Below are 230,686 nucleotides of genomic sequence, written 5' to 3'. Positions count from 1 at the left end.
CGGCGACGACCCGACCGCACTGGTCGGCCTGCCGCTGATCCGTCTCAGCGCCTTGCTGCGTGACATCGGTTACCCGCTGCCATGAGCGCAAAGACCCCGTCGGGCACGCTCTACATGCTGCCCAGCCCGCTCGACGTCGGCGCCGAATGCGCGCTCGACACGCCAGCCGCGGTACGCGACTGCGCGCACCGCCTCGACTACTTCCTGGTGGAGAGCGCCAAGTCGGCCCGCGCCACGCTGAAGCGTCTGGAGCACCCGACGCCGCTGCGCGAGCTCGAAATCATCGAGTTGCCACCAGAAAAGGACGGCCGTCTGCTGCGCGACCTGCTGGCGCCCGTGCTCGCCGGCCGCAGTGCTGGCGTGATTTCCGACGCCGGCTGCCCGGGCGTCGCCGATCCGGGCGCACTGGCCGCGCGCACCGCACACACCATGGAAATTCCCGTCATGCCCCTGGTCGGCCCATCCTCCATCCTGCTCGGCCTGATGGCCTCGGGCCTGAACGGGCAATCATTCGCTTTCCACGGCTATCTGCCGGTCGAGGACGCCGCGCGGGCAAAGACACTGGCAGAGCTGGAGAAGCAGTCGGCGCGACTGCGCCAGACCCAGCTCTTCATCGAAACGCCCTACCGCAACCTGAAAATGTTCGACGCCATTCGCGCTCATTGCCGCGGCAGCACCTTGCTGTGCGTGGCGGCGGCGCTGACGGCGCCGGATCAGTTCGTGCGGACGAAGCCGGTGTCGAAGTGGGCTGCGGAGGAAATCGGACGCATCGACCGCCGTCCGACACTTTTCCTCCTGCTCGCCGATTGAGGCGTCGCGCGACGCCTCAGCGCATCCCGACGCGGTTCAGCACGCCAGTCACGCTCTCACCCAGATCGGCACCCAGCTGCTTGGCAAAACGCTCGGCGATGTTCTGACGCTGTGTGAAATCGACGATGTCGGCCGCCTTGACGACATCACGCGCGACATACTCGACACTACCCAGATCGTCGGCCAACCCGAGTTCGATGCTGCGCGAACCACTCCACATCAGACCGGAGAACATCTCCGGCGATTCCTTCAGGCGCTCGCCGCGGCCCTTGCGCACCACTTCAATGAACTGCTGGTGTACGTCGCCGAGCAGCTGGCGCGCGTGCGCCTTGTGCCGTTCGTCCTGCGGCGAGAACGGGTCGAGGAAACCCTTGTTCTCACCCGCCGTCAGCAGCCGGCGCTCGACACCCACCTTGTCCATCAGCCCGGTAAAGCCGAAACCATCCATCAGCACACCGATCGAGCCGACGATGCTGGCCTTGTCTACATATATGCGATCGGCCGCAACCGCGACGTAATAGCCACCTGAAGCACAGATGTCCTCGACCACGGCGTAAAGCGGCGTATCCGGATAGAGCGTGCGAAGCCGCCCGATCTCGTCGTTGATGATGCCGCTCTGCACCGGACTGCCGCCAGGGCTGTTGATCTTCAGGATGACACCCTGGGTGTTCTTGTCGTCGAAGGCCGACTGCAGCGACGACACGATGCGCTCCGCGCTCGCCTCGCCGTTCGGCGCGATGACACCGCTCAACTCGACCAGCGCCGTGTGCTTGCGATGCTCGGCCTGACTGAACAGCGAACTCCAGTCGATCAGCGCAAAGGTGAGCACCCCCAGGTAGGCGAAGCCGATCATGCGGAAAAAGATGCTCCAGCGCCGGCGGCGACGCTGTTCGGTGACCGATTCGAGCGCAAGACGCTCGATCAGCTTGCGCTCCCACGTTGATTCGGGACGTTTGTCGGACGGCGTATCAGGTTCTGACATGGTTAACTTGCTTACTCGCTGCATGCTTCGGACAGCCACACCTGTCCGTCGGATTCTTCCAGCCTCACCGGTTCAAGTCGAGCGCCTCGGCATGGCCCGCCGACGCACAACCCGGTATCCGGTGCATAAAGGGCGCCGTGAGTGGAGCAGATCAAGTATAGCTTTGAAGTATCGAAGAACTCCCCGTGATTCCAGTCGAGTTCAATCGGTACGTGGCGGCAGCTATTCACATAGCCATGCACCCGACCACGGAAACGCACGGCAAAAGCCTGTCGCGGCTTGCTGCCCCCTCCGATCTCGAAACGCACCCCTGCCCCGCCTTCCTCCAGCGCGTCCGACGCGCAGACGCTCAGGCGTGACATCGGAGCCATTCCGTCAGTTCGGCCACGCTGGCGGCGTGGCCGCGTGGCGCCACATCGAGCAGTTCGTGCAGAGGGTGCGCCCCGTAACTCACGGCCACCGCCTCGCAACCGGCGTGACGCGCCATAAGCAGGTCGTGCGTCGTATCGCCGATGACCAGTGTGCGCTCAGGCGAGTGCGACAGTTCGTCCATCAGTTCCAGCACCATGTCGGGTGCCGGTTTCGACACCGACTCGTCGGCGCAGCGGGTAGAGGCGAACATCGGGCCAAGGCCAGTGTGGCCGAGCGCGCGATTCAGGCCGACGCGGCTCTTGCCGGTGGCCACCGCGAGCGTGTGACCGCGCCCACGCAACTCATCGAGCAGTTCGCGCACGCCGTCGAACAGCGCCAGCTCGTGGTCGCGCGCCAGGTAGTGATAGCGGTAGCGTCCGGCCAGCTCCTGGTGGCGGGACGCAGGCAGTTCGGGCACGGCACGCGCCAGCGCGTCGATCAGCCCGAGGCCAATCACCGAACGCGCGGTCGCGTCGTCCGGCGGCGCAACGCCCAGATCGTCGCAGGCTTGCTGGATGGCATGAACGATGGCCGCCGCCGAATCGAGCAGCGTGCCGTCCCAGTCGAAAACGATGAGGTCAAACTGTGCGGGCATGGTCTTGGTCAGTGTTTCGGGCTGCGCGATCAAAGTCGCGCGGGTGCTGTGCGTCGAGCCGACGTACGAAGCCGGCCAGGTCGTCGGGCAGCGGCGCTTCGATCTGCAGGCGCTCGCCGGTGAGCGGGTGGTTCAGCGTCAGACTGTGCGCGTGCAGGAACATGCGCGGCAGCCCCTCCTTGCGCAAAGCCTTGTTCAGCGGGAAGTCGCCATACTTCTCGTCGCCAGCGATCGGAAAACCGCTGGCCGACAGATGCACGCGGATCTGGTGAGTACGGCCGGTCTTGATGCGCACACCGAGCAGGCTGTAGCCAGGCCAGCGCGCTTCCAGCTCGACGATGGAATGCGCCGCCTTGCCCTCAGGGTCGACCGATACGCGGCGCTCACCGGATTCGGTCAGATACTTGGTCAGCGCCAGTTTGATGTGCTGCAGCGGATTGAGCCAGCGGCCCTTCACCAGCGCGTAGTAGCGCTTGTCCATGCCGCCGTCGCGGAAGGCGTCGTGCAGCGCGGTCAGCGCCGATCGCTTCTTCGCCACCAGCAGGATGCCCGAGGTTTCGCGGTCCAGCCGGTGCGCCAGTTCGAGCAGCTTCGCCTGCGGGCGCGCCCTCCGCAGGCTTTCGATCACGCCGAAACTGACGCCGGAGCCACCGTGCACGGCGATGCCTGCCGGCTTGTTGATGGCCAGAAAGGCCTCGTCCTCATAAAGGATGTCGAATTCCAGCGCCGGAATGGCAACCGGCGTACCCGGATCGGCCATGCGGACAGGCGGAATGCGCACCTCGTCGCGCTCGGCCAGCCGGTAGGTCTGGTCGACCCGCTTGCTGTTAACACGCACTTCGCCGGAGCGCAGGATGCGATAGACGTGACTCTTCGGCACGCCCTTGCACACCCGCAGCAGGAAGTTGTCAATGCGCTGCCCAGCCTCCTCCGCATCCACGACATGCCGCACAACTTTCGGAGCTTTACCCAACTCCTTCATTTCAAATATACTGCGACGGGTTTTCGGTCTGATTTCGAAGCAGACGCAGTGCGGAGCACATCCAGCTCGAAGTGGCGGACGCCGGGTGACAGATTGACGGTGAAGTGCTTCCTCATGCAGTCCTTCTTGGCAGACGAAAACCGGATCACGGGTTAATCCCGCTCACCCAAAGTAGCGAGTGTACTGAGTAGCGCGAGTACCGTACAGGCAGAATCCCCCAGGCAGTCGCGAAAGCGCGGCTGCATTGAGAGTTGGCAGACCCCTCCACGTCCCCCAGTCCGTTCCCATCGAAAAAACCCGATTGCAGCCGACACGATAGACGTTATTTACTGACGAGCGGTTTGTCCTGCCCGTGTGCGGTGCGCGCGGGAGAAGTTGATGAAACGAATGCTCTTCAACGCGACGCAGGCCGAAGAGCTGCGCGTCGCGATTGTCGATGGCCAGAAGCTTGTTGACCTCGACATTGAGTCATCCAGCAAGGAACAGCGCAAAAGCAATATCTACAAGGCAGTCATCACCCGCATCGAGCCCAGCCTCGAAGCATGCTTTGTCGATTACGGCGCAGACCGCCACGGCTTCCTGCCGTTCAAGGAAGTTTCCAAGTCCTATTTCAAGCCCGATCTCGAACCCGGCCGCGCCCGCATCCAGGACGCGCTGTCGGTGGGTCAGGAACTGATCGTCCAGATCGACAAGGACGAACGCGGCAACAAGGGCGCCGCCCTCACCACCTTCATTTCGCTGGCCGGCCGCTATCTGGTGCTGATGCCGAACAACCCGCGCGGCGGTGGTGTTTCGCGTCGCGTCGAAGGTGACGACCGCGCCGAACTGCGCGAGACCATGGATCAGCTCGAAGTGCCTGGCGGCATGAGCCTGATCGCCCGCACTGCCGGCATCGGCCGCAACGCCGAAGAACTGCAGTGGGACCTGAACTACCTGCTGCAACTGTGGACCGCCATCGAAGGCGCCGCCCAGTCGCAGTCGGGTGCCTTCCTGATCTACCAGGAAGGCAGTCTGGTGATCCGCGCGATCCGCGACTACTTCCAGCCCGACATCGGCGAAATCCTGATCGACACCGACGAGGTGTACGACCAGGCCTACACCTTCATGGAACACGTGATGCCCGGCAACGTGGCGCGCGTGAAGCGCTACCGCGACGACGTGCCGCTGTTCTCGCGCTTCCAGATCGAACACCAGATCGAGTCCGCCTATTCCCGTCAGGTGAACCTGCCTTCGGGCGGCGCCATCGTGATCGACCACACTGAAGCACTGGTGGCCGTGGACGTGAACTCCGGCCGCTCGACCAAAGGCAGCGACATCGAGGAAACCGCGCTGCGCACCAACTGCGAAGCGGCCGACGAAATCGCCCGCCAGCTGCGTCTGCGCGACCTCGGCGGCCTGATCGTCATCGACTTCATCGACATGGAGAACCCGCGCGCCCAGCGCGAGGTGGAAACCCGCCTGCGCGACGCGCTGCATCACGACCGTGCGCGCGTGCAGATGGGCAAGATCAGCCGCTTCGGCCTGCTCGAACTGTCGCGCCAGCGGCTCCGTCCGGCGCTGGCCGAAACCAGCTACATCCCCTGCCCGCGCTGCAGCGGCACCGGTCACATCCGCTCGACCGAGTCCGCCGCGCTGCATATCCTGCGCATCCTCGAAGAGGAAGCGATGAAGGAGAACACGGGTGCCGTGCACACCCAGGTGCCGGTCGACGTCGCCACCTTCCTGCTGAACGAGAAGCGGGCCGACATCAACGCGATCGAACTGCGCCACAAGGTCAACATCGTCCTGATCCCGAACAAGTATCTGGAAACGCCGGCGCACGAGATCACCCGTCTGCGCCACGACCAGCTGAACCTCGAAGGCGTGGCCCAGCCGTCCTACCAGATGGCGGTGAATCCGTCGGCCGAGAGCTATCAGCCGCCGTCCGCCATCCCGGCCGACGAGCGCCCGAAGCGTCAGGAAGCGGCGATCAAGCACATCACGCCGGACCAGCCGGCACCGGTCGTGGCCGATGCCGCACCGACCGCACCGGTCGCTGCAGCCCCGGCGGCTGCACCCGCTGCCAAGGGTGGCTTCTTCGGCTGGATCGCCGGGCTGTTCGGCGGTGGCGCAGCCGCGCCTGCCCCGGCGCCCGCTCCGGCCCCGGAAGCGAAGCCCGCGCAGACGCGTGAACGCGGTCCGCGTGGCGAGGGCGAACGCGGCCGCAACCGCAACCGTCGCGACAACCGCGAAGGACGTGAAGGTCGCGAGGGTCGTGAAGGCCGCGAACAACGCGAGCCGCGTGAGCCGCGCGAAGCGCAGAACAAGGGCGAAGGCCGCGAGGGTCAGCGCAAGCAGCGCGAACCGCGTGAGCCGCGCGAGCCGCGCACCGAGCAGGAAGCCGCCGCACCGCGCGAACCGCGTCCGCCGCGCGAGCCGCGCCCGCCGCGCGAACCGCGCGAGCGTGCCGCCAATGACGCACGCGAACAGCAGCAGGCACAGACCGATCTGCCGCTGGCCGCTGCAACCGGCATTCAACCCGAGAATGTCGCGCCGGTCGAGGGTGGCGAAGGCGCTGCACCGCGCAGCCGTCGCCGCCGTGGTGGCCGCCGCGAACGTGGCGAGCGCCGTCCGGACGGCGTGGAGGGCGCAGTTGCCGATGTCGCCGCAGTCGAGGGCGATCTGACGGTGACCGACTCCGCCGCCAATGAAGTGCCGGCCGCCGCCGCCGAAGCCCAGGCCGCGTTGCCGCTGGACATTCCCGCAGCGGCACCGATCGCCGCCGAGCAGGCCCCGTTGGCCGACGCCGCACCGGCAACCGAAATCGCCGCGGTGGTCGAAGCGCCGGTGGAGCCTGTCGTGCCGGCACCGGTGGTGTCCGCACCGGCAGTCCCGGAGCCGGCTGTGGTCGAATCCGTCGCAGTCGCCACACCGGTGACCGAACCGGTCGTGGCCGAGGTGGCTGCGCCGGCGGTCGTCGAAGCCGCTGCCGAACCGGTGGCCGCGCCCGTTGCCGAACAACCCGTTCAGGCCGCGGCCCCGCTGAACGACGCCAGCGAATCGACGCTGGTGCGCGCGATGGAAAGCTTCGGCTCGGCTCCGCAGCCGGCCGCACCGGCACCGACGCCCGCGGTCGCACCGGCGGCTGACCTGCAGAGCACGCTGGCCGACAGCGGCCTGGTCATGGTGGAAACCTCGGCCGAGCGCGCTGCCGGTATCGAACCCGTCATCGTCGAGCAGCCGCAACTTGGCCGTCGCCGTCGTGCGGCACCGGTGATCGCCAACGAACCGATGCAGCAGGTGGAAACGCGCAACGAGTGAGGCGCAGACACCACCAGAAGGGCCCGGCATTGTCCGGGCCCTTTTCGTATGTCCGTCAGCAAGCCCGCCCGGCGCCGGGTGATTTTCCCGTGCCGCCAGCGCCCGTTTTCACCGACACTGCGCACGCTTTTTTTAATCACAACAAACGAGGAGAACACCCCATGCGTCTTTTTGCAGCCCTGCTCGCCATCGTCGCCAGCACCACCGTCTTCGCGCACGGCCCGTCGCGCCTGAAGGCGAACGAAACGATCACGCTGAAGACCAGCCCGGACGCCGTGTGGGCCAAGATTAAGGACTTCACGCAACTGCAATCCTGGCACCCGGCCGTCGAAAGCAGCACCGCCACCGCCGGCAGCGATGTCGGCTCGGTCCGCACGCTGAAGATCAAGGGCGGCGGCGAAGTGGTCGAGAAGCTGGAAGCGATCTCGGACGCTGATCGCAGCCTCACCTACACCGCCCAGGACGGCGGCGCGTTGCCGGTCAGCAAGTACAAGTCGACGATTACCGTGAAGCCGGCCGACGGTGGCGGTTCGACGGTGGAGTGGAAAGGCGTGTTCTTCCGCGCCGACGCCAGCGAGCACCCCGCCGCAGGCAAGGACGACGAGGCGGCCACCGGCACCATCAAGGCGGTCTATACCGACGGCCTGAGCAATCTGAAGAAGCTGCTGGACAAGTAACAAGTCGCTCCCGGGTCGCACGGCCCGCATGGCGCCTGTGCGACAATCGTGACCATGTCGTCGATTCGTCATTCCCGCTGGATGTGGCGCGCAGTGCTGCTTGCGCTGTGCGCGGTGCTGCTGCATGCCGGCGCCGGCAGCACGTCCGCTTTTCACAAGGCCCGACTGCTTGCGCTGGGGCTGAATGACCTCGCTTCGGTCTGTCTTAGCAGCGGTGGCGAAGGCCCGCTGCAGAGCTCTTCAGCGGAGAGCCACTGCGCGCTGTGCCTGCTGTCCGGCGCATCGCCGCTTCCAGTCGCACTGCTCGCGCACGTTACGGGCGGTCTTCCTCACATCGCTGCAACGATGGCGCCCTCGCCAGCGCCATCGCTTGCCGAACTTCACCGCGCGGATCTCGCGCGCGCTCCGCCCGCCCGCTCCTGATCACACGACGCCGGCCGCCCGAACGCGGCCCATATGCCCCGCACCGGGGCCGTTCCGTATCAGGAGAAATAGATGTACCCCGCACACTCCGGCCACCCGGCCGCGTTCGCACGCGGAGGCCGCTCATGAGCCGTGCCACCGCTTCGCTTCGTTCCCTGTCAACCGGACAACGTCTGCTGCAGTGCGCACACAGCGCCGAGATATGGCTGGACACCGAAATGCAGGACATGCTCTGCGTAAAGAAGGGCGCAGTACGCGTGGATTGCGCCGGCGCTGGCGGCGACCGCCACGTCGTCACGCTGGTGCTGGAAGGAGAGATGATCGGCCCCTGGCTGAAGCCGGAAGGCGCCGCCTGCTACGTGATGACCGCACTGAACACGACGGTACTGGAATGGCGGACGCTCGACGACGAACCGACTGACGTGTTCGCGCACAGCCTGTCAGCCATGGCACGCCGTGCAGCCCGTCTGTCCGCCCTGGTGCGCGGGACGGCTGCCGACCGCGTGATGGGCCTGCTGACACTGCTGGCAGGCGATCGCAGGGACGCCACGCCGATCGACCTGCCGACACGCAAAAACATCGCCGATATCACGGCACTGACCATCGAGACCGTGTCGCGCACAATCACCCGTTTCCGCAAGGACGGCCTGCTGCGTCCGCGCCGCAGCCGCTCCGCACGCGTGAATGGTGCCTTCACACTGCACCGGCCGCAGCCGACCGCGGACGAGCATCTGGGCATGGCCGCCTGAAACGGACGGGGCGAAGGGCCGGTGAGCGCGATCACTCACTGGCTCTTTCCCGACCTCGGGTCAGGTGGCGCTTCGCAGCCTGGTCGCCAGTTCCTTGACCAGCCCATCCGCGGCGTCCTCGATCAGATCGAGGACGCGCTCGAAACCGGCCGGTCCGCCGTAGTACGGGTCCGGCACCTCGTCCTCGTCGAAGCGTTCGGCGTGCTGCAGGAAGAGGGCGAGCTTGTGACGCAGCGACTCCGGGCAGTTGCGTTCGAGATTGCGCAGGTTGTCGCGGTCCATCGCATAGATCAGGTCGAACTGCGCAAAATCGGTGTCATCGACACGACGCGCCCGGATGCGCGTCAGATCGACGCCGCGCGATGCAGCGGCCGCAGTCGCACGCGGGTCAGGCTTGCTTCCGACGTGATGGGCGTGGGTGCCGGCCGACGCGACCTCGACGCGTTCGTGCAGACCCGCGGCTTCCAGCCGGGCACGCACCACGCCCTCGGCGGTCGGCGACCTGCAGATGTTGCCCATGCAGCAGAAAAGTATCTTCATGTCGGGTTCCGGTGCTGTACGCAGCGGGCGGCGCATCCAGCGCTCAAGCACAGCCACCGCCCGCGGCGACGTCGAGGCGGACCGGGATGCCGCCCATTGCATCTTCATCGCCCCACGAGCGCACCGGCAGCTCGGGCGGATCGAAGGCGGTATCGCCCTCCTCCACCACGCTGCCCGGCTTCAGGCCGGCGAAATCGAACAGCTTCTGGTCGGCCAGGTGCGAGGGCACGACATTGCGCATCGCCGTGGCCATCGATTCGATCCGCCCCGGATACAGCCGCGCCCACTCCTGCAGCATCGCCTTCACCTGCTTGCGCTGCGCGTTTTCCTGCGAGCCGCACAAATTGCACGGAATGATGGGGTAGTCCATCACTCGGGCGAAGCGCTCGATGTCGCGTTCGGTACAGTAGGCCAGCGGACGGATGACGATGTGGCGGCCGTCATCGCTGACCAGCTTGGGCGGCATGGACTTGATCTTGCCGCCGAAGAACATGTTCAGGAACAGCGTTTCCAGCAGGTCGTCGCGGTGGTGGCCGAGCGCGATCTTGGTCGCACCCAGCTCCGACGCCACGCGGTAGATAATGCCGCGGCGCAGGCGCGAGCACAGGCCACAGGTGGTCTTGCCCTCGGGAATCTTGTCCTTGACGATGGAGTAGGTGTCTTCGGTCTCGATGCGGTACTCGACGCCGATGCGCTTGAAGTAGTCCGGCAGGATGTGGTCGGGGAAACCGGGCTGCTTCTGGTCGAGATTGAAGGCGATCAGCCGGAAGCGCACAGGCGCCCGCTCCTGCAGGCCGCGCAGCAATTCGAGCATCGTGTACGAATCCTTGCCGCCGGACATGCACACCATGATGACGTCGCCGTCCTCGATCATCGAGTAGTCGCCGATGGCCTGCCCCGCTGCGCGTTCGAGGCGCTTGCGGAACTTGAGGAAGGTGTTGGACAGCGTCGCCGATTCCGGTGACACCAATGAAAGGTCGGACATGAACACTCCACGCGTCCGCACTGAAGTTTCGGACTGAGGCGCCGATTATATCCGTGACCGTCATGGCAGGCGGCCCAGCCACCCTGCAGCATGCCGCCAGTCCTGCGCACCCTCGCACGGATGCCTACAATCGAATTGCTTCATTCATGACACCGCGTGATGAACCCGTTGTTCCGCATCGCCTGCACCGGCCTGCTTCTGATATCGCCCGCACTGGCTGCGCCCGTCAGCGCGCCCGCGTTCAGCGGGTTGCCGCAGGATGCCCGCGTTGCATTGATGCCGCTCAATGTCGAACTGTTCATGATCAGCGCGGGCGGTCTGCCTGAACCTGTGGCCGAGTGGAGTGCGCAGGCACGCGAGAACATGTCTGTCTCCATTCGCAACCGCGAGGCGGCGGTCGGTCGCACGCTCGTTACCGACATCGATGCCGACGATCCGCAGGTGGTCGACCTGATCCGCCTTCATGGCACCGTCGCCAGCGCAATTGCGCTGCATCACTACATGGACCGGTATGAGTTGCCGACCAAGGGCAAACAACTGGACTGGCGTCTGACCGGAGACACCGCCCGTCTGGCTGAGCGGACCGGCGCCGATTACGGTCTGTTCATCTTCCTGCGCGACAGCTATGCAACGATGGAGCGCAAGGCAACGATGGTCGTCGCGGCGCTGTTCAAGGTGAATCTCGGTGGCGGCGCCCAGGTCGGCTATGCCTCGCTGGTCGACCTGCGCAGTGGCCGCGTCGTGTGGTTCAACCGCCTGTCGCGGCAATGGGGCGACCTGCGAGACCGCGCGTCGGCAGAAGGCACGATGGACGTCCTGCTGGAGGATTTCCCGCAATGAAAGCGGTGCGAAACGTGTGGCGTAGCGCACTCTGTGCGCTGGCTCTGGGCGCCATCTGCGGCGGGGCACGCGCCGACTTTGCGGTACCGGCGCCTTTCGAGCGCCCCGATGCGATTTCGAACGAGGGCGGACTCTGGGCACTGATGGACCGCGAGGAGAGCCGTTTGCGCCACTCGCCCTTCGTGCTGCGCGACCAGGCCCTCAACGATTATGTGCGCGGCATCGTTTGCCGACTGGCAGGAGACCGCTGCGGTGAAATCCGGGTCTATCTCGTCCGCACGCCCTATTTCAACGCGAGCATGGCGCCCAACGGCACGCTGCAGATCTGGACAGGCCTGCTGCTTCGCGCCGCCAACGAGGCACAGCTTGCGGCAGTGATCGGTCACGAGATCGGCCACTTCAAGCAACACCACACGATCGAGCGCCTGGCCGATGCACGCTCCACATCGGCGATGGCTCAGTTCGTCGACATTGCGCTAGGCGCAATCGGCATCGGCAAACTTGGGCGCATCACCCAGTTGGGCGTCCTCGCCAGTCACTTTGCCTTTTCCCGCGACAACGAGTCGGAAGCCGATACGATCGGCCTGGAACTGATGCACGCGGCCGGCTACGACCCGATGGAAGCTGCCCGGGTCTGGGAGCAACTGATCGAGGAGGGCGAAGACGATTACGGCGGCGGCCTCGCGCTGTTCGCCACCCATCCCACACCATCTTCCCGCCACGAGCGGCTGGCCGTGCAGGCCCGACGCCTGCGCACCGACGCAGCAAGCGGCGAAATCCACGCACAGCGCTACCAAGAAGCCATCGCATCACTCCGGCCGCAGATGGTGCAGGACGAACTGCGTCGTCGCGTTCCCGACAGTTCCCTGCGTCTCTTCGAACGCCTGATCCGCTATCAGGGCGAGGACGGGCTACTGCTCTACGCACGAGCCGCAGCGCTGTCGGCCCGCGACGGCGAGGGCGACGCGGAGCGGGCGCTGGCGGTACTCGACGCCTCATCCGGCCGCACCGACCGGCCCGCCGAAGCCGACCGCCTGCGCGCCCACCTGTTGCGACGCAAGGGCGATACCGGGCCGGCCCGCGAGGCTTTCACCCGCTATCTCGAGCGGGCCCCGGATGCGCCAGACGCGCCGATGATCAGGCACTACGTCAACACACTGTGATCCGGAGCGTCGCGGTCCTGCTGCTGTCCGCATCGCTTGCCGCCTGCGGGACCGTGTTCCAGCGCGCTTCGGACACCCTCACGGTCGGCGGCCTGCTGCGGGTGAACACCGCGGGCAGCGAGCCATGGAACCGCTTCACGCCAGACGGGAGCAAGCACCGGGAAATCTGGACGCGCCACGGCCTGCCGCTCGACACACTGACCTTTTTCGTCGCCGTCAAGGACGGCGAGCCGCTTGATGACCTCGCCGAGAAGAGCGACAAAGCGCCGCGTTTCAGAGCGCGCATGAGCGCCGAGGACGTGGTCGCGCTGACCGAAACCATGCTGGTCGGCCGAGGTGGTCATTTCGAACTCGCAAAACTCGAACCTGCGCCTTTTGCAGGGCATGACGGATTCCGCTTCACCTTCGATTACGTCACCCGCGCGGAAGAGGTACCGCGCCGCGGACTCGGCAGCGGCGCGATCATCGACCGCCGGCTATACCTGATTCTCTTCCTCGCACCGTCCGGGCTGTACTTCGACGAAGGGGCGCGCAACGCGGGCATCCTGATCGAAGGCATAAACATCCCGACTCCCCCACGGTAGGGCGTGAGCCACTTCCCTTCGTCCGACGAAGGAAAGACGTCCGACACCTCAAACACATCCTGGAACACGCCAGGTCACAAACGGTGTGCGCATTGCTGCACTCGTTCCGAGGACCAACGAGGCTCGATTGCTGTGACTCAGGCTGACCACCCAAGACCCGAGGCACAAAAGTTCACGTTTTTCACCATCGCTGCGAAAGTGCGCGATAAGGCGGACGCCGGGCGGCGCGGCGCTTAACGCATCGCTCAATCGCCGTTTTCTGGGATCCACGACCGAGACGGATGTCATCGTCGTGTGCTCAAATCCCGAACCTGTTCAGCATACGACCAACACCCGCTCCCCGTCTCCGATGATGGTCCCTCCAATACGCATGCCCGGTGCCCGCATATATTTCTGGCTACGTTGCATAGCCCTCCTGATGTCGGTCACCACCGCAGCACTGGCGGAGACCTCCGCGCGCATGGCGAGCTATGGGTTATCAACCCTGAGTGTCGACAGTCAGGGTTCGATACGCGCATGGACCCCTGACTTCAATTGCTTTTCGGGGGACTTGCCGTCGTGCATGCGCAAGTTTTCGTTCGTGCGAACGATCGCTGCACAGCAGGTCGTCAGCCGAGGCGAAAAATATGGCTTCGCCATCGGCACCAATGGAAAGCTCTATGGCTTCGGGCAGAACTGGTACGGCGAACTCGGCCTGGGCCACACTGGCTACGTTGACAGCTACGTCGAAGTGCCTGTACCCGGAGCGGGCAGCATCACATCGGTCGCGGTCGGTAACAGCCACACGACGGTACTCGACGCAGATGGGCGCATCTTTGGCTGGCGCAGAGAAGTATGGGACGAGTCTCCGGCGACGCCGCAGGAAATCGAACTCCCGGACGGAGAGCGAGCAACTGCCCTGGCGGCGGACGACGATTTCACGCTGGCATTGGGCCGCAACGGAAAGGTCTATGCCTGGGGCCGCAGCGACTACGGCGTGCTGACCTATGGAACCGATCAAATCGCCACTCCGACGGTCATCGACCTGCCGCCATCGCTGAAGGTGACATCGATCCACGCCATCGGCGGTCAAGGGCTGGCGATTGACGATCAGGGACGCGTGTACGCCTGGGGCTGTGGCTCATCTCTCTCTTCCCTCGACTACGCGTCCGCACGTGCATGCTCCACGCCTGAACCGCTGCCGCTTCCCGATGACGCGACGGCCGATCAAATCTCCATTTCATATTCTCACGTACTTCTGCTGACGAGGGACGGAACCCTCTATGCCCGAGGTAACAATGAGTATGGGCAGTTGGGCAATGGCAGCTGGGACACGATCAGCGAGAGCTTCGTCAAGGTCGCCCTGCCGACCGGCGTCAGAGCAAGGGATATTCACGCCGGAGCAACCACCAGCAGCATCTGGTCAACCCGCGATGAGCTGTACTCATGGGGTGGTGCCAAACATGTCACAGCAGCAAGAACACCTGCACTGACTCGATTTCCCCGTGGCAACGATGATTTCGCCGATCGGGAAATTATCCGATCGTCGCAGGGGGAGCGCAGCTTCTTCTATTCGGGCGCAATCAACGAGGTTGGCGATCCGTTGAACGCGCTCGATAGCCCGGGTGGCACGCTCTGGTGGTCGTTCACCGCGGATCGCAACGCGGACCTCGTCGTACGGATTTCCAGCGAGAGCCGCTCACGTGTCGCGGTGTTTGAGGGTGACTCCTTGGCACAACTTACGCCGATATCGATCAGCGAACCCGCCAGCGGAGGCCAGGCCACCGTACGCGTCAGGATCCATTCCGGAAAGGATTACCAGATCGGGCTCAATATCCCGTTGTGGGCCGCCGAGCACATGTCAATGAGCTGGGCCATGGACGAACGCAAGTATGCGCCCATCGTTCTGTCTTCACCGCCTGTGCTGACCATAGGCCGGCCGGCCATCCGCGTACTTGCCACCCACGCCTCAGGATTGCCGGTCCGCGTGAGCACGCGCGACCCATCAGTCTGCCCGATGGACGACGACGGTCTGATATGGGGCCGCCTTACTGGAGCCTGCCGGGTGCGTCTCAGCGTCGAAGGCGACGCAACATGGGCGCCGGTCGAGGTCGATCATCTGCTGCATGTCTCCGCCGATTTCGCTTTGAGCGCGCAGAAAAACGGCGCCGAAATAGACAAGACCGGAGCAGTACACGCGTTCTATCGGGCAGACAACGTGACGAAGGTACGGGTTATCAATCTGCCCGCCTCGGCTCTGAAGGTGAGTGACAGCCTGAGTCACGGCCTGATACTCGACGAACATGGCTGGATCCACGCTTGGGGAAATAACGCTGACGGCGCCCTCGGCGACGGAACACGTACCAGCCGCGATCATGCAGCACCGGTACACCTGCCCGACAATGAGCGCGCCACGGACATTTTCGCCAGAAGCTTGCCAAACCTATGGCCACCAGCCTATTTCAGCTTTGCGATTGGCGAAAGTGGGCGGCTTTTTGCGTGGGGGTCAAACGAGACAGGGCTGCTTGGTCGCGCATCCAAGGACGCGCTTGATACTCCCATGGTAGTCGACATCCCGGGAGCAGCCCGCATCGTTGCCCTATCGGTCGGTTCCCGACACGCACTCGCACTGGACGAAAACGGAAGCGTATTTCGATGGGGCGCCGACAGCGCCTACTCCACTTCTTCGGAACTTCCCAGACGCCTGAAAATCCCGCTGCTCGATCGAATTGTCGGCATCGTTGCGGGGACGTCCTATGACTACGCCGTGACAGCTGAGCGACGCCTTTACTACTGGCCCACCTATCACGCGCCAAGCGAACCGCTCCCGATCCAGGAGCAAGCGCTGAGCCCGCAGTTGATCGGCAAGATCATCCTCCTGGAAACAAACGGTGAGCGGGCCGGCTGCGTCCTTACTGAGGACGCTTCAGTGCATTGCATGAGCAATTTCTCGCAGCCCCCCGCACCGATCGCGTCGCTGGTAGGCAGCGTCGGCGCGCTTTCCGGCGGCACAGTTCGAATGCTTGACGGAGAGCTGAAGTCACTCTCCGGAACGTCACTCAACCTTCCGCCCATCAACGACAACTTCGCTGACAGCTACGAGCTAGCGGGCTTGTCGGGAACAACCTCCAGCCATAACCGCGGCACAACGTCGGAGGCCGGAGAACCGCTCCTTGCGGGCGCTCACAGCGGCCACAGCGCGTGGTGGCGTTGGCATGCCCCCGCGGACGGCAAGTTGACCATCGATCTGACCGGCAGCGATTTCGACACGATGCTTACCGTCTATCGCGGAAACTCGCTGGAAACGCTTGAGTTTGTTGCCTGGAACAACGACTTCGGTGCGAGCCGCTCGAGCAAAGTCACGTTCGAAACGGAAGCCGGCGTCGAGTACCAGATATCGGTCGACGAGTACGCCGCGACGCTGTCGCCGCCGGTCGGGGAACCCGCCGGGAACACTTCAGGTGACATCCGTATCGCCTGGTCTTTCGACACCCGTAACATCCAGCGCCTGCGGGGCACTGCGCTGCCGATCTCACTAAGCCCCTCGGCTCATGCGAGCACTTATCCGCTTCAACCGACCTTGTCGTCCGGCCTGCCGGTCGAAGTCACCGCGCTGACCGACACAGTATGCTCATGGGCCGACGGGCTGCTCACGATGCGAAACCACGGCGACTGTGTTCTGCGCCTCGTACAGCACGGTGACGCCGTGTGGTCGCCGTTCGAGCAGCACATCCAAACGCGCATCGGCGAGGTCTTCGCGGCCGGTCATCTATCGAGTTACCGCGTCAACGATGACAATTACCTGGAAAGCTGGGGATTCAACGCGCGCGGAAATCTGGCCGACGGCTCGACTCAGGCTCGCAACATCCCTGCGCCGGCTCGCGGTATCGACCGACCGGTCGTCGCTGTTGCTGCAGGGCTTTACCACGTTCTAGCGATTGATGATGAAGGACGCATCCACGCGTGGGGATCAAACGAATATCGGCAGTTAGGTTCGGACGATCCGACCGCGATGTACGCCCAGCCTGTCCTGCCCAACGGTGCTCGCGCGCTGCAGATTGCGGCGGGGAGCGACTACAGTCTTGCGCTGGGCGATGACGGCTGGGTTTACGCCTGGGGCAGTAACGACAACGGACAACTTGGCCTCGGCACCTACTCCCATACGGATCGCGAGAAGCCTCGGCGCGTAGCGCTCGATCCGGATGCTCGCCCCATCAGCATCTCGGCCGGCGTGTCCCACGCGCTTGCACTGGATCGCGATGGCAGCGTCCACGCATGGGGCAGCGGAACGAGCGGTGCAGCGGCAAGTACCCGGAACACCTCGATTCCTCAAACCGTGACGGTGCCGGGCGTCCACTTCACGCAGGTGTCTGCCGGCGGGTCACACTCACTTGCCCTCTCTTCGAGTGGCAGCCTTTACGGATGGGGCAGCAGTCACTTCGGCGCCCTCGGCCCGGCGGACATCCGGCAGCACCAGCCCTTCCGCATCGACCACGGCATCACCAAGCCGGTGGCCTCCGTATACGCGGGGCTTTACTATTCCCTGGTTCGTTTCTCAGATGGATCCGTCTGGCAAAGCGGACCTGCCGGCGTGACGCAACTCGACAATCTCGCTGGCTACGCGTCGTTCCGCCAGGTAAACCTCCCCTCCGGTGTGAATGCCATACAGTTCTCCGAAGGCGGTGCCGACCATGTGCTCATGCGGGGATCAGACGGGATGCTCTATGCCTGGGGCGCCAACTCGGAAGGGCAACTCGGTCTGGGTGACCATGCCCTGCGCAGAACCCCTCAGCGAGTATCAAAGCCGCCTATCAATGACCTGCGGTCGTTCGCCATCGAGCTGATCGACGACACAGGACTCATCCAGGGAAGCACGTTCAATTCCGGAACCGAGGTCGACGAGCCCGATCATGGCACTGGCAGCTTGCAAACCAGTGTTTGGTGGACATTCTCGGGCCGGGCCGACACGGATCTTCGAATCTCGCTCTCCGGTCTGGTTGCAGGCCATCGAGTGCTCGTCTATCGCGTGGCCGCAAACGGGCACCTCAGTCTGTTTCGCTCGTCGGCGCTCACGCCGTCGGGCGGGGAAATGCTCGTTCCGTGTCCGGCGGGAGAGCAATGTCTGATCGCGGTGTCGTCGTCTGCCGGCGACGCGAACAACTTTGCGATCACTTGGAGAACAACTCCTGTCGCCCTCGAGAACATCACGATTAGCAATGTGAGGGTTCATCCGATTCCTGGCGAACAGTTCCGGATCGATGCGAGAGCTGAGTCGGGGTCTGCTGTCACTCTCGAGCACCTTTCTGCCGAGACCTGCACCGTTGAGGGTGATCTGGTGACAGCGCATCGCAGCGGTATCTGCTCGGTACTCGTGATCGTTCGTAGCAGCGATGGCACGGTGCGTGGATCTCAGGAAACACGGCTTCGAATCGGTGCGGGCACTGCGCACGGATATGCGCATCACCTGAACCTCAGACAGGGCGCGCTGCGTTCCTGGGGAAACAACTATTACGGGCAGTTGGGCGACGGGAGCCGCACGGACCGCGCCGTCGCAGTGCCCCGCGCACCGAATGCGCGTCTGTTCGGCGCCCTCTCCGCGAACGGCGGACGCAGTGCTGCGATCGACGCGTCTGGCCGATTGCTGGTCTGGGGTCGCAACTGGACGACGACGCAACATGTCGAGACGGACGAGTCAGCCAACGTTCTTCAGCGTCTTACCCGACAACTGGTCCAGCGCGTCAGGACGGAGCAAACGGCGGCAATCACGAGCACGCCGACACCCGTGACGATCCAGGCGTCCGCGCCGGCACGTGATGTCTCGCTCGGGTTAAGTCACGGCCTCGTCAGGCTCGAGGATGGTCAGATCTTCGCCTGGGGCGAAAACCGCTCACTGCAACTCGGGCGAAGCGAAGCCGGCAGCGCTTCACTGACGCCCGTTGTCGTGCCGCTGCCCGAGGCGGCGCAACACAGCGCTGCGGGAGGCCTTCACAGCGTTGCGGTTCTGAGTTCGGGCCGCGTGTATGCCTGGGGTGACAATCGGAGCCGTCAATCGAGCTCCGTAGAACTTTCGAGCACGCATCCTCTGGAGGTGGCGCTCCCCGACGACGCCCGCTACACCCTCGTTGCCGCCGGGCTCGAACACAGTCTTGCCCTCAGAAGCGATGGCATCGTGTTTGCGTGGGGGTCTAACCAATTCGGTCAGCTGGGGTCAGGGAATCAGGTCGCGATTGCCGACCCTGATGAGGTACTCATTCCGTCGACATCGAAGGTCATCGACATCGCCAGCGGGGACTTTCACTCCGCTGCGATGACCGCGGACGGCAATGTGTTCGTCTGGGGAGCACTCCTCGACGAAAACGGCGTCGTTCGTCAGTGGCCCTCGCCGGTCGTCATCGAACTTCCTGGCGGCGTCCGGGCTCGCTCTATTTCCGCACAGCACGGACATCTTGGCATAGCGGACGTGAATGGCACCCTGCATGTCCTCTCGGCCATGCCCGGAGCGCACCCGAGCGACGTGACCAGGCTCGGTCTACCCGATCAGGATTGAGGTGCCAAAAAAGGTCCCGACGACGAGACGCGACGGCTTGCCCCTTCCGCCATCCGCCGCGTCCCGCCATCGGGATCGGTGTGCTGCGACGCCCTAGCGTCGTCGCAGCGCCGGCGCTGAGCCGGTGCGATGGGTGCGCGCCGCGACCCAGGCGGCGTACATGATTCTTTCGAGCCGGACGGCGTCGGCCGCCAGCGTGCGGAACACGATGCCGGTGGCGTTCGGCAGCTGACTGGCACCGGCCAGCGCGCCGTCCAGTTCGGGCAACGCTCGCAAGGTCTGCAACAATTCGGCATCGGCTGATCCGCCCAGCAGCCACAGCGATCCGTGTATGCGCAGTCCGGCATTCGCGCCGGCGTTGCCGGACAGCCAGTTCTCCCCGTCGATACACATCCGTTCCCGCGCCAGCAGCTGTCCGTTTCCGTCGCGCACCGTCATCGCCGATTCGAGCCGGGCGAACGATCGTTGCCCGCCAGCGGGGTCGTGCGGCAGAAAGCTGTCGGCGACGACGACCAGCGCGCCCTCCGCCAGCGTCACGTCGACGTCGCTCACCATGTGACTGCCCGGAAACAGGATGAGCGGAGCCGGCATGTACTCCAGCAATGCGCCCGGTTGCACGACGAGACGTGTGCGCTGCACGGTCGACCCGCCCTGCATCGCATGCACGATGGTCGATGCCGGCGTCGCGATATGGGCGCGTGCTCCCTTCCCCACCTCGATGCGACTGGCCAGCCGCTCGTGCTCGAACAGGCCGCCGGACACCGACTGCAGATACACGACGCACAGATCGGGCGCCGATCCATCGACATGCAGCGCGCGGCCGACGTGCACCGGGTAGCCGACGTACTGGCGCCCGAGATAGCTGCGGCCGGTCGCGTCGCGCGCGAAGGCGAGATCGACGCAGGGCGGCACCTCGACCAGCGGCACGCGTTCGTGCGCATCCGGGCGCAGCGCCTCGACAAGTGCCGGCTCAACGGTCAAACAGCACCTCCTGCGCGATGCGCTCGACCACCGCGTCAACACCGTCGCCACGCGAACAGTTGGTGAGCAGCGTGGCGCGGCCGGCGCGCACCTCTTCCGCCTCGGCCACCATGCGATCGAGGTTCACGTTCACATGCGGCGCCAGGTCGACCTTGTTGATCACCAGCAGATCGCACTGCAGTACCCCCAGCCCGCGCTTGCGCGGAATGTCGTCGCCGCCGGCCACGTCGATCACGAACAGCCAGTAGTCGACCAGATCGAGCGAGAAGGACGACGCCAGGTTGTCGCCGCCGCTCTCGATCAGGATCAGTTCCAGGCCCGGGTAGGCGCGGTCCAGCTCGTCGGCCGCGGCGAGGTTGAGCGTGGGGTCCTCGCGGATCGCGGTGTGCGGGCAGGCGCCGGTTTCGACCGCCAGCACGCGCTCCGGCGCGATCAGGCCGCTGCGGCGCACGCGCTCGGCGTCCTCGGCGGTCACCAGATCGTTGGTGATGACCGCGATGTCGGTGCCGCGTTTGATGAAGCGCGGAATGAGCTGTTCCAGCAGAGCGGTCTTGCCGGAACCGACCGGGCCGCCGATGCCGACCCGGGCGGCGCCGCGCGGTCGCGAATGGGTGTTCAGTTGTGCGGACATGACATCACCTCAGCATGTAAAGACGGTTCAATGGCACGCGGTCGACCGGCGGGCAGCTGATGACGCGCCCGTCGACACTCACTTCGAAGGTCTGCGGATTGACCGTGATGTTGGGGCAGGCAGCGTTGCGCACCATGTCGGCCTTCTGCAGCGTGCGCGTGCCCTTGCAGGGCAGCAGTGCCTTGCGGATGTCGAGCCGGCCATTGAGGTCGCTGTCGAGCGAGGCGGCGCAGACGAAGTTGGCCGACAGGCCCTGCGGTGCGCGACCGAAGGCGCCCCACTGCGGGCGCATGATGAGCGGCTCACAGGTCATCAGTGACGCCGCGGAATCACCCATCGCGCCGTAGGCGATGAAGCCGCCCTTGACCACGATTTCCGGCTTGATGCCGAAGAAGGCCGGACGCCACAGCACGATGTCGGCGAGCTTGCCCGGCTCCAGCGAGCCGACGTGGTGATCGACGCCGAACGAGCGCGCAGCGTTGATCGTGTACTTGGCGATGTAACGCAGGATGCGTTCGTTGTCGGCGCTGCGCGTGGTCTCTTCCGGCAGGCGGCCGAACTGGTCCTTCATCTTGCTGGCCAGCTGCCAGGTGCGGCAGATCACTTCGTTGATGCGCCCCATGCCCTGGCTGTCCGAGCCCAGCATCGAGATCGCGCCCATGTCGTGCAGCACGTCTTCGGCGGCGATGGTCTGCGCGCGGATGCGGCTTTCGGCGAAGGCCACGTCCTCCGGCACCGCAGGATTCAGGTGGTGGCACACCATGATCATGTCCAGGTGCTCGTCGAAAGTGTTCACCGTGTAGGGGTTGGTCGGGTTGGTCGACGACGGCAGGCAGTGCTGCAGACCGGCCACACAGATCACGTCCGGCGCATGGCCGCCGCCCGCGCCCTCGGTGTGATACATGTGGATGGTGCGACCCTTCGTCGCGGCCAGCGTGTCTTCGAGAAAGCCGGATTCGTTCAGCGTGTCGGTGTGCAGTTGTACCTGGAAATCCATCTCGTCGGCCACCGACAGGCAGGTGTCTATCGTGGCCGGCGTGGCGCCCCAGTCCTCGTGGATCTTCAGGCCGATGCAACCCGCCTTCATCTGCTCCACCAGCGATTCCGGGCGCGACGAATTGCCGCGGCCGAGGAAGCCGAAATTCATCGGCCACTGTTCGGACGCCTGCAGCATGCGGCCGACATTCCACGCGCCGCCGCAGTCGATGCCCACGGTGATCGGTCCGAGCGAGCCGCCGAACATCGTCGTGATGCCGGAGGCCAGTGCGTGCTCGACCAGTTGCGCCGAATCGAAATGCACGTGCACATCCAGCCCGCCGGCGGTGGCGATCAGCCCTTCGCCGTCGCGCACGGTGGTGGCGTTGCCGACCAGCAGCTGCGGATGCACGCCATCCATCACGTGCGGATTGCCGGCCTTGCCGATGGCGACGATGCGCCCGTCCTTGATGCCGATGTCGCCCTTGACGATGCCGGCCACCGCGTCGATCACGACAACGTTGCTGATCAGCATGTCGAGCGCACCCTGTTCGGACGTGAGCCCGCCCATCATGCCAAGGCCGTCGCGCAGCGTCTTGCCGCCGCCGTGCAGGCACTCGTCACCGGGCGTCGAGAAGTCGTGCTCGATTTCCGCCAGCAGCGAGGTGTCGCCCAGGCGCACCATGTCGCCCTTGGTCGGTCCGTACATCGCCGCGTAGTCGCGGCGGGTGAGCGATGTCATGTGGTGTTCTCCGTGATCTGTCGGTCAGGCGCCGCGGAATCCGGCGGCGCGGGCGCGGGTCAGCGCGTCGGGCAGGCCGGCGCCGTCGGCGGTCGATCCTTCGGCCAGCCGGTTCAGGCCGAACACCTCGCCGCTGCCGCCGAAGGCCACCAGCGTCACCTCCTTGTCCTCGCCCGGCTCGAAGCGCACCGCGGTGCCGGCGGCGATGTCCAGGTGCATGCCCCAGGCCTGGGCGCGGTCGAATTCGAGCGCGCGGTTCACCTCGAAGAAATGGAAGTGGCTGCCAACCTGTATCGGCCGGTCGCCGGTGTTCAACGCACGCAGCGTGGCGCGGCGGCGACCGGGATTCAGTTCGATGCGGCCGTCTGCCGGGATGATTTCGCCCGGTATGCGGTCGGGCACCGGCGCGTTCGCGGCATCGGGTCCGGGCCGTATCGGGTCATGCACGGTCACCAGCTTGGTGCCGTCCGGAAAGCTCGCTTCGACCTGGATCATCGGCATCAGCGCGGCGACGCCAGGCAACACGTCGTCGCTGTTCAGGATCTGCGAGCCGTAGCCAATCAGTTCGGCCACCGTACGACCGTCGCGTGCGCCTTCGAGGATGTCGTCGACGATGATCGCGATCGCCTCGGGGCAATTAAGCTTGAGGCCGCGCGCGCGGCGCCGGCGCGCCAGTTCGGCGGCGTTGAATATCGTCAGTCTTTCGAGTTCGGTCGGTGTGAGCAGCATGTGTGCGCTTTCCAGTCAGTTGGCGAACAGCCGGGCGCTGCGCGGTTCGTGGCGCATGGCCGCGATGTCGAGCGCCGGCGCGCCGTTCCACAATTCGTCGGTCGATGGCGGGGGCGTGTCGATGACGCGCGCAATCAGCGGCCGCGTGCGCGCCAGCAGACGCTGGCCTTCGGTGTGACCGATCAGGCCCATGCGCAGCGCGGCACCGACCACCGTGGTGCACAGGCCGCTCGCAGCCATCGCGTCGCAGCCGGAGGCCGACAGTCCGTAGGCGCCCCACACCAGGCCTTGCACCACCGGCAGATGTCCGGGCAGACCGGCGGCGCGCACCTGGTCCAGATAGACCTGAGCGATGCCCAGGCCGAGATCGGCGTGCACGCGCAGCTGCGTGAAGCCAAGGCGGCGGCTTGCATCGCGCCAGCCGCGCACGAGGTTCATCGCCTCGCACAGGCGGTCCAGTCCGGTCACGTCGGCCAGTGCAGCGGCGCCGCGCTGCGTCCACGCGGTGCGTGACGCCTGCATCAGCGGCCGGTCGAAGCCGGCCCAGCGCTGTTCGATGTGGCTGCACAGCAGCTCGAACACCTGTTCTGCGCCGCCGACCTTGCCGTCGAGCTTCAGCGATTCCAGGCCCCACGAGAACGAGGTGGCGCCGCTGGGAAAGAAGCTGTCGGCGAACTGCAGCATGCCGAGCATGCCGATCGCGTCGCCTCGGCCCTCGTCGTCGGGCGGCGGAAGATGAAAGGGAGCGTATGGTGCGTTCATGTCAGTGCGCATGCGGAACGGTGAGGTAGCGTGTGCCGCCCTGCGCCGGCGCATCGAGCACGTTCGCGTCGCCGCGCGCCAGCAGGTGGGTCATGCGCTTCAGATAACCCTCGCGCGGGCCTTCGAGCGCGATCCACAGGCAGTCGCCGTCGAAGCGCACCTTCCAGTGCATGTTGCCGGCGAAGTAGCCGATCTCCAGCGCGCCGGCCGCGTGGGCGGCGCGCAGCACCAGCCACTGTGGTTCGTCGAGCATCACCAGCACGGCGCGCCCCGGTTCGAGCAGCAGCACCGAGCCGTTCTCGAGCTGCGCACCGCGGTCCAGCATCAGCGCCAGTTCGGTGCCGCGGTCGGTCACCAGACGCTGCCGACGGCGCGCCAGGTCGTTGCGCGACAGGCGCACGCGCTCGACGCCGCCGTCGTGTTCGATGTGATGCAGCCGATCGGCGATGTCCGGGTCGGACGCATTGCCGACGATGTCTGTCAGTCTGAGCATTGTTCGGTCTCTTCCTTGCGGTCGGGTCCGGGCTGTCCCGCAAATGCCGCGGGACAGCCACCATCAGCGCAGCCGCCCGCGGGCGGCGTGCGGCTTACAGCGTCGGATAAGGATTGGGTTCGATCAGCGGCGATTCGTAGATCAGCTTGACCTGACCGTCGGCGGTGAAGGAGCCGATGCGCGCCTGCTTCCACAGGTGGTGGTTGGTCGCGTGGAACTTCACCTTGCCTTCCGGCCCTTCGAACTCGAGGTTGGCCGAGGCGGCGACCACCTTGTCGACGTCGAAGCTCTTGGCCTTCTCGACCGCCATCTTCCACAGATAGACCGCGGTATAGGCGCTGGCCAGCGTGTCGCCGGTGACGCGCTTGTCGCCGTACTTGGCCTTGAAGGCGGCAACGAATTTCTTGTTCGCGGGGTTATCGAGGCTCTGCAGATAGCTCATGCAGGTGAGCACGTCCTGCACGTTCTCCTTGCCGATGCCCGACACTTCCTCTTCCGACACCGCGAGCGCCATCACCGTGGTCTTGTTGAAGTTCACGCCGGCCGCCTTGAGCTGCTTGTAGAAGGCCACGTTGGAACCGCCGACCACGGTACTCAGGATGATGTCCGGCTTGGTGGCCTTGATCTTGTTGATGGTCGAACCGAAGTTGGTGCTGCCCAGCGGCAGGTATTCCTCGCCCAGCACCTTGCCGCCGCCCTTGACGATGGTCGGGCGTGCGATCTTGTTGGTGACGCGCGGCCAGATGTAGTCGGAGCCGATCAGGTACACCGTCTTGCCGCGGTTGGCCAGCAGCCAGTTGCAGGCCTGAATGCACTGCTGCGTCGCCTCGTGTGCGGTGTAGAGAATGTTCGGCGACTGTTCCTGGCCTTCGTAGTAGGTCGGGTAGTACAACAGGCCCTTCATCTGTTCGAATACCGGCAGCACCGCCTTGCGCGAAGCCGAGGTGTAGCAGCCGAACACGGCCGCGACCTTGTCGCGGTCAAGCAGCTTGCGCGCCTTCTCGGCGAAGGTGGGCCAGTCGCTGGCGCCGTCCTCGACCACCGGAACGATCTTCTTGCCGAGCACGCCACCGGCGGCGTTGATCTCGTCGATGGCGAGCTTTTCAGCATCGACCACCGACGCTTCGGCCAGCGCGATGGTGCCGGTCAGTGAATGCAGGATGCCCACCTTCACGGTGTCGTCGGCCATGGCGTTGCGCACCATCCACGGACCGGCGACGGATGCGAGCGCAAGGCCTTTGATAATGTCGCGCCTGATTTGATTCTTCATGGTGAACCTCGATGGAAGTGATGAAAGAAAGTGGCTTTCGATCGCACCGTCGTCGTTGCCGGGGCGGACTTACGTGTCGTGAAGGCGAAAAAAAAGGGCCTGCCCGGATCCGGAGATCCAGGGCAGGCCCTTTTGCCTTGTTCAGCGCCGGCAATGCTGGCGGCGCTGAAAGTTGAATCGATGATAGGAAGGCTGTTGCGGTGCGTCAAGCATCGGCAACGGCTTTTTTTCAAATTCTTTTCGATGATCCGGGAGCGCGGATGCACGCGCTTCCGGATCATCAAGACATCGGCATTCTCGTGCGCGCGCGGGACGGCCGCGACGCGGCTTCGACGAGCTGCAAGCTCCGATCAAGGCTGCAATCGCGAGCAAGCTCGCTCCCACAACACCTCGGCTCCCGCCGTGGGTCACGCATGCCTTGTGGGAGCGGCCTTGGCCGCGACGTGGCCGGTGCAGACTGTGGGCTTCGGTACAGGCCGCTGTCGGGGTCAGAAGACCCTCCCCACAGAACCCCTACTCAGGCTAGGGTCGCGGATCTGGCGCACGTCCACTGTGGGAGCGGCCTTGGCCGCGACGCGGCCGCTGCAGTCCGCCGGCTTCGATCTATGCCGCTGTCGGGGTCAGACGACCCCTCCCACAAAACCCCGACCCCGGCTCGGGTCGCTATCCATCTACAATTTTCGATCGTCGGTACATGAACACGCAGCGGCCGCCGGGTGCACTCGACGCACGCGCAGGATGCAGCCGGTAGCGGCCGGTCATGAAGTCGACCACGGTGCGCGCAGCATTCACCGACAGTGCAGGCTTCCACAGCCAGATGTCGCGCTCCGGGTCGACGCCGCACAGGCCGAACAGCGCGTGTTCCGGGTCGTCCGCCATGCCGATGGACCACTCGTCCATGCGCGCGCCGAACTCCTTGATATAGGAGAGGCATTCGAACTTGATCTGCTGCACGCTGTAGCTCATTGCATCACCCCGGAACCGGAATCAGTCGCGCCGGCGACGACACCGCCGCGGTGCGGCTGCGCCACTGGTCAAAAAGCGCAGCCCCCTTCTGTTTCTCTTCGGCCGACATCTGGCCGATCATCCCTTCGAGCGCATTGAGCGCGCTGCCCACGCCGTGCTGCGCGGCCAGCGACAGCCAGGCGAAGGCCTGCGCCCGGTCCTTGTCCACGCCCAGCCCGTTGGCGTACATGAAACCCAGCCGCGCCTGAGAGGGGAAGTGCCCCTGCCCCGCCGCCTGCCGATACCAGCGGGCCGCCTGCGCCTCGTCCTGCGCCGTGCCCTGCCCTTTAAAGTACAGCGTCGCCAGATTGCTCTGCGCCATCGCGTCGCCGGCTTCGGCTGCCGTACGCAGCCAGTGCAACCCGCGTTCGGGGTCGGCGGGCGTGCCGTTGCCCATGATGAGCATGGCGCCGACATTGGTCTGCGCCGGCACGTGGCCGCCCTCTGCGGCGCGCAGATACCAGCGGAAGGCCGTCGTCAGATCGGCCGTTACGCCTTCGCCGTTCGCGTGCAGCGCGCCGATCCAGGCCTGCGCTTCGACGTCGCCCTCTTCCGCCAGGGTCTCGAACAGCTGCGCCGCGGTCGCCAGATCGCCGTCGCGGTAAGCGGCCACCGCATCGTCGAGCCCCGCAGTCATTTCCATCTGTGCTTGCATATAGATATCTCCCGGTCTGCCCGATCTGCATTCAGCGCGCAGCGATGCGCGCCATCACCTGTGTCTCGATCCATCGTCCGCCGGCATTCAGCTGGCCGGCCGGATCACAACCGCGACCGCCGATACCGCCGCCTTCGATCGCCGACTGCGCCTGCGCGGCGGCGGCAAGCCGGGTGTGCAGCAGCGTCTCCCACGAGAGCGAGCTGTCGTCTGGCCCGAAGTGCGCGACCCGGCACAGCGTGCGGGTGAGCGATACCGGCTGCAGCACGACGGCACAGCAGCCTGCAGCGGATGACAGCAGCACGAGATTGGGAAACAGCAGCGCCGCCTGGTCTTCGGCGTCGGCACGGCACAGCGCGACGTCGCCGGACGCACACGTGGCGGAGGCCCCCAGCAAGTGCTGGGCGACCAGCTTCCAGTTGGCGTCGCAGGCTATCCAGCGGGCACGGTGGCGGTCCGCGGGTTCGCCGCGCCACGCCGGCAGTGCCGACGTCAGCGCGCGGGCGGTCGGATCGAACGACGGCCCGTGCGGATCGAGGCTGACATACAGCAACGGCCCCCAGATCGCAGTGCGCACCGGCAGCAGACGCTCCGGCCGCAGCCCTAGGTACTGGTACATCTCGGGCGTGCCTTCGCCCAGTTCGCCAGCGGCGATCGGCGGACGGTCGAGACTGTGGCCGCAGGATGTGAACGAGCACGGCGTCTTCGCGCCCTGCTGACACTGCAGCGGCACCACACGGCAGCCGCCGTGCTGCGCCTTGTTGAAGCGGCCGGCGAAACCGCCGTCAGGCAGACGCTGCACGTGGATGGCGTGGTCGCCGACGGTGAAGGGCAGCAGGTCGCCGGCAGCCGGTATGTCGAGCGTGCTGCCCACGCACACCCATTCGCGCGTCCAGATCGCGTCGTCCTCGGCGCGGGCGAAATCGAGCCCGCGAAACGCGGCGACGTCGAATGCGCCACCGGGTTTCGCCGGCCCGCGGTGCAGATGCACCGGATGTTCGGTCATGCATTCCATCGACGAGTCCTCAGTCTGATTCCGTCTGCGCAGGGTTCGCCCGCACCGCGAGCGAACCCTGCGTGCACCTCACATCAGTTCTTCGACGCCAGCGCCGGCGACTCATAGTCCGCGCGACCGCGGTGCTTGTACGCTTCCTTCGGCGCGGCCGGCAGCGGGCCGTCCTGCATGAAGCGGTCGAGCACGTTCTTGGTCAGACGCGAAATGTTGTTGTCGCAGTTGTTCCACGGCAGCGAACCGCAGTAGGCGATGGAGCTGAATGCGAAGCAGCCGCCGCCGTTGGGCGTTTCGTGGAAGGTGATGTCGGCGCGCACGCGCGGATGCACGGTGCCGTCCAGACCCTGCTGGTTGAAACCGAAATCCTCCATCACCAGCAGGTAGGCCTCGGTGTGACGGCCAGCCGAGGTGGCGACGGTGAGGATGTGCGGCGGCGAACCCAGCATGGTGTCGACGATGTCCAGTTCCAGACCGGCCGCTCCGCCACCGACCAGACCGAAGTTGCCGAGGTTCTCCTCGTAGCTGATGCCGTCGAAGGCCCAGCTGACGCGCGGATCCAGACTTTCCGGCGTGCGCGAGAAGTAGGACGAGATGTCGAAACCCTCCGACGACATGCCGGTGCCGGCCACCGAGTGCAGGTAGCGGCCGCGATAGCGCCACATGCCGCCCAGCTCGCCGGTGCCCTGGTGGTAGTACTCGCCCGGATCGGCGCGCCAGGTGCGGATGCCGGATTCGCAGCGGCGCATTTCGGTGACGATGCCGCGGCCCAGTCCGTCGTAGGCCGGGTGGAAGGAATGCACCCAGTACCAGGCGTCGGCGCCCATATACATCAGCCGGCCGCCGCGCTGCGTGTAGTTGTGCAGCGCGTCGAGCTGGGTGCCCGAATTGTGCTCGGGGTGCGAGCCGGTGATGATGACGTTGTAGTTCTCCAGCCGGGCCAGACCGTCGTAGGTCACGTCCTCGTCGGTGAACACGTCGTACTCGTAGCCCATCTGTTCCAGCCAGCAGATCAGGTGCAGGTCGGCCGGGTACTGCCAGGGCGCCTGCGCGAGGAAGTGGTCGTACTTCGGGCGGATGCTCAGGATGGGACGCAGTCGCGACGACAGGCAGATGCCGCTGCCGTCGGTGTGGGTGTCGTAGATCGAGCCGCCGTACTCGCGGTGCTCCGCGAGGAACATGTTCTGCTGCTGCATGATGGGTACGCGATAGACGAACAGTTCAGCGCCGCCCGCGTTGCACGCGACGTGTTCGTTCGCGTAGGCCATGTAGCTGATGGTGGGCACCATGACCGCGATCTTCGACTGCTCCTGGCCGATCTTCGGCACGATCCAGAACGGAATGTAGTCCTCGTCCCCTTCCGGCGTCGTCAGCTTGGCGGCGTAGAAGCGGCTCTTGATGTCGGCCGGCACCGTCCACTCAAAGCTCACTTCCCAGCGCGCATTGTCGAGATCGTCGTCGTGGAAGTGGATGGCGCCGTATTCCTTCGGCGCCACCTTCCAGTCGAAGGTCTGGCCGGCCCAGTTATAGCCGGTCAGTGCGCGCGTCGGACAGTTAACGAGCGTGGCGTCGAAGCGGTAGGGGCCGGCGTCCTTCGCCACCAGCGTGTCGATGCCGTCGGAAAAATCCCAGGCGGCGACGATGGCTTCCGACAGCACGCCGGTCGGGCCGGCGTTGCGCCGCTCGGTCAGGCCGGGCTGCGCGCCGCCCTTCATCATTTCTATCTCGAAGCGCGACAACGCGCGGCTGCACAGGCGCGGGCTGTCGATCTTGCCGTTGTAGTGGCCACCGACGATGACGCCCTGCGGCAGCGAGGACAGGCCCAGCGGCCCCGGTTCGACATGGTCGACGTAACCGGCGATCACCAGCGGCAAGTCAGTATGTTCGACCTTGCCCTTGAAGCTCGCCTTGACCGGCGGGATCTCGGGGTCCAGCGCATAAACCACCTGCGGCTCGTGATACAGCACCACCTCGCCGGTCTTCGCGTCGAAGCTGGCCGCGATGAAGTGCCAGGCGTGGTCGCGCAGCGGCGCGCCGGTCGAGTAAGTTTCACCGTTGATGCGCAGCTCGACGCAACCGTCGGTATTGATGAACAGGCCGTAGCCCTTGCCGCCGGACCACTTGGTCACCAGCCCCTGGGCGCCGTGCTTCCAGTAGCGCTTGTCGGTCTTCGGCGTGGTCGGCCAGATCCAGCATTGCAGCGTGAAACTGTCCGGCTTCAGCTGCGGCGCGTCGGCGACGAAACCGTAGGAGCCACCATAGACGACCTGTGTTATGCCGTCGTAGACGCCCTCGCAGTCGGCCTTCACAGCCTTCTCGATGAAGCCGGGACCACGCGGATTGGTGTCGCCGTTGATCATCTGCACGATGGACGCGCTGTACTTCTTCGGTCCGTCGCAATTGACGTAGAACTTGATGGTGTCGCCCGGATGGACACTGAACTTGTCGGCGTATCCGGTCAGTCGCATTGCACACATGGTCATTTCTCCAGGCCGAGCGCCGCCCTCCGGGGGCTCGGATACTTTTGCAGTAGTAGGGTGAAGACGGGTGCGGCCGCAGCCGCGCGTCAGCGCCGGGCGGTGATCAGGTCACCGGCCAGTTGTCGTCGCGCCGCTTATAGCCTTCGTGGTAGTGCTCAGGCATGCCGTCGGTTTCTTCCATCTCGTCGAGACGCATCAGGAAGATGGCGTGCTGGATGTCCTGCTCGCTGGTGTAGACGGTGTCGTCGACGAACACCGGCGGCACGCCGCGAATGCCGGACAGACGCCCGATGCGCCACTCCGCGTCGATCTTCGTGCAGATGACGATGAGCTTGCCTTTGGGCGAGGCGCCGCGCATGCGCAGCAGCACGCGCTTGAGCAAGGGGTCTTCGTGCACGCCGCCGCTGATATGGGTGGTGTCACCCGGCGTCGCGCACTTGAGCACCGAGAAGCCGGCCACGCCGGCCATGGACTTCACGCACTCGAGGTGTTCCTGGATCAGCCGGTCGCGTTCCGGCGTGCCTTTCCTGGGTATCGGAATCACTGCACTCTCCTTCAAGGGTTGAACATCTGGAAGCTCCTGTCGCGACCGGCCGGCACTGGCCAATGCGAAAAATCGCGAAAAATCGCAAAAACTCGAAAGCGAAAAACCAAAACAAAAAGGCCTGCCGGATCCGGAGATCCGTGCAGGCCTTTTTGCCCGTCTTCGCGCCCGGCAGTGTTGGCGGGGCGAAGCGTTGAGTGAATCTTAGTGAGCCTCTTTCGCGCGGTCAAGCTCTGTTAGTATCGATCACGTTTTTTGTCACCCGGCCGCAAACCCGTGTCCACAAACGATCCCATCAAGGTCGGTGTTCTGTTCTCGCGCGAGGGAGTGACATCGCGCATCGAAAACACGATGCTCGCCGGAACGCTTTTCGCGATCCGCGAGATCAACGATGCCGGCGGCATCCACGGCCGGGAGCTGGTTCCGGTCTACTACGATCCGCAGTCGAATCCGCAACAATTCCGCTCGCTCGCGACCCGTCTGGTACAGGACGACAAGGTCAATGTCATTTTCGGCTGCTATATGTCGAGCACGCGCAAGGCGGTGCTGCCGGTGGTCGAAAGATGGAACCGCCTGCTGTTCTGCCCGACCATGTACGAGGGCTTCGAGTTCTCGAACAACATCATCTATACCGGCGGTGCGCCGAACCAGAACAGCGCCCTGCTCGCCGACTACATGTCGTCCCGTTTCGGCGCGCGGGTGTACCTGATCGGCAGCGACTACATCTTTCCCTACGAGTCGAACCGCATCATGAGCGACTTCGTGCACCACCGTCAGGGTGGCGCCAAGGTGGGCGAGCGCTATGTGCATCTCGACGCGAAGGAAAGCGCCTTCACGCCGATCATGAAGGACATCAAGTCCAAGCAGCCGGACTTCATCTTCTCGACCATGGTCGGCAAGACCACCCGCATGCTCTACCAGGCCTACGCGGACGCCGGTTTCGATCCGAAGAAGATGCCGATCGCCAGCCTGTGCACCAGCGAGGAGGAAGTATCGGAAATGGGTATCCGGCTGGCCGAAGGTCACTACACGGCCGGCACCTATTTCCAGTCGATCGACACCCCACGCAACCGCGACTGCGTGGCGCTGTTCCGCAAGCTGTTCGGCAACGAGGTGCAGCCCAATATGAGCTGGGAGTCGTCCTACTACCAGGTGCATGTATTCGCCGACGCCTTCCGCGAAGCGGGCAGCGACGAACATGACATCCTGCTGCCGCACGTTCTCGGGCGCGAGTTCGACGCGCCGCAGGGCCGCATCCGCATCCTGCCGCACAACCACCACGCCCGCCTCTACCCGCGCATCGGCCGGGTGAACAGCGAAGGCCAGTTCACGATACTGGCCGAGACACCGGGCGGCGTCGATGCCGACCCCTATCTGGTCAGCCATTCCTTCGACGACTGGAGCACGCGGCTGCGCGTCAATGCGAGCGAAGAGGAATCGACGTGAGCAGTCCGCCGCGCGCAGGCGTACGCAGCAAGCGGATCACGCCGGAATTCCTGACCCAGCTGCGCAATCTGCGCATCGTCGTGTTGCATCCGCGCGACGCCGACGGCGAGGTGCTGATCCAGCAACTGAAGCGCATAGGCTGCCAGGTGCAGACCTTCTGGCCGCCGGTGCAGGACATCCCGGACAACGTCGATGTCGTGTACTACGCGATCCAGTCCAACGAGATGCACGCGCCGCTGAACTTCAGCAACTTCGAACAGCCGCCGGCGGTGATCGCCGTCGTCGGCTACGAGAACCCGACCATCTTCGAAGTGATGCTGCGCCTGGGTGCGACCGGCGTACTCAGCGCCCCGCTGCGTTCGACCGGCGTGCTCGCCTCACTGGTGCTCACGGTCGGCCTGACGCAGGAAATGCGCGGCTACAAGAAAAGGGTGCAGCGACTTGAGCAGAAGCTGCTCAGCGTGAACCAGATCAACGACGCCAAGGCCATCCTGATGCGCACCCGCGGCGTCAGCGACGCCGAGGCCTACAAGATCATCCGCGAACAGGCGATGAGCAAGCGCATCCCGACCGAGGAGATCGCGCGGGCGATCATCCATGCGGACGAAATCCTGTCCGGACGATGACGGAAGCATCAAAATGAAAAAGGCCGCCCGAGGGCGGCCTTTTTCATTGCTGCGGAAGGACGATCAGAACAATCCCGACACCTTGCCGTGCTCATCGATGTCGATCTTCTCCGACGCCGGCACCTTGGGCAGGCCCGGCATGGTCATCATGTCGCCGCAGATGGCGACGACGAAACCGGCGCCGTTGGCCAGGCGCACTTCGCGCACGTTGAGCGTGTGGCCGCTCGGTGCGCCGCGGGCAGCAGGGTCGGCGGAGAAGGACATCTGGGTCTTCGCCATGCAGACCGGGAAACGGCCGTAGTCGGCGTTCCAGCTTTCGAGCTGCTTGCGGGCGGCGTCGGAGAAGGTCACCGCGCCGGCGCCGTAGATCTTGGTGGCGATGGTGGTGATCTTGTCCTGCAGCGTTGCGTTCTCGTCGTAGACGAAAGTGTGCTTGCCCGGTGCGTTGTCGCAGATGTCGGCAACCATGCGCGCCAGTTCCTCGGCGCCAGCACCGCCGCTCGCCCAGTGACGGGCGATCACGAACTTGCCGCCGAGCGCTTCGATGCGGCTCTTCAGCAGCGCGATTTCGGCGTCGGTGTCGAAGGTGAAGTGGTTCACCGACACGACGCAGGGCAGGCCGTAGTGCTCGGTGATGTTCTTCAGGTGGCGCTCGATGTTGACGATGCCCTTTTCCAGCGCGGCCAGGTTTTCCTGGTTCAGGTCTTCCTTCTTCACGCCGCCGTGGAACTTCAGCGCGCGGATGGTGGCGACCAGCACGACGGCCGACGGGTTCAGCCCGGCCATGCGGCACTTGATGTCGATGAACTTCTCGGCGCCGAGGTCGGCACCGAACCCGGCTTCGGTCACGACGTAGTCGGCCATCTTCAGGCCGGCCTTGGTCGCGGTGACCGAGTTGCAGCCGTGCGCGATGTTGGCGAAGGGGCCGCCGTGGATGATGGCCGGGTTGTTCTCCAGCGTCTGCACGATGTTCGGCTTGATCGCGTCCTTCAGCAGCGTGGCCATGGCGCCCTGCGCCTTCAGGTCGCTCGCGTACACCGGCTTCTTGTCGCCCAGCGTGTAGCCGATGATGATGCGGCCGAGACGCTCCTTCAGGTCCATCAGCGAATTCGCCAGACACAGTATCGCCATGACTTCGGACGCGACCACGATGTCGTAGCCGTCCTCCCGCACGAAGCCGTTGGCGGTGCCGCCGAGGCCGATGGTGATCTTGCGCAGCGCGCGGTCGTTCATATCGACCACACGCTTCCACTGAATCAGGCGCGGGTCGATACGCAGTTCGTTGCCGTGGTTGATGTGGTTGTCGATCAGTGCCGACAGCAGGTTGTGCGCTGCACCGATGGCGTGGAAGTCACCGGTGAAGTGCAGGTTGATGTCTTCCATCGGCACGATCTGCGCGTAGCCGCCACCCGCCGCACCGCCCTTGACACCGAATACCGGGCCCAGCGAGGGCTCGCGCAGGCAGATCATGGTCTTCTTGCCGATACGGTTCAGCGCGTCGCCCAGACCGACGGTGGTCGTGGTCTTGCCTTCGCCTGCCGGCGTCGGGCTGATCGCGGTGACCAGGATGAGCTTGCCGTCCGGACGGTCCTTCAGGCTGTTCAGGTAGTCGAGCGACACTTTGGCCTTGTAGTGGCCGTAGGGCTCGATCGCGTCTTCCGGGATGCCCAGCTTGGACACCACCTGGCTGATGCGCTGCATTTTCGCCTGCTGGGCGATTTCGATATCGGATGCCATATTGGTTTTTTCCGTGTAGTCGTCAATCGGGGTGGAAAGCGGCGGGCCTCACTACCCGCCGTTACTGCGTCTGCTTTTATCTGTCTGCTTTTATATATTGATCACGCGGCCGGGCCCTCCCCGGCCGCGCTGCCGCACGCTCAGCGTGCCGCGGCGATCGTGTCCGCCTTGGCGATCAGCGCTTCGGCCATGCGGATGCTGGCGATGTCGATCAGGCGACCGTCGAGCGACACCGCACCGCGACCTTCCTTCGCCGCCTGCGCCATCGCTTCGAGAATGCGGCGTGCCTTGGTCACTTCGGCTTCCGACGGCGTGTAGACCTTGTTCGCCAGTTCGATCTGCGACGGGTGAATCGCCCACTTGCCTTCGTAACCGAGCACGGCAGCGCGGTTCGCCGCGGAAATATAGCCGTCCGGATCGTTGAAGTCACCAAACGGGCCGTCGATCGGACGCAGGCCGTAGGCGCGGCAGGCGACCATCATGCGGGTCTGCGCGGCGTGCCACGGATCGGTCCAGAAGGACTGGCGGTTGCCCTGCTCGTCCTTGTCGGTCAGCACCACGCTGTCCTTGTTCACGCCACCGATCACGGTGGTGCGGGCGCGGGTCGAGGCGGCGTAGTCGGCCACGCCGAAGCTCATCGCCTCCAGGCGCTTCGACGACTGCGCGATCGCTTCGACGTTGGCCATGCCGAGCGCGGTCTCGATCAGCACTTCGAAGCCGATGCGCTTGGTGCGCTTCTTGGCCGCTTCGATCTGGGTGACCATCATGTCGACCGCGTACACGTCGGCGGCGGTGCCGGCCTTCGGGATCAGGATCATGTCCAGGCGCGGGCAGGCTTCGACGATGTCCACCACGTCGCGGTACATGTAGTGGGTGTCCAGACCATTGATGCGCACCATCATGGTCTTGTTGCCCCAGTCGATGTCGTTCAGACCCTCGATGATGTTCTTGCGCGCCTGCTCCTTGTCGTCCGGCGCGACCGCGTCCTCGCAGTCGAGGAAGATGATGTCGGCAGCCGACTTGGCGGCCTTCTCGAACATGCCCGGGTTGGAACCCGGAACGGCCAGTTCGGAACGGTGCAGGCGGGGCGTGGCTTGTTCGATGATCGTGAAGCTCATGGATGTCTCCTCCGGTGGATGGTGCGAAGTCGGTTCAGAAGTCGGGTCGGACGATCAGCCGGTGGCGCCGAAGCCGGCGGACACGCAGTTGATCGACAGCAGCAGGGCCTTGCGGAACTCCTCTTTCCGCGCGGCGTCGTCGGTCATGCGGAAAGCGCGCAGCAGCGAAATCTGCTGGCGGCTCACCTGGTTGACCACCGGCAGCCGGTGGTCGAGTTTCTGGCGGTAGTCGGGGAAGCGCTCGGCCAGGCCGCGGGTGCCCGACAGGCGCAGGATCTGCGTGCGCGTGATGTCGTATTCGCGGGCGATCATGCCGAACACCTCTTCGCGCACGCCGGCGTCGGCCACCAGCTGGCTGTATTCGCGGGCGATGTCGAGATCGACCACGGCCAGCGTCTTTTCCACTTCATCGACGATCAGGCGGAACAGCGGCGACTCGTTGAACATGCGCGCCAGCAGCGCTTCGCCACTGGCACCGCGCACGCCGATGAAATTGGCGAGGCTGGAGCCGACGCCGTACCAGCCGGTGACGATGTGGCGGTTCTGCGACCAGGCAAACACCCACGGGATCGCGCGCAGTTCGGCCAGCGACTTGGCGCCGAAGCGGCGCGCCGGGCGCGAGCCGATATTGAGCAGCGAAATCTCTTCCAGCGGGCTGGCTTCCTGGAAGTAGGCGACCAGAGCCGGGTTCGAAATCAGGTTCTGGTAGGCTGCGTGCGCGGCACCGGACAGCGCTTCGAGCGCGTCGTCGAACTCCGGCACCGCATGCGGGCCGTCGGCGCGGCCGGATTTCAGCGCGTGGTCGAACACGCTGGCGGCCAGCAGTTCGAGGTTGAAGGCGGCCGTCCCCTTGTTGGCGTACTTGCTCGAAATCACCTCGCCCTGCTCGGTCAGCCGGAACAGGCCCTGGATCGAACCGGCCGGCTGCGCGGCGATCGCGCGCCCGGCAGGCACGCCGCCGCGGCTGACCGAACCGCCGCGACCGTGGAAGAAGGCGATCTTCACGCCCGCTTCGCCGCCGACCGCGGTCAGTTTCTGCTGCGCCTTGAACAACTCCCAGTTCGACGACAGGAAGCCGCCGTCCTTGTTCGAATCGGAGTAGCCGATCATCACTTCCTGCACACCGCCGAGCGCGCGCACCGAGCGCTTGATCAGCGGCATGGCCAGCAGCTCGCGCATGATGGCCGGCGCGCGGCGCAGGTCGTCGATGGTTTCGAACAGCGGCATGATGGGCAGCGAACAGCGCTCGACGCCGGCCGGGTCGGCGTACAGGCCGGCTTCCTTCGCCAGCAGATAGACGCCGAGCACGTCCGACACATTGCGCGTCATGCTCAGGATGAAGCTGCCGAAGGCTTCGCGGCCGACGCGCGGACGCATGTCGGCGATCAGCCGGAACAGGCCCAGCGTTTCGGCCGCCACCGCCGGCAGGCCGCTGGTGTCGCGTACGCCGGCGCGCGGCGCGGCCAGTTCGGCCAAGAGCCACTCGCGCCACTCGGCGCTGTCCTGCGCCGGTGCCGGCACATCGTCAGGCTCGCCGCGGCTGGCGCGCCACAGCGCCTCCAGCGTCTGCGTGACGCGGGTCGAGTTCTCGCGCACATCGAGGCGCACGGTGCTGAAGCGGAACATCTCGATCTGGCGGCGCAGCGGCACCACTTCGGTGTCGGCGATGCGGCCGAGCTTCGCGTCGCGCAGGCCGGCTTCCAGCGTGCGCAGGTCGGCGATCAGGCGGTCGGCCGATTCATAGCCACGACGACAGGCCGCGCCCTCTTCCGCCTGGGTGCAGGTGATGGTGTCGTCCAACTTGCCCAGCACGCACACCAGGAACTGGCGGAAGGGTTCGCCCGGATTGCGCGCGGCGATCGCATTGCCCTCGCCGCTCTCTTCGAGCGCCAGCATCAGCGCGTCGCGGAACTCACCGGACAGCATGAGCGACGCTTCGGTCACCGACAGGCCGCGCAGCAGTTCGAGCACCGACTGGCGGTGACGACGCAGGCTGGCCTGCCGGCATTCGATCAGTGCACCGCGCGTGATCGCGTTGGTGACGAAGGGGTTGCCGTCGCGGTCGCCACCGATCCAGGAACCGAATTCGAGGAAGCCCGGCAGATCCGCTTCGCCGAAATGCTGCGCCATCGCCTCGTCGGCGCGCGCCAACACGTCGGGGCCGACCTCGAACAGGGTTTCGTTGAAGAAGTGCAGGCCCCAGGCGATTTCCTGCGACACATTCGGCTTTTCCAGACGCAGTTCGCCGGTCAGCCACAGCAGTTCGATTTCGTTGCGCAGCGCGTCTTCGAGGTCATGGCGCTCGCGCGGCGTCCAGCGCGGCGACTCGAGCTCGATCAGCATGCGGTAGATGCGGCGATGGCGCTCGAGCACGGTCACGCGCTTGGCTTCGGTCGGGTGCGCGGTCAGCACCGGCCGCACCTTGAGGCCGGCAAAGGCTTCGCGCACGCGCTCCGTCGACAGGCCGGCCTTCTTCGCCGAGGCCAGCACGCTGGCAAAGGTGCCGGGCAGGCTTTCGCGGCCCTGGTGGCGCTCGATTTCGCGCCGCTTGCGCATGGCGCCGTTCTGTTCGGCGATGGACAGCAGCTGGAACAGGATGCCCTGGGCCTGGATGGCACGGCCCAGCATCTGCGGGGAAAGGCTGTTGCCCGACTCGCCGGCAAGCACCGGCAGCAGTTCGGGATGGTGACGTTCGACCACTTCGCGCAGCAGCGAAAACAGCAGGTCGATCGCCTTTTCCGAGAAAGCCGCCCCGGAGGCGTCGGCAGACGCGGGAACGGAAATGGGATCACTCACCACGGTGGGAGTCTCGCAGGCTGGTGGCGGGCGTCCGCCCCACCGGGGCGGACGGAAAGCAGGGCGCGCTCCGCACGCCCCGTGCTGCTCTGCTCTTACAGCTTGGCCAGGACGGAGGCCACGGTGCTGCCCAGCTCGCCGGCGCTCGGCGCGACGGTCAGGCCGAAGGACCGCATGATTTCCGACTTCTCGGCAGCCGAATCACCGGCCGCCGAAATGATGGCGCCGGCGTGGCCCATGCGGCGGCCCTTCGGTGCGGTCAGGCCGGCAACGTAGCCGATCACCGGCTTCTTCATGTTTTCCTTCACCCAGGCCGAGGCTTCGGCTTCCTGCGGGCCGCCGATCTCGCCGATCATCACCACGGCGTGGGTGTCCGGGTCTTCCTGGAACTTCATCAGGTGGTCAAGAAAGGACGAGCCGTTGATCGGGTCGCCGCCGATGCCGACCGAGGTCGACACGCCAATGCCCAGCTGCTTCATCTGCGCAGCCGCTTCGTAGCCCAGCGTGCCCGAACGCGACACAATGCCGATGTTGCCCTGCTTGTAGATGTGGCCCGGCATGATGCCCAGCATGGCCTTGCCCGGGCTGATGATGCCGGCGCAGTTCGGGCCGACCATCAGCGTGCGACGCTCCTTCGGGTAGCGCATGAAGTAGCGCTTGACGCGCATCATGTCCTGCGCCGGGATGCCGTCGGTGATCGAGCACACCAGTTGGATGCCGGCGTCGGCCGCTTCCATGATGGCGTCGGCGCAGAAGGCCGGCGCGACGAAGGTGATCGACGCTTCGGCACCGGTCGCGGCGACCGCGTCGGCCACCGTGTTGAACACCGGCTTGCCGAGGTGAGTGGTGCCGCCCTTGCCCGGGGTCACGCCGCCGACGACGTTGGTGCCGTACTCGATCATCTCCTTGGCGTGGAAGGTACCTTTGTCGCCGGTGAAGCCCTGGACGATGATCTTGGTCTTTTCGTTGATCAGAATGCTCATAACTAAATCCTCTTGTGCATCGGTTATTCGCCGCGCGCCGCCCGCCGGGCCGCCCCTAGGGCGAGCGCAGCCCCCTCGGGGGGCAGCGAACGGAGTGAGCGTGGGGGTCTCTTCACTCAGCTGGCGGCGTGGGCGCGGGCGGCATCGACCGCCTTCTGGGCCGCTTCGGTCAGCGAATCGGCGCTGATGATGGGCAGACCGCTCTCGCGGATGATGCGGCGGCCTTCTTCCTCGTTCGTACCGGCCAGGCGGACGATCAGCGGCACCGTGATGTCGATGTCGTTGCAGGCCTGAACAACGCCCTGGGCCACCCAGTCGCAGCGGTTGATACCGGCGAAGATATTCACCAGGATGGCCTTCACGTTCTTGTCCGACAGCACCAGACGGAAGGAATTGGCCACGCGCTCGGGCGAGGCGCCGCCGCCAACGTCGAGGAAGTTGGCCGGTGCGCCGCCGGCGTACTTGATGGTGTCCATCGTCGCCATGGCCAGACCGGCACCATTGATGATGCAGCCGATGTCGCCGTCGAGGCCGACGTAGTTCAGGTTGTGCTCGGCGGCCTGCACTTCGCGCGGATCCTCCTGCGACGGATCACGCATGTCGGCCACGGCACGCTGGCGGAACATCGCGTTGTCGTCGAAGGACATCTTGGCGTCGAGCGCCAGCACGCGGTCGTCCTTGGTCACGACCAGCGGGTTGATTTCGACCATGGTGGCGTCGAGATCGCGGAAGGCGCGGTAGGCACCCATGATCGCGGTCACCGCACGCGACACCTGCTTGATCGACAGGCCCAGACCGAAGGCGATCTGGCGGGCCTGGAAAGCCTGCAGGCCGACCGCCGGTTCGACCACGACCTGCATGATCTTTTCCGGAGCACTGTGTGCCAATTCTTCAATTTCCATCCCACCTTCGGCAGAGGCGATGACGCGAACGCGCTCGGCTTTGCGGTCCAGCACGATGCCCAGATAGAGTTCGCGCTCGAACGGCTCGGCCACTTCCACGTAGACGCGCTGAACGGGTTTGCCTTCCGGACCGGTCTGGATGGTCACCAGACGCTTGCCCAGCAGTTCGCGGGCGGCGGCATCGACCTCATGGTAGGTCTTGCACAGCTTGATGCCGCCGGCCTTGCCGCGGGCTCCGGAGTGCACCTGGGCCTTCACCGCCCAGTGCCAGCCGCCCAGTTCCGTCGCCGTATAGACGGCCTGGTCGGGGCTGTAGGCCACGCTGCCGCGCGGCACCGGCACGCCGAAGCCCGCCAAAAGCTCTTTCGCTTGGTACTCGTGAATGTCCATGCTTCACCTTCTGTCGTGTGGAAGAGAGTGGTGGTTCATCGCTGAACCGCGAGGTGCCCGCACAGGGTCGAACACCGGATTCGTTGTAAAGAATTATGGATGAGGTCTTTTCAATTAAGCTTCACTTATACTTATCACGGCAATAAGAAAGTCCGATACGAGGCCCTTGATCCATCAGATATAGTCTGCTTGCCTTGTATTACTTCATAAGGCCTGCAGAGGACGCGGGCCGAAAGCTCACTCAGAAAGGTAATCCGAATGTTTGACCCGAAACAGACCATCGCCCATTCCGACCCCGAACTGTGGGCCGCCATGGAAGCGGAGTACGCCCGTCAGGAACACCACATCGAGCTGATCGCGTCGGAAAACTACGCCAGCCCGGCGGTCATGGAAGCCCAGGGCTCCGTACTGACGAACAAGTACGCCGAAGGTTATCCGGGCAAGCGTTACTACGGTGGCTGTGAGCATGTCGACGTCGCGGAACAGCTGGCGATCGATCGCCTCAAGGCACTGTTCGGCGCCGAATACGCCAACGTGCAGCCGCATTCGGGTTCGCAGGCCAACGCCGGTGTCTATATGGCGATGCTGCAGCCGGGCGACACCATCCTCGGCATGTCGCTGGCCCACGGCGGTCACCTGACGCACGGTTCGTCGGTGAACTTCTCCGGCAAGATCTACAAGGGCGTGGCCTACGGTCTCGATCCCGAAACCGAAGCGATCGACTACGCACAGGTCGAAGCGCTGGCCAAGGAACACAAGCCGAAGATGATCGTGGCCGGTGCGTCCGCCTACGCCCTGCACATCGATTTCAAGCGCTTCCGCGAGATCGCTGATTCGGTCGGCGCCTACCTGCTGGTCGACATGGCCCACTACTCCGGCCTGGTCGCTGCCGGCCTGTACCCGAGCCCGATCGGCATCGCCGACTTCGTCACCTCGACCACGCACAAGACGCTGCGCGGCCCGCGCGGTGGCGTGATCATGGCCAAGGCCGAGTTCGAGAAGCCGCTGAACTCGATGATTTTCCCGGGTATCCAGGGCGGCCCGCTGATGCACGTCATCGCCGCCAAGGCCGTCGCCTTCAAGGAAGCCGCGACCCCGGAATTCAAGACTTACCAGCAACAGGTGCTGAAGAACGCCCAGGTGATGGCCGAAACGCTCGTCGAGCGTGGCGTGCGCATCGTTTCGGGCCGTACCCAGTCCCACCTGTTCCTCGTCGATCTGCGTGCCAAAAACATCACTGGCAAGGACGCAGAAGCAGCGCTGGGCCGTGCACACATCACGGTCAATAAGAACGCCATCCCGAACGACCCGCAAAAGCCGTTCGTGACCAGTGGCATTCGAATCGGCAGCCCTGCCATGACGACCCGCGGCTTTAAGGAAGCCGAGGCGAAGCAAGTTGCAAACCTGATCGTGGACGTGCTGGACGCACCGAACGACGACGCCGTGATCGCACGCGTGGTCGCCGACGTCACCAAGCTGTGCGACGCGTTCCCGGTCTACGGCCGCAACAAATAAAACAAGCGGTCAGCCACCCCGACACCTTTCAAAGCAATTACAGGAGTTTCGCCATGTCTCGAATCGCCGGTCGTAACCATCTTTACGTGCCTGGTCCCACCAACACGCCGGAGCGCATCCTGCGCGCCATGGTCGTGCCGCAGGAAGACCACCGCTCGCCCAAGTTCCCGGAACTGGCGCTGTCGGTGCTGGCCGACCTGAAGAAGGTGTTCAAGACCACCGAAGGCACCATCTTCACCTTCCCGGCATCCGGTACCGGCATGTGGGAAGCGGCGCTGACCAACACGCTGTCGCCGGGCGACAAGGTGCTGTGCTCGCGCTTCGGCCAGTTCAGCCACCTGTGGGCCGACATGGCGCAGCGTCTGGGGTTCGAAGTCCAGGTGCTCGACGTCGAGTGGGGCACCGGCGTGCCTTACGACCAGTACGAAGAAATCCTGCGCGCCGACAAGGAGCACAAGATCAAGGCCGTGCTGGCCTGCCAGAACGAGACCGCCACCGGCGTGTCGAGCGACATCGCGAAGGTGCGCAAGGCGATGAACAACGCCAACCACCCGGCGCTGCTGATGGTCGATACCGTGTCGTCGCTGGTGTCGATCGACTTCCGCATGGACGAGTGGGGCGTCGATTGCACGGTGTCCGGTTCGCAGAAGGGCTTCATGCTGCCGGCCGGCATGGGCATCCTGGGCATGAGCCCGAAGGCGCTGAAGGCGATGGAAACCGCGACCTCGCGTCGCTGCTACTTCGACATCGGCGACATGCAGAAGAACAACGCCACCGGCTACTTCCCCTACACGCCGTCGATCCCGATGCTGTACGGCATGCGTGAAGCGCTGAACACCATTTTCGAGGAAGGCTTGGAGAACATCTTCGCCCGCCACGAATACCTGGCCAACGGCGTCCGCGCCGCCGTCCAGGAAGGCTGGAAGCTGAACCTGTGCGCCAAGGCACCGGAGTGGTACTCGAACACCGTCAGCGCCATTCTGGTGCCGGAAGGTTTCGACGCCGCCAAGGTGATCAGCAACGCCTACAACAAGTACAACCTGTCGCTGGGCGCCGGCCTGTCGAAGGTTGCCGGCAAGGTGTTCCGCATCGGTCACCTCGGCGACCTGAACGCGCTGTCGCTGATGAGCGCGATCGCCGGTGCCGAAATGTCGATGCTGGACAACGGCATCAACGTCACCCCGGGTTCGGGCGTGGCGGCTGCCTCGACCTACTGGCGCACGAACGCTCCGCAGGCGAAGTAATATTGCGGCGGCCCGCTCCGGCGGGCCTGCGTGTCTGCTGCTCGGCCGGGTTCGCCCGGCCTTTTACATCCATAGAACAGAAGGAAGAGACATGTCGCACCACGTTGTGTTTCTCGACCGCTCCACGCTGAAGGCCAATGTCCGTCGTCCGTCCTTCGACCACACCTGGGCCGAGTACGACACCACCGCCCCGGACCAGATCGTCGAACGTCTGAAGGACGCCACCGTCGCCATCACCAACAAGGTGCCGCTGCGCGGCGACGTGCTGGCCCAGCTGCCGAACCTGAAGATGATCGGCGTGGCCGCCACCGGCTACGACGTGATCGACGTGCCGGCCTGCCGCGAGCGCGGCATCGTCGTGTCGAACATCCGCAACTACGCGGTGCACACCGTGCCGGAACACGCGTTCGCGCTGATCCTGGCCCTGCGCCGCAGCATCATCGCGTACCGCCAGGACGTCGAGCGCGGCCGCTGGCAGGAAGTGGACCAGTTCTGCTTCTTCGACCACCCGATCTACGACCTCTTCGACAGCACCATCGGCATCTTCGGTGAAGGCGTGCTCGGTCAGGGTACGGCCAAGATCGCCCGCGGCTTCGGCATGAAGGTGCTGTTCGCCGACCACCCGGGCCCGAAGGCGCCGGGCGTGGAATTCACGCCGGTCGAGGACGTGCTGGCCCAGTCCGACATCATCTCCCTGCACTGCCCGCTGACGCCGGAAAGCCGGAACATGTTCAGCATGGAGCAGTTCAAGAAGATGAAGCGCAGCGCCATCCTGATCAACACCGCCCGCGGCGGCCTGGTGCACGAGGAAGACCTGGTGACCGCGCTGAAGGAAGGCATCATCGGCGGCGCCGGTTTCGACGTACTGACCAAGGAACCGCCGAAGGAAGGCAACCCGCTGCTCGACCTGCGCCTGCCCAACTTCATCCTGACCCCGCACGTGGCCTGGGCCTCGGACGGCGCGATGCAGTTCCTGGCTGACCAGCTGATCGACAATGTCGAAGCCTACGTCAAGGGCAGCCCGGTCAACACCGTGACCTGAAATGAAACAGCCCCCTTACTCGCTACGCTCGTTTCCCCCCGAGGGGGACGTCAGTTCCTTCGGAACGGCCGTGCGGGACTGACATGAATCCGCCGGCTGTGCGGCCGGCGGTCTACCCTCTTTCAGACCTCCGAGACATCACAATGAAAAAACTGCTTTACCAATTCGATACCGATGAACATCCGTCGGTGTTCGACAGCGTCGTGTGCCACGACGGCGGCGCGGACCACGTGATCGGTTACGGCGGCGTGCATCCGCACAACGTCGGCGCCATGGTCGACGGCGCGATCTTCACCCGCGCACCGAAGGACAAGAAGAACACCGCCATCTTCATCGGCGGCAGCAACATGGCCGAAGGCGAGACGCTGTTCAAGGCGGTCAAGAAGAAGTTCTTCTCGAACTTCCGCGTGTCGGTGATGCTGGACTCGAACGGCTCCAATACCACCGCGGCAGCCTGCGTTGCCTGGCTGGCGCACAGCGGTTCGCTGAAGGGCAAGAAGGCAGTGATCCTCGGCGGCACCGGCCCGGTGGGCACGCGCGCTGCCGTGATGCTGGCCAGCGAGGGCGCCTCGGTGACGCTGGTGTCGCGCAAGATCGCCACCGCCGAAGAAGCGGCCAAGCAGCTCAAGGCCAACTTCAACCTCGACGTCGGCGTCGCCGAAGCGGCTGACAACGACGCCCGCGGCCGTGCCATCGAAGGCGCGAACGTGGTGATCGCCACCGGCGCCGGCGGCATCCAGCTGCTGGAAGAGCGTCACTGGAAGGACAACCCGACGCTTGAAATGATTGCCGACGCCAACGCGACGCCGCCGCTGGGCATCGAAGGCGTGGACATGATGGACAAGGGCGTGGTCAAGCACGGCAAGATCGTGTTCGGCGCCATTGGCTTCGGCGCGCTGAAGATCGCGCTGCAGCGCGCCTGCGTCGGCAAGCTGTTCGAAAGCAACGACATTTCGCTCGACGCGTCGGAAATCTACGCGATGGCGAAGACCATGGTGGGCTGAGCCATGACGATGATCAAGGACAAGCCGGTCACCACCTTCCTCGACGAGCTCGCCTCCAGCGCGCCGACCCCGGGCGGCGGCAGTGCCGCGGCCATCATGGGCGGCATGGGTGCGGCGCTGGTCAGCATGGTGTGCAACCTGACCATCGGCAAGAAAGCCTACGTCGAAGTCGAAGGCGAAATGAAGGATCTGCTGGCCAAGGCAGAAGCACTGCGCGCCCAGCTGACCGACTTCATCCGCGCCGACGTCGAAGCCTTCGACGGCCTGATGGCCGCCTACGGTCTGCCGAAGGACACCGACGAGCAGAAGGCCGCCCGTTCGGCCGCGATCCAGGACGGTCTGAAGAAGGCCACCGACGCACCGCTGGCCTGCGCCCGCGCCTGCGCCGACGTGATCGCGCTGTCGCTGGTCGCCGCCGAGAAGGGCAACAAGAACGTCGTGTCGGACGCCGGTGTGGCCGCCCTGGCCGCCGTCGCCGCGCTGCGCTCGGCAGCACTGAACGTCGACATCAACGTGCCCAGCATCAAGGACGCCGATTTCGCCGCTTCGCGCCGTGCCGAAACCGACGCCCTGCTGGCCAAGTGGGTGGCCGAGGCTGACCGTGTCGTCGAGGTCGTGAAGAGCAAGCTCTGATCCGCCTGCTCCGCATCTCAAGGGCGCCTGCGGGCGCCCTTTTTTCTTTCCCGTCTCAGTGCCGCCCCGGACGCACCGCTCACTTCGCCGGCACCATCGCACTCTGCCCCGCCCGCTCCTTCGCCACCCGGCCGCGCCGCTTGTACCACCACACGTACACGCCCGTCACCGACAGCCCTGCCACCACCAGTCCGAGCGCGGAAATCGCGATGCGACCGGGCAGCCCCAGGATGCGGCCGGAATGCAACGGGAACTGCGCGTGCACGAAAAGATCGGCTGCGGTGCCTGTCCAGGGAACCATGTGACCCAGCGCCTCGCCGGTCAGACCATCGACCCAGACGCGCGGATGCCCTGCGCCGCCCGCACCGTGTCCGTCTTCCGGCTGGAAGAAAGACACGGTGTAGATGCCGTACATGCGGTTGTACGACACGCTTCCCGGCGCATGCGGCCAGCCGGCCGCCACCGCTTCGGTGCGCCCGGCAGCGATCGCCTGCGCGAATCCGATTGCGGGCACGACCGGTTCCAGCAGCGGCGCCGGCGTGCGTTGCTGGAACGGTGTGGGCGTCACGTCGGACACGCGGGACATGACCGGCAGGAACACCTCGCGGTACAGGTTCAGCGAAAATGCCGTGAAGGCCACGATGAACAGCAGTCCCCAGGTCCACAGGCTGCCCGCACGATGCAGGTCGAAATTCAGACGGTAGCTACCGCCGCCCGGACGCACCGTCCATGCCGGCCGCCAGCGCTGCCAGAAGCTGCGCCGCGTGCTCCCGGCCACCGCTGCCGTTGCGCGCTGACGCGCCGGCAGCGTGAGGTAGGCCCCGGTAAAACAGTCCAGCGTCCAGATGAGTGCGATGACGCCCATGAGCCAGATGCCCCACCGGTTGCTGCCCCACATCGCCGGCACGTGCAGGCTGTAGTGCAGCTTGTAGAGGAAGGACACCACGTTCTCGCGCGACAGTGGCCATACGGCGCCCCACTCGCGCCGCCCCAGCTCCTCGCCGGACGAAGGATGGACGAACACCTGGTTGAAGCCCGGTTCGTGCAACCGGCCGTGTGCCCGATCGACGCGCGGCGCCACACCGAAGCCCCAGCTATGGCCGGCTTCCGACACCAGCGGGACATAGGTCACCTGCACTGTCGGATGACGGGCTTCGATGTCCGCGGCGAGTTGCAGGGGATCGCGTACGGCCCCCGCCCCCTGCGCTTCGAGCAGATGCGGGTTCAGCCATTCGTCCAGTTCGTGATCCCAGGAAATGATGGCGCCGGTCAGGCCGGCCACCACCAGGAAGCCGGCCATGAGCAGGCCGGCCCAGCGATGCAGCAACACCCACCACCGGCGGTTCATCGCGCTCACCAGCGGTAGGCCGCGGTCACGGTGGCGCGCCGTTCCTGCCCGTAGAAGCAGGCATAGGTGCACACCGCGTAGCGCTTGTCGAACAGGTTCTCGACATTCATCGCGAGCTGCCAGTGACGGTCGAGCCGGTAGTCGATCCGCGCGTCGGTCACCGTATAGGAGGGCACCACATAGGTATTGGCGTTGTTCTCCGTATCTCCGAAATAGCGCATGCCCGCGCCCACACCCAGTCCCGGCATGCGCTCGCCGAAGCGGTAGTCGGCCCACAGCGAGGCCATGTGGCGCGGCACGCCGCCCGGCCGTTCGCCCTCGTTGCCGGTGTTGCTGCGCGTGATTTCCGCGTCCGTGTAGGTGTAGGCAGCGATGACGCTCAACTGCCGGTTCAGGTGGGCGCGCGCCTCCAGTTCCAGACCGCGCGAACGCACCTCGCCCTGCTGGATGCTGAAGCCGGGATTCGCCAGGTCGGTGGTGGTGACATTTCGCCGTGTCAGGTCATAGACGGCCGCGGTGAAGCTGGTGCGTGTGCCGGGCGGCGCCACCTTCACGCCGATCTCGTACTGTTCGCCCGTGGTCGGCTCGAACGAGCGCCCGCTCACGTCCTGGCCATTGGTCGGCTCGAACGATTCCGAATAGCTCAGGTACGGCGCCACGCCGTTGTCGAACAGATAGACCAGACCAGCGCGTCCGGTCAGCGCACTGTCGTCGTAACTATCGGTGCGCACGCTGTTGAGGTGATTGCGCAGATAGCCGTCGACGCGGTCGTAACGGCCCCCCAGCAGCAGCACCCAGCGCTGGTCGAACTTGATGTGGTCCTGCAGGTAGAAGCCGGTCTGGCGCGTGTGCTCTTCGTTGTCGATCGCGGCATTCGTCGACATTGTGACCGGAGCGCCGTACACCGGCGCATACAGGTCGAGCGCCGCCACCGTGCCGTTGTACTGCAGACGTTCGAAGCGTGCCTTCGTGTAATCGACGCCGGCCACCACCGTGTGTTCAGTGTTACCGATACGGCCCTTGATCTGTACCTGGTTGTCCAGACTCCAGCTGCGGTTCTGGTCGGTCCGGTGATAGGCGCCCCGGCTCACTGTGCGCTGAGCCACGTCGAGCGCACCGATCCAGATGTCGCCGTAGCGGCTCTCGGAATCGAAGTAGATGAAGTTCTGGCGCAGTTCGATCTGTTCGTTGATGCGATGGCTCAGCAGATAGCCCAGCATGTGGTTGCGGCTGTCGAACCCGTTAAAGCCCGGTTCGCCGACGAAGCGGCTGCGTGAAATGCGTCCGCTCGCCGTCTTCGTGAGCACGCCTTCGCGCGGCAGACCATAGACATAGGTGGTGTCGTTGTGCTGCCAGTTCGCGAGTAGGGTGAGCGAAGTATCCGTATCAGGCCGCCAGGTCAGGGCCCCGGACAGGAAATCGCGATCGTCATCGACGTGATCGATCATGGTGTCGCTGCGCCGGCTCAGGCCGGTCAGCCGGTAGGTCCATTCGCTGCCCTCGTCGATGGTTCCCCCGAGGTCGGCGGCCACCTGGGCCCGCCCGTAGGTATCCGTGCGCAGCTGGATCTCCCGCACCATGTCAGCCGCCGGCAGCTTGCTCACCATGTTCACCACACCGCCCGGCGCGGTCGAGCCATACAGCACGGATGCCGGTCCGCGCAGCACTTCGATGCGTTCCAGCCCGTAGGGCTCGGCCACCCCGGCGAACACATTGCGCGACAGCTTGGCGCCATTCAGGTACATGGGCGCCGAACCGGTCACGTTGAATCCGCGCATCTGCATGCCGTCGCTGGTCGTGCTGTTGGCGTCGCCCGTCAGGCCGTGCACGCCAGGCGTGTATTGCAGGGCCTGCACCAAGGTCTGTGCGTTCTGCGTTTCCATCTGCTCGCGCGTCACCACCGACACCGACTGCGGCACCTCCTGCAGCGGAACATCGGTCTTGGTCGCAGTCAGGCTGCGCCGCGCCACATAGCCATCGACCGGCCCCAGCGCAGTCTCCCCCACGGACGCAGCATTGACCGCCACGCTGGGCAAGGTCGGCACAGCTGATTCGTCGGTCCGCGCCGGCTGCACAACGACGGCGCGACCGCGCACCACGGCCGCCAGGCCACTGCCGGCAAGAATCCGGTCCAGCGCCTGCTGCGGGGTGAGTCGTCCGCTCACCGCCGGCGCACGCTTTCCGCTCACCAGGCTGGAGTCGACCATCAACTGCAGATCGGCCTGTGCAGCCAGCGCATTCAGCGCCGGGCCGAGCGCCTGCGCCGGAATGTGGAAATCGAGGGCGGCCGGCGCTTCGGCAGCAGCCAGGGACGGGACAGCAGCGGACAGGGCCAGCGCGAAGGACAGGATGGCCGGGGCCGGATACAGCAACGACATGATGTGGATGCTCCGTGTGTTCGATAGATGAAAGAAGGTCTCTATCGAAGAAGACGGATCAGTCGCTCACATCCACACCTCAATAAGAAAAATTCTTGTTCGCAATTGGAGTCGCTATGGCGACATCGCGGCCGAAACACGGATGCAGGTGCGGTGTCCGGCATCTCAGCGATCGCGCGCTCCGTCCGCCACCAGCACCTGGGTCGAGCCACGCGTCACCACCTTGAGCGGCAGCGCCTCCACCAGCGCACGCCGGAAATCGGCCAGACGCTGCACGCGGAAGCTGCCGTCGATGCGCAGTGCCGCCACGTCCGCATCCTCCACCACCAGCCCGGTGGGTCCGTAGCGTTCGAATTCAGCGAGCGCCGCGGCAATCGGTGTGGCGACGAAATTGAGGCGCCCCTCCCGCCAGGCCGCATCCGCCGATACGAGCCGATCGACGGCGTCGGGCCAGCGACCCCGCTCGATCAGCACGGTGTCGCCTGCAGCCAGCCGCAAGGGCGCGGTCACGGGCATGGTCGTCCGCTCGACGAGCACGCTGCCGTGCTCGACCATGATCCGCGTGGCGCCGGCATCAAGGCCAGTGCGGGTGTGGCGCACCGAAAAACGCGTGCCGGTCACCGTCACTTGCACGTCCCCCGCAATCACGCGCAACGGCCGTGCAGCATCCTGTTGCACGTCGAGGCGGAGCTGCCCTTCGTCCAGCCGGACCTCGCGTCCGGCATTGTCAAAGCGGACCTGCACGCCGGTGGCTGTATCGAGATCAAGCACGCTGCCATCGGGCAGCGCCACCGACGTAACCAGGCCACGCGTGGTCGCGAAACGCTGTTCGAACACCGAGGGCGCCGACCATGGCAACAGCAGTTTCAGCCCGGCCACCAACATGAGTACCGCGCACAATCCGGCCAGCAGCGGCCCGTATGCGACAAGGCGACGCCGCACAGGCGCGGGCGTCGCTGCCGACGGCGGACGCCGGAACGCACGCACCACCTCGTCCGGCAAGGCGAGCAGATCGGCGTGCGTCGCCTCGATCTGCCGCCAAGCGGCGCGATGATCCGGGTGTTCGGCAAGCCAGGCGCGATGGGCGGCGTCGACTGCCGGCCCGTGTTCGCGCCGGCGCACCACCCAGCGTGCCGCCTCAAGGGCGGCCGCATCCGTACAGCTATCCCCCGCGGTCCGGGACCGCTCCCGGGGCATGTCATGATCGGCGCTCATTCCCTGTCCTGCCCGTCTGGATGACCGGTGCCGTCGTGCAGTGCGCTGCGGCAGGCACGGCAGGCCATCAGTCCGCGCACGATGTGCTTCTCGACCATGCTGCGTGAAATGCCCATGCGACGTGCGATCTCGGATTGAGGGAGGCCGTCGTAAAGATGCATGACGAAAGCCTCGCGCGTGCGCGGCGACAGCGACTCGATGGTGCGCACATAGGCACGGGCGGCCTGGGTGGCCGCGCACAGCTGTTCCGGTTCGTCCTGCTGCGGTGCCGGTGGCAGGTCGGCTTCGGCCAGCGCGTCGAGTGCATCGTGATCGCGCACGCGAACGGCGCGGTGCCGGTCGACCAGCAGATTGCGTGCAATACGGTAGAGCAGCGCGCGCGGGTCGGCGATGGCCTTGCCACCGCGCGCCATGGTGAGCACCCGCACATAGCTCTCCTGAGCCAGATCCGCGGCGTCTTCTCGGCTGGCAACCTTCTGCGCCAGAAACTTCAGCAGTTCTCTGTAATGGGATTCGAACACGGGCGGTACGGAACGATGCAGCTTCCGCACGCCGACCCGTGGCCTGGCGTTGGCTGGGGCGTGTCAGCGCATGAGAAATAGTGGAATGTTTCTCATTCTCTCACACTCGATCACCCGTCCGCGCCCTTACTGCTGCGCCTGGATCTGCGCCTGCACCCGGTTCAGCCATTCGCGCATCGTTGCCAGCAGTTCGCCCTGGCTGAACGAACAGCTTTCTCCCGAAAACAGCCGCGCCGATTCGAGCCGCATCAGCAGGCCGTCGAGTACTTCGCGCCACTTGGCCGGTAGCGTCGCATCGTCCACACCATGGCGACGCCAGGTGGCGATCAGCGCATCCATGTCGATGCGCCCTGCTTCGAAATCGGCCAGTGAACGGCCCAGTGCTTCGTTCATCGCTATCCTTTCCCATGTCGGAACACGCGTTCCCGCGGCCTGCCGCTTGCGCCGGTACCAAGGCATGCGCGTACAATCGCGACCCTGGTTGCATTGCACAATAATTCGCCCGACCGACGGTCGCGGCAGCCGGGAGTCCGCATGAGTCTGTACGCCCTCGACGGCAAGACACCTGTCGTCCATTCCAGCACCTGGATCGCACCCAGCGCGAGCATCATCGGCGACGCCGAACTGAAGGCGGACACCAGCGTGTGGTTCGGTGCGGTCATCCGCGCCGACAACGACCACATTTCGATCGGCGAGCGCTCGAATGTACAGGATGGCGCGGTGCTGCACATCGACGACGGCGTGCCACTGACCATAGGCAGCGACGTCACCATCGGCCACCACGCGATGCTGCACGGCTGCACCGTCGGCGACGGCTCGCTGGTCGGCATCCACGCCGTCATCCTCAACCGCGTGGTGATCGGCCGCAACTGCCTGATCGGCGCCAATGCGCTGATTCCGGAGGGCCGCGTCATCCCTGACCGTTCCCTGGTCCTCGGTTCGCCCGGCCGCGTGGTGCGCCAGCTCACCGACGAAGAGGTCGAAGGGCTGATGCGCAGCGCCGCCGGCTACGTCGAGAAATCGCGCCTGTACCGTGACAGTCTGCAGGCCGTCCCCCGGGTCTGATGACCTTGGGGACTGACGTACCCTTCAGCCCGGCGCGCAGGCGGTCGTTATCCCGGTGAACCACCGACATCGGGAGACCGCAATGACCCAGCGCACCCACTTCTTCTTCACCGGCGCCCACGTGCTGCCGGCCGTCATGCTGGCCGCCAACGGCGAAACCACCGTGATGGCGGTGCTCACCTATCTGGCGCTGCTCGGCGTCGCACTGCTGTCGGCGATGGGCGAGGAGCACGCCCGCGTGCCGGTGCGCATCAAGGCCGACGAAGAGCGGGACATCCACCGTCGCCGCTGAAATCCCCGGCCGCTATACTCCCGTCGTCATGACGATTGCGGGAGTACAAATGAAATACCCCCTCTGGCTGCTGCTTGCAGCCTGCGTGTCCGGCGCGAATGCGGCCGAACCGTCTGCCGCGCGGCGCGAAGGCATCGTGGTCGACCTGAACGCCGAAGCGTCCCGTCTCGCCCAGAACGACCTCGCGCGCGCCCAGGCCTACATCGAACTGGGCGACACCACACCCGGCCCGCTGGCGAAGAAGGTGAACGCGGCGATGCAGGCCGCACTCGCCACGACCAAGCCCTATTCCAGCGTGAAGGTGCGTAGCGGCAACACCTCGACCTATCCGGTCTACAGCAAGAACGGCCGCACCATCGAAAGCTGGCGCATGCGCTCGGAACTGCTGCTGGAATCGAAGGACCAGGCGGCGCTGTCCGAACTGCTGGGCAAGCTGCAGACGCAGCTGGCGGTCGGCCAGCTGACGCTGGAACCGAGCGAGGACACCGCGCGCGAAGCCGAGAACGCCGCCATCGGCGATGCCATCGCCGCCTTCAACGCACGCGCGAAGATCGTCGCCGCCTCGCTCGGCGGCAACTGGCGCGTGCTGCACATGAATGTGAACAACACCTCCGGCATGCCGCCGCCGCGCCCGCTGATGCGCAGCAAGGTGGCGATGGCCGAAGCGGCGATGGCCGACATGCCGGTCGAGGCCGGCGAGTCGCGCGTCAGCGTGAACATCAGCGGACAGATCGAGATTGACCGCAAGTAAGCGCGCCTTCGCCTTTACTGCCGCGCTGCTGCTGGCGGGCTGCGGCACGCTGCCGCCACCGGCAGCGGAGGCACCGGCCGCACCGCAGCCGCCGGCTCCGCAAGCGCCGGCGCCCGCACCGACCACGGCGCTGCAACTGGCCGACGACTCCCACGCGCAGGACGCGGTCATCTACGCGCTCGGGCTGATCGGCAACCAGTATCGCTTCGGCGGTCGCAACCCGGACAGCGGGCTGGACTGCAGCGGCATGGTGAGCTGGATATTCGAGCAGGTGGCCGGGATCCGCCTGCCGCACAACGCGGCGCAGATCGCCCGCCTGGCGCGCCCGGTCGATCGCGCGTCGCTGCAGCCGGGTGATCTGGTGTTCTTCAACACCAGCGGCAAGCCGCATTCGCACATGGGTATCTACGCCGGCGAAGGGCGCTTCATCCACGCGCCGAGCACACGTGGCAAGTACGTACGCACCGACGCGCTGGACAGCGGCTGGTTCGCAGCGCGCATCAGCGGGCTGCGCACGCTGCGCCGCGACGTCTGAACGAAATCCGGAGAGACTGCCTGACGGACGTCAGGGCTTGTTGCTGCGTGGCACCTGCACGAACACCTCGCCCGGCTTGACCAGGCCCAGTTCGATCCGTGCGCGCTCCTCGACCGCATCGAAGCCGGTCTTCAGGTCTTTCACATCCGCTTCGAGCGCGACGTTGCGCGCTTCGAGCCGGGTGTTGAGCTCGCGCTGCGCTTCCAGCGCACGCTCGGCTTCCCATGCCTGCAGCCACCCGCCCTTGCCGAGCCAGAGCGGGTACTGCAGCGCGGCGATTAGCGCCACCAGCAACAAGGACGGCCAGTGGCGGACCATGATCGCCGACCTGCCCGCTTACTTGCGCAGGTTGTAGAACGCCGAAGCGCCCGGGTACCACGCGGTATCGCCGAGGTCTTCTTCGATGCGCAGCAGCTGGTTGTACTTGGCGATACGGTCGGAGCGGCTCAGCGAACCGGTCTTGATCTGCATCGCGTTCAGGCCGACCGCGATGTCAGCGATGGTGCTGTCCTCGGTTTCGCCCGAGCGGTGCGAAATGACGGCGGTGTAGCTCGCGCGCTTGGCCATCTCGACGGCGGCGAAGGTTTCGGTCAGCGTGCCGATCTGGTTGATCTTGATCAGGATGGAGTTGGCGATGCCGCGGGCGATGCCTTCTTTCAGGATCTTGGTGTTGGTGACGAACAGGTCGTCACCGACGATCTGCACGCGGCTGCCCAGGCGCTCGGTCAGCAGCTTCCAGCCGTCCCAGTCGTTCTCCGCCATGCCGTCTTCGATGCTGACGATGGGGAACTTGTCGGCCAGCGTGGCGAGGTAGTCGACCAGCTGGGCCGATTCCATCGTCAGGCCAGCGCCTTCGAGGTGGTACTTGCCGTCCTTGTAGAACTCGGAGGCGGCGCAGTCCAGCGCCAGCACGAGGTCGCGGCCCGGCTCGTAGCCGGCGGCCGAGGCGGCGTCGAGAATCATGTTCAGCGCTTCTTCGGCGCTGCCGACATTGGGCGCGAAACCGCCTTCGTCACCGACCGTGGTCGGGTAACCCTTCTTGTCGGTGAGCTTCTTCAGCGCGTGGAACACTTCTGCGCCCATGCGCAGCGCTTCGCGGAAGCTGGTCACGCCGACCGGCATGATCATGCATTCCTGGAAATCCAGGCTGTTGTTGGCGTGCGCGCCGCCGTTGATCACGTTCATCATCGGCACCGGCATGGCCATGCCACCCGAGCCGCCGAAGTAGCGGTACAGCGGCAGGCCGGCTTCTTCGGCCGCCGCCTTGGCCACCGCCATCGACACCGCCAGCGTGGCGTTGGCGCCGAGACGCGACTTGTTTTCGGTGCCGTCGAGCTCGATCAGGGTCTTGTCGATGAAGGCCTGCTCTTCGGCGTCGAGGCCGATGATGGCTTCCGAAATTTCGGTATTGACGTTCTCGACCGCGGCCAGAACGCCCTTGCCGAGATAGCGGTCCTTGTCGCCGTCGCGCAGCTCGATGGCTTCACGCGAACCGGTCGAGGCGCCGGACGGCACGGCGGCGCGGCCCATGATGCCCGACTCGAGCAGCACGTCCGCTTCAACGGTGGGATTGCCGCGCGAATCCAGTATCTCGCGCGCGACGACATCGACGATTGCACTCATGGTCGCTCCAGGTCCTCAGTAAATTTATTGAATTCGAATTTTGATCGTGTCCCGCACCATCAGGCGAAGGCGGATTCGAGGAATCCGTGCTTCTTCGTGACGGCGTCGAGGTCGCGCAGCTGGGTCAGCAGCGCTTCCATCATCGGCAGCGGCCAGGCATTGGGGCCGTCCGACATCGCCTTCTCGGGATTCGGGTGGCTTTCCATGAACAGGCCGGCGATACCCACGGCTACGGCGGCGCGCGCCAGCACCGGCACGAACTCGCGCTGCCCCCCCGAAGTGCTGCCCTGCCCGCCTGGCAGCTGTACCGAATGCGTCGCGTCGAACACGACCGGGCAATCGGTGTTGCGCATGATGGCCAGCGAACGCATGTCGGACACGAGGTTGTTGTAGCCGAAGGAGGCGCCGCGCTCGCACACCATGATGGTGTCAGCGCCGCCGTTCGCTTCCTTCGCCTTGTCGACCACGTTCTTCATGTCGCCCGGCGCCATGAACTGGCCCTTCTTGATGTTCACCGGCTTGCCGGTCGCGGCGCAGGCGTGAATGAAGTCGGTCTGGCGGCACAGGAAGGCCGGCGTCTGCAGCACATCGACGTACTGCGCAACGATGGGCGCCTCTTCGGCGGTGTGCACGTCGGTCAGCACCGGCACGTTCAGCTCGCGCTTCACGTCGGCCAGGATTTCCAGGCCCTTTTCCATGCCGGGACCGCGATAGCTCTTGCCCGAGCTGCGGTTGGCCTTGTCGAACGACGACTTGTAGATGAAAGGAATGCCCAGACGGGTGGTGATTTCCTTCAGCTTGCCGGCGGTATCGAAAGCCATTTCGCGCGACTCGATCACGCAAGGGCCGGCGATCAGGAAGAAGGGTTTGTCGAGGCCGACGTCGAATCCGCACAGTTTCATGGCGATCTCCTTAGCCCGTCACCTTGCGCACGGACCGCTTGACCGCGCCGCGCGCGTCCTGGCGGGCGATTGCCGCGCGGGCGAAGGCGGAGAACAGCGGGTGGCCGGCGCGCGGCGTCGAGGTGAATTCGGGGTGGAACTGGCAGGCGACGAACCACGGGTGGTCCGGCAGTTCGATCATTTCGCACAGCGGGTCGGTCGCGTCCTGCGAACGGCCGGACACGCGCAGGCCCACCTTTTCGAGCTGGGCCAGATACTGGTTGTTCACCTCGTAACGGTGACGATGGCGCTCGACGATGGTCGCGGCGCCGTAGATGTCGCGCGCCAGGCTGCCTTCGGTCAGATTGCAGTTCTGGCCGCCCAGACGCATGGTGCCGCCGATGTCCGACGACTCGTCGCGACGCTCGAGCTTGCCCTCGGCGCTCATCCACTCGGTGATCAGGCCGATCACCGGGTGCGGCGCGTCGCGCTCGAATTCGGTGCTGTGCGCACCGGTCAGGCCGGCCACGTTGCGGGCGTATTCGACCACGGCCAGCTGCATGCCCAGACAGATGCCCAGATAGGGCACGCCGTTCTCGCGGGCGTAGCGGATGGCGGCGATCTTGCCCTCGACACCGCGACGACCGAAGCCACCAGGCACCAGGATGGCGTCCATCGGGTCGAGCAGCGCACGACCGCCGTCGCTGGCGCGCTCGATCGCCTCCGAATCGATGTAATGGATGTTGATGCGCGAACGGGTGTGGATGCCGGCGTGCACCAGCGCTTCCGACAGCGACTTGTAGGACTCGGTCAGGTCGACGTACTTGCCGACGAAGGCGATGTCCACGTCGCGCTCCGGATGCTCCAGCGCGTCAATCAGTCGCGTCCACGCGCTCAGGTCCGCAGCGCGGGCCAGGATGTTCAGCTTGTGACAGACGATCTCGTCCAGCATCTGGTTGTGCAGCATGGCCGGGATCTTGTAGATGCTGTCGGCGTCGGTGACCGAAATGACGGCTTCCGGCAACACGTTGGTGAACAGCGCGATCTTGCGGCGTTCGTCGTCCGGCACCACGCGGTCGGAGCGGCACAGCAGGATGTCCGGCTGGATACCGATCTCGCGCAGTTCCTTGACCGAGTGCTGGGTCGGCTTGGTCTTCAGTTCGCCGGCGGTGGCGATGTAAGGCACCAGCGTCAGGTGCATGAAGCAGGTGTTGCCGCGGCCCTCTTCGATACCCATCTGGCGGATCGCTTCGAGGAAGGGCAGCGACTCGATGTCGCCCACCGTGCCGCCGACCTCGACGATGGCCACGTCGGCACCTTCGGCGCCGCGCTTCACATAGGCCTTGATCTCGTCGGTGATGTGCGGGATGACCTGCACCGTCTTGCCCAGATACTCGCCGCGGCGCTCCTTCTTGATCACCGACTCGTAGATCTGGCCGGTCGTGAAGTTGTTGCGCTTGCCCATCTTGGCGCTGGTGAAGCGCTCGTAATGGCCGAGATCGAGATCGGTTTCCGCCCCGTCTTCGGTGACGAAGACCTCACCGTGCTGAAACGGGCTCATCGTGCCCGGATCGACGTTGATGTAGGGGTCGAGCTTGAGGTGGGTGACACGGATGGAGCGCGACTCGAGAATCGCGCCCAGCGAGGCGGCTGCAATGCCCTTGCCGAGCGAGGACACCACGCCACCGGTGACGAATACGTACTTGGTCATGTATTGCGCTGCAGCGGGAAATGCGCAGTTTACCGGAAAAGCGGCGGCCCTTGAACACCGCGGCGCGCTGACCAGGGCAGTTGCCGGCGACGCGGCGCCCTCTTTTCCGCCCTTCCCGCTCCCCTTGCAACGCTCAGCGATGCATCAATCCGCTTCGTCTATCCAGGCGAGCTGTATGGCTTCCAGAATCTTTTCGCCGCAGCGGCTCTGCTCGTCGTCGAAACCGGGCAGCGCCATCACCCACTCCATCAGGTCGGTGAAGCGCACGTACTGCGGATCGACGTCGGGCCGCGCCTCGGTCAGCGCAATCGCGATCTCGCGTGAATCGGTCCATTTCATCGCTGTTACCTCTTTCCTTCGCTGACCATGTTGATGGTGTATTTCGGAATCTCGACCACCAGCGGCGTGCCGGCCACCGCGGCCTGACAGGACAGGCGCGAGTTCGGCTCCAGGCCCCAGGCCTTGTCGAGCAGATCCTCCTCCAGTTCCTCTGCGGCTTCGAGGCTGTTGAAGCCCTCGCGCACGACGACGTGGCAGGTGGTGCAGGCGCAGGACTTCTCGCAGGCGTGCTCGATCTCGACGCCGTTGGCGAGCAGCGCGTCGCAGATGGTGGTGCCGGGGGCGGCTTCGATCACTGCGCCGTCGGGGCACAGTTCGACATGGGGCAGAACAACGATCTGGGTCATGCGGGTCTCGGAATTCGGTTGCTTACAGTGATTCGACGCTGCGGCCGGCCAGCGCACGCTGGATGCTGCGGTTCATGCGACGCGCGGCGAACTCGTCGGTACCGCGGCCCAAGGCGTCGATCGCCTTCTTGATGGCGGAGGTGTCCTCGCCAGCGGCGGCGTTCGCCAGGTCGACCAATACCGCGTCGATCGCGGCGCGTTCGGCCGGATCGAGCAGATCGCCGTCGGCGGCCAGCGCAGCGCGCGTCGCCTCGCCGAGGCGCTGCGCCTCGACGCGCTGTTCGGCCAACGCACGCGCACTCATGTCTTCCTGCGCGTGCTCGAAGCCCTCGCGCAGCATGCGGGTGACTTCGTCGTCGCCCAGACCATAGCTGGGCTTGACCTCGATGCGCGCCTCAATGCCGGTGCCCATCTCGCGCGCAGACACGCTGAGCAGCCCGTCGGCATCGACCTGGAAGCTCACGCGTATGCGCGCCGCACCGGCCACCATGGGCGGAATGCCGCGCAGTTCGAAGCGGGCCAGCGAACGGCAGTCGGACACGCGCTCGCGTTCGCCCTGCACGACGTGGATGGCCATCGCCGTCTGGCCGTCCTTGAAGGTGGTGAATTCCTGCGCGCGCGCGGTCGGAATCGTCGAATTGCGCGGAATGATCTTCTCGACCAGCCCGCCCATCGTCTCCAGCCCGAGCGACAGCGGGATCACGTCGAGCAGCAGCCAGTCCTCGTCGGCGCTGCGGTTGCCCGCGAGCACATTGGCCTGGATGGCAGCGCCGATGGCGACCACCTTGTCCGGGTCGAGATTGGTCAGCGGCTCCTGACCGAAGAACTCGCCCACCGCACGCTGCACGTGCGGCATGCGGGTGGCGCCGCCAACCATCACGACGCCCTTGACCTCTTCCGGCGACAGGCCGGCGTCGCGCAAGGCCTTGCGGGTCGGCGCCAAGGTCTTCTCGACCAGCTTCTTCGTCATGTCGGCGAAGGCGTCGCGCGTCAGCGTGACGTCGATCTCATCGCCTCCCGACAGTTTGAGACCGATATGCACGGAGTCCTGCGCGCTGAGCACTTCCTTGGCACGACGCGCTTCCATGTACAGCGTGCGCATGTCCTCCAGCCCCGGCGGGCCGATGCGCGAAGCTTCGATCAGCCAGCAATAAACGCGATGGTCGAAATCGTCACCGCCAAGTGCTGCGTCACCACTGGTCGCCAGCACTTCGAACACACCGCGCGACAGCTTGAGGATCGAAATGTCGAAGGTACCGCCGCCGAGGTCATAAACCGCGTAGATGCCCTCGGAAGCGTTATCGAGCCCGTAGGCGATGGCGGCGGCGGTCGGCTCGTTCAGCAGGCGCAGCACTTCGAGGCCGGCCACGCGGGCCGCATCCTTGGTCGCCTGGCGCTGGGCGTCGTCGAAATAGGCGGGCACGGTGATGACGGCGCCCGTCAGCGGACCGCCCAGACTGGCTTCGGCACGCTCGCGCAGCGTACGCAGGATGTCGGCCGATACCTCGACCGGGCTTTTCGCGCCCTGCGCGGTACGCAGGCGCACCATGCCCGGCGCGTCCTCGAACACATAGGGCATGGATTCGACGTGCGCGACGTCGGCCAGACCGCGCCCCATGAAGCGCTTGACCGAGGCGATGGTGTTGCGCGGGTCCTGCGCCTGCGCCGCCTGCGCGGCATGACCGACGACGGTGCGACCGTCGGCAAAATAGCGCACGACCGACGGCAGCAGCGCGCGGCCCTTGTCGTCGTTCAGCACCACCGGCACGCTGTTACGCACGGTGGCGACCAGTGAATTCGTGGTGCCCAGATCTATGCCCACAGCCAGCCGGTGCTGGTGCGGCGCGGTGGATTCGCCGGGTTCGGCGATCTGCAGCAGGGCCATCAGTTTTCCAGTGTTTCGTGTGCCTCGGCGATGTCCTCGCCGAGCTTCGCGATGAACATCATGCGACGCACGGTGGCGGCCGCCGCAGCCTTGTCGTGGTCGACATCTAGCTGGCGGGCCAGCAGCGTTTCGGCATCGCGGCGCGCCTGACGGAGGTTGCGCGCCAGTGCGTCCAGCGCATCGACGTCGCGCGCGTCGCGCGCCTCGTCCAGCGCCTCGCGCCATTCCATCTGCTGCATCAGGAAGTCGGCCGGCATGGCCGTATTGTTCTCGGCACCGACGTCGATGCCTTCCAGCTCGAGCAGGTAGCGCGCCCGCGACAGCGACGATCGCAGCAGCCGGTAACCTTCGTTAATGCGCGTGGCCCACTGCATCGACAGCCGGCGCTCCTGTTCCGCACGGTGCGCGTGGCGGTCAGGGTGCGCCGCCGACTGCAGCTCGTGGTAACGCGACTCGAGCGCGCGTTCGTCGATCTCGAAGCGGCGCGGCAGACCGAACAGCGCGAAGTGGTCGCGGCTGAACAGGTCGGCTTCGGGCAGCAGGCCGGCGGACTCAGACATTGAAGCTTTCGCCGCAGCCGCACTCGTCCTTGACGTTGGGGTTGTTGAACTTGAACCCCTCGTTCAGGCCTTCGCGCACGAAGTCCAGTTCGGTCCCTTCGAGGTAGGGCAGGCTTTTCGGGTCGATCAGCACCTTGACGCCATGGCTCTCGAACACCAGATCGTCCGCCGCGAGATCGTCCGCGAATTCAAGCTTGTAAGCCATACCGGAACACCCGCTGGTGCGCACGCCCAGGCGCAGGCCGACGCCGCGACCGCGCTTGGCGATGTAGTTGGCGACGTGTTTCGCCGCCTTTTCGCTCAGTGTGACACCCATGTCGTGCTCCTTCAGGCTGCGTCGGACTCCGGCGCCACTGCGCCGTGCTTCTTGCGGTAATCCTCGACCGCCGCCTTGATCGCGTCTTCGGCGAGGATGGAGCAGTGGATCTTCACCGGCGGCAGCGCCAGTTCCTCGGCGATGGCGGTGTTCTTGATCTCCATCGCCTGGTCGAGTGTCTTGCCCTTGACCCATTCGGTCACCAGCGAACTCGACGCGATGGCCGAGCCGCAGCCGTAGGTCTTGAACTTGGCGTCCTCGATGATGCCGTCCGCACCGACCTTGATCTGCAGCTTCATCACGTCGCCGCAGGCCGGCGCACCGACCATGCCGGTGCCGACGTCGTCGTCTTCCTTGCCGAAGGAGCCGACGTTGCGGGGGTTCTCGTAGTGGTCGAGCAGTTTGTCGCTATAGGCCATGTCTTTCTCCTTGTCTTCCTGTCTGTCCCTGATGCGCCCGATGGCGCATCGTCAGTGGTCTGTGCTCAGTGATGAGCCCACTGCACGGTATTCAGATCCACGCCGTCCTGCACCATTTCCCACAGCGGCGACAGCTCGCGCAGCTTGCCGATCTTGCGGTGGAGCAGATCGATGGTGAAGTCGACTTCCTCTTCGGTGGTGAAGCGGCCGATCGAGAAGCGGATCGAGCTGTGCGCCAGTTCGTCTTCGCGACCGAGGGCGCGCAGCACATAGGACGGCTCCAGGCTGGCAGAGGTACAGGCCGAGCCGGAGGACACCGCCACTTCCTTGATCGCCATGATCAGCGACTCGCCCTCGACGTAGGCGAAGCTGATGTTCAGGTTGTGCGGCACGCGCGCTTCAAGGTCGCCGTTCACATAGGTCGCCTCGATGTCCTGCAGGCCCTTGAGCAGACGGTCGCGCAGCATGCGCACGCGCTCGTTCTCGGCGCCCATTTCCTCGCGCGCGATGCGGAAGGCCTCGCCCATGCCGACGATCTGGTGCGTCGCCAGCGTGCCCGAACGCAGGCCGCGTTCGTGACCACCGCCATGCATCTGCGCTTCCAGGCGGATGCGCGGCTTGCGGCGGACGTACAGCGCGCCGATGCCCTTCGGGCCGTAGGTCTTGTGCGCCGAGAAGCTCATCAGGTCGACCTTGAGCTTGTCGAGGTCGATCGCCACCTTGCCGGTCGCTTGTGCGGCGTCGACGTGGAAGATGATGCCCTTCTCGCGGCAGATCTCGCCGATCTCGGCGATCGGCTGGATGACGCCAATCTCGTTGTTCACGAACATGATGGACACCAGCACCGTGTCCGGACGCAGCGCTGCGCGGAACACGTCGAGATCGACCAGACCGTTGTCCTGCGGATCGAGATAGGTCGCCTCGAAGCCTTCGCGCTCCAGTTCGCGGAAGGTGTCGAGCACCGCCTTGTGTTCGGTGCGCATCGTGATGATGTGCTTGCCCTTGCCCGAGTAGAAATGTGCCGCGCCCTTGATGGCGAGGTTGTTCGATTCGGTCGCGCCCGAGGTCCAGACGATTTCCTTCGGGTCGGCATTGACCAGCTTGGCCACCTGCTCGCGCGCTTCCTCGACCGCGGCTTCCGCTTCCCAGCCGTAGGCATGGCTGCGCGAAGCCGGGTTGCCGAAGTGTTCGGTCAGCCAGGGAATCATCTTGGCCGCCACGCGCGGATCCACCGGCGTGGTCGCCGAGTAGTCGAGGTAGATCGGGAATTTCAGCATGTCATCGGCTCCATCAGGTCCTTGTTTACTTCATCACGCCGCAGCCATCGCCCGCAGACCACGGAGCTCGTCCGCGACCCGCGTCAGCGCGCTGCAAAAATCATCTACTTCCTGCATCGTCGTCGCCGCACCGACGCTCACCCGCACCGCGCCACGTGCAAGGTCCGCCTCGACGCCCATCGCCGTCAGCGTGCGCGACGGCTCGGGCGACGCGCTGGAACAGGCAGCCCCGCTGGCCACCGCAAAACCGGCACGGTCGAGCTTGCCGACCAGGGTTTCGCCGTCGATGCCGGCGAGCGCGAAATAGCAGGTGTTGGGCAGGCGATCGGCCTGCGCGCCGAACACGACGCCACCGAGTGCTGCCACGCAGCCTTCGATGCGCGCACGCTGCGCCTGCATCACGTCGCGGCGGTCGCCGAGCGCGGCAACCGCCTGTTCGCAGGCCACACCGAAACCGACGATGGCCGCAATGTTCTCGGTGCCCGAGCGCAGACCGCGCTCATGGCCACCTCCGGCAATCAGCGGTTCGATATCGACCCGCTTGTCCAGCACCAGCGCACCAGCACCCTGCGGGCCACCAATCTTGTGCGCCGACAGCGTCATCGCCGCCACGCCAAGTGCGCGGAAATCCAGTTCCACCTTGCCCAGCGCCTGTACGGCGTCGCTGTGCAGCCAGGCACCACTGCGCTTGGCCGCCGCTGCGAAGGCCGGAATGTCCTGCAGCACGCCGGTTTCGTTGTTGGCCGCCATGACCGACACCAGCGCCGCACGCGGGTCGAGCGTATCGACCAGTACCCTGCCCTGCGTGTCGGCCGCGATGCCGGCCAGCTCCCAGCCACCGCGCACGAGCTGGCGCGCCGGTTCGCGCACGCACGGGTGCTCGATCGCCGACACTGCGATCACGCCTGGCTTCATCCGGGCGGCCGCGCCCTTGATGAACAGGTTGTTCGCTTCCGAACCACCGCTGGTGAATACCACCTCGGTCGGATGCGCCTTCACGGCGGCCGCCACCTGCGCCCGTGCGTCGTCAATCGCACGGCGGGCTGCGCGGCCGTACTCGTGGCGGCTCGACGCATTGCCGAAGCGCACGCCCAGCCAGGGCAGCATCGCCTCGCGCACCGCGTCGAGCAGCGGCGTGCTGGCGTTGTGGTCGAGGTAGACCGGCGCAAACATGATCAGGCCTGCACGCTCGCCGGCTCGGTCGAACAGGTGCGCGGCGCGTGGTCGTGCAGCACCACCTTGTGACTGTTGCGCTCGCGCTGCTGCACCATCAGATCGTGCAGATTGATCGAGTCGAGATAATCGAACATGTGACGACTGAGGTTGGACCACAGGTCGTGCGTCATGCAGCGGTGCTCGTCCAGACAGTTTTCCTTGCCGCCGCACTGGGTCGCGTCGAGCGGTTCATCCACCGCGATGATGATCTGCGCCACCGAAATCGTGCGCGCGTCACGCGCCAGACAGTAGCCACCGCCCGGGCCGCGCACGCTGGCCACCAGTTCCTGGCGGCGCAGCTTGCCAAACAGCTGTTCGAGGTAGGACAGGCTGATGCGCTGGCGCTCGGCCACGCCGGACAGCGTGACCGGACCGTTTTCCTGCCGCAGGGCGAGGTCAAGCATCGCAGTGACTGCGAAGCGTCCTTTGGTGGTCAGTCTCATCGCGTGGGCTCCTGAAATCAGCCGGGACATCGGCAAACCGGAAGACTCCGGTTCTATTCCCGATCATTTCAGTCGACTTTATAATTCCCGACAAGTTCAGTCAACAATTCGTACGGATCTTGTCCAGATCGACGTGCGAGTGGTCGGCCATTTCCTCCTTGGCCTCGTCGTCGAGCTGGATGCCCGCGCGCTCCAGCTTCTGCAGCAGGCACTCGATGCGGCGATCGCTTTCCAGCGCGTGGTCGACCAGCGCAGTGAGCGCCTTGGCCATCGGATCTTCCATGTCGCGGGTGACGCCGTAGGCAGTGAAGCCGGCCTGTTCGGCTCGCCGCTTCTTCTCGTCCTCGACCCCGGGTGCGGTCGCCTCGATGATGCGCGCCGGGTTGCCGACCGCGGTGGCGCCGGCCGGCACCGGTTTTACCACCACTGCGCAGGAACCGATCTTGGCGCCGTCGCCAACGTCGAAACCGCCCAGCACCTGCGCACCAGCACCGATGACAACCCCCCGGCCCAGGGTCGGATGGCGCTTGGCGCCGCGGTAAAGCGAGGTTCCGCCAAGCGTAACGCCCTGATAGATCGTGCATTCGTCGCCCACCACGGCGGTTTCACCGATCACCACGCCCATGCCGTGATCGATGAATACGCGACGCCCCATGGTCGCACCCGGGTGGATCTCGATGCCGGTCAGCACGCGGCCGATGTGCGACAGGAAGCGGCCGAGCCACAGAAAACCGCGGCGCCAGCAGGCGTTGGCCATGCGATGGATGAACAGCGCGTGGATGCCCGGATAGCAGGTCAGCACTTCGAAGGCGGAGCGGGCGGCCGGGTCACGGTCGAGCACGCTGGCAACGTCTTCGCGCAGGCGTTGGAACATCGTCTTTCCTTGTGGGAAGCGCCGGCAGCGCTGCCGGACAGTTGAAACCCGAGAATTTTAGTCGGTTTTTGTGCACCTGCGAAGTTCGCTACCGCTCGGGCGCACGCGGTTTCTTGCCGCCGATGGCCTTGAGGGCGCCCATCAGCAGATGCAGTTCCTCCGCCTCGACCTGAGCCCGGCCAAACAGGCGACGCAGGCGTGGCAGGGCACGGCCCGGGTTCACCCGGTCGAGGAAACCGGATTCCAGCATCAGCTGCTCGAACAGCGCGAACAGGCTTTCCAGCCCCTCATGTGGCGCAAGCTCCGGCGGCACTTCGGCCGGCAGCACGGCGCCACCGACCGCCATGCGCAGTTCGTGGCACATGATCTGGGCGGCGGCCGCGACATTCAGCGAACGGTAGGTTTCGCTGGTCGAAATGGTGACCGGCAGCGAACACATCGCGACTTCCTCGTTGGTGAGGCCCGAACTTTCGGTGCCGAACACCAGCGCCACCTCGGCATCACTGCCGGCCAGCAGCGTGGCCAGTTCGGTGGCAGCCGAACGCACGTCGCGCACCGGAAGTGCCATTTCGCGCCGGCGCGCGGTCAGCGCCGCCTGCGCGACGGTGCCAGCCAGCGCCGCCTCGATGCTGTCGACGACCACGGCGTTATCGAGCACGTCGGTCGCGCCCGAACTCATCGCCACCGCGTCCTCGTGCGGGAAGTGTTTCGGATTGACCAGATAGAGGCGAGACAGCCCCATCACCTTCATCGCCCGCGCACAGGCGCCGATATTGCCCGGATGGGTGGTGTGCGACATGACCACGCGCACGCGGTCGAGAGAAGCGAACGGGTTCATATTAGAATGCAGGGTTTTCCTGCCGAGATGCGGGCCACAAGGTCCGCGTACAGAGACATTCATGCATCCGACGCTCACCACCGCCGTCAAGGCCGCCCGCCGCGCGGGTCAGATCATCACCCGGGCCAGCCAGGATGTGGACCTGCTGAAGGTCAGCAGCAAACGCCAGAACGATTTCGTGACCGAGGTCGACCGTGCCGCTGAAGACGCCATCGTCGGCATCCTGCGCGAAGCCTATCCGGACCACGCCATTCTAGCCGAGGAGAGCGGCGAGTCCGGCCCCGAGTCGGAATACCGCTGGATCATCGATCCGCTGGACGGCACCACCAACTTCATCCACGGCATGCCGCAGTACGCGGTGTCGATCGCGCTCGAACACCGCGGCCAGATGCAGTCGGCGGTCGTATTCGATCCGGTGCGCAACGAAATGTTCACCGCCAGCCGCGGCCGTGGCGCCTTCCTGAACGACCGCCGCATCCGCGTGTCGCGCCGCGCCAAGCTGGGCGAGGCGCTGCTCGGCACCGGTTTCCCCTATCGCGTGTGGGACCACGTCGATGCCTATCTGGGCATGTTCAAGTCACTGATGGAAAAGACCGCCGGCCTGCGCCGCCCGGGCGCTGCAGCGCTCGATCTGGCCTATGTCGCCTGCGGCCGCTTCGACGGCTTCTTCGAAATCGGCCTGTCGCCGTGGGACATCGCCGGCGGCAGCCTGCTGGTGAGCGAAGCTGGCGGCCTGGTCGGCAATCTGCAGGGCGAAACCGGCTATATGGAAAGCGGCAATCTGGTCGCCGCGACGCCGCGCATCTACCCGGCCATCCTGCAGGCCATCGAGCCGCACCTGACCGAAGCCCTGCGCGGCTGAAAGACGGCCGGCCCGTCGGGCCGGCCGCTGAACTCCGTCAGCAGCGGAAGCGGGACACGACGCTGTTGAGATCACCCGCCACCCGGGTCAGTTCTTCGGTCGCCGTGGCGGTGGCGTGCATGCCCTGGCTGGTCGCCTCGACCATCTGCGCCACCTGCTCGATCTGGCCCGCCAGGCTGTTGCTGGCGATGCCCTGTTCGCGCGTCGAGTTGGCGACCTCGGCCACCAGCTCGCGGGCGCGGGTCGCGCCCTCGGCGATCCGGCGCAGCATGTCGGCCGACTGTTCGGCCGAGCTCACGCTGTTGCGCGCCCGCTCGGACGCGGCGTCCATCGCGCTGACCGCCGCCTCACTTTCCCCACGGATCGCACTGACCGTCTGACCGATCTGCAGCGTCGCCTGCGTCGTGCGTTCGGCCAGCTTGCGCACTTCGTCGGCCACCACCGCGAAGCCCCTGCCCTGTTCGCCGGCACGCGCCGCCTCGATGGCAGCGTTCAGCGCCAGCAGATTGGTCTGCGCGGCGATGTCGTTGATCGCGGTAGCGATGCCGCCTACCTCGTTGGCGCGGGCACTCAGCGACGCGATACGCTCGCTCGCCTGCACCACCGCGTCGGCCAGCGAGCGCATTTCCTCGGCCGCTTCGTGTACTTGCCGTTCGCCGGCCACCGCCATTTCCGACGACTCGACCGACTGCTTTTCGGTTTCACCTGCATTCTCGGAAATGTGCGTGATGCTCACCGTCAGCTCTTCCATCGCGGCCGCCATGGTCTGGGTGGAGTCGGTCTGCTGCTGCGCCGATCCGGCGACCTGGCGCGAGGTGGCGCTGATGTCGGCGGTGGCAGCGCCCACCTTCTGCGCGCCAGCGCTGATTTCGGACACCGTGTTGCGCAGCCGGGAGATCAGCGTGTCCAGCTCGGCCAGCATGCTGCCGGCCGGCGCATTGCCAATCCCCGCGCGCAGATCGCCCTCGGCCACCTTCTTCATCGCCTGGACGGCCACCGTCGGCTCGCCGCCGACCTGCCGCATGACCGAACGGCCGATCGCGATCACCAGTGTCAGCACGACGCCCGCGAGCGCGACGACGATGCCCAGATTGATCGCCAGATCCTCGCGGAAAGCGGCTTCCACGTCATCGACGTACAGCCCGGTGCCGACCACCCACTGCCAGTCCGGCACCGGCGCCACGTAGGCGACCTTGCGCACGGCCTCGGTCTCGTTCGGACGCGGGAAGTGGTAATCGACGAAGCCGCCACCAGCCTGGCCGGCCTTCACGATTTCGGCGACGAAAGGCTTGCCGAGCTTGTCCTGCTCGGCGATGAAGGGCTTGCCCTCGCGCTGCGGCTGCGTCGGATGCAGCACGTTCACGCCGTCCGTGCTGTAGATGTAGAAGTACTCGCGTTGCTGGAAGCGCACGTTGCGCAGCGCCTCGCGCGCCTGCGCCTGTGCCTGCTCGCGCGTCAGCGTGCCGTCCTTGGCCAGCTGCTCGTAATAGCCGATCTGTGTGCGCGTCGATTCGACCAGGGCGCGCAGCAGCTGCATGCGCTGCTCGTGCGCGGCGCTGCGCATCTCGAATGCGCCGATGATGCCTATCAGCAGCATGCCCACCAGCGCCGCCACGGCCACCGCCAGCATCTTGCTTCGCAAAGTCCAGTTGCCGAACATGACGACTCCGTAAGTAATTGAAATCAGTCATCTATATCGGCGGGAAACTTTCCCAACTTTAATTCCGCGCCGCAACATTCCTGTCGTCATCGCGCCGGATCGCAGCGAGCCGATACAATCACCGGTCCGTTCCGCAGCCCCCTCCCCTCTCCGGACCCGCCCGCAACCTCGTTCTACATGGATAACAAAGACCTGTCGGGCCACACGCCGATGATGCAGCAGTACCTGGGGTTCAAAAGACAGCACCCCGACCTGCTGGTGTTCTATCGCATGGGCGATTTCTACGAGCTGTTCTTCGAGGACGCGATCCGCGTCGCGCGGCTGCTCGACATCACGCAGACCCACCGCGGCCAGTCCGCCGGCCAGCCGATTCCGATGGCCGGCGTGCCCTTCCACGCGGTCGAGCAATACCTCGCGCGACTGGTGAAGATGGGCGAGTCGGTGGTCATCGTCGAACAGATCGGTGACCCCGCTACTTCCAAGGGCCCGGTAGAGCGCGCCATTTCGCGCATCGTCACGCCGGGTACGCTGACCGACGCCAGCCTGCTCGACGAACGTTCCGATTCGCTGCTGATGGCGCTGCACCTTGAACGCGCGCGGGCTGGCGTCGCCTGGCTCAACCTCGCCAGCGGCGAACTGAAGTTGACCGAAGTGGCGGCCAACGTGCTGCCGTCGCTGCTCGACCGCCTGCGGCCGGCAGAGCTGCTGGTCGCCGATGCCGCCACTGCGCCCGAAGGCCCGTGGGCGGTCACGCCGCGCAGTGCCTGGCAGTTCGACGTGACCGAAGCGACCCGGCTGCTGTGCGAGCACTTCGGCAGCCGCGACCTCGCCGCCTTCGATGTCGCCGAGGTGCCGATCGCACTGGCCGCCTGTGGCGCGCTGTTCAGCTACGCGCAGGCCACGCAGCAGCGGGCGCTGGCGCATGTCACGACGCTGGCGGTCGAGCACGATTCGAACTGGCTGCGCATGGACGCCGCCACCCGGCGCAATCTCGAACTGACCGAAACCCTGCGCGGCGAGGCGTCACCGACTCTGCTGTCGCTGCTCGACACCTGCGCCACCTCGATGGGTTCGCGCTGGCTGCGCCGCGCGCTGCACCACCCGCTGCGCGAACGCGCGCGAGCCGACGCGCGTCAGGAAGCGGTGGCGGCACTGCGCGACACCGACCGCGCCGACCGCGTGCACGACGCGCTGCGCGGCATCGCCGACATCGAGCGCATCGCGGCGCGGGTCGCGCTGCGCACCGCACGGCCGCGCGACCTGTCCAGCCTGCGCGACTCGCTGGCGAAGCTGCCGGCCATCGCAGAGGCGATCCCGCTCGATCGCGGTCTGCTCGATCAGGCGCGCGCCACGCTGGCGCAGCCGCTGGCGGCCAGCGACCTGCTCGCCCGCGCCATCATGGACGAGCCGGCCGCGCAGCTGCGTGACGGTCGCGTCATGCGCGCCGGGTTCGACGCCGAGCTGGACGAACTGCGCGGCCTGCAGGACAACTGCGGCGAGTTCCTGCTGGCGCTCGAAGCGCGCGAGCGTGAGCGCACCGGCATCGCCAACCTGAAGGTCGAGTACAACCGCGTGCACGGCTTCTACATCGAAGTCACCCACGCCAATGTCGAGCGCATTCCGGACGACTACCGCCGCCGGCAAACGCTGAAGAACGCCGAGCGCTACATCACGCCCGAACTGAAAGCCTTCGAGGACCGCGCGCTGTCGGCTGCCGACCGCGCCACCTCGCGCGAGAAGTTCCTTTACGAGCAGCTGCTCGACGCGCTGGCGCCGGAACTGCCGCTGCTCGGCGACATCGCCCGTGCGCTGTCCGAACTGGACGGCCTGATCGCCTTCGCCCGCGCCGCCCAGCGCCACGACTACTGCCGGCCGCAGTTCGTCGATGAACCGGAAATCACGATAGAGCGCGGGCGTCATCCGGTGGTCGAGCGGCAGGTCGAAAACTTCATCGCCAACGACACCGCGATGCATGACGCGCGTCGCATGCTGCTGATCACCGGCCCCAACATGGGCGGCAAGTCGACCTATATGCGGCAGGTGGCGCTGATCGCGCTGCTGGCGCACTGCGGCTGCCCGGTGCCGGCGCGCGCGGTGCGGCTCGGGCCGCTCGACGCCATCCACACCCGCATCGGCGCCTCAGACGACCTCGCCTCCGGCCGCTCGACCTTCATGGTCGAAATGACCGAAGCAGCCGGCATCCTGCACGGCGCGACCGAGCGCAGCCTGGTGCTGATGGACGAGATCGGCCGCGGCACCTCGACCTTCGACGGTGTGGCCCTGGCGCAGTCGATCGCCCGCCACCTGCTGACGCGCAACCGCAGCTGGACGCTGTTCGCCACCCACTACTTCGAACTGACCCAGCTCGCGCAGACGCACCCGAGTTGCGCCAACATGCACCTGGACGCGGTCGAGCACGGCAGCCGCATCGTGTTCCTGCACGCGATAGAAGAAGGCCCGGCCTCGCAGTCCTACGGTATCGAGGTCGCCGCGCTGGCTGGCGTGCCGGGCACGGTGATCCGCGACGCACGACGCGCGCTGCAGCAGCTCGAAGCAAGCCGCATCAACGCCGGTCCGCAGGCCGATCTGTTCGCGCCTGCGCCACCGCCGCCCGAACCGCCGTCGCACGCCGCGGTCGATGCACTGACCGCGCTCGACCCGGACAGCCTCAGCCCGCGCGAGGCGCTGGACGCGCTGTACGCACTGAAAAAACTGCTCTAAGGAAAACGCTATGGCTCACGCCGTGATCTGGATCTTCGTCGCACTGGTCGTCGGCATCTGGACGCTGATGGCCTGGACCGCCGACTCGGTACTGAACTGGCCCGGCTGGAGCGCCAACGCGCTGGCCGAATGGCCGTTGTGGCTGGACGGCCTGCGGCCGCCGGTCTGGTTGGCCCCCTGGCTGCCGCAGGAATGGCTGGATCAGAGTCGCGCCTGGCTGCTCGACGCCGGCCCGGAAATCCAGGCCTGGCTGCAGCAGACACCCGACCTGCGCGGTCTGCTCGGCTTCATCGTATGGACGGTGTGGCTGATCGGCGCCGGCATGATGCTGCTGATGGGCATCGCCGGCAGCGCGCTGGTAAAGCTGTTTCAGCCGAAGAAGGCGGCCGCGGCGCCGGCGCATCCACAGCCCTGACCGCGCCCGCAACGCCGGAGCGCAAGCCGGCCCGTGCTACGCGTCAGGCCGGCATCAGCTTCCGGTTGCCCGCGCCCGGCAGCACCTTCAGCGCCGGCCCCTGCTGCAGCACATAGCTGCGGCTCTTCACCGTGCTGACGTAGCGCCATTCGCAGCGGCAAGCATCCTGCGTCGCGGTGACGATCATGAAGCCGCGGCGCGCGGTGTCGGCGTACTGCAGCGGACCGATGATCTGCGTCAGCCCGGCGGCGACGGCCAGCGGATTCTCGCTCGGGAAGTACTCCTCGAAACCGGGTGAGGTCACGCCGGGTGTGGCGAACTCGACGCCCACGGCGCGGCCGGCGAAATCCGCCAGGTCGCTGGCCCAGGCGTTGTGCGTGTCGCCCGACAGCACGACCAGATTCCTGTCGAGCGCACGCGCGGTGCCGAGCACCGTTTCGCGCGCGACCGCGTAGCCGTCCCAGGCGTCGAGGTTGTACGGAATCGCCGGCTGCGCGAGCACGGCCTGCTCCTGCGGCGTCAGCGTGGCCGGTGCGGTCTGCGCCTTCACGACCAGCGCGCTGTAGGCGGAGAAGCTGATCTGGCCGAGCACCAGCGGCGCCGGAATGTTCATGCGGCCCATCAGCACCTGCTGACCGAGCACGTCCCAGGTGGTGTCGGACTTCGCCAGTTGCAGGCCCAGCCAGTCGTTCTGCTCGGCGCCCAACAGCGTGCGGTTCGGGTCGGCCAGATCGGCGGCGAAGCGCGCGCCGTCGAAACCGGTAGCACCGAAGTAGTCAGCGTAATCCATCTGCCGGTCGCGGCCGATGACGCGCGTGTCCAGCATGTGCAGTGACAGCAGATTGCCGAAGCGGAAGCTGCGGTAGATGCGCTCCGGTTGCGCCGGATCGGCAACGCGGGTCGGCATCCACTCGTGATAGGCCTTGATCGCGGCCGCACGCCGCTCGGCGAACACGCCTTCCAGCCCTTCGCTGTGGTTCTCGGCGCCGTCTCGCCAGGTGTCGTTGGCGATTTCGTGGTCGTCCCACACGGCGATCACCGGCAGCGCCGCGTGCAGCGCCTGCAGGTCCGGATCGGTGCGGTACTGCGCGTGACGGATGCGGTAGTCGTCCAGCGTCAGTATTTCGCCGGCCGGCTCGGACACGCGACCCAGCGCCGCTGCGTCGCCCGAGGCGTAGCCGCCGCGCGGGTATTCGTAAATGTAGTCGCCCAGATGGATTGCCGCGTGCAGGTCGTCCAGCCTCGCCGCCTCGGCATAGACGTGGAAGTAGCCGGCCGGGTAGTTGGAACAGGAAAACACCGCCAGCTTCACCTGCTCGACCGCACCGGCCGGCAGCGTGCGCGTGCGGCCAACCGGCGACAGCTGGCCGTCGGCACGGAAGCGGTAGTAAAGCCGCGCAGCCGCCGGCAGGCCGAGCACGTCGGCCTTCACCGTGTAGTCGATGTCCTCGCCGGTGAGCACGCGACCGCGCCGGATGATGCGGCTGAAGCGCGCGTCCAGCGCCACTTCCCACAGCACGGCCACGGTGCCCGGCCGGGTCGGCGACACGCGGGTCCAGATGATGACGCGGTCGGACAGCGGGTCGCCGCTGGCCACGCCGTGCTGGAACAGGCTGTCGGTCGCGGCCAGCGCCGTGGCCGAGCGGACGACGGCGGAACCGGCCAGCGCGCCGGCGCCGATGCCGCGCATGAAGTCGCGGCGGGAAAAGACATTGCGTGACATCGGGAAAGCTCCGGGCGGAAGAAGTTGCCGCGGAGTGTGGTGAGCGCCGGTGACAGGTCGATGACGGATTGTTGAACGCGTGATCAAGGCGGCGACATGCGCCTGTCACATGCACTGCCTATCGTGCGTCGCAACAACCGCATTCCAGGAGTCGCCCGATGAAGAACACCCTGCTCGCGCTGGCCGTCGCCGCCGGTCTGTCGCTACCCGCTCACGCCGTCATGCTCGAGAGCGCCACGCTGAACGGCAACCTGCTCGACACCAGCTTCAGCACGCCGTCGCTGATCGCGCTCGACGTATCGCTGCTGAACAACGCTGCGCTGAGCTTCAGCTTCGTGCTTGATGCTGCGGATGTCGCCGCTGGCGGTGCCGACTTCAACGCCATCCTGCGCGATGTCAGCGGCTTCGGCATCGGTTCGCTGAACGTGACGACGGGCGGTGCGCCCGTGTCATGGACGGCCGGTTCGGTGCGCGCGGCAACGGTGAATGGCGATCTGCTCGACACCGACTTCTTCGCTGGCGCTACCGTTACCGAGTTCTACTTCGGCAACCCCTTCTACGAAGAAGGCCTCAGCGACTGGCGCATCGGCTTCGCCGGCCTGAGTGCGGGCGATCGCTTCACGCTGGACATCGCGACCACGCCGGCCGTGCCCGAACCGCGCGAGTGGATGATGATGCTGGGCGGTCTGGGCATGATCGTGCTGAGCGCGGCGCGCAAGCTCGGGCGCTGACGACTCACCGCAGTCGACCGAGGGATCTGCCGCCGATCACCGGCGGCATCGCGAACAAGCTATCCCCACAGCAATCTTGGCCGCGCAGACCCCGGCCCAAGCACCGGCGGCGGACCGAGCGCGATCCCCGCGGGAGCGGCCTTGGCCGCGACAGGGCCGTTGCAGTCCTCAGGCTTCGATGCAGGCTGCTGTCGGGGTCAAGACCCCTCCCACAGAATCCCGGCTCAGGCCACACGTCGGGCGCGATCCCCGTGGGAGCGGCCTTGGCCGCGATACGGCGGTCGAGCACCGATGACCCAGGCAGAGCGCACGCGCGTGCACGGCCAGACCTCAGCCTCGACCCAGCCACTGTTTGAGCAACTCCTTCGCCGCCGCACTGGCGCGCGCGGCGGGGCCGATCTTCGCCTGATCGGCGGGCGGCGCGTCGAGTCGGACGCGGAACTTCATCAGTTCGTCGCGGCGGAAGGCGTGGATCTTCACCTCGTCGCCGGCGTTGCGGCGCTTGAGCAGCGTATCGAGCGAACTGGCGGTGATGCGCAGATTGTCCAGCGCGACCAGCACGTCGCCGGCCGACAGCCCGGCGCGCTGGGCGGCGCCGTGGTCCAGCACCTGGGTGAGCTTCACGTTGTCGCCGTCGTTAGCGGTTTTGACGCCGAGCACCGGTGTGCTGCCGGCCGCTTCGAACGAGAGGTCGAGACCGACCGCGTGCAGCAGCCTGTCCAGCGGCAGATCATCCGTGCCTTCGGTCGCCTCGTCGAAGAAACGCTTGAGCTTCATGCCGCTGACCGCTTCGGCAGCGCGACGGATGCCGTCCTCCGGCACGCCCTGCCCGCTCTGTCCGTGGTCGGCCCACAGCTTGCGCATCACGTCGTCCAGCGACACCGCGCCGCGGCTCTTGCTGCGCAGTGTGAGGTCGAGCGCCAGCGCCACCAGCGCGCCCTTGGCGTAGTAACTGACGATGGCGTTCGGCGCATTCTCGTCCTGGCGGTAATACTTGATCCAGGCATCGAAGGATGAATCGGCCACGCTCTGCTTGAGCCGGCCGCTGCCGCGCATCACCTGGGTCACGGTCTTGCCGAGCAGCTTCAGGTAGTCGTCCTGCGTGATGACGCCGGAGCGCACCAGCGCGAGATCGTCGTAATAGGAAGTGAAACCTTCGAAGGCCCACAGCAGCCGCGTGTAGTTCTCGACCCTGAGGTCGTAGGGCACGAAGGCCGCCGGCTTGATGCGCTTCACGTTCCAGGAGTGGAAATACTCGTGGCTGCACAGTCCGAGGAAGCCGCGGTAGGCATCGCTCATCGCGCTGGCGCCGGGCGCTGGCAGGTCGTTGCGCGAGCACAGCAGCGCGGTGCTGGAGCGGTGTTCGAGCCCGCCATAGCCGTCGCCGACCGCCATCACCAGGAAGAGATAGCGCTCGAACGGCGCCGGCTCGCCGAACAGCCGGATCTGCCATTCGCAGACACGCTTCAGGTCGGCGCACAACCGGGCGGCGTCGATGTCGTGCCGACCCGTCACCACCACCTCGTGCGGCACGCCGCATGCCTTGAATTCGTACAGCGCGAACTCACCCATCTCGACCGGGTGGTCGATCAGTTCGTCGTAGCTGGTCGCCCGGTACGCACCGAAGCCGTGACGCTTGGCGCCGCTGCGGCCGCCTGCCTCGGGCAGCGTCGTCGCGACGCGCCATTCCTTGTAGGCGCGACCGGCCGGCGGACGGATGTCGATTTCGCAGGGCTGCTGTTCGCAGCCATGCACCATCAGGAACACGCTGCTGCCGTTGAAGAAGCCGTGCGTGGTGTCGAGGTGAGCGGCGCGCACCGACAGGTCCCACGCATACACCTCGTAGCGCACGCGCAGCGCGCCGTCGCACGGTGCGGCGCGCCAGGTGTGCTTGTCCAGCTTGGTCAGCGGCACCGCGCGCACGCCGTCGCGCGCGTCGATGCGCACGATGTGGCGGGCGAACTCGCGGATCATGTAGCTGCCGGGTATCCAGGCAGGCAGGGACAGCAGCTGGCCGTCGGCCGCCGGCTTGTCGATGTCGAGTTCGACCTCGAACAGGTGGGCTTCGGGATGGATGGGCGTGATGCGGTAGCGGACGGCGCTCATGTCGGCGTTCTGGCGTGGAGACAGCCGCGATTTGACCACAGCACCGGCTGCCTGCGTCATCGCAGGCGGTCCGCATCGTCCTACAACACCCGACCACGTCGCCGACAGGCCGGCGTGCCGCGAGCAACTAGAGTTTCGTCATGGCTGAACGCCATCCTCTTCATCGCAACAGGAGAACTGCCATGCAGATTACCGCCACCCGTTCCACGCTGCTGAAGCCTGCCGTCCGCCTGGCCACCGCCACCGCGCTGGCGCTCACACTGGCCGCCTGCGGCGAATCCACCGACAACGCAACCGTCGGCCAGAAACTCGATTCCGCCATTTCGCAGACCGAGAAGAAGGCGGACGAACTGGGCGCCAAGGCCGAAAGTTCGCTCGACAGCGCGCAGGCGAAGGCTGAGGTCGCCGCGGCCGACGCCAAGGCCTCAGTCGAATCCGCCGCCGAACGCATGGGTGAGAAGATCGACGACGCCACCATCACCGCCAACGTCGCCGCGCGTCTTGCCGGTGACCCCGATCTGAGCGCGCTGAAGATCGACGTCGATACCGCCGACGGCAAGGTCACGCTGAGTGGCCCGGCACCGACCGAAGCAGCGCGCGCCCGCGCCGCCGAGCTGGCGGCTTCGGTCAAGGGCGTGACCGGCATCGACAACCGGCTCGTTGTTACCGCCGGCTGATCCCGCCGCGCAGCACAGTGATCCGCCGTGATCCGTCGCGGCGGCCGGTGGCGCCTCGCAAGGGCGGGAAAGATATAATCCCGCCTGATGCGAGGACACCATGACACTGAAAAAAACTGATCAACTATTCGAAGCAAACCGCCGCTGGGCCGAACGCATGCGTGCCGACGACCCGCAGTTCTTCGAGCGGCTGGCCACGCTGCAGGCGCCTGAATATCTGTGGATAGGCTGTTCCGACAGCCGGGTGCCGGCCAACCAGATCGTCGGTCTGATTCCGGGCGAGGTGTTCGTGCACCGCAACGTCGCCAACGTCGTCGTGCAGACCGACCTGAACTGCCTGTCGGTCATGCAGTACGCGGTCGATGTGCTCAAGGTGAAGCACATCCTGGTGGTCGGTCATTACGGCTGCGGCGGCGTGCGCGCCGCGCTGCACGACATGCGTTTCGGTCTGATCGACAACTGGCTGCGCAACGTGCAGGACGTGCGCAACAAGCACCGTGGTCTGCTCGAAGCGGTTGGCGCCGGCGAACTCCAGGAAGACCGGCTGTGCGAACTGAACGTGATCGAGCAGGCAATGAACGTCTGCGAAACCACGGTCGTCCGTGAAGCCTGGGCGCGCGGCCAGGACGTGCGCGTGCACGGCTGGATCTACGGCCTGAAGGACGGCCTGGTGCGCAATCTGCGCATGGAAGCCGGCAGCGAAGCAGAGTTGCAGGGCGCCTACGACAGCGCCCTCTCGTCGCTGACCTGAACCAACGGGCGCTTCCGCCGCCCTGCAGACCATGACACCCCGACAGTAGCGGATAGTCCAAACGGACTATCCGCTACTGTCGCCGCTTCTTATCCCTGTCAGAAACGCATCGCAGACTCCGCGCGTCAGATCGGCGCGCAGCCCCTTTGCCGCCGACGTCCCGACAACGTCCCTCGCAAGGAGCTTCCATGTCTTCGATGCAACATCCCGACAACGACCTGACCATCAATCCGTCGGGCAACGAATCCATCCGCGACGTGATGGACCGCTTCACCGGCCGTCGCAACTTCATCAAGGGTTCGCTGGCCACCGCGACCTTTGCCTCGCTCGGCGGCTTCAGCCTCGAATCGCTGGCCAACGGCGCCTACACCGGCAGCCCGTCGCCGGCCGGCGGCATCGGCTTCACCGGCGTGCCGGCCAACATTGCGCCGATGACCGACGGCATCACGGTGCCGTCCGGCTACACCGCGCGCGTGCTGATCGCCTGGGGCGACGCCATCGGCAAGACCGGTCCGGATGCGAACACGCACTGGAACCCGGCCACCGCGATGACGACCGCTCGCCAGCTCACGACCTGGGGCGCGCACAACGACGGCATGCACCTGTTCCCCTTCCCGGGCACCGGCGCGGCCGGCATCGCCAATGACCGCGGCCTGCTCGTGTCCAACCACGAGTACGTCGATCCGGGTCTGGTCGCCCACACCACCACCTACGGGACCGACGTCATCACCAAGGCCATGGTCGACGCGCAGATCGCCGGCCACGGCGTCAGCGTGATCGAGGTGCGCAAGGTCGGTGGCGAAATGAAGGTGCAGCGTCCGTCCGCCTTCGCCCGTCGCATCACTGGCGCCACCCCGTGCAAGGTGTCCGGCCCGGCCGCCGGTCACGCCCTGCTGAAGACCGCCGCCGACCCGTCGGGCACCACCGTGCTCGGCACGCTGAACAACTGCGCCAACGGCTACACGCCCTGGGGCACCTACCTTACCTGTGAGGAGAACTTCAACGGCTACTTCGGTACTACTGCCGCCAAGCTGGCCGCCCAGCCGCTGACGGCGCTTGAGAACCGCTACGGCATGGCCGCCGCCGGCTTCGGCTACCGCTGGCATGAAGCCGATCCGCGTTTCGACTTCCGCGACACGCCGAACGAGCCGAACCGCTTCGGCTGGGTGGTCGAGATCGACCCGTGGAACCCGACCGCGGTGCCGGTCAAGCGCACGGCGCTGGGCCGCTTCAAGCACGAAGGCGCATGGACCTCGGTCGGCGCCGACAACAAGGTCGCCGTCTACATGGGCGACGACGAGCGCAACGACTACATGTACAAGTTTGTCTGCGCGAAGAAGATGGACACGAAGAACCGCGCCGCCAACCGCGACCTGCTCGACAGCGGCACGCTGTACGTCGCCCGCTTCAATGCAGACGGCAGCGGCCAGTGGCTGCCGCTGGTGTGGGGCCAGAACGGCCTGACCGCCGAGAACGGCTTCGCCGACCAGGGCGAGGTGGTGATCAAGGCCCGCCAGGCCGCCGACCGCCTTGGCGCCACCATGATGGACCGCCCCGAATGGGTTGCAGTGCATCCGGTGACGCGCGAGGTCTATCTGACGCTGACCAACAACAACCGCCGCGGCACGACGCCGGCCTCGTCGAACAAGATCGACGGCACCACGGTCGCCGCTTCGGCCCGCCCGCCGGTCGATGCGACCAACCCGCGCCGCGACAACCGCTACGGCCACATCCTGCGCTGGACGGAAACCGGCGGCGATGTCGCCGCCACCACCTTCCAGTGGGACATCTTCGTCGAGTGCGGTGACAAGCTGAACGCCAACGCCCACCTGCAAGGCAACATTATCGGTGACGACCTCGGTGCGCCGGACGGCCTGTGGTTCGACAAGGACGGCCGCCTGTGGATCCAGACCGACCAGGTCGGCAACGCCACCGGCGACTTCGTGAACATCGGCGGCAACGCGATGTTCTGCGCCGACCCGGCCACCCGCCAGATCACCCGCTTCCTGACCAGCCCGCGCAACTGCGAAGTGACCGGCGTGACCTCGACGCCGGACGGCAAGGTCATGTTCGTGAACATCCAGCATCCGGGCGAAGACTGGAGCGGCAGCTTCACCTCGAACAGCACCTGGCCGGACAGCGGCTTCAACGGCCCGACCACGCAGAGCGGCAATGCGGTCGCCAAGCCGCGCTCGGCCACGGTTGTCATCACCAAGGACGACGGCGGCGTGATCGGCACCTGATCCGTCGATCTTCACATCGACGTCATGGAGGCGGCGTAGCGTCGCCTCCATCAACGAAACCTCCGTAAAGGATTCATCATGAAACTGAAACTCGCCGCCCTCGCGCTGGCCTTCGCCGCCGCACTGCCGGCCCACGCCGCGCTGACCAATAACGCTGCCGACATCGGCAACCCGCTGCTGGTGGACTTCGAAGCCTACGAAGGCTTCTTCACGACCGGCCCGGAAGAGGTCGCCCCCGGCGTCATCTTCACCGGCGACGCCGATTCGCAGCTCGGTGGCTTCATTGCCAATCTGGGCAACAATGGCACTTGGGGTCTCGGAAACCACTTCGCTGCCACCGGTAACATCGGCGAACTGCGCTTCACTTTCGCCGAGCTGACCACCGGTGCCGGCGCGCTGGTGAACCATTTCGCCATGAACGACTTCCCGTTCTCGGTCGTGGTGTCCGCCTACGGCGACAACAACCAGATCATCGAAACCTACACGCTGGCGATCGACACCGCCGAAGACGACTACAACGAGGGCCTGTTCCTCGGCATCACGCGCGACGTGGCCGACATCCGCTCCATCTCCTTCAAGGGCAATGGCGTGGTGCTGGACAACCTGGCGGTCGCCGCCCCGGTGCCGGAACCCGAAACCTACGCGATGCTGCTGGCCGGTCTCGGTCTGATCGGCATGGCCGCACGCCGCCGTACCTGATTACTGCACGACCCTGTCACACGCATGTCCTTGATGCCCGACCGCTGGTCGGGCATTTTTTTCGTCCGGCGAATGCCCGTCATCACACCGCCTTGCGCGCGTACGCCAGCCAGCGGGCGGCGAGCAGCGGCAGCAGCGTTGCCAGTCCGAGCGCGCAGGCCGCGAGCCACTGAGCCGGGGCGACCGCGGCAAACGAGAACTGTGCCGCCAGCCAGGGCACCGTGGTGACCAGCAGCAGCGCGAACAGCGTGCCGCCGATCACCCAGCGCGCGACCGCGGTGCCGTGCCCGAGCCCGCTCGGGTCCGCAGCCGACGCGCGTGCGGTAAAGATGAGCGCGATGCCGCTCGCCACCAGCGCGACGAACACCAGTGTGCGGACCTCGTCGGCGGCGAAGCCGGCATCGAGCGCCCATACATCGAATGCCACCAGCGCGGCCGACACGATGGCGCCGTAGAGCAGGCTCGTCGCGATGCGCAAGGGCGGCAGCAACACGGCGCCGCGCGGCCGCGGCGGCTCGCGCATCAGTTCGTCGCCCGCCTCGTCCGCTTCGAACACGATGGAACAGGTCGGGTCGATCACCAGTTCGAGGAAGGCGATGTGCACCGGCGCCAGCAGCACCGGCCAGCCGAACAGCACCGGCGCGGCCACCAGCGCGATGATGGGCACGTGCACCGCCAGCGTGTAGGTCATCGCGTGGCGCAGGTTGCGGAAGATGCGGCGGCCCAGCCGTATCGCGTCGACGATGGCGGCGAAGTCGTCCTCGACCAGCACCAGGTCCGCCGCCTCGCGCGCGACATCGGTGCCGCGCTTGCCCATGGCGATGCCGATATGTGCGGACTTCAACGCCGGTGCGTCATTCACGCCGTCACCGGTCATCGCGACGATGTCGCCGCGTGCCTTCAGCGCATCGACGATGGCCAGCTTCTGCTGCGGACTGACGCGGGCGAACACGCAGCAGCCGGCAACCGCGTCGGCGAAGGTCGCGGCGTCCATCGCAGCCAGATCCGGGCCGGTCAGCACGCGGGTGCCGTCGATGCCGGCCTGCGCCGCGATCGCACGCGCGGTGCGCGGGTGGTCGCCGGTGATCATGAGCACACGCACACCGGCCGCGCGACATTCCGCCACCGCCGCCGGCACCTCGGCGCGCAGCGGGTCGGCCAGCCCGATCAGGCCGATGAAGCGGAACTCGAAATCGTGCTGGATGGCCGGCATGCCAGCACCCTGCGGGTGTGCCGCATGCGCCACCGCCAGCACGCGCAGGCCGCGGTCGGCAAGTTCGCCAGCGCGCGCCATCACGTGCGTGGCCGCGTCCGGCGCCAGATGGCAGAGGTCGATGATGGCCTCGGGCGCGCCCTTGGCCGCCACCTCGCTGTCGCGCCGGTCCGGTGCCTGCCACAGGTGCGACATCGCCAGCAGGTCGGGCGACAGTTCGTACTCGCGCGCCAGCTGCCAGTCCGGATGCATGTGTTCGGTATTGGCCAGATAGTCGCCAGCCAGCCGCAGGAAGGCCTGTTCCATCGGGTCGTGCGGATCGGTTTCGCTCGCCAGCACCGCATATTCGAGCAGGCGGTGATAGGTTTCCGGCAGTTCCTCCAGCCGCACGCCGCCGTCGAGCGCCAGCAGCTCGCCATCGACCGCGAGCGCGGCGACTTCCATCCGGTTGCGGGTGAGCGTGCCGGTCTTGTCGGTGCACAGCACGGTGGTCTGGCCCAGCGTTTCGATCGCCGACAGCCGGCGCGTCAGCACGCGGCGGGCGGCGATGCGGCGCGCTCCGAAGGCGAGGAACACGATCAGGATGACCGGAAATTCCTGCGGCAGGATGCTCATCGCCAGCGTGATGCCGTACAGCACGCCGTCGAGCCAGCCGCCGCGCAGCGTCGCGTACGACACGGCGAGCAGCACGCACAGCGCGATGCCGATCACCGCCAGCCGACGTGCCAGCAGCCCCAGTTCGCGCTGCAGTGGCGAGGCACCGCTGGCGGTCTCGGCCAGCGACTTGCCGATGCGCCCCAGCTCGGTAGCCTCGCCGATTGCCGTCACCTCGACCGTGCCGCGACCGCGCACGACCAGCGTGCCGGAGAACACGCGCAGCGTCTCGCCACCGTCGACCGGCAGCTTGCCGACCGGCACCGACTCGCCGGTCAGCATCGATTCATCCACCGCCAGGTCGTTGGCGCTCAGCAGCATGCCGTCGGCCGGCACGCGGTCGCCCTCGGTCAGCAGCAGCAGGTCGCCGCGCACCACTTCGCGACCGGCAATGCGCTTGACCGCACCATCGCGCATCACCAGCGCACGCGGGCTGGACAGATCGCGCAGCGCGGCCAGCGCGTGTTCGGTGCGCCGCTCCTGGAAGACCGTGACGGCGATGATGAGCACGACGAAGCCGAGCAGCACCAGCGCTTCGTGCGCGTCGCCCATCAGCAGATAGATGGCGCCGGCGCCCAGCAGCAGCAGGAACATCGGCTCCCGCACCACCTCGAAGACCGTGGCAAGCAGCGTGTGCGGCTTCTCGGCGGCGATCTCGTTCCAGCCGTCCTGCGCGCGACGCGCAGCCACCTCCGCCGCGTTCAGCCCGGCCTGCTCCTGCGACCCGTTCATCCGCTGCATCCGTCGTTCAGTTCTCGCCGAAGTCTGGCACGAAAGCTGCGATGAGCCTTGCCGTGACTGCCGCAAGGCGGTCCGGACGGCAACAAAGGATTGTTCAAGGCAGAAGTTGCCGGCAGCGCGCGGCAAACATTAACCGACCACACGAGAGGAAGAACCATGTCACGGATGGAACCCGAAGCCCACCTCGGCACCCCGGCCGCGCCCGGCGCCAGCCTGCCGATGAGCGATGCCGACGACGAGCCCAGCCATCTCGGACAGTTCATTCCCCTGCACTACCACCACAACATGCTGCTCGACACCAACCGCATGAGCAATTTCAAGGCGGCCATCGATGCAGTCGTGTTCAAGGGCGCGCGCGTGCTCGAACTGGGTGGCGGCACCGGCGTGCTGTCCTGCTTCGCCGCGGCACACGCGAGCAAGGTGTACTGCGTCGAATTCAACCCGGACATGGTGGCCGAATCGCGCCGCCTGCTGGCGATGAACGCGCACGGACACAAGGTCGAAGTGGTGCACGCCGACGCTTTCGAATACCTGCCGCCGGAACCGGTGGACGTGGTCATCTGCGAAATGATCCACGTCGGCATGCTGCGCGAAAAACAGGTCGACGTGATCGAAGCCTTCAAGGCGCGCTACCGCGCCCGCTTCGGCGACCGCCTGCCGATCTTCCTGCCAACCGCTGCGCTGATGGCGGTGCAGCCGCTGCACCAGGTGTTCGATTTCTACGGCTTCAACGCTCCCATCATCCAGTTCCAGCGCGTCGGCGCCGAACACCCGGGCGCGACCGAACTGGGCGCACCGGTGGTCTATGGCGTGATGGATTTCGATCAGACCTGCAGCCGCGACATCGCCTGGAAGGGCGACATCGCCATCACTGCCGACGGCACGGTCAATGCGCTGCGCTTCATCACCAAGAACATCCTGGCGCTGCTCGGCACGCAGGGGCGGACGCAGGACTGGCTGAACGATTACATGGTGCTGCCGCTGACGACGCCGGTCGAGGCGCGGGCCGGCGATACGCTGCACGTGAGCTTCAACTACCGCGCCGGCGGATCGCTGCAGTCGCTGGCGCGCACGATGCGCGCCACGGTACGGGAGAGAGTCTGCGCGACGGGCGCCTGATCAGCCGCCGAGCATCCACTTGATCACACCCTTGGCGACGAAACCCATCATGCCGAGGCCGAGGCCGATCAGGATGACGAAGGTGCCGAAGCGACCGGCCTTGGACTCGCGCGCGAGCTGCAGCAGGATGAACAGCATGTAGAGCATGAAGGCGGCGACGCCGAAGGTGAGCCCGAATTCGGCGAATTGCTCTTCAGTGATGCCGCCCATGTGTGAAACCTGCTCCAGCGATATTCAATAGGTTGATCGGTGCGCGCTCAGGCGGCGCGCACCAGATCGCGATAGGCGTGCCAGCTGGCGTGACCCAGCAGCGGCACCACCACCAGCATGCCGACCAGCCCGGTCGCCATGCCGAACAGCGTGAATCCGGCAATCGCCACACCCCATAGCGCCAGCGGCGCCGGGTTCTCCATCACCACGCGCCAGCTGGTGAGCACCGCGCCAAGCACGCCGATGTCGCGGTCGAGCAGCAGCGGAATCGCCACCACGCTGGACGCGAACACCGGTGCGGCAAGCAGGCCGCCCAGCGCCAGCCAGGCCTCGAACAGCCAGCCCTGTTCCGCCAGCACGACCAGGCGCAGGAAATCTTCCGGCGTCGCCACCGGCGCCGGCGCACAGGCCCAGATCAGCGCGGCCGAGGTCATCACCCAGCCGGTGCCGGCCAGCGCCAGCAGTAATCCGAACACCACCATGCGGCTGTCGCGCGGCTTCCACGCATGCACCGCGGTCATCAGCCCGGCCGGCTGACCACGCTCCAGCGCGCGGCTGATCGCGTACAGGCCGGTCGCCACCACCGGTGCGACCAGCATGAACCCGGTGAAGGCGCCGTTGAGCAGCCAGAACTGGTCCGGTATCTGCCAGCACAGCAGCGCACCGAACACCGCGACGGCGGCGCCATGCAGCAATCCGGGCCCCGGGCAGCGCAGGAAATCGCGACAGCCGGCGACCAGCCAGTCCAGCGGTCGGCTCAGCGGTACGGCACGGGTCGTGTAGCGGCGGGATTCGATGATGGCGTGGCTGTCGTTCATGTCGGTCGGTCTGTCCGGATCGATCACCGACGCGCGCGGCAAGGCCACTGCAGCCCTGCCCGATGCGTCACGGAGTATGCCGGCCGCCGCACTCCTGCAACTTGACGCAGCTCATGCGCGCCCGGCCGACGCACAAGTATCGGGCAAAGCGTGTCGCAACGGCAGCAAAGCGTCGCATCCGCACCGTCGCGGGGCGTATTCCGCCCTCGGTTTGTGCGGCGCAAAAAGGTTCTGGCGCCGATGGGCAACCCGGCAGGACCGCGCCGGCTAATCCGGGCTCAAGCCCGGTGGCCGCTGGTGCAGCGGCATCACGTGGACCAGCGCGGGGTCGAGCCGCAAGGCCAGCCGGTCACCGTTGCCGATGCGCCGGCGCTGCGGTCCGGCCAGCGTGATGCGCAGGCTGATCTGCGGATTGCGCTCCAGCGTCAGCGACGCCAGCGTGATCTCACCGAGGTGGCGGGCCTCGCTCACCGTCGCTTCCAGTTCCTGCCCGCTGCCGTCCGCGCCGAGCAGGATGCCGTCGCCCGGCACCACCCAGTTCACCGGTTGGCCTGGCTTGATCTTTCCCTTGTCGCGCACTTCGAGCAGCATGTCCGCGCTGTCGCCGCCGGTCGCCGACACCCATTTCAGAAGACCCCAGCCCGCCCTGCCCGACGGCCCCACCCAGACACCCTGGAAACGGTTGTGCATGCCCACCAGATCGGCCACGCGCGCATTACGCGGTGCGCGATGGATGTGCTCGGGCGGCCCCTCCTGCAGCACCGCACCGGCGTCCATCACCACCAGCCGGTCAGCCAGCAGACGCGCTTCATTGAGGTCGTGCGTCACCAGCAGGATGGGAATATCGAGGTCGCTGCGCAGATCGGCCAGCAAGCGGTAGAGCCCCTGCCGGCTCATCTGGTCGACTGCGGAGAACGGCTCGTCGAGCAGCAGCAGCTTCGGTTCGCGAGCGAGCGCACGCGCCACCGCCACGCGCTGCTGCTGGCCGCCGGACAGGGCGGCGGGTCGCCGCTGCTGCTGTTCGTGCGACAGATGGACGTGATCGAGCCAGCGCCGGGCTTGGGCTGCGCGATCGCCGGCCGGCAGATGCAGCAAGGCCAGTGCGACGTTATCGACCGCACTGAGGTGCGGCATCAGCGCGTAGTTCTGGAACACCAGCCCGACGTGGCGACGCTGTGGCGGCAGGAATACGCCCTGTTCGCTGTCGCACCACAGCTGCGTGCCGACCTCGATACGGCCACGCTGCGGCCGCATCAGCCCGGCCAGCACGCGCAGCATCGAGGTCTTGCCGGCACCCGACGGGCCGACCAGCGCGAGCAGTTCGCCGGCGGCGCAGTCGAAACGACCGTGCAACGGCATCGGCTCGGTCTGGGCGATATCGACCCGCAGTGCGCGGGCAGCGCGGTGATCGCCGTTCATCGGCGGGCCGCCAGTCTGGCCGAGGCGAAGAAGGACGCCGCCACGGCACCGAGCGACAGCGCCAGCAACAGCAGCGCCATGCGGTCGGCGCCGGCGAGGTCGAAGGACTGTACGCGGTCATAGATCGCGATCGCCACCGTCTTGGTCTCGCCGGGAATACTGCCGCCCATCATCAGCACGACGCCGAATTCGCCCAGCGTGTGCACGAAGGTGAGCACCATGGCGGACAGGATGCCCGGCCAGGCCAGCGGCAGCTCGACCCGCCAGAAGGTCTGCCAGCCGCTCAGCCCGCAGACCGCGGCGGCCTCGGCGAGGTTGTCGGGTATCGCTTCGAAGGCGCGCTGCACCGGCTGCACGATGAAGGGGATGTTGAACACCAGCGAGGCGATCAGCAGACCGGCGAAATTGAAGGTCATCCGGATGTCGAAGCTGTCGAGCATCCAGGCGCCGAACGGCGAGCCGGCACCGAGCGACACCAGCAGGTAGTAGCCCAGCACCGTGGGCGGCAGCACCAGCGGCAGCACGACGAAAGCTTCGATCCAGGCCTTGCCGGAAAAGCGCGTGCGCGCCAGCCAGCGCGCGGCAAGCACGCCGGGCGGCAACAGCACCAGCAGCGTCACCGCCGCCAGTTCGATCGACAGCGAGAAAGCCTGCCAGTCCATGGATATCCCTCGTTCGGTGCGTCGGCGCCGATCACGCGCCGGGCATCGCGAAGCCGTGACGGCGCATGATGTCCTGCGCCGCCGGCGTGGCGAGATAGTCGTAGAAGGCGCGCGCTGCGGGCGGCGCGCCACGCAGCAGCACCATGCGTTGCGCCAGCTTGCGATGCCAGCTTTCCGGGATCAGCGCGAATTCACCGAGTGCACTCACCTGCGGCACCTTCGCCAGCGACAGCGCGATGATGCCGCCCTGAGTCGCGCCCGAAGTCGCGAACTGCGCCGCCTGCGAAATGTTCTCGCCGAGCACCAGCCGCGGTTCGATGTCGGCCCACACGCCGGCGTGCTGCAACGCCTCCTTTGCCCGGGCGCCGTAGGGCGCGTGTTCCGGGTTGGCGATGGCGAACTTCTTCAGGCGCCCGTCGCGCAGCGCCTGCGCGAGATCCCGCAGTTCGCCGTCCGCCTTCAGCAACGACCCGCGCGGCACCATCAGACCGATGCGGCCGTAGGCATAGAGCCGGCCGCGGTCCTGAGTCAGCCCCTGATCGGCCAGCCGGAACACGAAATCCTCGTCGGCCGACATGAACAGATGGAAGGGCGCACCCTGCCGGATCTGCGAGAAGAAATTGCCGGACGAACCGAAAACCAGACGCATCCGCTGGCCGGTTTCGCGTTCGAAGCGGGCCGCCACCTCCTCGATCGCGAACTTCAGGTCGGACGCCGCGGCGACGGTCGGCGGCTCGGCGCCGCGCGCCGGCGCCGGCGCCGTCAGCGAAAACGCGAGCACACACAGCAGCACGATGCGTTGGATCAGGCAGACAGCTCTCATGAACGGCGCGCCTCCGGGCGACTCGATATGTATCCGTATGGATATCGCCAGATGAGTATAACGAGTATCGTGCTCGATGCATTTCCCTTCGTCCTCGATCCGCGATGAACACCAAGGCAGCGCCCGCCACCCTCGAACACAGCACCCGGTTTCGCGTGCAGATCAAGCACGCGGTGGCGATCGGTCCGGGCAAGGCCGACGTGCTCGAGGGCATCGCGGCGACCGGCTCGCTCGCCGAAACCGGCCGCCGGCTGGGCATGAGCTATCAGCGCATCTGGTCGCTGGTCGACGCGATGAACAAGGACTTCGTCGAACCGCTGGTGACCAAGCAGCGCGGCGGCTCCGCTGGCGGCGGCGCCCGACTGACCGCCATCGGAGAGCAGGTGCTGGCGCTCTACCGCGCGATCGAGGAAGACGCCCGCCTCGCCGCCTCGCGCCGCCTGCCCGAACTGTTGGCACTGATCCGGCCCGATGCTGGGCCGGGTTCCGTATGAGAGGTCTTCTGACCCGGACAGCAGCCTGAAGCGAAGCAAGCGGGACGCAGACGCCCTGTCGCGGCCAAGGCCGCACCGTCGAATGAGGACCCGTTGCCGGGACTACCGGGCGGTATCCGCGAGCCCGTCGAGTATCGGACAGTCAGGTCGGCCGTCGCCGTGGCAGCAGCGGGCGAGCTGCGCCAGCGTGCGCTTCATCGCCGTCATTTCGGCGATGCGCCGGTCGAGGTCGGCGATATGCGCTTCGGCGATGCGTTTCACGTCGCCACTGGCGCGGTCCGGTTTCTGCCACAAGGCCAGCAGATCGGTAATTTCCGCCATCGAGAAGCCGAGGTCGCGCGCGCGGCGGATGAAGCGCAGCGTATGCACCTCGCGCTCGCCGTACTGCCGGTAGCCGGCGTCGGTGCGCGCCACAGCCGGCAGCAGACCGAGCGATTCGTAATGCCGCACCATCTTGGCCGACACGCCGGAACGTGCAGCCGCCTCACCGATGTTCATCGCGCACCTCTTCGGGTTTCCAGCGCCGCAGCAGCAGCGCGTTGCTGACCACGCTGAAGCTGGAGAAAGCCATCGCCGCGCCGGCGATCACCGGATTCAGCATGCCGGCCGCGGCCAGCGGAATGCCGACCACGTTATAGGCGAAGGCCCAGAACAGGTTCTGCCGGATCTTCGCCCAGGTGCGCCGCGAAATGTCGAGCGCGTCGGCCACGCGCGCCGGGTCGCCCTGCATCAGCGTGATGCCGGCGGCGTGCATCGCCACGTCGGTGCCGGTGGACATGGCGATACCGACGTCGGCCGCGGCCAGCGCCGGCGCGTCGTTGATGCCGTCGCCGACCATGGCGACTACCGCCCCACCCTGCTTCAGTTCGGCGACCACCTCGGCCTTGTGCTCCGGCAGCACTTCGGCACGCACGTCGGCCATGCCCAGTTGTGCAGCCACCGCGGCGGCCGCCCCGCGGTTGTCGCCGCTGACCAGCACGGTACGCACGCCGCCTGCCTGAAGGCGGCTCACCGCTCGCGCCGCCGATGCCTTCAGCGTATCGCCGAAGGCGAGCAGTCCGATCAGGCGCGGCGCCTCCGTCAGATCGGCCAGCCAGGACACGGTGCGCCCCTCTGCCTGCAGTTGCGCGGCGCGGGCGGCGAGCGGCAACAGATCGACGCCCAGTTCTTCCATGAAACGCGAACTGCCCAGCTTCAACGCGCAGCCGTCGACAGTCGCCTCGATGCCGCGCCCAGCCACCGCCGCCAGCGCAGTCGCCGGCAATACCGTCACGCCTTCGCGCACCGCGGCCGTGCTCACGGCGCGCGCCAGCGGGTGCTCGCTGCCGGCCTGCAGCGCAGCGGCCAGTGCGAGCAGTTCGCCGGGTGCCCCGACCGCCGGCTCGAACGCCACCAGTTCCGGTCGGCCCTCGGTCAGCGTGCCGGTCTTGTCGAAGGCGACCACCGACACGCGGTGCGCGATTTCCAGCGCCTCCGCGTCCTTGATCAGGATGCCGTGCCGCGCCGCCGCGCCGGTGCCCACCATGATGGCGGTCGGCGTGGCCAGCCCGAGCGCGCACGGGCAGGCGATCACCATGACCGCGACCGCGTTCAGCAGCGCCGTTTCGACACCGGCGCCGGCCACCATCCAGCCGCCGAAGGTGAGTGCGGCAAGCGCGATCACCACCGGCACGAACACCGCGCTCACCTGATCGACCAGGCGCTGTATCGGAGCCTTTTTCGCCTGCGCGCTCTCGACCAGCCGCACGATGCGCGCCAGCACGGTTTCGGCGCCGACGGCGCGGGTGCGCACGAGCAGCCGCCCCTCGCCATTGACTGCGCCACCGGTCACGCGGTCGCCCGTCTGTTTGGCGACCGGCAGACTTTCGCCGGTGATCAGCGATTCGTCGACCTGGCTGGCGCCATCGACGATGTCGCCGTCGACCGGCACCCGTTCGCCCGGGCGGATGACCACCTCGTCGCCGAGCGCGACCTGCGCCAGCGGCAGTTCGACCTCGACGCCGTTGCGACGCACCCGCGCGGTATCCGGACGCAGCGCGTTGAGCGCGCGGATCGCGTCGGTGGTCTGCCGCTTGGCGCGTGTTTCCAGCCATTTGCCGAGCAGCACCAGCGTGATCACCACCGCCGACGCTTCGAAATACAGGTGCGGCATCGTGCCCGGCGCAGCGGTGAGCCACAGCCATACGCTCAGGCCCCAGGCGGCGGAGGTGCCGAGCGCGACCAGCAGGTCCATGTTGCCGCTGCCGGCGCGCAGCGCCTTCCAGCCAGCGACGTAGAAGCGCGCGCCGAGCCAGAACTGCACCGGTGTCGCGAGCAGGAACTGCAGCCCGCCGGGCAGCATCCAGTGCGCGCCCCACAGCATGCCCACCATGGGCAGCGCAAGCGGCAACGACAGCGCGATCGCCAGCGCCACCGGCCACCATTCGGGCAGTACGCCGCGCGGTGCGGCCTCGGGCGTCACCGCCGGCAGCGTTGCGCGATAGCCCGCGCGCTCGACCGCCGCCTGCAGCGCGCCGAGATTGTCGGCCGCGCTGACGATGTCGGCGGTCTCAGTCGCCAGATTGACGCTGACCGACAGCACGCCCGGCACCTTGTTCAGCGCCTTCTCGACGCGCGCCGAGCAGGACGCGCAGGTCATGCCTTCGATGTGCAGGCGCAGCGCCTGCGGCTTCAGTACGTAACCGGCCTTGTCGACCGCCGCCCGCAGCGCGGCCGCATCGACCGAGGTGTCTGCCTCGACTGCGGCGCGCTCGGTCGCCAGGTTCACGCTGGCCGACGCGACGCCGGGCAGACGCGCTAGCGCCTTCTCGACGCGGGTCGAGCAGGAGGCGCAGGTCATGCCTTCGACGCCGAATTCCCAGCGGGTGAGCGTGCCCGCAGCGGCGGGCAGATCGGAGGTGTTCATCGGACAATCCTGTAGCGGGAGAACGCACCCAGTGTCGACCTTCCCATGATGGCAAGGTCAAGCGGAAAATTCAGCCGCCGACGCCGGGTATCGCGAAACGAAATGAAAGCGACCGGACGCTTGACCTTCCCATCGTGGCAAGGTCCATCATCCTTCCATCCCAACCCGACAGCGGAGCCCCGCCATGAGCACGACCATCGAATTCACCGTCCCCGACATGACCTGCGGTCACTGCGCCGGCCGCATCAGGGCGCTGGTCGCCAGCATCGACGACAGCGCGAAGGTCGACATCGACCTGCCGACCCACCGCGTGCGCATCGACTCGACCGTCGATGCGGAAACCTATCGCAGCGCGCTGGCCGAGGCGGACTACCCGCCGGCCTGAGGCGGCTTCGCTGCGAGCTGCAATCGCGAGCAAGCTCGCTCCCGCAAGAACCCGGCGCCGGCGGCGGATCGGGAGCACTCATTTGTGGGAGCGACCTCTGGTCGCGATGCGACGTTTGCAGGCCTCGGACTCCGTTTCCGCCCGTCATCGCGAGCAAGCTCGCTCCCACCAAAACCCGGCCAGGCTGAGTCAGCGGTAGCTGCGATACACGCTGGCGCCGCCATCCGTCTGCACCAGCAGTACGTCGTACGGATCCTTGCGGCCCTTGTACTCGGGGCCGTCCATGCCGGGCGAGCCGACCGGCATCGCCGGTACCGCAAGGCCGAGCGCCTTCGGTCTTTCCTTCAGCATCTTGTGCACCTCGCTCGCCGGCACGTGGCCTTCGAGCAGATAGCCGTCGACCCGCGCGGTATGGCAGGAGGCGAACTTCGCCGGCATGCCCAGCCGGGCGCGCGCTTCGTTGTTGCCGGTCTCATACACCTTGACCGCGAAGCCGTTCGCTTCGAGATGGGCCACCCAGTCCTTGCAGCAGCCGCAGGTCGGGCTTTTCCATACCTCGACCAGCGGCTTCGGCGCCGCCATCAGCGTGGCGGCGCGCGGCAGCAGGGCCGCGGTGGCAAGCGCGCCGATCAGCGCGCGACGTGTCGTGTTCATGGTCCGTCCTTTCACTGGTGGTCGTGCGCGCCGGCGGCCGGCTTGCGCACCTGTACTTCGATATCCTGCGGCTGCGTCAGCGGCATGCTGGAGGCGCCGTGGTCATGGCCGGCCGGCGGCTGCGCGACCGGCTGCGCGTCGCCCACCGCGCGTGCCACCGTGCCCGGCGGATGGCGGAACCAGCCCGGGTCGGTGTAGTCGCCGGGCTTCTGTTCGCGCCTCACCTTGAACACCGAGAACATGCCGCCCATCTCGACCGAACCGAAGGGGCCGTCGCCGGTCATCATCGGCGCGGTGTTCTCCGGCAGCGGCATCTTCATGTCGGCCATGTCGCCCATGCCGCGTTCGCCCATCGCCATATAGCCGGGCACCAGATTCGATATGCGTTCGGCCAACCCGCCATGATCGACACCGATCAGGTTGGGCACGTCGTGGCTCATCGCGTTCATCGTGTGGTGACTCTTGTGGCAATGGAAGGCCCAGTCGCCCTCCTCGTCGGCGATGAACTCGATCTGCCGCATCTGGCCGACCGCGATGTCGGTGGTCACCTCGGGCCAGCGCGCCGACTTCGGTACCGGCCCGCCGTCGGTGCCGGTGACCTCGAATTCGTGGCCGTGGATGTGGATGGGGTGATTGGTCATCGTCAGGTTGCCGATGCGGATGCGCACGCGGTCGTTCTTCCGCGCGACCAGCGGTGCGATGCCGGGGAAGATGCGGCTGTTCCATGACCACAGGTTGAAGTCCAGCATGGTCATGGTCTTCGGCGTGTAGCTGCCGGGGTCGATGTCGTAGGCGTTGAGCAGGAACACGTAGTCGCGGTCCACAGTCGCGATCAGCGGGTGACGGCCCTTCGGGTGGGTGACCCAGAAGCCCATCATGCCCATCGCCATCTGCGTCATTTCGTCGGCGTGCGGGTGATACATGAAGGTGCCTGGGCGGCGGGCGACGAATTCATAAACGAAGGTCTTGCCCGGCGGTATCGCCGGCTGGGTCAGACCGCTCACGCCGTCCATGCCGTTGGGCAGGCGCTGGCCGTGCCAGTGCACGCTGGTGCGCTCGGGCAGCCTGTTGGTGACGTAGATGCGCACGCGGTCGCCCTCGACCACTTCGATGGTGGGCCCCGGTGACTGGCCGTTATAGCCCCACAGGTGGGCCTTGAAGCCGGGCGCCATTTCGCGCACCACCGGCTCGGCCACCAGATGGAACTCCTTGACGCCGTCCTTCATGCGCCAGGGCAGCGTCCAGCCATTCAGCGTCACCACCGGGTTGTAGGGGCGCCCGGACGCCGGGATCAGCGGGCCGCGCGTGTCGGCCGTGGTTTCGATCACCGGTTCGGGGATGGCCGCCATGGCGACGCGGCTCACCGTGGTGGCGGCGACGGCCGCACCGGCGATGCCGGCGTTGCGGAAGAAATCTCTGCGGGAAGTCATGTGCGGAATCCTGTTCAGTGGGCCGCGTCGGCTGCGGTGACAACGGTTGCGCCGGGCGGCGGAGCGAGATCGGGGCGGCCGACCAGCGCCATGTCGAGATCGGCCTGGGCGATCCAGAAGTCGCGCAGTGCTTCGATGTAGCCATTCACACCGGCCACCTGCGCGCGGGCGTCGGCCAGCAGTTCGAATACGCCGATCAGCATGCCGTTGTAGCGCAGCAGGTTCTCGTCGGAAATGCGCTTCCTGAGCGGCACCACCTCGTCGCGGTAATGACGGGCAATGTCGAAGGCGGTGCGATAGCCGGCGTAGGCCTCACGCACTTCGGAGCGGGCGTTCACCGCTGCTTCGGCGGCGCGTTCGACCGACTGCATGTAGATGGCTTCGGCGCGCGCGACGCGCGAGCCGCCCCAGTCGAACAGCGGCAGTTCGAAACTGATTTCGTAGCCCTTCTTGTAGGACTCGCTGCGCCGCCCTTCGAGCACGCGCGCCGGGCCGACTTCGAGCACGTCGATGAAACGCGTCGTCTTCGTCAGCCCGAGGTTGCGCGCGGTCGCTTCGGCGTCGAGCTTCGCGATCTGCAGATCGATGCGCGAGCTCATCGCCTGGCGCTCGATGTCGGGCGCGTCGAGCGGTGCGAACGGCAGGTCGGGCAGGCGATCGGGCAAGCGGAAAGCGGTCTGCTCGCCCCACAGGCCCATGAGCCGGGTCAGCCGTTCACGCGCCGCGGTGTGCGCCTGCTGCGCGCGCGCCAGATTCAGCGCTGCGTCGGCGTGGAAACCCTGCTCGCGCGCCTGTGCCAGCGCGCTGTAGTTGCCGGCGGCGCGCATGCGCCGGGCCAGTTCGGAACCGGCGTCGGCGGCCTCCATCACCTGTTCCATGTAGCGCAGCGTTTCGCCGGCGGCCACCGCCTGCACCCAGGCGCGGCGCACGTCGGCCGCCAGCCGCAGTACCTGCAGCGATACCGCACGCTGCGACTGTTCGAAGACGCGGCGATTCACCTCGATCGCCTGCGGCATGGTCAACAGCGAAAAGATGTTGAAGGTGAGCGCCTGCTCGATCTTGTAGTCGCGCACACCGTTCTCGCGCTTGCTGGCGTGAAACATCGAGAAGGTCGGATTGGGCAAGCGGCCTGCGCGTACCACTTCGGCCTCGCGGATGCCCAGTTCATGGAAGCCCGCCTGCAGACCGCGATTGTTCAGCAGCGCGATCTGCACCGCGTCGTCCGCCGACAGCGGCTGCGCCAGCAGCTCGGCAACTCGCTCGGCAACCGCCTTGCGGTCCTCGTCGCTGCGCGCCCAGCTGACATCCTTGCCCAGCTTTTCGCGCGCGGTCTGCTCTACCGAGCCGAAACCGCCGTCCGGGCTGAAGCTGGCGCACCCGGCCAGCAGCGCGACTGCCGCCGCCAGCGGCACGAGCCTGAACCGGCCCCTATCAGTGCTTGTGCGCATCGCCGCCCTCCTTGCTGCCGTGATGGCAGCGGTGTCCGTGGTCCGGCTTCATCGCGCCGGAACTGCCACCCTGCTTGTGGCCGTGCATCGATTCATGGAGTGCGGCGTGGTGCGGGCAGTGATGCGGCTTCGCGTCGCCGCCGGCAGCGCCGTGATCGTGCTTCGCGGCTCCACCTGCAGGCGCGCCGGCACCGTGGCCGGTGTGCGCGTCGGCGGCAGACGGTGCGCCATGATCGTGGCCGGCATGGCGGTCTGGCGGCGCGGCCGCCGTGCCGCCGTGGTCGTGCGCGTGGCCGCCGGCCTGACGACCGACCACGTCGTTGGCTTCACGCCAGTTGCCGACAGCGCTCGTACTACCGGCGCGATAGGTCTCGAACACCGAGCGGTGATCGAGCGGCCGCGTGGGTGCGGCCGGATCCGCCGGATCGGCCGCCCAGGCGGACGTGGTGACGGACGCTGCGACCAGCAGCACCCGGATGGGAAGGTGGAACATGAAGACCTCGCGAAAGACAGGTGTATCGATTTCCGCCCACCGTGGGCGGATTTCGGGTGTCAGGCGAGGTCGTGTCTGGGCGGGCGTTCGGTGCCTTCAGTGATGAAGGCAGGAGGGGTCACGCGCACTGGCAGCGGGCGCAGGTGCGTCGAAAAATCGCCGGGCAGCCGCAGCGCCGACGGCATCAAGGCGCCGCCGATGCAGCAGGCGGCACAGGCGCTGCAGGCGTGCTTGCCATGGGACGGTGTTGCGGCCGGGTCATGATCGCCGCCGTGGTGATGCGCGTGCGCGGCGACGTCGTCATGCATGGCGCCAGTCGTCGGCAGTCCGTGATGCGACGGCGCGCAACTGACCATTGCCGCTGCGGCAAAACCCTGCAGGGGCAATGCCAGCAGCAGCATGAAGGTGAGCAGGACGCGGGTCGCGGAGCGCATGGCAGCGAGAATATCAGCGGGGAGACGAAGTTCGCATGACAGCCGTCAAGTCGAGCTCGGATCCACCGTCCAGCGCCGGGCGACCGAGCCCTGGCCGTTCACGCTTTCCAGATGCACCGGGAAGCCCCAAAGCCGGGCGACGTGCTTGAGCACTTCGTAGGCGCCGTCGTGCAGCGGCCGGTTGTTGTGCTGCGTGTGCCGCAGCATCAGCGAACGGTCGCCGCGCAGATTCACGCTCCACACCTGGATATTCGGTTCGCGCGAGCCGAGATCGTACTGACGCGACATCGCTTCGCGCAGGTTGCGGTAGCCCGACTCGTCATGAATGGCCGATACCTCCAGCGTCGGCTCGGTGTCGTCGTCGGTGATGGCGAACAGGCGGAAAGCGCGCATCACGCGCGGCGACAGGTATTGGCCGATGAAGCTTTCGTCCTTGAAGTTGCGCATCGCGTGGTCCAGCGTTTCCAGCCAGCTGCTGCCCGCCATGTCCGGGAACCATGCGCGGTCCTCGTCGGTGGGCGCCTCGCAGATGCGCTTGATGTCGGTGTACATCGCAAAACCCAGCGCGTACGGGTTCATGCCGCTGTAGGCGGGGTGGCCGACCGGCGGCTGGTAGACGACGTTGGTGTGCGACTTCAGGCACTCGATCATGATGCCGTCGTCGAGGAAGCCGTCGTCGTACATCGTGTTCAGCAGGTGGTGGTGCCAGAAGGTGGCCCAGCCCTCGTTCATGACCTGGGTCTGGCGCTGCGGATAGAAGTACTGCGCCACCTTGCGCACGATGCGCACGATTTCGCGCTGCCACGGTTCGAGCAGCGGCGCGTTCTTCTCGATGAAATACAGCAGGTTCTCCTGCGGCTCGGCCGGGAAGCGCGGTGCTTCCTTCTCCGCCTCGTCGCGGCCCAGCTTCGGCGGCAGCGTGCGCCAGATCTCGTTCACCTGCTGCTGCGCGTAGGCCTCGCGGTCCTTCGCGCGCGCCAGTTCCTGCGTCAGGCTGAGCTTGCTCGGCCGACGGTAGCGGTCGACGCCGTAATTCATCAGCGCGTGGCAGCTGTCGAGCAGCAGTTCGACCGCGTCGATGCCGTGCCGCTCCTCGCAGGCGGCGACGTAGTTCTTCGCGTAAACGAGGTAGTCGATGATGGACGACGCGTCGGTCCACATCCGGAACAGGTAATTGCCCTTGAAGAAGCTGTTGTGGCCGTAGGCGGCGTGCGCAATCACCAGCGCCTGCATGGCCATCGTGTTCTCCTCCATCAGGTAGCTGATGCAGGGGTTGCTGTTGATCACGATTTCGTAGGCCAGACCCATCTGGCCGCGCCGGTAGTTCTTCTCGGTGCTGATGAATTCCTTGCCGTAGCTCCAGTGCCGGTAGTTCACCGGCATGCCCACGCTGGCGTAGGCGTCCATCATCTGTTCGGCGGTAATGATCTCCAGCTGGTTCGGATAGGTGTCGAGCCCGAAGCGCTGCGCGGTGGCGCGGATCACGTCGTGGTACTGCTCGATCAGTTCGAAGGTCCAGTCGCTGGGTGCCGGCAACCGGGAGGTCGGACGTTCCTTCAACGGCAGCGGTGCGCTCAGCGGCGCCGGATGACGACGTCCGCCGTATTCGCCCGGCGAGGCCGCGCGACCGTTGTTGCGGCGGTCGTAGGTATCGCTCATTTCGCGGCTCCTTCCTTCTTGAACAGGTCGCGGAACACCGGATAGATCTGATCGACCTCGGCCGCCTTGCGGATGGCGAAGTTCTCGCTCTCCATCGCGAGATCCGAGTACTCGTGCCACAGGTTCTGTTCCTGCTCGACCACCTGGATGTAGGCGAAGTAGCGCACCAGCGGCAGGATCTTCTGTTCGAGGATTTCGCGGCAGCGCGGACTGTCGTCGTGCCAGTTGTCGCCATCGCTGGCCTGTGCACCGTAGATGTTCCACTCGCCCCGCGGGTAGCGCGCCTGGATGATGTCCTCCATCAGCACCAGCGCGCTCGACACCACGGTGCCGCCGGTTTCGGTGGCGTGGAAGAAGTCGTGCTCGCTCACCTCCTGCGCCTGCGTGTGGTGGCGGATGAACACGATTTCGATCTTTTCGTAGTGCCGCGTCAGGAAAAGGTAGAGCAGGATGAAGAAGCGCTTGGCCAGATCCTTGCGCGCCTCGTCCATCGAACCCGACACGTCCATCAGGCAGAACATGACCGCTTTCGCGGTCGGCACCGGCGTGCGCACACGGCTGCGGTAGCGCAGGTCTATCGGGTCGAGGTAGGGAATGCGGTCGATGCGCGAACGCAGCGCGGCAATGTCGGCTTCGATCTGTTCGATCTCGTGCAGCCGCGCCGGCGTACCCGGCTGTGCGCGCAGGTCTTCGAGCAAGGCTTCGAGCCGGTGCAGTTCGCGCCGGGACTCGCTGCCGAGCGCAATGCGCCGGCCGATGGCGCCGCGCATCGAACGCACGACGTGCAGATTGTTCGGCGTGCCGTCACTGGAGAAACCGGCGCGGTGCGTCTTGTACTCCGGCGTCTCGGCCAGCGTGGTGCGGATCAGGTTGGGCAGGGCCAGGTCGTCGAAGAAGACCTGCATGAACTCTTCCTTGGTGAGGTGGAAGACGAAATCGTCCTCACCCTCGCCGGAATCGCTGGCGTTGCCCGAACCGGCGCCGCCCCCCCCACCGCCCTTGGGCCGCTCGATGCGGTCGCCGCGGACGAAGTCCTTGTTGCCCGGGTGCACCATTTCACGGGAGCCGCCCTGACCGTGGCCGAACACCGGTTCGCTGATGTCGCGCTTCGGGATGTGGATGTCCTCACCCTGCGCGATGTCGCGGATGCCGCGCCCCTCGACCGCCCGCCGCACCGCCTCGCGGATCTGCTCCTTGTGGCGGCGCAGGAAGCGCTCGCGGTTACCGATGGACTTGTTCTTGCCGGCCAGTCTGCGATCGATGATCTGCTGCAAGATGTGTCCCCTTCCCGCCGGGGCAGCGTCGCCCCGGTCTTGTCTATCGATGCACCACCACCGTCACGAACTCTTGCGCACGCGCAGGTACCACTCGCACAGCAGGCGCACCTGCTTCGGCGTGTAGCCCTTGCCGACCATGCGATTGACGAAGTCCTCGTGCTTCTTGGCGTCGTCGGCGCTGGCCTTGGCGTTGAAGCTGATGACCGGCAGCAGTTCTTCGGTGTTGGAGAACATCTTCTTCTCGATCACCGTGCGCAGCTTTTCGTAACTGGTCCACACCGGGTTCTTGCCGGCATTGTTGGCCCGCGCCCGCAGTACGAAGTTCACGATCTCGTTGCGGAAATCCTTCGGGTTCGAAATGCCCGCCGGCTTCTCGATCTTTTCCAGTTCGGCATTCAGCGAGGCGCGGTCGAACACCTCGCCGGTGTCGGTGTCGCGGTACTCCTGGTCCTGTATCCAGTAATCGGCGTAGGTGACGTAGCGGTCGAAGATGTTCTGGCCGTACTCGCTGTAGCTTTCCAGATAGGCGGTCTGGATTTCCTTGCCGATGAATTCGGCGTAGCGCGGCGACAGGTGTTCCTTGATGCAGGCGATGTACTTCTGCTCGACGTCCTGCGGGAACTGTTCGCGCTCGATCTGCTGTTCGAGCACGTACATCAGGTGCACCGGGTTGGCCGCCACTTCGGTCGAATCGAAGTTGAACACCTTGGACAGGATCTTGAACGCGAAGCGGGTCGAGATGCCGCTCATGCCTTCGTCGACGCCGGCGTAGTCGCGGTACTCCTGGTAGCTCTTGGCGCGCGGATCGGTGTCCTTCAGGTTCTCGCCGTCATACACCTGCATCTTCGAATAGAGGCTGGAGTTCTCCGGCTCCTTGAGCCGGGTCAGCACGGCGAACTGGGCCATCATCTTCAGCGTGCCCGGGGCGCACACCGCCTCGGCCAGCGACGAGCCGCGCAGCAGCTTTTCGTAGATCTTCACTTCCTCGGACACGCGCAGGCAGTACGGCACCTTGACGATGTAGATGCGGTCGAGGAAGGCTTCGTTGTTCTTGTTGTTGCGGAAGGCCTTCCACTCGCTCTCGTTCGAGTGCGCCAGCACGACGCCGTCGAACGGGATCGCGCCGAAACCTTCGGTGCCCTTGAAGTTGCCTTCCTGGGTCGCGGTCAGCAGCGGATGCAGCACCTTGATCGGCGCCTTGAACATTTCGACGAATTCAAGGAGGCCCTGGTTGGCCAGGCACAGGCCGCCGGAGAAGCTGTAGGCGTCCGGGTCGTCCTGCGCATAGGTTTCGAGCTTGCGGATGTCGACCTTGCCGACCAGCGACGAAATGTCCTGGTTGTTCTCGTCACCCGGTTCGGTCTTGGCGATGCCCACCTGCTTCAGCACGCTGGGGTAGCGCTTGACCACGCGGAACTTGCGGATGTCGCCGCCGAATTCCTCCAGCCGCTTGACCGCCCACGGACTCAGGATGCGATTGAGGTAACGACTCGGGATGCCGTATTCCTTCTCCAGGATGGCGCCGTCTTCGGTCGGGTCGAACAGGCCCAGCGGCGATTCATTCACCGGCGAACCCTTGATCGCGTAGAAGGGCACTTCCTGCATCAGTGCCTTCAGCCGCTCGGCGATCGACGACTTGCCGCCGCCGACCGGACCCAGCAGATAGAGGATCTGCTTCTTCTCTTCCAGACCCTGTGCAGCGTGACGGAAGTAGCTCACCACCTGCTCGATCGCGTCCTCCATGCCGTAGAACTCGGCGAAGGCCGGATAGATCTTGATCACCTTGTTGGCGAAGATGCGCGACAGCCGCGGGTCGTTGCGGGTGTCCACCGTCTGCGGCTCACCTATCGCCCTCAACATGCGTTCGGCGGCGCTGGCATACGCCAGCGGGTCACGTTTGCACTCCGCCAGATACTCTTCCAGCGATAGCTCTTCCTCGCGGGTGCGTTCGAAACGCGCGGCGAAATGACTGACGATGTCCATGCTGATCTCCAAGTCTCCGTTGACCTTCAAAACAGTTGGTCCGGAAGCCCGCGGCCTGCGCGCACCTTCCGCACCACCACATGTTCAGCTTGGTTCACTCGCGGCTTCGATGAAAGCCCGATAAGCACCGCGATCACCATCCTGCTCCGAAGCATGCGCCTCCAATCGATAGATGGAGCACGATATGCGCGCATGCAACACTTGTTGTCGAGTCGATACCCCCTGCAACGCGAAGTTCCCGTTTGCTCACGCTTGTTCACGTGTGTGCCCGGCAGTCCGTTGACCTGTGCTCAGCAAGTTGTGGTCCATGTGCATCGGGCGCGTTCGACACGCTGCCCGTTGTCATCGACGTCCTCCGCTCAGGGGCCCGGCTGGCGCGGCCGCCGAGAACGCGGTCGACAGACGACCGCGTAGTCAGGCGCACCACGCCGGTGCACGATCACCCTGTCGCACCGCTGGCGCGCCCGGATGTCGACAGCCTCTGAGTACTGTATGAAAATACAGTACACCATGTCTCCACCCTACGCCGAACTTCACTGCCTGAGCCACTTCAGTTTCCAGCGCGGCGCCTCGTCGCCGGAGGAACTGGCCGAGCGCGCCGCCGCGCTCGGCTACACGGCACTGGCCATCACCGACGAATGCTCGCTGGCCGGCGTCGTGCGCGCGCACGTGGCGCTGCGCGCGCTGCCCGACCCGAAACCGGCGCTCATCATCGGCAGCGAAATCCGCCTGGCCGACGGGCCCAAGCTGGTGCTGCTCGCCCAGAACCGCGAGGGCTACGGCAATCTGGCGGAACTGATCACGCGCGGCCGCATGGCGGCGGACAAGGGTCACTACCACCTGACGCTGGCCGACCTCGACGCCGGCCTGCCCGACTGCATCGCGCTGCTGGCGCCGACCGACGACGACATCGCCGATGCCGCCACGCTGGCTGCGCACGGCTGCTGGCTCAGATCGCGTTTCGGCGAGCGCGCCTGGCTGGCGGTGGAACTGCACCTGGGTACCGACGACTGCGCCAAGCTGGCAGCCCTGGAGGCGGCGGCCGACGCCAGCGGCCTGCCGTTGTGTGCCGCCGGCGACGTGCACATGCACGTGCGCAAGCGGCGCCGGCTGCAGGACACGCTGACCGCCATCCGCCTGCACCGCACGCTGCCCGAATGCGGCGAGCTGCTGTTTCCGAACGGCGAGCGCCACCTGCGCCTGCCGCACCGGCTGGCGCAGATCCATACCGCCGAACAACTGGCCGCGAGCGTGCACATCGCCGCGCAGTGCAGCTTCTCGCTCGACGAACTGCGCTACGAGTATCCGGAAGAGATCGTGCCGACCGGCCACACACCGGCGTCCTGGCTGCGCCAGCTGGCAGAGCGCGGCTATGTCGAGCGCTGTGCGCAGATCCGGCGCGTGGTCAGGCTGGACGAAGCCACCTTCCAGCTGAAGGCAGACAAGCTGCGCCGGCAGATCGAGGACGAACTGGCGCTGATCGCCGAGCTCGAGTACGAGCCCTATTTCCTGACCGTGCACGACATCGTGGCCTGGGCACGCAGCCGCGGCATCCTCTGTCAGGGTCGAGGCTCGGCCGCCAATTCGGCGGTGTGCTACTGCATCGGCGTGACCGAGGTCGACCCGTGGCGGGCCAACATGCTGTTCGGCCGCTTCATTTCGCGCGAGCGCAACGAGGCGCCGGACATCGACGTCGATTTCGAGCACGAGCGGCGCGAGGAAGTGATCCAGTACATCTACGGCAAGTACGGCCGCGACCGCGCCGCGCTGGCCGCCAGCCTCACCTGCTACCGGCCGCGCTCGGCGCTGCGCGACGTCGGCCGCGCGCTCGGCTTCAGCGACGACGCGCTCGACCGCCTGACGCGCGGCCACATGTGGTGGGACGGCAAGCAGGTGCGCGAGGACCGCATGGCCGAAGCCGGCTTCAGCCCCGCCTCGCCGCACGTACGCCGGCTGATGGAACTGGCGAACGAACTGATCGGCGCGCCGCGTCACCTGTCGCAGCACGTCGGCGGCTTCGTCATCGCGCGCGGCCGGCTGTCGCGCCTGGTGCCGATAGAGAACGCACGGATGCCGGACCGCTGCGTCATCCAGTGGGACAAGGACGACCTCGAAGCGGTCGGTCTGATGAAAGTCGATGTGCTGGCGCTCGGCATGCTGACCGCGATACGCAAGACGCTGCAGTCGCTGGCGGCCTACGCCGATGCGCATCCGGCGTCACCGGCGGCAGTGCCGGGACGGATACCCCGCAGCGTCGCCGACATTCCGCCCGAAGACCCGGCGACCTACGACATGCTGTGCCGCGGCGAATCGACCGGCGTGTTCCAGGTCGAATCGCGGGCACAGATGAACATGCTGCCGCGGCTGCGGCCGCGCCGTTACTACGACCTGGTCATCCAGGTCGCCATCGTGCGGCCGGGGCCGATACAGGGCGGCATGGTCCATCCCTACCTCGCCCGCCGTCACCTGCCGGCGCAGCGGATCGACTACCCGTCGGACGAGCTGCGCCCGGTACTCGAACGCACGCTGGGCGTGCCCATCTTCCAGGAACAGGTGATGCAGCTGGCCGTCGTCGCGGCCGACTTCACGCCAGGTGAAGCCGATCAGATGCGCCGCTCGATGGCCGCCTGGCGGCAGCGCGGCACGATGGAAAAATTCCAGCACAAGCTGACTGAAGGCCTGCTGAAAAAGGGCTACACACCGGAATTCGCCGAACAGATCTACCGCCAGATCGAGGGCTTTTCCGGCTACGGTTTTCCGGAGTCGCACGCCGCCAGCTTCGCGCTGCTGGTCTACACCTCGTCCTGGCTCAAGTGCCACCATCCGGCTGCCTTCCTGTGCGGCCTGCTGAACAGCCAGCCCATGGGCTTCTACGCGCCGGCCCAGCTGATCGCCGACGCGCGCACGCACGGCGTCGAGGTACATCCGGCCGACGTGACGGTGAGCGGCTGGGACTGCGTGCTCGAACGCCCGACTTCGTCGTCTGCATCCGGCCCCGCGGTGCGGCTGGGCCTGCGCATGATCAAGGGCGTGTCGCAGGACGCCATGCAAAGCCTGATCGCCGCCCGCGCAAAGGCGCCGTTCGCGAATGTCGACGACCTCGCCCGCCGCGCCCGGCTGGACCGGCAGCAGTTGCGCTGCCTCGCTGCCGGCGGCGCGCTGAAGCAGCTCGCCGGCAACCGTCACCAGGCACACTGGCAGGCGGCAGTGCGGCGACCGGACGCACTGCTCGGCGACGCGCCGGTGAACGAAACGCCGCTCGCGCTGGCCGCACCGCACGAGGGCGAGGACATCGTCGCCGATTACGCCAGTCTCGGCTTCACGCTGGGCCGCCATCCGCTGGCGCTGCTGCGCGGCGAACTGGCCGCGCAGCGCTTCATCACCGCCGCCGAACTGCGCCGCCTGCCCGACCGCGCGCTGGCCCGTGCCGCCGGCATCGTCACCTGTCGCCAGCGCCCGGGCACGGCCAGCGGCGTCATGTTCGTCACGGTGGAAGACGAAACCGGGCTGGCCAACGTGATCGTGCACAAGGACGTGCAGGAGAAACAGCGGCACGAAGTGCTGGGCGCTACCCTGCTCGGCATCTACGGTCAGGTATCGCGAGAAGGCGAGGTGATCCACCTGATCGCCCGCCGCCTGGTCGACCGCTCGGCGCTGCTCGGGGCGCTGACGCCGCGCAGTCGGGATTTCCACTAGAAAGCGACTACAGTCCCCTCTTCCACGACCGTTCCCGCACACCATGACGCCCGGCCAGCCCGCTCCCGACTTCGACGCCTTCGACCAGCACGGCAACCGCCACCGTCTCGCCGATTACCGTGGCCGCTGGCTGGCGCTGTATTTCTATCCGCGCGACGACACGCCGGGTTGTACGAAACAGGCCTGCTCCATCCGCGACGGTCGCGCCGACCTCGCCGCTCACGGACTCACCGTACTCGGCGTGTCGGCCCAGGGCAGCGCGGCGCACCGCGCCTTCGCCGACAAGTTCGCCCTCGATTTCCCGCTGCTGGTCGACGACGGCCAGCGCATCGCCCGCCGCTACGGTGCGCTCGGCAGCGGTCCGGCCGGGCTGCTGCGCCGCTGGCTGGGTGCCTACCGGCGCATCAGCGTGCTGATCGACCCCGAAGGTCGCATCGCACACGTGATCGAGCGACCCGACGTGAGCCGCCACGCCGACGAACTGCTCGGACTGCTGCCGCCCGCTTGAGCGTCCGCGCCACGGACGATAGTCATACGCCGTCCGGCATGTGGACGCTGCGCCCACCAGACGCCCTCGCACAAGACACTGATATTCCAGTCTTTCCGCTCACCGCCTTCATGGCACGTCATCTGCTCTCCGCTGCACGGCGCGTCGTGCGCCGGACCGACGGGGAGGATGCATGCTGGCCTGGCTGCTCAGACGACATTTCTGGTTCGAACTGCAACGCTTCGCCGAATGCGAATCGCGCGACGAAGACTACTGCCCCTCACCGCGCGGCAGTGCCAGCGAGCGGCAACTGCTGGGCACGCTGTCACGCGTGTTCTCCGGCCTGCGCAACCGGGCACGCAGCGCCGAAACGCGCGCGCACGAGCTGGAACAGATGCTGGACGTGGCCGCCGACAACGCGCAGTCGCTGCGTCAGGAGCTGGGCGAAGCGAGCGCGCGCAGCAGTCTGATCGCCGCCGTGGTCGACGCCGGACTGTGGGAAGTCCGGCTGGGCGACGCCCGCACACCGGACCTGAAACATCCGGTCTGGTGGTCGGACCGGCTGCGCAGCATGCTGGGCTACGACGAGAACGATTTTCCGGACCGCCTCGACAGCTGGGCCTCGCGCCTGCATCCGGAGGACCGCCGGCAGGCGCTCGACGCGCTGGCGCGCCAATGGACCGACCGGCGCGACGGCGACTGGCCGGACACGCGCTACCGGATGGCACACAAGGACGGCAGCTACCGCTGGCTGCTGTGCCGCAGCCGCACCGTGCGCGACGAACAGGGCATCGTGCGCATCGCCGGCTCACTGACCGACATCAGCCGCAGCCGCGAAGACGAGGCGAAGCTCGACGCCGCGCTCACCCGTTTTGAACTGGCCAGCGACATGCTGTCGGATGGCATCTGGGACCTCGACGTGGTGGCCGGCGACCCGGTCAATCCGTCCAACACCTTCTGGTGGTCGACGCAGTTCCGCCGCCTGCTCGGCTTCGAAACCGAAGAGGAATTCCCGAACGTGCTCGACAGCTGGGCCTCGCGCCTGCACCCGGACGACAAGCCGGGCGTGCTCGAAGCCTTCACCCGCCACCTGACGGACCGCAGCGGCAACACGCCCTACTCGATCGACTACCGGCTGCGCTGCAAGGACGGCGTCTATCGCTGGTTCCGCGCCCGCGGCCGAACCCGGCGCGACGACCGCGGCACACCGCTGCGCGTGGTTGGCGCGCTCACCTGCATCGAGGCCGAGCACAACGAACACCATCTGCAGGAGGTCGAGGCGCGGCAGCGCGAGCAGCTCAGCGACAACGTGCAGAAGATCCGCGCCATCGTCACCGCCATCCGCGCGATCGCCGACCAGACCAACCGGCTGGCGCTGAATGCGGCGATCGAGGCGGCACGCGCCGGCGACGCCGGGCGTGGCTTTTCGGTGGTGGCCGACGAGGTGCGCACGCTGTCCGAACGCACGCGCGAGGCGACCGAACAGATCGCCCGCATCATCCCCGACGGAGACTGAGGGCGCGCGGCGCCCGCCGTCGTCTTACTTGATCGAGAAGTCGGCGCGGTTCGGCGCCGACTTCGCGTCCTTGCCCTCGGCCGGCTTGTCGCCACCGGCGGCCGGCTCGCCTGCCTTGGGTGCCAGCACGAACAGGCGCGCGTCCTCGACCTTGGCGTTGCGCGTCAGGTAGTCCTTCACCACCTGCGCCCGCGCCAGACCAAGCAAGCGCAGATCCTCGTCGCTGACTTCGGTATTGGTCAGGATGAGCTTCTCCATTTCCGGAACTGGCAGGTCCTTGGCCAGGCCGACCAGATTGCGCGGCTTCGGGAAATCCGCCGCCTTGTAGACCGCCTTCAGCAGATCCGGATATTCCTCCGGCGACACCGTCGTCGTTTCGGCCGACGCCTTGGTTTTCGCCGCCTTGACCGCACGCACCTTCTGGTCGAGCAGCGCGCGCCGGTAGCCTTCGATATCGGTCGCACGGTCGGTGCGGCCGGTCACCTCCAGCTTCAGCGCCGGGCGGTCGGTCAGCGCCTTGCCCAGCGTGTCCAGCTTGCTGCGCGCAGTGTCGCTCAGCGTCGCCCGACCGGGCTCGAACACGACGTGGTCGAGATCGGCGTCGGAGCCGAACAGCGAACCGAGCAGCGCGAACGGCGAGGTGACCGCCTTGACGATCAGGTTCACGATCACCTTGACGACGATGCCGCCGATCGAGAACTGCGGGTCGGACAGCGAACCGCTGATCGGCAGATTGATGTCGATCACGCCGTTGCGGTCCTGCAGCAGCGACACCGCCAGCAGCACCGGCGCCTTGATCGCGTCCGGGCTGTCGACCTTGCTGCCGAAGGTGAGCTGGTCGAGGATGACGTTGTTCTGGGCAGTGAGCTGGTCGTTCTCGATCTTGTAGGCGATGTTGACGCTGAGCTTGCCCTTCTCGATGCCATAGCCGACATACTTGCCCGAATAGGGCGACAGCGGCGCCAGCTCGATGCCACGCGCGCTGGCCTTGATGTCGAGAAAGAGCGCTTCGGCCAGCGGATTGATGCGGCCGGTGATGTCTATCGGCGCCGAACCCTCGACCAGGCCGCGCAGTTCGACTTCGCCTGCGGTACCGGACGCCGAACTGAGGCCGGATACGCGGCCGCCCAGTTCGGACAGCTGGGCGCGGTAGTTCGGCTTGATGAAGAAGTCGCTGAAATCGACACGGCCGCCCTGCATCACGATGGTCTTCACGTCGATCGGCGGGCGCGCGGCATTGATCATCTGCGCCAGCGCCGCGCTCTGACTGCCGGCAGCCGGCGGCGTCGCCGGGCGGGCCGCCGGGGCCGCAGTCGGCTTGGCGGCCGGGGCGGCAGCCACCGGTGCGGTCGCTGCCGCCCCGTCCTTGCGCACCACGTCCTGCAGGTTCAACCGGCCCTGCGGCGACACGATGATGCGGGCGAAATAGTCGGACAGCGCGACTTCGTTGATCGACAGTCCGGCCAGCAGATCGGGCTTGCGGCTGTCCAGCTTCAGCGCGACGCCACCTGCAAACAGCGAGCGCCACTTCAACAGGTCGGAGGCGTTCACCTTTTCGGTCAGGTGCACGTTCTCGACATTGGTTTCGCCCTTCCACGCCAGTGTCCAGTCACCGCCCGGCAGCGTCTGCAGCGCGAGGTCGCCACGCAGGCTCAGCACGCCGGCCAGCAGTTCGGCATTCAGCTTCTGCGCCATCCAGGGCTGGCCGACCAGCAGGTCGAGGCGGCGTGCATCGATCTTCAGATCGGCCTGCGCCGGTGACAGCGAAAAGCCGCCGCGTACGCCGAACAGACCGCCCTTGGCGTCACGGAAGCCGAGGTCCAGCTTTGATTTCTGCTTCAGGTCGGTGCCGACGTTTTCCAGCTTGAGCGACAGCCGGTCGAGCTCGACGACGGCCGGTGTCGTCAGCGTGCGGTCCTCGAAGCGGACCGCGCCGTCCTTGATGTTCAGCGCCGACAGCTGCGCGGTCCATGCCGGAGCGGACGCCGCCGGCGCGGCGGGCCCCGCCGCCGCTGACGAGGGGCGCACCAGACCGGCGAGATCGATGTCGCCGTCGGCCTGGCGCGCCGCGCGCAGACGCGGCTTGAGCAGATCCAGTGCGCCGACCGCGACCTTGCGCGTCGACAGGTCGATGCGCGCCTGGCTCAGCACGATGTCGTCGGCCTGGGCGAAGGCGTTCTTCTCGCCGCGACGCGTCAGCTTGAGCCGGGCAACGCCCGCCTCGGTCACCAGCACCTCGCCCTGCGGCGCACCGTCGGCCAGTCGCAGACCGAAGCGCGTGCCGATGCGCACGTCAGCCTGATCCACCGAGAAGTTGATCAGGTCGGCAAAGTAGGGGCTGAAGCGCGGCACCTCGACACCGCTCACCGTCAGCTCACCCTCGATGTCGGGTGCGCTCGCGCGCAGCTTCGCGTCGACCGCCAGCCGCGTATTGCCCTCGGCCTGCGCGACGATCACCAGCGTCGCCGGGGCGTCGCCCTGCAGCGAGAAATCGCGCAGCACGACGTCCATCGGCTCGATCACGTAGCTGAAGGGCTTGGCCGGCATTTCGTCGCTGAAGGCGATGCGCGCCTGCAGCACTTCGAGCAGGCCGACCTTCACTTCGGGTGCCTTGGCCGGCGCGGCCTCGGCGCTCTCCGGTGCAGCCGCCGCAGGACGCGGGCGCGGCAGCAGGGCAAGCAGGTTCAGCTTGCCGTCCTTGGCGCGGGCGACCTCGAAATCCGGCTGATCGATGCGGATGCTGGCGATGTCCACCTTGCCGGCCAGCGGCTGTATCTCGTTGAGCACCATGTCCAGCGCCGGCAGCTTGAACAGCGGCTTGCCGTCGCGGCTGTCCAGTTCGAGATCGCGCAGTTCCAGCGTGCCCTGCAGCGAAATGCGCGGCTCGCCCTCCTTGGGCTGGCGGAAGCCCAGTTCGATGTCGGTGTCGAGCAGGCCGGAACTGATGCGGAAGCCCAGCGGCACCGGCGAGTACTCGTCGAAGCGCGCCAGGTTGAGCGCGTTGAACTCGACCTTCATCGTCGCTTCGCGCTCGTCGATGAAGGGACGTACCCTGCCCTTCATCGAGAACGGCGCGTCGTTGATGCGGGCGGCGATCGACGGCTCGACGAACAGTTCGACGTCGGACGGCAGATTGGACACGAAGGGCAGGCCGATCTGGATGTCGCTGATCGCATGCTTGCGCGCGAAGGGCTGGTCGTCGATATCGACGCGGCCGTCGCGCAGCACAATGTTGTTGATCGAGAAGCGCGCCGGTTCCTCGCTCGGCGGCTGATCGAGAATCTTCTGCAGCACGTCGCTGAAATTGAAGCGGCCTTCCTCGTCCAGCCGCACGATGCGCAGCCAGGGTCGCTCCACCTGCACCGCCCGCACCACCGGTGCGCCCTTGAACAGCGACGCCCACTCGACGTCGACGGTCAGGCTGTCCAGCGTCACCGCCTCGTCCTTGCCGTTGGCCTCCAGCATCTTCAACCCGGACACCGTCAGTTCCAGCGTATAGGGGTTGATGGAGACGTCCTGCAGCGTCAGCGTGCGGCCAAGAAACTCCGAACCGTGCTTCTCGGCCAGCGAACGCACCAGATGCGGCGCCGCGAACGCACCGAGCAGGCCGAACAGCACGATTGCGACGACGATGCCGATGAAGGTCTTGCGCACGGCGGGACGGGAAAAGAGGGCGTTGAGCGACATGGGCAAGCGGATCCAGGCGGATGAACGGGGCGATTATGACGCGGCGCCGGCTGCAAGGTGTCGTGCGGCAGCATCCAGCGCCTCGTCGAGCACGACGACGTATGCACGCAACGCGTCGGGCAGCTGTTCCGGCGACAGGCTGGCGTCGCGCAGCGCGCGTTCGAGCTGCGCCGCCTCGACGCCGGCGCGGGCAAAACCGAGGTTCAGACAGACGCCCTTGAGCGCATGTATCTGGCGGATGATGTCGGCCCCCGGTTCGTCGACGCGTGCAGCCAATGCGTCGCGCAGCGCCCTGACCTCGCCCAGCGTGGTGGCGAGGATTTCGCCGTAGAGCGCGAGATCGCCATCGAACTGCTGGCGCACGGCGGCGAGGTCGAGCGCCGGTCGCGCCCCATCGGTGTCCGGTTCCGCGATCGGCTCGACGGTTGCCGGCGTCATGGTCTGCAGCACGTCGCCGCGGCCGGCGGCGGTGGTCGCCAGTACGCCGAGCAAGGCGTGCGCGTCGACCGGTTTGGTCAGGTAGGCACGCATGCCCAGCGCCAGGCATTCGTCGCGCTCCTCGGTCACCGCGTGCGCGGTCAGGCCGACGATGGGCGGCGCGGCAGCGCCCAGGCGGGCAACGATCTCGCGCGTCGCGGTCTTGCCGTCCATCACCGGCATCTGGATGTCCATCAGCACCAGGTCGATGCCGCCGGCGCAGACGCGTTCCAGCGCCTGCTGTCCGTCGACGGCCTGTTCGGCGTGCGCGCCCGCGCGTTCGACCAGATGAACCGCCACCGTCCGGTTGACCGCGATGTCATCGACGACGAGCACGCGCAGATCGGCCAGCGACACCGCGGACATCTGCTCGGCAGCCGTCGCCAGCGCACCGTCCTCCACCTGATCGAGCCAGACCTCGGCCCAGAAGGTGGCGCCCTCGCCCGGCACGCCGCTGCCGCCGACACGGCCGCCCATCGCCTCGGCCAGCCGCTTGCAGATGGTCAGGCCGAGGCCGGTACCGCCGTGGCTGCGCACGACCGACGCGTCGGCCTGCACGAAAGGCTCGAACAGCGCGTCGATTTCGTCAGGCGACACACCGCGACCGGTATCGCGCACCGTCACGCGCAGGCGCACCCGCGGCCCGGCGCGTTCGCACAGCGCGACCTCGACGTCGACGCGCCCGTGGGCGGTGAACTTCAGCGCGTTAGACACGTAGTTGTTCAGTATCTGCGCCAGCCGCGTCGGATCGCCGCACAGCGCTGGCGGCACCTCCGGCGCCAGCTTGAATGTCAGGGCGAGCGCCTTGTCCTGTGCCTGCGCGACAAACGAGGCGTGGCAGGTTTCCAGCAGGTCGCCGATGGCGAAGGGAATGTGTTCCAGATCGAGTTTGCCGGCCTCGATCTTGGAGAAGTCGAGAATGTCATTGACGATCATGCGCAGCTGACTGGCGGCGATGCGCAATTGCCGGCCATGCTCACGCGCCAGTTGCGGGTTGTCGTTGTCGGCCAGGATGGCCGCGAGCCCGACCACGCCATTCAGCGGGGTGCGGATTTCGTGGCTCATCGCCGCAAGGAAGGCGCTCTTGGCGCGGCTGGCTTCGCGCGCATCGGCTACCGCCTGTTCGGCGCGCTGCAGCAGCGCCTCGCGCTCATCCTCGCGCTGTTGCAGCGACACGGCCATGCCGTTGAACGACTGCGCGAGCACCTGCAGTTCCTGCTCGCCACTTTCGTCCACCCGCGCGTCAAGCTGGCCTGAAGCGATGCGCTGCGCGCCGTCGGACAGTCGCCGGATACCGTGCGCGAGCCAGCCGCTGAGCAGCCACGAGAACAGCGCCGCGAGCCCCATGCCGAAGACCGCGACGACGGCCGCGAGCCGCTTCGCCTGCGCCAGTTCGCTGCGCGCCTGACGGTTGTCGATACCCAGCTGCACTTCGCCGATGCGCGCGCTGCCGGCCATGATGGGGGCGCTGACAGCAAAGCTGTCGGAGCCTTCCGCCAGCGGATCGCTGTCGGCGCTGAAGGTCCGCGCCAGCGCCGCAGCGTCGCCCTTCGCCGCCACCTCGCGGCCGTCCTGGTCGAGCACCCGAACAAACACGGCCTCGCGCCGCGACACCAGATCCGAGGACACCGCCTCGATCTTGGCCAGATCGCTCGAAATCAACGCGTCGGACACGGCGGCCGAAAACAGCGACATCGCCATCTGCGCGCTGCGCTGGATCAGATCGGCCTGCGAACTGGCCATCTGGCCCAGCGCACCGAATATGGTCACCGAAAGCGTCAGCGCCTCGATCAGGGCGATGCCAAGAATGGCCTTCCAGCGGAAGGACATGCGGCTGAAGGCGCGCATCTTCATCAACAGGGATCAGCGCACCGGTTCGGCCAGCAAGGCGTCGAGCACCCGGATGTCGAGCGCACGTATCGGCTCCCAGTCCCGGTCCTGCGCGCTCACGACGCCTTTGAAGCCGATCTGTTTCAACAGATCAGCGCCCGGCGCCGAGCTGGCGACCTTCTGCATCGCGTCGACGAAATCCCTGCCGATCGACTCCGGCACGCCCGGCAGACGGGCGAAGGCGTGCGGCGGGTATTCAGCCGAACGCCAGATGACGCGCATGCGATCGCGCACGCTGGCGTCGATGGCCTCCAGCGTGCGCTCGATGCCGCCGCCGGCGACGACCAGTCCGCGCGCGACATTCAGGTAGACGGAATCGTGCGAGGCAACGAAACGCGGCTTCACCGAAATGCCGCCGCGCTTCAGTTCAGCCAGCGGAATGACGGTGGCGGCGAAGGCCGCTGGCGACGGAAAGGCCACCTCCTTGCCGTCGAGTTCCTGCACCGACGCGATCGCACTGTCGTTGCGAACGACGACCAGCCCGCGCAGCTTGCGGTCCTTCTCGCGGGCAAACGCCAGGTAGCCGGCCGCCTGATGGAACACCACATAGTGATAGGGGTTCATGTAGGCAATCGCGTACTCGCCGCGGGCCAGTCGCTTCTCGAACTCGGTGATGGTCGGCGCCGTCGCGAAACGGAACTCGCAGCCGCTGACGGCCGACACCTCGCGCAACAGCGGAATCCAGCCTTGCGCCAGATCGCTCGCCGCCTGCTGCGGCACGACACCGACGGTGATGACGCCGTCGAGCGCGCAGGCCGCGTACAGCGCCGGCGCACCCGACAGACACAGCAGCATCGCCAGTGCGGCGGCGGCGCGACGGATGGAGAGGACGATCATCAACGGGCCCTGTGCTTACCGCTCGGCGGTGAATCCGCGGGGATGCGCAAGCGCACGCCCTCGGCTGTTTGTGGCCGATTCTAGCGCTCAAGTCGCCCCGTCGCGCTGCCGATACTCCACACGAACCCCGCAAAAAGAACAGTCCGCACACCGCCATGTCTGACCTCATAGGATCGGTCGCCAACCTGACCGGTTACCGCGATCGCGACCTCATCGACAGTACCTTCGTCTCGGTACTGGGCGACTGGCTCGACCCGATCGAACTGAATCTGTATCGCTGCGTCGGCGACGTATCCCATCTGCGGCTGCTGCTGCAGGCAGGCATGATCAAAGGGAGCGGCATGCGTGCAGGCGATCCGAGCTGGACGCCGCTCGACGCGCTGCCCGCCCTGTCCGCCCGTCCGCAGTTCGATCAGGCCTTCGGCTGCGACGAACCGCTACTCGACCTGCCGATGAATGGCAATGACGGTCCCTGGCTCAACCTCTTCCCGGTGTGGGCGGGCGCCCGGCGCTTCGGCATCATCGAACTGATCAGCGAACAGCCGCTGTTGCCGGTGCAACTGCGCCTCGTTGAGGGCCTGCTGAAGATCTATCGCAACCAGATCAGCCTGCTCGACTACAGCGAACGTGACAGTCTGACGGGCCTGCTGAACCGCAAGACCTTCGACGAACAGTTCCTGAAATGTCTGGACACGATGACCGGCAACGGGCACGCCGCTGAGGGCTCACCGACCTGGTGGCTGGGCGTCATCGACGTCGATCACTTCAAGCGGGTGAACGACACTTTCGGTCACCTGATCGGCGACGAGGTGCTGCTGCTGGTCGCACGCATCCTGCGCACCGCCTTCCACCACAGCGAATACCTGTACCGCTTCGGCGGCGAGGAATTCATCGTGCTGCTGCGTGCCGAGCACGACGACGAAGCCCATCTGGCCTTCGATTTCTTCCGCCAGCAGCTGTCGGCCTTCGCCTTCCCGCAGGTCGGCCATGTCACCGCCAGCGTCGGCTTCACCCGTCTGCGCTTGATGGACAACGCCAGCGGCTCGGTGGACCGCGCCGACCGCGCGGTCTATCACGCCAAGCACAACGGCCGTAACCAGGTGCATTCGTACGAGGCGCTGGTGAAGGTGGGGGTTCTCGAAGAGGTCAACAACAGCGGCGAGATCGAGCTGTTCTAAACCGAGGCGTTTAGGCTCAAAGCGATCCCGTTGCGGAATCGCAGAAAACAAAAAAGGCCGCTTTCGCGGCCTTCTTCGTCGGCGCCCTGCAGAAGCTGCAGGACACATTGTGTTGGCGGAGTGGACGGGACTCGAACCCGCGACCCCCGGCGTGACAGGCCGGTATTCTAACCAACTGAACTACCACTCCAGTGTTGGTGCCGGCACTTCTTCTTCCGGACTTGCACTGCCAGCAAAAAACGCTGGCGTCCCCACGGGGATTCGAACCCCGGTACCTACCGTGAAAGGGTAGTGTCCTAGGCCTCTAGACGATGGGGACCTAGTTTTACCGCTTGCTGCTTTTTTCACTGCTTACTGCTTTGTACTGCCTTCTCTCTCGCTTGGTGGAGGTAAGCGGGATCGAACCGCTGACCTCTTGCATGCCATGCAAGCGCTCTCCCAGCTGAGCTATACCCCCGTCGAAAGAGGAGCGCATTATAAACACTGTTCCGGGTTTGTAAAGCATCTCGCGCAATTATTTTTGTCGGACATCGATCGACATTTCTTCTTCGTGACATCCGCATATCACATCGACATCGGCCCGCTACATCGAGATGCGTTGAGCTTCGCTCACTGACCGGCGTCGGGCAGCACCTTGCCCGGATTCATCAAGCCGTACGGATCGAATGCGCGCTTCACCGCCCTCATCATGTCCAGCTCGACCGGACTCTTGCATGTCGCGAGCAGATCGCGCTTGAGCTGGCCGATGCCGTGCTCGGCCGAGATCGATCCACCGAGTGCGATCACCGTTTCATGTACCTGCTCGCTCGCCACCTTCGCGTCGGCGATCAGCCGCGCGTTGTCGGAGGCATCGGTGAAGGACAGGTTGTAGTGCAGATTGCCGTCGCCGGCGTGGCCGAACACCACCACGCGCACACCCGGCAACACGGCGGCGAGCTTGTCGCCGGCCGCCTCGATGAAATGCGGAATGCTGCCGACCGGCACGCTGATGTCGTGCTTCACGCTGAAGCCCTCGATGCGCTGCGCCTCCGATATGTTCTCGCGCAGTGCCCACAGTGCCTTCGCCTGTGCGCCGTCCTGCGCGATCACCGCGTCGCGCACCATGCCGCGCTCGAGCAGCGCTTCCAGCATGTCGCCAAGCTTCGTTTCGAGCGTCGGGTCGTTGCCGGCGAGTTCAATCAGCGCGTACCAGGGCGCGGCGTCGGCAAGCGGGTCACGCGCTCCGGAAATGTGCTTGAGCACCATGCCCAGGGCCTCGCGACCGACCAGTTCGAATGCGTTCAGCAGGTCGCCTGCCTGCGCCTGCAGCGCATGCAGCAGATCGATGCCGCGCTGCGGGCCGTCGAGTGCCACCCAGGCGAGCGCGGTGTTCGCCGGCAAGGGCGCGAGCTTCAGCACGGCTGCGGTGATGAAGCCCAGCGTGCCTTCGGCGCCGATGAACAGGTGCTTGAGGTCGTAGCCGGTATTGTCCTTGCGCAGCGCACGCAGGCCGTTCCACAGCCGGCCGTCGGGCAGCACGACTTCGAGACCGAGTACCTGATCACGCGCGTTGCCGTGGCGCAGCACATGCACGCCACCGGCATTGGTCGACAGGTTGCCGCCGATCTCGCACGAGCCCTCTGACGCCAGACTGAGCGGGAACAGCAGGCCGGCGTCACGCGCAGCGGCCTGTACCGCAGCCAGCGTGCAGCCGGCTTCGACGGTGATCGACGCATTGTCGCGATCAAGCACGCGGATGCGATTCAGGCGCGACAGACTGACCAGCACTTCGTAGCGCCCCGCATGCGGCGTGGCGCCCCCGCACAGGCCGGTATTGCCGCCCTGCGGCACCATGGGCAGTTGTGCCTCGTGACAGACGTGCACCACCTGCATCAGTTCATCGACCGTTGCCGGTCGCACGACGCACAGCGCTTCGCCGCGATAGCGGCCGCGCCAGTCGGTACAGAACGGCGCGAGGTCAGCAGCAGCGGTCAGCAGCTGGCTGTCGCCGACCACGGTCCGCAGCCGCGCCAGTGCCGACACGATGCGTCCGTCCTCCATATCAGCTCCGGATCCCGTTCACGCTGCGCCGACGCACGGGTGGCTCATCGTCACTCTTCAGTGACGACTTCGGCGTAGAGGTCGTGCACGTCGCAGTCGGTGATGCGCACGCGCACGAAGTCGCCGACTTCGAGGTCCTGACCGTCGAGGATGTGCACCAGGCCGTCGATGTCGGGCGCATCGCCTTCGGAGCGGGCGACCGCGCCGTCCTCGTCGACCTCATCGACCAGCACGATCATTTCGCGGTCGATCTTCTCTTCCAGCCGCTGGGTCGAAATGTCTTCCTGGAATTCCATCAGGCGCTGACGGCGCTCCTCGCGCACCTCTTCCGGCAGCGCGCCCGGCAGGTCGTTGGCGCTGGCGCCGTCGACCGGCGAATAGGCGAAACAGCCGACGCGGTCCAGCCGGGCTTCGCCGAGGAAGTCGAGCAGCTCCTCGAACTCCTGTTCGGTCTCGCCCGGAAAGCCGGCGATGAAGGTGCTGCGTATCGTGATGTCCGGGCAGATCGAACGCCAGGCGCGGATGCGTTCGAGATTGTTCTCGGCATTGGCCGGCCGCTTCATCGCCTTCAGCACGCGCGGGCTGGCGTGCTGGAAGGGCACGTCGAGGTAGGGCAGGATCTTGCCCTCGGCCATCAGCGGGATGATGTCGTCGACGTGCGGATACGGATAGACGTAATGCATGCGCACCCACATATCCAGCTCGCCCAAAGCGCTCGCCAGGTCGTACAGCTTGGTGCGCAGCGGCTTGCCGCCCCAGAAGCCGGTGCGGTACTTCACGTCCACGCCGTAGGCACTGGTGTCCTGCGACACGATGAGCAGTTCGCGCACACCGGCGTCGCGCAGCGCCTCGGCTTCACGCATCACCTCGCCGATCGGCCGGCTTACCAGATCGCCACGCATCGACGGGATGATGCAGAAGCTGCAGCGGTGATTGCAGCCTTCGGAAATCTTCAGGTAGGCGTAGTGCGACGGTGTGAGCCGTATGCCCTGCGGCGGCACCAGGTCGGAGAAGGGATCATGCGGCTTGGGCAGGTGGCGATGGACCGCGTCCATCACCTCTTCGGTCGCGTGCGGACCGGTCACCGCCAGCACTTGCGGATGGGCGGACAGCACCTGCTGGCGCTTGGGCCCTTCCGCTCCCATACAGCCGGTCACGATCACCTTGCCGTTCTCGGCCAGCGCCTCGCCGATCGCGTCGAGCGATTCCTCGACCGCGGCATCGATGAAGCCACAGGTGTTGACGACCACGACATCGGCATCGTCGTAGGTCGGCACGATGTCGTAGCCTTCGGAGCGCAGGCGGGTCAGGATGGACTCGGAATCCGAAGTCGCCTTCGGACAGCCGAGAGAAACGAAGCCGACCTTGGGGGTCGGCTTCGTGGTGTTGCCAGATTCAGAAGTACGGGTCACGCCGCGTCTCCGCCGCAAAACCCGGCAGTTTACTTGTTTTGCGGGCCTTTATCGCCCCCCGGTCCGAAGCCGGGAAACTTGAAACCGGACATCATCGAGCGGGTCTGCTGCTCGATCTGCTCCTGCATCTGCACGAACATGCGCTTGCTCTGCTCCATATAGGCACCCATCATGCTCTGCATGGCCGGGCCCTGGAAGTTCAGGAACTGCGCCCACAGGTCCTTGCTCATCGCGTTGTTGTCGCCGTAGATGGCGCGCGCCTGGTCCTGGAGCTTGCTCTGCACGTCGGTGAAGGCCTTGATGTTGCCTTCAAGGTACTTGCCCATCATGCCCTGCATCGCATTGCCGTAAAAGCGGATCATCTGCGACAGCAGGTCGGACGTGAACATCGGCACGCCTTCGCTTTCTTCTTCGATGATGATCTGCAGCAGGATGCTGCGGGTGAGGTCTTCGCCCGTCTTTGCATCGACAACCTGGAACTCGGCATTCTCGAGAACCAGTTCCTTCACGTCGGACAGCGTGATGTAGGAACTCGTGCGGGTGTCGTAAAGCCGGCGGTTGGGATATTTCTTGATCAGCCTGTTGGTGGAACCTGTCCCCTCGCGGCTTTCGGAAGCGCTCATTGTGTGGTGTCCTCGCTCGTTTGAACTACCCCGGGGCGGTGTTTCCGCCCACTCTGTTTTGATCATACAGCAAGCAAAGGCCTTATGCGGCAGTGCCGCATAAGGCCTTTCGATGCGTCACAAACCCGGCGTTACCGCAATTACTGGTAGTACAGACCGCCGTTGATGTTCAGCGTTGCACCGGTCACGTAACCCGCCATGTCGGAGGCGAGGTAAGACACAGCGGCACCGATCTCTTCCGGCTTGCCCAGGCGCTTCATCGGCACCGAGTCAATGATGCCCTGACGGATGTCCTCGCGGATCGCCATCACCATGTCGGTGCCGATATAGCCCGGAGCGATGGCATTGACGGTGACGCCCTTGGCGGCCATTTCGGCGGCCAGTGCCTTGGTGAAGCCGACCACGCCGGCCTTGGCAGCCGAGTAGTTCGTCTGGCCGGCCTGGCCCTTGACGCCATTGACCGACGAAATGTTGATGATGCGACCCCAGCCGCGTTCGGCCATCTTGCCGGCGACGTGGTGCGTCACGTTGAACAGGCTGTCGAGGTTGGTGGTCAGCACCGCATCCCACTGGGCCTTGTCCATCTTGGAGAAGAACTTGTCACGGGTGATGCCCGCGTTGTTCACGACCACATCGACCGGGCCGATGTCCTGCTCGACCTTGTCGATCATCGACTTGCAGGAATCGTAGTCGGACACGTCGCCCTCGGCGGCTTTCATTTCAAAGCCTTCGGCCTGCATCTTGGCCAGCCATTCGTCCTTTTGGGGGAACGCGGGCAGACAGTTCGCCACGACGGTGTAGCCGTCCTTGGCCAGTGCCTTGCAGATTGCGGTACCCAGACCGCCCATACCCCCGGTAACCAGGGCAACTCGTTTCGTCATGACTTCTCTCCCAGCCAGCTGCGTAAAAAACCTTCCACCCCCGCCGGACGAGGTGGAAGGTGTGCGCGGACCTCCGCGCGGGCGGTCAGGACATGTGCTGACCGCCGTTGATTGCAATGTTGGCGCCGGTGACGAAAGCCGCTTCGTCCGACGCCAGATAGGCCACCAGGCCGGCGATCTCTTCCGGCTTGCCCAGACGCGACACCGGGATCTGCGGCAGGATCTTCGAGTCGAGGATGTCCTGCGGGATCGCGGTCACCATCTTGGTACCGATATAGCCCGGCGAAATCGTGTTCACGGTGACACCGGCGCGCGCCACTTCCAGCGCCAGCGCCTTGGTGAAGCCGTGCATGCCGGCCTTGGCGGCCGAGTAATTGGTCTGGCCGAACGCACCCTTCGAGCCATTCACCGAAGACACGTTGATGACGCGGCCCCACTTGCGCTCGGTCATGCCGTCGATGACCTGCTTGGTCATGTTGAAGCAGGAGTCGAGGTTGGTGCTCATCACCACGTCCCAGTCCGCCTTCGTCATCTTCTTGAAGGTCATGTCACGGGTGATGCCGGCGTTATTCACCAGCACATCAACAGGACCGACCTCCTTCGCCACCGTCTCGACACACGCCTTGCAGGAGTCGAAATCCGACACGTCGCACGGGTAGGCCTTGAAGCCGTAGCCCATGTTGTTCATGGTCTGCAGCCATTCGGCTGCCTTCGTATTGCCAGGACTGTGTGTGGTCACCACGCGGAAACCCAGTGCCGCGAGCTTGATGCAGATCGCTTCACCCAGTCCTCCCATACCGCCTGTTACCAGTGCGACTCGCGTCATTTCCTTGTCTCCTTTTATTAGTCGAGGGTATGTCTTCCGCAGCCCCCCTCATGAGGCTGCCATGCGTTCAATTCGTTGCGCTGCCTTTCACATAGCGCCCGGGTGCGGGCTCGATCACCTTGTATTGCGCGTTGCCCGCTCGTGACGGGGGCGCGACCTTCTTGCCTGACTTCGCAGTCAGCCACTTGATGTAATGCTTCCACCAGCTGCCCGGCTGTTCGCCGGCATTGGCCCGCCATTCCTCGGCGGTCGATTCGTTGCCGCCGACCCAGTGCGAGCGCTTGTCCTTCAAGGCCGGATTGATCACGCCGGCGACGTGGCCGCTGGCGCCCAGCACGAAGGTGGTGTCACCACCGAGCAGCTTGCGCACCAGATAGGCACCGGTCCACGGCACGATGTGGTCTTCCGACGTGGCCAGCAGGTAGGCCGGCATGTCCACCTTGCCCAGATCCGCCTTGACGCCCAGCATTTCGAGTTTACCCGGCACGCGCAGACTGTTTTCAAGGTAGAGGTTGCGCAGGTACCAGGCGAGGAAGGGGCCGGGCAGGTTCGTGCTGTCGCAGTTCCAGTGCAGGATGTCGAAGGCCGGCGGCGTTTCGCCCTTCAGGTAGTTGCCGACCACGTAGTTCCAGATCAGGTCATTCGGACGCAGGCTGCTGAAGGTCTGCGCCAGTTCGCGACCCGGCAGCAGGCCACCGCGGCCTATCGTGTGCTCGCGCGCCGCCACCATGCCTTCGTCGACCAGGCAGCCGATCTCGCCGGCATCCGAGAAATCGAGCAGCGTGGTCAGCAAGGTCATGCTGGCCGCCGGCTTCTCGCCACGACCGCAGGCGACGGCCAGCGCCGACGCCAGTATCGTGCCGCCGACGCAGAAACCCATGGTGTTCGGCTGCGCGTCGCCGCTGATGTCGCGCACCACGTCGAGCGCGGTCAGCGGCCCGAGGCGCAGGTAGTCGTCCCAGGTCAGCTGAGCCAGCGTCTGGTCAGGATTGCGCCAGGAAATGAGGAACACGGTAATGCCCTGCTCCACCAGGAAACGCACCAGCGAGTTCTCCGGCTGCAGGTCCATCAGGTAGTACTTGTTGATGCAGGGCGGCACGATCAGCAGCGGCTTGGCGTGCACCTTGTCGGTCGTCGGCGCGTACTGGATGAGCTGTATCAGTTCGTTCTCGAACACCACCGAACCTTCGGTCACGGCAAGGTTCCTGCCCACTTCGAAGGCACCGGGCGCCGACATCGAAATGTGGCCCTGCTGCAGGTCGCGCAGCAGGTTCTCAAGGCCGCGACGGATGCTTTCACCCTCGGTGCGCAGCGCGGTTTCGACGAATTCCGGGTTGGTCGCTGCGAAATTGGCCGGTGACATCGCCTCGATCATCTGTTTCGACAGATAGCGCATGCGATCCTTCGCACGCCCGTCGGCCACCGGCGTCGCTTCGACGCAGGCGCGCATGAACTGTGCGTTCAGCAGGTAGGCCTGACGCAGATAGTCGAAATAGGGGCTCTTGGTCCACTCGGGCGCGCGGAAACGGCGGTCTGTGGGTTCGGGCTGCACCACGGCCGGCGCCGGTCCGTCGTCCGGCTTGCGCTGGGCGAAGGCCTGCCAGAGCCGGTGCTGGCTTTCCAGCCACTGCTGATGAAGTTCGGAGAAACGGGCGGCCTCGGGTGCCGCGAAAGCACTGCCGTTGAGCGGTGTGTGTGCGGCCAGCGTACTCTGCTGGCGCGTCATGAATTCGCTGAAGTTCTTGCCCATCGCGGCCATGATGGCCGTCCAGTCGGGCTGCACGGCCTCGTTGCGAGGCGGGACGGACTTTCCGGGTGCTGCCGAGTCACTGCTCATCAAACCAAACCCCAGTCGTTCTTATTCAGATGCAACGCGATGGCGTCGTCGGGAATCTGCGTCTATCGTGCCGGTCGCAATCGCGCCAGGCGAGCATAACAGCGCATGCCGGCTGACGTGCGCGCTGTGGGTGCGACCACCCGGCACACGCCAACACGGCTGGATTGTTGCATTGCACAAAATAGCTGTCAATCCCGCCCGTCCGCACCAGGCACGGGCCAACGAAACGCGCTGCAGGAAAGGATTCCCCGCATGTACATCATTGCGATTGCGTGGCTCTACGTGGTGCTGATGATGGCCGTGACAGAGCACAGCATCGTCGCCGCCGTGCTCACCGTGCTTTTTTACGGCGTCGCGCCGCTGGCGCTGTTCCTGTGGATTTTCGGCACGCCGGCGAGGCGGCGCGCGGCCGCGCGGCGGCCGCAACCGGAGGAGGACGGATCAGTGATGGGCGAAACCGTCGACGAAGTGGTGGATCAGCACGATGCTGCCGACGCCCAGCGAAATCAGTAGCACCTGCTGGATGGTGGCGCCGATCTCGGCACGCTTGTGCAGACCGGGAATCAGATCGGCCACCGCGACATAGATCATGCTGGCCGCCGCAATGCACAAAAGATAGGGCACGGCGCCACTGACCAGCGACAGCGCGAAGTAGGCGCCGACTGCGCCGACCAGGGTCGCCATGCTGGACAGCAGGTTGAACGCCAGCGCACGCATGCGGCTCATGCCCGAATGCAGCAGCACCAGGTAATCGCCCACCTCCTGTGGAATTTCGTGCGCGACGATGGCGGTGGCGGTAACGATGCCCAGCGGAATGCTCTGCGAGAAGGCGGCGGCAATCAGCACACCATCGACGAAGTTATGGAAGGCGTCGCCGATCAGGATGAGCGAGGCTGCGCGCGCGCCGTCGCCGCCATGACCGTGATCGTGGTGTGTCAGCGCGGCGTGGTCGTGGTGAGCGTGGTCGTACCCTGCGTGCTGCGCCAGTTCCGCCGGATCGTGCGCCTCGCAACTGACCTCGTGGCAGTGCCGCCACAGCACCAGTTTCTCCAGCAGGAAGAAACCGAGGATGCCCGCAAGAAGCAGACTGGTGGCCAGCTCTACGCTACCGACTTCCTCGATCGCCTGCGGCAGCACGCCGAGCAGGGCGGCGCCAAGCAGCGCGCCGACCGAGTAACTGATGAGCATCGGAATGCGCTGAAGATTGACGGCCATGCCGAACAACGCGGCGGCACAGACGCTGATCGCACCGCCGACGAAAGAGGCAAGCACGATCCAGGCAAGGACAGACATGGGGGATTCGAAACTGAAAACGGTCTCTTATTATCCTTGATACGACGGTTCCGCGGCGAACGGGGTCGCACGATCTGCGATCCAGATCAGGCTGGCCATGCGTCCGCAACGGCCGTCGCGCCGGTAGGAATAGAAAAGTTCGCGCTGGCTCACGGTGCACAGCCCGCCGCCGTACACGGCCTGTACGCCCGCCTCTTCCAGCTCCAGCCGCGCCAGCGCGTAGATGTCGGCGTACAGTCGATCGCCCGAACCGGGGCGAAATGCGCGCGCCGCGCCGCGCAGCCGTTCGACGAATGCGGCGCGCACCTCCGGCCCGACCTCGAAGGCGTCGGGGCCGATGGCCGGGCCCAACCAGGCGATCAGGTCGGCCGGCGCGCAGCCCATCCGCTCGACCGTTCGTGTCAGCACACCTGCAGCCAAGCCGCGCCAGCCCGCGTGTGCCGCCGCCACCACGCTGCCCTGGCGGTTGCAGAACAGCACCGGCAGACAATCCGCGGTCATCACCGCACACACCCTGTGCGGCTGGTGCGCCACCGAGGCATCACCGGTCCCGCAGCGTTGACGGTCGGCATCGAGCACATCTGCACCGTGCACCTGGTCCAGCCACAGCGGCTCGGCCGGCAGGTGCGCACGCAGCAGCGCGCGGTTGTCGGCCACCGCCTGCGGGTCGTCGCCGACGTGGGTTGCCGGATTGAAAGGTCCGAACGGCGGCGCGCTGACGCCGCCCAGCTTGGTCGTGACACAGGCGCGCACCGACGGCGGCGCCGGCCAGTCGGGCAGGATCAGTGGCAACGCGGCCGACCTGCTCACGTGGCTATCCTCAGCCCGGCGATCAGGCTCTCCATATCGGCCGGCAGCGGCACTTCCCACTCGACCTCGTCGCCGCTCTTCGGATGGATGAGCCCGAGCCGCCAGGCATGCAGCGCCTGGCGCGAGAAGCGTTCGGCCACATTGCGCGGCGCATAGACCTCGTCGCCGAGCAGCGAGTGACCGATGTGCGCCATATGGACACGTATCTGATGCGTGCGCCCGGTTTCGAGGCGGCATTCGACCAGCGTCGCGCCCTGCAGCCGTTCGCGCACGAAATAGTGGGTACGCGCCGGTTTGCCACCCGCCTGCACCACGGCCATGCGAGTGCGCTGAACCGGATGCCGGCCGATCGCGGCATCGACCGTGCCGTCCGTCCTCAGGTCGCCGGCCACCACGGCGACATAGCGGCGCGACACGGTGCGCGCCTGCAGCTGGCGTACCAGATCGGTCTGCGCCTCAAGTGTGCGAGCCACCACCAGCAGGCCGGTGGTGTCGCGGTCCAGCCGGTGCACGATGCCGGCGCGCGGCACCTGCGCCAGTCCGGGCACGCGGTGCAGCAGCGCGTTGAGCAGCGTGCCGTCCGGCACGCCATTGCCCGGATGCACCACCATGCCGGCCGGTTTGTTGATCACCAGCAGCGTGTCGTCCTCGAACACCACGTCGAGCGGAATGTCCTGCGGCGCATGTACGGTGTCGGCGGGCAGGCTGCCGGGGTCCAGTTCGAGTCGTTCGCCGGTGAAGGTGCGTCGACGCGCGTCGTCGCAGGTCTTCCCGTCCACCCGTACCCTGCCCTCGCGCAACCAGCCCTGCAGGCGGCTGCGCGAATACTGCGGCCAGACCCGGGCGAGCACGGCGTCCAGCCGGTCGCCGACCACGCCAGCCGGCACCGTCGCGCATATCGGGACTTGGGTCGGGCTCGCGGGCTGCTCGGCGATATAATCGTCGTCTTGCGTATCTTCCAGGGTCAAAGCGGTCATGTGGCGTAGTGTAGCGATACTGTGGGTGGCTCTGGCCGCCGGGTGCGGGCTCCTTCCCGATAAGATCGACGAAACCGCCAACTGGTCCGCCCAGCGCCTCTATACCGAGGCGAAGGAGTTGATGGGCGAAGGCTCGTACGAACAGGCGATCAAGCTGTACGAGAAGCTGGAAGCCAAATTCCCTTACGGCCGCTATGCGCAGCAGGCGCAGATCGAAGTTGCCTACGCCTATTACCGCCAGGGCGAGCGCGTACAGGCCGTCGCCGCCTGCGACCGCTTCATCCGGCTTCACCCGAATCATCCCAACGTCGACTACGTGTACTACCTGCGTGGCCTCGTCCATTTCAACGAGGACCTCGGCGTGATGAGCGTGCTGTCGCGCCAGGACATGACGGAACGCGATCCCAAGGGTCTGCGTGATTCCTTCGATGCGTTGAAGGAACTGGTGACGCGTTATCCGGAAAGCAAGTACACGCCGGACGCGACCATACGCATGAACTACCTGGTCAATTCGCTGGCGGCGCACGAAGTGCACGTGGCGCGCTACTACATCAAGCGCGGCGCCTACCTCGCGGCAGCCAATCGCGCGCAGTTCGCGGTCAGCAACTATCAGCAGTCGCCGGCGGTCGAAGAGGCACTGTATATCCTGATGGTCGCCTACGAATCGCTGGGCCTGACCGACCTGCGCGACGACGCCCAGCGCGTCATGATGAAGAACTACCCGCAGAGCGACTTCCTCGCGCGCGGCTTCAAGCGGCCGGGTGAGGACGATCCCTGGTGGAAGCTCTGGTAGGCATAGACTTTCGACACAGCAGGAGAACGTTCATGTACAGCAAGGTATTGCTCGCCTACGACGGTTCCGAATCGGGTCGCCGCGCGCTGCTCGAATGCGCCGACATCAACGACCTGCTGCACGCCGAAATCCATCTGCTGGCCGTCGCGCCGATCGCGGCGACGCTGTTCGTGGCCGAAGGCTTCGTCGCCGACGTGCCGCAGGAGGAAGAGAACGAGCGTTTCGCCGAGGTGCTGAAGGAAGGGCTTGACCAGCTGAAGGCGCGCGGCGTCACTGCCGAAGGACACCTGGTCACCGGCGACGCCGTGCGTGAAATCAGCCGCCTCGCGCGCGAACTGCACGTCGACCTGATCGTGATCGGCCACACCCACCACGCATCACGCCTGGAGCGCTGGTGGAAAGGCTCGGTCGGCGCCTCGCTGGTCGAGGAAGCGCCGTGCAACATCCTGATCGTGGTGCAGCCATCGGCATGAACGCCGCACGCGTGCCTTCGGTCGCCCCCCGCGACGGCGAGCGCGACTGGCAGCAGTATTCGGTGCTGGTGGTCGATGACGAAGAAGGCATGCGCAGCTTCATCAGCCGCGCTCTGGGCTCGCGCTGCGGTCTGGTCGAAACGGCGGGCAGCGTCGAACACGCTCAGCAGCTGTTCGCCCGTCTGCACTTCGACCTCATCATCCTCGACATTTCGCTGCCCGGCCGCAGCGGTCTCGAATGGCTGAACGAGCTGCGCGAACAGGGTCAGCAGTGCGACGTCATCCTGATCACCGCCTTCGCCGACATCGAAACCGCGATCAACGCGCTGCGCGCCGGCGCTTCCGACTTCATCCTCAAGCCTTTCCGCATCGACCAGATGATGAATGCGGTCGACCGCTGTTTCGACCGCGCCGGCCTGCTGCGCGAGAACTACGTGCTGCGCCGGGAGATCGCGCGTCAGACCGAGGGCGTCGAGGGCATGGTGGGTGAATCGCAGCCGGTACGCGAACTGGCCAGCGTGCTGCGCCGCGCCGCCGCGATGCCGAGCACCGTGCTGCTGACCGGCGAATCCGGCGTCGGCAAGGAAGTCGCCGCACGCGCGCTGCACCAGATGAGCCCGCGTGCCGCTGCGCCCTTCGTGCCGGTCAACTGCGGCGCCATCAGCGCCGAACTGATCGAATCCGAACTGTTCGGCCACGTGAAAGGCGCTTTCACCGGCGCGCAGGACAACAACCCCGGCCTGCTGTTCTACGCCCAGGGCGGTACGCTTTTCCTCGACGAGATTTCCGAACTGCCGGCGGCGATGCAGACCAAGCTGCTGCGCGTGCTCGAAGACCGCATGATCCGCCCGGTCGGCTCCACGCGCGAAGTGCCGGTGGACATCCGCGTCGTCGCGGCGACCAACCGTGACCTCGCGACCGAAGTACGCGCCGGCCGCTTCCGTCAGGACCTGTTCTACCGGCTCGACGTCGTGCGCGTCACCATCCCGCCGTTGCGCGAGCGGCGCGAGGACGTGAAGCTGCTGGTCGCCCACTTCATGGCACAGCTGTCGTCACGGCTCGGCGTCGCGCCCATTCCGCTTGACCGCGACACCACCGCCCGCATGGCCACGCACGACTGGCCGGGCAATATCCGCGAACTGCGCAACCTGGTCGAACGCGCCCTCATCCTCGGCTACTTCCCCACAGACGCCTTCGGCACCCTCACCCCGCCGCGCTCCGCCGAGCCGGCTGCCGCGCTGGAAGATGTCGAGCGCAAGCACATCCTCGACGTACTCGCCGCCTGCGGCGGCAACAAATCCGAAGCCGCCCGCCAGCTCGGCGTGTCCCGCAAAACCATAGAACGCAAATGCGCGCAGTGGGGTGTCGCCGGATAAAAGCGACGCACTGCGTCGCTCCGGCGACACTGGTCGGCCATGCAGGGCCGACCTCCCACATAAGGGGTTTAGCGACGCATGCGTCGCCCCTGCGACACGGGTCGGCTGTGCAAAGCCGACCTCCCACACAAGGGGTTTAGCAGCGCATGCGCTGCCCCTGCGACACGGGTCGGCCATGCAGAGCCGACCTCCGATACATGGATAGGGGCGAACTCGCTCTGCGGCGCCGGTCTCCCGACCGCGGGTTGGCGGTACCGTCCGTGCCCGGGTTATGGCCGGCTGACCAGCAGCCGGACGGCCAACGCCGCGAACGTCGTTCCGACCAGCCGGTTCATCCACCGCTGAGCCCCCGCCGACCGCTGCAGGCGGCGGCCGAGGCGCCCGGCCGTCCAGGCGACGAGCGCGAAGATGCACAGCGCGGTCAACAGGAAACTCACCCCGAGCACCACGATCTGCGCCGGCATCGCACCGCGCGACGGGTCGGCGAACTGAGGCAGGAAGGCAAGAAAGAAGATCGCCACCTTCGGATTGCTCACGTTCATCAGCACGCCACGCACATACAGGGCCAGAGCGCCGTAGACGGGCGGACGGTCCGCCACCGTCAGCGGCACGCGCCCGGCACGGAACGCATGCCAGGCGAGATACAGCAGATAGAAGGCGCCCACGAGCTTGAGCACGGTGAACGCCGCGGCCGAGGACTGAACGAAGGCCGCAACGCCCAGCACCACCGCACCGATATGCACGAGCAGCCCGGTGCACAGTCCCAGGGTGACGCACACCCCGGCGCGCGCGCCCTGCAGGGCCGATTGCGTCAGCACGAACAGGTTGTCCGGTCCGGGCGCGATCGCGAGGACCGCGGACGCGGTGATGAACAGCAGCAGTTCCTGCAGCGGAATCATCGGCCCCGCCTCAGACGGTCTCGCCCTGTGCGACACGCAAGGCTTCGCTCACCCGACGGACGGCATCGGCCTCCAGCCGCTGCGCACGTGCCTGCCCGGCGCATAGCGCACCGCGGAAGCCGAGATAGTCCGCCCCGAGCGGCACCAACGAGTCGATGTGCGAGAGCCGCAACGAACCCGCCAGCCCGCACAGCAGCCCGCGCGCTCGGGTGCGCTCGACGAAGGCGGCGAGCCAGTCGCTGCCGGCGACATCCGGCAGGCTGTGGCCGGTCTTCAGCGCGGTATCGACCATGACGCCGTCGAAACCGGCATCAGCCACCGCATCGACCAGATCCAGCGGCGGTGCGAGATCGGCGAACATGACCGCGATGCGCCGCGTTCCCGCCAGCGGCGTCAGGCCGCTGAGGCAGGCATGCACCGCCGCGTAGTCGCGACCGCCTTGCTGCCAGCTCGCAGGGAACAGGCCCGCCTTGACGTAATCGACGCCAGTCGCGGCAATGATCGCCATCGCGGCCTGAACGGCCTGCGCATCCGGCTCGATATTGCCGGCAGTCGCGCTGGTGAGCACACGTCCGGCGACGAAGGCGACGACGTCGCGGATCACCGCGGGCGGCAGCGCGCCGAGCGCGCCATCGGCCGGCTGCTTGAGGTCGATCAGGTCGACCCCGGCGTCGAACACGATGCGCGCCTCGTCGAGGTCGCGCACGCTGGCCAGCATGCGGATCACGCCTGCGCTCCGGCGCGATGCGCGGCTATGCGTTCGACCAGCCAGCCCCAGGCTTCGAGCTCGGCCGGGCCGGCGGTCTTGTCGATGGCGATCTTCAGGTAAGCCAGCTCGGCGTCGATCTTGTCGATCGGCAGCATGTGCAGCCTGCTCACCAGGATGGCCGCCTCGATCACCGCGGAACGCGCGCGGTTGAAGCCGGGGAAAGCGCCGTGGCTTTCTTCGTGCACGGTGCGGCAGAACAGGCGCGGCCGCACCGCGTCCTCTTCGACCTCGACCAGTTCGAGCTCGCGGTGAGCCAGCGTATTCACGAGGCGCGCGCAGCCAATCTTCTCGGCCGCCTGCACCGGCCAGTCGCGGCGACCGGTCAGCGCGCCGGCGAACACGCGCACGTCATCGGTGAAATTCACCACTGCGATACGGGTGGCCAGCACATTGTCCAGCGTGCCCGAAGGGCGGAAGGGCGCGAGCACGGTCAGCCCGCGTTCCTCGCGCACGCCCAGCGGCGTGATGTGGGTGCGGCCCTGCACGTCCACGGTGGTCAGTATGGTTTCCCAGATCATGCTTGGTCCTGTGTGTCGTCGGCCGGCGGCGGCGCGTCCGCCGCCTTGCGCTTGGTCTTGCGCTGCAGCGTGGTGCCGGGCGCGCAGTGCGCCATCAGATCCTGCTCCTTCTTCTCGACCGCGGCGCCCCACTGCAGTTCTTCGTCCTGCGCGTAGCGGCGGCCGAGCTGCCAGGCGATCTGCGCGCGCGCCAGCTCGACGCCGAGGTAGAAGGCGTGGGCGCCGTCCTCCGCAACATTGAGCCCGGGATAGAGCGCGAACGGATCGGTGTGCACCTGAAGCCCGTCGCGGTTGTAGATGTGGATGCCCTGCTCGCTCACCTGGATGCGGAAGTTCGGGTCGCGCACGGTGGCGGCGATCTCGGCGATTTCCTGAGGTGTGTCGGGAAAAGGGCGGCGCTGATGCGTCGTCATCAGATCGTCGGAATAGTCGCGCGGCAGCGCGTTGTCCTCGCGCGCGGCGAACATGACGCGCCGTGCGATGTCGGCTTCCTTCACCGCACGACGCGCGTGCGGACTCACTTCGGTGGCCAGCACGGCACCGATGCGCAGCTCTGAAATGATGCCGAACAGCAGCGCGTTGATGCCGCTGGTATCGGCGTCGGTCAGTTCGGTCAGGTTGCCCACGCCCATCATGACCGGAATGTCCGGATGGCTGCGCCGCAGGTCGTGGTAGCGCACGATGGACGCGGTGAAACCGAAGTGTATGGGCTCGACGATGGGGTCGGCGTAGAAGGGCAGGCCGCGCGCCGTCATGATGTCCACCGCTTCGCGCAGAGAATCGAGGTCACCTGGCGTATCCGGTATCAGCACCGGAATGGCATCGACCTCGTCAGCCACCCACAGCGTGCTCTTCTTCAGGCTCAGCAGGTAGTCGGCACCGGCGTAGGCGCCGCGCAGCAGATCGTCGGTGTTGAGCGAATCGATGCTCACCTGGAAGCCCTCGGCCTTCAAGGCGCGGATGCAGTCCTCCATGTGCGGAAAGGGCGTGTCCGGCAGGCAGCCGATGTCGATCACGTCGGCGCCGTCGCGGCGGTAGCGGCGCGCGGTGGCGAGCACGGTGTCGATGTCGACCCGCGGCGCATCGACGATTTCGGCGAAGATGAGCACGTCGTGCTGCGTCAGTTCGCGCTTCTTCGCCTTGCGGCCGAAGTGCTGGGGCAGATCCTTCACTTCGTCCGGCCCGCGCTGCACCGGCACGCCGTAGTGCTGCGACAGCGCGTCGAGGTCGCCGCGGCAGCGGCCGGGCACGATGATGCGGTCGGCGTCGACCGGCACCGGCACGCGGCGGCGGATCAGCTCGGCCGTCATCAGCCCTGCGACGTTGATGCCGACGTCGAGCGCGCGCGCCTCGAAGGGCAACGGCTGCATGTCGTCGAGGATGCGCTGCAGGCTCTTCAGCGCCAGATGCCCGGTCAGGAAGAGGATGCGTTCGGCGCGGACGTCTTGTTCAGGCATGCCGGAGTTCGTCGCTCAGCGGGTCGTCGATCGCGCGATCAACGACCGACCGCCGCAAGTCTCTGCCTGAGCGCGCTCTGCAGTTCCTCGACGCTCTTCACCACGGTGACGCCTTCGAAACCAGCCAGGCGCCCGGTGTGCTCGAGGTCGATCGAGCGCGGGTACAGCGTCACCCATTCGCTCGGCGATTCGGTGATCACCACCGGCTCGTTGTCGCAGGCGAACACGATGATGGGAATGCGCAGCTTGCCGGCCTGGGCGAAGATGTTGGTGACCAGCGTGTCGGAAATGCCGAGTGCGCACTTGGCCACGGTGTTCGAGGTGGCCGGGGCGATCACCACCGTGTGGTACTGCCCCTGGTAGAACAGCCCGACCGGCGCGGCGCTGGCCGTGCTGTCGCGGAAGATGCGGTAGCGCTTCTTCATGTCGGCCAGCGGGTAGCCGTACATGTTCAGCACTTCCTCGCCGGCACGCGACATGAAGAGGTCGATGCGGTCGAGCGTGTCGGCGAACTCCAGCGACTCCTTCAGGAAGTGGCCGGAACCGGTGAGCCCCCAGGCGATGCGCGCATCCGGCAGGACCTCGGCTTCGTCCGGGATGTCGTTCAGGCGCGGATCAGTAGCCATCGCCGGCCTGCGTGTCGGTGTCGATGTCCAGACGTTTCATCTTGCGGTAGACGGTGTTGCGGCTGACGCCGAGTTCGCGCGCCAGTCCGGCGATGTTCCAGCGGTGGCGGCGCAGCTCGGACAGCAGCGCGTCGCGCTCGGCCGACTGCAGCGGATTGAGGTTGCTCGGCGTCGAATGCACGGGCTCGCCCGCCGTGTCGGTCGGGTGGGCGGCCGGTGCGACGGCGGGCATCGGCTCCGGCGCATCCATCAGTTCCGACGGCATGTCGCGCAGCGTGATCTCCGGGCCATCGCACAAGGCGACCAGCGTGCGCAGCACGTAACGCATCTGGCGGATGTTGCCCGGCCAGCGGAAGCGGTCCAGCACCTGCATCGCCGCCTGACCCAGACGGATCGGCGGATGCCGGCCGGCGCTTTCCTCGCTCAGACAGCGCTCGATCAGCGCGCGGCGGTCGGTGCGGTCGCGCAGCGCCGGCAGCGTCACTTCCATGCCGCGCAGGCGGTAGTACAGGTCTTCGCGGAAGCTGCCCTCGCGCACCATGGCGCGCAGGTCACGGTGCGTCGCGCACACCAGCTGCAGATCGACCGGCACCGCGTTCTCGCCGCCCAGCGGCGTCACCTTGCGCTCTTCGAGCACGCGCAGCAGGCGCGCCTGCAACTGCAGCGGCATGTCGCCGATCTCGTCGAGGAAAAGCGTGCCGCCATCCGCCTGCAGCACCTTGCCGCGACGGCCGTCGCGGTTGGCGCCGGTGAATGCGCCCTGCTTGTAGCCGAACAGTTCGGATTCGATCAGCGCTTCCGGCAGCGAGGCGCAGTTGATCGCGACGAAAGGCCCGCGCGCGCGCTGGCTCGACGCGTGGAAGGCGCGCGCGAACACTTCCTTGCCGGTACCGGTCTCGCCGGAAATGAGCAGCGGAATGTCGCGGTCGAGAATGCGCATCGCGCTGTGCACGTTGCCGGCCATGCGCAGGTCGCCGAGGTCGAGTTCGGCCAGCGCCTGCGCGGCCGATGCCGAGTCGGTGCCGCGGGTGCCGGCCTGGGCGCGGTTGCGCGCCGGCTGCTGCGCCAGCAGGTGCCAGGTCTGGTGCTGCGGCATCGACAGCGTCAGCGGATGGAAACCCGAGCGGAAGGTGCGCGACAGCAGTTCAGGCAACGACTGGCCGAAGAACTCGGTCACTTCGCGCCCGAGCAGCGCCTCGCCCTCCGGTGACAGCAGCTCGAAGGCGGTGTGGTTGGCTTCGATCACCTCGCCTTCCGGCGTCAGCGCCAGCATGCCGTCGACCGCGGTCAGCACACGACCGGCGTGGGCATGGAAGCGGATGATGTAGTCGGTGGCGTGGCGCGAACGGAAGGCGCGGTGTTCGATCACCCGGGCCGAGCGCTCGACCAGCGCCCGCAGCGCGCGGGCGCCGCCGGGTGCAAGCGAGCAGACCGCCAGCACGGCGGCGACTTCGCCGACGCCGTCGTAGATCGGCGCGGCAGCGCACACCATGTCGGTATGGCGGGCGAAGAAATGTTCCTCGCGCGAAATGACCAGCGAGTGGCGCTCGGCCAGCACGGTACCGATGCCGTTGGTGCCCTGGATGTCCTCGCTCCAGCGCGCACCTTCGACCAGACCGCGCAGCGACGCTTCGCGGGCGAAACCTGGGTGGCGCACGATGCTGACGATGACGCCTTCGGCATCGGCCAGCACCAGCGCGGAATTGGGATCGTCGAGCTGGCGGTGCAGCGTCTGCATCTCCGGCACCGCGCTGTCCATCACCTCGCCCAGCTTGTCGCCGCGCTCGCGCCAGGCCTGCGGCGCCAACGGCGGCGGCGCGTCTTCGGCGGCGGGATCGAGGCCCAGTTCATGGAAGCAGCGCAGCCACGAGCGGGCCACCAGTTCATGGCCGGACGGGCGCTGCGGGCGGCTGATGATGGCGTGCACCGAACGGACGTGTTCAGCCACCTGATTGGATGACACCATGTATTCGAACCTTGGGAACCGGTAGCGGCGGACGCGGGAAAAAGCGCTCAATGGTACCACCCGCCCCGGAACCCCCGCCAGCCAAGGCCGGGCGGCGGGCGTGCGCGGCCTGTGCCCGTTCCGGCGCGCCGGTGTCGCGAAAGACGGGCACTGTGCTCCGCAAGTCGATGCGTGCAGCGGTCCTGCGTCGAGCCGTATCGCGGCCAGAGGCCGCACCCACAGGGGACGCGCCCGCTCCGCTGCCAAAGGCAGGGCCGGGTTTCTGTGGGAGGGGTCTTCTGACTCCGACAGCAGCCTGTATCGAAGCCTGCTGACTGCAGCGGCCCTGTCGCGGCCAAGGCCGCTCCCACAGGGACGGTGCGCCCGATCCACGACCTGAGCATGGGCCGGGATTCTGTGGGAGGGGTCTTCTGACCCCGACAGCAACCTGGATCGAAGCCGCGGACTGCGACGGCCCTGTCGCGGCCAGGGCCGCTTACACGGTCTAGTCGTAGATCTCGGTCGACATCGCCCCCGGGTCGGCGCCCGACGCCAGCAGGTGGGCCACCGCCAGACGCTGTTTGCGGAACACCGCCCAGTACAGCGCGCTGAAGCCGGCGCGGTCCGGCAGATTGGGGTCGAAGCCGGCGGCCAGCAACTGGTCAAGCACGCGTACGTGGCCCAGCGAAGCGGCCAGCGACAGCGCGTGACGGCCCAGTTCGCGTTCGTAGAACAGCCAGTCCGGACGCGCGCGCACCAGTTCGGCCACCACCTCGTCACGGTCGAGCATCACTGCATCGATCAGCGGTACGTGGCCGTTGGCACTCTTTGCGTCGACGTCGGCACCGGCGCGCAGCAGCAGCGCGACCACCTTGTGATGGCCGGCCAGCGCGGCGGCACCGAGCGGCGTGAAACCCGAGGCGCCCTTGCGGTCGACATGGGCACCGGCGGTGATCAGCGCGCGCACGGTTTCGGTCTCGCCGGCGGCGGCGGCGCGCGCCAGCACGCTGTCGCCCCACACATCGCGCACATTGGCGGCGGCACCGGACTTGAGCAGACGATTGACGGCCGCCCAGTCGCCGCGACGGGCCGCCGACAGCATCGCGTAGTCGGCACTGCGGTAATCGCGCGGGCCGGCGTCGTCGCCAGTGCGGCGCATGTCGGCGTACTCGATCGCGGTAGTGGGCACCGCTGCGCGCGGGCGCGCAGGTTCGGCGATCACGCCCTGCCACTCCGGAGGCAACTCCTGTGCGCCGGCGACGCCGGCGCATGCCAGCAGCGCGCAGACTGCCATCTTCAAGGTATTCATCATGATTCTCCCGCCAGATCCCGGCCTGCTTCGTGCGCACGCAGCGCAGCCAGCCGCGCCACGGCCTGCGCGCGGTTGGTCACGTCGAGCTTGCGCAGGATCTTCTGGATATGGTTTTTCACGGTGAGCGGACTGATGTCGAGGATCTGCCCGATCTCATGATTGGTCTTGCCTTCGCGCACCCAGTCGAGCACCTGCAGTTCGCGTGCGCTCAGCGTGAGCGGCGAGTTGTAGCGGCCGTTCGCGCGCTCGGCGCCCTCGCGCCGCTCGAATTCGGTGATGCGCAGCAGCGCCAGGTGCAGATTGGGCATCAGCAGTTCGATGCGGCGGGCGTCCTGATCGGTCGGCGCATCGGGCATGCCGAGCAGCGCGAAGAAGGTCGACTGTTCGCCGCGCGCCTCGCGACAACCATGCGCCAGCGCGTGCTGCAACCCGAGCGTGCGCAGTGCGGCGGCACCGCTGCGGCCGCGCACGCCACCGCCGTAAGCCAGCGGCTCGCGCGCGCCAGCGCGCCAGTCGTCGAGCAGGCGCGCCATCAGCCCGGACGCCGGATCGATCAAACGTGACTCGTACTCCGGTGACAGCACCGAGCGCGAGAACACCGAGGCGCGATAGTCACCGCGCTCGATGTCGCCGCAGGCGCAGAGCAGCGTTTCGTGGGGCAGGAAGGTCTGCAGCGAACCCTGCGCCCAGAGAAAGAACTGGAAGCGCTTGACGACCCGGATCGAGGTTTCGATCGTAAACAGCAATAGCTGTACGTCGATCTGATCCTGCGCGAGCGGATCTGTCATGTAGAAACCGGGATGGAAGCAGCCTTGTGGCCGTCGTTCGAATGAAGCCTGTCCGGTGCCGCAACAGACGCGTCGGCTGCTGCAACACTTTGCAACAACCGGCGCGGATTCTTGCAGTCGAATGTTTCAGCGGGGTGACGACGGCACCGGCGTGTGCGGCAGCGGCATCTGCACCGCCTGTTCGTGGCGCCAGCGCCGGGCCATCAGCGCGGCAAGAATTTCGCTCCAGCGGCTGAATACGAAGAAGTGTCCCTCGCCCGCCAGCAGCCGCACGCTGGCCTGCGGAAACAGGAAGGCGAGCCGGCTGGCGCAGTCGGCCGGCACGATATGGTCGTCGCAGCCCTGCACGATCTCGACCGTACCGGGGTAGTCCTGCAATGCGAGCTGCCAGTCGGATGCGGCGATCGCCAGATCGCGGACGATGGCCGCCGCGCCCTGACGGGCGGCGCTCGGCAGGTCATCGAAGAACATGTCGTGGATGTCCGCGCGCGCCAGTTCGGCGCGGTCTGCTTCGCTGACCAGCCGGCACATGGCCGACAGGTAGGTCCTGGGCCACAGCGCGGCAACGACGGCCAGCGGCTCGATCAGCAGTCTGGCGAGGCGGGGTGCGCGCACCGCGAGGCGGACCATCACCGCTTCGAAAGGATGCAGTTTCAATGCATCCGCCGACGCGCCGTAGCCGGGCGCCACGCCGCTGACCAGCACCAGTCGCGACACCCGTTCGCCGAACTCCGCCACCAGCGCGCACGCGAAGGGCGCACCGCCGGACACGCCGCCGACCGCGAAATCGCCCAGCTTCAGATGATCGACCAGCGCGCCGACGTCCTGCCGCCATTGCGCCAGGCCCCAGCCGGGCGCGCTGTCGGACAGGCCGTAGCCAGCACGGTCGGGCACGATGAGGCGCGCGTGCCGCTCGCTGGTGAGCGCATCGAAGGGCGGCACCTGCCGGCGCGAACCGGGAACGCCGTGGCACAGGATGACCGGATAGCCGAACGGATCACCGTATTCGGCCCAGGCCAGTCGCCGCCGATCCGGCAGAAGCATGCTGCGCTCGTCCACGCAAGCACCATGACATGAAGATTGACACCGGCAGTCTGCGCGCGGCGTATTTCAGCTTCGGGACAATGCAGCGCAAAAAAAGAACCCGCCTTGCGGCGGGCCCAGGACAACGATACGAATGAGATGGATCAATTCTGGTCGAGGCTGCCCATCGCTCGCGGATAGGTCACGACGCCCCAGGGCAGCTTCTTGTCCTCGATCTTGCCGGTGACTTCGAGCTTCTGTGCATCAATGATCACCACCGCGTCCGAACGGCCGCAGGCCACGAGGATCTGCTTCTCGTCCGGCGTGAAGGTGAAGTGCCAGCAGCGCTCGGCGTTCAGCGGAATGTCCTTGATCTTGGTGAAGGTCTTCGCGTCGAACACTTCGAGCGCCTTGGCGCGGGCGGTGGCGACGAACAGGCGCTCGCCCTTGGCGTCGAAAGCCACGCCGTACGGCGTCTGGCCGGTGGCGACCGTCTTGACCGGGTTCAGCTTGTCGTCGAGCACGAGGAAGTTGTTGCCGAATTCCAGCGTCGCGATGAAGGTCTTGCCATCCGGCGACAGCTTGATGCCGCGCGGGCGGGCACCGTGCTTCTCGACCTCGACCTTCTTCAGCATCTTGCCGGTCTTGATATCGTGCAACGTGAGCGTGTTGTCGGCCTCGTTGGTCACCACCAGACGCTTGCCATCGGCGGTGAATTCGATGCCTTCGGTTTCCGGGCCGCCGACGATGTTGCGGATCACCTTGCCCTTCTTCAGGTCGATCACCGCGACCTTGGCCGGTTCCCTGTCATCGTCGTCATCGTCGTCGTGACCATGGGCGCCTTCCTTGCCGCCCTCCTTCTTGTCGTCATCCTTCTTTTCCGCGCCCGGCTTGGGCGGCGGGCCCAGCTTCGAGGTGGGTTCGAAGGATACGAAGGCCATATTGCCGCGCACCCGCACGAATTCCGGGTTCTTGCCGATCTTGACCCGCTTGGTCACCTTGCCGCTGGCGGTGTCGATCAGTGCGATGTCGCCGGTTTCGCGCACGGCGACGACCAGCGTCTTGCCGTCATCGGTGACGCCCAGGCCGCGCGGCACCTTGCCGCCCACCTCGTATTCGCCGGTGACTTCCATTTTCGCCAGATCGATGATGGAAATGCCGCCGTCCTGATTGCTCACGTAGGCGGTGCCGGCCGCCTGCACCAGGCCCGCGCCGGCCATCATCGAGAACAGTGCGGCCGAAATCAGGCCGCGCATCGCGGATTTGAACTGCATGGGGAATCCTCCGTCGTTTTCTTGTCGTGTGCCGAACCGGCAGCGTCTCAGTATAGAGAGCGGAACGCGTCATCCGGTTCAGGATTTCCGCGAATCGGTTACTGAATGGCCACGGCCGCGGCACGGGAAATCCTCCCTCACAAGGTGTAGCAGCCGCCCGATCGGGACAAGGGAAAACATCCCGGGCACCGGCAACGGTACAATGCCGGGTTTTACGCAATTCGGCCGGTACCTACCATGGAAGCAGAACGCCTCAACGCCATCGCCAATCACCTGACCGACCTGCAATCGCGGGCCGGCGAACTGCGGAGGTATCTTTGACTACGATGCCAAGGCATCGCGGCTCGAAGAAGTAGAACGCGCACTCGAAGACCCGACGGTCTGGAACGACACCGCACGCGCGCAGGAACTGGGCAAGGAAAAGCACGGACTGGAAGCGGTCGTGCGCACGCTGGAATCGATCGACGCCCGGCTGGCCGACACGAGTGATCTGTTCGAACTCGCCCGCGAAGAAGCGGACGAGGATACCGTGGTCGCCATCGAGGCGGACAAGGAAAAGATCGAAGCCGATGTCGCCGGGCTCGAATTCCGCCGCATGTTCAACAACCCGCAGGACCCGAGCAACTGCTTCCTCGAAATCCAGGCCGGTGCCGGCGGCACCGAAGCGCAGGACTGGGCGTCGATGCTGCTGCGCATGTACGTGAAGTACTGCGAGCGCAAGGGTTTCGGCGTCGAGGTACTGGAAGAGTCCGAAGGCGAAGTCGCCGGCATCAAGAGCGCCACGCTGAAGATCAGCGCCGAATACGCCTACGGCACGCTGCGCACCGAAACCGGCATCCACCGGCTGGTGCGCAAGAGCCCCTTCGATTCCGGCGCGCGTCGCCACACCAGCTTTTCCAGCGTGTTCGTGTACCCGGAAGTCGATGATTCGATCGAGGTCGACATCAACCCGGCCGATCTGCGCGTCGACACCTTCCGCGCCTCCGGCGCCGGCGGTCAGCACATCAACAAGACCGACTCTGCCATCCGCATCACGCACGTGCCGACCGGCATCGTCGTGCAGTGCCAGAACGACCGTTCGCAGCACAAGAACCGCGCCGAGGCGATGGCCATGCTGAAGTCGCGTCTGTACGAAGCCGAACTGCGCAAGCGCCAGGCGGCACAGCAGGCGCTCGAAGACACGAAGAGCGACATCGGCTGGGGTCATCAGATCCGTTCCTACGTGCTGGACCAGAGCCGCATCAAGGACCTGCGCACCAATCACGAAGTCGGCAACACGCAGTCGGTGCTCGACGGCGACCTCGACGGCTTCATCCAGGCCAGCCTGAAACAGGGCGTCTGACGGTGCGTTTCCTGCTGCGCGCCGTGATGTTCGGCGTCGCGCTGAGCGTCGCCACCCTGTTGCTCGCACTGTGGGCGGCGCTCGACAGCGCACCGTCGATCACCGACGCGCAGGCGGTCATTTCCGCCCGTTCGGCCGAGCGCGCCGCCAAGCGGCTGGGCGAACTGGACCCGCGCCGGCTGCGCGACGGCGAGCGCCGCAGCATCGAGCTGGCGACCGACGAAGTGCAGGCCCTGCTGCAGATCGCGGCGAAGCGGCTGCCGGGCACGCGGGCGCAGGCGGTCAGCGTCGACGGCCAGATGAATCTGCGTACCGCCACCGCCTTGCCCGGCGCGCTCTGGCTCAATATCGACGCCCCCGTCGTCATCGCCGACGGCGAGCCGCGACTGGACGGACTGCAGATCGGCAGCCTGTCGCTGCCGGCCCCGATCGCGCGCAAGGCCTTCGCCGCCGCCCTGCCCTGGCTGCTGCGCCAGTTTGGCTATGGCGGCGATCCGGCACTGCTGTCCGAGGTCGTGCAAGGTGCACGCATCTCGCGTGACGGGCTGCGCATCGACTACGCGCTGAGCAGGCAGGTGGCCGCCGAGGGCATGCGCGCGCTGCTGCCGGCCGGCGAAGCGGAACGGCTGGCCGCCTATCACGCCGAATTGCGCACGGCCGTACTCGCGCTGCGCGAAGGCGGCGCAGCACACGAAGCCGACAGCCTGCCGCAGGTGCTGCAGCGACTGTTCGCACTGGCGCAGACGCGCGGCGGCGACACCGTCGCCGAACAACGCTCGGCCCTGCTCGCACTCGCGCTGCACGTGAATGGCCGCTCGCCGGCCATGCTGATACCGGCCGCCGCCGACTGGCCGCCGGTTCCGCGTCAGGTGCTGACGCTGCACGGCCGCGAGGATCTGGCGCAGCACTTCGTCGGCTCGGCGCTGATCGCCGCCCACGCCGGCGCGCAGTGGGCGAACGCCATCGGCCTGTCGAAGGAAGTGCGCGACGCGCGCGGCGGCAGCGGCTTCTCCTTCACCGACCTGCTGGCCGACCGCGCCGGCACCCGTCTCGGCGAACGCATCGCCGCCGGCGATGACGCTGTCGTCCGCGTGCTCGCTGGCGATCCGGCGACCGAAGACCTGCTGCCGTCGATCGCCGGCCTCGCCGAATTCATGCCGGAAGCGGTGTTCCAGCGCCGCTTCGGCGGCGTCGGCGCGCCCGCCTACAACGCGGTGCTGGCCGACATCGACGCGCGCATCGCCGCACTGGAGCTGTACAAGTGAGCATCGACAACGCTGCCGGCTTCACCGACTTCCTCGCCGCCGGCGTCGATGCCGACGAAGTGCCCGAACTCGACCGCCTGCTGCGCGCGCGTCCGATGCTGGCCGCCTTTACCACGCTGTTCCACGGCTCCGAAGCCGAAGTGCTGATGCGCGTGATGGTGCTGGGCGAGATCGGCCGCACCGCCGACATGCCGCGCTGGTCGCCGGACGCGCTGCGCGCGCGCTTCGCCTTCATCGACCCGGTCAAGCTGGAAACCGTGCTGCGCCGGCTGCGCGACCACGCGCTGCTGCTGATCGCCGATGGCCAGTACCTGCTGTCCGACGTCGGCCGCAATGCCTGCGCCGCACTCACCATGCTGCTCGAACTGTCGGGCGACGAGGACGTCGAGCTGGGCTTCCTGACCGCCCAGCTCGCGGGTCTGCAGGCGGTCGATGGCGATACCGGCGAAGCGCTGCAGCAGTTGCTGGGCAAGCTGAACGACCTCACGCTGCACTTCGAGGACGCCATCGCCTCCGGCTCCGAATTCCGCATTCTGTCGGCGCGCCGCCGGCTCGCCGCCAACGCGCGCTGGCTGGACCGCGGCACGCTGCTGCTGCGCGAACTGCTGGCCGACGAGGACATCCCGTTCGAGCGCGCCAGTCTGGCGCAACGCATCGGTCTGGCGCAGTCGCGGCTGGCGCGGGTCGATGCCTCCTTCCAGCGCGCGCTGAACAAGATCGAGTCGCAGCGGGTGACGCTGGGCGGCTCCGGCATCTCGTCGTCCGATGTGGCGAGCTGGCTGCGCGGGCTGGACGCCGCGGCGCTGGCCGGCCTGTGCGCCGACGCGCTGACGCCCTGCCCCGACCTCACGCTGCTGGCCGGCGGCCACGAACTGCTGGACCGCGCCGAGCCGGCCGCCGCCAACGAACCGGTGCCGGAAGCCGGCGCGTCGGCGCTGCCGGCGCCGGACGAAGCACCGGTCGCACCGGCGCCGCAGATGGAAGACCTGCGCCTGCTCGAACTGTTCGGCCAGCGCATCGAACGGCTGGGCGCGCCGTCGCGGCTTGCCGACGTGGTACCCGGCGGCAGCTTCGCCCAGGCCTCCTATCGCATGTCGCTGCTGGCGCTGCTGCGCGACAGCGACGCCGACGGCATGCGCGAAGCCGGCGAGGGCCCGATCGCCGACTTCCTGCGCATGCCGGTGGACGTGCGCTTCAGCGAAGACATCCAGCCGGTCGACGACGAGAATGTCGCTGCCATTACGGTCGGCGAAGTCGCGCCGCGGATGACGAACCAACCCTGACCCGACGCGAGTGACGATGGAAACAGAACTGCGCACCCTCACCGCGCGCCTGCTGGCGCACCGCTCGATCCCGCGTTCCGACGTGCTGGCGCGGCGCGCGCTGGTCGACGACAGCTTCCGCCACGCGCTGGACAACCGGCTGGCCACGGTCGGCCTGCAATTGCTCGACAACCCCTATGCCGCGCACATCGCGGTCGGTTTGTCCGAGGACATGCGCGAACCGGTGTTCGGCCAGGGCCGCGAGTACGCGGCGTCCAACGTCGGTCTGACGCGCGATGAACTGGCCTGGCTGATGGTGATCTGGGCGCTCATCGTGCTGCCCAAGCGCGAGCGCCAGGTGAACCGCCGCAGCCTGCACGACGACGGCCAGGACGACATGTTCGGCGCCGAAACGCCGGTCGAGCACGGCGAGGCGGTATCGGGCGCGCTGTCCGAAGCGTCGCTGGCGGCCGACTTCGGCAACCGTCTCGGCGGTAAGACCAAGCTCAATTTCGCGCTCGGCAAGCTGGCCCGCCTCGGCTTCATCGAGCGGCGCGGCGGCCAGGTGCTCGAAGGCCCGCTGCTCGACGTGCTGCTCGACTACCGCATCCTGGCCGACCGCGTCATCCACGGCACGCTGGCCGACGTACTGGCCGAGACGGGTCACCGCCTGCCCGCGGCCAACGCCTTCGAACTGGCGCAGGACGCGCAGGACACCGAGGACGGCGAAGAATGATGACGCCGACCACGTTCCGACGACACCTTCACTCGCGCTGACGATCCACGACCATGTTCCACATCAAGCAACTCGAACTGGTGCACTGGGATTTCTGGCGCCGCTTCACGCTGCCGCTCGACGCCCAGATCATCACCATCGTCGGCCCCAATGGCTCCGGCAAGACCACGCTGCTCGATGCGCTGCGCACGCTGTTCGCGCTGCGCTGTTCCGGCAAGCGCGACTTCCGCCGCTACGTCCGCCGTGCCGACCGCGACTTCGCCTGGATACGCGCGGTGGTGGCCAACGTGCCGGGCGGCACCGGCAAGCGGCCCTTCTTCCCCTGCATCCACGACGAAGTGACGCTGGCCTGCCGCATCAAGCGCGCCGGCGGCGACTGGACGCGCGACTACGCCATCGTCGACGGCAATGTGGCGATCGAACAGCTGGAAGCCGGCAGCGACTGGGCCGGCCTGCGCGACTACCAGAACCGCCTCGCCTGGGGCGGCCTGACGCCGGCCATCGCCAAGGTGCTGTCGCTCGAACAGGGCGATACCGACAAGCTGTGCGAATACTCGCCGCGTGCCCTGCTCGACCTCGTGTTCGACGTGTTCGGCGACAAGGAGGTGCTGGACAACTACCAGGCCGCGCGCGAGGAACAGAAGAGCGCCGAGCGCGAACTGGAAAGCATCGGCCTCGATCTCGACCGCCTGCGCACCCAGGCCGAAGCCAAGCGCATGGAAGCCGACAACTACCTCGAATGGAAACAGCATTCGGACGAAGCGCACGCGCTGGAGGCCGAAATCGTGCCGCGGCTGGAAGTGGCCGAACTGAGTCGCGACATCGAGGGCGAGCGCAGCGGTCTGACGCGGCTGCGTGAAGACCTGCGCAGGCTGCGCGTCGAGCACGACGCCGTGTCGGCGCGGCTGGAATCGGTGAAGGGCGAGCGCGACGCCGCGAAGTCGGCGCTGGATGCCGCACGCGCAGCCGAGAAGGCCACCGAGACCGAACAGCTGGCGGCGCATGACGCGCTGCGCGACATCGAGCGCCTGCTCGACGAGGAGCGCAAGCTGCGCGAACGCGTCGCCAGCGAGCATGGCGCCGACGCGCTGGCGCTGGAAGCCGAGCACGCCGAGGCGGAATCGACCGCCGCCCGGCTGGCCGCCGACGAGCGCGCACTGGTGCTGCGCTTCGAAGAAAAGACCGAAGCGCTGCGCGCCGCACGTGAACGCCGCGGCGCACCGAGCGACCGCGAAGTGAGTGAATTCCGCGCCGCGCTGGACGAAGCCGGCATCGCGCACAGCGCGCTGTCCGACGTGGTCGAGGTGACCGACACCGCCTGGCAGGCGGCGCTCGAAGCGGTGCTGCGGCCCTACCGCCACCTCATCCTGCTGGAGCGCGAGGACGACCGCCACACCGCCTGGGCACTGGGCGAACGCGCGCGCTTCCGCCACTTCATCGTCGGCGAACGCGAAACCGCGGCCGCGCCGCGTGCCGGTTCACTGGCCGAAGTGGTGCGCTTCGCCGCCCCGGTACCACGCTGGCTGTGCGACCTGCTGAACCGCATGCAGCGCGTCGACGACGCCGAAGCGGCGCGCAGCCTGCCGCGCGACGCTGAATGGATCACCCGCGACGGCTATCACAAGGAACGCCGCGGCGCCCGCCACCTCGGCCGGCCCGCCGAATTCCACTTCGGCGAGCTGGCGCGCCAGGCGCGTATCGCCCAGCTCGGCGCCGACATCGCCGCGCTCGACAACCAGCGGCGCGAACTGAGTCCGCAGCTCGACGCCGCGCGCGAACGGCTGAAGGCACTGCGCGCCCGTCTGCTCGGCCTGCAGTCGGCCACGCTGCTGGCCGAACGCAGCGCCGAATTCGCCGCCGCCGCGCAGGCCCAGCCTGCGGCACGCGAACGCAGCGCAGCCGCCGAAGCGGCACGCGATGCCGCCCGCCGCGAAGTCGAGCGGCTGAACGAGAACCTGCGTGGTATCGAGGTGGAGTCCGACCGCCGCCGCCGCGAGATCGACGACACCGGCCGCCGGCTGCGCGAACTGAGCCAGGAGTCGGCGCCGCGCCGCAGCGAACAGGCGCGCCGCCTGCTGCAGCTGCGCGCGCGTCGTCGCGGTATGCCGGCGCACTGGCTGGACCCGCAGGAACTGGCGCAGCTTGCCGAACGTTACGGCGACGCCCGCGCCGCGCGGCGCGAACTGGGCCGCCTGCGCGAACTGCTGGCGCGCGGCGACTGGATCACCGACCCGTCGGCGCTGACGCTGCGCGAACGCCTGCGCGACGATCTGACCAAGCGCGAACAGGACTACGCCGCCCGCCAGGGTTACTGCGCCACCGCGCGCCGCCTGACCGACGACGCGCGCTCGGCCTACATCGCCAAGCTGCGCGCCACGGTGCGCCAGTACGCGAAGAACCTGCGCGCCCTCGGCGACCTGGCCGGCGTCGGCGTCGACTGCCCGACGCCGCATCTGGACAACGACGACCTGTCGCTGGCCCAGGCCGGGCTGGACGTGAGCTTCGACTTCGACCGCAAGGGCGCGGTCGGCCTCAACGACGGCGAAGCGTCAGGCGGCCAGCAGGTGATGAAGTCGCTCATCCTGCTGATCGCGCTGCTGATGGACGACACCCGACCGGGCGGCTTCGTATTCATCGACGAACCCTTCGCCCACCTCGACGTCGCCAACATCGACCGCGTCGGCCGCTTCCTTGGCGCCACGCGCGCGCAGTACCTGATCACGACACCGGTCACCCACAACGCCAACGTATTCGCGCCGGCCCAGCTCACGCTGGTCACCAGCAAGAAGGCGCCGGGCGAAGGCTGGGCACCGCCGATCGGAGTGCTGAAGCGGGCGAAATAGCGCGTCGCCGAGCTTCACCGCCGCTGTCGGGGTCGGAAGACCCCTCCCACAAAACCCCGGCTCCGGCCTCGGCGTGGGAGTGCTTTCGTGGGAGCGACCTCTGGTCGCGATGCGGCCTCGGTCGACCGCAGGCTTCGATCAAGGCCGCATCGCGAGCAAGCTCGCTCCCACAGTCTTCGGCACGGGACTGCGCCATTGCCGCCGACAGGGCCTGAAACCGGCCCTGCGCATTTCCTACCGCCGCTGTCGGGGTCAGAAGACCCCTCCCACAGAAATCCGGCTCCGGCCACAGGTCGGGCACGATCTCTCCCAAGAACCCCGGCTACTGCCGCGGGTTGGGCGCGATCCCTGTGGGAGCGGCCTTGGCCGCGACGGCGCGGTCGCCTCGATCACTCCCCGCGGGCCTTGCGGTCTTGTTCGCGCAGCCAGTTCAGCTTCTCGGCAATCTTCGCTTCCATGCCGCGGTCGGTCGGCTGGTACCACTGCACGTCGCGCATGCCATCCGGCAGGTAGCGCTCGCCGGCCGCGTAGCCGCCCTCTTCGTCGTGCGCGTAGCGATACTCGGCGCCGAAGCCCATGTTCTTCATCAGCTTGGTCGGCGCGTTTCGCAGGTGCAGCGGCACCGGTCGCGAGCCGTCCTCGGCGACGAAACGGCGCGCCGCGTTGTAGGCCATGTACACGGCGTTCGACTTGGCCGCGCAGGCGAGGAAGATGACGGCCTGCGCCAGCGCCAGCTCGCCTTCGGGTGATCCGAGGCGCTCGTAGGTCTGACAGGCCTGCAGCGAAATTTCGAGTGCGCGCGGATCGGCCAGGCCGATATCCTCGACGGCCATGCGCACGATGCGCCGGCCCAGGTAGAGCGGATCGGCGCCGCCGTCGAGCATGCGCACGAACCAGTACAGCGCCGCGTCCGGATTGGAACCGCGTACCGACTTGTGCAGCGCCGATATCTGGTCGTAATAAGCGTCGCCGCCCTTGTCAAAGCGGCGCAGATTGCGCGACAGGGTGCTGTCGACGAAGGCCGCGGTGACCGGATCGACCTTGGCGGTGCGCGCGGCCGTGCCCAGCTGTTCGAGCAGGTTCAGCAGCTTGCGCGCGTCGCCGTCGGCGAAACCGATCAGCCGCGTACGCGCGTCCTCGTCGAAATTCAGGCCGCCGAGCGCGGCTTCGCGGGCGCGTTCGAACAGCGTCACCATTTCGTCCTCGGTCAGGCTTTGCAGCACGTAGACCGAGGCACGCGACAGCAGCGCCGAATTGACCTCGAAACTCGGGTTCTCGGTGGTGGCGCCGATGAAGGTGACGACACCCGATTCGACGTAGGGCAGGAAGGCGTCCTGCTGCGCCTTGTTGAAGCGGTGCACCTCGTCGACGAAGAGGATGGTGCGCCGCCCGGTGTTGGCGGCCACCGTCTCGGCACGCTGCATCGCCTCGCGGATGTCCTTGACGCCGGAGAACACGGCCGACAGCGCGGTGAACTCGGCGTCGAAGGCGTTGGCCATCAGCCGCGCCAGCGTGGTCTTGCCGACGCCCGGCGGGCCCCACAGGATCATCGAATGCGGGATGCCGGATTCGAAAGCGAGGCGCAACGGCTTGCCCGGCCCGAGCAGGTGCTGCTGGCCGATCACCTCGTCCGGCGTTTTCGGACGCAGCAGCTCGGCCAGCGGCGCGTTGGCCGAGGCACGAGCCTCGGTCGCGGACGCGGCACGCGCCGGAGGTGCCGGCTCGTCCGGCATGCCGAAAAGGTCAGTCACTGCGGATCACTCGCGGCCCGGCTTCACTTCTTCGGGTCGTCGCTGATGACGTCTGCACCGGCCGGCGGCGTGAAGCGGAACTGCGCCGGATCGATGGCCGGGTTGCGCTCGAAGGAGGTGAAGCGCAGCTTCGTGGTCTGACCGAAACTGTCGCGCAGCACCATGCCGCGCAGCAGGCCGTCCTTGAAACCGATGCGCACCGCTTCGAAACCGCCTTCGTTCGCCTTCGGCTTGGCGTCGACCCAGTCCAGACCGTCCTCGCTGCCGCCTTCGCTGAGATCGAAATTCTTCTCGAGCTCGTTGCGGCCGGCCAGCAGCGCGGCCGGCGTCGACGCCAGCGCGTCACCCAGCGTCTTCACCGTCACCTGGTTCAGGTCGCGGTCATGCACCCACAGCTTTTCGCCGTCACCGACCAGCAGCTGGTAGTAGGGCTTGTCATAGGTCCAGCGGAACTTGCCCGGGCGCGAGAAGGCCATCGTGCCGCTGGCGTTCTGCGGCTTGCGGCCCGACTTGGCGGTCACCTGCTGGTCGAAGGTGGCGCGGCCGGACTGCGTCGATTCGACGAAGGTGCGCAGTTGGTCGATCGCGCCGGCAAAGACGGACAGCGGCAGCGCCAGCGCGACGGCGGCGATGCCGCTGCGGATACGTGAAATCATGGTCATTCCTCGCGGGCGGGTGCGAGCACTTCGCGCCCGCCGGTTGCGTTCATCGGGGACACCAGACCCGAACGTTCCATCTGTTCGATCAGCCGCGCCGCGCGGTTGTAGCCGATGCGCAGATGACGCTGTACCAGCGAAATCGACGGCCGCCGGGTCTTCAGAACCACTTCGACCGCCTGGTCGTACAAAGGGTCCGACTCGCCGTCGGCACCGCCACCACCTGCGCCGTCGAGCGACAGTTCGCCGCCCTCGTCGTCACCGGTGCCACTGAGGATGCCTTCGACGTAGTCCGGCGCGCCGGTGGTCTTCAGGTGCTCGACCACCTTGTGCACTTCGCCGTCGGCGACGAAAGCGCCATGCACGCGCGTCGGCACGCCGGTGCCCGGTGCGAGGTAGAGCATGTCGCCCTGCCCCAGCAGCGCCTCGGCGCCCATCTGGTCGAGGATAGTGCGCGAATCGATCTTGCTCGACACCTGGAAGGCGATGCGCGTCGGTACGTTGGCCTTGATCAGGCCGGTAATCACATCGACCGACGGCCGCTGCGTCGCCAGGATCAGGTGGATGCCGGCCGCGCGCGCCTTCTGCGCCAGACGGGCGATCAGTTCCTCGATCTTCTTTCCGGCCACCATCATCAGGTCGGCCAGTTCGTCGATCACGACGACGATCATCGGCATCGTCGACAGCGGCTCGGGCGTCTCCGGCGTGATCGAGAACGGATTGGTCAGCGGCGTGCCTGCCTTCTCGGCGTCGGTGATCTTGCTGTTGTAGCCGGCGAGGTTGCGCACGCCCATCGCCGACATGAGCTTGTAGCGGCGGTCCATCTCGCCGACACACCAGTTCAGCGCGTTGGCGGCGTGCCGCATATCGGTCACCACCGGCGCCAGCAGATGCGGAATGCCTTCATAGACCGACAGTTCCAGCATCTTCGGGTCGACCATGATGAGCCGCACCTTGCTCGGATCGGCCTTGTACAGCAGCGACAGGATCATCGCGTTGATCGCCACCGACTTGCCGGAACCGGTGGTACCGGCGACCAGCACGTGCGGCATGCGCGCAAGGTCGGCCACCATGGGCTGGCCGCCGATGTCCTTGCCCAGCGCCATGGTCAGCGGGCTGGCCATGTCGTGATACACCGCCGAACCGAGGATTTCCGACAGGCGCACGATCTGTCGCCGGGTGTTCGGAATTTCCAGGCCCATGCAGCTCTTGCCCGGAATCGTCTCGACCACGCGGATGCTCATGACCGACAGCGCGCGCGCAAGGTCTTTCACCAGATTGACGATCTGGCTGCCCTTCACGCCGGTCGCCGGCTCGATCTCGTAGCGCGTGATGACGGGGCCGGGATACGCGGCCAGCACCTTCACCTCGACATTGAAGTCGGCCAGCTTGCGTTCGATCTGGCGCGAAATGAGTTCCAGCGACTCCGGACTGGGCGGATCGATGTCGGCCTTGGCTTCGTCGAGCAGCGCCAGCGGCGGCAGCGAACCCGGCAGGTCGGCGAACAGCGTCTGCTGCCGTTCCTTCTCGACCCGCTCCGACTTCTGCACTTCGACTTCGGGTACCTCGATGCGCACCGGTTCGCGCCGGCGCGTCGGCTTGCGGCGCTCCGCCTCGACCACCGCCTCGCGCTGTTCCGCCACCTGTTCGCCGATGCGGCGGTCGCGCCAGCGCGCCCATGCGCTCACGCTGGCGAACCACGCCAGTTCGAGCGCACGGCCGACCGTTTCGGCGGCACGCAGCCAGGTCACACCGGTCATCGCGCTGAGGCCGACACCCAAGGTCACCAGCAGCAGCAGCGTGCCGCCGGTGAAACCGAAAGCGCCGCTGATCAGGCGTCCGAGCTCGATACCCACCATGCCACCGGGTCCGACCGGCAACTCGGCGCCCATGCTGTGGAAGCGGATGGCTTCCAGTGCGCAGCTCGCCAGCAGCACCAGCAGGAAGCCGCCGAGCGCGACGAACAGCGGGCGGCGATCCTCGCGCCGGTCGGCGCTGCGCGACAGCCAGACGCAACCGCCGACCAGCATGATGACCCACCACCAGGCGGACAGACCGAACAGGAACAGCGCGAGATCGGACAGCCAGGCGCCGAAACGGCCGCCCGGGTTGTGCAGCTGTTCGACCACCGAGGCGTGCGACCAGCCCGGGTCGGCGCGATCGTAACCGCCGAGCACCATGACGAGGTAGAGCGCGATCGCGGCCAGCACGAGCCAGCGTGCTTCGTGCAGCACGGCGGCGATGCGTTCGGGAAGGGGAAGTTGCTGAGCGTCTTTCGCCACGAGGAAACGGTGCGGTGCCGGGAAAAACAAAGCGGGATTATATAAGCGGATGACGATGTCAGCCGGCGCGCAGGCGGACGGCCTGCAAAAGCACACGGGCCGCATCTGCGGCCCGTGTGCTCAATCGTGTGCAGCCACCGGGGCCGCGGGAATCAGACGGTTTCGAGCCGCTCGCGCAGCAGGATCTTGCCGTTGGTTTCCTCGATCAGGCCCTGCAGGTGCAGGTCCTTCATCACGCGCGACACCATTTCGCGCGACGCGCCGATCATTTTTGCGATGTCCTGCTTCGAAATCTTGCGGTTCACCACCTTCTCGCCATTCACGTCGTCCGCCATTTCGAGCAGCAGGCGGGCGACACGGCCATACACGTCCATCAGCGCCAGGCTTTCGATCTTGCGGTCGGCGGTGCGCAGACGGGCCACCAGATTGCGCATGATGAACATCGACACTTCGAAGTTCTCCTGCAGCACGCGCTTGAAATCGCTCTTGGCGATCACGATGAGGTCGCTCGGCACCACGGTGACTACGGTGGCGGAGCGCGGGTTGTCGTCGAGCACACCCATTTCGCCGAACAGTTCGCCCGGGCCCAGCATCGACAGGATGACCTCGCGGCCCTCTTCGTCGCTGACCAGCACCTTGAGACTGCCGGAAAGCACCAGATATACGAAATCCGTCTTGTCACCGGCACGCACGACAATGGAGCCGCGCGGCACACGCCGCATGTTCGCGACCTTGGCAACCGGTTCGAGGCTGCTGTCGGGCAGACCGCTGAACATCGAAAACGTCCGCAGAGCGGTAATTGAAACGGGGTGAGCCGTTACCATCAAAAGACCTCCTGATACGGGCATGCCGGACGGGGGACAGGCTGCGCCGCTTTGAATGGATCGTCGCGCCTGTGGTCATTACCGAAGTCGCACCGCTGCGACCGTTCGGCCATTCTGAGCCACAAACACTGAAGCGGCCCTGATTATAGGTAGTTTTTCACGCAGGAAACAAACTGCCCCAATATCTGTCATGTGTATCGGACCTGGGTCACAGGAACTTGAGGCCGCGAGGCAGTCGCCAGACGGGTCGCTATAATCCCCCGCCACCTCCCACACCCAACAGAACGAACGGATTTCCGCCATGGCTGCTCGTCACTCCCGTCTCCTCATCCTCGGCTCGGGGCCGGCCGGCTACACCGCCGCCGTCTACGCCGCCCGCGCCAACCTCAAGCCGGTGCTGATCACCGGCCTGGCCCAGGGCGGTCAGCTGATGACCACGACCGACGTCGACAACTGGCCGGCCGACGCCGAAGGCGTCCAGGGCCCGGACCTGATGGCCCGCTTCCAGCGCCACGCCGAGCGCTTCGAGACGGAAATGGTGTTCGACCACATCCATACCGCCCATCTGAAGGAAAAGCCGATCCGCCTGGTCGGCGACAACGGTGAGTACACCTGCGACGCCCTCATCATCGCTACCGGTGCCAGCGCCAAATACCTCGGCCTGCCGTCGGAAGAAGCGTTCGCCGGCAAGGGCGTGTCGGCCTGCGCAACCTGCGACGGCTTCTTCTACCGCAACCAGGACGTGGCGGTTATCGGCGGCGGCAATACCGCGGTCGAGGAAGCACTGTATCTGGCGAACATTGCACGCCATGTGACGGTGGTGCACCGCCGCGACAAGTTCAAGTCGGAAAAGATCCTGCAGGACAAGCTGTTCGAGAAGGAGAAGCAGGGCAAGGTGACGATACGCTGGCACAGCACGCTGGACGAAGTGCTGGGCGACAAGACCGGCGTCACCGGCATGCGCATCAAGTCGACGCTCGACGGCAAGACCGAGGACGTCGCGCTCGCCGGCGTGTTCATCGCCATCGGCCACCAGCCGAATACGCAGCTGTTCGAAGGCCAGCTCGACATGGAAGGCGGCTACATCGTCACCCAGGCCGGCCGCAACGGCAATTTCACCGCGACCAGCATTCCGGGCGTGTTCGCCGCCGGCGACGTGCAGGACCACATCTACCGCCAGGCGGTCACCAGCGCCGGCACCGGCTGCATGGCGGCACTCGACGCCGAGCGCTATCTGGACAGCCTCGGTCTGGCCTGATCCGCGCGTGAGCGCACAGCGCCATGTCGTCGAAAAAGCGGCGCCACCCGAAGGCGCCGGTACTGCCCAGCGAAGAGGACATCGCGCTGTTCCGGCAGGCGGTGGTCGGCGTACAGCCGATCACCACTGACCGCGTATTGCTCGAAACGCCACCGCCCCGCGCCTGGCCGCTGCAGCGCGAGGCCGACGACATGTCGGTGCTGGCCGAGTCGCTGCGCGGACCGCTGTCGATCGACCTGCGGCTGGAAGGCGGCGAAGAGCCGTCCTTCCTGCGCAGCGGACTGACGCGCCAGGTGCTGCGCGACCTGCGGCGCGGACGCTGGGTGTCGCAGGGGCAGATCGACCTGCACGGCGCCACGCGCGACGCGGCGCACGACCTGGTGGTCGAATTCCTGCACGACGCACACCGCCGCGGCATGCGCTGCGTGCGGGTGATCCACGGAAAGGGTCTGGGCTCGCCCGGCCGCGAGCCGGTGCTGAAAGGACTGGTGCTGGGCTGGTTGATGCACCGCCCGGAGGTGCTGGCCTTCTGTCAGGCCCGGCCGCACGAGGGTGGGGCCGGGGCGCTGATGGTGCTGCTGAAACCGGCCGCCCGCGACTGAGCGGCGGCCGGCCGGCGCGGAATCAGATCGCCGCTTCGCCCGATTCACCGGTGCGGATGCGCACCACCTGCTCGACCGGCATCACGAAAATCTTGCCGTCGCCGATCTTGCCGGTGCGCGCCGCCTTGATGATGGCCTCGACCGCCGGCTCGACCGTCTCGTCGGCCACGATGACCTCGATCTTGATCTTGGGCAGGAAATCGACGACGTACTCGGCGCCGCGATACAGCTCCGTATGGCCCTTCTGGCGGCCGAAACCCTTTACTTCAGTCACCGTCAGGCCGGTCACGCCGACTTCCGACAGGCCTTCGCGAACTTCGTCGAGCTTGAAGGGCTTGATGACTGCTTCGATCTTTTTCATGCGGGAGTCTCCTCGGTGAGGCCGCGAAGTATAAAGGCTTATGAGCCTGCCGTCGGCACCCCCTGAATCGGCGGGTCGCAGCTTCATTCGCAGATCCCGACCGCCGGGCGACCAATCGACCGGGGACATCTGCAGCACTCAGTGATAAAGGCAACACCGCGGCCGACAATGACGAATGCCTTTGCCAAGCCGACGGCATAATGCGCGCTGTCGCCCGCGTCAGAGTCCGCCATGTCCGCCCGCACCGCCCCGCACAGCACGCTGCGCACGAAGACCGTCATCCTGATTTCAGTCGCCATGATGCTGTCGGGGTCCGCCAACGGAGGGTCCGGCCCACGCGCCGTGTTCGAGCGCGCCTCGTCCAGCGTGTACGAGTTGTATCTGCAGGACGAGAACGGCGTTGCCGAGGCCGTCGCCAGTGCGCTGTCACTGGGCGGCGGTCGTTTCGTCACCCGCTGCGAAACCGGCTGGAACCCGCAACAGCACACCCTGCAACTGCGCAAGGACAGCACGGTCCTCATTGCACGGCTGGAGTCGCGCGACGCGCAGAACGCACTGTGTGCGCTGGTCGCCGACGGGGCCCGCAAGCTGCCGGCACCCAAGCTCGCCGGCCTGCCGTCGGCCGGGGACACCGTCTATGCCGTCAGTAACGGCCTCGGACTTGGCACCGGCATTTCCGAGGGCGTCGTGTCGGCGATACGCGGCGCCAACAACGAACGGCGCATCCAGTTCACGGCAGCCATCTCACCGGGCTCTGAAGGTGGCGGCCTGTTCGACGCCAGCGGCGCGCTGATCGGCATGATCGAAACGTCCAGGCGCGAAGGCCAGAACATCAATTTCGCCATCGAGGCCCGCCAGCTTGCCGGCGTTGCCCAGCGCGCCGCCGTCATCGACGCGGCCGCCCAGGAACAGGCGCGCCTTGCCGCCGAGGCCGAGCGCCTCGTCGCGGAGCAGAAATGGAGCGAACTGCTGCAGCATGCCGATCGCTGGGCCAAGCGTCACCGCACGAGCGTGGACGCGCAGATCGCGCGGGCACAGGCCAACGAGGGCATGAACAGGGTGCCGGCGGCCGAGGCCGCCTATCGCGCCGCACTCGCGCTGGACGGCAGCCATCGCCAGGCGGCCTTCGGCCTGTGCCGCACCCTGATCGGGCAGCAGAAGACCGACGACGCGCTGACCGCTGCCCGTCAGCTGACCGCCGATTTCGGCGACGAGCTCGACGCATGGCTGATGCTGGCTTACGCGCAAAGGATGGCGAAACGCCTCGATGAAGCGGAAGCGTCCTACCGTCACGCTCAGCAGTTGTATCCGTGGTCGAGCGGCCCGCTTGAGGGCCTCGCCCACATTGCAGCGCTTCGCGGCGACACCGCTGCGTCGCTCGACTATCGCAGGCGAGCGCACCACCTCGCGCGGAACGACACGGGCGCAGTGATGCGACTCGCCGACGCATACCTGGCGGCCCGGAAGCCGGAACGGGCACTGGAGCTCATCCTCGGGCAAGGCCCGTCGGCGGAAACCGATGGCGACCTGCTGTATTTCCGCGGCCGCGCGCTGGCGGCGCTCGGGCGTCCGCAGGAATCGTCGCGGGTGCTCAGGCTCAGCCTTGAGCACAAGCCCCTTTCACCCGCCTGGGTGTGGTCCGCCATCGGCGAGAACGCGTATGCCCAGCAGCGATGGACGGAGGCGATCGCCTCTTTCCGCAAGGCGATCGCGCTGTCGCCGGAAGAACCCCTGTGGCGCTGGCGGCTCGGTCTCGCACTGAAGGACTCCGCACATTTCGACGAAGCGATGGAAATCTTCAAGCGCTGGGCCAAGGACTTCCCCAAGGATCCGGACGGCTGGCGACAGATCGGATTCCTCCACGCCAGCGCGAACCGGAATGCCGACGCGGTGAAGTCACTGGAGCACGCCATCTCGATCGACCCGTCGCAGACCCAGGTCTGGCATGTGCTGGTCGAGGTCTACTACAAGCTCGATCGCTACGACGACGCCCGGCGGGCATACGGCCGGCTGCGCGAACTCGATCGCGAGCGCGCCGATCTCGCCTACCTCTGCTGCATCGTACCGCTGGAGATCACGCGATGATGCGCCGCGCCCTCTGCCTGCTGCTCGCCGCCCACGGCCTGCCCGCCTCGGCCGACACGCCACCGGCGGCATCGGTAAAAGCCGCGCTGTCCGGGGTGGTGACCGTCCGTGCCATCGACATCGAGGACCGTATCGCCGGCGAAGGCAGCGGTGTGGTGATCGCAGGCGCGACCGTCATCACCAATTGCCATGTCATCCGCTACGCGAAATCGATCTCCGTCAATGACGGCAAGAAGACACACAGCGCCCGCTGGACCCTCGGCGATATCGAGCGCGATCTGTGCCGGCTCGAGGTCGACACGCTCGACGCGCCTGCGGTCACGCAGCGGGCGGGTGCCACGCTCGCTATCGGCGATCGGGTGCATGCGATCGGCAACCCGCTCGGCCTGGGTGTCTCGGTCAGCAGTGGCCTGGTATCCAATCTGCTGACGGGCGACAGCGCCCCGATCATCGTCGTGTCGGCGTCGCTGTCGCCGGGCTCAAGCGGCGGCGGCCTGTTCGACGACCAGGGCCGGCTGGTCGGCATCACCACCGGCACCATGGTGGCGGGACAGAACACGAATATCGCGCTGCCATCCGAGTGGATCACCGATCTTGCCCGGACCGGCACGCCGCCGCCGCCGCCCTTCGTCGTGCCCGAAGCGGAGCCGCGCTGGGCGGAAGAGGCAGAGCGGCTGCGCGATTCACGCGACATGGCGGCACTGGCCGAATGGGCGAGCCGCTGGATCGACGCCCTGCCCGATGCGTCCGAGGCCTGGCGACTGCGCGGACTGGCGAGGATGAACCTCGGCCGCTACGACGAAGCCGAGCGCGACCAGCTGCGCGCACTCGAACTGCACGAGCGCAACGCCGCCGCCTGGGTCGAACTGGGCGATGTCCGGTTCGCCGGCAAACGCCCGGCGGAGGCATCCGCCGCCCTCGCCCGTGCGCGCGAGATCCTGCCCTTCTCCGGCTACCCTCATCGGGTCGAAGGCCGATGGCGGATGCAGCAGGGCGACGCGCAAGCTGCCAACGCGCTCGCCCAGCAGGCGGTCAAGCGCAACCCGAATGACGACGATGCCTGGGCGCTGCTGGCCGAGTCGCACGATGCGCTCGGCCAGCCTGCAGAAGCCGCCCGCGCCTGGCGCATCGCCCTGCGGCACCGGCCCGGAGAGGTGTCGTGGTCGGCCGCACTGGCGCGTTCGCTGAAGGCGGCCGGACAGACCGAACAGGCGCGCGCAGTGCTCTCGACCGCAAGTTCCGGCAGCGAAAACGTGGCGACGCTGATCGCGCTCGCGCACGAATCGCTGGCGCAGAGCCGCTATACCGAGGCCGAACAGGCGCTGCGCAAGGCGCTCGCCATCGCCCCTGCCTCCAACGATGCCGCCGCGCCGCTGGGCGCCCTCCTGATGGACAGCGGGCGGACCGAAGAGGGGCGGAAAATGATCGACGCGGTGCTGGCGCGCGACCCGGATCATCGCGAAGCGCAGTTGAGCCTCGCCCGGCATCTGGCCAACACCGGCGACCGCGCGGGCGCCGCAAAACTGCGTCAGCGGGTCGTTGCGCGTCACCCCGATGACGTCGCGGCGCTGCGCGAACTGAATCAGGTGCAGAGCCAGCTCGGCGACTGGCCGGGCGCACTTGCCAGCGCCCGCAATCTGGCCCGTCTGCCCGGCGCCACCGCGCCGGACCAGATCGCGTTGAGCGAGGCAGCGCTGCGTGCCGGGCTGGTGGACGAATCGCGCACTGCATTGACGCGCGCCGAGGCGGCCGCGCCTGACAGTCTTGAAGTGCTGCTCGCCCGCTGCGCGCAATACGGTCGCGAACAGGATCACGCGCGCTCCCTCGACTACGCGACCCGCGCGACCCAGCGCCATCCCACCGCGGGCCCGGCCTGGAGCAGCAAAGGCTATGTACTGATTCTGCTGGGCCGCCCGGCGGAGGCGGTGGAAGCACTCGAAGTCGCGGTGCGGCTTGACCCTCAGACCGTCAACGGCTGGATCAATCTGGGCCACGCACTGATGCTGAAGCGGGAAGTCGGCCGCGCGATCGAAGTGCTGGAGCGCGCCGAGCAACTGGCACCTGAGTCGCCCGACGGTCAGTTCTTCCTCGGTCAGGCTTACGGACAGAACAGGCAGTTCGCCAAGGGCATCGCGGTGCTGGACCGCCTGACGGCACGCTACCCCGGCTTCCTGAACGCCTGGCACGTGAAGGCTCTGGTACACGCCAACGCGCGCGACGCCGCCGGCCTGCGCAGCAGCTACCTCGGTTTGCGCCAGCAGAACGTCGCCGCAGCACAGTCACTGCGTAACGACATCCTGACGAAGATGCCGGATTTCGCGGCGGCGGTGAGCGATCCCTGAGACTCCACTCTGCGGGTCCGCGGACCGCGTCGCCCCGCCCGCGATCGCCTCAGTGCTCGTCCCGGTAACGATTGGTGATCGGATACCGCCAATCCTTCCCGAACCCCCGCTCCGTCACTCGCACGCCCGGCGGCGCCTGGCGGCGCTTGTACTCGTTCCGCTTCAACAGCCCGATCACCCGTTTCACGTCGTTCTCGGCGAAGCCGGCGGCGATGATTTCGCGCGGCGACTGGTCGCGCTCCATATAGGCCTGGATGATGGCGTCGAGAATTTCGTAGGCCGGCAGGCTGTCCTGGTCGGTCTGGTTCGGGCGCAGTTCGGCCGACGGCGCGCGGGTCAGGATGTTGTCCGGAATGTCATGGCGCCGGCTGTTGCGCCAGGCGCACAGGCGGTAGACGAAGGTTTTGTAGATATCCTTGATGACCGCGAAGCCGCCGGCGAGGTCGCCGTAGAGCGTCGAATAGCCGACCGCCATTTCGCTCTTGTTGCCGGTGGTGAGCACGATGGCGCCGGTCTTGTTCGACAGGGCCATCAGCATGATCATGCGGGCGCGGGCCTGCACGTTCTCTTCGGTGGTGTCGGCGGCAACGTCGCCGAACAGTGGTTGCAACATCTGCTCGAAGGTCTGCATCGCGGGGGCGATCGACACTTCGTCGTAGCGCACGCCGAGATTGCGTACCAGTTCGCGCGAGTCGTCCAGGCTCATCTGCGCGGTGTAGGGCGACGGCATCATCACTGCGCGCACGTGCTCGGCGCCGATGGCGTCGACGGCGATGCACAGCGTCAGCGCCGAATCGACGCCGCCCGACAGGCCGATCAGCGCCGACCGGAAGCCGTTCTTGCCGAGATAGTCGCGCACGCCCAGCACCAGCGCTTCGTAACAGTCCTGTTCGACCGTGGTGGTCGGCGGCAGCGGTTGGGCGACGATGTCGCCGGCGCTGAATTCAACGGTGGCGAAATGTTCGCGGCAGTGCGGTGCGCGCCAGGCCAGACGGCCGCGGCGGTCGAGCGCGAACGAGGCGCCGTCGAACACCAGTTCGTCCTGACCGCCGACCAGATTGCAGTAGACGACCGGCACGCCGGTGGCGAGCACGCGCTCCGCCACCACCTGTTCGCGGGTGACCGGCTTGTTCAGGTGATAGGGCGAGGCGTTGAGCACGGCCAGCAGTTGCGCGCCGGCGCCCGCGGCGGCCTCGGCCGCACCAGCCTCCCACACGTCGGCGCAGATGTTCACGCCCACCTGCACGCCCTTGACGTCGATCACCAGCGGCTGCGTGCCGGCGTCGAAGTAGCGTTCCTCGTCGAACACTTCGTAGTTCGGCAGGCGCATCTTGAAATAGGTGGCCTCGACGCGGCCACCGCGGATCAGGCTGGCGGCGTTGTACCGGCACTCGCCACTCGCGTGCGGGTGCCCCACCAATACGGCCAGATCACGCGGTGCCTCCGCAGCGATGCGGGCCAGCGCCTGCGCACAGGCGCGGTGGAAATCCGGGCGCAGCAGCAGGTCTTCCGGCGGGTAGCCGCACAGCGCAAGCTCCGGCGTCAGCAGCAGGTCGGCGCCCTGCTCGACCGCGCGGCGCGCGGCGTCGAGGATGAGCGAGGCGTTGTGGTCGAGATCGCCGACCACGCAGTTCAGTTGCGCAACGGCGATGCGAAGGGTGCTCATCGCCTCACTCCATGCGCAGGAAGTGTTCGCGGTAGAACTTCAGTTCGTCTATCGATTCGTAGATGTCGGCCAGCGCCTCGTGCCGCTGCGCCTTCTTGAACTGCGCGGCCAGTTGCGGCCGCCAGCGCTTGCACAGTTCCTTCAGCGTCGACACGTCGAGGTTGCGGTAGTGGAACCAGGCTTCGAGCGTCGGCATGTGGCGGGCGAGGAAACGGCGGTCCTGGCAGATCGAGTTGCCGCAGATCGGGCTGGTGCGCTCGGGTACGTACTGGCTCAGGAAGGCGATCATCTGCGCGGCCGCCTCGTTCTCGTCCAGCGTCGAAGCGCGTACGCGCTCGGTCAGGCCGGACTTGCCGTGGGTGGCGGTGTTCCAGCTGTCCATGCCGCCGAGCACTTCGTCGGACTGGTGCACCACCAGAACCGGGCCCTCGGCGATCACTTCGAGGTTCGCATCGGTGACCACGCAGGCCAGTTCGATCACGCGGTCGTTGTCCGGGTCCAGACCGGTCATTTCCATGTCCAGCCAGACGAGATGTGTGGGGTCCTGTGCCATAATCGAGAAAATTTCCAAGCGGGATTAATGCGTTCGTCCGAACGCGGATCGGCCCGATTTTGTCACACTCGCGTGACCTGGACTGAGTCTAAATTGACTCCGATCCTGACCGGAACCGCATCCACCCGAGGCAACCCACCATGCTCACCGAAATCTTCGTCGCCGCTCTCGTGCTGACCACCGGCGTGCGCCTGTGGCTGGCCACCCGTCACCGCGCCCACGTCGCCGCCCACCGCAGCGAAGTGCCGGTCGCCTTCCGCGAAGCGATCCCGCTCGAAGCCCACCAGAAGGCGGCCGACTACACGGTCGCGCGCGCCAGCCTCGGTCGCGCCGACGTCGTGATCGGCGCGCTGTGGCTGCTGGTGCTGACACTCGGCGGCGGCCTGCAGTGGATGTTCGATCTGGCCGGCAGCCTCGCCGGCGACGGCATGGTGCGCGACCTGGTGTTCATCGGCATCGTCGCCTTCGCTTCGTCGCTGATCGACCTGCCGGTGCTCATGTGGCGCACCTTCGTGATCGAACAGCGCTTCGGCTTCAACAAGATGACGCTGGGCATGTTCTTCGGCGACCAGATCAAGCACGGCCTGATCGGCGCCGCCATCGGCGCGCCGGCCGTCGCCGCGGTGCTGTGGATCATGGACAGCCTGGGCGCTGCCTGGTGGGTGTACGCCTGGGCCTTCTGGCTCACTTTCAGCCTCGCCATGATGGTGCTCTACCCGACCTTCATCGCACCGCTGTTCAACAAGTTCGAGCCGATGCCGGCAGGCGAGCTGCGCAGCCGCATCGAAGCGCTGCTCGAACGCTGCGGCTTCCGCTCCGACGGCCTGTTCGTGATGGACGGCTCGCGTCGCTCGGCGCACGGCAACGCCTACTTCACCGGCTTCGGCAAAGGCAAGCGCATCGTGTTCTTCGACACCCTGCTCAACCGCCTCGGCGGCGACGAGATCGAAGCGGTGCTGGCGCACGAGCTGGGCCACTACAAGCACCACCACATCTGGAAGCGCGTCGGCTGGATCGCCGCCGGCAGCCTCGCTTTCTTCGCCCTGCTCGGCTGGCTGGTCGACGCGCCGTGGTTCTTCGAACAGCTGGGCGTGTCGTCACAGGGCGATGCGATGGCGCTGACGCTGTTCGCGCTGGTGATCCCGGTATTCAGTTTCCCGCTGTCGCCCCTGCTGTCGCTGATGTCGCGCAAGCACGAGTTCGAGGCCGATGCCTACGCCGTGGCGCAGACCCGCGCCGACTGGCTGGTCACCGCGCTGGTCAAGCTGTACCGCGACAACGCGTCGACGCTGACGCCGGACCCGCTGTATTCGCAGTTCTACGATTCCCACCCGCCGGCCGCGCTGCGCGTGGCGCGGCTGCAATCCACCTGACGATGACCGCACAAGAACTCGCACAACAACACTGCACACCGCAGAAGGGCGCCCACCGCCGCATCGAGGGCGAAGCGCTCGCCGCGGCCCTGAAGGACCTGCGCGGCTGGATCGAAACCGACAAGCACATCGCCAAGGACTTCCAGTTCACCGACTACGAACAGACGGTCGCCTTCGTGAACCAGGTGGCCGCGCTGGCGGCGGCCGAAGACCATCACCCGGACATCATGTTCGGCGCCAACCGCGTACGCGTGGTGTTCACCACGCACAGCGTTCGCGGCGTGTCCCTCAACGACCTGATCTGCGCCGCCCGCATCGAGGCGATGCGCGACGCCGCCTGACGGTTTGAAAAAAAATCTGCAGCCGGCCGCCCGCATCGTGTCGGCCCACGGCCGGCACTACGTCGCGCGGCTGGAGGACGGCCGCGAGGTGCAGGCCTTCCCGCGCGGCAAGAAGTCGGACATCGCCTGCGGCGACCGCGTGCTGCTCGACATCCAGGGCGAAGATCAGGCGCGCATCGCCGAAGTGCTGCCGCGCACCAGCCTGCTCTACCGCAAGGACATGTGGAAGCAGAAGATGGTGGCCGCCAATGTCGATCTGGTCGCCATCGTCGTCGCCACCGAACCGTCGTTCAGTCCGGAACTGATTTCGCGCATCCTCGTGGCCTGCGAAGCGCAGCAGCTGCAGACGCTGATCGTGCTGAACAAGTGCGACCTGACCGCCTCGCTCGACGCCGCCCGCGCCGCACTCGCACCGTTCCGCGCGCTGGGTTACGAGGTGCTCGAAATGAGCGCGGTCGAGGGTGCGGACGCACTGCGCCCCTTCCTGCGCGATCACACCAGCGTGTTCACCGGCCAGTCCGGCATGGGCAAATCGACGCTGGTCAATGCACTGGTGCCCGAGGCGCGCGCCGCGACGCGTGAGGTGTCGCAGGCACTCGATTCGGGCAAGCACACCACCACCTACGCCAAGCTCTATGCGCTCGACGGCGGCGGCGCGCTGATCGACAGCCCCGGCCTGCAGGAATTCGGTCTCGCCCAGCTCGACGTGAACGACCTCGAACAGGCCTTCCCGGATTTCCGTCCGCATCTGGGCAAATGCCGCTTCCGCGACTGCGCGCACGACAGCGAACCAGGCTGCGGGCTGCGCGACCACGTAGCACCTGACCGCCTGGCGCTGTACCACCTGCTGCGCCACGAAATCACCACGGCATCCGCCCCGCAGTACTGAGCAGCGCCTGCGCGCATGTGCAAGGCCCCGTCGGGGTCAGAAGACCCCTCCCACAGAAACCTAGGCCCGGTCTCCAGTCGTGGATCGGGCGCCCCCCTGTGGGAGCGGTCTTCTGACCGCGACGCGGCAGATGCAGTCCGCTGGCTTCGATCAAGGTAGCAGTCGGGGTCAGAGGCCCCCTCCCACAGAGGCCAGGCCCAGGCTCCGGTCGCGGATCGGGCGCATACCCTGTAGGAGGGGTCTTCTGACCCCGACACGGCCGATGCAGTCCGCCGGCTTCGGTCAAGGCCGCTGTCGGGGTACCCCTCCTACAGAAACCCGGGCCGGGGCTCTGGCGGCGAAGCGGGCGCCCTCACTGCAGCATGAATGTCTCGTACTCCAGCCGCCCCAGCTTGCGGTCCAGCGCCCACAGGCCGAGCATCAGCGTCAGCAGCACCGACAGCGCATAGCCATAGCCGTAGAAGCTGGCGCCGAGCTGGAATGAAAGCGCGGTGAACGCGATGTTCGACAGGCAGAAGAAGCCGCACAGCGCGAGGATGATGCGGCGCTGGTCGAGGTAGAAGAACACGTTGAGCAGCGCCAGCAGACCGACCTGCAGGCTGGCCGCCAGGGTCTGGATATAGAGCAGCGGCAGGTTCAGTTCCGAAATCTCGAGCACCGCGAACACGGCCGGGCCGGCGACGATGGCACCCAGCATGGCCAGCGTCTGGATCTTGCCGATCTCGGCCAGCCCCTGGCGGATCGAATACACCATCTCGTCGCGCATGTCCTCGATGTATTCGAGCGAACCGCCGGTGCGGACCGCGTCGAAGAAGCGGTCGTAGTATTCGACGAAATCGGTTTCGATGCGCACCAGGAACACCGCCATGCCGGGAATGATGGACAGATAGGCCATGAATACCGGCAGGTCGTAGATGACCGACGCGCGCAGCGGGCCGATGATGGCGTCCGACGTTTCCGGCCAGCTCCAGAACATGAACTTGTCCACCCAGACGCCGAGGTTGTACAGCAGGCCGATCAGCATCAGCGACGGATAGCGCGTCTCGCGGCGGGCGAACTCGTAGGAAATCGTCATCCGCGAACGGTAGTGCCAGGCAGTGATCATCCACATGCCGACGAAGAGCACGAAGTGGCCGAGCACAAAACCGCCGAGCAGGCCTTCGAGCCCCCACGGCCGCGCCGCCAGTGCCGACAGCACGGTGACCGCGTAACCCAGCGCGTAGAGCAGCAGGATGGCGCGGTACATCTTGAGGCCGGACAGGAAGATGGTGGCCACCCAGATGCCGCACAACAGCACGAAGCCGGCCAGCATCAGCAGCCGGTAGGACACCGACAGGCCGGCGAACAGCGTGAACGCGAGCAGCAGGCCCACCACTCCGGCGACGGCCAGCACCCACAGCAGCAGGCCGTTGAAGTTGGACATGACCAGGTCGTCGCGCTTCTCGAACAGCCGATCCGATATGAAACGGGTGAAGGCGAGCTGGACCAGGCCGGTCAGGATGAGCGAGGTCGAGATCAGATAGGTGACCGACACCTGGAACTGGGTGATCAGGAATTCCGGCACCACCACCGCGCGCGACAGCAGACCCACCATCAGGATGCCGACGATGGACAGCACCCACGGTCCGGAGCCGATCACGCCGGCGTAGCTGTAGGCCTGCACCAGCCCGAGCAGACTGTCCTTCTTCAGCAGCTTGCGCAGTTCGAAACCGATGCCGGCCATCAGCGCGCTCCGTGTCCGAAGGGGCAGCCGCCGGTGCCGCGTGTGTCGCGCGCCAGCGCTTCGGCATAGACCGCGCGGTAGCGGTCGAACATCAGCGCGTCGCTGTAGTAGCGCTCGACGCGCGCGATGCCGGCCTGCTGTGCCGCCTGCCAGGCGGCGCCGTCGTTCAGCAGTTCGAGCGCGGCGTCGGCCAGCGCCTGCGGGTCGGCGATGCCGACCACGCGACCGGCCGCACCGAGCGCCTCGTCCTCCTCACCCAGGCCGTACATCAGCTGGCGGCAGGAGCCGACGTCGGTCGACACCGCTGGCACGCCGGCTGCATAGCCTTCGAGCAGCACCAGCGGCAGCGCCTCGGAAATCGACGACAGCACGACCAGACCGATCTTCGGCATCAGCTCGTCGATCTTCTGCATGCCAAGAAAGCGCACGTTGTCGGACAGACCCAGGCTGTCGACCAGGTTGCGGCATTCCTCGGCGTAGGCCGGATCCTCGTCGGCCGGACCGGCGATCCAGCCCTGCGCCTCGGGCATGCGATTGACCACGCGGCGCATCGCGCGCACGAAGGTCTTGATGTCCTTGATCGGCACCACGCGGCCGATCAGGCACAGCACCGGCGGCACGACGTCCGGCCGTTGCACGCGCAGCGGCGCCAGCCGCTGTATCGCCACCCCGTTCGGAATGTTGCGCGTGCGCGCGGCGTCCGCGCCGTCGGCCACCTGGCGCAGCCGGTTGGTTTCGTACAGCGCGATGATGGGGTCGGCGGCGGCGTAGGTGATGCGCCCCAGCCATTCGAAGAAGCGTATCCACAGCTGGCGGAAGTAGCTCAGTTCCGACGCGTCCTTCTGGAACACGTTGCGGTTGTCGCGTATCCACTCGTTCTGGTAGAGGTCGATCTTGCGTTCCTTGGTGTAGATGCCGTGCTCCGACAGCACCAGCAGACGCCCGGTCGACTGCGCCAGCATGGCGCCGAGAAAACCTGCGTAGCCGGTCGACACGCTGTGATAGACCTTGGCCGGCACCAGCGTGTGCGCGATGCGGGCGAGCTGCCACAGCGGCTGATGCATGATGCGCACCGTCCAGAAGTAATCGACGAAACTCGGGTCGCTGCAGTACTTGCGGTAGCGGTCGGTGACGATGTCCCACGACGCTTCGCTGCGCAGAAAGGCCTCCAGATCGATGCGCCCGCCGGGCCGGATGTCGCGGCAGGCTTCGGCGAACAGCGCGTCGACGTCGGCACCGCCATGGCGGAAGGACTCGTGGAGCGCCGCCATCCGCTCGAAAGCCTGCGCATCGCCGGGCATGCCAGACTTGCGGTCGTGCGCACTGGCGCCACCGCCGAGGTCGTCGTGCAGGTAGTGCGCTTCCAGATGCACCACGTTGTCCGGCAGCGCGTAGCGCATGTCGCCATAGTCACTGCGCCGGCTGCCGATGAACACCACGGCGAAGCGCAGCTCGGGATAGGCGCGGATGATCTGGTTCACCCAGCTCGACACCCCGCCCGCCACATAGGGGAAGGTGCCCTCAAGCAGCAGCGCCACATCGACGCCTTGCTCCGCCCGGCGGATCACCTCACTCACGGAATGGTCCTCCGTCGCTGCCGCAAGAAGGAAGGCTGTTGTCGAACCGATCGATCAGTGTTGCACTCATGCCTGCCCCCAGAATTTCAGCACCGGCTGCAGCCGCGACAGACCTTCCCAGTCCTGCATCGTCTGCAGCAGCGCGCGCACCTGCGCGAAGTCGCGGCGGGCGAACGCCAGTTCGGCCAGATAGGGCACGACGCGCGAGGCCGGCAGGCCCAGTTCGCGCGCGCGCCGGTAGGCCGCGTCGGCCTCCTCCAGCCGGCCCATCTGCTGCAGCAACCGACCGTGCTGCAGATGCAGCGCCGGGTCGTTGCCGTGCGTCTGCAGCGCGGTTTCGCTGTAGCGCAGCGCCTCGCCGACCGCGTAGTCGAGCAGGTCGCCCTGCACCAGCCCCTGATAGATGAGCTCCCAGTACAGCGCCGCCAGCTGATGCGCGACACGGCTGCGCTGCTCGGCGTCGCGGCTCGCGGCGTAGCGCTGGCGCGCTTCGTGGATGTCGGCGTTGAGGCGCTTCTCGCGGCTGTCGAGCAGGCCGTAGGCGAGCAGACGCAGGTCGTCCTCCGAATCGCCGAGCAGTTCGCGCAGCACCGGCGAACCGATGCGCGACGGCGCGTGCGACAGCGCCACCATCGCGCGCAGACGCTGCGGTACCGGCGCACGTTCGTTCTTCAGGAACTGGCGCACGCCGGCCTGACGGAAGCCGGCCGCCGATTTCTCGCTGCTTTCGTGGATGTCCAGATCGGGCAGCCGCACGGCCGAGAAGCGCTGCGGCGCCTTCAGCCGCGGCAGCAGGTGACGCATCAGCGCACCGGCCAGCACGCCGACGAAACCGAGCACCGGCACGAAGAAGATGCAGCTGAACAGCAGCGACAGCACGCTGGTGCGCGGCTTCGAGCGGGCCGGCGGAATCAGCGCGTACACCGCCAGCGCCAGCATCAGGCTGGCCGGCGCGTGTGCCGCCAGGTAGGCGGACAGCGCGAGGTCCGGCGCGTCGATGCTGCCCAGACCATAGAAGGCGGTCAGCTCGGCGAGCAGCGCGGCGAAGGCGAGCTGGCTACTGCCCATGCCGCACCTTCAGCACCGAGCTCAGCAAGGCGACCGGTTCGACCTGATCCAGCATGCTGATGCGGCTGCCGACGCCGCTGTCGTCCAGTCCGCCGCCACGGTGCTGGCGCAACCAGTTGTCGATGCGCGCCAGATAGCCTTCGACCGCGGCACTGCCGGCCAGCGGCATCAGCGTCAGCAGGCGCGGGCGATCGCCGCCGTCGACCCGCCACACCACGTCGAGCGAACGCTGGATGCGGGCGATCTGCAGCGCCAGTTCGCGCCCCTCCTCGCCGGCCGGAAACTCCAGCGTGACCAGCGCGCTGGCAACGCCGGATTCGACTCGTACGCGCCACATGCGCGCCAGCTCGAAAGCGAAATCGAGCGGGCAGTCGGCGAAGCGCGCACGCAGCGGCGCCGCCAGCTCGCTCGCCGACAGGCCGTCGGCGTAATAGCCGAGCAGCAGGTTCAGCATCTGCAGCGTCTCTTCGTGCAGCGCGAAGAAAGGCATGCGTTCGACCACCAGCAGCGCGCGCATCGCGCCACTCATGTCGCTCAGTGGTGCCACCACCAGATAGCGCGAGCCGCCGTCGGCGCGCTCGTCGTCGAGCGCCACGTGGGCGAGACGGCGACGCTCCAGAGCGAAGCCGATCAGCGGATCGGCGGCATCGATTTCGAAGGACGCGCCGAGGTAGGCCGGCGTGCCGTCGGGGCGGCCGTCGGCATCGACCGGCAGCAGCGCCGCGCGTTCGATCTGGCAGTACTGCGCCACCAGGCGCAGCAGGTCGGGCGCGCCGGGCAATGCTTCACCGGCCGCGCCGGAGGCGGACGCCAGTGCGCGCAGGCTCACCAGCGCGTCGCGCATCGACACCGGGCGCGAAATCAGATCCTGCTCCAGCCGGTCGTGCGACAGGCGCAGCAGATAGTGCTGGTGTGTCAGGTATTCCAGCCGCTGTTCGAGATAGGCCTGCACGCTTTCCGCACGGCGCACGCGATTGCGCCACAGCGACGAGAACTCGCCGCAGATCATCACCGTGATGAGCCAGCCGAGGAAATACAGCTTGGGGAGTTCGCCCAGCGCCACACCCAGTTCGCCGAACACGAACCACGCAGCGAACACGATGGCGCTGGCGGCCAGACCGGGAATCGGGCCGTAGCGCAGCGCCACCAGCACCGGGCCGAGCCACACCCAGGCGAACTGCGCCCGCAGGAAGAAGGGGTCGAGCGGATTGAGCCAGAAGGCAAGCAGCAGCGCGAGCAGCGGCGTGGCCAGCGTCTCCGCCACGGCTGCCGCACCGGCGCCGGATGCGGTCGGCGTGAAGCGCGCCAGCAACCGCCGCAGCAGCGGCTCTTCGGTGCGCCGGATGACCGGCTTCTCGCCGGGCGAGCGTTCGTTCATTTGAGCGCCGGCACCAGCAGCGACTTGATCAGTTCCTGCGCCACCGCGGCCAGCGACTCGCGGCTCCAGCCGCTCTTGCCGCCAACGCCGCTCCACAGCACGCGACCGCTCTCCAGTTCGACGATCTGCAGCGCGATGCCGACGGCCGGCTCGCCATCGACGCCCACCTTGTAGCGCCACTCATCGACCGTACCGGTGACGGCATAGCGCGCACCCTGGGCCTTCGCCCATTCGATCGCCTTCGCGTCGTCCTTCGCCTGCCCGGTCTCGAACAGGTTGTCGCGCTGCAGATCGGACGGATAGCGCTGCACGTTGGCGACGCCGAGCGCACGCAGCAGGTTTTCGGTCACCGCCTCGGCGCGCTGGCCGGCGAACGGCGTTTCGGTGGCGTTGCCGAAGGGCAGCAGCACCCAGGCGGCCGACTTATCGGCGCCGGACGGGGCCGAGTGGTCGATGACGGCGCAGCCGGCGAGCAGCGCCAGCGCGGCAGTGAGACCGGCGATGAAGGTGATCAGGCGTTTCATGCGAACTCTCCCGGTTCAGAAAAACAGTCGGTAATGCAGTGCGAATTCGGTGGTGCGCGCGAAGATGCCACCACCGCCCTTGTCCTGTCGCCAGGACAGTGAAAAATGATCGGTGCCGAGCAGGCTGCCGGCCACGCCCAGCGACACGTCGTAACCGGCGCCGGCGACGCTGTTGTTCGACACGCCGATCGAGCCGAAGGGCCGCAGCGCCTTCGTGTAGTCGCGCAGCAGGCGGATGTTGTGAGTGAGCCTGAGCCCCTGCAGATTGAAGCTCTGCGGTCGCAGCGCGGTGGCGTCCGCCGCGCTGTCGGCGAACAGGCGCTGCTTGATCTCGACCGCCCGCGCGTCGGCCAGATCGATGTCGGACGGACTGAAGCGGTAGCCGGCGACATAGGCGCTGACTTCGAGATCGGGCAGTTCGGTGCGGATCGAATGCACCAGCTCAGCCTGCCACAGACGGCCGCTGCCGATGGACAGGCCGTTCTGCACCCGGTAGCGGTAGCCGCCCAGCTGCAGGCCGACGCGGTCGTAACGTGACACGCGGTAACTCGCGCGAAGATCGATCTGGTCGCGCATGCCGGCCGCGCGCAGGCCGAGGTTCTCGGTCGCCGGCATGTCGATGCCGACGCCGGCCGTTGCGCTGAGCCGGTTGTCGATGCGCTGTTCGCGCTCGATGGCGAAGGGGTGGATGGTTTCAAAGCCGTCGCGCTGACCGAACGTGATGCGGGTGGTGCCGTCGTCGTGCATCCACGCGAGCTTGCCGAGCAGATAGCTGCTCTCGCCCGGTACCGCCGAGAACTGCGTGTTGTCGCCGCGACTGCGCGAGATCGAGCCGAACTCCAGACTCATCCGCAGATCGGGCGCGATCGCCATGTCCAGCGTAGCGCCCGCCTGTCGCTCGTCGATGCCGCCCAGTTCGCGCTGCGCGATGTCGAGATCGAAGCGGTGCGCGTAATCGAGCATTGCATCGGACAGTTGCAGATGCAGCGGCGCGTCGTCGCGCTGGGCGTCCATCGTGTCGAAGGCGGCCGTCTGCGCCCGGCGCAGGTCGCCGACCAGGCGCGCGCTGTTCACGCGGTCGTAGCGCGGCAGGCGCTCGTCCCAGGTTTCGAGCAGCGCGCCGACCGCGGCGACGTCGCCCTGCCCCAGCGCAGCGGTGATGTCGGCCCACAGCGGGCGGTTCAGCGCGCGCCCGTACTGGTGCCACAGGAAGCCGCGCACCGCGTCGTACTCGCCGCGGTCGATGAACCAGGACAGCGCCAGTTCGCGCGCCGCCGGCAGCCACTGGCCGTCCGGCGCGCGGTCCAGCCGCAGCACCTCGCGCAACAGTGCGTGTGACGCGTCGCCCGGCTGCTGTGCCCGCGCCAGCCGCACGCGCGCCAGCCGCTGCAGCTGGCCGATGTCGCCGGCCGCCAGTTCGCCCCGCCGCGGTCGCTCCTGCGCCCACAGCGACTGCCGCAGGCGCCAGGCACGGTCGACCTCCTGGTTCTGTTCCAGCGCGTCGGCGACATTCATCATCCACAGGAAGTCGCCGCGCTTGCGGCCGAAGCGCGGGAGCATGTAGCGCTCGAGCGCCACCTGCGGGCGTGACAGCGCCTGCCAGGCCGCGGCCAGCGCGTCGTGCAGCGCCTCGTCCTGCGCCCAGGCCTGTTCCTTGCGCAGCAACAGGTCGCGCAGCGCACGCACTTCGTTGCCGTCTATCAGCAGCCACAGCAGCGCCGAGCGCACGTCGGCCGAATCCGGCACCAGGGTCAGTGCGGCGCTGAAATCGGCGAAAGCGAGATCGCGGCGCCCGGCCGACTGGTGCCACTGCGCGCGCATCTGCAGGAACAGCGGCACGCGCTCGGCCTCGGCCATTTGCGCGGCATCCATGTCGCCGATGATGCGACCGACGTCCTGCGGCCGGCCGGCGAACACGTAGAGGTCCAGCGTGCGCATCAGCCACGGCGTGTCGCCATAGCGTCGCCAGCCGCGCTCGGCCTCCCGTGCCGCCGCCAGCGGCGCGACGTCGGTCAGCAGTTCGATCAGGTCGGACAGTTCGAAGGCATCCGAGTCCTCGAAGCGCGTCACCCGTTCGAGCGCAGCGCGTGCCCGGTCGTCGTCCTGCAGCAGCAGGGCGAGCGAGGAATACAGGCGCCAGTAGTCGCGATCGGCATCGGTCGCCACCGCCTTGGCCGATTCGAGCGCCTGCATCGCGTCGGCGAAGCGGCTGCGCACGATGAGCAGTGCGGCGCGACGCGACGCGCGCGCCGGCTCGGGTGCGACGACGGTGTCGAGGCGGGCCAGCGTGGCCAGCGCGAGGTCGATGTCGCCGGCGCGTTCGGCCAGATCGGCCAGCGCCTTCAGCGCCTGTGGCGTGGGCGCGCTGGCGGTGATCTTCTGCAGGAAGGCGATGCCCTCACGCGGCCGGCCCAGCCTTTCGTAGGCGGCGACGATCTCGCCCAGCAGGCGCATGTCACCCGGCGTGCGGCGCAGCCGGTGCTGCAGCGCCGGCAGCAGCGCCCCGTCGTCGAGCAGGCCCGGCGCCAGCCGCAGCACCGCGTCCCAGGCGTCTTCGCGGCCGGTACGCTGCGCCAGCACGAGCCACTGGTCCAGCGCCTCCTGCGGCTTGCCGGCCCATTCGGACACGGTGGCCAGACGCTCGCGCCATTTCATGTCGTCCGGCGCCTGACGCACCGCCGAGGCGGCCACGCGCTGCGCGTCGTCGAGCTGGCGGTTGCCGACAAAGGCTTCGTAACCCAGCGTGTAGATCCTGTCGTCGAAGGGCAGGTCCGGTCCTGCGCCGGTGGCGACGCGCCACGGCTGCGCGTCGAAGCCGGCCTGCGCGAGCATGGTGCGGCGCCACTGTTGCTGCAGCGACAGCTTCAGCATCTGCTTCGCGTAGCGGGCGGCCGCGTCCGGACGGTTGGCGGCGCGCGCCAGCTTGACCAGGTAGTAGAGCACCTCGGTGTCGTTCGCCAGTTCGCCGATCTCGCGCTCTGCGGTGTCGAGCGCGAGATCCAGCAGATTGCCTGACTGCAGCGTGCGCAGTGCCTGCAGGAAGAGCTGGCGACGGGCCGCGGCGTCGGGCTCGCGGCTGCGCTGCAGCAGCAGCATGCGCGCCGCGCCCTCGTACTCGCCCTGCCCCAGCAGTTCCGCCGCGGCCTGACCGTACAGGCGCGGATCGACCGCGCTGCCGTCGCGCTGGAAGGTGGCGATCAGATCCAGCGCCAGCAGCGCCTGCCCGCGCGACAGCGCGCGCTGCACCAGCGACATCCGGTTGATCTCGGTCAGGCCCTCGATCGCGACGGCGTTGCGCAGGCGTTGCGGCAGTTGCGCCTCAAGTTCCACGTGGCGCGACGACCACTGCGGCGAAGACAGCAATTCGCTCTCGTACAGCGTCCACTCGACCCAGCGCGCTTCGGTCAGCGTGTCGCGGTCGACGCCACTCGCCAGCAGCGGCGCCAGATCGGCGCGCGCCTGTTCGTAGTCGCGCCGCGCCAGCGACTGCCGCACCAGCGCCAGTCGCAGCTCGGGGTTCCGCGGATCGGTGCGCAGCAGGTTGCGCAGATAGGCAACGGTGAGCATGTCGCCGCGGGTGGCGTTGATCGTGTACTGCACCAGCGCCTGATAGGGATAGAGCAGCACCAGCAGCACGCCGACCAGCGCGCCGATGCCGAGCAGCACGTGCGGTGCGACCAGGCGCGGTCGCTCAAGCGAGGCGGCAGCGTAGCTCGATCGTCGCAGCATGGGCGCTCAGTCGGAAGTGGGTCAGCGCGCCGCCGCGGCGCTGCGCGGCGAGTGCGCGGCCGTCGGCGGAAACGCTGCAGCGCTCGACGTTCGCCAGCGCGAACTCGAGCGGCACGTGGGCACGCAGTTCGAAGCGGTAACGCTCGCCGTCGCGCGTCGCCGACAGCACGCGGGCATTGGCGTCGGCCAGCATCGGCAGGCGCGGATCGTCCGCCGTCAGCCGCAGTTCGGCCTCGTCCGCGCCGAGGTGCACATAGCGACCCTCGTCGCCGTCGCGGAAGCCGGCCACGCCCGGCGACGCCGGCAGATCCGGCACGCCCAGTTCGCGCGGCAGGCGCAGCGTGCGCAGGTGGTGGGCGTTGCGCACCAGATAGCGCTCGCCGTCCAGCGTACGCGCCAGCACCACATCGTTGAAGTTCATCGCGATGCGCACGTATTCGCTCGGATAGACCGGGTGTACCGGCTGCGCCAGCGCGTGACGGTACACCTTGTGCAGCGCTTCCAGCGCCGCCTGTTTGCTCGCCGAATAGGTGTGGTAGTAGATGTTGATCGGCTTGAGCCGGCGCGGCTTGTCGGTGAAATCGAAGGTTTCGGTGACGCGCTCGAAGCCGTAGAACGGACCGGTCCACAGATTGGTATAGACGTTCTCGTTCATGATCGGCGCATGAACGTGAAAGTGCCGGCCCTGCCAGGTGCCGAGCGCCGACACGGCGGCCAGGCTGGGGTAGAGGCGATTGGCCACCGTGTTGCCGCCATTCATCTGCACCATGCCGAGACGCTCGACCATTTCGAGCGCGGCTTCGGTCGGCGCCGCGTCGCCGGTCCACAGCATCAGGCCGACCGGCTTGCCGGGCGGCGCGAGACGGCTGCGGATGTAATCGACCGAGCCGGCGATTTCGCGCTCCAGCGACGGCACGTAGCCCTCGGGCGCGAGCGAATACCCCTGCAAGGCCCGCTTCGCCTCGCCGCGCTCGACGCTGTCCCAATAGAACGGATGGGTATAGCTGTGCGACGCGATCTCGACGTGCGGCAGCGCGAACATGCGGCGCGCGACTGACTCCATTTCGGCCGAATCCTTCGCGTACGGCCCCTGTGCGCTGGTTTCGATCTCGATCACCGACGTCGCGTGCGGCACGGTGTAGCGCTTCAGCACGTCATCGAGCAGCACCTCGGCGGCCAGCCGACGGCCCTTCATTTCCGCGCGTGAGGCGAAGCCGTCGCCGTCAATGTGGGCGAAGAACATGCGGCGGCCGCTCAGCGTGGTGGTGTCGGGTACCGGTAACGGCGGCAGCGCGAGCGCATCGCGGATGAAGGAGAAGGGCTCGACGATCCAGCGCGTCTGCGGCTCCTCCAGCGGCAGCACGCGGATGGCGAAGGGATGCAGCGCAAAACCGCCCCAGGGCATCTGTGCCACCGCGTCATAGCGCTTGCCATCGGCATCCGACACGGTGAGCAGCGTCCGTGCTTGCGCGCTGTCGACGCGTATCCGCGCCAGCTGTCCGCGTTCGGCAATCGGTGGCGATTCGAAGCCGACCGACGGATCGGCCGACGTCACCTCAATCCTACCGCGCGCCGGCGCAACCGCCGCCAGACCGGCCTCACGCAGGAAATCGCCCGCCGGCTCGAAGCCGAAGGAGCCGAAGACCGCCAGACGGGTGCCCTCAGCGATACGCGCCGCCATCCAGCGCGCCAACACGGTGGCGCGCGCCGGCGGCACGTAGCCGTCGAGCCAGCTCACGACCCCCGCGTACTCGGCGGCTGGCACGGTGTCCGGCAGCGCCTGGTTCACGTCGACATACTCCGCCACATAGCCGAGGTGATTGACCGGCATCTCGGCGTAGCGATGAGCGCTCGATACATTGACGCGCGCCGCCTCGCCGCTGTTGTACAGGAACAGTATCTTGCGCGGCAGCACCTCGACCAGACCGACGCCGAGGTGACGCAGATCGCCGTCGGTGACGTAGGGCACGATGCCGTGCGCATGGATGCGTCGCGCGGTGTCACGTGCCTGTTCGCGTGCAGCGGGTGCCACGTAGTCGATGGCGATCGCCGTCACGCCGAAGTTGTCGCGCGCCGCGAGCAGTTGTCCGAGCAGCCAGTCGCGGTCCGCCTGCCCGACCTCGACATAGCGCTTCTTCTTCGCGTCCCAGCCGCGGTACAGCGATTCGGCGGCGACCGCATAGACCTCGCCGCGCAGGTCGGGCAGCAGTTCGAAGCCGCGGTTGAAGATGAGCCGGATGCCCGGGAAGCGGCTGCGCAACTGCCGCACCACGGCCACCATGCCCTGCTGCTGGGCGACGACGTCGACGCCATTGACCAGATGGTAGGAATCCAGCGTGTCGAGAAAGAAGCCGCGATAGCCACGCGTCCACAAGGGCGCGATCACCTGTTCGGCGAAGAAGGCCGGCCACGCCTCTTGCGCCTGGTCGATCACGATGGATTTCCAGGCCGGGTTGCGGCCGATGCGCCAGGCTTCCGGAATGCGCGCCGCGTAGGGCCGGGTCGGATGCACTTCGCCCACGCTGACGTAGGCGAACAGTTCGGAGCGTCCTTTCCCGCGATAGGCGACCGGATCGAAGCCGTGGTCGGGCTCGACCACGGCGATGTCGAAAGCCTTCATCGCCGTCAGCGGGGCGTCGGCGCCGTAGTGCAGCGCAACGGACGGCAGTTCGCCGGCCTGCGCCCTGACAGTCGCGGCGAACAGGGCGAGCGCGACGAAGCACAGCAGACGGGTGAAACGCGACAAAAGCGGGCGGTGCAGCGAACGAAAGGTCGAAAGCATCAGGTCACGGGCGCCGACAGGGTTTCCGGTGAACGGCGCATTGTGGGGGAACCTTTAGCTTGCAGGCTCGACTTGACCGATATTTGCGCTGCACAACGCTCCCGCGCCGCCGGCAGCCCGTTCAGGCGAGCGGAATCCAGTCCGGCGACGGCAGCGCATGGAAAGCTTCGCGCAGGCTTTCGCCCCAGCGGGTGCGGATCATTTCGAAGTAGGCGTTCTCGGCGTCGATGCGGGTGTGCGAGCACACCTTCAGCGCGCCGGTGCGCAGCACTAGCAGGTCCAGCGGCAGACCGACCGACAGATTGGAGCGGATGGTCGAATCCATCGAAATCAACGCGCACTTGGCCGCCTCGTCCAGCGTCGTTTCCGGGCGGATGACGCGGTCAATGATGGGCTTGCCGTATTTGGCCTCGCCGATCTGGAAGTAAGGCGTGTCGCGCGTCGCCTCGATGAAGTTGCCGGCGGCGTAGATCTGGAACAGGCGCGGCTCCTCGCCCAGTATCTGACCGCCGAGGATGAGGCTGGCGTTGAACTCGATGCCGAATTCCTTCAGCGCCTCGCCGTCGCGCGCGTGCACCTCGCGCAGGCAGTCGCCGACGTGGCGCGCCGCCTCGAACATGTTCGACACCGTGTAGAGGTTGGGCCCGTCGGTGGCGAGGCGCTCGCGCAGCAGGCTCACCAGCGTCTGCGTCAGCGCGAGGTTGCCGGCGCTCATCAGCACCAGCACACGCTCGCCCGGGCGCTCGAACAGATTCATCTTGCGGAAGGTGTTGATGTGATCGACACCGGCGTTGGTGCGCGAATCGGACAGGCAGACGAGCCCGGCGTCGAGCAGCATGCCCACGCAGTAGGTCATGGCGGATTTCCGTCAGGGAAAAGTTGAATGTTAGACGGGCGACGCGACCTGCGCATCGCCCGGAACGGACGCGCTCAGTGCGTGTGGATGGACACCCGGGTGAGTGTGCGTGTGACCGCCTCGCCACCGGCCATGCGGACCGGGCAGGCGTCGAGGTGATCGCGTCCGACCGCCAGCCTGCAGTAGCCGTGGCCTGCCAGCGCGCGTTCGAGCACATCGACGCTGACCCAGCCGGCTTCGCCGCCCGGAGCTGGCCCGCTGGCCAGCCAGACGTCGACCCAGGCGTGCGGCGCCGCCCACTCGCCGGCGGCGTCGATCAGGTAGCCACTGACGTAACGTGCCGGCAACCCGGCCGCGCGGCAGCAGGCGATGAAGGCGTGCGCGATGTCGGCGCTGCAGCCGAAGCCGGCGTCCAGCGCGGTCGAGGCGCCACCCGGCGGCAGGCAATCCGGCTGATGACGCACCGCGCCGCACACTGCACCGCTGAGGTCCAGCAGTTCACCCACCGTATCGCGCCGCGCCCGCAGATGGCTGGCAGCCATCGCGTGCGCCTGTTCGTCCGCCTCGGTCAGCCGTGTGCCGGCCAGATAGGACAGCGGCGACAGCGTGCCGCTGTCGCGCGGCATCCAGGCGTCGGCGTCGGTCAGCCGCACGGTGCCGCTGACGACGATGGACAGTTCGCTGTGCGGCCGGTCCAGCGTCAGCAGGTGACCGATGTTGCCGTGCGCATCGACCGAGCGGCGCGCGCTGCCCGGCGCCTGCACGCGCCAGTTCAGCGGGCGCTGGGTCGAGTCCTCGCGCGGCGTCAGCCGCAACTGCTGGATGCTGTAGTTGACCGGGCTGGCGTACTGCAGCGTGGTTTCGTGACGGATATCGAGCAGCATGGCGATCTCCTTCAACTGGATGACATCGGAACCAGGAAATCGTTTGAAATGCGGTTGCCGAGGTCGTTCACGCGCACGATGAACTGCGTCAGGTACTCGTGCAGCCCGCGCGCGAACACGTCCTCGATACGGCCGAACTTCAGGCTGGCCTGCAGTTCGCCGGCACGGCGCTGGGTTTCCTTCGAGCGATAGTTCGACACCGCCAGCAGGTTTTCGTACACCTCGACCATGCTGGTGCGCAGCGAACGCGGCATCTGGTCGTTCAGGATCAGCAGTTCGGTTACCTTCACCGGCGTGATCAGGTCGCGATACACCTTGCGATACACCTCGAAGGCCGACACCGAGCGCAGCAGCGCGCTCCACTGGTAGTAATCGGCAGCGGCGTCGGGCGGCGCCTTGCCGTCGACCAGCATGTGGTACTTCACATCGATGAAGCGCGCGGTTGCGTCAGCCCGTTCGAGGAAGGTGCCGAGGCGGATGAAGTGAAAGGCTTCATCGCGCAGCATGGTGCCCAGCGTGACGCCGCGCGACAGGTGGGAGCGGAATTTCACCCACTCGAAGAATTCGCCGATCTCGCTGCCCGACAGTTTCCAGCGCGGGTAGTCGCGCATCTTCAGCCAGGTGTCGTTGGTGGTTTCCCACATTTCCGACGTGATGGTGCCGCGCACCGCGTGCGCGTTCTCGCGCGCCATGCGCAGGCAGCTCATGATGGACGACGGATTGCTGCCGTCGAACACCATGAATTCGAGCACCGACTCCATCGTCGCCGCCGGGTATTTGGCGCGGAAGGCGTCCTCGAGGCCGGTGATCGACAAGGTGGCGCCCCAGCCGGCGTCGATGCCGCCATCGGCCTGCGGCACCATGGACATGCGGTAATTCACGTCCAGCATGCGGGCGACGTTCTCGGCGCGCTCGATGTAGCGCGCCATCCAGTACAGGTGGTCTGCGGTTCGGCTCAGCATGTTCAGATCTCCAGAACCCAGGTGTCCTTGGTGCCGCCGCCCTGCGACGAATTCACCACCAGGGAGCCTTCTCGCAGCGCGACCCGGGTCAGACCGCCCGGCACCATATTGATGTCCTTGCCCGACAGCACGAAGGGACGCAGGTCGATGTGGCGCGGCGCGATGCCGGCGTCGACGAAGGTCGGGCAGGCCGACAGCGACAGCGTGGGCTGCGCGATGTAGCGCTCCGGCGTCTCGGTCAGCAGCTGGCGGAAGCGCTCGATCTCCTCCTTCGACGCGCGCGGCCCGATCAGCATGCCGTAGCCGCCGGCGCCGTGCGTTTCCTTGACCACCAGCTCGTCGAGGTGAGCCAGCACGTAGGCGAGGTCCTCCTTCTTGCGGCACATATAGGTGGGCACGTTGTTCAGCAGCGGCTCCTCGCCGAGGTAGAAGCGGATCATCTCCGGCACGTAGGGATAGATGGACTTGTCGTCCGCCACCCCGGTGCCGATCGCATTCGCCAGCGTCACGTGGCCGGCGCGATAGACCTGCAGCAGGCCGGGCACGCCCAGCATGGAATCGGCGCGGAAAGCCAGCGGGTCGAGGAAGTCATCGTCGATGCGCCGGTAGATCACGTCGACGCGCTGCGGGCCCTGGGTGGTGCGCATGTACAGGTGTTCGTCGCGCACGAACAGATCCTGACCTTCGACCAGTTCGACGCCCATCTGCTGGGCGAGGAAGGCGTGTTCGAAGTAAGCCGAGTTGTAGGCGCCCGGCGTCAGCACGATGACGGTCGGATCGAGCACGCCGGCCGGCGCGACGGCGCGCAGATTGCTCAGCAGCATGTCCGGGTAGTGCTCGACCGGTGCCACGCGGTAGCGCGAGAACAGCTCCGGGAAGAGCCGCATCATCATGCGCCGGTCTTCCAGCATGTAGGACACGCCGGACGGCACGCGCAGGTTGTCCTCCAGCACGTAGAACTCGCCGGCCCCGGCGCGCACGACGTCGACGCCGGCGATGTGGGCGTAGATGCCGCCCGGCACATCGACGCCCTGCATTTCCGGCCGGTACTGGCTGTTCGACAGCACCTGCTCAGCCGGAATCTTGCCGGCCTTGATGATTTCCTGGTCGTGGTAGACGTCGTGCAGGAACATGTTCAGCGCCTTCACGCGCTGACGCAGGCCGGCGGCCAGCTGCTTCCACTCCTGGGCAGGGATGATGCGCGGCACGACGTCGAACGGAATGAGCCGCTCCTTGCCCTCTTCCTCGCCATAGACCGCGAAGGTGATGCCGACCCGGTGGAACACCAGATCCGCTTCGGCACGCTTTTGCGCGATGCGCTCCGGCGGGGTTTCCGCCAGCCACTTCTGGTAGCCAGCGTAATGAGCGCGCACCGTGCCGTCGGCGCCGTTCATTTCGTCATAGATCGAGGACGGGTTGGCCATGATCGGGTTGTCTCGTGTGATTGTTTGGCGCGTACACGTGTTCAGCGAAAAATGTGCCATGCCGGAAACCGGCGCCAGGACTGGAAACCTTCCGCTTTGAAGGGTTTTACGCACCAAGCGGGTGCGGAACCCGGATTCATGTGGTGCAGTGCCCTGAAACGAAAACGCCCCGCACAGGGCGGGGCGTTTTCGTCAGACCGGGAAAGCCTCGATCAGATCCGTTCGATGATGCCTGCGATGCCCTGACCGCCACCGATACACATGGTGATCAGACCATAGCGGCCGCCGGTGCGCTGCAGTTCGTACAGGCACTTGACGGTCAGGATGGCGCCGGTGGCACCGACCGGGTGACCCAGACCGACGGCGCCCCCGTTCGGGTTCACCTTGGCCGGATCGAGCCCCAGTTCGCGCGTGCAGCACATGGCCTGCACGGCGAAGGCTTCGTTCGATTCGATCACGTCGAGATCGGAGGCCTTCAGACCGGCGCGCTGCAGCGCCATCTTGACGGCCGGGATCGGGCCGGTGCCCATGATGGTCGGGTCAACGCCGGCGACCGCGTAGGACACCAGACGGGCCAACGGCTTGGCGCCGGCGCGGGCAGCGGCACCGGCTTCCATCATGACGATGGCAGCGGCGCCGTCATTGATGCCCGAAGCATTGCCGGCGGTGACCGAACCGTCCTTCTTGAACACCGGGCGCAGCTTGGCCATACCTTCGATCGACGCGTCACGGCGGAAGTGTTCGTCGGTGTCGATGACGGTGGTGCCCTTCTTGGTCACCACTTCCAGCGGCGCGATCTGCGACTTGAAGTGACCGGCATCGGTCGCCGCAGCCGCCTTCTGGTGCGAAGCGACGGCGAAGGCGTCCTGCTCCTCGCGATTGAAGCCGAACTGGCTGGCGATGTTCTCGGCAGTGATGCCCATGTGCACCGTGTCGAACGGATCGGTCAGCGCGCCGACCATCATGTCGATCATCTTGGTGTCGTTCATGCGCGCGCCCCAGCGGGCAGCCGGCATCAGGTAGCCGCCGCGGCTCATCGTTTCGACGCCGCCACCGACCGCGCAGTCGGCGTCGCCAAGCTGGATCGCGTTGGCCGCCGACACGATGGCCTGGAAGCCCGAGCCGCACAGGCGGTTCACGCCCATGGCGCACGATTCCTTCGACATGCCGCCGTTGATCGCCACGACGCGCGACACGTACATGTCGCGTGCTTCGGTGTGGATCACGTTGCCCAGCACCAGGTGCTGCGCTTCCTTCGCATCGACGCCAGCGCGCGCGAAGGCGGCCTTGACCACGTGCGCGCCCAGATCGCAGGCCGTGAAGTCCTTCAGCGAACCGCCGTATGCGCCGATCGGCGTACGTGCAGCACCTACGATCACCACTTCTCTCTTGTCAGCCATCAGTACCACCTCCGTTGAAATCAGCTACCGACATAGCCAGCCAGCGTAAGCAGGCCGAGCAAAAGAAGACAAAATATAAGTGTGCGCCAAACAAGGCCGATCGCGCTTTGCATGAGATCAACATCGGCGTCATCGCCCATGCCCAGTTCGGGCCGGTCCGCGACTTCGCCGAGTTCGAACAGCGGTGCGCCGAGCTTTACGCCGAGCGCCCCGCCGCCGCTGGCGAGCAGAATGCCCGCCGCCTGCTCAGGCCATTTTGCGGCCTGCGTGCGCCAGCAATGCACTGCGTCCTCGAAGTCGCCAACAATGGCGAAGGTCGCGGCAGTCATGCGCACAGGGATGAAATCCAGCCATTCGTACATGTTCCGCGCGAAGCGGCCGAAGGCACCAAATTCGATGTTTTCGCGCCGCGCCCACGACCACGACAGGCGTTCGGTCAGGCGATAGAGCAAGGGGCCGGTCGGCCCCGGCAACAGCGCGAACAGCGCCAGCGGTGCGAACACGTGGCGATGCGCCGCCAGCAGGCCCTGTTCGATCGCCAGGCGGGCGATCTCTTCCTGCTTCATCCGGTCGGTGTTGCGCGACAGCCAGTTGCCCAGTTCACGCCGCGCCGTGTCGGTGTCACCGGCACGCAGTGCGTCGGCGGTGGCTTCGAAATGGTGGCTGAACTGGCGAAAGCCCATGGTCACGTAGAGCACGATGACATTGAGCACCCAGCCGAGCACCGGGTTGATCCAGACGAGGAAAAGATAGAGGAACCAGACGGCCGCCACCGGCAGGCCGACGGCCAGCGACCACGCGACCACGCCATGGCGCGCCTCGCCAGCGTTCAGGCGCTGTTCGAACCAGGCCGCATAGCGGGCAAGAGGGCCTGCGACGACGCGCTCATAGGAAAGCGGTTTGTACTGCTCGATCAGCAGTGCGACGAAAAGAGACAGCCAGGTCATGTGATGCGTTATCGCCTTACGAGCACCCGGACGATATCACAGTGAAGCTTGCGGGAGCCTTGCAAGCCGTCATCCTGTCGAACCCGGCAGGTCGGGCAGGCGACCGGTCAGCCGGGTGACCGTCATGCCGCCCGGCAGTTTCAGTCCTTCAGCAGGTGTTCGGCGAAGCTGACGATCATGCCGGCGGTGGCGCCCCAGATGTCGTAGCCCTGCCAGGGCATGGCCCAGAATTCGCGGGTGATGCCCTGATGTTCAATGCTGCCGCGTCGCCGGTTGGCCGGATCGAGCAGAAAGGACAGCGGCGTCTCGAAGGCCTCGGCCACCTCGAAGGCGTCGAGCTGCAATTGCAGCGGCGTGCGCAACAGTCCGACCACCGGCGTGACGCGAAAGCCGCTGGCGGTGATGTAGTAATCCGGCAGGCGGCCGATCAGTTCGACCTGCTCCGGCGCCAGGCCGATCTCCTCCTGCGCTTCGCGCAGGGCGGTCGCCTCGGGCGAGGTGTCGCCGGCATCGACGCGACCGCCGGGGAAGGCGATCTGACCCGGGTGATCGTGCAGATGGGCGCTGCGCCGGGTCAGCAGCAGCGTCGGTTCGATCCCGCCGACCACCACCGGCACCAGTACGGCCGCCGGCGTGAAACCGGCGAAGCGTACGTCCGGCTGCGCCGCCGGCAGAGACAGACGGGTACGCAGGCGAGCGATGTCGAAGCCTGCAGCGGGCGCGGTAAAGTCCATCAGAAGCGCTGCCTCAAGGTCATGACCTGTCCGTTGCGCTGCATGTCCATGCGGTTCAGGAAACTCATGCCGAGCAGCACCTGCGGCATTTCGGCGTCCATCACGGCCGCTTCGACATTGGCCTGGGTCACGCTGCCCAGCTTCACGCTGGCCAGCCGGACGCGCCAGGCGCGGACCACGCCATTGGCGGTTTGCACCCGCATCGCCTCGGCGCGGGACAGATCGACGCCGGCACGGCGGGCCTGGTTGCGGTCCATCGCGATCACGGTGGCGCCGGTGTCGAGCAGGAATTTCATCGGTACGCCATTGATCGACCCATCGGCGGAGAAGTGCCCCTGCTGATCGGCGTTCAGGTGGATGACCGAGGCCGACGTTTCGGCGCTGCGCTGCGACGCCACGTTCTCGCCGATGCGCAGCTGCACGCGGCGGCCGTCGATGTCGACCCAGGCGCGGTCGCCCTCGACCGACAGCAGCTTCACCCCCTCCGGCGAACGGGCGCCCGGTGCCAGCGTGCGCGGCGCGCCACCATCGATCACCAGCACCGCCTTGCCGCCGAACACGCCGGCCAGCGATACGTCGGCCGCATGCACGGCGCTTGCGCCAGCGAGGACGGCGAGCGCGAGCGTGGCTAGAATGCGGCGAGGAGGTGTTTCGATGAAACCCATTGCAGTGTTCCGTCACAGTCCGACCGAAGGACCCGGTCATTTTGCTACATATATCAACGGCCTGGGCCGTGAAATCCGCCTGTTTGCGATGGATTGCGGCGATCCGGTGCCAACCGATCCGTCGGCCTTCGCCGGCCTCTGCTTCATGGGCGGGCCGATGAGCGTGAATGATCCGCTGCCGTGGATTCCGCCAGCGCTCGAACTGATACGCAAGGCTGTCGCCGCCGACATTCCGGTGATCGGCCACTGCCTGGGCGGCCAGCTGATGTCGAAGGCGCTTGGCGGCACCGTCGGCGCCAATCGCTGCAAGGAGATAGGCTGGCTGGACGTCCATGCCACCGACCCGGCTGCGGCCGAATGGTTCGGCGACCGGGCACACTTTCCGTCCTTCCACTGGCATGGCGAAACCTTCACCGTGCCGACCGGCGCCACCCGGGTGCTGGCCTCGGACGGCTGCGACAACCAGGCCTGGGCCATGGGCAAGCACCTGGCGATGCAGTGCCACATCGAAATGACCGAGGATCTGGTGAAGTCGTGGTGTACCGGCGGCGCCGACGAAATCGCCGAGGCCGCGGCCCAGCCGACGGTGCAGCAGCCGGCGGACATCCAGCGCGACCTGGAAGCGCGCATCGCGGCGCTGCACGCGGTGGCGGAAACCGCCTACGCGCAGTGGGTGAAGGGGCTGAAGGACTGAAACGGGGCGGCTCGCCGCTATCGCGGACGCGATGGCGGCGGCGCCTGACTCATCGCTCAGTCGCGGAAGTTGCCGAACTGCAGCGGAATGTCGGTCACCTGCTTGCGCAGCAGCGCGATCGCCTCCTGCAGCACGTCGCGCTTGGCGCCGGTGACGCGCACTTCCTCGCCCTGGATGCTGCCCTGCACCTTGAGCTTGCTGTCCTTCAGGATGCGCACGATCTTCTTCGCCGATTCGCTCTCGATGCCGACCTTGAGCTTCAGCTCCTGCTTCATCTTGTTGCCGCTGATCTTCTGCGCGTCGCAGCGCTCGACCGAGCGCACGTCGATGCCGCGCTTGGCGAACTTGCCAAGCAGCACGTCATAGACCTGGTCGAGCTTGAAGTCGTCGTCGGCGAACAGCGTGAGCAGCTTGTCGCCCTGCTCCACGCGCGCGTCCGAACCCTTGAAATCGAAGCGGTTGGTGATTTCCTTGTTCGCCTGGTCGACCGCGTTGCGCAGTTCGACCATGTCGATTTCGGAACTGATGTCGAAGGACGGCATGCTGAAAACCTCGTGTGCTGCGTGCGGGCGCCAGGCGGCGCCCGGTGATGCGGATCAGCCGAAATGGCAGACGTAGTGGTAGGGCTCGCCGCTCACTTCGATGTCGAAGGACGAATTGCCCGGCACGTTGTAGGACTCACCCGCGCCGTAGGTCTTCCACTCCGTTTCACCCTTGAGGCGCACACGGCAGCTGCCTGCCACGCCTTCCATGATTTCCGGCGCGCCGGTGTTGAAGGTGAGCGTAGCCGGCAGGATGACGCCGACCGACTTCTTGGTGCCGTCGGCGAACTGGATGCTGTGGCTGACACACTTGCCGTCGAAGTACACATTGGCCTTCTTGACGACGCTGACGTTGTCGAACTGGGACATGTTCTTTTCCTGTAGTGATTACTTGCCGCGCTTGATCGCGGCGTTGGCGGCGATGCGCATGCGCAGTGCGTTGAGCTTGATGAAACCGGCCGCGTCCTTCTGGTCGTAGGCACCGGCGTCGTCCTCGAAGGTGGCGATGGTCGGGTCGAACAGCGAATCGCTCTTCGAATCGCGGGCGACGACGATGACGTTGCCCTTGTACAGCTTGAGCCGTACCCAGCCATTGACCGTCTGCTGCGTGTGGTCGATCAGCGCCTGCAGCGCACGGCGCTCCGGGCTCCACCAGTAGCCGGTGTAGATGATGCTGGCGTAGCGCGGCATCAGGTCGTCCTTCAGGTGGGCGACTTCGCGGTCCAGCGTGATCGACTCGATGGCGCGGTGGGCGCGCAGCAGGATGGTGCCGCCCGGGGTTTCGTAGCAGCCGCGCGACTTCATGCCGACGTAGCGGTTCTCGACCAGGTCGAGACGGCCGATGCCGTGCTTGCCGCCGATCTTGTTCAGCGTGGCCAGCAGCTCGTGCGCCGGCATGCGGGTGCCGTTGATGCTGACCAGGTCACCGCGCTCGAACTCGAGATCGAGGTATTCGGCGGCGTCCGGTGCCGCTTCCGGCGACACCGTCCAGCGCCACATCGACTCTTCGGCTTCGGCCGACGGATCTTCCAGGTGACGGCCTTCGTAGCTGATGTGCAGCAGGTTGGCGTCCATCGAATAGGGCGAGCCGCCTTGCTTGTGCTTCATCTCGATCGGGATGCCGTGGTTCTCGGCATAGGCCAGCAGCTTTTCGCGCGACAGCAGGTCCCACTCGCGCCACGGCGCGATCACCTTCACGTTCGGCATCAGCGCATAGGCGCCCAGTTCGAAGCGCACCTGGTCATTGCCCTTGCCGGTGGCGCCGTGCGAAATGGCGTCAGCGCCGGTTTCGCGTGCGATATCAACCAAGCGCTTGGCGATCAGCGGACGCGCGATCGAGGTGCCGAGCAGGTACTCGCCTTCATAGATCGTGTTGGCGCGGAACATCGGGAACACGAAATCTCGGACGAATTCCTCGCGCAGATCGTCGATGTAGATATTCTCCGGCTTGATGCCCAGCTTGATCGCCTTGGCGCGCGCCGGCTCCAGCTCCTCGCCCTGGCCGAGATCGGCGGTGAAGGTCACCACCTCGCACTGATACACATCCTGCAGCCACTTCAGGATGACCGAGGTGTCCAGGCCGCCCGAATAGGCGAGGACCACTTTCTTGATGTCGCTCATCGTTGCTCGTCTTTCAATAAGAGTCGTCGGTTCAGCTGCCGGACACGCGTCCGAGCAGCAGGAATTCCATCAGCGCCTTCTGCGCGTGCAGGCGGTTTTCTGCCTCGTCCCACACCACCGAGTGCGGGCCGTCGATCACGTCGGCCGACACTTCCTCACCGCGATGCGCCGGCAGGCAGTGCATGAACAGCGAATCGGCCTTGGCCACCTTCATCATGTCGGCATCGACCTGCCAGTCGGCGAAGGCGGCGCAGCGCGCCTCGTTCTCCGCTTCCCAGCCCATCGAGGTCCACACGTCGGTGGTGACCAGATCGGCGCCGCGCGCGGCGTCCATCGGGTCGGCGAAGCACTCGTGATGGCTGCCCGCCACGCCCACCTTGTCCGGCTCGACTTCGTAGCCGGGCGGCGTCGAAATGTTCAGCTTGAAATCGAAGATTTCGGCCGCCTGCATCCAGGTGTGGCACATGTTGTTCGAATCGCCGATCCACGCCACCGTGCGGCCACCGATGTCGCCGCGGTGCTCGATCCAGGTGTAGATGTCGGCCAGCACCTGGCAGGGGTGGTATTCGTTGGTCAGGCCGTTGATCACCGGCACCCGCGAATTGGCGGCAAAGCGCTCGATGATGGTCTGTTCGAAGGTGCGGATCATGACCACGTCGCACATGCGCGAAATGACCTGGGCCGCGTCCTCGACCGGCTCGCCGCGGCCGAGCTGGGAGTCGCGCGTGTTCAGGTAGATCGCGCTGCCGCCCATCTGGTGCATGCCGGCTTCGAAAGACAGGCGGGTGCGCGTGCTCTGTTTCTCGAAAATCATCACCAGCGTGCGGTCCTGCAGCGGCCAGTACTGTTCGTAGCGCTTGAACTTGTCCTTGATCCAGCGCGTGCGCGCAAACACGTAGTCGAGCTCTTCGCGCGAAAGATCCTTCAGTTGCAGAAAGTGTCTGGGTTCAGTCATTTCATGCGGCGAGCTGGGCGCCCGCGAGGAAGTTGCGGATGATCGGCGACAACCGGTCGACCAGCTCGCGGCTGTCGGCGTCGGTGTAGACCAGCGGCGGCACAAGCCGGATGGTGCTGTCGGCCGTGACGTTGATCAGCAGACCCGCTTCGAGTGCCTGCCCGACCAGCGCGCCGCAAGGGCGATCGAGTTCGATGCCTATCATCATGCCGGCACCGCGGATGTCCTTGACGCCCGCGACGTCCTTCAATGCGTCACGGAAGCCGGCGCGGATCGCGTCGCCCTGTCGCACCGCGTTGCCGCGCAGATCGTCACGCGCGACGACGTCGAGCGTGGTCAGCGCGGCGGCGCAGGCCAGCGGATTGCCGCCGAAGGTCGAACCGTGGTTGCCCGGCTTGAACACGCCGGCGGCCGGTCCGCGCGCCAGGCAGGCGCCGATCGGCACACCGGAACCCAGCCCCTTTGCCAGCGTCATCACGTCCGGTTCGATGCCGGCGTGCTGGAAGGCGAACCAGCTGCCGGTGCGACCGATGCCGCACTGCACCTCGTCGACCATGAACAGCCACTGATGCTGGTCGCACAGTTGCCGCAGTTCGCGCATGTAGGCCAGATCGGCGGCGTGGATACCACCCTCGCCCTGCACCGGCTCGAACAGCACGGCGACGATGTTGCGCGTGTGTTCGGCGATCGCGCGCACCGCGGCGATGTCGCTGAAGGGCACCCGGTGGAAACCCGGCGTCAGTGGCTCGAAGCCCGCCTGCACCTTGCGGTTGCCGGTCGCCGACAGCGTTGCCAGCGTGCGCCCGTGGAAGGCGTGCTCCATCACGATGATGCCCGGCAGTTCGACGCCACGCTGGTGGCCGTACAGACGGGCCAGCTTGATCGCCGCCTCGTTGGCTTCGCAACCGGAGTTGCAGAAGAACACCTCTTCCATGCCGGACAGTTCGGCCAGGCGGTCCGACAACTTCTCCTGCGCCAGCACGCGGTACAGATTGGAGCAATGGATCATTTCCGCCGCCTGCCGCGACACCGCCTGAACCAGATCGGGATGACCGTGGCCCAGCGTATTCACTGCAACACCGGCCATCGCGTCGAGGTACTCGCGACCGTTCTCGTCATACAGCCGTACGCCCTTGCCGTGGGTGAAGGCGACCGGCTGGCGGCCGTAGGTATTCATCAGATGCGTCATCGAAACAGCTCCGTGACCCTGCTGCCGCATCGACGGCGCGCCTGCTGGCGGCGTGATGCGGAAAACGAAAAAAGCACGGCGGCTCGCGCCGCCGTGCTTGATGAGAGAACGATTTTAGTTCAAAGCCCGCGCGCTGTGTAGCAGGCGCCGCTCATGTTGCGGCGCACATTGTCACCTCGCTCGGCAGACGACGCAGCAGCGTGGTCGCCCGCCCCCCAGCCCATGCCGGGCGGCGAAAATCCGTTGCGGCAGGGACTTAGCCGAGGCTGCGGGCGGCACCGGGCCCGATCTGCGGGTCTGGCACAAAGCGTGCTATCACCGAGCAGCCCATATAGATCTGTCGCAACTTGCGTTCGGCCTCTTCGGCACTCGCGCCGGGTATGGACAGGTTGTCGATCAGCACGCCGCCTCGCGTACGGATCCTGAAACCGAATCGGGCCATCTGAGCCCGAGGCGCCGGAGACGACACACTGCCAAGTACTTTGGACTGCCTGGATCTGAGGCTGGAATTGAGCATAAAGCGCCGTCTCCTCATAGGGATAGCGCGAGTATAGAAACAGAACATTAGCTTTACAACAGCTAAACCTTGTTTTTAAAGATAAAAAAGAGCCCTGTTTTACCTCTATAACTGAGCGAAGCACCACCCCGGCTGCAGCCGCACCACCTGCCATGTGCGACGCAGCCGGACCGAATACAGAACTGCCGGAGGCCACAGACCCGAACATGAGCGCGATTCCGCACGTACACGACAGCGACGCCGCAGCCCCTCTCCCGCCCGCCAACGACACCCTGGCGCGCAAACAGTTGGACGACCCGCGCCGCGCACGCAGCTTCACCATCATCGGCGCGACGAGCAAGGGCCGCACCTTCCGTCCCAGTGACTGGTCCGATCGCTTGTGCGGTGTCATGTCCTCGTTCGGCAGCCAGCGCAAGATGCGCTATTCGCCGTACGTGCGCCCCGGTTGCTGGATTACCGGCGAGAAGTGCGTGTTCGTCGATGCCCGCCTGTATGAACTCGAACCGCTCGCCTACAACTTCCTGATGCATTTCGCGCGCGACAACGATCTGCGCGTGGACTACGAAACCGGCGCCGCCGAGATCTGAATTTCGCAGCCGCCGTGGGGCCGGACGTATTGCGGACGCCGTCCGGAATACATCCGGATGGCTCGCGGATTCAGGGGGCGACAATGGTCACTCCATCCGCCTGCGACAATAAAAAAGCCGACCATCGGGTCGGCTTTTTTATTGCTGCGGCCTGTACGGCCGCGGGCGGGTCAGGCTGCGGAACTCAGGCCGCGGCGCCCATCGCCTTGATCGCACCGGACAGACGGCTCTTGTGACGAGCGGCCTTGTTCTTGTGGATGATGTTCTTGTCGGCGATGCTGTCGATCGTCGTCTGGGCCTGCACGAACACGGCTTGCGCAGCTGCCTTGTCGCCAGCCAGGATGGCCTTGCGAACGTTCTTGATGGCGGTGCGCAGCTCCGAGCGCTGGCTCATGTTGTGATCACGACGAACGTTCGCCTGACGGGCGCGCTTGCGTGCTTGTGCGGAATTGGCCATGTTCTTGCGGTTGGGTGTTCGGGAAAACGCGCGAGTATACGCACTATGGGTTGCCGGTGCAAGACCCCGTTCGGCGCATCGCGTGGCCGACAGCCCGCACGGCTCTGGTAAGGTGCGCGCTGTCCGTCCACATGCATCACCCGATGAATCTGCTCCGTGCCCTCGCGACCGTCAGCAGCATGACGCTGCTGTCGCGCATTCTCGGCTTCGTCCGCGACTTCTTCATCGCCCGGGCTTTCGGCGCCGGCGCCGCCACCGACGCCTTCTTCGTCGCCTTCCGTCTGCCCAACCTGCTGCGCCGCATGTTCGCCGAGGGCGCCTTCTCGCAGGCCTTTGTGCCGATACTGGGCGAATACCGCAACCGGCGCGGCGTCGATGACACACGGGCGCTGATCGACCACGTCGCCACCCTGCTCGCACTGGTGGTCGCGGTGGTCACGGTGATCGGCATCGTCGCCGCGCCGCTCATCATATATATATCCGCCCCCGGCTTTGCCGCCGACGCCGACAAGTTCGACCTGACGGTGACGCTCACCCGCATCACCTTTCCCTACATCCTGTTCATGTCGCTGGTGGCGATGGCCGGCGGCGTGCTGAACACCTTCAGCCGCTTCGCCATCCCCGCCTTCACGCCGGTACTGCTCAATGTGAGCTTCATCGGCATGAGCCTGTTCGCAGCGCCGTATTTCGATCCGCCGGTGCTGGCGCTGGCCTGGGCGGTGTTCATCGGCGGCGCGCTGCAGCTGGCGCTGCAGGTGCCGGCGCTGATGCGCATCGGCATGCTGCCGCGGGTGCGGCTCGACCTGAAGGACCCGGGCGTACGGCGCATCTTCAAACTGATGCTGCCGGCGATACTCGGCGTGTCGGTGTCGCAGATTTCGCTGCTGATCAACACCATCTTCGCCTCCTTCCTCGAGAGCGGTTCGGTGTCCTGGCTCTACTACGCCGACCGCCTGATGGAATTTCCGGCCGGCCTGCTCGGGGTGGCGCTCGGCACAATCCTGCTGCCGTCGCTGTCGCGCAGTCACGCCGACGGCAACGGCGGCGAATTTTCGGCGCTGCTCGACTGGGGCCTGCGGCTGACGCTGCTGCTGACGCTGCCGGCGGCGCTTGCGCTGGCTCTGCTGGCCACACCGCTGATCGCCACGCTGTTCCACCACGGGCAATTCACCGCGCACGACGTGCTGGCGACGCGCGAAGCACTGCTCGCCTACAGCGTCGGCCTGACCGGACTGATTCTGGTGAAGGTGCTCGCGCCCGGTTTCTATTCGCGGCAGGACATCCGCACGCCGGTCAAGATCGCGCTCGGCGTGCTGGTGCTGACCCAGTTGATGAACCTCGTTTTCATCGGCCCGCTGGCGCACGCCGGTCTTGCGCTGTCGATAGGCCTCGCGTCGCTGGTGAACGCCGGTTTCCTGTACCGCGGACTGCGCCGCATCGGCGCCTACACGCCGGCGCCAGGCTGGCGGAGCTTCTGGCTCAAGATGCTGTCTGCGCTTGCAGCGATGGGTGTGGTGCTGTACTTCAGCGCCCGGGTACCGGGCGACTGGCTGCAGATGGCCACGCTCAGCCGTATCCTGCACCTGTGCTGGCTGGTACCGGCCGGCGCCGGTGCCTATTTCGCGGTGCTGTTCGCACTGGGTTTCCGGCTGCGCGACTTTTCGCGTCGCGCGGCCTCCTGAACGAGGAGCTGACGAGATGAAACTGACAAGCAACACCTTCGCCGACGGTAGCCGCATCCCGGGCAACAACGCGTTCTGCATTCCTGACGGCAAGGGCCACGCGCAGCTGGGCGACAACCGCAATCCGCATCTGGCCTGGTCCGACCTGCCGGCCGGCACGCGTTCGCTGGTGCTGATCTGCCACGACCCCGACGTGCCGACACGGCCGGACGACGTGAACCAGGAAGGGCGCACCGTGCCGGCCTCGCTGCCGCGCTGCGACTTCACGCACTGGATACTGGTCGACCTCGCGCCGACCGGCGAAATCGCCGAGGGCGAGTTCTCGTCGGCAGTCACCGCCTGCGGCAAGCCCGGTCCGGCCGGCCCGCGCGGTACCCGTCAGGGCATCAACGACTACACGGCATGGTTCGCCAGCGACGCGCAGATGACTGGTGACTACCACGGCTACGATGGTCCCTGCCCGCCGTGGAACGACGAAATCGTCCATCACTACGTGTTCACGCTGTATGCGCTGGACGTCGAGCGTCTGCCGGCAGACGGCCGACTGACGCTGGATGTCGTGAAGCAGGCGATGCAGGGCCACGTGCTCGGCCAGGCCAGCCTGACCGGGCTGTACGCGCTGAACCCCTCAGTCCGCTGCTAGGGTGTCATTGAATCGCGGGCCGCGCGCGAATCGCGATTCAATGTCTACAGACCCTGGCGACGCCGAGCGAAGGCGGCCGCCAGCACGGCGGCCATCAGCGCCCAGCCCAGCGCCTGCGGATTGCGCCAGTCGAGCAACCAGGCGATGACACTGCCGACGACCGCGATCAGCGCAAAGACGCGCGCCTCGGGCAGCCGCGGCATCACGTCGAAACCCGCCCAGCGCGCGGCCAGACCGAACTGCACGGTCGGCAGCACGAACAGCAGGAAGGGGTAATCGCGGTAGCGTCCATCGACCGCGAGCAACAGGCCGCCGGTGGCCAGGCCGAACAGCAGCACACGCACGGCGACCGCCATCGCAGGTCGTGCACGACCGGTCATCACGAAGGGCAGCAGCGCCCACGCCAGGCTGCCCGCCAGCGCTACCGCGCCCATGGCCAGCCACTCTGCAGGATTGCGACAGGCGAGCAGCAGGTATTCCCACTGCAGCCATCCGATCAGTCCCGCCAGCGCCCCGGACAGCGCGTAAGCCGCGGCCGCACCGGAACGACGCACGCGCGCGGCGAGCACGATCAGCACGCCCAGCGCCAGCCCGACCGCGCCGGCGGTCAGCGGCGCGGCGCCGTCGTTGCGTTCGGCCAGCGCGCCATGCCAGCCGAACTTGGCATGACCGTGCGAATCCAGCACCCCCCAGTAACCGCCGACCGTGCCTTCGAGCAGGCGCTTCCACGGCTGGTCGTAGGCTTCGATCACGTTGTACTGCCAGCCGTGCGCCTGTGCCGCCAGCAGGAACTCGCGCAGATAGCGCGCCTGCTCGATCAGCCCCGGCCGCGCGCCGTCGCGCTGCTTGCCCAGACTGGGCCAGCCGGTCTCGCCGATCAGCAGCGGTTTACCCAGTTCAGCGGCCGTCCTGTCCATCACCGCCGTCACGTGCGTGATCGCGTCGTCGATCGCCCGCGGCTCGTCCTCCCAGTAAGGCAGGATGTGCACGGTCGCGAAATCGACGCTGTCGGCCAGCGTGCGGTGCTTGAGCCAGAACTCCCAGACGTCGGCGTAGGTCACCGGCACCTCGGTTTCGCGCTGGGCACGCTCGATGTAGCGGCGCATCGCATCCTCGGTCTGCTCGCGGCGCAGCAGCACCTCGTTGCCGACGATGAGGCCGCGCACCACGTCGCGGTGACGGTTGGCGAGCGCGATGGCCTGCGTCAGCTCGATGTCGTTCTTCTTCAGATCGCCGCCTATCCAGGCGCCCACCAGCACCTTCAGTCCGTGGCGCCCGGCCAGCTCGGGCACGGCGGAAAGCCCCTGATCGACCGAATACAGGCGCACGCAGTCGGTGATGCGCGCCAGCCGTGCGAGGTCGGCGTCGATGCGCTCGCGGCTCACCTGGAAATCGGGAATCAGCGGCGACTCGCCGGGCCGGTAATAGGGCGCATAGGACACGCACTGCAAACGGGCCTGGTCAGGCGGCACGTCGGCCAGCGCCTGTGGCTGGTTGGCACGCCAGATCCAGAACGCGATCAGCGCCAGCGCGACCAGATGCACCAGCGCATAGCGCGCCCAGCGCGGCGCGCGATTCAGCGGCTCCATCATCGCTTCACGCTGCCTGTGTCGCCGGCGCTGCCGGCAGCGGCTTCTCCGGCAGCTGGGCGATGAACTGGCAGGCCAGTGCGGCGATGTAGGGCAGCGACTGCAGGCCCAGCATGGTCACCCACAGCAGTACTTCGACGCTGTCGGTGCCACGCATGTAAAGCATGGCGCTGGCGGCGCCGATCAGCGACAGCAGCAGGTACATCTCCTCGCGTATCGGCTGGAAGAATTTGGCCAGACCGCCCTCCGCCTTGCCCTTGGCGGTGCGCAGGAAAACACCGCGCTTGTGCGTGATGCCGGCGATGATGCCGCGCGCGATCGCGTGCGACAGACCCAGGCTCACCAGCGACGCGCCGGCGATGTCGGCCCACGGACAGTCCATCGCGCGGCGGTACAGGATGGGCCCCATCGCCGCCTTGGCCACCAGCAGGCCGAGCACCGGTGCCAGCATGATAGTGACCGGCAGCGAGAACATCTTCGGCCAGATCAGCATGGCCGCCGTCCACCCGATGGCGCCCAGCGCGAACATGAACTGCAGCGCGTCGCCGAACCACGAGAACCAGCCGGTGATGAAGTGATAGCGCTGACCGGCGGTGAGCTTGCTCTTGCCGACCAGCGCCTTCCAGTGACCCTTCATGATCTGCATCGCACCGAAGGCCCAGCGGAAGCGCTGCGACTTCAGCGCCGCGAAACTCGACGGCGTCAGGCCGCGACCGAACACGCGGTCGATATAGCGCAGTTCGTCGCCGTTCTCGAGCAGGCGCAGGCCCAGTTCGGTGTCCTCGCAGATGCACCACTCCGACCAGTTGCCCGATTCCTCCAGCCGTGAGCGGCGCACCAGCGTCATCGTGCCGTGCTGGATCAGCGCGTTGCGTTCGTGGCGATGGTGCATGCCGATGCGGAAGAAGCCGTCGAACTCCCAGTTGCACATGCGCTTGAAGAAATGGCGCTCCCACTCGCGGTGCGCCTGCGGTGCCTGCACCACGGCCACCTTGGGATCGCGGAAATGCGGCACCAGCGCGCTGAGCCAGTCGGTGGTGACCACGTAGTCGGCATCGACCACGCCGACCACGGCGGTGCGCGGGTCGATCTGCTTCATCGCGAAATTCAGTGCGCCAGCCTTGAAGCCCGGCCACTGCGGCAGATGGAAGAAGCGGAAGCGCGGGCCCAGTTCGGCCATGCGCGCTTCGACCGGCTTCCACAGCGCCTCGTCCTTGGTGTTGTTGTCGACGACGATGACTTCGAAGTTCTGATAGTCCATCGCCGCCAGACTGTCGATGGTGGCGATCACCATCTCGGGTGGCTCGTTGCAGCAGGCCAGATGCACCGACACGAAGGGCTGCTGATCCGCCGGCAGCGGCTCGGCCGGCTTGTAGGCGCGACGCCAGCGCGGCTTGAAGAACACCTCGGCGAACTCGAAACCGTTGGTCAGCAGCACGCCGGCGGTCAGCACGACGCCGAACACCAGTCCGATCAGCGCCGTCAGATCACGCAAGGTGAAGTAGTAGTCCGCCGGCAGGCGCGCGGCAATGACGATGGCGGTGACGCAGGACTGAACCAGAATGCACATCCACACCTGGCCGCCCATGCTCATGCCGCGCTGCGCCAGACAGAGCAGCAGCATGGGTACCAGCGCGAACACGGTGGCGATCAGCGCGTCGTCTATCCAGCCGCTGTTCGGGTCCACGCTGCCTTCGAGCGGGAACTTCAGTTGGCGGTCGGCGTTGAACACGCCCCAGTAGGCACCGGCCCAGCCCTCGATGTCGATCTTCCAAGGCTGGTCGTAGGCTTCGATCAGGAAGTAGTCGAGGTTCTTGCACAGCGCGCGGTAGAGGAATTCGCGCACGAAGCGCGCCTGGTTCTCCTCCGACGCGACCGCCGCCTGGATGGTCGGCCCCTTGCTCGGCCAGCCGATTTCCGAGATCAGGATGGAGCGGCCAGGGAAGGCGTCCAGCAGCTCCTGGTAGCGCGCCATCGCGTAGTCGACCGCCTTGTCCACCGGCACGCCCTCGTGATACGGCAGCAGGTGGACGGCAAGAAAATCGACGTGGTCGGCCAGCTCCGGGTTTTTCAGCCAGACGTGCCAGGGTTCGGCGGTCGATACCGGCAGATCGGTCGCGTTGCGTACCTCGTCGAGATAGGCATACATCTCGGGGAAGGTCAGGTCGTCGCGCAGCAATACCTCGTTGCCGACAATGATGCGGTCGATGTTCTCGTGCAGCCGGGCGTCCGCCAGCACGGCACCGATCTCGCGCCGGTTCTTCACCTTGTCGCGGTCAAGCCAGGCGCCCGCGGTGACGCGCAGTTCGTTCTGCCCCGCCAGATCGGACACCTCGGGGTTCTCGGTCGAGTTATAGGTACGCACCCGGTGCGCGATGCCGCCGAGTTGCTTCATGTCCTGCTCGATCTCGGCGTAGCTTGGATACACGCCCTTGAGCGGCGTCTGGTCGCGCCGGTAGGGGCTATAGGAAAAACCGTCGATGTAGTCCAGCGGCTCGACCACGCTGACCGGACGGTTCATCACCGCCCACAGCGCGAAGTGCACCGCCGCCACGCCCCCTGCAATCAGCAGGGCGATCATGACGCGGGCAAGGGAAATCTGTCTTTTCATGCGAGATCGGTGTCGGTCGTCCGGCTGGGCCGGGCGCAGCGTTTCCGGTAAGGTGAGGACTGCAGCCGGTCACCGGATGACGGTGTCGATGCTGCAGCGCGGCGATGCTAACACAGCGAAAATCCATGGTTCGCACGTGACGGACAGTGCCTACAGATGAATACCCCAATGCCCACCTCTTCCCTTGCTACCGACCTGCGCCGACGCCTCGGCGTGCCACTCCTGATCGCACTGCTGGTCGCCGCCGCAGCCAGCGCCGGCCTGCGCTACGGCCTGATGGAATCCGACCTGCTGCATGGCCTGTGCGCCGGCGGTGCCGACGACTGGCGCTGCCTGGTGCGGCGCTTCGCGCCGCAGCTTTTCATGCACGAGCGCATCGGCGTTCTTGCGCTGGCCGCTGGCGTCCTGGCACTGCTGCTGCGCTACGCCTTCGTGGCGCGCCTCGCCGTCGTCGCGGGCGCTGCCGGCCTGGTGCTGTACAGCGCCGATTTCGCCGCCGTCGGCCTGCTTGCCGGATTGCTCGTGCTGCTGGCGCGCGCACCAGCCTCTGTAAACACTGCGTAAACACAATGTCCCGAATTGTCCGGATCGCCCACTGTGCGGGCGCGAGCCGCTAAGCTGAGGGGCATGAACGGACATACATCGAAGCCGCGCATCCTGGTGGTCGACGACGACCCGGACCTGCGCGACCTGCTGCGCGACTACCTCGGCAAGCAGGACATGGACGTGCGCACCGTCGCCGACGGCGACGCGCTGCGCCTCGCACTCGAACGCGACGGCTGCGACCTGCTCATCCTCGACGTGATGCTGCCGGGCGACGACGGTCTTGCGCTGTGCCGCGAAATCCGCGCGAAATCGCGCCTGCCCATCCTGATGCTGACCGCCCGCGGCGATGAACTGGACCGCATCATCGGCCTGGAGATGGGCGCCGACGACTACCTGCCCAAGCCCTTCCATCCGCGCGAACTGCTGGCGCGGGTGCGCAGCATCCTGCGCCGGGCGCCGGAACACCCGGACGGCGACGGCAGCGTGCGCGGCCTGAAATTCTCCGGCTGGACGCTCGACCTCGGCGCCCGTCATCTGGTCGATGAGGCCGGCGTCGTGACGCCACTGTCCAGCGGCGAGTTCCGCATGCTCAACGCGCTGGCCGAGAACGCCAACCGCGTGCTGTCGCGCGACCAGCTGATGGACGTGCTGGCCGGCCGCGACGCCGGGCCGTTCGACCGCACCGTCGATGTGATGATCAGCCGCCTGCGCCGCCGGCTCGGCGACGACGGCCGCGAGCCGCGCATCATCCGCACGCTGCGCAACGAAGGCTATGTGCTGAACGGTCCGGTGGAGAAGCTGCTTTGACATGGGCGTCGCGGCTGCTGCCGCGCACGCTGTTCGGTCAGATCCTGTGCGTGCTGCTCGGCGGCCTGCTGCTTGCCAACGCACTCGGCCTGTGGCTGGTGGTCGAGGATCGCGTGCGCCTGTCGAGACAGATGCGCAGCGACTACGCCGCCACCCGCCTGGCCGAATCGGTCGCCCTGGTCGACGAAACGCCGGCGGCCGGCCGCGAACGGTTGCTGCGCATGCTCGAAAGCCCGAGCATCCGGTTGTCTCTGGACGAACCCTGGTACGAGGACGCGCAGGCGGTACCGGACGACTTCGACGCCTTCGTGCAACGCGTCGACGAGCGGCTGGACCAGCGCTTCGCCCACCAGGTGGTGAGCCGCGAGCAGGCCATGCTCACGGTGCGCGAAGACATGCACCCGCTGCGTCCGCCGCCGCCGCCTCCGCCGAGGCTGGCGCGGCTGCTGCCGTCGCCCCCGGCGATCGATGTATCGACTCAGGCGCGGCTCACTGACGGCAGTATCCTCACCTTCCGCTACTCGCCGCCACCGCCGCCGGTGGACCGCCCGCTGCGCATCATCGGCGGCCTGCTGCTGGTCGCCTTCGTGGTGAGCCTGCTGTCGGTCTGGGTGGTGCGCCGCCTCACCCGTCCCCTGGCGATGTTCGCGCACGCTGCCGACGGTCTGGCACGCGACCTCGAACAGGCGCCGCTCGATACCGGCGGACCGCGCGAAGTGGCCGGCGCGGCGCAGGCCTTCAACCGCATGCAGGGCGCGCTGCGCGCGCTGATCCAGACACGCGCACAGGCACTGGCCGGTGTGTCGCATGACCTGCGGCTGCCGATCACCCGCGTGCGCCTGCGTCTGGAGCAACTGCCGGACAGCCCGGTGCGCGAGGCGATCGAACGCGATCTGGCCGAGATGGAAACGCTGATCGACGACACGCTGGCCTTCCTGCGCGCCGGCGACAGCGCGGAAAGCGCCGCGCCGACCCGGCTCGAGGCGCTGGTCGACGGCGTGGCCGACGACATCGCCGCGCTGGGTGCGGACATCGAGGTGAGCGGCAGCCTGGCGCAGCCGGTCGTGCTGCGCCCGGCGCTGACCCGCCGCGCACTCGCCAACCTGATGGACAACGCGCGCCGCTATGGCGGCGGCCGCGTACGCGTGACGCTGTCGTCGACCGACGGCGAAGCGCGGATCGACATCGACGACGACGGACCGGGGATACCCGAAGCCGAACTGGACCGCGTGTTCGAGCCCTATGTGCGGCTGGAGTCCTCGCGCGCCCGCCACACCGGCGGCAGCGGTCTGGGGCTGGCCATCGCCCGTGCCGTCATCCGCGCCCAGGGCGGCGAAGTCACACTGTCGCGCCGCGCCGAAGGCGGCCTGCGGGCGCGCGTCGCGCTGCCCTTGCCGGTTCGGAAATCTGCGGGGTAAGCCGGCTGACGGCGACGGATCGAGCGTATTTCCTGTGCGCGCGGCCTGCTGACCGCAACACGGCCCTCGACGATCGCACGCGGAAATTCAGCCGCTCATCCCACCGCAAGGCGCGTTCCGCTCAGTTCCTCGCCTGCAGCGCCTGCACCGCCGGCGGATAGTTCTGTCCGGCCGAGGCGCGCAGCCAGCGCAGCGCCTCGTCGGTGTTGCGCGTCTGCCCGGCGCCGGTATCCAGCATGACCGACAGCGCGTACTGCGCCTCGGCCTCGCCCTGCTCCGCGGCGACGCGGAACAGCCGCGCCGCTTCCGCCAGATTGCGCTGCACGCCGCGGCCGGCTTCATAGGCCCAGGCCAGTCGCGTCACGCCGCGCACGTCACCGAAGTCGGCCAGCTTGCGGTACATCGCGGCCGCATCGGCGTGCCGGCCCTCGGCTTCGAAGCGGCGCGCCTCGGCCAGTTCGCGGTCGCGGATGCTGCCGCCCTGCGGGTCGTTCAGCGCGGCAAGATGGGTCGCCGCCTCCTGATCGCCGCCGTCGGCCGCGACCTTGAGCCAGTGGCGCGCGCCGTCGATGTCGCGCTGGCCGAGCTTGCCGCCCTGCAGCAGCAGGCCGAGGCGCAGCGCCGAATTGCGGCTGCCCGCCTGGGCGCCGTTCTCGTACAGGCGACGCGCCTCGTGCGGATTCTGCGGCTCGCCCAGCCCGTCCTCGGCGAGGATGCCCAGATTGAACCAGGCCTCGCCATTGCCGCGCTCGGCCAGCGCGGTCCAGATGCGTTTCGCGTCGGTGTAGTGCGCCATCTTGAATTCGGCGTAACCCTTGTACAGCCCCCAGGACGGCTTCTGCACCGCCTCGGCGATGTCGTCGTCGGTGATGGCCCATGCGCTCAGCGGCAACAGGCCGGCAAGCAGGGTCACGCACAGGCGGCGCAGCGAGCGGGCAAGAGGGAATGCGGACATATCGGTTCTCCAGGCGGAAGCGCCCGTTCTGCAGGGCGTGCCTGTGACAGGCGCGGCGCAGTCTAAGTTACATCGTGCGCTCACGAATGCCGCTTGTTCGGGCATTTTCCATGGCAGGCGCCGAGCCGCGTCCGATTAGCATGCGCGTCTGCGGGGCACGCCAGAACAGCATGCAGTGCGTTGGCCCCGTCGTCCCACACGGACCGACTTCATGTCCCTGATCTCCCGTGCGTCCATCGGCGCGCTTGTCCGCCACGTCCTGTTGTTCGCCTCCTGTCTGTGCGGCGCGGCGCTGGCCGGCGAACTCGGCCACGACGACCTCGCCCGTCGCTTCCAGCCGCCACTGCACGTACAGCCCAAGCTGGCCGACCTCCCGGTCTGGCCGATCACCAGCGAACTGGAACCGGAGGCCGGACCGGTCGGCTATGTGTTCGAGTCGATCGATCTGGCGCCGATACCTGGCTTCGAAGGCACGCCGATGAATCTGCTGGTCGCCATCGACCGCAAGGGCGGCTTCATCGACGTCGAAGTGCTGCGCCAGCACGAACCGGTCTTCCTCAGCGGACTGGGCGAAGCGCCGCTGAAGGAATTCGTGCAGCAGTACGCCGGGAAGAATCTGAAGCAGGAAATCACCGTGTCGTCGGCCTACGGCAATACGCGCGCCGGCGGCAGCGACAGCCGCGTCGTGCTCGACGGTGTGACCAAGGCGACCGCGTCGGTGCGCATCGTGAACCAGACGGTGCTCGCGGCCAGCCTTGCGGTGGCGCGCGAAAAGCTCGGCTTCGCCGATCCCGGCGCGCGCGGACCGGCGGCGCGGGCGCGCGCCGACGTCTTCGACAGGCTGGACTTTGCCACGCTGGTCAAGCGCGGACTGATCGGCCGCCTGCGCGTCAGCAACGCGCAGGCCGAAAAGCTGTTCGCCGGCACCGACGGCGAAGGCGCGGACGAGGTCGCGCTGGCCGAGCCGGACGGTACGCTGGTCGACCTCTACGTCGGCTATCTGAATGTGCCGACGGTCGGCCGCGCGGTACTTGGCGACGCACGCTACGACGACCTGATGAAGAAGCTCGAGGACGGCCAGCACGCGCTGTGGGCAGCCACCTCAGGTCGCATCGCGCTGATCGACGAGCACTTCGTGCCGGGCACGCCGCCGCCCAGCCTGTCGCTGACCCAGGGCGGGCTGCCGGTGGAAATGCGCGATCTGGTGTTCGAGCACCCGGCCCCCGAGGGCGCGCCGACGTTCAACGCGTCCGGCGTGTTCCGCATCTACGCCCAGGCAGGCCTGGACCCGGCGCGGCCGATGCAGCTCACGCTGACGCTGACCCGCGCCAAGGGCATGATGCTGCCGCGCATCACGCACCAGACCGTGTCCTTCGACTACGCGCCGGACAGCGACCTGTTCGTCTATCCGCCACAGCCACTGCCGGAATGGCTGGTCGCCTGGCAGGGCCGCTGGCCGGATCTGGCGGCCATCGGTGTCGCGCTCGCCCTGCTCTGCGCGGTGCTGGCAAGGCCGGACTGGATGGCGCGCGACGTCCGGCGGCTGGCGCTGTTCCGCAACGCCTTCCTGCTGTTCACGCTGGTGTTCATCGGCTGGCACGCGCAGGGCCAGCTGTCCATCGTGCAGATCACCGGCGCGATCAAGACGCTGGCCGCCGGATCGGATCTGTCGAGCTTCCTGTACGACCCGGTGTCGCTGCTGCTGATCGCGTTCACCGCGGTGAGCTTCTTCATCTGGGGTCGCGGCACCTTCTGCGGCTGGCTCTGCCCCTTCGGCGCGCTGCAGGAATTCGTCGCGATCGCGGCACAGAAGCTGCGCGTCCCGCAGATCCGGTTGCCTCGGCCGCTCGCGCGCGTGCTCGACCGCGGCCGCTACGCGCTGCTGCTGGCGCTGGTCATCGCCGCAGCAACCGCGCCGCGGATCGCCGAAAACCTGGTCGAGGTCGAGCCATTCAAGACCGCGATCACGGTCGGCTTCGATCGCTCATGGCCGTATGTGGCGTGGGCGGTCGGGCTGCTGCTGGCGGGTGCCTTCAGCTACAAGTTCTTCTGTCGCTACCTGTGTCCGCTGGGTGCCGCGATGACGCTGGGCGGCAAACTGAGGCGCTTCGACTGGTTGGTGCGCCGCGCCGAATGCGGCAAGCCCTGTCAGACCTGTCGCCACCGCTGCCAGTACGACGCGATCGAGCGCAGCGGCGACATCCGCTACGACGACTGTTTCCAGTGCCTGGACTGCGTCGGCATCCACGCCGACCCGCAGCGCTGCGCGCCGGTGCTGCTGTACGCGAAGAAGGGGCGCACGGTGACGCCTTTCCCCGTTCCGGTGCGGACGGCGGACGCCACGAACTGAGCGTTCAGCCGCCCTGCTTCCAGCGTTCGGCCGCGCTGTCGTCGGAATCGCGCGCATCGACCCAGCGGCTGCCTTCCGGCGTGTCCTCGCGCTTCCAGAACGGCGCGCGGGTCTTCAGGTAATCCATGATGAATTCGCAGGCGGCGAAGGCTTCGCCGCGGTGACTGCCGGCGACGACCACCAGTACGATGCGGTCTGCCGGCTGCAGCGTGCCGACGCGGTGGATCACCCGCACCGCCAGGATGTCCCAGCGCGCCTTCGCCTGCGCGACGATGTCCTCCAGCGCCGCCTCGGTCATGCCCGGGTAGTGCTCCAGCGTCATCGCATGCACGCCGGAGCCGTCATTGATATCGCGCACCAGACCGGTGAAGGTGGCCACCGCGCCGACGTCGGTGCGCCCGGCCAGCAGCGCGTCGATCTCTGCGCCGATGTCGAAGTCGGCCTGCTGCACGCTCACACTCATGCTTTTCTCCTCAGCCGCCGGTGACCGGCGGGAAGAAGGCCACTTCGTCGCCGTCGGCGACCGCGGCGTCCGGTTCGGCCATGCGCTGGTTCACCGCCGCACGCAGGTTCTTCATCTGTGCGAGCTTGTCCCAGTCGCCGCCGCGGCTGGCGATCAGCGCGCGCACGCCGGCCAGCGTGGTCACATCGGCCGGCAGGTCGACCGTCTCACCGGGCGAACCCAGCGCTTCGCGCAACGCGGCGAAGTAAAGCACCTTGATCTTCATCGTCATGACTCAGTACAGCAGGGATTCGAAGGACAGGAAGGGCACGGCGTCGCCCCGCTTCACCGGCTGGCCGGCGGCGATGTCGGCCAGACCGCTGCCCCACACGGTGGAGGTGAGCACGCCCGAACTCTGGTTCGGAAACAGTTCGAGACCCCCTTCGGCGTTGCGGCGCACGCGCAGGAATTCGCGGCGGCGGTCCGGCTTTGGCCAGTCGAAATCGGCACGCACCATGAATGGCTGAGCGGCGACGTCGGCCACACCCATGCGACGCAGGATGAAAGGGCGCACCAGCAGCAGGAAAGTGACGAAGCTGGACACCGGATTGCCGGGCAGGCCGAGGAAATCCGCATGACCGCCGTCTGCGCGCTTCACGTGGCCATGCGCCAGCGGCTTGCCCGGCTTCATCGCGATCTTCCAGCTGTCCAGCCCGCCTTCGGCGGTCAGCGCCGGCTTGATGTGGTCTTCCTCGCCGACGCCGACGCCGCCGCTTGTCAGTATCAGGTCGCAGCTTGCCGCGGCTTCGCGCAGCGCGGCGCGCGTGGCGTCGAGGCGGTCGGGGACGATGCCGAGGTCCAGCACTTCGCAGCCCAGCGTTTCACACAGCGCGCGCAGCGTGTAACGGTTGGAGTTGTAGATGCCGCCCGGCGGCAGCGGCTCGCCCGGCATGACCAGTTCGTCGCCGGTCGAGAACAGCGCGACGCGCGGCCGCCGCACTACCGGCACCTCGGCCAGACCGATCGACGCCGCCAGCCCGACTTCCTGCGCGCGCAGCCGGGTGCCGGCCGCCAACACCACGTCGCCTTCGCGGATGTCCTCGCCGGCGCGGCGTATCCACGCACCCGGCTTCGGGATCTCGTCGAAACAGACGCCGGCTTCCGTGGTGCGCGTCGACTCCTGCATCACGATGGCGTCGGCGCCCGGCGGCACCGGCGCGCCGGTGAAGATGCGGGCACAGGTCCCGGCGGCCAGCGGCGCGCCGACATGACCGGCCGGGATGCGCTGGCTCATCGGCAGGCAGCAGCCAGGCACGTCGAGGTCGGCCAGACGCACGGCGTAGCCGTCCATGCTGGAGTTGTCGTGCGGCGGCACGGTCAGCGTCGAGCGCTGGTCGGTAGCGAGCACGCGGCCGGCGGCAGCGAATGTCGATACGGTTTCGCTGTCGGCGATCGGACGTGCGGCCGCGAGCAGGCGTTCGACCGCAGCGTCCAGCGTGAGCATTTCGTTCATCCTGAGAACCTCGGCTGACCGCTTGGCATATTGATCAGAGTAGTTGTCGTCATCAATGTCGTCATTTGCCTGCCCTTCATACTCCCGGCCGAGACCGCTTCGACGCCGCGTACACGGCTGGCGAGGCGCCCTGCGGCGTTGCTCGTCCTTGCAGGGAGCCATCCTGCCGCGTCCTCGCGCCTTGCCGTACACCTCGCCAGCCGCGCCCACGACGCCGATCAACCGAGGTTCTCAGGATGATCTGAATCCCTGGTGGCGAAGGATGAAGCCGGCGATGGCTTCCACGTCATTCAGGTCGAGCCGGGGCAGCGGAAGTTCCATCGGCTCGTCGGTGGCGACCGCCACCACGTGCGGGTTGTCGGGATACATCAGCGGCCGGCCGTAGGACGGGCGGTGGATTTCCAGCTTCGGGATCGGCGACGCCTTGTAGCCCTCGACCAGCAGCAGGTCGCAGTCGCCCATGGCGGCGATCTGCTCGTCCAGCGTCGGTTCCGGGCGCCCGCGCAGTTCGTGCATCAGCACCCAACGGTTGTTCGACACCAGCATCACTTCGGTGCAGCCGGCCTCGCGCAGGCGGTGCGAATCCTTGCCCGGCTTGTCGATGTCGAAGCCCGCGTGCGCATGCTTGATCAGCGACACGGTCAGCCCCTCCAGCACGAAGTGAGGAATCAGCTGCTCGATCAGCGTGGTCTTGCCGGAACCGCTGTAGCCGGCAAATCCGAAAACTTTCATGGGGTGGGCGGGCGCGGGTAAAACGCGATTATCGCCCGGAAGCGGGCCCGACTGGCGGACCACGTCCGGAAACCGGACCTGAGCAGGTCGATCTCCGGACGCCGCCGGCCGGATGGAACGGTCGTGACGCAGACCGTTCAGCCGCCGGCTCAGCCGTTGTTGCGGATGCGGGCAACCAGTGCGGCGGTGTACTCCTTGGTGCTGGCGCGGCCGCCCAGGTCACCGGTGCGGACGTTGTCGATGTTCAGCGTTTCCGACACCGCCTTGCGAATGCGGTCGCCCTTGTCCTGCATGTTCACGTGATCCAGCATCAGCGCGGCGGCCAGCACCAGCGCCGTCGGATTGGCGATGCCCTTGCCGGCGATGTCCGGTGCCGAGCCGTGCACCGCTTCGAAGATGGCCGCATCGGCGCCGATGTTGGAACCGGGCGCCATGCCCAGGCCGCCGACCAGACCCGCAGTCAGGTCGGACAGGATGTCGCCGAACAGGTTGGTCGTGACCAGCACGTCGAACTGCCAGGGGTTCATCACCAGCTTCATGCAGCAGGCGTCGACGATGACCTGTTCGAACTGGATCCTGCCCTTGTAGCGCTCCTCGTACATCTGCTCGGCCGTTTCCAGGAAGATGCCGGTCAGCGCCTTCATGATGTTGGCCTTGTGCACCACGGTCACCTTCTTGCGACCGAGCGCGATCGCGTGTTCGAAGGCGTATTCGAGAATGTGGCGCGCGCCCTGGCGGGTATTCACGCCGGTCGACATCGCCACCGCGTGCGGGTCGCCCTCGATCGGGATGAAGTGCTCGTAGCCCATGTACAGGCCTTCGAGGTTCTCGCGGCAGACGATGAGGTCGATGTTGTCGTAGCGGCCGCCCGGGATCAGCGTCTGCGCCGGGCGGATGTTGGCGTAGAGCTTGAACTCCTCGCGCAGGCGCACGTTGATCGAGCGGAAACCGCCGCCGACCGGCGTTTCCAGCGGGCCCTTCAGTGCCAGCCGGGTGCGCCGGATGCTGTCCAGCGTCTTCGCCGGCAGCGGATCACCTTCGCTCTTCAGCGCGCCCATGCCGGCAGGCATCTGTTCCCACTCGAACGGAGCCCCCACCGCGTCGAGCGCCGCCAGCGCGGCTTCCATGATTTCCGGTCCGATGCCGTCACCGGGGATCAGTGTGGCGGGGATTTTCTGCGCGCTCATTCGGGGGTCTCCTGTAATGGTTCATTGTCCCCGGACCGCGTCGCCGGGTTGGCGACGCATCCGGAAATGTCCGGCCGCTGAAGCAAGAAACCTGCCTCGGCTTCGGGTCTGCCGACCGACCCTGTATTCATCCGGCCTGCGCCGGTTCGAGCTTGCGCCAGACCGTGGCGCCGCCGCTGGCCTTGTCGATCTCGGCCAGCACGCGTTCGTGCTCGGCCAGTTCCGCCTCGCTTGCCTGCACCCGGCGCAATGCACCACGCGGGCGCGCGGCCGCGGCGGCACGCACCGCCGAGGCTTCCGGTTCGAGGTCGATGATCAGGCTTTCCTGGCCCCGGGTCATCGCAAGATAGACCTCGACCAGCAGTTCCGCGTCGAGCAGCGCGCCGTGGAACTCACGATGCGAGTTCTCGATGCCGAAGCGCTCGCACAGCGCGTCGAGGTTGGCGCGCTTGCCCGGGAACATGTCGCGCGCCATGCGCACGGTATCGATCGCCGGCCACACGCAGGTTTCGCGCAAGGGCGGCCGGCCGACGATATTCAGTTCGTTGTCGAGGAAGCCGACGTCGAAGGCGGCGTTGTGGATGACCAGCTCCGCGTCGCGCACGAAATCAACGAACTCGTCGACCACGTCGCGAAACTTAGGCTTGTCGGCGAGGAACTCGGTGGTGATGCCGTGCACCGCCACCGCGCCCTCCGGCACGTCACGTTCCGGATTGACGTACATGTGCAGCCGGCGGCCGGTGCGCTTGCGCCCGACCAGCTCGACGCAGCCGATTTCGATCAGCCGGTCGCCGTTCTGCCACTCCAGGCCGGTGGTTTCGGTATCGAGGATGATCTGGCGAATCATGGGGAAAGGCGGCTCCTTGAGGCGGGCCGGATTGTACCGGCCAGAACTTGCAGTTCGCTGACAGCGATCAACGACGGGCCGGGATGGCCTCCCGCGCCAGGCGGTCGGCGCGTTCGTTCTCCGGGTGACCGGCGTGACCTTTCACCCATTTCCATTCGACCTGATGCACGCCGGCTGCGGCGTCGAGCGCCTTCCACAGATCGACGTTCTTGACCGGATCACCGCCGGCCGTCTTCCAGCCCTTGCGCTTCCAGCCATGTATCCACTCGCTGATGCCCTTCTGCACGTACTGCGAGTCGGTATAGACCACCGCGCGCACCGGTTTCTTCAGTGCGTTCAGTGCCTCGATCACCGCCATCAGTTCCATCCGGTTGTTGGTGGTCGTGACTTCGCCGCCCGACAGCTCGCGTTCGTGTTCGCCGCTCTTCAGCAGCGCGCCCCAGCCTCCGGGGCCCGGATTGCCGCTGCAGGCGCCGTCCGTGTAGATGATGACTTCGTCCAACCGTATCTCCAGTCATAGATGAGGGCGCCGCGCCTACTGGCCGGGCGCCCGGTGTTTCTGCGCGCGCGGACTGACCGTCGCCAGCGCGCGCGCGGCCGCCCGGCGGTCGCGCCAGGTCGGCATGATGAGTCGCATGCCGCGCACGCGCTTGATGCCTTGCAGCACATAAGCGCCGCCGAGAAAGGGCCACCAACGATCGCCGGCGGTCTCCATGAAGTGCCAGCGCGCCAGCCACTTCTCGCTGAGTACCGGCGGGCAGTAACAACCGAAGCAGCCGGCCTGGGTGTCCAGGCTGAGCAGCTTGAACCAGTCGCGCAGTCGCGGCACCGACAGCCAGTCACCGTTCCACGGGAAGGGGTCGCGCTCGCGCAGGCGCCGTCTGGCCCCCCACAGGCTGAACGGATTGAAGCCGGTCACCAGTACCTGCCCCTCCGGCACCAGCACGCGCTCGACCTCGCGCAGCACCGCGTGCGGATCGCTGGCGAATTCGAGTACGTGCGGCAGGACGACCAGATCGACGCTGGTCGCCGCGAACGGCAACTGCACCGGATCGCAGATCAGCGCCCGCGGCGGGCCCGGTTTCGCGTCCTCGCAGTAGAGCTTGAACGGCATCCGGTTGGCACGCAGGTAATCGTGCTCCAGCAGCCCGATCTGTACCGCGTTGTAGCCGAACACGTCGGCCACGATCTGGTCGACCCGCGCCTGCTCCCAGCGCTGGACATACTGTCCCTGCGGCGTGTCCAACCATTCGTGCAGACCGGGAATCGACATGGGCAAGAGGCGTGGGGCAGGCAGATCGCGGCCGGTGCATTGTCAACGCAGAGCCCAGCCGCCAGAATCGGGCGGATGAAGATATATCCGATCCCCGCATTTGGCGACAACTATCTTTGGCTCGCCGCCGCAGGTGACCGGGCGCTGGTGGTCGACCCGGGCGATGCCGCCCCGGTGCTGGCCGCACTCGACGAACATTCGCTGCGCCTGGACACCATACTGATCACCCACCACCACGCCGACCACATCGGCGGCCTGGGCGAACTGAAGCGCCGCACCGGCGCCCGCGTGTTCGGGCCGGCCGACGAGCGCATCGAGCATATCGACGAGGTGGTGCGCGAAGGTTCGCGCGTCGCCCTGCCCTCGCTCGCGGCCACCTTCGCGGTGCTGGAAGTGCCCGGTCACACGCGCAGCCACATCGCCTACGTCGGCGGCGACCTGCTGTTCTGCGGCGACACGCTGTTCGCCGCGGGCTGTGGGCGGCTGTTCGAGGGCAGCGCGGAACAGATGTGGCACTCGCTGTCGCGGCTCGCCTCGCTGCCGCTGCACACCCGTGTCCATTGCGCGCACGAATACACGCAGGCCAATCTGCGCTTCGCGCAGGCGGTCGAACCGGACAATCAGGCGCTGCTGGCCCGCATCCGCCGCGTAGCGAAGCTGCGCGAGGCCGGCCTGCCGAGCGTGCCGAGCGCGCTGGCCGACGAACTGGCGACCAACCCCTTCCTGCGCGCACGCGAACTGGCGGTCATCCGCGCGGCGGAGGCGCACGCCGGCCGCCGACTGGGCAGCCCGGTCGAGGTGTTCGCCGTATTGCGTGAGTGGAAGAACGTCTTCTGAAAAGCCGGCCTGCGCCGGCGTCAGCCGGCGACGGTCTCGACCTGTCTGAAACCGACGCGATCGCGCCCGCCCGACTTCGCCGCGTAGAGCGCGAGGTCGGCTTCGGCGATCAGACTCTGCGGGCTGCCCGCGCCGACGCCCGGCATCATGCTGGCGACCCCGACACTGATGGTGACGTGGCCCGACGTCGTCGCATGCGGCAACTTGAGCGCGCGGATCGCATCGCACAGCCCTTCGGCCACGTTGCGCGCGCCAGCGAGGTCGGTTTCCGGCAGCACCAGCGCGAATTCTTCGCCGCCGTAGCGCGCTACCAGATCGCTCGGGCGGCGCGACACCGCCTGCAGCGCACTGGCCACCGACTTCAGGCATTCGTCGCCACCCAGGTGGCCGTAGGTATCGTTGTACTGCTTGAAATGGTCGACATCGACCAGCGCCAGCGCCAGCGGTCGCTTGTAGCGCGCCGCACGCCGCCACTCGCGCATGATGGTCTCGTCGAAATGGCGCCGGTTGGCAAGACCGGTCAGACCGTCCAGCGAGGTGAGCCGCGTCAGTTCCTGGTTGGCGGCGTCGAGCTTGCGCGTCAGCACCACCAGCGAGTAACGCATCTGCAGGATGCGCTGCATCGCACGTACCTTGGCGGCGAGCACCACTTCACTGATCGGTTTGAAAAGATAGTCGTCGCCGCCGGCGGTAATGCCCTGCACGAGATCGGTATCGGCCGTGCGCGCGGTCAGGAAGATGATGGGAGTCCATTCGCCCGACTGCTCGATGGCGCGGATGCGGCGGGCGACCTCGTAGCCGTCCATGCCCGGCAGTACCACGTCGAGCAGCACGATGTCCGGATTGTGTTGGCGGAACGCCGCAACGCCGCTCTCTCCGTCGGTGGCGGCGATGGGCAGTATCCCCATCCGTTCGAGATGCTGGCTGACGACTGCGAGCCCTGTCTGGGAATCTTCGATGACCAGCGCTTTCATGGACACACCCTTTTTTTATTCGCCATCATAACCTTACAAAGCCCCGGGACAACATCGACGAACCCCGTCCGCGACGTGCGGTCAATCCGCACTCCTTCAACCCCACTCCGACAGCAAGGTTTGACGCTGCCCGCTCCGGCTGGCTAGCATTCGGGGTTTGGCTCTTTCGCCGCAATGCCGCATTTCATCGTTTCCCTGCTGCGCCGCTCGCTGCTCGTGCTGGCGGCCGCAACGCTCGCCGGCTGTGCGGCCACGGGCGTCGTGCCCGAAGAACCGGCCGAGCCTCCGGGCGCCTCGGTCGGCACCCGCTCGGTCGAACGCCCGGCAGCACGTCGTACCCCGGACACGGCCAGCCGCACGACGCCGGGCATCAAGCCGGGCAAGGCGGAGCCCATTCCCTTTCCGCAACCGACCGAAGTGATCGCCAATGAAGAGGAAGCGATCAGACCGATCGACCTCACCGTGCCGCCGGACGACCTGTGGGAACGCATCCGCAAGGGCTTCGGCATGGCCGACCTGGACCACCCTCTGGTGGCGGAGCACCAGGCCTGGTACCTGAACCGCCCCGACTACTTCCGGCGGATGACCGAACGCGGCCGCCGCTACATGTTCCACATCGTCGAGGAAATCGAGAAGCGCGGCCTGCCGACCGAACTGGCGCTGCTGCCCATGGTTGAAAGTGCCTACAACCCGGAAGCGCTGTCGTCGGCGCGGGCCTCGGGGCTGTGGCAGTTCATCCCGTCGACCGGCAAGCTCTACGGCCTGGAACAGAACGCGCAGCGCGACGACCGCCGCGACATCGTCGCCTCGACCGCCGCCGCGCTTGAATATCTTCAGCGTATCTACGAAATGCACGGCGACTGGCACCTAGCGCTCGCCTCCTACAACTGGGGCGAAGGCGCGGTCGGTCGAGCGGTCATGCGCAACCAGGCGGCCGGCCTGCCGACCGACTACGCCTCGCTGAACATGCCCAACGAAACGCGGCACTACGTGCCGAAGCTGCAGGCGCTCAAGAACATCATTGCCCAGCCGGAACTGTTCGGCATCGAGCTCGATACGGTCGAGAACAAGCCCTACTTCACGCTGGTGGCCGAAGCGCCGACCATGGATCTGGCCACTGCGGCGCGACTTGCCGACGTACCGGTGGCCGAGATCAAGGCGCTCAACCCGCAGCACAAGCGACCGGTCATCCGCGCCGGCGAGGGTGGCGCGCAGCTGGTGCTTCCGTCGCACGCGGTCGACACCTTCATGTCCAACCTCAGCAACCGCGACGCCGATGCCGCACCCGCAGCCGGTGCGCCGTGGCGCACCTATACGCTGGGTCCGAAGGAAACGCTGACCACCGTCATCCGCCGCTTCGGCGTGACCGAATGGCGCCTGCGCCGCTTCAACGGCCTGTCGCCGACGGCGAAGATCGGTCCGGGCACCACGCTGCTGGTGCCCGACGAGAACAGCAGCCTGTCGCTTGACGGTGCCGGCAACGCCGAAGAAGCGCCGCGCCTCGGTGTGGACAAACCGAAGTACAAGCGCGTCAAGCGGAACGGGCGCTGGGTGAACGTGCCGGTCGCAGCGCCGTCCGGCAACAAGGCGGTGAAACCGGCGGCACCGAAGAAGAAGGCCGCGCCCGTCGCCAAGAAAAAGGCCGTCGTCCCGGTCAAGAAAACCGCAACGAAAAAGCCTGCAGCGAAAAAATAGCGGTGTGGACCGAATGCCGGGCGGGCCGGCGCGCGGTCAGCGCGCGAAGCCGGCCGACAGCATCCGCGTCAGTTCGGCCGCCGGCACGGGCTGACAGCCCGCGGCGTTCTGACCGCACCACAGCGGAGAGAAATCGCCGCTTCCGGCCGCTTCGGCGCGCGCACGCAGCGGTGCGATCGCCGCTGCGGCGAGCGGAAACGCTGGCGCATCGGCACTGATCGGCCCCAGTTCGCGCATCGCCCGATTGACGATTCCGCGCGCCGGTCGCCCTGAAAACACATTGGTCAGCGCGGTGTGACGGGCCGCCTCGCTGCCCAGCGCCGCACGATGCACGGCTGAGGTCGTCGCCTCGGGGCAGCACAGATAGGCGGTGCCGACCTGCACTGCGCTCGCCCCGAGCGCCATCGCGGCCGCCACGCCCCGGGCGTCGGCAATCCCGCCGGCGGCGATGACCGGGCGCGACACCGCGCGCACCACCTGCGGCAGCAGCGCGAACGTGCCGAGCTGTTCGCTCAGATCATCGGTCAGGAAATGCCCGCGATGCCCGCCCGCCTCCAGCCCCTGCGCGATGATCGCGTCGGCGCCGTACGCTTCGAGCCAGCGCGCTTCGGCCACCGTGGTGGCGGATCCCAGCACGCAGGCGCCCCACGCCTTGACCCGCGCGAGCAGATCGGCCGCCGGCAGCCCGAAATGGAAGCTGACGACCGCCGGACGGAAGGCTTCGAGCACGTCGGCCATGCCGGTACTGAAAGGCATGCGCCCCGGCCCGGCCGGCACCTGCGCCGGATCGACACCGAACTCGGCGTAGTACGGCGCGAGCGCAGCGCGCCAGCGTGCCTCGCGCGCCGCGTCCGGCGACGGCGGCACGTGACAGAAGAAATTGACGTTGATCGGCCGGTCGGTGAGCGCCTGCAGCGCGCTCAGCTGGTCGCGCAAACCCTCGGCACCCAGCATGGCGGCCGGCAGCGAACCGAGACCGCCGGCGTTCGAAACGGCAGCGGCAAGCCGGTGATCCTGCACACCGGCCATCGGCGCCTGGATGAGCGGCAGGCGCAGGCCGGCGATGGCTGGAAACGTCATCGTTCCTCCTCGCGTCGACGGCGCTCAGTCCGGATACCAGCAGGCCACGGCCTGGCGGCCGTCCTCGCCCGCCAGCGGCGGCAGGTCGGTCGAACACCGCGCCTGCGCGCGCCTACAGCGCGGGTGGAAGGCACAGCCGGACGGCGGACTGGCCGGCGACGGCAGATCGCCCGCCAGCTTCTGCGGCTGCTGCGCGCCGTCGATGCGCGGCACCGCCGACAGCAGCGCCTGCGTGTAGGGATGACGCGGCGCGCGCAGCACGCGATCGACCGGACCACTCTCGACTATCCGGCCCAGATACATCACCGCCACGTCGTGCGCCAGGTGCTCAACCACCGCGATGTTGTGCGTGATGAAGAGGTAGGCCAGCCCCAGTTCGCGCTGCAGCCGGCGGAGCAGATTCAGTATCTGCGCCTGCACCGACACGTCGAGTGCCGACGTCGGTTCGTCGCAGACGATGAGCCGCGGCTGCACCGCGAGCGCGCGCGCGATGGCGATACGCTGGCGCTGGCCGCCGGAAAATTCATGCGGATAGCGATCGGCCATGTCCGGCCGCAGGCCGACCTGCTCGAGCAGTGCGCGCACCGCCTCGTCACCGCCAGCGCGCTTCAGTGCGGACATGCCCTCAGCGATGATTTCGCCGACCCGCATGCGCGGGTTCAGCGAGCCGTACGGGTCCTGGAACACCATCTGCATCTGCGCGCGCAGTTCGCGCAATGCCGCACCTGACGCGGCGCCGACATCCTGAGCGCCCAGTGTCACGCTGCCGGCGGTCGGTTCGATCAGTCGCAGCACCGCCTTGCCGGCGGTGGTCTTACCGCAGCCGGACTCGCCGACCAGCGCCAGCGTGCGGCCGGCGCGGATATCCAGCGACACGCCATCGACCGCCCGCACATGACCCACCGTACGCTGCAGGACGCCGCGCCGGATCGGGAAATGCACCTTCAGCTCGCGCACGCTCAGCAGCGGCTGCGCATCGCCCGACGGTGCAGCTTCAGCGACACCGGCAGACGGGGCGACGTGTTGCGCGTGCCGGCCCGCCTCTGCCGGGTCGTACAGGTGACAGCGCACCTGCTGGCCCTCGCCCGCCGACTGCCAGGCCGGCGCCTCGTCGCGGCAGCGCGCCCAGGCCTGCGGACAGCGCTCGGCAAAGCGACAGCCACGGAAATCGGTGGTCAGCGGCGGCACCGAGCCGCGGATGGTGGCCAACTCCCCGCGCTGCGCGGTGTCGGGCAAGGCGGCGAACAGCAGCTGCGAATACGGGTGCGCCGGCTGCGCGAAGAAGGCCGCGCGCGGCGCGCGTTCGATCAGCTGGCCGGCATACATGACACCCACCTGATGCGCCATGCGCGCAACCACGCCGAGGTCGTGCGTGATCAGCAGCAGCGCCATCCCCTGTTCGCGCTGCAGCTTCGCCAGAAGGTCGAGCACCTGCGCCTGTATCGTCACGTCGAGCGCGGTGGTCGGCTCGTCGGCGATCAGCAGTTTCGGTTCGCCGGCCAGCGCTATCGCGATCATGACGCGCTGCTTCATGCCGCCGGAAAACTGGAAGGGATATTCGTCGAGCCGTCGCGCCGCGTCCGGAATACCGACCGCAGCCAGCAGCTCGAGTGCCCGCGCGCGCGCTGCCGCGCCGCGCAGGCCGCGGTGCAGCGCCAGTACCTCGCCGATCTGCTGCATCACGGTGAGCACCGGATTCAGGCTGGTGCCCGGCTCCTGGAAGATCATCGCCATGTCGCGGCCGCGCGCCTCGCGCATGTTGGCCTCGGTCAGCACGGTCAGTTCGCGGCCGGACAGGCGCACGCTGCCGCCGGCGATGTAGCCGACGTCGGGCAGCAGGCGCATCAGCGCATTCGCCGTCATCGACTTGCCGCAGCCGGACTCACCCAGCAGCGCCATCGTTTCGCCGGCGCGCACGTCGAAGTCGAGCGCGTCGACGGCGCGCGCGATGCCGGCCGGCGTATCCAGTTCAGCGGTCAGGCCGCGCACTTCGAGCAGGGGCGCGTTCATGCGGCAGCCCTCCGCAGCGTGCGGCGCGCCCGCCACTGGAAGCGCGGATCGAAGGCGTCGCGCACCGCGTCAGCGAACAGGTTGGCGGCGAGCACCAGTGCCAGCATCAGCACGAAGGCGGCGGCCAGCGACCACCACACGACCGGCTCGCGCGACAGCTCCAGCCGCGCGGCGTTGATCATCGTGCCGAAGCTGTTCATCGAGCTGTCGACGCCGATGCCGATGTAGGACAGCACGGCCTCCGACAGCACCAGGCCGGAGAAATCCATCACCAGCGCGATCAGCACGATGTGCATCAGATTGGGCAGCACGTGGCGCGCCATGATGCGCGCGTCGCTGACACCGAAGGCACGCGCCGCCTGCACGTAATCGAGCTCGCGCAGCTTCAGCGTCTCGGCGCGCAGCAGCCGGCACAGGCCGGTCCAGGAGGTCAGACCGAGGATGAAGCACAGCGCCAGCAGCCGCGCATCGGCACGTTCGGCGGCCGTCTCGAACCACTCCGGATGGGTGTCGATGATCACCTGCATCATCAGCACCATGGCGGCGATCAGAAGCACGCCCGGGATGGAGTTCAGCACCGTGTAGAGGTACTGGATCGCGTCGTCCCACCAGCCGCCGCGGAAGCCGGCGATCAGGCCGAGCGCGATCGCCAGCGGCAGCGTCACCAGCGTGGTCAGCGTGCCGATCAGCAGCGCGGTGCGCACCGACTTCAGCGACAAATAGAGCACGTCCTGCCCGACCTTGTCGGTGCCGAACACGTGGTAGCCGTCGGCCCAGGCGGCGATGACGCCGCCGAGCACACAGAGCACGGCGGCGGTGACGAAGACGGCGCGCCAGGCGATCGGCCGCTCGGCCGATCGCCTTGGTCGCCACACCGCGCGACAGGTGTCGGCGTAACTGCGCCGCTGCGCGAGCGCGAGCAGGCCGACGACGACGCCGGTAAAGGCCGCCCACAGCAGCGCCCCCTTGAGCGCGCCCGAAAGCGCGCGGCTGCGCAGATCGGCGTCGTGCTGCGACAGCTCGTCCAGGTGCGCGCCGCCGAACACCAGTCGCGGATAATCGCGCGTCTGCACGCCGTCGCGCTCCATCGTCTCCTTGGCGAAGCCGTGCGTGGCCAGCGGCGCCGAATAGGTCTTTTCGTTGTTCAGCCTGAGGTCGGCGAACAGTGCATCGAGGGCCGACAGCACCTCCGGTGCGTACTGGATTTCGCTGCTGCCCTCCTTCGCCGGCAGGCGCGGCTGGTAGTGCAGCGAATCGAGCAGGCCGACCGCGACGAATACCGCCAGCACGGTGACCGACGCCATCGCGGCCGACGACTCGCCGACCCGGCGCCAGGCACGGCGCAGGTAGTCCTGACTGCGGCAGTAGAGGGCCAGCACCACGGCACCGGCGACCAGCGACCAGAGCAGGAGGTCGGACCATAGCAACACGGGTTTGAAGATCATGCGCCCTCCAACGACAGCCGCGCCATCGCGCCGCCCGCGGGGCCGCCCCAAGGGGTGTAGCGGGGGTTTCGGCGAGCACTGCTCGCCGCCCGCGCAACCGGTCGGCTGTGCAAAGCGGACCGTGGATGAGCGCAGCCCCCTGGGGGGGGTGAGGCCGGGAATTCGCGGCGCATTGCGCCGTGCCGGCCGAACGGACCGGCTGTCTGAAGCCGGTCCTCTTGAGCGAACGAAGTGAGCGTGGGGGCCGTCATTTGAGCCTCACGCGCGGATCGACCAGCGTGTACGAAATGTCGGTCAGCAGCAGGCCGACGATGTAGAGCACCGAGCCGATGAACACCATCGAGCGCACGACCGCGAAGTCCTGCGAATTGATCGCGTCTATCGTGTAACTGCCCAGACCGGGAATGCCGAAGAAGCTTTCCAGCAGCAGCGAGCCCATGAACAGCAGCGGAATCACGACGACCACACCGGTCAGGATGGGGATCATCGCGTTCTTCAGCACGTGGCGGAACAGCACGCGCAGTTCCGACAGCCCCTTGGCGCGGGCGGTGCGCACGTAGTCCTTGTTGATCTCTTCGAGAAAGAGCGTGCGGTACCAGCGCGCCGACGAACCGATGCCGCCGACCACGCTGATCAGCACCGGCAGTATCAGGAACCTGCCGGCGTCCAGCCCCGGCGCGTAGCCGGAAATCGGCACCAGATTCCACACCTTGCTGACCAGATACTGGCCGCCGATGATGTAGAACAGGCCGGAGATCGACATCGCCGCGACGCACAGCACGACGCCGCCGACGTCGAGCGCGGTGTTGCGGAAGAACACCAGCAGCAACGCAAAACTGACGGTGACGAACAGGCCGAGCAGGAAGGTCGGTATCGCGATGGCCAGACTGGGCCCCATGCGGTTGCCGATCTCCAGCGCGATGTCGCGGCCGTCGTCGGCGCGGCCGAAATCGAACACGAACATGCGCATCGATTTGTCGAACAGTATCGTGTCGGTCGCCTTCGCCAGTCCTGCCGCATTGGCGTTCCACACCAGCGGCCGGTCGTAGCCGCGCTCGGCCTTCCATTTCTCGATCGCCTCCGGCGTCACCCGCTTGGCGCCGAGCTGCATGCGCGCCATGTCGTCCGGCGAATTGACGACGAAGAACAGCACGAAAGTGATCAGGTTCACGCCGATCAGGATCGGGATGGCATAGAGCAGGCGGCGGATGATGTAGGCGATCATGTGCCCGCCCCCACTGCGCGCGCCTGTTCCGAGCGCTTCCAGTGGCGCCATGCCGGCCACACCAGCGCGAGCAGCAGCGCGGCGAAGGCGAACAGCGGCCAGCGCACCGGGCGGTTCCATTCGGCGCGCTTCGTCTCGCGCAGCGCCGGGTCGATGCGGGTGTATTTCATCGTGTTGTTAGCCACGGTCGACGGCTTGCGATTGAACACCCAGCTGTGTTCGAGGCCGTAGCTCTTCGGGTGGTAGCCCCACACCCAGGGCGCATCGTGGCGCAGCACTTCGAGCATGCGGTCGAGGATGGCCTGGCGCTCGGGGCCGTTGTCCATCGCCTTCATCCGCTCGAACAGCCGGTCGAATTCGGCGCTCTCGTAATTGGCCGCGTTCTCGCCCTGCACCTTCACCTTCGATTGCGGGCCGTAGAGCAGGAAGAGGAAGTTCTCCGGATCCGGGTAGTCGGCGTTCCAGCCCCAGAAGAAGAGCTGGGCGGCGCCCTTGCGTATCTTGTCCTGGAAACGGTTGTAGTCGGTGCTGCGCACCACCAGCTGCACGCCCAGCTTGTCGAACTGCTTGGTGAGCCAGTCGATGCGCGCCTTGCTGCCGAGGCCGGTGCCGGTGGTGTCGAGGTTGATCACCAGCGGCTCGCCGGTCTTCGCATCGCGCCCGCCCGGCCAGCCCGCTTCGGCCAGCAGCGCCTTCGCCGTATCGATCGACTTGCGCCGCGGCTCGCCATCCACCCAGTCGTACATATAGGCATTCATGCCTTCGCGCCCGTCGCGATAGCCGAAGATGCCGGGCGGCAGCGGCGATTGCGCCGGCAAGCCGCGGCCGTTCTGGAAGATGGAAATGAACTCCTCCTGATCGAGCGCGATGCCGATCGCCTGACGCAGCTTGCGCCCGCGCTCGCTCATGCCGCCGACCATCGGGTCGAGCATGTTGAAGCCCATATACATGGTCGAGGTCGACACCGAGGTCTGCAGCCGTATGCCCTGCGCCTTCATGTCGTCGCTCAGGTTCACCTCGCCGGTCTGGCCGAACTGCACCGCCTGATCGAAGGAATCGGAACTGATGCCGGAGGCGTCGTAATAGCCCTGCAGGAACTTGTTCCAGTAAGGAATCTGCTCCTTCTCGCGGGTGAACACGATCTGCTCGACCAGCGGCAGACGCTTGCCGCAGTCGGCCAGCAGCCCGGCCTCGCGGTCGCCCGCCTCGCCCTCGCAGGGATAGGTCTCCTCGCGGAAATTCGGGTTGCGCGTCAGCACCATGCGCGCGTTCGGATCGTTCTGGCTCAGCATGTAGGGGCCGGTGCCGATGGGGTACCAGTCCAGCGTCAGGTTGCGCTCGGCCATGCCCGGCTGCGCGTGGAAGCGGTCGGCCTCCCACGGCACCGGCGCGAAGAAGGGCATGGCCAGCCAGTACAGGAATTGCGGGTACTTGCCCTTGAGCCGAATGCGGTAGGTGTGACGGTCGACCAGCTCGACGCCGGCCAGGTCGTACTTGCGCAGGTCCAGCCACTGGCCGGGCGGCAAGGTCTTCGCCGCCGCCTTCAGCGTATCGCCATATTCCTTCAGGCCGACGATGTAGTCGCTCATCAGACCGAACACCGGCGAGTGCAGCCCGGGGTGCGCCAGCCGCTTGATCTGATAGAGGTAGTCGGCGGCTTCCAGCTCGCGCGTACCGGTGCGCTCGAAGTCGTACAGCGTGCGCCGCTCGCCGGGGCCGCCCTCGTGATAGAGGTAGTGGCCCGCCTCGTCGCGCGCCAGCGCCGGGTGGGGCTGGTAGCGGATGCCCGGCTTGATGCGGATCTCATACACCGACTCGGCGATGTCGGCGGCCGGTGCATCGGCTGGCAGCTCGCGGCCCGATGCATCAAAGAAGCGTGGCAGCGGCATTGCCTCGGCGGTCGCGGTGACCAGTTCGAACGGGCGCTTCAGATAGTGGTACTGCAGCGGCGCTTCGTAGATCTGCGCCGTGAAAGTGATTTCGTTCTCGCTGTACGACTGCACCGGATCGAGGTGCTTAGGGCGGTCGGTGAAGGCGGTGTAGAGGATGTTCTGCCCGCTTTCCGCCGCCGGGTAGGGGTCGTTCCACACCTCGCCACAGGCGGCCAGCAGCAGCGTCGACGACAAGGCCAGCAGGCGGCGCAGGGAGCGGATCGACAGGCGCGGTCGGGTCATGGGCGCGATTGTAGGGGGCGGCGTCCGCTCTGTGAGCAGGCCGGCGGAAAAAGGTTTCGCACGAACCCGCGGCCGCGATACGGGTCTAGAGTGCGTTCTGCTCGAATCCTGTTCAGAAACACGCATCCACCTTCCCGATATCGCAATGACCGACTGGCGACGTCCCCTGCTGCTGTTGAGTGCCGTGCTGCTGGCCGCCTGCAGCATGGTGCAGGTCGGCTACAACCAGCTCGACCGGCTGATCGCCTGGCGACTGGACGATTACCTGCCGCTGGACAGCACGCAGCGCGCCGCCGTGCAGCCGGCGCTGACGCGCTGGGTGGACTGGCACTGCAGCAGCCAGCTGCCGGGTTACGCCGGCTGGCTGAGGCAGGTCGATGCCGATCTGCGCGCCGGCGCCGACGTGGCGCGCATCGACGCCCACATCGACACTGTGCTCGGTTTCGCCCGCACCGCCGCCAGCGAAGCGGCGCGCGAAATCGGGCCGCTGGTCGCCGGCGCAAAGCCGGAGCAGATCGCCGCACTGAAGCGTCGCTTCGAACGCAATACCCGCGAATACGTGAAAGACTGGGTCGAGCCGCCTGCGGAAGACATCGTGCGCGAGCGCAGCACGCGGCTGCGCGAACGGATCGAGAACTGGATCGGCCGGCTCACGCCGGAACAGCGCGACATCGTCGACCGCTGGGCGCGCGAGGTGCGCAGCCGCAGCGACGACAGTCTGGAAAGCCGGCGCCGCTGGCAGGCCGCGATGGCCGATCTGCTGGCGCGCACCGATCTGGCGCCGGACACGTTCAGACGCGAACTCGAAGCGATGTTCGTCGCACCCGAAAGACACTGGACGCCGGGCTACGCCCAGGCCTTCCGCGACAACCGGGCGCGCGCAGCGCAGGCGCTGAGCGAACTGTCGGCATCGCTGACCGACGCGCAACGCCGGCACCTGCAGCGCGAGGTTTCCAGCTTCGCCGCCGAACTCGACGGCATCACCTGCCGCGCACCGACCACCCAGCAGGCCCGCTCATGACCACCACGCTGACCGACCAAGCCATTCCGCTGTTCCCGCTGGGCACCGTGCTGTTTCCGGACGGCCTGCTGCCGCTGCGCATCTTCGAGGTGCGCTACCTCGACATGATCAAGAAGTGCCACCGCGCCGGCACGCCCTTCGGCGTCGTGTCGCTGATCCAGGGCAACGAAGTGATGCGTGCGGGCATGCCCGCACCCGAGCGCTTCCACGCTGTCGGTACGCGGGCGGTGATCACCCACTTCGCGCAGCCGCAGCCCGGCTTGTACGAAATCTTCACCCGCGGCAGCACGCGCTTTCGCGTGACCGCCAGTTCGCAGACGCCGCATGGCCTGTGGATGGCCGACGTCGAGGACATTCCGGCCGACCCGCCCTGCGCGGTGCCGCCCGACCTGACCTACGTCGCAGCCGCACTGGTGCGCGTACTCGACGCGCTGACCGCCTCCGAATTCACGCCGTCGGATACGCCGAAGCATTTCGACGACGCCGGCTGGGTCGCCAACCGCTGGTGCGAACTGCTGCCGCTGCAGCCGGACGACAAGCAGCGGCTAATGGAAATGCGTGACCCGCTGCTGCGGCTGGAGCTGGTCGGCGACGTGCTCGACCGCAGCAGTTTCGAGGGCTGAGCCGGCGCCCCTTATCGCAGGGTCATCGCAAGCGCAGTCGCCATCAGCAGCAGCGCGAACAGCTTCTGCATCTGCCGCTCCGGTAGTCGGTGAGCGAGCGCAACGCCGGCCGCCACCGTGAACAGGCCGCCGGCGGCCAGCGGCAGCCCCATGCTCCAGTCCACCTTGTGCGCCTGGGCGTAGCTGGCCAGCGCGACGACGGCGCTGGGCGTCACCAGCGCCAGCGCGAGGCTTTGCGCCACCGTCTGCCGCTGGCCGAACAGGCGCACAAACAGCGGTGTCGCGACCAGCCCGCCACCGACGCCGAGCAGGCCCATGCTGCTGCCGCCGACCACGCCGACCAGCGGAATCAGCGCGTCGCGCGGCCGTGGTGCAGCGCTCTGTGCCGACGGCGCCGAGCGCCACAGCAGCGACACCGACAGCGCCGCCATGAAGCCGCCGAACAGCACGCGCAACAGGGTCGGGTCCAGCCGCGCCGCGAAATGGGCGGTCACGGCGGTGGTGCCGGTGGCCACCGCGGCAATCGCCAGCACGCGCCGGATCGGCACCGGGTGCCGGCGCTGGTAGCGCCACCAGCCGACGAGCAGGTTGGGCACCATCATCACCAGCGCCGTGCCCTGGGCCAGCGCCTGGTCCATGCCGAAGGCGAGCGCCAGCAGCGGAATGGCGATGACGCCGCCACCGATGCCGAACAGCCCGCCGAAGAAGCCGAGCGCGGCGCCGAGCGGCAGCGTGATCAGGAGGTCATGGACAGCCATCGCGAAACAGAAGGGTATCGATGGCGACATGCTATTCAGTGCACCGATAACTACAATGATCGTAAATTCAAACGATCATTGCTTTCAGAAGCATCAATGAAAGACGCTGCCGACCTGCTCTTCTTCAGCACACTGGCCCGCCAGCCCAGCCTCGCCGCAGCCGCCCAGCAGCTGGGCGTGACGCCGCCCGCGGTGAGCCGGCGGCTGGCCGCACTGGAGTCACGGCTCGGCGTGCGCCTGCTCAACCGCACGACGCGCCGGGTCAGTCTGACCGCCGAGGGCGAACGCTATCTGGAGGAAGGCGAACGCATCCTGCGCGACATCGATGCGCTCGAACGCTCCCTCGCCGCCAGCCGGGCCGTGCCGAGCGGCCTGCTGCGCATCAACGCGACCTTCGGTTTCGGCCGCCGTCACCTGGCGCCGGCAGTGTCGGAGTTCGCCCGGCGCTGGCCCGAAGTCGAGGTCGTACTGCACCTGACCGACCGCCCGCTCGAACTGGAGAGTCACGGCATGGATCTGGCGATCCGCTTCGGTCCCCCGCCCGACACCCACGTGCATGCGCGACGCATCGCCCGCAACCGCAGGCTGCTGTGCGCGGCGCCGTCCTATGTGGCCGCATTCGGCGCGCCGGACTCGCCACAGGCGCTGCGCGCGCACCGCTGCATTGTCATCCGCGAGAGCGACGACGCCTTCAACACCTGGGTACTGTCCGACGGCACGCGCGAAGTGAAGGTGAAGGTGGCCGGGCCGCTCGGCACCAATCACGGCGAAATCGCGGTGGACTGGGCGCTGGACGGTCACGGCATCCTGCTGCGCTCGGAGTGGGACATCGCGCCGCACCTGCGCGACGGCCAGCTGCTGCGCCTGCTCGAACCCTGGGCCGGCACCGCGGCCGACATCCACGCCATCTGGCCGCCGCACCACCAGCTGTCGGCGCGGGTACGCGCCTTCGTCGACTTCCTGGCCGATCGCTTCGCCGACTTCCGGCCCGGCGCAGATGAAACCGTTACCGGCCGGTAACGGTCGCCGTCGGCTGCCGGTGCTAACCTCGCATCCGTTGCACATCGAACACCACCACGCCCGCCCTTCGTGACCGTCGCACCGCTCCCCCTGATCGACCAGCTGATCGCTCGCCGTCGCCGCATTCCGGTGACGACGGCGCTCATCGTCGCCAACCTGGCGGTGTTTGCCGCCATGCTGCTGTCCGGCGCCGGGCTGTGGCACTCGGCCAACGGCATCCAGCTCGCCTGGGGCGCCAACTTCGGGCCGGCGACCAAGGACGGCGAATGGTGGCGGCTGGGCAGTGCGCTGTTCCTGCACTTCGGCCTGCTGCACCTGGGCATGAACATGCTGTCGCTGCTCGACGGCGGTCGCCTGGTCGAGCGCATGTTCGGCCCGCTCCGTTTCGCCGCGATCTATTTCGTCAGCGGCCTCACCGGTAACCTGCTGTCGCTGATCGTGCAAGGCGACCGCGCGGTGTCGGGCGGCGCCTCCGGCGCAATCTTCGGCGTCTATGGCGCGCTGCTCGCCTTCCTGTGGCAGCAGCGCGCCACGCTGGACCGACGCGAATTCGTGCGCCTATTCTGGGGCGCCTGCCTGTTCGCCGCCGTCACCATCGTGCTCGGTCTGAACATCGCCGGCATCGACAACGGCGCGCACATCGGCGGCTTCGTCGCCGGCCTGCTGGCCGGTGCGGCCCTGGTGCGCCCGCTGGACGACAGCGCCGTGCTCGGCCGCTACCGCCAACCGGTGGCCTCGGCCGGGCAATGGCTGGCCGGTATCGGGCTGGCGCTTATGGTGGTCGTGCTGGTCGTCGCGATCCCGGCGCCGCGTTACCGCTGGAGCGAAGAGGTGATGGCGCGCGACGAAATCCGCGACTTCATCGGCGCCGACCGCCGCCTCGCCCACCGCTGGAACACGCTGATCGGCGACGCCCAGCGCAATGGCGCCAGCTTCGACGACCTTGCCGGGCAGATCGAAAGCGAGGTTGCTCAACCCTACCAGCAGAGCTTCGAAGACCTGAGCGAACTGCACCTGAGCCCCGCCGCGCCGTCGGCCTCGACGCTGCGCGAACTGCGCCAGTACGCGGAAGCGCGTCGCGACGCATCGCGCGCACTGGTCGAAGGTCTGCGCGCGCACGACATGGACGCCGTGCGCGACGCGCTCGAAGCGGCCAGCCGCGCCGGCGAGCGACCGCCCGCCAAAAGCCGCCCCACCCCGGGCCGCTGATCGCCCGGAGCCCGCCGTGCCGCGCCGCTGGATCGCCCACCTCGACATGGACGCCTTCTTCGCGTCGGTCGAGCTGCTGCGCTACCCGGAGCTGCGCGGCCAGCCCATGGTGGTCGGCGGCGGTGCCCGGCATCAGCCCGAACTGCAGGCCGACGGCACGCGCCGCTTCGCCCGGCTGCGCGATTACGTCGGCCGCGGCGTGGCCACCACCGCCACCTACGAGGCGCGCGCCTTCGGCGTGCACTCGGGCATCGGTCTGATGAAGGCCGCCGCACTGGCCCCCGACGCCGTGCTGCTGCCGACCGATTTCGACGAATACAAGCGCATGTCGCGGCTGTTCAAGCAGACGGTGCTGGCGCAGGTGCCAGTGATCGAGGACCGCGGCATCGACGAAATCTACTTCGAACTGACCGAGCAGCCGGGCGCGCAGGACGCCGTCGGCGACGACCCGCACGGCGGCGTGCGCGCGATCGCGAGCCGCATCCAGCAGGCGGTAAACGCGGCGACCGGGCTCAGTTGCTCGATCGGTCTGTCGCCGAACAAGCTGCTGTCCAAGATATGTTCCGACCTCGAAAAGCCGCGCGGCCTGACGGTGATCACCGAAACCGACATCGCCACGCGCATCTGGCCGCTGCCGGCCAAGCGCATCAACGGCATCGGCCCGAAAGCGAGTGCGAAGCTCGAATCGCTGGGCATACGCACCATCGGCGAGCTGGCGGCCGCCGAGCCGCACTGGCTGATCGAACAGTTCGGCCGCAGCTACGGCGCATGGCTCGCCGACGCCGCACGCGGACGCGACGAGCGCCCGCTCAGCTACAGCCGCGACCCGAAATCGATCAGCCGCGAAACCACTTTCGAACGCGACCTGCACGCGAAACACGACCGCGAGGAACTGGGCGGCATCTTCACTTGGCTGTGCGAGCGGCTGGCCGACGACCTCAGGCGCAAAGGCGTCGTCGCGAAATCGGTGGGCGTGAAGTTGCGGCAGGACGACTTTCGCATCGTCACGCGCGAAATCACGATGGATGCCTATACGGCGGACGCAACGGTGATCCGCCGCCACGCCGGTCTGTGCCTGAAAAGGATGCCGCTGGAGCGACGATTCAGACTGCTCGGCGTACGGGCCGGGCACCTGCTGTCGGCCGAGGATCTCGCTGACGCACCCACCGGCCACGACGAAGGCCAGCTCGCGCTGCCGTTCTGAGCACGCCCGCGCAGCGCGGGCCGGGCGCCGATTCAGTGGGAGCGACCTTGGTCGCGACACGTCCTCGGCAGGCCGCTGGACTCGTTACGGGCTGCTGTCGGGGTCAGAAGACCCCTCCCACAGAACCCCGCCCGAGCTCGGGCCGCGAATCGCGCGCGATCCCTGTGGGAGCGGCCTTGGCCGCGACGGGGCCGTCGCGCTCCTCAGGCTTCGATTCAGGCTGCCGTCGGGGTCAAGACCCCTCCCACAGAAGCACCGCCCGGGCTCCGGCTACGAATCCGGCATCCGAGCTGGTGCAGTGGGCGCCACGGCCAGGATGACCGTAGCGCTTCAGGTGCGCAGGAAGCGCGCCTCGAACTCCTCCGCCGGCACCGGCTTGCTGCACAGATAGCCCTGCCAGGCGTCGCATTCGCGGTCTTTCAGGAAGGCGAGCTGCTCTTCGGTTTCGACGCCTTCGGCGACCACCCGCATCTTCAGCGTGTGCGCCATCGCGATGATGGTGGCGGCGATTTCCATGTCGTTGCGGTCCTGCGGGATGTCGCGCACGAAGCTCTGGTCGATCTTCAGCACGTCGATCGGGAAGCGCTTGAGATAGGCCAGAGACGAGTAGCCGGTGCCGAAGTCGTCGATCGACAGCGCAACGCCGAGCGCCTTCAGCGCACGCAGTCGCTCTTCGGTCTGCTGGTGATCTTCGGCCAGCATGGATTCTGTCAGTTCGAGTTCGAGCCGCCCGGCGAGCAGGCCGAATTCGGCCATCAGCGCCGACAGGTACTGCGCCATGTCGGCGTGCTGCAACTGGCGCGCCGACAGGTTGACCGCGATGCCGATCGCATGGCCCGCATCCTGCCAGGCGCGCGCCTGGGCACAGGCGGTGCGCAGCACCCATTCGCCGATCGGCACGATGAGGCCGCTCTCCTCCGCCACCGGAATGAAACGGGCCGGCGACACCATGCCCTCGTCCGGATCGATCCAGCGGATCAGCGCCTCGGCGCCGACGACACTGCCACTCGCCATGTCGATCTGCGGCTGGTAATGCAGACGGAATTCGCCGCGTTCGAGCGCGCGGCGCAGTCGCGTGTCCAGATGCAGCCTGTCCTGCGCGGCCCGGCTCATCGCCTCGGTGTAGAAGCGGAAGGCGCCGCGGCCGGCTTCCTTGGCCTGATACATCGCGACGTCGGAATGCTGGATCAGTTCGGTCACCGTGGTGCCGTCTTCCGGATAGACGGCAATGCCGATGCTGGCGCCGATATAGATGTCGCGCCCTTGGGCGAGGCGGAACGGCGCCTGCATCAGTTCGAGCAGCGAATGGGCGACGTGCGCGGCATCCTCGGGCGCGTTCATGCTCTCGATCAGCAGCACGAACTCGTCGCCGCCCAGACGCGCCAGCGTATCGGCCTCGCGCAGGCGCGCACGCAGCCGCTGCGCGATGGCGCCCAGCAGTTCGTCGCCGACCGGGTGCCCGAGGCTGTCGTTGACGTTCTTGAAGCGGTCGAGATCGATGAACAGCAGCGCGACGTGTTCGTGCTGCCGCTCGGCACGCTCGATCGCGTGCTGCACGCGCGATTGCAGCAGCAGGCGGTTGGGCAGATCGGTCAGCGGATCGTGATGCGCGAGGTGATCGAGCTTGGCTTCGGAGCGCTTGAGCTGGCTGATGTCGGTCATCACCGCGACGTAGTGACTGGCCTGCCCGGATTCGTCGCGCACCGTGCTGATGTTCAGCAACTGCTGGTAAAGCTCGCCGCTCTTGCGCCGGTTCCACACCTCGCCCTGCCAGAAGCCGGTCTCCAGAACGGCGCGCCACATTGCCTTGTAGAAGGCCGGTTCGTGACGACCCGACTGCAGGATGCGCGGATTGTTGCCCAGCACCTCGAATTCGCTGTAGCCAGTGATGTCGGTGAAGGCGCGATTGACGGCGACGATGCTGGCGTCC

198 protein-coding genes and 3 tRNA genes (2 of these 201 running past the window's edge) are annotated in these 230,686 nt (G+C 66.8%); 67 read left to right on the top strand and 134 right to left on the bottom strand.

The annotated features are described in order from the left end of the window. Positions 1-85 carry the end of a Maf family protein gene (locus METFAM1_RS0101810; protein WP_019917797.1) on the top strand. 506 nt of this gene lie to the left of the window's left edge, so only the last 85 of its 591 coding nucleotides appear in the window; its start codon lies off the left edge, out of view; its stop codon occupies positions 83-85. Then, a complete protein-coding gene (locus METFAM1_RS0101805; protein ID WP_019917795.1) occupies positions 82-810 on the top strand; it encodes an SAM-dependent methyltransferase in 729 nt (242 codons plus the stop codon). The genes METFAM1_RS0101810 and METFAM1_RS0101805 overlap by 4 nt, the downstream gene beginning before the upstream one ends. A gap of 16 nt (positions 811-826) precedes the next feature. Here METFAM1_RS0101805 and METFAM1_RS0101800 read toward each other — a convergent pair whose 3' ends face one another. The 3 genes from METFAM1_RS0101800 to METFAM1_RS0101790 form a co-directional block, all read right to left on the bottom strand. Continuing rightward, positions 827-1,792 carry a S49 family peptidase gene (locus METFAM1_RS0101800; RefSeq protein ID WP_019917793.1) on the bottom strand — a complete coding sequence of 322 codons (966 nt, stop codon included), beginning with the start codon at positions 1,790-1,792 and terminating at the stop codon, positions 827-829. Positions 1,793-2,141: 349 nt separating this feature from the next. Then, positions 2,142-2,798: an HAD family hydrolase gene (locus tag METFAM1_RS0101795; protein ID WP_024300376.1), complete on the bottom strand. Its 657-nt coding sequence runs from the start codon at positions 2,796-2,798 to the stop codon at positions 2,142-2,144. Continuing rightward, positions 2,782-3,780: an RluA family pseudouridine synthase gene (locus METFAM1_RS0101790; RefSeq protein ID WP_024300375.1), complete on the bottom strand. Its 999-nt coding sequence runs from the start codon at positions 3,778-3,780 to the stop codon at positions 2,782-2,784. Before METFAM1_RS0101790 ends, METFAM1_RS0101795 begins: the two co-directional genes overlap by 17 nt. 378 nt (positions 3,781-4,158) lie before the next feature. Here METFAM1_RS0101790 and METFAM1_RS0101780 point away from each other — a divergent pair, with 378 nt between their 5' ends. The 4 genes from METFAM1_RS0101780 (at position 4,159) to METFAM1_RS20310 (ending at position 8,929) form a co-directional block, all read left to right on the top strand. Continuing rightward, entirely contained in the window at positions 4,159-7,080 is a 2,922-nt protein-coding gene (locus METFAM1_RS0101780) for an Rne/Rng family ribonuclease (RefSeq protein ID WP_019917789.1), read from the top strand. Positions 7,081-7,241: 161 nt separating this feature from the next. Beyond that, complete coding sequence (locus METFAM1_RS0101775; RefSeq protein ID WP_019917788.1) at positions 7,242-7,757, top strand: SRPBCC family protein; 516 nt, start codon at positions 7,242-7,244, stop codon at positions 7,755-7,757. A gap of 54 nt (positions 7,758-7,811) precedes the next feature. Continuing rightward, positions 7,812-8,180: a hypothetical protein gene (locus METFAM1_RS20745; protein ID WP_157256653.1), complete on the top strand. Its 369-nt coding sequence runs from the start codon at positions 7,812-7,814 to the stop codon at positions 8,178-8,180. Between the two features lie 125 nt (positions 8,181-8,305). Next, the gene (locus tag METFAM1_RS20310; protein ID WP_019917786.1) at positions 8,306-8,929 is read left to right on the top strand and encodes a Crp/Fnr family transcriptional regulator; all 624 of its coding nucleotides are present in this window, start codon (positions 8,306-8,308) and stop codon (positions 8,927-8,929) included. Between the two features lie 60 nt (positions 8,930-8,989). On the opposite strand, the gene METFAM1_RS0101760 is transcribed toward METFAM1_RS20310, so the two are convergent. Continuing rightward, a complete protein-coding gene (locus tag METFAM1_RS0101760) occupies positions 8,990-9,505 on the bottom strand; it encodes a low molecular weight protein-tyrosine-phosphatase (RefSeq protein WP_024300374.1) in 516 nt (171 codons plus the stop codon). Between the two features lie 7 nt (positions 9,506-9,512). Further along, positions 9,513-10,454: a tRNA 2-thiocytidine(32) synthetase TtcA gene (gene ttcA, locus METFAM1_RS0101755; protein WP_024300373.1), complete on the bottom strand. Its 942-nt coding sequence runs from the start codon at positions 10,452-10,454 to the stop codon at positions 9,513-9,515. A gap of 159 nt (positions 10,455-10,613) precedes the next feature. Here ttcA and METFAM1_RS0101750 point away from each other — a divergent pair, with 159 nt between their 5' ends. The 4 genes from METFAM1_RS0101750 to METFAM1_RS0101730 all read left to right on the top strand — a co-directional run bounded on the left by METFAM1_RS0101750 (position 10,614) and on the right by METFAM1_RS0101730 (position 19,567). Then, entirely contained in the window at positions 10,614-11,294 is a 681-nt protein-coding gene (locus METFAM1_RS0101750; protein ID WP_019917783.1) for a hypothetical protein, read from the top strand. Further along, positions 11,291-12,457, top strand: a complete 1,167-nt coding sequence (locus METFAM1_RS0101745) for a M48 family metallopeptidase (RefSeq protein ID WP_019917782.1) — start codon at positions 11,291-11,293, stop codon at positions 12,455-12,457. Before METFAM1_RS0101750 ends, METFAM1_RS0101745 begins: the two co-directional genes overlap by 4 nt. A gap of 101 nt (positions 12,458-12,558) precedes the next feature. Then, positions 12,559-13,041, top strand: coding sequence for a hypothetical protein (locus METFAM1_RS0101740; protein WP_232419619.1), 483 nt, complete (start codon positions 12,559-12,561; stop codon positions 13,039-13,041). A 418-nt stretch (positions 13,042-13,459) separates the two neighbouring features. Then, entirely contained in the window at positions 13,460-19,567 is a 6,108-nt protein-coding gene (locus METFAM1_RS0101730) for an RCC1 domain-containing protein (protein ID WP_019917779.1), read from the top strand. A 93-nt stretch (positions 19,568-19,660) separates the two neighbouring features. Here the strand turns inward: METFAM1_RS0101730 and METFAM1_RS0101725 are convergent, their stop codons facing one another. The 12 genes from METFAM1_RS0101725 to METFAM1_RS0101670 all read right to left on the bottom strand — a co-directional run bounded on the left by METFAM1_RS0101725 (position 19,661) and on the right by METFAM1_RS0101670 (position 31,843). Next, complete coding sequence (locus tag METFAM1_RS0101725) at positions 19,661-20,548, bottom strand: urease accessory protein UreD (RefSeq protein ID WP_019917778.1); 888 nt, start codon at positions 20,546-20,548, stop codon at positions 19,661-19,663. Further along, a complete protein-coding gene (gene ureG, locus METFAM1_RS0101720) occupies positions 20,538-21,179 on the bottom strand; it encodes an urease accessory protein UreG (RefSeq protein ID WP_019917776.1) in 642 nt (213 codons plus the stop codon). Before ureG ends, METFAM1_RS0101725 begins: the two co-directional genes overlap by 11 nt. Positions 21,180-21,183: 4 nt before the next feature. After that, entirely contained in the window at positions 21,184-22,896 is a 1,713-nt protein-coding gene (ureC, locus tag METFAM1_RS0101715) for an urease subunit alpha (protein WP_019917775.1), read from the bottom strand. A gap of 24 nt (positions 22,897-22,920) precedes the next feature. Continuing rightward, on the bottom strand, positions 22,921-23,625 hold the full coding sequence (locus METFAM1_RS0101710) for an urease subunit beta (RefSeq protein WP_019917774.1): 705 nt from the start codon (positions 23,623-23,625) through the stop codon (positions 22,921-22,923). A 15-nt stretch (positions 23,626-23,640) separates the two neighbouring features. Further along, positions 23,641-24,387, bottom strand: a complete 747-nt coding sequence (locus METFAM1_RS0101705) for an urease accessory protein UreF (protein WP_157256652.1) — start codon at positions 24,385-24,387, stop codon at positions 23,641-23,643. Between the two features lies 1 nt (position 24,388). After that, positions 24,389-24,880 carry an urease accessory protein UreE gene (gene ureE, locus METFAM1_RS0101700; RefSeq protein WP_019917771.1) on the bottom strand — a complete coding sequence of 164 codons (492 nt, stop codon included), beginning with the start codon at positions 24,878-24,880 and terminating at the stop codon, positions 24,389-24,391. A gap of 94 nt (positions 24,881-24,974) precedes the next feature. Beyond that, entirely contained in the window at positions 24,975-26,150 is a 1,176-nt protein-coding gene (urtA, locus tag METFAM1_RS0101695) for an urea ABC transporter substrate-binding protein (protein ID WP_019917770.1), read from the bottom strand. Positions 26,151-26,813: 663 nt separating this feature from the next. Beyond that, the gene (locus tag METFAM1_RS0101690) at positions 26,814-27,116 is read right to left on the bottom strand and encodes a hypothetical protein (protein WP_019917768.1); all 303 of its coding nucleotides are present in this window, start codon (positions 27,114-27,116) and stop codon (positions 26,814-26,816) included. A 4-nt stretch (positions 27,117-27,120) separates the two neighbouring features. Further along, on the bottom strand, positions 27,121-27,810 hold the full coding sequence (locus METFAM1_RS0101685) for a tetratricopeptide repeat protein (protein WP_024300371.1): 690 nt from the start codon (positions 27,808-27,810) through the stop codon (positions 27,121-27,123). Between the two features lie 31 nt (positions 27,811-27,841). Continuing rightward, positions 27,842-28,825 (bottom strand): Rieske (2Fe-2S) protein, encoded by a 984-nt coding sequence (locus METFAM1_RS0101680; protein ID WP_019917766.1) that lies wholly within the window; start codon positions 28,823-28,825, stop codon positions 27,842-27,844. Between the two features lie 74 nt (positions 28,826-28,899). Further along, positions 28,900-31,296, bottom strand: coding sequence for a N,N-dimethylformamidase beta subunit family domain-containing protein (locus METFAM1_RS0101675; RefSeq protein WP_024300370.1), 2,397 nt, complete (start codon positions 31,294-31,296; stop codon positions 28,900-28,902). 106 nt (positions 31,297-31,402) lie between these two features. Continuing rightward, positions 31,403-31,843 carry a N,N-dimethylformamidase alpha subunit family protein gene (locus METFAM1_RS0101670; protein WP_019917764.1) on the bottom strand — a complete coding sequence of 147 codons (441 nt, stop codon included), beginning with the start codon at positions 31,841-31,843 and terminating at the stop codon, positions 31,403-31,405. A 276-nt stretch (positions 31,844-32,119) separates the two neighbouring features. Here METFAM1_RS0101670 and METFAM1_RS0101665 point away from each other — a divergent pair, with 276 nt between their 5' ends. Beyond that, positions 32,120-33,289 (top strand): transporter substrate-binding domain-containing protein, encoded by a 1,170-nt coding sequence (locus METFAM1_RS0101665; protein WP_019917763.1) that lies wholly within the window; start codon positions 32,120-32,122, stop codon positions 33,287-33,289. Then, on the top strand, positions 33,286-33,915 hold the full coding sequence (locus METFAM1_RS0101660; RefSeq protein ID WP_019917762.1) for an ANTAR domain-containing response regulator: 630 nt from the start codon (positions 33,286-33,288) through the stop codon (positions 33,913-33,915). The genes METFAM1_RS0101665 and METFAM1_RS0101660 overlap by 4 nt, the downstream gene beginning before the upstream one ends. 63 nt (positions 33,916-33,978) lie before the next feature. Here the strand turns inward: METFAM1_RS0101660 and METFAM1_RS0101655 are convergent, their stop codons facing one another. From METFAM1_RS0101655 to METFAM1_RS0101635, 5 genes are all read right to left on the bottom strand, one after another. After that, entirely contained in the window at positions 33,979-35,652 is a 1,674-nt protein-coding gene (locus METFAM1_RS0101655) for a formate--tetrahydrofolate ligase (RefSeq protein WP_019917761.1), read from the bottom strand. Positions 35,653-35,792: 140 nt separating this feature from the next. Continuing rightward, on the bottom strand, positions 35,793-36,770 hold the full coding sequence (locus METFAM1_RS0101650; RefSeq protein ID WP_019917760.1) for an HpcH/HpaI aldolase/citrate lyase family protein: 978 nt from the start codon (positions 36,768-36,770) through the stop codon (positions 35,793-35,795). Positions 36,771-36,824: 54 nt separating this feature from the next. Then, positions 36,825-39,569, bottom strand: a complete 2,745-nt coding sequence (locus tag METFAM1_RS0101645; protein ID WP_232419618.1) for a phosphoenolpyruvate carboxylase — start codon at positions 39,567-39,569, stop codon at positions 36,825-36,827. Positions 39,570-39,661: 92 nt separating this feature from the next. Beyond that, positions 39,662-40,549 carry a succinate--CoA ligase subunit alpha gene (sucD, locus tag METFAM1_RS0101640; protein ID WP_018228791.1) on the bottom strand — a complete coding sequence of 296 codons (888 nt, stop codon included), beginning with the start codon at positions 40,547-40,549 and terminating at the stop codon, positions 39,662-39,664. 116 nt (positions 40,550-40,665) lie between these two features. After that, positions 40,666-41,841 carry a malate--CoA ligase subunit beta gene (locus METFAM1_RS0101635; RefSeq protein ID WP_019917756.1) on the bottom strand — a complete coding sequence of 392 codons (1,176 nt, stop codon included), beginning with the start codon at positions 41,839-41,841 and terminating at the stop codon, positions 40,666-40,668. A gap of 258 nt (positions 41,842-42,099) precedes the next feature. Between METFAM1_RS0101635 and glyA the strand changes: the two genes are divergently transcribed. The 5 genes from glyA (at position 42,100) to fchA (ending at position 47,279) form a co-directional block, all read left to right on the top strand. Continuing rightward, the gene (gene glyA, locus METFAM1_RS0101630) at positions 42,100-43,356 is read left to right on the top strand and encodes a serine hydroxymethyltransferase (RefSeq protein ID WP_019917755.1); all 1,257 of its coding nucleotides are present in this window, start codon (positions 42,100-42,102) and stop codon (positions 43,354-43,356) included. Between the two features lie 53 nt (positions 43,357-43,409). After that, positions 43,410-44,600 carry an aminotransferase class V-fold PLP-dependent enzyme gene (locus tag METFAM1_RS0101625; RefSeq protein WP_029644281.1) on the top strand — a complete coding sequence of 397 codons (1,191 nt, stop codon included), beginning with the start codon at positions 43,410-43,412 and terminating at the stop codon, positions 44,598-44,600. Positions 44,601-44,691: 91 nt separating this feature from the next. Next, complete coding sequence (locus tag METFAM1_RS0101620) at positions 44,692-45,642, top strand: D-2-hydroxyacid dehydrogenase (RefSeq protein ID WP_019917753.1); 951 nt, start codon at positions 44,692-44,694, stop codon at positions 45,640-45,642. A gap of 143 nt (positions 45,643-45,785) precedes the next feature. Next, entirely contained in the window at positions 45,786-46,646 is an 861-nt protein-coding gene (locus METFAM1_RS0101615) for an NADP-dependent methylenetetrahydromethanopterin/methylenetetrahydrofolate dehydrogenase (protein ID WP_019917752.1), read from the top strand. A gap of 3 nt (positions 46,647-46,649) precedes the next feature. After that, entirely contained in the window at positions 46,650-47,279 is a 630-nt protein-coding gene (fchA, locus tag METFAM1_RS0101610) for a methenyltetrahydrofolate cyclohydrolase (protein WP_019917751.1), read from the top strand. Between the two features lie 79 nt (positions 47,280-47,358). On the opposite strand, the gene METFAM1_RS0101605 is transcribed toward fchA, so the two are convergent. The 5 genes from METFAM1_RS0101605 to METFAM1_RS0101585 form a co-directional block, all read right to left on the bottom strand. Continuing rightward, entirely contained in the window at positions 47,359-48,627 is a 1,269-nt protein-coding gene (locus tag METFAM1_RS0101605) for a PepSY-associated TM helix domain-containing protein (RefSeq protein WP_024300368.1), read from the bottom strand. Positions 48,628-48,632: 5 nt separating this feature from the next. Beyond that, positions 48,633-51,005, bottom strand: a complete 2,373-nt coding sequence (locus tag METFAM1_RS0101600) for a TonB-dependent siderophore receptor (protein ID WP_019917749.1) — start codon at positions 51,003-51,005, stop codon at positions 48,633-48,635. 165 nt (positions 51,006-51,170) lie between these two features. Continuing rightward, positions 51,171-52,220 (bottom strand): FecR family protein, encoded by a 1,050-nt coding sequence (locus METFAM1_RS20050; protein WP_081627176.1) that lies wholly within the window; start codon positions 52,218-52,220, stop codon positions 51,171-51,173. Beyond that, positions 52,217-52,741 carry a sigma-70 family RNA polymerase sigma factor gene (locus METFAM1_RS0101590; protein ID WP_019917747.1) on the bottom strand — a complete coding sequence of 175 codons (525 nt, stop codon included), beginning with the start codon at positions 52,739-52,741 and terminating at the stop codon, positions 52,217-52,219. The genes METFAM1_RS20050 and METFAM1_RS0101590 overlap by 4 nt, the downstream gene beginning before the upstream one ends. A gap of 126 nt (positions 52,742-52,867) precedes the next feature. Next, entirely contained in the window at positions 52,868-53,134 is a 267-nt protein-coding gene (locus METFAM1_RS0101585) for a hypothetical protein (RefSeq protein ID WP_019917745.1), read from the bottom strand. Between the two features lie 141 nt (positions 53,135-53,275). On the opposite strand from METFAM1_RS0101585, the gene METFAM1_RS0101580 reads away from it, so the two are divergent. From METFAM1_RS0101580 to METFAM1_RS0101565, 4 genes are all read left to right on the top strand, one after another. Next, a complete protein-coding gene (locus METFAM1_RS0101580) occupies positions 53,276-53,806 on the top strand; it encodes a gamma carbonic anhydrase family protein (RefSeq protein WP_019917743.1) in 531 nt (176 codons plus the stop codon). Between the two features lie 82 nt (positions 53,807-53,888). Further along, positions 53,889-54,098: a hypothetical protein gene (locus tag METFAM1_RS0101575; protein WP_019917740.1), complete on the top strand. Its 210-nt coding sequence runs from the start codon at positions 53,889-53,891 to the stop codon at positions 54,096-54,098. Positions 54,099-54,147: 49 nt separating this feature from the next. Continuing rightward, positions 54,148-54,849 (top strand): SIMPL domain-containing protein, encoded by a 702-nt coding sequence (locus tag METFAM1_RS0101570; protein WP_019917739.1) that lies wholly within the window; start codon positions 54,148-54,150, stop codon positions 54,847-54,849. Continuing rightward, positions 54,836-55,384 (top strand): C40 family peptidase, encoded by a 549-nt coding sequence (locus tag METFAM1_RS0101565; RefSeq protein WP_019917738.1) that lies wholly within the window; start codon positions 54,836-54,838, stop codon positions 55,382-55,384. Before METFAM1_RS0101570 ends, METFAM1_RS0101565 begins: the two co-directional genes overlap by 14 nt. Positions 55,385-55,414: 30 nt before the next feature. On the opposite strand, the gene ftsB is transcribed toward METFAM1_RS0101565, so the two are convergent. The 15 genes from ftsB to METFAM1_RS0101490 form a co-directional block, all read right to left on the bottom strand. Next, positions 55,415-55,702, bottom strand: coding sequence for a cell division protein FtsB (gene ftsB, locus METFAM1_RS0101560; RefSeq protein ID WP_019917737.1), 288 nt, complete (start codon positions 55,700-55,702; stop codon positions 55,415-55,417). Between the two features lie 18 nt (positions 55,703-55,720). Beyond that, positions 55,721-57,007: a phosphopyruvate hydratase gene (gene eno / locus METFAM1_RS0101555; protein WP_019917735.1), complete on the bottom strand. Its 1,287-nt coding sequence runs from the start codon at positions 57,005-57,007 to the stop codon at positions 55,721-55,723. Positions 57,008-57,066: 59 nt separating this feature from the next. Further along, positions 57,067-57,909 carry a 3-deoxy-8-phosphooctulonate synthase gene (gene kdsA / locus METFAM1_RS0101550; RefSeq protein WP_019917732.1) on the bottom strand — a complete coding sequence of 281 codons (843 nt, stop codon included), beginning with the start codon at positions 57,907-57,909 and terminating at the stop codon, positions 57,067-57,069. Positions 57,910-57,919: 10 nt separating this feature from the next. Beyond that, positions 57,920-59,599: a CTP synthase gene (locus METFAM1_RS0101545; protein WP_019917731.1), complete on the bottom strand. Its 1,680-nt coding sequence runs from the start codon at positions 59,597-59,599 to the stop codon at positions 57,920-57,922. Positions 59,600-59,743: 144 nt separating this feature from the next. Further along, positions 59,744-59,938, bottom strand: a complete 195-nt coding sequence (gene iscX, locus METFAM1_RS0101540) for a Fe-S cluster assembly protein IscX (RefSeq protein ID WP_019917730.1) — start codon at positions 59,936-59,938, stop codon at positions 59,744-59,746. A gap of 5 nt (positions 59,939-59,943) precedes the next feature. Next, positions 59,944-60,285, bottom strand: coding sequence for an ISC system 2Fe-2S type ferredoxin (fdx, locus tag METFAM1_RS0101535; RefSeq protein ID WP_019917729.1), 342 nt, complete (start codon positions 60,283-60,285; stop codon positions 59,944-59,946). Between the two features lie 22 nt (positions 60,286-60,307). Beyond that, a complete protein-coding gene (gene hscA / locus METFAM1_RS0101530) occupies positions 60,308-62,170 on the bottom strand; it encodes a Fe-S protein assembly chaperone HscA (RefSeq protein ID WP_019917727.1) in 1,863 nt (620 codons plus the stop codon). Further along, positions 62,170-62,730, bottom strand: coding sequence for a Fe-S protein assembly co-chaperone HscB (gene hscB, locus METFAM1_RS0101525; protein WP_019917726.1), 561 nt, complete (start codon positions 62,728-62,730; stop codon positions 62,170-62,172). Before hscB ends, hscA begins: the two co-directional genes overlap by 1 nt. Beyond that, the gene (iscA, locus tag METFAM1_RS0101520) at positions 62,723-63,046 is read right to left on the bottom strand and encodes an iron-sulfur cluster assembly protein IscA (protein ID WP_019917724.1); all 324 of its coding nucleotides are present in this window, start codon (positions 63,044-63,046) and stop codon (positions 62,723-62,725) included. Before iscA ends, hscB begins: the two co-directional genes overlap by 8 nt. An 11-nt stretch (positions 63,047-63,057) precedes the next feature. Further along, positions 63,058-63,465, bottom strand: coding sequence for a Fe-S cluster assembly scaffold IscU (gene iscU / locus METFAM1_RS0101515; protein ID WP_019917723.1), 408 nt, complete (start codon positions 63,463-63,465; stop codon positions 63,058-63,060). 65 nt (positions 63,466-63,530) lie between these two features. Next, the gene (locus tag METFAM1_RS0101510) at positions 63,531-64,742 is read right to left on the bottom strand and encodes an IscS subfamily cysteine desulfurase (RefSeq protein WP_020647614.1); all 1,212 of its coding nucleotides are present in this window, start codon (positions 64,740-64,742) and stop codon (positions 63,531-63,533) included. A gap of 33 nt (positions 64,743-64,775) precedes the next feature. Continuing rightward, complete coding sequence (locus METFAM1_RS0101505; RefSeq protein ID WP_019917720.1) at positions 64,776-65,915, bottom strand: cysteine desulfurase family protein; 1,140 nt, start codon at positions 65,913-65,915, stop codon at positions 64,776-64,778. Positions 65,916-65,917: 2 nt separating this feature from the next. After that, entirely contained in the window at positions 65,918-66,400 is a 483-nt protein-coding gene (iscR, locus tag METFAM1_RS0101500) for a Fe-S cluster assembly transcriptional regulator IscR (protein ID WP_019917719.1), read from the bottom strand. A gap of 100 nt (positions 66,401-66,500) precedes the next feature. Further along, positions 66,501-67,274, bottom strand: a complete 774-nt coding sequence (cysE, locus tag METFAM1_RS0101495) for a serine O-acetyltransferase (protein WP_019917718.1) — start codon at positions 67,272-67,274, stop codon at positions 66,501-66,503. Positions 67,275-67,362: 88 nt separating this feature from the next. Continuing rightward, a complete protein-coding gene (locus tag METFAM1_RS0101490; protein WP_019917717.1) occupies positions 67,363-68,112 on the bottom strand; it encodes an RNA methyltransferase in 750 nt (249 codons plus the stop codon). A 61-nt stretch (positions 68,113-68,173) separates the two neighbouring features. Between METFAM1_RS0101490 and METFAM1_RS0101485 the strand changes: the two genes are divergently transcribed. After that, a complete protein-coding gene (locus METFAM1_RS0101485) occupies positions 68,174-68,974 on the top strand; it encodes an inositol monophosphatase family protein (RefSeq protein WP_019917716.1) in 801 nt (266 codons plus the stop codon). A 37-nt stretch (positions 68,975-69,011) separates the two neighbouring features. Here the strand turns inward: METFAM1_RS0101485 and METFAM1_RS0101480 are convergent, their stop codons facing one another. Further along, entirely contained in the window at positions 69,012-70,634 is a 1,623-nt protein-coding gene (locus METFAM1_RS0101480) for a methyl-accepting chemotaxis protein (RefSeq protein WP_019917715.1), read from the bottom strand. A gap of 177 nt (positions 70,635-70,811) precedes the next feature. Between METFAM1_RS0101480 and mutS the strand changes: the two genes are divergently transcribed. Both mutS and METFAM1_RS0101470 read left to right on the top strand, forming a co-directional pair. After that, a complete protein-coding gene (gene mutS, locus METFAM1_RS0101475; RefSeq protein ID WP_019917714.1) occupies positions 70,812-73,355 on the top strand; it encodes a DNA mismatch repair protein MutS in 2,544 nt (847 codons plus the stop codon). A 10-nt stretch (positions 73,356-73,365) separates the two neighbouring features. Continuing rightward, positions 73,366-73,770: a hypothetical protein gene (locus tag METFAM1_RS0101470; protein WP_019917713.1), complete on the top strand. Its 405-nt coding sequence runs from the start codon at positions 73,366-73,368 to the stop codon at positions 73,768-73,770. Between the two features lie 43 nt (positions 73,771-73,813). Here the strand turns inward: METFAM1_RS0101470 and METFAM1_RS0101465 are convergent, their stop codons facing one another. Then, entirely contained in the window at positions 73,814-75,493 is a 1,680-nt protein-coding gene (locus METFAM1_RS0101465) for an alkaline phosphatase D family protein (RefSeq protein WP_019917712.1), read from the bottom strand. A gap of 158 nt (positions 75,494-75,651) precedes the next feature. On the opposite strand from METFAM1_RS0101465, the gene METFAM1_RS0101460 reads away from it, so the two are divergent. Beyond that, complete coding sequence (locus tag METFAM1_RS0101460; protein ID WP_019917711.1) at positions 75,652-76,224, top strand: hypothetical protein; 573 nt, start codon at positions 75,652-75,654, stop codon at positions 76,222-76,224. 330 nt (positions 76,225-76,554) lie between these two features. On the opposite strand, the gene METFAM1_RS0101455 is transcribed toward METFAM1_RS0101460, so the two are convergent. After that, positions 76,555-78,330, bottom strand: coding sequence for a M61 family metallopeptidase (locus tag METFAM1_RS0101455; protein WP_024300367.1), 1,776 nt, complete (start codon positions 78,328-78,330; stop codon positions 76,555-76,557). Between the two features lie 182 nt (positions 78,331-78,512). On the opposite strand from METFAM1_RS0101455, the gene METFAM1_RS0101450 reads away from it, so the two are divergent. The 4 genes from METFAM1_RS0101450 (at position 78,513) to METFAM1_RS0101435 (ending at position 82,700) form a co-directional block, all read left to right on the top strand. Beyond that, positions 78,513-79,007 carry a BON domain-containing protein gene (locus tag METFAM1_RS0101450; protein WP_019917709.1) on the top strand — a complete coding sequence of 165 codons (495 nt, stop codon included), beginning with the start codon at positions 78,513-78,515 and terminating at the stop codon, positions 79,005-79,007. A gap of 100 nt (positions 79,008-79,107) precedes the next feature. Continuing rightward, complete coding sequence (gene can / locus METFAM1_RS0101445; protein ID WP_019917708.1) at positions 79,108-79,758, top strand: carbonate dehydratase; 651 nt, start codon at positions 79,108-79,110, stop codon at positions 79,756-79,758. Between the two features lie 188 nt (positions 79,759-79,946). Beyond that, the gene (locus tag METFAM1_RS0101440) at positions 79,947-82,001 is read left to right on the top strand and encodes a PhoX family protein (protein WP_020647613.1); all 2,055 of its coding nucleotides are present in this window, start codon (positions 79,947-79,949) and stop codon (positions 81,999-82,001) included. Between the two features lie 78 nt (positions 82,002-82,079). Next, positions 82,080-82,700 (top strand): PEPxxWA-CTERM sorting domain-containing protein, encoded by a 621-nt coding sequence (locus tag METFAM1_RS0101435; protein ID WP_019917705.1) that lies wholly within the window; start codon positions 82,080-82,082, stop codon positions 82,698-82,700. Between the two features lie 82 nt (positions 82,701-82,782). Here the strand turns inward: METFAM1_RS0101435 and METFAM1_RS0101430 are convergent, their stop codons facing one another. After that, positions 82,783-85,308 carry a cation-translocating P-type ATPase gene (locus tag METFAM1_RS0101430; RefSeq protein WP_019917704.1) on the bottom strand — a complete coding sequence of 842 codons (2,526 nt, stop codon included), beginning with the start codon at positions 85,306-85,308 and terminating at the stop codon, positions 82,783-82,785. Between the two features lie 156 nt (positions 85,309-85,464). Between METFAM1_RS0101430 and METFAM1_RS0101425 the strand changes: the two genes are divergently transcribed. Continuing rightward, positions 85,465-86,427, top strand: a complete 963-nt coding sequence (locus tag METFAM1_RS0101425) for a class I SAM-dependent methyltransferase (RefSeq protein WP_232419617.1) — start codon at positions 85,465-85,467, stop codon at positions 86,425-86,427. Here the strand turns inward: METFAM1_RS0101425 and METFAM1_RS0101420 are convergent, their stop codons facing one another. The 5 genes from METFAM1_RS0101420 to modA form a co-directional block, all read right to left on the bottom strand. Next, the gene (locus METFAM1_RS0101420) at positions 86,428-86,637 is read right to left on the bottom strand and encodes a DUF2788 domain-containing protein (protein WP_008058471.1); all 210 of its coding nucleotides are present in this window, start codon (positions 86,635-86,637) and stop codon (positions 86,428-86,430) included. Between the two features lie 47 nt (positions 86,638-86,684). Beyond that, positions 86,685-87,503, bottom strand: coding sequence for a DUF2189 domain-containing protein (locus tag METFAM1_RS0101415; RefSeq protein WP_019917702.1), 819 nt, complete (start codon positions 87,501-87,503; stop codon positions 86,685-86,687). A 219-nt stretch (positions 87,504-87,722) separates the two neighbouring features. Then, positions 87,723-88,874 carry an ABC transporter ATP-binding protein gene (locus tag METFAM1_RS0101410; protein WP_019917701.1) on the bottom strand — a complete coding sequence of 384 codons (1,152 nt, stop codon included), beginning with the start codon at positions 88,872-88,874 and terminating at the stop codon, positions 87,723-87,725. Beyond that, positions 88,871-89,536, bottom strand: a complete 666-nt coding sequence (modB, locus tag METFAM1_RS0101405; protein WP_019917700.1) for a molybdate ABC transporter permease subunit — start codon at positions 89,534-89,536, stop codon at positions 88,871-88,873. Before modB ends, METFAM1_RS0101410 begins: the two co-directional genes overlap by 4 nt. A gap of 31 nt (positions 89,537-89,567) precedes the next feature. Beyond that, positions 89,568-90,359: a molybdate ABC transporter substrate-binding protein gene (gene modA, locus METFAM1_RS0101400; RefSeq protein WP_019917699.1), complete on the bottom strand. Its 792-nt coding sequence runs from the start codon at positions 90,357-90,359 to the stop codon at positions 89,568-89,570. Positions 90,360-90,463: 104 nt separating this feature from the next. Between modA and METFAM1_RS0101395 the strand changes: the two genes are divergently transcribed. Continuing rightward, positions 90,464-90,853, top strand: a complete 390-nt coding sequence (locus METFAM1_RS0101395; RefSeq protein WP_019917698.1) for a winged helix-turn-helix domain-containing protein — start codon at positions 90,464-90,466, stop codon at positions 90,851-90,853. A gap of 102 nt (positions 90,854-90,955) precedes the next feature. On the opposite strand, the gene cueR is transcribed toward METFAM1_RS0101395, so the two are convergent. Beyond that, positions 90,956-91,351: a Cu(I)-responsive transcriptional regulator gene (cueR, locus tag METFAM1_RS0101390; protein WP_019917697.1), complete on the bottom strand. Its 396-nt coding sequence runs from the start codon at positions 91,349-91,351 to the stop codon at positions 90,956-90,958. Continuing rightward, positions 91,338-93,758, bottom strand: coding sequence for a heavy metal translocating P-type ATPase (locus METFAM1_RS0101385; protein WP_019917696.1), 2,421 nt, complete (start codon positions 93,756-93,758; stop codon positions 91,338-91,340). Before METFAM1_RS0101385 ends, cueR begins: the two co-directional genes overlap by 14 nt. Positions 93,759-93,942: 184 nt before the next feature. Between METFAM1_RS0101385 and METFAM1_RS0101380 the strand changes: the two genes are divergently transcribed. Beyond that, positions 93,943-94,143, top strand: a complete 201-nt coding sequence (locus METFAM1_RS0101380) for a heavy-metal-associated domain-containing protein (protein ID WP_019917695.1) — start codon at positions 93,943-93,945, stop codon at positions 94,141-94,143. A 189-nt stretch (positions 94,144-94,332) separates the two neighbouring features. Here the strand turns inward: METFAM1_RS0101380 and METFAM1_RS0101375 are convergent, their stop codons facing one another. The 8 genes from METFAM1_RS0101375 to METFAM1_RS0101340 all read right to left on the bottom strand — a co-directional run bounded on the left by METFAM1_RS0101375 (position 94,333) and on the right by METFAM1_RS0101340 (position 103,521). Then, entirely contained in the window at positions 94,333-94,797 is a 465-nt protein-coding gene (locus tag METFAM1_RS0101375; protein WP_019917694.1) for a DUF411 domain-containing protein, read from the bottom strand. 11 nt (positions 94,798-94,808) lie between these two features. Then, entirely contained in the window at positions 94,809-96,227 is a 1,419-nt protein-coding gene (locus METFAM1_RS0101370) for a multicopper oxidase family protein (RefSeq protein WP_019917693.1), read from the bottom strand. 14 nt (positions 96,228-96,241) lie between these two features. Then, positions 96,242-97,675 carry a TolC family protein gene (locus METFAM1_RS0101365; RefSeq protein WP_024300362.1) on the bottom strand — a complete coding sequence of 478 codons (1,434 nt, stop codon included), beginning with the start codon at positions 97,673-97,675 and terminating at the stop codon, positions 96,242-96,244. Beyond that, entirely contained in the window at positions 97,659-98,168 is a 510-nt protein-coding gene (locus METFAM1_RS0101360; protein WP_019917691.1) for a hypothetical protein, read from the bottom strand. The genes METFAM1_RS0101365 and METFAM1_RS0101360 overlap by 17 nt, the downstream gene beginning before the upstream one ends. A gap of 59 nt (positions 98,169-98,227) precedes the next feature. Further along, complete coding sequence (locus METFAM1_RS0101355; protein WP_019917690.1) at positions 98,228-98,602, bottom strand: hypothetical protein; 375 nt, start codon at positions 98,600-98,602, stop codon at positions 98,228-98,230. Positions 98,603-98,647: 45 nt separating this feature from the next. Further along, positions 98,648-100,261: a SpoVR family protein gene (locus METFAM1_RS0101350; protein ID WP_019917689.1), complete on the bottom strand. Its 1,614-nt coding sequence runs from the start codon at positions 100,259-100,261 to the stop codon at positions 98,648-98,650. After that, on the bottom strand, positions 100,258-101,535 hold the full coding sequence (locus tag METFAM1_RS0101345) for a YeaH/YhbH family protein (protein ID WP_019917687.1): 1,278 nt from the start codon (positions 101,533-101,535) through the stop codon (positions 100,258-100,260). The genes METFAM1_RS0101350 and METFAM1_RS0101345 overlap by 4 nt, the downstream gene beginning before the upstream one ends. A 63-nt stretch (positions 101,536-101,598) precedes the next feature. Continuing rightward, positions 101,599-103,521, bottom strand: a complete 1,923-nt coding sequence (locus tag METFAM1_RS0101340; protein WP_024300361.1) for a PrkA family serine protein kinase — start codon at positions 103,519-103,521, stop codon at positions 101,599-101,601. Positions 103,522-104,013: 492 nt separating this feature from the next. Between METFAM1_RS0101340 and METFAM1_RS0101335 the strand changes: the two genes are divergently transcribed. The 3 genes from METFAM1_RS0101335 (at position 104,014) to METFAM1_RS21300 (ending at position 109,220) form a co-directional block, all read left to right on the top strand. Beyond that, entirely contained in the window at positions 104,014-107,217 is a 3,204-nt protein-coding gene (locus METFAM1_RS0101335) for an error-prone DNA polymerase (RefSeq protein WP_019917685.1), read from the top strand. Between the two features lie 43 nt (positions 107,218-107,260). Next, the gene (locus METFAM1_RS0101330; RefSeq protein ID WP_019917684.1) at positions 107,261-107,725 is read left to right on the top strand and encodes a peroxiredoxin; all 465 of its coding nucleotides are present in this window, start codon (positions 107,261-107,263) and stop codon (positions 107,723-107,725) included. Between the two features lie 172 nt (positions 107,726-107,897). After that, positions 107,898-109,220, top strand: a complete 1,323-nt coding sequence (locus tag METFAM1_RS21300; protein WP_019917683.1) for a methyl-accepting chemotaxis protein — start codon at positions 107,898-107,900, stop codon at positions 109,218-109,220. Positions 109,221-109,244: 24 nt separating this feature from the next. On the opposite strand, the gene METFAM1_RS0101320 is transcribed toward METFAM1_RS21300, so the two are convergent. Genes METFAM1_RS0101320 through METFAM1_RS0101310 form a run of 3 tightly spaced genes read right to left on the bottom strand, consistent with a single transcriptional unit; the run spans position 109,245 to position 116,111 of the window. Continuing rightward, positions 109,245-112,907: a DUF748 domain-containing protein gene (locus METFAM1_RS0101320; RefSeq protein WP_019917682.1), complete on the bottom strand. Its 3,663-nt coding sequence runs from the start codon at positions 112,905-112,907 to the stop codon at positions 109,245-109,247. Between the two features lie 33 nt (positions 112,908-112,940). Continuing rightward, positions 112,941-115,238, bottom strand: coding sequence for an ATP-binding protein (locus METFAM1_RS0101315; RefSeq protein ID WP_019917681.1), 2,298 nt, complete (start codon positions 115,236-115,238; stop codon positions 112,941-112,943). A gap of 9 nt (positions 115,239-115,247) precedes the next feature. Further along, positions 115,248-116,111 (bottom strand): PhnD/SsuA/transferrin family substrate-binding protein, encoded by an 864-nt coding sequence (locus tag METFAM1_RS0101310; RefSeq protein WP_019917680.1) that lies wholly within the window; start codon positions 116,109-116,111, stop codon positions 115,248-115,250. A 155-nt stretch (positions 116,112-116,266) separates the two neighbouring features. Between METFAM1_RS0101310 and METFAM1_RS0101305 the strand changes: the two genes are divergently transcribed. Then, complete coding sequence (locus tag METFAM1_RS0101305; RefSeq protein ID WP_019917679.1) at positions 116,267-117,289, top strand: GGDEF domain-containing protein; 1,023 nt, start codon at positions 116,267-116,269, stop codon at positions 117,287-117,289. A gap of 113 nt (positions 117,290-117,402) precedes the next feature. Here METFAM1_RS0101305 and METFAM1_RS0101300 read toward each other — a convergent pair. The 9 genes from METFAM1_RS0101300 to METFAM1_RS0101260 all read right to left on the bottom strand — a co-directional run bounded on the left by METFAM1_RS0101300 (position 117,403) and on the right by METFAM1_RS0101260 (position 124,854). Next, positions 117,403-117,479 (bottom strand) — tRNA-Asp (locus METFAM1_RS0101300). Positions 117,480-117,532: 53 nt separating this feature from the next. Beyond that, positions 117,533-117,608, bottom strand: a tRNA-Glu gene (locus tag METFAM1_RS0101295). Between the two features lie 62 nt (positions 117,609-117,670). Beyond that, positions 117,671-117,746 (bottom strand) — tRNA-Ala (locus METFAM1_RS0101290). A gap of 152 nt (positions 117,747-117,898) precedes the next feature. Then, entirely contained in the window at positions 117,899-119,329 is a 1,431-nt protein-coding gene (locus tag METFAM1_RS0101285; RefSeq protein WP_019917678.1) for an FAD-binding oxidoreductase, read from the bottom strand. A gap of 50 nt (positions 119,330-119,379) precedes the next feature. Further along, positions 119,380-120,741, bottom strand: a complete 1,362-nt coding sequence (gene rimO / locus METFAM1_RS0101280) for a 30S ribosomal protein S12 methylthiotransferase RimO (RefSeq protein WP_019917677.1) — start codon at positions 120,739-120,741, stop codon at positions 119,380-119,382. A gap of 29 nt (positions 120,742-120,770) precedes the next feature. Further along, positions 120,771-121,364 carry a polyhydroxyalkanoate synthesis repressor PhaR gene (phaR, locus tag METFAM1_RS0101275; RefSeq protein WP_019917676.1) on the bottom strand — a complete coding sequence of 198 codons (594 nt, stop codon included), beginning with the start codon at positions 121,362-121,364 and terminating at the stop codon, positions 120,771-120,773. A gap of 140 nt (positions 121,365-121,504) precedes the next feature. Continuing rightward, positions 121,505-122,245, bottom strand: coding sequence for a beta-ketoacyl-ACP reductase (gene phbB / locus METFAM1_RS0101270; RefSeq protein WP_024300358.1), 741 nt, complete (start codon positions 122,243-122,245; stop codon positions 121,505-121,507). 85 nt (positions 122,246-122,330) lie between these two features. Next, positions 122,331-123,071 (bottom strand): acetoacetyl-CoA reductase, encoded by a 741-nt coding sequence (phbB, locus tag METFAM1_RS0101265; protein WP_024300357.1) that lies wholly within the window; start codon positions 123,069-123,071, stop codon positions 122,331-122,333. A gap of 67 nt (positions 123,072-123,138) precedes the next feature. Further along, on the bottom strand, positions 123,139-124,854 hold the full coding sequence (locus METFAM1_RS0101260) for a PHA/PHB synthase family protein (RefSeq protein WP_019917673.1): 1,716 nt from the start codon (positions 124,852-124,854) through the stop codon (positions 123,139-123,141). A gap of 306 nt (positions 124,855-125,160) precedes the next feature. Between METFAM1_RS0101260 and METFAM1_RS0101255 the strand changes: the two genes are divergently transcribed. Then, a complete protein-coding gene (locus METFAM1_RS0101255) occupies positions 125,161-125,421 on the top strand; it encodes a hypothetical protein (protein ID WP_019917672.1) in 261 nt (86 codons plus the stop codon). Here METFAM1_RS0101255 and METFAM1_RS0101250 read toward each other — a convergent pair. From METFAM1_RS0101250 to rluD, 3 genes are read right to left on the bottom strand one after another with little or no spacing between them, the layout of a single operon-like run. Beyond that, positions 125,350-126,201 carry a ZIP family metal transporter gene (locus METFAM1_RS0101250; RefSeq protein WP_019917671.1) on the bottom strand — a complete coding sequence of 284 codons (852 nt, stop codon included), beginning with the start codon at positions 126,199-126,201 and terminating at the stop codon, positions 125,350-125,352. The two genes, METFAM1_RS0101255 and METFAM1_RS0101250, sit on opposite strands and share 72 nt — an antisense overlap. A gap of 30 nt (positions 126,202-126,231) precedes the next feature. After that, positions 126,232-127,011 carry a peptidoglycan editing factor PgeF gene (gene pgeF / locus METFAM1_RS0101245; RefSeq protein WP_157256651.1) on the bottom strand — a complete coding sequence of 260 codons (780 nt, stop codon included), beginning with the start codon at positions 127,009-127,011 and terminating at the stop codon, positions 126,232-126,234. After that, positions 127,008-127,988, bottom strand: a complete 981-nt coding sequence (gene rluD / locus METFAM1_RS0101240) for a 23S rRNA pseudouridine(1911/1915/1917) synthase RluD (protein ID WP_019917665.1) — start codon at positions 127,986-127,988, stop codon at positions 127,008-127,010. The genes pgeF and rluD overlap by 4 nt, the downstream gene beginning before the upstream one ends. Here rluD and METFAM1_RS0101235 point away from each other — a divergent pair. From METFAM1_RS0101235 to METFAM1_RS0101225, 3 genes are read left to right on the top strand one after another with little or no spacing between them, the layout of a single operon-like run. Beyond that, the gene (locus METFAM1_RS0101235) at positions 127,987-128,781 is read left to right on the top strand and encodes an outer membrane protein assembly factor BamD (protein ID WP_019917664.1); all 795 of its coding nucleotides are present in this window, start codon (positions 127,987-127,989) and stop codon (positions 128,779-128,781) included. The genes rluD and METFAM1_RS0101235 overlap by 2 nt on opposite strands. A gap of 32 nt (positions 128,782-128,813) precedes the next feature. Beyond that, positions 128,814-129,254, top strand: a complete 441-nt coding sequence (locus METFAM1_RS0101230; protein ID WP_019917663.1) for a universal stress protein — start codon at positions 128,814-128,816, stop codon at positions 129,252-129,254. Further along, positions 129,218-130,630 carry a sigma-54-dependent transcriptional regulator gene (locus METFAM1_RS0101225; RefSeq protein ID WP_232419616.1) on the top strand — a complete coding sequence of 471 codons (1,413 nt, stop codon included), beginning with the start codon at positions 129,218-129,220 and terminating at the stop codon, positions 130,628-130,630. The genes METFAM1_RS0101230 and METFAM1_RS0101225 overlap by 37 nt, the downstream gene beginning before the upstream one ends. Positions 130,631-130,899: 269 nt before the next feature. On the opposite strand, the gene METFAM1_RS0101220 is transcribed toward METFAM1_RS0101225, so the two are convergent. From METFAM1_RS0101220 to METFAM1_RS0101175, 10 genes are all read right to left on the bottom strand, one after another. Further along, the gene (locus tag METFAM1_RS0101220) at positions 130,900-131,529 is read right to left on the bottom strand and encodes a LysE family translocator (RefSeq protein ID WP_019917661.1); all 630 of its coding nucleotides are present in this window, start codon (positions 131,527-131,529) and stop codon (positions 130,900-130,902) included. 10 nt (positions 131,530-131,539) lie between these two features. After that, entirely contained in the window at positions 131,540-132,247 is a 708-nt protein-coding gene (locus METFAM1_RS0101215; RefSeq protein ID WP_157256719.1) for a (5-formylfuran-3-yl)methyl phosphate synthase, read from the bottom strand. 5 nt (positions 132,248-132,252) lie between these two features. After that, positions 132,253-132,816, bottom strand: coding sequence for a DUF447 domain-containing protein (locus tag METFAM1_RS0101210; RefSeq protein WP_019917659.1), 564 nt, complete (start codon positions 132,814-132,816; stop codon positions 132,253-132,255). Continuing rightward, a complete protein-coding gene (locus METFAM1_RS0101205; protein ID WP_019917658.1) occupies positions 132,813-134,273 on the bottom strand; it encodes a DUF6513 domain-containing protein in 1,461 nt (486 codons plus the stop codon). The genes METFAM1_RS0101210 and METFAM1_RS0101205 overlap by 4 nt, the downstream gene beginning before the upstream one ends. A gap of 38 nt (positions 134,274-134,311) precedes the next feature. Continuing rightward, positions 134,312-134,899, bottom strand: coding sequence for a flavoprotein (locus METFAM1_RS0101200; protein ID WP_019917657.1), 588 nt, complete (start codon positions 134,897-134,899; stop codon positions 134,312-134,314). Beyond that, on the bottom strand, positions 134,889-136,865 hold the full coding sequence (locus METFAM1_RS0101195) for a sigma-54-dependent Fis family transcriptional regulator (protein ID WP_019917656.1): 1,977 nt from the start codon (positions 136,863-136,865) through the stop codon (positions 134,889-134,891). Before METFAM1_RS0101195 ends, METFAM1_RS0101200 begins: the two co-directional genes overlap by 11 nt. A gap of 484 nt (positions 136,866-137,349) precedes the next feature. Beyond that, positions 137,350-138,156 carry an ankyrin repeat domain-containing protein gene (locus METFAM1_RS0101190; RefSeq protein ID WP_232419615.1) on the bottom strand — a complete coding sequence of 269 codons (807 nt, stop codon included), beginning with the start codon at positions 138,154-138,156 and terminating at the stop codon, positions 137,350-137,352. Next, positions 138,153-138,944, bottom strand: a complete 792-nt coding sequence (epsA, locus tag METFAM1_RS0101185; protein WP_019917654.1) for an XrtB/PEP-CTERM-associated transcriptional regulator EpsA — start codon at positions 138,942-138,944, stop codon at positions 138,153-138,155. Before epsA ends, METFAM1_RS0101190 begins: the two co-directional genes overlap by 4 nt. Before the next feature lie 126 nt (positions 138,945-139,070). Continuing rightward, the gene (locus METFAM1_RS0101180; RefSeq protein WP_036271621.1) at positions 139,071-139,988 is read right to left on the bottom strand and encodes an alpha/beta fold hydrolase; all 918 of its coding nucleotides are present in this window, start codon (positions 139,986-139,988) and stop codon (positions 139,071-139,073) included. A gap of 143 nt (positions 139,989-140,131) precedes the next feature. Beyond that, positions 140,132-141,241 carry a YVTN family beta-propeller repeat protein gene (locus tag METFAM1_RS0101175; RefSeq protein WP_019917652.1) on the bottom strand — a complete coding sequence of 370 codons (1,110 nt, stop codon included), beginning with the start codon at positions 141,239-141,241 and terminating at the stop codon, positions 140,132-140,134. Between the two features lie 237 nt (positions 141,242-141,478). Between METFAM1_RS0101175 and prfB the strand changes: the two genes are divergently transcribed. From prfB to METFAM1_RS0101145, 5 genes are all read left to right on the top strand, one after another. Beyond that, positions 141,479-142,583 (top strand): peptide chain release factor 2 gene (prfB, locus tag METFAM1_RS0101165; protein WP_157256650.1). Its coding sequence is split into 2 segments (ribosomal slippage): positions 141,479-141,559 and positions 141,561-142,583, totalling 1,104 coding nucleotides; the frame shifts between segments, so codons are not numbered across the junction. Positions 142,584-142,585: 2 nt separating this feature from the next. Next, positions 142,586-143,848: a YfiM family lipoprotein gene (locus METFAM1_RS0101160; RefSeq protein WP_019917649.1), complete on the top strand. Its 1,263-nt coding sequence runs from the start codon at positions 142,586-142,588 to the stop codon at positions 143,846-143,848. Next, positions 143,845-145,131, top strand: a complete 1,287-nt coding sequence (locus METFAM1_RS0101155) for a hypothetical protein (protein WP_019917648.1) — start codon at positions 143,845-143,847, stop codon at positions 145,129-145,131. The genes METFAM1_RS0101160 and METFAM1_RS0101155 overlap by 4 nt, the downstream gene beginning before the upstream one ends. A gap of 16 nt (positions 145,132-145,147) precedes the next feature. Then, positions 145,148-145,846 (top strand): hypothetical protein, encoded by a 699-nt coding sequence (locus METFAM1_RS0101150; RefSeq protein WP_019917647.1) that lies wholly within the window; start codon positions 145,148-145,150, stop codon positions 145,844-145,846. 53 nt (positions 145,847-145,899) lie between these two features. After that, positions 145,900-148,689, top strand: coding sequence for an AAA family ATPase (locus METFAM1_RS0101145; protein WP_019917646.1), 2,790 nt, complete (start codon positions 145,900-145,902; stop codon positions 148,687-148,689). A 389-nt stretch (positions 148,690-149,078) separates the two neighbouring features. Here the strand turns inward: METFAM1_RS0101145 and METFAM1_RS0101140 are convergent, their stop codons facing one another. From METFAM1_RS0101140 to METFAM1_RS0101125, 4 genes are all read right to left on the bottom strand, one after another. Further along, positions 149,079-150,422 carry a replication-associated recombination protein A gene (locus METFAM1_RS0101140; RefSeq protein ID WP_019917645.1) on the bottom strand — a complete coding sequence of 448 codons (1,344 nt, stop codon included), beginning with the start codon at positions 150,420-150,422 and terminating at the stop codon, positions 149,079-149,081. Between the two features lie 41 nt (positions 150,423-150,463). Next, positions 150,464-151,102 (bottom strand): outer membrane lipoprotein periplasmic chaperone LolA, encoded by a 639-nt coding sequence (lolA, locus tag METFAM1_RS0101135; RefSeq protein ID WP_019917644.1) that lies wholly within the window; start codon positions 151,100-151,102, stop codon positions 150,464-150,466. Then, positions 151,099-153,330, bottom strand: coding sequence for a DNA translocase FtsK (locus METFAM1_RS0101130; protein WP_024300355.1), 2,232 nt, complete (start codon positions 153,328-153,330; stop codon positions 151,099-151,101). The genes lolA and METFAM1_RS0101130 overlap by 4 nt, the downstream gene beginning before the upstream one ends. 200 nt (positions 153,331-153,530) lie before the next feature. Next, positions 153,531-154,154, bottom strand: a complete 624-nt coding sequence (locus METFAM1_RS0101125; protein WP_019917642.1) for a Crp/Fnr family transcriptional regulator — start codon at positions 154,152-154,154, stop codon at positions 153,531-153,533. A 349-nt stretch (positions 154,155-154,503) separates the two neighbouring features. On the opposite strand from METFAM1_RS0101125, the gene trxB reads away from it, so the two are divergent. Then, positions 154,504-155,460, top strand: coding sequence for a thioredoxin-disulfide reductase (gene trxB / locus METFAM1_RS0101120; RefSeq protein ID WP_019917640.1), 957 nt, complete (start codon positions 154,504-154,506; stop codon positions 155,458-155,460). A 23-nt stretch (positions 155,461-155,483) separates the two neighbouring features. Next, entirely contained in the window at positions 155,484-156,062 is a 579-nt protein-coding gene (locus tag METFAM1_RS0101115) for a Smr/MutS family protein (protein ID WP_019917639.1), read from the top strand. Positions 156,063-156,084: 22 nt separating this feature from the next. Here METFAM1_RS0101115 and METFAM1_RS0101110 read toward each other — a convergent pair whose 3' ends face one another. Continuing rightward, a complete protein-coding gene (locus METFAM1_RS0101110; protein ID WP_019917638.1) occupies positions 156,085-156,423 on the bottom strand; it encodes a P-II family nitrogen regulator in 339 nt (112 codons plus the stop codon). A 231-nt stretch (positions 156,424-156,654) separates the two neighbouring features. Here METFAM1_RS0101110 and METFAM1_RS0101105 point away from each other — a divergent pair, with 231 nt between their 5' ends. Together METFAM1_RS0101105 and METFAM1_RS0101100 are read left to right on the top strand one after the other, a co-directional pair. Further along, entirely contained in the window at positions 156,655-158,508 is a 1,854-nt protein-coding gene (locus METFAM1_RS0101105) for a tetratricopeptide repeat protein (RefSeq protein WP_019917637.1), read from the top strand. Beyond that, positions 158,505-160,850, top strand: a complete 2,346-nt coding sequence (locus METFAM1_RS0101100) for a tetratricopeptide repeat protein (protein WP_019917636.1) — start codon at positions 158,505-158,507, stop codon at positions 160,848-160,850. The genes METFAM1_RS0101105 and METFAM1_RS0101100 overlap by 4 nt, the downstream gene beginning before the upstream one ends. Positions 160,851-160,899: 49 nt before the next feature. On the opposite strand, the gene METFAM1_RS0101095 is transcribed toward METFAM1_RS0101100, so the two are convergent. Next, the gene (locus tag METFAM1_RS0101095; protein WP_019917635.1) at positions 160,900-162,516 is read right to left on the bottom strand and encodes an NAD+ synthase; all 1,617 of its coding nucleotides are present in this window, start codon (positions 162,514-162,516) and stop codon (positions 160,900-160,902) included. A 4-nt stretch (positions 162,517-162,520) separates the two neighbouring features. Next, on the bottom strand, positions 162,521-163,069 hold the full coding sequence (orn, locus tag METFAM1_RS0101090; protein WP_019917634.1) for an oligoribonuclease: 549 nt from the start codon (positions 163,067-163,069) through the stop codon (positions 162,521-162,523). 140 nt (positions 163,070-163,209) lie between these two features. Here orn and METFAM1_RS0101085 point away from each other — a divergent pair, with 140 nt between their 5' ends. Genes METFAM1_RS0101085 through rsgA form a run of 3 tightly spaced genes read left to right on the top strand, consistent with a single transcriptional unit; the run spans position 163,210 to position 165,672 of the window. Then, entirely contained in the window at positions 163,210-164,442 is a 1,233-nt protein-coding gene (locus METFAM1_RS0101085; protein ID WP_019917633.1) for a M48 family metallopeptidase, read from the top strand. Positions 164,443-164,444: 2 nt separating this feature from the next. Next, positions 164,445-164,783, top strand: a complete 339-nt coding sequence (locus tag METFAM1_RS0101080) for a 4a-hydroxytetrahydrobiopterin dehydratase (protein WP_019917632.1) — start codon at positions 164,445-164,447, stop codon at positions 164,781-164,783. A gap of 4 nt (positions 164,784-164,787) precedes the next feature. Next, a complete protein-coding gene (rsgA, locus tag METFAM1_RS0101075) occupies positions 164,788-165,672 on the top strand; it encodes a ribosome small subunit-dependent GTPase A (RefSeq protein WP_019917631.1) in 885 nt (294 codons plus the stop codon). A 352-nt stretch (positions 165,673-166,024) separates the two neighbouring features. Here the strand turns inward: rsgA and pelG are convergent, their stop codons facing one another. The 15 genes from pelG to METFAM1_RS0101000 all read right to left on the bottom strand — a co-directional run bounded on the left by pelG (position 166,025) and on the right by METFAM1_RS0101000 (position 186,325). Then, positions 166,025-167,395, bottom strand: a complete 1,371-nt coding sequence (pelG, locus tag METFAM1_RS0101070) for an exopolysaccharide Pel transporter PelG (RefSeq protein WP_019917630.1) — start codon at positions 167,393-167,395, stop codon at positions 166,025-166,027. Continuing rightward, the gene (gene pelF, locus METFAM1_RS0101065; RefSeq protein WP_024300353.1) at positions 167,395-168,972 is read right to left on the bottom strand and encodes a GT4 family glycosyltransferase PelF; all 1,578 of its coding nucleotides are present in this window, start codon (positions 168,970-168,972) and stop codon (positions 167,395-167,397) included. Before pelF ends, pelG begins: the two co-directional genes overlap by 1 nt. Before the next feature lie 66 nt (positions 168,973-169,038). Then, positions 169,039-170,040, bottom strand: coding sequence for a tetratricopeptide repeat protein (locus tag METFAM1_RS0101060; RefSeq protein ID WP_019917628.1), 1,002 nt, complete (start codon positions 170,038-170,040; stop codon positions 169,039-169,041). Next, a complete protein-coding gene (locus METFAM1_RS0101055; RefSeq protein WP_019917627.1) occupies positions 170,030-171,418 on the bottom strand; it encodes a PelD GGDEF domain-containing protein in 1,389 nt (462 codons plus the stop codon). The genes METFAM1_RS0101060 and METFAM1_RS0101055 overlap by 11 nt, the downstream gene beginning before the upstream one ends. Beyond that, positions 171,415-171,942, bottom strand: a complete 528-nt coding sequence (locus METFAM1_RS0101050) for a hypothetical protein (protein ID WP_019917626.1) — start codon at positions 171,940-171,942, stop codon at positions 171,415-171,417. The genes METFAM1_RS0101055 and METFAM1_RS0101050 overlap by 4 nt, the downstream gene beginning before the upstream one ends. Positions 171,943-171,957: 15 nt before the next feature. Next, positions 171,958-175,671 carry a tetratricopeptide repeat protein gene (locus tag METFAM1_RS0101045; protein WP_019917625.1) on the bottom strand — a complete coding sequence of 1,238 codons (3,714 nt, stop codon included), beginning with the start codon at positions 175,669-175,671 and terminating at the stop codon, positions 171,958-171,960. Continuing rightward, a complete protein-coding gene (locus tag METFAM1_RS0101040) occupies positions 175,634-178,453 on the bottom strand; it encodes a bifunctional glycoside hydrolase/polysaccharide deacetylase family protein (RefSeq protein ID WP_019917624.1) in 2,820 nt (939 codons plus the stop codon). The genes METFAM1_RS0101045 and METFAM1_RS0101040 overlap by 38 nt, the downstream gene beginning before the upstream one ends. Positions 178,454-178,574: 121 nt before the next feature. Further along, positions 178,575-179,309, bottom strand: coding sequence for a proteasome-type protease (locus METFAM1_RS0101035; RefSeq protein ID WP_019917623.1), 735 nt, complete (start codon positions 179,307-179,309; stop codon positions 178,575-178,577). A 74-nt stretch (positions 179,310-179,383) separates the two neighbouring features. Then, positions 179,384-180,193 carry a transglutaminase family protein gene (locus METFAM1_RS0101030; RefSeq protein WP_024300351.1) on the bottom strand — a complete coding sequence of 270 codons (810 nt, stop codon included), beginning with the start codon at positions 180,191-180,193 and terminating at the stop codon, positions 179,384-179,386. A gap of 11 nt (positions 180,194-180,204) precedes the next feature. Further along, positions 180,205-181,155 (bottom strand): alpha-E domain-containing protein, encoded by a 951-nt coding sequence (locus METFAM1_RS0101025; protein ID WP_020165207.1) that lies wholly within the window; start codon positions 181,153-181,155, stop codon positions 180,205-180,207. A 2-nt stretch (positions 181,156-181,157) separates the two neighbouring features. Then, positions 181,158-182,579, bottom strand: coding sequence for a circularly permuted type 2 ATP-grasp protein (locus METFAM1_RS0101020; protein WP_019917618.1), 1,422 nt, complete (start codon positions 182,577-182,579; stop codon positions 181,158-181,160). A 212-nt stretch (positions 182,580-182,791) separates the two neighbouring features. After that, complete coding sequence (gene bktB / locus METFAM1_RS0101015) at positions 182,792-183,979, bottom strand: beta-ketothiolase BktB (protein WP_019917616.1); 1,188 nt, start codon at positions 183,977-183,979, stop codon at positions 182,792-182,794. A 20-nt stretch (positions 183,980-183,999) separates the two neighbouring features. After that, entirely contained in the window at positions 184,000-184,926 is a 927-nt protein-coding gene (locus METFAM1_RS0101010) for a CobD/CbiB family protein (protein ID WP_019917615.1), read from the bottom strand. 140 nt (positions 184,927-185,066) lie between these two features. Next, positions 185,067-185,660, bottom strand: a complete 594-nt coding sequence (locus METFAM1_RS0101005) for a CoA pyrophosphatase (RefSeq protein ID WP_019917614.1) — start codon at positions 185,658-185,660, stop codon at positions 185,067-185,069. Continuing rightward, complete coding sequence (locus tag METFAM1_RS0101000; RefSeq protein ID WP_019917613.1) at positions 185,660-186,325, bottom strand: retropepsin-like aspartic protease family protein; 666 nt, start codon at positions 186,323-186,325, stop codon at positions 185,660-185,662. Before METFAM1_RS0101000 ends, METFAM1_RS0101005 begins: the two co-directional genes overlap by 1 nt. Here METFAM1_RS0101000 and METFAM1_RS0100995 point away from each other — a divergent pair. After that, the gene (locus tag METFAM1_RS0100995) at positions 186,315-187,019 is read left to right on the top strand and encodes a type 1 glutamine amidotransferase (RefSeq protein WP_024300350.1); all 705 of its coding nucleotides are present in this window, start codon (positions 186,315-186,317) and stop codon (positions 187,017-187,019) included. The two genes, METFAM1_RS0101000 and METFAM1_RS0100995, sit on opposite strands and share 11 nt — an antisense overlap. A 56-nt stretch (positions 187,020-187,075) precedes the next feature. Here the strand turns inward: METFAM1_RS0100995 and METFAM1_RS0100990 are convergent, their stop codons facing one another. The 6 genes from METFAM1_RS0100990 to METFAM1_RS0100965 all read right to left on the bottom strand — a co-directional run bounded on the left by METFAM1_RS0100990 (position 187,076) and on the right by METFAM1_RS0100965 (position 191,728). Next, positions 187,076-187,561, bottom strand: a complete 486-nt coding sequence (locus METFAM1_RS0100990) for a YajQ family cyclic di-GMP-binding protein (RefSeq protein WP_019917611.1) — start codon at positions 187,559-187,561, stop codon at positions 187,076-187,078. A gap of 54 nt (positions 187,562-187,615) precedes the next feature. Next, complete coding sequence (ppnP, locus tag METFAM1_RS0100985) at positions 187,616-187,930, bottom strand: pyrimidine/purine nucleoside phosphorylase (protein WP_019917610.1); 315 nt, start codon at positions 187,928-187,930, stop codon at positions 187,616-187,618. 18 nt (positions 187,931-187,948) lie between these two features. After that, positions 187,949-189,181 carry an argininosuccinate synthase gene (locus METFAM1_RS0100980; protein ID WP_019917608.1) on the bottom strand — a complete coding sequence of 411 codons (1,233 nt, stop codon included), beginning with the start codon at positions 189,179-189,181 and terminating at the stop codon, positions 187,949-187,951. Positions 189,182-189,212: 31 nt separating this feature from the next. Further along, entirely contained in the window at positions 189,213-190,136 is a 924-nt protein-coding gene (gene argF / locus METFAM1_RS0100975; protein ID WP_019917606.1) for an ornithine carbamoyltransferase, read from the bottom strand. A gap of 1 nt (position 190,137) precedes the next feature. Next, the gene (locus METFAM1_RS0100970) at positions 190,138-191,325 is read right to left on the bottom strand and encodes an aspartate aminotransferase family protein (protein WP_019917605.1); all 1,188 of its coding nucleotides are present in this window, start codon (positions 191,323-191,325) and stop codon (positions 190,138-190,140) included. A gap of 256 nt (positions 191,326-191,581) precedes the next feature. Next, on the bottom strand, positions 191,582-191,728 hold the full coding sequence (locus tag METFAM1_RS0100965; protein ID WP_019917604.1) for a hypothetical protein: 147 nt from the start codon (positions 191,726-191,728) through the stop codon (positions 191,582-191,584). A gap of 320 nt (positions 191,729-192,048) precedes the next feature. Between METFAM1_RS0100965 and METFAM1_RS0100960 the strand changes: the two genes are divergently transcribed. Continuing rightward, the gene (locus METFAM1_RS0100960) at positions 192,049-192,429 is read left to right on the top strand and encodes a DUF3579 domain-containing protein (protein ID WP_024300348.1); all 381 of its coding nucleotides are present in this window, start codon (positions 192,049-192,051) and stop codon (positions 192,427-192,429) included. A 184-nt stretch (positions 192,430-192,613) separates the two neighbouring features. On the opposite strand, the gene rpsT is transcribed toward METFAM1_RS0100960, so the two are convergent. Next, positions 192,614-192,886, bottom strand: coding sequence for a 30S ribosomal protein S20 (gene rpsT / locus METFAM1_RS0100955; RefSeq protein ID WP_019917602.1), 273 nt, complete (start codon positions 192,884-192,886; stop codon positions 192,614-192,616). Between the two features lie 143 nt (positions 192,887-193,029). On the opposite strand from rpsT, the gene murJ reads away from it, so the two are divergent. Then, entirely contained in the window at positions 193,030-194,568 is a 1,539-nt protein-coding gene (gene murJ / locus METFAM1_RS0100950; RefSeq protein ID WP_019917601.1) for a murein biosynthesis integral membrane protein MurJ, read from the top strand. A 16-nt stretch (positions 194,569-194,584) separates the two neighbouring features. Then, on the top strand, positions 194,585-195,211 hold the full coding sequence (locus METFAM1_RS0100945) for a YbhB/YbcL family Raf kinase inhibitor-like protein (RefSeq protein WP_019917600.1): 627 nt from the start codon (positions 194,585-194,587) through the stop codon (positions 195,209-195,211). A 44-nt stretch (positions 195,212-195,255) separates the two neighbouring features. On the opposite strand, the gene METFAM1_RS0100940 is transcribed toward METFAM1_RS0100945, so the two are convergent. Both METFAM1_RS0100940 and METFAM1_RS0100935 read right to left on the bottom strand, forming a co-directional pair. Next, positions 195,256-196,803 carry a glycoside hydrolase family 17 protein gene (locus tag METFAM1_RS0100940; protein ID WP_019917599.1) on the bottom strand — a complete coding sequence of 516 codons (1,548 nt, stop codon included), beginning with the start codon at positions 196,801-196,803 and terminating at the stop codon, positions 195,256-195,258. A 4-nt stretch (positions 196,804-196,807) separates the two neighbouring features. Continuing rightward, positions 196,808-199,381 carry a glycosyltransferase gene (locus tag METFAM1_RS0100935; protein ID WP_019917598.1) on the bottom strand — a complete coding sequence of 858 codons (2,574 nt, stop codon included), beginning with the start codon at positions 199,379-199,381 and terminating at the stop codon, positions 196,808-196,810. Between the two features lie 198 nt (positions 199,382-199,579). Here METFAM1_RS0100935 and METFAM1_RS0100930 point away from each other — a divergent pair, with 198 nt between their 5' ends. From METFAM1_RS0100930 to METFAM1_RS0100920, 3 genes are all read left to right on the top strand, one after another. Further along, entirely contained in the window at positions 199,580-199,975 is a 396-nt protein-coding gene (locus METFAM1_RS0100930) for a hypothetical protein (RefSeq protein WP_232419614.1), read from the top strand. A 63-nt stretch (positions 199,976-200,038) separates the two neighbouring features. Then, complete coding sequence (locus METFAM1_RS0100925; RefSeq protein WP_019917596.1) at positions 200,039-200,764, top strand: response regulator; 726 nt, start codon at positions 200,039-200,041, stop codon at positions 200,762-200,764. Beyond that, positions 200,761-202,182, top strand: a complete 1,422-nt coding sequence (locus METFAM1_RS0100920) for an ATP-binding protein (protein WP_019917594.1) — start codon at positions 200,761-200,763, stop codon at positions 202,180-202,182. Before METFAM1_RS0100925 ends, METFAM1_RS0100920 begins: the two co-directional genes overlap by 4 nt. Positions 202,183-202,303: 121 nt before the next feature. Here the strand turns inward: METFAM1_RS0100920 and METFAM1_RS0100915 are convergent, their stop codons facing one another. Continuing rightward, positions 202,304-203,137, bottom strand: coding sequence for a tetratricopeptide repeat protein (locus tag METFAM1_RS0100915; protein ID WP_019917593.1), 834 nt, complete (start codon positions 203,135-203,137; stop codon positions 202,304-202,306). A gap of 211 nt (positions 203,138-203,348) precedes the next feature. On the opposite strand from METFAM1_RS0100915, the gene METFAM1_RS0100910 reads away from it, so the two are divergent. Beyond that, on the top strand, positions 203,349-205,487 hold the full coding sequence (locus METFAM1_RS0100910) for a 4Fe-4S binding protein (RefSeq protein WP_019917591.1): 2,139 nt from the start codon (positions 203,349-203,351) through the stop codon (positions 205,485-205,487). A 4-nt stretch (positions 205,488-205,491) separates the two neighbouring features. Here METFAM1_RS0100910 and moaE read toward each other — a convergent pair whose 3' ends face one another. The 8 genes from moaE to METFAM1_RS0100865 all read right to left on the bottom strand — a co-directional run bounded on the left by moaE (position 205,492) and on the right by METFAM1_RS0100865 (position 211,481). Beyond that, positions 205,492-205,950: a molybdopterin synthase catalytic subunit MoaE gene (gene moaE / locus METFAM1_RS0100905; protein WP_019917590.1), complete on the bottom strand. Its 459-nt coding sequence runs from the start codon at positions 205,948-205,950 to the stop codon at positions 205,492-205,494. A gap of 10 nt (positions 205,951-205,960) precedes the next feature. Then, positions 205,961-206,215 carry a molybdopterin converting factor subunit 1 gene (gene moaD, locus METFAM1_RS0100900; protein WP_024300346.1) on the bottom strand — a complete coding sequence of 85 codons (255 nt, stop codon included), beginning with the start codon at positions 206,213-206,215 and terminating at the stop codon, positions 205,961-205,963. Between the two features lie 9 nt (positions 206,216-206,224). Continuing rightward, the gene (locus tag METFAM1_RS0100895) at positions 206,225-207,442 is read right to left on the bottom strand and encodes a molybdopterin molybdotransferase MoeA (RefSeq protein ID WP_019917588.1); all 1,218 of its coding nucleotides are present in this window, start codon (positions 207,440-207,442) and stop codon (positions 206,225-206,227) included. Positions 207,443-207,673: 231 nt separating this feature from the next. Then, the gene (gene mobB, locus METFAM1_RS0100890; protein WP_019917587.1) at positions 207,674-208,174 is read right to left on the bottom strand and encodes a molybdopterin-guanine dinucleotide biosynthesis protein B; all 501 of its coding nucleotides are present in this window, start codon (positions 208,172-208,174) and stop codon (positions 207,674-207,676) included. Between the two features lie 149 nt (positions 208,175-208,323). Further along, positions 208,324-209,361 carry an isocitrate/isopropylmalate family dehydrogenase gene (locus tag METFAM1_RS0100885; RefSeq protein ID WP_019917586.1) on the bottom strand — a complete coding sequence of 346 codons (1,038 nt, stop codon included), beginning with the start codon at positions 209,359-209,361 and terminating at the stop codon, positions 208,324-208,326. Positions 209,362-209,488: 127 nt separating this feature from the next. After that, positions 209,489-210,208, bottom strand: a complete 720-nt coding sequence (gene dnaQ, locus METFAM1_RS0100880; protein WP_019917584.1) for a DNA polymerase III subunit epsilon — start codon at positions 210,206-210,208, stop codon at positions 209,489-209,491. A 67-nt stretch (positions 210,209-210,275) separates the two neighbouring features. After that, positions 210,276-210,710, bottom strand: coding sequence for a ribonuclease HI (gene rnhA / locus METFAM1_RS0100870; RefSeq protein WP_019917582.1), 435 nt, complete (start codon positions 210,708-210,710; stop codon positions 210,276-210,278). Positions 210,711-210,743: 33 nt separating this feature from the next. Further along, complete coding sequence (locus tag METFAM1_RS0100865; protein ID WP_019917581.1) at positions 210,744-211,481, bottom strand: class I SAM-dependent methyltransferase; 738 nt, start codon at positions 211,479-211,481, stop codon at positions 210,744-210,746. A gap of 75 nt (positions 211,482-211,556) precedes the next feature. Here METFAM1_RS0100865 and gloB point away from each other — a divergent pair, with 75 nt between their 5' ends. After that, positions 211,557-212,318: a hydroxyacylglutathione hydrolase gene (gloB, locus tag METFAM1_RS0100860; protein WP_019917580.1), complete on the top strand. Its 762-nt coding sequence runs from the start codon at positions 211,557-211,559 to the stop codon at positions 212,316-212,318. A gap of 20 nt (positions 212,319-212,338) precedes the next feature. On the opposite strand, the gene METFAM1_RS0100855 is transcribed toward gloB, so the two are convergent. Next, positions 212,339-213,292: a GGDEF domain-containing response regulator gene (locus METFAM1_RS0100855; protein WP_024300345.1), complete on the bottom strand. Its 954-nt coding sequence runs from the start codon at positions 213,290-213,292 to the stop codon at positions 212,339-212,341. Between the two features lie 174 nt (positions 213,293-213,466). On the opposite strand from METFAM1_RS0100855, the gene METFAM1_RS0100850 reads away from it, so the two are divergent. Then, positions 213,467-214,987, top strand: a complete 1,521-nt coding sequence (locus tag METFAM1_RS0100850; protein ID WP_019917578.1) for a transglycosylase SLT domain-containing protein — start codon at positions 213,467-213,469, stop codon at positions 214,985-214,987. Positions 214,988-215,023: 36 nt separating this feature from the next. Here METFAM1_RS0100850 and METFAM1_RS0100845 read toward each other — a convergent pair whose 3' ends face one another. The 5 genes from METFAM1_RS0100845 to METFAM1_RS0100825 all read right to left on the bottom strand — a co-directional run bounded on the left by METFAM1_RS0100845 (position 215,024) and on the right by METFAM1_RS0100825 (position 222,921). Continuing rightward, a complete protein-coding gene (locus METFAM1_RS0100845; protein WP_019917577.1) occupies positions 215,024-216,067 on the bottom strand; it encodes an NAD(P)H-dependent flavin oxidoreductase in 1,044 nt (347 codons plus the stop codon). Positions 216,068-216,091: 24 nt separating this feature from the next. Then, a complete protein-coding gene (locus tag METFAM1_RS0100840) occupies positions 216,092-218,113 on the bottom strand; it encodes an ABC transporter ATP-binding protein (RefSeq protein WP_019917576.1) in 2,022 nt (673 codons plus the stop codon). Next, on the bottom strand, positions 218,074-219,522 hold the full coding sequence (locus tag METFAM1_RS0100835) for an ABC transporter permease (RefSeq protein ID WP_019917575.1): 1,449 nt from the start codon (positions 219,520-219,522) through the stop codon (positions 218,074-218,076). Before METFAM1_RS0100835 ends, METFAM1_RS0100840 begins: the two co-directional genes overlap by 40 nt. Positions 219,523-219,769: 247 nt before the next feature. Beyond that, entirely contained in the window at positions 219,770-220,747 is a 978-nt protein-coding gene (locus tag METFAM1_RS0100830) for an ABC transporter permease (protein ID WP_024300344.1), read from the bottom strand. Continuing rightward, on the bottom strand, positions 220,744-222,921 hold the full coding sequence (locus tag METFAM1_RS0100825) for an ABC transporter substrate-binding protein (protein ID WP_019917573.1): 2,178 nt from the start codon (positions 222,919-222,921) through the stop codon (positions 220,744-220,746). The genes METFAM1_RS0100830 and METFAM1_RS0100825 overlap by 4 nt, the downstream gene beginning before the upstream one ends. Positions 222,922-223,066: 145 nt before the next feature. On the opposite strand from METFAM1_RS0100825, the gene METFAM1_RS0100820 reads away from it, so the two are divergent. Both METFAM1_RS0100820 and METFAM1_RS0100815 read left to right on the top strand, forming a co-directional pair. Then, a complete protein-coding gene (locus METFAM1_RS0100820) occupies positions 223,067-223,942 on the top strand; it encodes a DUF6279 family lipoprotein (protein WP_019917572.1) in 876 nt (291 codons plus the stop codon). After that, positions 223,939-224,565 carry an LON peptidase substrate-binding domain-containing protein gene (locus METFAM1_RS0100815; protein WP_019917571.1) on the top strand — a complete coding sequence of 209 codons (627 nt, stop codon included), beginning with the start codon at positions 223,939-223,941 and terminating at the stop codon, positions 224,563-224,565. Before METFAM1_RS0100820 ends, METFAM1_RS0100815 begins: the two co-directional genes overlap by 4 nt. Before the next feature lie 11 nt (positions 224,566-224,576). Here METFAM1_RS0100815 and METFAM1_RS0100810 read toward each other — a convergent pair whose 3' ends face one another. Then, positions 224,577-225,353 (bottom strand): sulfite exporter TauE/SafE family protein, encoded by a 777-nt coding sequence (locus METFAM1_RS0100810; protein WP_232419613.1) that lies wholly within the window; start codon positions 225,351-225,353, stop codon positions 224,577-224,579. A gap of 66 nt (positions 225,354-225,419) precedes the next feature. Between METFAM1_RS0100810 and METFAM1_RS0100805 the strand changes: the two genes are divergently transcribed. From METFAM1_RS0100805 to METFAM1_RS0100795, 3 genes are all read left to right on the top strand, one after another. Next, entirely contained in the window at positions 225,420-226,343 is a 924-nt protein-coding gene (locus METFAM1_RS0100805; RefSeq protein WP_019917567.1) for a LysR family transcriptional regulator, read from the top strand. Between the two features lie 69 nt (positions 226,344-226,412). Continuing rightward, positions 226,413-227,552 (top strand): rhomboid family intramembrane serine protease, encoded by a 1,140-nt coding sequence (locus METFAM1_RS0100800; RefSeq protein WP_019917565.1) that lies wholly within the window; start codon positions 226,413-226,415, stop codon positions 227,550-227,552. A 16-nt stretch (positions 227,553-227,568) separates the two neighbouring features. Further along, positions 227,569-228,756 carry a DNA polymerase Y family protein gene (locus tag METFAM1_RS0100795; RefSeq protein ID WP_019917564.1) on the top strand — a complete coding sequence of 396 codons (1,188 nt, stop codon included), beginning with the start codon at positions 227,569-227,571 and terminating at the stop codon, positions 228,754-228,756. Between the two features lie 330 nt (positions 228,757-229,086). Here METFAM1_RS0100795 and METFAM1_RS0100790 read toward each other — a convergent pair whose 3' ends face one another. Beyond that, on the bottom strand, positions 229,087-230,686 hold the final stretch of the coding sequence (locus tag METFAM1_RS0100790) for an EAL domain-containing protein (RefSeq protein ID WP_019917563.1). 1,745 nt of this gene lie beyond the right edge of the window; 1,600 of the gene's 3,345 nt are visible here — the last part of the coding sequence; the start codon falls outside the window, past its right edge; it ends in the stop codon at positions 229,087-229,089.

The sequence above is a fragment of the Methyloversatilis discipulorum genome (genome assembly GCF_000527135.1).
Taxonomy (GTDB): Bacteria; Pseudomonadota; Gammaproteobacteria; order Burkholderiales; family Rhodocyclaceae; genus Methyloversatilis; species Methyloversatilis discipulorum.
This window is presented reverse-complemented; position numbering and strand designations above follow the sequence as displayed.

Coding starts and splice junctions, on each gene's coding strand:
- METFAM1_RS0101805 (WP_019917795.1), top strand. CDS start 82: ATGAGCGCAAAGACCCCGTCGGGCACGCTCTACATGCTGCCCAGCCCG.
- METFAM1_RS0101800 (WP_019917793.1), bottom strand. CDS start 1,792: ATGTCAGAACCTGATACGCCGTCCGACAAACGTCCCGAATCAACGTGG.
- METFAM1_RS0101795 (WP_024300376.1), bottom strand. CDS start 2,798: ATGCCCGCACAGTTTGACCTCATCGTTTTCGACTGGGACGGCACGCTG.
- METFAM1_RS0101790 (WP_024300375.1), bottom strand. CDS start 3,780: ATGAAGGAGTTGGGTAAAGCTCCGAAAGTTGTGCGGCATGTCGTGGAT.
- METFAM1_RS0101780 (WP_019917789.1), top strand. CDS start 4,159: ATGAAACGAATGCTCTTCAACGCGACGCAGGCCGAAGAGCTGCGCGTC.
- METFAM1_RS0101775 (WP_019917788.1), top strand. CDS start 7,242: ATGCGTCTTTTTGCAGCCCTGCTCGCCATCGTCGCCAGCACCACCGTC.
- METFAM1_RS20745 (WP_157256653.1), top strand. CDS start 7,812: ATGTCGTCGATTCGTCATTCCCGCTGGATGTGGCGCGCAGTGCTGCTT.
- METFAM1_RS20310 (WP_019917786.1), top strand. CDS start 8,306: ATGAGCCGTGCCACCGCTTCGCTTCGTTCCCTGTCAACCGGACAACGT.
- METFAM1_RS0101760 (WP_024300374.1), bottom strand. CDS start 9,505: ATGCGCCGCCCGCTGCGTACAGCACCGGAACCCGACATGAAGATACTT.
- ttcA (WP_024300373.1), bottom strand. CDS start 10,454: ATGTCCGACCTTTCATTGGTGTCACCGGAATCGGCGACGCTGTCCAAC.
- METFAM1_RS0101750 (WP_019917783.1), top strand. CDS start 10,614: ATGAACCCGTTGTTCCGCATCGCCTGCACCGGCCTGCTTCTGATATCG.
- METFAM1_RS0101745 (WP_019917782.1), top strand. CDS start 11,291: ATGAAAGCGGTGCGAAACGTGTGGCGTAGCGCACTCTGTGCGCTGGCT.
- METFAM1_RS0101730 (WP_019917779.1), top strand. CDS start 13,460: ATGTCGGTCACCACCGCAGCACTGGCGGAGACCTCCGCGCGCATGGCG.
- ureG (WP_019917776.1), bottom strand. CDS start 21,179: ATGTCCGCACAACTGAACACCCATTCGCGACCGCGCGGCGCCGCCCGG.
- ureC (WP_019917775.1), bottom strand. CDS start 22,896: ATGACATCGCTCACCCGCCGCGACTACGCGGCGATGTACGGACCGACC.
- METFAM1_RS0101710 (WP_019917774.1), bottom strand. CDS start 23,625: ATGCTGCTCACACCGACCGAACTCGAAAGACTGACGATATTCAACGCC.
- METFAM1_RS0101705 (WP_157256652.1), bottom strand. CDS start 24,387: ATGAACGCACCATACGCTCCCTTTCATCTTCCGCCGCCCGACGACGAG.
- ureE (WP_019917771.1), bottom strand. CDS start 24,880: ATGCTCAGACTGACAGACATCGTCGGCAATGCGTCCGACCCGGACATC.
- urtA (WP_019917770.1), bottom strand. CDS start 26,150: ATGAAGAATCAAATCAGGCGCGACATTATCAAAGGCCTTGCGCTCGCA.
- METFAM1_RS0101690 (WP_019917768.1), bottom strand. CDS start 27,116: ATGAGCTACAGCGTGCAGCAGATCAAGTTCGAATGCCTCTCCTATATC.
- METFAM1_RS0101685 (WP_024300371.1), bottom strand. CDS start 27,810: ATGCAAGCACAGATGGAAATGACTGCGGGGCTCGACGATGCGGTGGCC.
- METFAM1_RS0101680 (WP_019917766.1), bottom strand. CDS start 28,825: ATGGAATGCATGACCGAACATCCGGTGCATCTGCACCGCGGGCCGGCG.
- METFAM1_RS0101675 (WP_024300370.1), bottom strand. CDS start 31,296: ATGTGTGCAATGCGACTGACCGGATACGCCGACAAGTTCAGTGTCCAT.
- METFAM1_RS0101655 (WP_019917761.1), bottom strand. CDS start 35,652: ATGGCATCCGATATCGAAATCGCCCAGCAGGCGAAAATGCAGCGCATC.
- METFAM1_RS0101650 (WP_019917760.1), bottom strand. CDS start 36,770: ATGAGCTTCACGATCATCGAACAAGCCACGCCCCGCCTGCACCGTTCC.
- sucD (WP_018228791.1), bottom strand. CDS start 40,549: ATGAGCATTCTGATCAACGAAAAGACCAAGATCATCGTCCAGGGCTTC.
- METFAM1_RS0101635 (WP_019917756.1), bottom strand. CDS start 41,841: ATGGACATTCACGAGTACCAAGCGAAAGAGCTTTTGGCGGGCTTCGGC.
- glyA (WP_019917755.1), top strand. CDS start 42,100: ATGTTTGACCCGAAACAGACCATCGCCCATTCCGACCCCGAACTGTGG.
- METFAM1_RS0101625 (WP_029644281.1), top strand. CDS start 43,410: ATGTCTCGAATCGCCGGTCGTAACCATCTTTACGTGCCTGGTCCCACC.
- METFAM1_RS0101620 (WP_019917753.1), top strand. CDS start 44,692: ATGTCGCACCACGTTGTGTTTCTCGACCGCTCCACGCTGAAGGCCAAT.
- METFAM1_RS0101615 (WP_019917752.1), top strand. CDS start 45,786: ATGAAAAAACTGCTTTACCAATTCGATACCGATGAACATCCGTCGGTG.
- fchA (WP_019917751.1), top strand. CDS start 46,650: ATGACGATGATCAAGGACAAGCCGGTCACCACCTTCCTCGACGAGCTC.
- METFAM1_RS0101605 (WP_024300368.1), bottom strand. CDS start 48,627: ATGAACCGCCGGTGGTGGGTGTTGCTGCATCGCTGGGCCGGCCTGCTC.
- METFAM1_RS0101600 (WP_019917749.1), bottom strand. CDS start 51,005: ATGTCGTTGCTGTATCCGGCCCCGGCCATCCTGTCCTTCGCGCTGGCC.
- METFAM1_RS20050 (WP_081627176.1), bottom strand. CDS start 52,220: ATGAGCGCCGATCATGACATGCCCCGGGAGCGGTCCCGGACCGCGGGG.
- METFAM1_RS0101585 (WP_019917745.1), bottom strand. CDS start 53,134: ATGAACGAAGCACTGGGCCGTTCACTGGCCGATTTCGAAGCAGGGCGC.
- METFAM1_RS0101580 (WP_019917743.1), top strand. CDS start 53,276: ATGAGTCTGTACGCCCTCGACGGCAAGACACCTGTCGTCCATTCCAGC.
- METFAM1_RS0101575 (WP_019917740.1), top strand. CDS start 53,889: ATGACCCAGCGCACCCACTTCTTCTTCACCGGCGCCCACGTGCTGCCG.
- METFAM1_RS0101570 (WP_019917739.1), top strand. CDS start 54,148: ATGAAATACCCCCTCTGGCTGCTGCTTGCAGCCTGCGTGTCCGGCGCG.
- ftsB (WP_019917737.1), bottom strand. CDS start 55,702: ATGGTCCGCCACTGGCCGTCCTTGTTGCTGGTGGCGCTAATCGCCGCG.
- eno (WP_019917735.1), bottom strand. CDS start 57,007: ATGAGTGCAATCGTCGATGTCGTCGCGCGCGAGATACTGGATTCGCGC.
- kdsA (WP_019917732.1), bottom strand. CDS start 57,909: ATGAAACTGTGCGGATTCGACGTCGGCCTCGACAAACCCTTCTTCCTG.
- METFAM1_RS0101545 (WP_019917731.1), bottom strand. CDS start 59,599: ATGACCAAGTACGTATTCGTCACCGGTGGCGTGGTGTCCTCGCTCGGC.
- iscX (WP_019917730.1), bottom strand. CDS start 59,938: ATGAAATGGACCGATTCACGCGAGATCGCGATTGCGCTGACCGAGGCG.
- fdx (WP_019917729.1), bottom strand. CDS start 60,285: ATGACCCAGATCGTTGTTCTGCCCCATGTCGAACTGTGCCCCGACGGC.
- hscA (WP_019917727.1), bottom strand. CDS start 62,170: ATGGCCCTGCTGCAGATCGCCGAACCCGGCGAATCCACCGCGCCGCAC.
- hscB (WP_019917726.1), bottom strand. CDS start 62,730: ATGTCTGAGTCCGCCGGCCTGCTGCCCGAAGCCGACCTGTTCAGCCGC.
- iscA (WP_019917724.1), bottom strand. CDS start 63,046: ATGGGTGTCACACTGAGCGAAAAGGCGGCGAAACACGTCGCCAACTAC.
- iscU (WP_019917723.1), bottom strand. CDS start 63,465: ATGGCCTATAGCGACAAACTGCTCGACCACTACGAGAACCCCCGCAAC.
- METFAM1_RS0101510 (WP_020647614.1), bottom strand. CDS start 64,742: ATGCTGAAATTCCCGATCTACCTCGACTACTCGGCGACCACGCCGGTG.
- METFAM1_RS0101505 (WP_019917720.1), bottom strand. CDS start 65,915: ATGTTTGCGCCGGTCTACCTCGACCACAACGCCAGCACGCCGCTGCTC.
- iscR (WP_019917719.1), bottom strand. CDS start 66,400: ATGAGACTGACCACCAAAGGACGCTTCGCAGTCACTGCGATGCTTGAC.
- cysE (WP_019917718.1), bottom strand. CDS start 67,274: ATGTTCCAACGCCTGCGCGAAGACGTTGCCAGCGTGCTCGACCGTGAC.
- METFAM1_RS0101490 (WP_019917717.1), bottom strand. CDS start 68,112: ATGAACCCGTTCGCTTCTCTCGACCGCGTGCGCGTGGTCATGTCGCAC.
- METFAM1_RS0101485 (WP_019917716.1), top strand. CDS start 68,174: ATGCATCCGACGCTCACCACCGCCGTCAAGGCCGCCCGCCGCGCGGGT.
- METFAM1_RS0101480 (WP_019917715.1), bottom strand. CDS start 70,634: ATGTTCGGCAACTGGACTTTGCGAAGCAAGATGCTGGCGGTGGCCGTG.
- mutS (WP_019917714.1), top strand. CDS start 70,812: ATGGATAACAAAGACCTGTCGGGCCACACGCCGATGATGCAGCAGTAC.
- METFAM1_RS0101470 (WP_019917713.1), top strand. CDS start 73,366: ATGGCTCACGCCGTGATCTGGATCTTCGTCGCACTGGTCGTCGGCATC.
- METFAM1_RS0101465 (WP_019917712.1), bottom strand. CDS start 75,493: ATGTCACGCAATGTCTTTTCCCGCCGCGACTTCATGCGCGGCATCGGC.
- METFAM1_RS0101460 (WP_019917711.1), top strand. CDS start 75,652: ATGAAGAACACCCTGCTCGCGCTGGCCGTCGCCGCCGGTCTGTCGCTA.
- METFAM1_RS0101455 (WP_024300367.1), bottom strand. CDS start 78,330: ATGAGCGCCGTCCGCTACCGCATCACGCCCATCCATCCCGAAGCCCAC.
- METFAM1_RS0101450 (WP_019917709.1), top strand. CDS start 78,513: ATGCAGATTACCGCCACCCGTTCCACGCTGCTGAAGCCTGCCGTCCGC.
- can (WP_019917708.1), top strand. CDS start 79,108: ATGACACTGAAAAAAACTGATCAACTATTCGAAGCAAACCGCCGCTGG.
- METFAM1_RS0101440 (WP_020647613.1), top strand. CDS start 79,947: ATGTCTTCGATGCAACATCCCGACAACGACCTGACCATCAATCCGTCG.
- METFAM1_RS0101435 (WP_019917705.1), top strand. CDS start 82,080: ATGAAACTGAAACTCGCCGCCCTCGCGCTGGCCTTCGCCGCCGCACTG.
- METFAM1_RS0101430 (WP_019917704.1), bottom strand. CDS start 85,308: ATGCAGCGGATGAACGGGTCGCAGGAGCAGGCCGGGCTGAACGCGGCG.
- METFAM1_RS0101425 (WP_232419617.1), top strand. CDS start 85,465: ATGTCACGGATGGAACCCGAAGCCCACCTCGGCACCCCGGCCGCGCCC.
- METFAM1_RS0101420 (WP_008058471.1), bottom strand. CDS start 86,637: ATGGGCGGCATCACTGAAGAGCAATTCGCCGAATTCGGGCTCACCTTC.
- METFAM1_RS0101410 (WP_019917701.1), bottom strand. CDS start 88,874: ATGAACGGCGATCACCGCGCTGCCCGCGCACTGCGGGTCGATATCGCC.
- modB (WP_019917700.1), bottom strand. CDS start 89,536: ATGGACTGGCAGGCTTTCTCGCTGTCGATCGAACTGGCGGCGGTGACG.
- modA (WP_019917699.1), bottom strand. CDS start 90,359: ATGAGAGCTGTCTGCCTGATCCAACGCATCGTGCTGCTGTGTGTGCTC.
- METFAM1_RS0101395 (WP_019917698.1), top strand. CDS start 90,464: ATGAACACCAAGGCAGCGCCCGCCACCCTCGAACACAGCACCCGGTTT.
- cueR (WP_019917697.1), bottom strand. CDS start 91,351: ATGAACATCGGTGAGGCGGCTGCACGTTCCGGCGTGTCGGCCAAGATG.
- METFAM1_RS0101385 (WP_019917696.1), bottom strand. CDS start 93,758: ATGAACACCTCCGATCTGCCCGCCGCTGCGGGCACGCTCACCCGCTGG.
- METFAM1_RS0101380 (WP_019917695.1), top strand. CDS start 93,943: ATGAGCACGACCATCGAATTCACCGTCCCCGACATGACCTGCGGTCAC.
- METFAM1_RS0101375 (WP_019917694.1), bottom strand. CDS start 94,797: ATGAACACGACACGTCGCGCGCTGATCGGCGCGCTTGCCACCGCGGCC.
- METFAM1_RS0101370 (WP_019917693.1), bottom strand. CDS start 96,227: ATGACTTCCCGCAGAGATTTCTTCCGCAACGCCGGCATCGCCGGTGCG.
- METFAM1_RS0101365 (WP_024300362.1), bottom strand. CDS start 97,675: ATGCGCACAAGCACTGATAGGGGCCGGTTCAGGCTCGTGCCGCTGGCG.
- METFAM1_RS0101360 (WP_019917691.1), bottom strand. CDS start 98,168: ATGTTCCACCTTCCCATCCGGGTGCTGCTGGTCGCAGCGTCCGTCACC.
- METFAM1_RS0101355 (WP_019917690.1), bottom strand. CDS start 98,602: ATGCGCTCCGCGACCCGCGTCCTGCTCACCTTCATGCTGCTGCTGGCA.
- METFAM1_RS0101350 (WP_019917689.1), bottom strand. CDS start 100,261: ATGAGCGATACCTACGACCGCCGCAACAACGGTCGCGCGGCCTCGCCG.
- METFAM1_RS0101340 (WP_024300361.1), bottom strand. CDS start 103,521: ATGGACATCGTCAGTCATTTCGCCGCGCGTTTCGAACGCACCCGCGAG.
- METFAM1_RS0101335 (WP_019917685.1), top strand. CDS start 104,014: ATGAAAATACAGTACACCATGTCTCCACCCTACGCCGAACTTCACTGC.
- METFAM1_RS0101330 (WP_019917684.1), top strand. CDS start 107,261: ATGACGCCCGGCCAGCCCGCTCCCGACTTCGACGCCTTCGACCAGCAC.
- METFAM1_RS21300 (WP_019917683.1), top strand. CDS start 107,898: ATGCTGGCCTGGCTGCTCAGACGACATTTCTGGTTCGAACTGCAACGC.
- METFAM1_RS0101320 (WP_019917682.1), bottom strand. CDS start 112,907: ATGTCGCTCAACGCCCTCTTTTCCCGTCCCGCCGTGCGCAAGACCTTC.
- METFAM1_RS0101315 (WP_019917681.1), bottom strand. CDS start 115,238: ATGAAGATGCGCGCCTTCAGCCGCATGTCCTTCCGCTGGAAGGCCATT.
- METFAM1_RS0101310 (WP_019917680.1), bottom strand. CDS start 116,111: ATGATCGTCCTCTCCATCCGTCGCGCCGCCGCCGCACTGGCGATGCTG.
- METFAM1_RS0101305 (WP_019917679.1), top strand. CDS start 116,267: ATGTCTGACCTCATAGGATCGGTCGCCAACCTGACCGGTTACCGCGAT.
- METFAM1_RS0101285 (WP_019917678.1), bottom strand. CDS start 119,329: ATGGAGGACGGACGCATCGTGTCGGCACTGGCGCGGCTGCGGACCGTG.
- phaR (WP_019917676.1), bottom strand. CDS start 121,364: ATGAGCGCTTCCGAAAGCCGCGAGGGGACAGGTTCCACCAACAGGCTG.
- phbB (WP_024300358.1), bottom strand. CDS start 122,245: ATGACGAAACGAGTTGCCCTGGTTACCGGGGGTATGGGCGGTCTGGGT.
- phbB (WP_024300357.1), bottom strand. CDS start 123,071: ATGACGCGAGTCGCACTGGTAACAGGCGGTATGGGAGGACTGGGTGAA.
- METFAM1_RS0101255 (WP_019917672.1), top strand. CDS start 125,161: ATGTACATCATTGCGATTGCGTGGCTCTACGTGGTGCTGATGATGGCC.
- METFAM1_RS0101250 (WP_019917671.1), bottom strand. CDS start 126,201: ATGTCTGTCCTTGCCTGGATCGTGCTTGCCTCTTTCGTCGGCGGTGCG.
- METFAM1_RS0101235 (WP_019917664.1), top strand. CDS start 127,987: ATGTGGCGTAGTGTAGCGATACTGTGGGTGGCTCTGGCCGCCGGGTGC.
- rluD (WP_019917665.1), bottom strand. CDS start 127,988: ATGACCGCTTTGACCCTGGAAGATACGCAAGACGACGATTATATCGCC.
- METFAM1_RS0101230 (WP_019917663.1), top strand. CDS start 128,814: ATGTACAGCAAGGTATTGCTCGCCTACGACGGTTCCGAATCGGGTCGC.
- METFAM1_RS0101220 (WP_019917661.1), bottom strand. CDS start 131,529: ATGATTCCGCTGCAGGAACTGCTGCTGTTCATCACCGCGTCCGCGGTC.
- METFAM1_RS0101215 (WP_157256719.1), bottom strand. CDS start 132,247: ATGCTGGCCAGCGTGCGCGACCTCGACGAGGCGCGCATCGTGTTCGAC.
- METFAM1_RS0101210 (WP_019917659.1), bottom strand. CDS start 132,816: ATGATCTGGGAAACCATACTGACCACCGTGGACGTGCAGGGCCGCACC.
- METFAM1_RS0101205 (WP_019917658.1), bottom strand. CDS start 134,273: ATGCCTGAACAAGACGTCCGCGCCGAACGCATCCTCTTCCTGACCGGG.
- METFAM1_RS0101200 (WP_019917657.1), bottom strand. CDS start 134,899: ATGGCTACTGATCCGCGCCTGAACGACATCCCGGACGAAGCCGAGGTC.
- METFAM1_RS0101195 (WP_019917656.1), bottom strand. CDS start 136,865: ATGGTGTCATCCAATCAGGTGGCTGAACACGTCCGTTCGGTGCACGCC.
- METFAM1_RS0101190 (WP_232419615.1), bottom strand. CDS start 138,156: ATGATGAATACCTTGAAGATGGCAGTCTGCGCGCTGCTGGCATGCGCC.
- epsA (WP_019917654.1), bottom strand. CDS start 138,944: ATGACAGATCCGCTCGCGCAGGATCAGATCGACGTACAGCTATTGCTG.
- METFAM1_RS0101180 (WP_036271621.1), bottom strand. CDS start 139,988: ATGCTTCTGCCGGATCGGCGGCGACTGGCCTGGGCCGAATACGGTGAT.
- METFAM1_RS0101175 (WP_019917652.1), bottom strand. CDS start 141,241: ATGCAGTTCAAATCCGCGATGCGCGGCCTGATTTCGGCCGCACTGTTC.
- METFAM1_RS0101150 (WP_019917647.1), top strand. CDS start 145,148: ATGGAAACAGAACTGCGCACCCTCACCGCGCGCCTGCTGGCGCACCGC.
- METFAM1_RS0101145 (WP_019917646.1), top strand. CDS start 145,900: ATGTTCCACATCAAGCAACTCGAACTGGTGCACTGGGATTTCTGGCGC.
- METFAM1_RS0101140 (WP_019917645.1), bottom strand. CDS start 150,422: ATGCCGGACGAGCCGGCACCTCCGGCGCGTGCCGCGTCCGCGACCGAG.
- lolA (WP_019917644.1), bottom strand. CDS start 151,102: ATGACCATGATTTCACGTATCCGCAGCGGCATCGCCGCCGTCGCGCTG.
- METFAM1_RS0101125 (WP_019917642.1), bottom strand. CDS start 154,154: ATGTTCAGCGGTCTGCCCGACAGCAGCCTCGAACCGGTTGCCAAGGTC.
- trxB (WP_019917640.1), top strand. CDS start 154,504: ATGGCTGCTCGTCACTCCCGTCTCCTCATCCTCGGCTCGGGGCCGGCC.
- METFAM1_RS0101115 (WP_019917639.1), top strand. CDS start 155,484: ATGTCGTCGAAAAAGCGGCGCCACCCGAAGGCGCCGGTACTGCCCAGC.
- METFAM1_RS0101110 (WP_019917638.1), bottom strand. CDS start 156,423: ATGAAAAAGATCGAAGCAGTCATCAAGCCCTTCAAGCTCGACGAAGTT.
- METFAM1_RS0101105 (WP_019917637.1), top strand. CDS start 156,655: ATGTCCGCCCGCACCGCCCCGCACAGCACGCTGCGCACGAAGACCGTC.
- METFAM1_RS0101100 (WP_019917636.1), top strand. CDS start 158,505: ATGATGCGCCGCGCCCTCTGCCTGCTGCTCGCCGCCCACGGCCTGCCC.
- METFAM1_RS0101095 (WP_019917635.1), bottom strand. CDS start 162,516: ATGAGCACCCTTCGCATCGCCGTTGCGCAACTGAACTGCGTGGTCGGC.
- orn (WP_019917634.1), bottom strand. CDS start 163,069: ATGGCACAGGACCCCACACATCTCGTCTGGCTGGACATGGAAATGACC.
- METFAM1_RS0101085 (WP_019917633.1), top strand. CDS start 163,210: ATGCTCACCGAAATCTTCGTCGCCGCTCTCGTGCTGACCACCGGCGTG.
- METFAM1_RS0101080 (WP_019917632.1), top strand. CDS start 164,445: ATGACCGCACAAGAACTCGCACAACAACACTGCACACCGCAGAAGGGC.
- pelG (WP_019917630.1), bottom strand. CDS start 167,395: ATGGCCGGCATCGGTTTCGAACTGCGCAAGCTGCTGAAGAAGGACAGT.
- METFAM1_RS0101060 (WP_019917628.1), bottom strand. CDS start 170,040: ATGGGCAGTAGCCAGCTCGCCTTCGCCGCGCTGCTCGCCGAGCTGACC.
- METFAM1_RS0101055 (WP_019917627.1), bottom strand. CDS start 171,418: ATGAACGAACGCTCGCCCGGCGAGAAGCCGGTCATCCGGCGCACCGAA.
- METFAM1_RS0101050 (WP_019917626.1), bottom strand. CDS start 171,942: ATGAAACGCCTGATCACCTTCATCGCCGGTCTCACTGCCGCGCTGGCG.
- METFAM1_RS0101045 (WP_019917625.1), bottom strand. CDS start 175,671: ATGCTGCGACGATCGAGCTACGCTGCCGCCTCGCTTGAGCGACCGCGC.
- METFAM1_RS0101040 (WP_019917624.1), bottom strand. CDS start 178,453: ATGCTTTCGACCTTTCGTTCGCTGCACCGCCCGCTTTTGTCGCGTTTC.
- METFAM1_RS0101035 (WP_019917623.1), bottom strand. CDS start 179,309: ATGACCTACTGCGTGGGCATGCTGCTCGACGCCGGGCTCGTCTGCCTG.
- METFAM1_RS0101030 (WP_024300351.1), bottom strand. CDS start 180,193: ATGCTGCTCGATATCCGTCACGAAACCACGCTGCAGTACGCCAGCCCG.
- METFAM1_RS0101025 (WP_020165207.1), bottom strand. CDS start 181,155: ATGCTGAGCCGAACCGCAGACCACCTGTACTGGATGGCGCGCTACATC.
- METFAM1_RS0101020 (WP_019917618.1), bottom strand. CDS start 182,579: ATGGCCAACCCGTCCTCGATCTATGACGAAATGAACGGCGCCGACGGC.
- bktB (WP_019917616.1), bottom strand. CDS start 183,979: ATGGCTGACAAGAGAGAAGTGGTGATCGTAGGTGCTGCACGTACGCCG.
- METFAM1_RS0101010 (WP_019917615.1), bottom strand. CDS start 184,926: ATGACCTGGCTGTCTCTTTTCGTCGCACTGCTGATCGAGCAGTACAAA.
- METFAM1_RS0101005 (WP_019917614.1), bottom strand. CDS start 185,660: ATGGACTTTACCGCGCCCGCTGCAGGCTTCGACATCGCTCGCCTGCGT.
- METFAM1_RS0100995 (WP_024300350.1), top strand. CDS start 186,315: ATGAAACCCATTGCAGTGTTCCGTCACAGTCCGACCGAAGGACCCGGT.
- METFAM1_RS0101000 (WP_019917613.1), bottom strand. CDS start 186,325: ATGGGTTTCATCGAAACACCTCCTCGCCGCATTCTAGCCACGCTCGCG.
- METFAM1_RS0100990 (WP_019917611.1), bottom strand. CDS start 187,561: ATGCCGTCCTTCGACATCAGTTCCGAAATCGACATGGTCGAACTGCGC.
- ppnP (WP_019917610.1), bottom strand. CDS start 187,930: ATGTCCCAGTTCGACAACGTCAGCGTCGTCAAGAAGGCCAATGTGTAC.
- METFAM1_RS0100980 (WP_019917608.1), bottom strand. CDS start 189,181: ATGAGCGACATCAAGAAAGTGGTCCTCGCCTATTCGGGCGGCCTGGAC.
- argF (WP_019917606.1), bottom strand. CDS start 190,136: ATGACTGAACCCAGACACTTTCTGCAACTGAAGGATCTTTCGCGCGAA.
- METFAM1_RS0100970 (WP_019917605.1), bottom strand. CDS start 191,325: ATGACGCATCTGATGAATACCTACGGCCGCCAGCCGGTCGCCTTCACC.
- METFAM1_RS0100960 (WP_024300348.1), top strand. CDS start 192,049: ATGAGCGCGATTCCGCACGTACACGACAGCGACGCCGCAGCCCCTCTC.
- rpsT (WP_019917602.1), bottom strand. CDS start 192,886: ATGGCCAATTCCGCACAAGCACGCAAGCGCGCCCGTCAGGCGAACGTT.
- murJ (WP_019917601.1), top strand. CDS start 193,030: ATGAATCTGCTCCGTGCCCTCGCGACCGTCAGCAGCATGACGCTGCTG.
- METFAM1_RS0100945 (WP_019917600.1), top strand. CDS start 194,585: ATGAAACTGACAAGCAACACCTTCGCCGACGGTAGCCGCATCCCGGGC.
- METFAM1_RS0100940 (WP_019917599.1), bottom strand. CDS start 196,803: ATGATGGAGCCGCTGAATCGCGCGCCGCGCTGGGCGCGCTATGCGCTG.
- METFAM1_RS0100935 (WP_019917598.1), bottom strand. CDS start 199,381: ATGATCGCCCTGCTGATTGCAGGGGGCGTGGCGGCGGTGCACTTCGCG.
- METFAM1_RS0100930 (WP_232419614.1), top strand. CDS start 199,580: ATGCCCACCTCTTCCCTTGCTACCGACCTGCGCCGACGCCTCGGCGTG.
- METFAM1_RS0100925 (WP_019917596.1), top strand. CDS start 200,039: ATGAACGGACATACATCGAAGCCGCGCATCCTGGTGGTCGACGACGAC.
- METFAM1_RS0100915 (WP_019917593.1), bottom strand. CDS start 203,137: ATGTCCGCATTCCCTCTTGCCCGCTCGCTGCGCCGCCTGTGCGTGACC.
- METFAM1_RS0100910 (WP_019917591.1), top strand. CDS start 203,349: ATGTCCCTGATCTCCCGTGCGTCCATCGGCGCGCTTGTCCGCCACGTC.
- moaE (WP_019917590.1), bottom strand. CDS start 205,950: ATGAGTGTGAGCGTGCAGCAGGCCGACTTCGACATCGGCGCAGAGATC.
- moaD (WP_024300346.1), bottom strand. CDS start 206,215: ATGAAGATCAAGGTGCTTTACTTCGCCGCGTTGCGCGAAGCGCTGGGT.
- METFAM1_RS0100895 (WP_019917588.1), bottom strand. CDS start 207,442: ATGAACGAAATGCTCACGCTGGACGCTGCGGTCGAACGCCTGCTCGCG.
- mobB (WP_019917587.1), bottom strand. CDS start 208,174: ATGAAAGTTTTCGGATTTGCCGGCTACAGCGGTTCCGGCAAGACCACG.
- METFAM1_RS0100885 (WP_019917586.1), bottom strand. CDS start 209,361: ATGAGCGCGCAGAAAATCCCCGCCACACTGATCCCCGGTGACGGCATC.
- dnaQ (WP_019917584.1), bottom strand. CDS start 210,208: ATGATTCGCCAGATCATCCTCGATACCGAAACCACCGGCCTGGAGTGG.
- METFAM1_RS0100865 (WP_019917581.1), bottom strand. CDS start 211,481: ATGTCGATTCCCGGTCTGCACGAATGGTTGGACACGCCGCAGGGACAG.
- gloB (WP_019917580.1), top strand. CDS start 211,557: ATGAAGATATATCCGATCCCCGCATTTGGCGACAACTATCTTTGGCTC.
- METFAM1_RS0100855 (WP_024300345.1), bottom strand. CDS start 213,292: ATGAAAGCGCTGGTCATCGAAGATTCCCAGACAGGGCTCGCAGTCGTC.
- METFAM1_RS0100850 (WP_019917578.1), top strand. CDS start 213,467: ATGCCGCATTTCATCGTTTCCCTGCTGCGCCGCTCGCTGCTCGTGCTG.
- METFAM1_RS0100845 (WP_019917577.1), bottom strand. CDS start 216,067: ATGACGTTTCCAGCCATCGCCGGCCTGCGCCTGCCGCTCATCCAGGCG.
- METFAM1_RS0100835 (WP_019917575.1), bottom strand. CDS start 219,522: ATGATCTTCAAACCCGTGTTGCTATGGTCCGACCTCCTGCTCTGGTCG.
- METFAM1_RS0100830 (WP_024300344.1), bottom strand. CDS start 220,747: ATGATCGCCTACATCATCCGCCGCCTGCTCTATGCCATCCCGATCCTG.
- METFAM1_RS0100825 (WP_019917573.1), bottom strand. CDS start 222,921: ATGACCCGACCGCGCCTGTCGATCCGCTCCCTGCGCCGCCTGCTGGCC.
- METFAM1_RS0100820 (WP_019917572.1), top strand. CDS start 223,067: ATGACCGACTGGCGACGTCCCCTGCTGCTGTTGAGTGCCGTGCTGCTG.
- METFAM1_RS0100815 (WP_019917571.1), top strand. CDS start 223,939: ATGACCACCACGCTGACCGACCAAGCCATTCCGCTGTTCCCGCTGGGC.
- METFAM1_RS0100810 (WP_232419613.1), bottom strand. CDS start 225,353: ATGTCGCCATCGATACCCTTCTGTTTCGCGATGGCTGTCCATGACCTC.
- METFAM1_RS0100805 (WP_019917567.1), top strand. CDS start 225,420: ATGAAAGACGCTGCCGACCTGCTCTTCTTCAGCACACTGGCCCGCCAG.